This is a genomic window from Leucobacter weissii (assembly GCF_017565745.1).
GTDB lineage: Bacteria > Actinomycetota > Actinomycetes > Actinomycetales > Microbacteriaceae > Leucobacter > Leucobacter weissii.
Genome location: NZ_JAGDYM010000010.1, coordinates 1 through 230,686, shown reverse-complemented (window position 1 = coordinate 230,686; position 230,686 = coordinate 1). Strand labels below are relative to the sequence as shown.

The following is a 230,686-nucleotide window of genomic DNA, read 5'->3' as shown; positions in this document are numbered from 1 at the left end:
GGCACCAACGCCGTGAGCGTGGTGCTGCGGGGCGCCCTGCAGACGGGGCTCGAGGTGACGGGCGACGAGGCAGCCTCCGTCGGCGACACGGTCGAATTGACGGTGACCGCGCGATCCCTGCTGCCCAGCGCGCAGCCGGAGTTCGCCGGAACGGTCCGTGTGACGGTGAACGGCGAGCCCGCGAGCGAAGCGCACGAGGTGAGGTCCGGCGGCGATCCGATCTCGATCGAGGTGCCCGCGACGACCCTCGGCTCGACGACCGCCGCGGTCGAGTTCACTCCGGACGACCCGAACCTCTTCCAGCCCGCGAGCGCGGAGCACACGATCGATGTCGGGCTGCGCGACGACGGCGCCGGAACGCTCGCACTGGATCGGAGCTCCGCCCAGTACGGAGATCCCGTCACCGCGGAGTTCGCAACCGCCCAGGAGTTGACCGGCGAGGTCGAGTTCAGAACCGGCGAGCGCGTGCTCGGCACTGCCGCAGTGGTCGATGGCGCGGCCGCGGCCGAGCTGGCGGCGCTCGATCCGGGCAGCCACGAGATCGTGGCCCATTACCTGGGCGACGATGTCTACGGCGCCTTCTCGACCGCGACCGAGCGCCTGGAGATCACGAGGAGCGCCACCTCGATAGGCGCCCCGACCCTCTCGAAGTCCCGGGCGGTGTACGGCACCGGCGCGGTGACCGCGACCGTGCGCGTGGTCGGCGCCGACGGCGGCACGGTGACCTTCACCGACAACGGCCGCACCGTGCAGCGGGTGCCGGTGAGCGCCACGGGCACCGCCGTGCTGCGACTGGCGAAGCCGGCCGCGGGCACGCACCGCCTCCGCGCGAAATACGACGGCAGCGGCACGCGGGCGGCGAGCGCTCTCGGCGCCGCGACGACGCTGACGGTGTCGAAGGCGAGGGCGAAGTCGATCTCGGTCAGCGGCAAGCGTTTCACGAAGGGGACGACGCCGAGGGTGACGGTGCGGGTCGGGAAGTTGGATAACGGCGCTTATCCCGTGGGGAAGGTGCGGGTGCAGGTGGGTTCCGTGAAGAAGACGGTGTCGTTGAGTGCGGCGAAGAAGGGTCGGGTGACGGTGAAGCTGACCAAGAAGTATCGGAAGGGCTTCTCGGTGACGGCGACGTTCCTGCCGAAGGACGCGAAGAACGTGGCGAAGGCCACCTCGAAGAAGACCAAGGTGCGGGTGCGGTAGATCCCCGATCCCGAGGCGGCCCGACCCCGCCGATTCCATCGAGAGCTCGAGCATTCCGAAAGACGGAGCATGATGTCGAAAACCCGAATCATCCGCGCGACCGCGATCCTCGCGGCGGGGATTATCCTGCTCGGAGGCGCCACTCCGCCCGAGCCGGCCGAGGCGAAGAGCTCCGCGGCCGCGAAGGCGCCGGCGAAGGCGCTGTCGGTGGCGCAGGCCGACGCCCAGGGACGCGTGGCCGTCAGGGTCGGATGCCGACCGACCGGCACGCACAAGAAGAAGCGCTGCACGGGCACGGTGCAGGCGAAGGTCGGCGGCCTGTCGAGCGCGAAGACGAGATTCAGCGTGAAGGCCAAGAGGTCGAAGACGGTGCGGGTGCGGCTCTCGACGGCTCAACTGCGGGCGATCAACCAGGCGAAGAGCAACCGGCGGACGGTCTCGTTCGTGGTGACGAGCAGCAAGCCCCGGAAGGCCGCGGTCGTCAAGAAGCGCATCGTGAAGGTCGCCGCCCCCGGCAAGGTGATCGACCTCGCGACCACCCCCACCGCCGACGGGAGAGTCGGATTCACCTTCGCGTGCGTCTCGACGCGGGCCTGCACGGGCTCGGCCACCCTGCGCGTGGGCGGGGTCACGAGTGCGAAGACCGCGCTGAGCGTGGCCGCGAAGCGCACGAGAACGACCTTCGTGAAGCTCTCCTCGGCGCAGCTGCGAGCGCTCGAAGCCGCGCAGGGCGGCAAGCTGGGCGCCGAGCTCACCGTGGCGCTCACGGCGCCGATCAGGCTCTCGGTGACGGGAACCGGCGCGCTGGCCACCGAGAACGACGGCGACGGCGGTGACGGAGGCGGCGGGCACGACCACGTGCTCGAACTCGATCCCGATATTTCGCAGGCCTACAAGGCCGGTGCGTCGTGGACGCCCTCCTCCTACGACACCTGCACCGCCGAGGAGCACAACGAGTTCGCGGTGATCGGGCCGGACGGCAAGATCTATCCGGGCTGGCATCCGCCGGTGCTGGAGCGCGAGGACGGCGGATCCTGCACCTTCGGTCACGAGCACGGCGACGATCCGCGCGCGTCCGACCTCTACGCCTGGACGATGGCGCAGTACGCCGCCGAGGCGAGGGCAGGCGGGCGGGCGATCGTCACCGAGGACGAGGCCGCGGGCGTCTACCTCGATGTCGCCACCGACACGCACCTCGGCGTGCCCTTCGGATACGGCAGCGAGCGTCTGAGCGAGTATTCGAACGCGCACGCGCTGGAGGCCGTGCATCGTCACGAGGACGACCCCGGCCACAAGGTGATCGTCTCCAACGATCAGGAGATGGGCCAGCAGTTCCGCGACCCGCGAACCGGTGCCACCCAGAACCTGGTGTGCGACTTCCTGATCAAGATCCACCAGGGCAGCCACTCCAGCGACGCCACCAAGAACAATGTGCACGAGCTGATCTACGCGGTGCAGTGCAACGACGATACCGAGATCTTCGCGACGACGATGAGCAGCTTCGGCAACGCGAACGAGCTCACCGCGTCCTGCAGCCGTCCCTTCAACAGCACGGTGGCCGTTCCCCTCGACATCGCCACCGTCGGGTCCGCGCTGCCCGACGGAATCGGCGGAAAGCGATACATTCCCACGCAGGAATGCCTGGATCAGTACGTGATGAACGGCACTCGCGATGGATCGAGTGCGCAGGACGACTACCGGGGATCCCCCATCGCGGGCACCACCGGCGGCTGGTGGTGGGCCGGCTACGAGCAGTGGCAGTCGTTCAACTCGATCACCGCCGCGGACGGCACCGAGATCGCCCGCTACGAGCCCTGGTTCGGCGTGCAGAACCCTGCCCGATACTACGTGTCGAACGATGGGGTGAAGGCCGACGGCTCGGGGGAGCCCGACACCGTCGTGGACTACCTGAACAACCTCGCCTGGCGGGAGGGCAATCAGCAGGACTGGGCGCCGTGGGCGGCGCAGCTGGCGACCAGCCCCGAACAGCCGATCGACAAGAACTCCCCGGACTCGTGGTTCAACGGTGCGGTGCGAGACGCCTGGCTCGCGAAGACCCTGGTGAAGAACAGCGGCGGTTCGCGGGTGCTCTACATCGATCCGTGGGGACGCAACGCGCAGTCGCAGCCGTTCACCGCGTCGATCCGCATCGTCGTGAGCGCCACCGACAACAGCCGCTGGGTGACGAGCACCGAGCCTTCTTCGACGCGCCGCTTCCTGCGCGAGTACGAGGCCTTGGAGCGCGACGGCGCGACCGGGGCGAAGGCCTACAGCTTCTTCTACGACTACGGCGTCGTCGACGGGCAATCGGCCGGAGTGCATCCGCCGAACTGAAAGACCGATGACCGCACGAAGAAAGGAAACATCCCGTGACATCGACTGTTGAGGCTCCGGCCTCCGCGCGAGGAGGCCGGGTGCGACGCCCCCTCGCCCTCGCCCTCGCGTTCGCCGTCGCCATCCCGTTCGGCGGTGCGTCCGCCACGGCGCTGGCCGACGACACCGAGCCCCTGGCCTACGCCGAGGTGCAGTTCGTTCAGCTGGCCGCCGGCGCGAACTTCTCGCTGGGCGTGGGCGAGGATGGAAAGGCCTACGGCTGGGGCTGGAACGCCCAGGGCTCGCTCGGCGACGGCACGCTCGAGGATCGGCACCTGCCCACGGCGGTGGACGCCGGCGATCTGACGTTCACTGAGCTCTCGGCAGGGTCGCAGCACGCCATCGGCCTCACCGACGACGGCAGGGTCTACTCGTGGGGGCCCGCCTCGAGTGGCAGGACGGGCAACGGCGAGACCTCGGGCGTCTTCTCCTCTCCCGTGGCCGCGAACACCCCCGAGACGGAGAGGTTCGTGCAGGTCGAGGCCGGCCGGCTCTTCTCGGTGGCGCTGACCGAGGGCGGCGACGTGTACGGCTGGGGGTCCAACAGCTCCGGCCAGCTCGGCAACGGCGAGACCGCCTCGGCGGTGGCGGAGCCGGTGCGTGCGAATCGCCCCGAGGGCGTCAAGTTCGTCAAGGTATCAGCGGGTGAACGGCACCTGGTGGCGCTCGGCGACGACGGCAAGGTCTACGCGTGGGGCGGCAACAACTACGGGCAACTGGGCCTGGGCGTGAGCGACGCCACCGTGCTCGCACCTACCGCGGTCGACTTCGGCGGTGACGTGGTGATCAGAGACGTGATCGCCTCCGAATCGCACCACACCCTCGCGCTGCTCGACGACGGGTCGGTGTACGCCTGGGGCCGCAACAACAACGGCCAGCTCGGCGACGGCACCCAGGTCGACTCCTCGGCGCCGCTGCGGGTGCCGCTGCCCGACGGTGTCGCCCTCACCGGGATCAACGCCGGCCGCGACTACTCCGTCGGCATCACCGCCGACGGTCGCACCTTCGTCTGGGGAACCAACCGCCTGGGCACCTTCGGCAACGGCGAATCGGGCACCGGAGTCATCTCGGCCTCCCCGCTCCAGGTGGCCCAGCCCGAGGGCGTGATCTTCACCGCGATCGCCAGCGGCGTGAACCAGGGTCTCGCTCTCGGCGACAACGGAAAGACCTACGGCTGGGGCACCAACGCGAACGGGCAGGTCGGCGACGGCTCGGCCGTCGACCAGCTGACGCCCGTCGAGGTCGCCCTGCCACTGGCCTACGCGCCCGCCGAGACGCCGGAGCTGCTCTCGGCCGAGGTGACCGGGAGCAGCCTCGTCGTGAGCTGGAGCGACGTCGCCGCAGAGAGCTATCGGGTGCGTCTGCAGTCCGGTGACACGGATCCGGTGTTCGTCGAGGTGACCGGAGGCGCGACCAGCACGGTGATCGATTCGCTCGTACCCGGTGACTACGAGGTGAGTGTCGCCGCCGGCAACTGGGTCGGTGCCGGGCGCTACTCGGCGCCGAAGTCGGTGTCGGTCGTGGGCCCGACCACGGTGACCGCCACGGCCAGCCCGGTCGTCTACGGCAAGACGGGCAAGGTGGCGGTGCGGGTGTCGCCCGCGGGCGCCACGGGCTCGGTGAGCGTGCGCGTGGGCGCCAAGACCTACCGCGCAGAGGTGAAGAACGGCACCGCCTCCATCGCTCTGCCCGCGCGGGTGCAGGGCGCCGGCACGGCGAGCCTCCCCGTCGCCTTCGTGCCGAGCGACGCGCACTACCTCGCGTCCTCATCCACGGTCAAGCTGACGGTGGCGAAGGCGAGGTCGAAGTCGATCTCGGTGAGTGGGAAGCGTTTCACGAAGGGGACGACGCCGAGGGTGACGGTGCGGGTCGGGAAGTTGGATAACGGCGCTTATCCGGTGGGGAAGGTGCGGGTGCAGGTGGGGTCTGCGAAGAAGACCGTGTCGTTGAGCGCCGCGAAGAAGGGCACGGTGACGGTGAAGCTGACCAAGAAGTATCGGAAGAGCTTCTCGGTGACGGCGACGTTCCTGCCGAAGGACGCGAAGAACGTGGCGAAGGCCGCCTCGAAGAAGACCAAGGTGCGGGTGCGCTAGTCGCGCAACCCGGATCGCTGCACGCGGTCCGGTCGCGCAGGATGACGGGGAGAGCGCCCCGCGCAGGATCGGGGTGACTGCGCGGGGTGCTCTCCTCTCTCGCTTTCCGCGAGCATCCGGCGCGCTATACTGAGCGAGTCGAAAAGGCATGACGCGCCCGTTTGGTCTATCGGGTCCTCGCAGCGACATGTCACGGTCATCGTCCACGGCACTTCCCGAACATCATGACGTTCCGGGCGTGCCCGAGGGGTGCTCCCGGGAGAAACGGAGCCACTCCGATGGACAGGACGGCAACCGCCGGCACGCCGGCGCTCGAGACGACGATGACGGACGGGCGGCGCTGGACCGCGCTGACCGTTCTGCTCATCCCCGTCGCACTCATTCTGATCAGCGTCACCAGCGCGAACGTCGCGCTGCCCGCCATCCGCGAGGGTCTTCACGCGAGCGACACCGCGCTGTCGCTCGTGCTGACCGCCTACGCCCTGGCCTTCGGTCTGGTGCTCGTGCCCGCGGGCCGCTTCGGCGATCGCCGCAGCCACAAACAGGTCTTCATCGTCGGGGTGCTGGTGTTCACCGCGGCGATCGCCTGGTGCGGATTCGCCGGCGATGAGGTCCAACTCGTGATCGCCCGCGTATTCGCAGGAATCGGAGGCGGTATCGCCCTGACACCGGTGGCGGCGCTCATCCAGGTGCTGTTCCAGGGACCGGAACGGGCGAAGCCGTTCGCGATCATGGGGGCCGTGTTCGGCGTCGCCACCGCCATAGGTCCGCTGGTCGGCGGCCTCCTCGTGACGGTCGGGACCGATCTCGGATGGCGCCTCACCTTCCTCGTCAACGTGCCCTTCGGGGTCGCAGCGGCGCTGCTGGCCGCGTTCCTCGTCCCGCGAGACCGGTCTTCGGGGGCGGTCGGCGGCGACAGCATCGGTATGGTGCTGCTGACGGCCGGAGTCGCCGCGCTCATGCTCCCCTTCACGCTCGGTGGAGGCCTCGACCTCGCGGGCGGCGTCCTGCTCGCCGTGGGCGTGCTGCTGCTCGTCGGGTTCGCCCTGCTCGAACGCTCCCGCGATAGCCGCGGTCTGGCGACCATCGTGCCGCCGCGGATGTTCGCCCGGCGCGCGTTCCCGGTCGGACTGGCGACGATGTTTCTCGGTTTCGGGAGCTTCACCGCGTCCTTCCTCGTTCTCGCATTGCTCTGGCAGGACGGGCTGGGGCGGACCGCGCTGGAGTCGGGAGTGCTGATCCTGCCCTACGCCATCGCGAGCGTCATCGGGGGCGGGCTCAGCGCCCGGGTGTGGGAGCGGATCGGGCAGCGCACCGTCGCTATCGGCCTCGCGGCCATCGCCGTCGGTCTCGGTGCGGTCGGAACGATCCTGCTGACGCTGCCGACCGGATCGATCACCGCCTGGGTGCTGGCCGCGCCGCTCGCGAGCGCCGGTCTCGGGGCGGGCCTGTTCGTCGGCCCGAACACCAACCTCGCCGTCCAGAGCATCGACCGCCGTGACGTCGGCGTGGCCTCCGGCCTTCTCGGCACTGCGCAGCGGTCGGGAACAGCCCTCGGAGTCGGGGCGGCCGCAGCGGTACTCGCGAGTGCGGGGCCCGGGGCCGAGTACCTGCATACGGCTGCGGGTGCCGCCTACCTCACCGCAGGATTCGCGTTGGCGGCGCTGCTGGTCGCATTGACGGCCGGCCTGGTTCCCGTCCGGCGCGTCTGATCGTGGAGCGTTCCCGGGGTCAGCTCTGCTTCTCGGCGAGGCGCCGGCGGATGATCCGGGCGCGGATGAACGAGCGGACGCCGAGGACGAGGTAGACGAGCAGCAGCACGAACATCAGCGTGCTCACGAGCACCGCGACCGGGCGCTCCGCGGTTCCGGCGAACACCTCGCCGAGCTTCGCGACCTGCATCAGCGATCCGAGAAGCCCGAGCAGCGCGACGACGAGCGCCGCGTGGATCGCATGCCGGTGGGCCTTCTCGTTCCGCGCGATCAGGCCGGCGATCAGCAGCAGCAGCCCGACCGCGGAGGGGATCAGCGCGGTGAAGCTCGCCGCCCCGGTTCCCAGGTAGGCGGCGAGGCCGGCGGCGGCGAGGATGCCGCCGATCCAGAGGGTCAATCGAGTCATGATGTCCTTAATCCGCACGGAGATGCGTTGAGATCGACAGAGAGTACTGCCCGAGCGCGATGAGATCCCAGACTATCGGTATGCGGCGCGGCGGCCTCGGGACCCGGGAACTCGGTCGGATCGTTTCGCTCCGGCGCTCCACCGGAGTCCGCGGGCCCTCTACCGGGCCTCCGGGGCAGCCCGGACGTCGTAGCTCGCCTGGTGATCGAGCACGCTGCCGAGGTGCTCGATCGACCAGTCCTCCAGCGCCTTCAACGGCGCGCGGAGGCTCAGGCCCGCATCGGTCAGGGTGTACTCGACGCGGACGGGCACCTCGGGATGCACGGTGCGCAGGACCAGGCCGTCGCGCTCCATCCCGCGCAGCGTCTGGGTGAGCATCTTCTGCGAGATCCCCTCGACGCGGCGCTTGAGCTCCGAGAACCGGGCCGTGTCCGCGCCGAGCGCACCGACGATGAGGACGGTCCATCGGTCGCCGATGCGATCGAGGATGCGGCGGGTCGGGCAGCCCGCGGAGTACGGATCGATCCGCCGCTCGCCGGCCTCGGCGCCGAAGACCGTGGTTACCATAAAGTGCCTACTTACGTTCAGGTGCTTAGTCGCCTATGGTAACTGTGTCTGGCGATCTACGCCAGCGTTCGAAACGAGAAGGAGTCGTCCGCCCATGAGCACCATCGTCGTCATCGGAGGAACCGGGTACGCCGGATCCTCGATCGTGAGAGAGGCCGTGCGTCGCGGCCACGAGGTCGTCGCGGTGAGCCGCAACGCCCCGGCCGATCCGGTCGAGGGGGTCAGATACGAGCAAGGCGCCGCCGCGGACTCGCTGCCGCTGATCGCCGGGGCCGATGTGGTCGTCGGAGCGCTCTCACCCCGTGCCGGCAGCGAGGGCACCCTCGTCGAGAGCTACCGGTCCATCGCCCGTGCCGCCGCCGACACCGGGGCGAGGCTGTTCGTGATCGGCGGGTTCGGGTCTCTGCGCCCCGCCCCCGGCGCCCCGCGCTTCGCCGACGGGGGCGAGTTCCCCGAGGAGTACGCGGCTGAGGCGAAGGAGCTCGCCGCCGTGCTGGACGCGCTCGAGGCCACGCCGGAGCGGGTGGACTGGGTGTTCGTCAGCCCGGCCGGGGTCTATGGCGCCTACACGCCTCAGGGGGAGCCCCGCGGCGCCTACCGGACCAGCACGGACGGGACGGCCCTGTTCGACGCCGAGGGCGACTCCGCTATCGAGGGCGCCGACTTCGCGCTCGCCGTCGTCGACGCGATCGAACGCGGCGAGCATCACCGCGCGCATCTCCACTTCGCCTACTGAGGCGGTGCGCCCGCGTTCGACCGCTATCGGGCGGTGCGGTCCATGGTCTATATTTGACATGTGTCAAATCATCCGGAGAGTGCGCGACTCTCGCCCGACCGGCGTCGTGCGCAGATCATCCAGATCGCTGCCGCCCACTTCTCTCGGGATGGCGTGGCCGGAGCCTCGATGAGTGCGATCGCCCGCGATGCCGGGGTGACCCGGGCGCTGGTGTACTACTACTTCCCTGGAAAGGAGCGGCTGCTGGAGGCGGTGCTGGCCCGCGAGGCGGGGCGGCTGCTGGGAGAGACGGCTCCGGATCCGGCCCATTCGCCGAGGCAGAATCTGGAACGAGCTCTGAAGACGTACTTCGCCCGTTTCGCCCAGAGCTCGGGAGGGGTGCGCGAGCTGTACTCGCCGACACCGGCTGCCGCATCCGCTGCTGCCGGCCTGGCGGCCGAGAATCATGCCGTTCAGCTCGATCGCCTGCTCGCGGCCACGCGCTCCGAGGGTACGGAGGAGAATCGGCTCGCCCTCGGGGCGTGGCTCGCCTTCGTGGAGTATGCGGCCCGCAACATGGCCGATGCTCCGGGAGTCCCCGAGGACCGTCTGGTCACGTTGTGCGCGACCGCGCTGGAGAGCGTGCTCGGGCGACCCCTGCCGGAGGATTGGCCGACCGAACGCGCAGATCGAAGGAGTGCATCATGAGAATCGTCGTCCTGGGGGCCACCGGCAATGTCGGCTCCCGTTTCATCCCCCGGGCGGTGCAGGCCGGCCACGAGGTCGTCGCGTATGCGCGCAGGCCGGAGGCCGTCCGCGCCGGTCACGGCGTCACCGCGGTGAGGGGCGCGGCCGAGGACGCGGACGCGCTGGCGGCTGCGGCTCGTGGCGCGGACGCGCTGCTGGTGACGATCACGGGTTCCACCAGGGATGCGACCTTCATGCAGAGGACACTGCCGAAGGTCATCGACGCAGCCAAGCGGGCCGGGGTCGACCGGATCGTGCTGGTGTCGGCGTTCGGCGCCGGTGACACCGCCGAGAAGGCCTCGGTTCTCGCCAGATTGATCTACCGGACGGTGCTGCGGAGGTTCTTCGGAGACAAGGCCGCGTCCGACCGGCTGCTGCAGACGTCCGGTCTGGACTGGACCATCGTCTATCCGGTGAATCTCAGGGATGCCGCCGCGCTGCGGGGTGCCGCCGTCGAACCGCTGAATGAGGTGGCCGCGGTCCCCGGCCTTCCGACGCTCCCGTTCGACGACGTCGCTGACGCTCTGGTGGGCATCGTCGCGGATTCCGGTGCTGTGGGGGAGCGGCTGCTGATCACGACGCCGGAGGGTTGGCGACCGCTGCGCTGAGGCGCCGCTCGAGCGATACACGCAGACGGCGAAGTGATCTCGCCGGATCTGCCGAAGGGGCGGCAGGCTGTCGCTGGTCGCCGATCGCGTGTGAGAGAGCCCGGCCCTCTCGGCGCGGCTCACGCGTCGTCTTGCCACGCTCTTTGAGGTATGACTAAACTGAGGCTGGCTTTCATCTGATGTCTGAATCGGTCGGAGTCTCCACGCGTGACGGTCGGTTGCGCGTTCTGGTGGTGCGTTGGGAGTGGTGATGCGTTTTCGCTCGGTAGTGCCCGGTTCCGCGGGCTCCGGTGGTCGCCCGATGTGGCGCGGCGGACCTGACGGCGAGCGTACGCGCGGCGCGGCGCGGCGGCTCTCGCGTTCCCTGCTCGCGTCCGGTCTGGCACTCGGGGTGGTGCTGGTCGGGATCGTCGGTGCTCCGGTTGCGGCTGAGGCGGCGTCTGCGGTGGTGCGGGTGGTGTCGGTGTCGCAGGCGGATGCGCAGGGTCGGGTGTCGGTGCGGGTGGCGTGTCCGGCGACGGGGAAGTTGAAGAAGAAGCGCTGCACGGGCACGGTGGTGGCGAAGGTGGCCGGGGTGTCGAGTGCGAAGGCGAGGTTCTCGGTCAGGGCCAAGAAGTCGGCGTCGGTGCGGGTGCAGTTGTCTGCGCGGCAGTTGCAGGCGGTTCATGGTGCGCGGGGGAGTCAGCGTGCGGTGTCGTTCGTGGTGTCGGCGAGCAAGCCGCGGAAGGTGACGGTGCGGAAGTCGCGCACGGTGAAGGTCGCGGCACCGCTGCGGGTCATCTCTATGGATGCTCAGGCGCAGCAGGGCAGGGTCGGCGTGACTTTGGCGTGCGTCTCATCGCGGAGCTGCGCGGGCGGCGTCTCGGTCACCGTCGGCGGCACGACGAGCGGAGCGACCAAGTTCTCCATCGCCGCCAAGCGGTCCAAGACCTACCGGGTCGCGCTGACGAGCGCGCAGTTGGCCGGGCTGCGAGCCGCAGCGGGCAGCGGGCTGGGCGCGCGGGCGACGGCCGCGGTGACCGCTCCGCTGCGCCTCAGCGTGTCCGGGGCCGGCACGCTCCGCGTGCCGGGGGATCCCACCGACCCGACGGATCCCACGGATCCGACCGACCCCGGGGGCGGCCACGATCACGACGACGAGGAGTCGCCCTATTCTCACGCCTACCGCGAGGGATCCTCGTGGACGCCCTCCGAATACGACACCTGCACGACGGAGGAGCACAACTCCTACGCGGTGACCGGGCCGGACGGCAAGCTCTACCCGGGCTGGCATCCGCCCGTGCACGAGCGCGAGGACGGCACGACGTGCACCTTCGGGCACGAGCACGGGGACGACCCGAGAAAATCCGACATCTACGCCTGGGCCATGTCGCAGTACGCGGCGGAGGCGGCGGAGAACGGCGTCGAGCTCGGCGAGGAGGATCGCCCCCTCGGGCTGCCGTTCGGCTACGGATCGGAACGATTGAGCGAGTACTCGGATCTCACGGGGACGAACGTGCACCGGCACGAGGACGATCCGGGGCACAAGGTGGTCATCTCGAACAACCAGAAGATGCGCGGCCCGAACAACGCGGCGATCGGATTCCGCAACGCCTTCGGCAGCCAGCAGGAGCTCGAGTGCGACTTCCTGATGAAGATGCACCAGGGGAGCCACTCCTCGGACGCCACCAAGAACAACACCCACGAGCTGTTCTACGCGGTGCAGTGCAACGACGGCACGAGGATCTTCTCCACCACGATGACCAACTACGGCAATGCCAACGAGCTGCACTCCTCGTGCACGCGGCCCTTCAGCTCCGGGCAGAGCGCGGCGACGAGGGTGCCGACGGTGGGGTCGACGCTGCCCGTGGGCGCCGGCGGGATGCGGCTGATCCCCACGGCGGACTGCATCTCCAGATTCACCACCAACGGCACCGGCGTCTACCGTACGAGCGACGCGGGATCGGGCACCACCGACGATCGCCGCGGCAGCCCGGCCTCGAAGACCAACGGCTGGTGGTGGGCCGGCTACGAGCAGTGGCAGTCGTACACGAGCATCACCGACACGGCTGGCAAGGAGATCGTGCGCTACGAGCCGTGGTTCGGCGTGCAGAACCCCTCGCGCTCCTACGTCTCGAACAACGGGAGAAAGGCCGACGGCACCCCCGACACGGAGGTCGCCTACCTCAACGACCTGGCCTGGGAGAGCGGCAACCATCTCGCGTGGGAGCCGTGGGCGAGTCAGCGCGCCGCCTCCGACACGAAGATCGACCGCCGGTCGCCGGAGGCGTGGTTCAACGGAGCGATCCGCGATGCCTGGATCACGACGGCGAAGGTCGACAACGGCGCCGGCGCCGGCAACGTGCTGCACATCACTCCCTGGGGAACCCAGGCCCAGACGGAACCCTTCGAGGGGTCGCTGCGCATCTTCGTCTCCCGGACCTCGAACACCGACTACGTGGCCAGCACCGTGCCGAGCCTGACGAGCCGGCACACCCGCAGCGGCGAAGGGCTCAACCGCGACAGCTCGGTCTCCGCGCCGCGCTCGATGAGCTTCTTCTACGACTACGGCACGGACGCGCAGGGCAACTCGCTCGGCGTGCACGCTCCGAACTGAGCGACTGCGGCCGACGCCGTCGCAGGGTTTCGAGGCGGTTTGTCGGCCTGCGACGGTACACTTGTGGCGGCGCATCGCACCCACGCACCGCCCCGACGCAAGGAGAAACACGGTGGCATTCATCGACGCGGTCATCGCACGCGAGATCCTCGATTCTCGCGGCAATCCCACGGTCGAGGTCGAGGTCGGCCTGACCGATGGCTCGGTCGGACGAGCCGGGGTGCCGTCGGGCGCCTCGACCGGAGCGTTCGAGGCCTACGAGCTGCGCGACGGCGACGAGTCGCGCTATCTCGGGAAAGGGGTCACGGGCGCGGTCGAGGCCGTCTTCGAGGAGCTCGGCCCGGCGGTCGACGACATCGAGGCCAGCGACCAGCGCATCGTCGATCAGGCGCTGATCGACGCAGACGGCACCGAGAACAAGCAGCGGGTCGGCGCGAACGCGATTCTCGGCGTCAGTCTCGCGGTCGCGCACGCCGCTGCGGACTCGGCGGGGCTTCCTCTCTACCGCTACCTGGGCGGACCGACCGCCGGCACGCTCCCGGTGCCGCTCATGAACATCATCAACGGCGGCGCGCACGCCGACACCGGGGTCGACATCCAGGAGTTCATGGCGGTGCCGCTCGGAGCGGAGACCTTCAGCGAAGGCCTGCGCTGGGGCGCGGAGGTCTACCATGCGCTCAAGGCATTGCTCAAGGAGCGCGGGTACGCGACCGCGCTCGGAGATGAGGGCGGTTTCGCGCCCGATCTGCCGCACAACGCGGCGGCCCTGGATCTCATCGTCGAGGCGATCGAGCGCGCCGGCTACGTTCCGGGACGCGACGTCGCCCTGGCGCTCGACGTGGCCTCCACGGAGTTCAGCCGCGACGGGGCCTACCACTTCGAGGGCCAGGCGCGCAGCGCCGCGGAGCTGATCGCCTACTACACCGATCTCGTCGAGCGCTATCCGCTCGTCAGCATCGAGGATCCGCTCGCGGAGGACGACTGGGACGGATGGGTCGCGCTCACCGCCGCGCTGGGCGACCGCGTGCAGCTGGTCGGCGACGACCTCTTCGTCACCAATCCCGAACGCCTCGCCGACGGGATCGCGCGCGGCGCGGGCAACTCTCTTCTGGTGAAGGTCAACCAGATCGGCACGCTCACCGAGACGCTCGACGCCGTCCAGCTCGCGCAGCGCTCCGGATACACCGCGATCCTCTCTCACCGTTCGGGCGAGACCGAGGACGTCACGATCGCGGATCTCGCGGTCGCGACCGGAGCCGGTCAGATCAAGACCGGGGCGCCCGCCCGCAGCGAGCGCGTCGCCAAGTACAACCAGCTGCTCCGCATCGAGGAGGAGCTCGGCGAAGCGGCCCGGTACGCGGGTCGCGGGGCGTTCCCCCGATTCGCCGCCGAGCAGTGATCGCCGAGTCCGACGGGAGCTGAACCGCGCCGATGCCGGAGGAGCAGGGGAAACAGAGCGCCTGGGTCTCGAGCCTCAGATTCAGCGGGTTCACCGTGCTGATCGTCGCGCTCGTGGCGGTCGGCGCGCTCATCGTCAGCCCGACGCTCTCCACCTACGTGCAGCAGCAGCGCGAGCTCGCGGAGCTGCGCGAGAGCGTGCGCCTGCACCGCGAGGCGGTCGCAGCGGCCGACGCCGAGCGCGTGAAATGGCAGGATCCGGCGTATGTGCGCGCCCAGGCTCGCGGCCGCCTGTTCTACGTGATGCCGGGAGAGATCCAGCTGAGCGTGATCGAGGACGTGAACGTCCCGGCGGAGCGCGAAGAGGAGACGAGCGACCAGCTCACGGCCATCGATCACAACTGGGCGCGGACGCTGCTGGCCTCGACGCTCACCGCCGGGACCACCCTCGCCGAACCGGAGGAGATTCTCCAGGGCCTGCTGGGCTCGTCCCCCGAAGCGATTCCGGCCGAGCCGGGCGGGGATCCGGCCGAGGGCGACCCCGCGGACCAGGATTCCGCTGTTGAGGAGGAGAGCGAATGAGCAGACCGCCCTACGAGACGCCCGGCGAAGCCGACCTCGCCGCGGTGAGCGAGCAACTGGGCCGCACCGCGCGCGGCGTGATCGGCATCGCCGCTCGCGCTGCGGACGGAAGCCCGGCCGTCGTCGCCACGGCGCCGCGCCTGCCGGACGGCAGCCCGTTCCCGACGTTCTACTATCTCTGCCATCCCGAGGCGGTCGCGGCGGCGTCGCGCCTCGAAGCGGCCGGGGTCATGGTGGAGTACAACGAGCTGCTCGCGGAGGACGACGAGGTGCGCGCGCGCTACCGGCTCGCTCACGAGCAGTACATCGAGGACCGGAGCCAGGCGGGCGACGTGCCCGAGCTGGCGGGGGTGAGCGCCGGGGGGATGCCGACGCGGGTGAAATGCCTGCACGCGCTGATCGGCCACGCGCTCGCCGCGGGGCCCGGCGTCAACCCCATCGGCGACCTCGCCCTCGAGCGCACGGGATGGCGCTGATCGCGGCGCAGCGATCCCGTCGGATGCCCTCGCAGCGCGCGCGGCTGTCGAGCCCGATTGTTGTACTAGACTGAACCAGTCGAGCGGCAACGCTCGCTTTTACTGTGCCCGCCGGCGGATGAGCGGGTGCGCCGGATTGCGTTGCAAGGAGTGGACTTCGTGTCGAAGAAGGTTCTGATCGTAGGCGGTGGCTACGCCGGGTTCTACACTGCGTGGAAGCTCGAGAAGCTGCTCCGTGCCGGCGAGGCCGAGGTGACGATCGTCGATCCGCTGCCCTACATGGCCTATCTGCCGTTCCTGCCCGAGGTCGCCGCGGGTTCGATCGAACCCCGCCACGCGGTCGTCGCCCGTCGGCGGCACCTTCGCCGCACCCAGAACATCGCGGGCAAGGTGACCGGCATTTCCCACGCCGGCAAGTCGGCCACCATCACGCCGAACGAGGGCGAGCCGTTCGAGTTCTCCTACGACCACATCGTCGTCACCACGGGTTCGGTCTCCCGCACCTTCCCGATCCCGGGCATCGCAGACAACGCGATCGGCATGAAGACCATCGAGGAGGCGGTCGCCGTGCGCGATCGCCTGGTGCGCAACTTCGAGATCGCCGCCTCCCTGCCCGCCGGGTCGCCGGAGCGGGCCCGCCTGCTCACCGTGACCGTCGTCGGCGGCGGTTTCGCCGGCATCGAGACGATCAGCGAGTTGCGCTCCTTCGCCACGTCGCTGCTGCGCCGCTACCCCGAGATCGGCTTCGACGAGACCGTGTTCCACCTGGTGGAGGCGATGGGCCGGATCATGCCCGAGGTCTCGGAGCAGACCGCGGACTGGGTCGTGAAGGACCAGTCTCGCCGCGGGGTGAACATCCACCTCGACACCCAGCTCTCCTCGGCGGTGGACGGCAAGATCGAGCTCTCCACGGGCGAGAACTACGAGAGCGACCTCATCGTCTGGACCGCTGGCGTCATGCCGCGGCCGTTCCTGCGCGACACGGACCTGCCGATCGGGCCCAGAGGCCACGTGATCGGCAGCCCCACGCTCCGGGTGACCACCGAGGACGGCGAGACCGTCGAGGGCGCCTGGACGGCGGGCGACACCTCGCAGACGCCCGACATCTCCTCGACCCCGGGCCCCGGCGGTTTCTGCGTGCCGAACGCGCAGCACGCCGTGCGCCAGGGCCGGCTGCTGGCCAAGAACATCGCGGCCGACCTGCGTGGCGAGGGCGTGCGCGAGTACAACCACAAGAACCAGGGCGCCGTCGCGGGACTGGGGCTCAACACCGGCGTGTTCCAATCGGGCGGCTTCGCCCTCAAGGGCTACGTCGCCTGGCTCGCGCACCGTTTCTACCACGGCCTCGCGATCCCCACCTGGGAGCGGAAGTGGCGCGTGTTCGGCGGCTGGGTCGGGCACTTCTTCCTCGCGCGCGACATCGTCAACATCGAGGCCGTGCAGCAGCCCCGCGCCATCTTCGAGGAGTTCGCCTCGCGCCCCAAGGCGTAGTCGTCCCGGACCCGTCCTAGCGCGACGACGGATCCGCGTTCGCGTGGGTGCTGAGGAACTCGTACATCTCGATGTCGTCGACCCCCGGGAAGGATCCGGCGGGAAGCGGCGACAGCACGTGCGCGTGCATGCGCGCGCTCGGCCACGCCTTGCCCTCCCAGCGCTCCAGCATCCCGTCGCTCGGCGTGCGGCAGCACGACGGATCCGGGCAGGTGGAGATCTCGCGGAACGACGTGTCGCGCCCGCGGAACCAGCGCGTGTCGTCGAAGGCGACCCCGCAGGCGAGCGAGAAGGTGCCGCGGCCCGTGTCGCCGATCTGCACGCTCGACCAGTAGGTCCCCGCGGGAGTGTCGGTGTACTGGTAGAACTCGCTGGTGCGGTTCCTGCGGTCGAAGGCCGTGCGACCCGCCCAGCGGCGGCAGATCAGCTGGCCCTCGAGCGAGCCGGACACGTCGGTGGGGTAGGGCAGGCCGTTGTTCTCGTACCCCCGCACGAGAGCGCCGTTGTCGTCGCTCCGGTAGTAGTGGACCCGGAGATCGAGGTGCCGCGTGGCGAGGTTGGTGAAGCGGTGCGCGGCCGCCTCGTGGGTCACGCCGAAGGCGTCGCGCAGATCCTCGATGGCGAGGTTCCGTTCCTTCTTGGCCTGCTGCAGAAAGGCGACCGCTCGGCTCTCGGGAAGCAGGCAGGCCGCGGCGAAGTAGTTGATCTGCAGGCGCTGCTCGAGGAACTCGGCGTAGCTGCCCGGGGGCTGGTGCCCGAGCACGCGATGCGCCATCGCCTGCAGGGCGAGGGAGCGCAGGCCGTGGCCGCCGGGGATCGATGCGGGCGGCAGATAGATGCGGCCGTTCTCGAGGTCGGTGATGCTCCGGGTGTTCGCGGGCAGGTCGTTCACGAAGATCAGGGTGAAGCCGAGCCGTTCGGCGAGCACGGCCACCTCGCGGTGGGTGACGGCGCTCGTGGTGGTGTGACCGACGCTGAGCATCAGATCTTCGGCGATGCGCTCGATGTCGGGCAGATAGTTGTTCTGCTCGCGCATGTGCAGGCGGATGGCGGTGTTCGCGCGTCGCGCCTCCTCCGGGGTGGCCGCGGCTGCCCGGCTGCGCTTCATCAACTCGCGATGCAGGCCGACGAGCGACTCCAGGACGTCGTCGCTGAGCCCCCGCGGCGCGCGCACGTGGGGGAGGTTCAGCCTCTGGTAGATGGGCGTGCGCTGAGCGCGCTCGAGCTCGAGCTCGAGCGCGCTCCGGTGGTCGGGCGGTTCGTTGCTGAGGAGTTCGGCGGGATCCACCCCGACCTCGCGGGCGATGCTCTGCAGGAGCGACAGGCGCGGCTCGCGGTGCCCGTTCTCGATGAGGGAGAGCTGGCTGCCCACGACGCCGACGCGTTCGCCGAGCGCATCGAGCGTCAGACCCGCCTGCGTGCGGAAGTGACGGATCCGTTTACCGAGCAGCAACCTGTCGAAGGCATCCGTCTCGAGGCTCGAGGTGGCTTCCGGGGTCATGACTTAACTATACGTCAAGAACATCGATTCTTTACAGCGTCATGTTGCCGGTTCGACACCGAATGTTCACCCAGAATAGGTGTACCGCGGGACATCGACGGTAGGTATTTTCGGAAGCTACGGAGAACACAACGGTATGGGCAGCACCACGACCCTCGAAGCCGACGCGACGATCGCCGACAAGGTATCGGAAGGCGCGACCACCACGAACCCGGAGGTGGTGAAGTGGGTCACTGAGATCGCCGAGCTCACCCAGCCCGATCAGGTGCTCTGGTGCGACGGCTCGCAGACCGAGTGGGATCGCATCACCGCGGAGATGGTCGAGGAGGGATCGCTGATCCCGCTCGACAAGAACCGGCGCCCGGGCAGCTTCCTCGCCCGCTCCCACCCGGGGGACGTGGCCCGCGTAGAGGACCGCACCTTCATCTGCAGCGAGAACGAGGCCGACGCCGGCCCGACCAACAACTGGCGTGCGCCCGACGACATGCGCGCCGAGCTGGAGCCCCTGTTCGCGGGCAGCATGCGCGGACGCACGATGTACGTCGTCCCCTTCTCGATGGGCCCCGTCGGCGGGGCCATCACCCAGCTGGGGATCGAGATCACCGACTCCCCCTACGCCGTGCTGAACATGCGCATCATGACCCGGATGGGCCAGGCGGCGCTCGACGGGATCGTCCCCGGCAGCGAGTGGGTGCGCACCGTGCACTCGGTCGGCGCCCCGCTCGAGCCCGGCCAGGAGGACGTCGCCTGGCCGTGCAACGACCTGAAGTACATCACGCACTTCCCGGAGACCCTCGAAGTGTGGTCCTACGGCTCCGGCTACGGCGGGAACGCGCTGCTCTCCAAGAAATGCTTCGCCCTGCGCATCGCGAGCGTCATGGGACGCAACGAGGGCTGGCTCGCCGAGCACATGCTCCTCCTCAAGCTCACGGACACCGCGAACCACAAGACCTACCACCTCTCGGCAGCATTCCCCTCCGCCTGCGGCAAGACGAATCTGGCCATGCTCCAGCCCACCATCCCCGGCTGGAAGGTGGAGACCATCGGCGACGACATCGCCTGGCTGCGCCCCGGCCCCGACGGGCGCCTCTACGCGATCAACCCGGAGGCGGGCTTCTTCGGCGTGGCGCCCGGCACCGGCGAGTCGACCAACCCGGTCGCGATGGAGACCCTCTGGGGCAACACCATCTACACCAACGTCGCGCTCACCGACGAGGGAGACGTGTGGTGGGAGGGCAAGACCGACGAGGTCCCGGAGCACCTCATCGACTGGCAGGGCAACGACTGGACCCCGGACTCCGGTCGTCCCGCGGCGCACCCGAACTCGCGCTTCACCGTGCCGATCCAGCAGACCCCGACGCTCGCCGACGACTGGTACGGCCAGGACGGTGTGCCGCTCGACGCGATCCTCTTCGGAGGGCGTCGCGCGACCAATGTGCCGCTCGTCGCGCAGTCGCTCTCCTGGCAGCACGGCGTGTTCGTCGGTGCGACCATCTCCTCCGAGAAGACGGCGGCCCAGGAGGGCACCGTCGGGGAACTCCGGCGCGACCCGTTCGCGATGCTGCCCTTCTGCGGCTACAACATGGCCGACTACTGGGGGCACTGGCTCGACATGGGCGAGCGGCTCGGTGAGCACGCGCCGAAGATCTTCCAGGTGAACTGGTTCCGCAAGGGTGCCGACGGGCGCTACCTCTGGCCGGGCTTCGGCGAGAACTCTCGCGTGATCGACTGGATCATTCGCCGCGTCTCCGGCCAGGTCGAGGGGCGCGAGACGGCCGTCGGCGTGCTCCCCGCGGAGGGCGAGCTGAACCTCGACGGGATCGAAGAGGTCGAGACCGAGCTCGACGAGCTCTTCGCCATCGACCCGGCCTCGTGGCTCGCCGAGTGCGAGCTCACCGAGGAGTTCTTCGGCCGGTTCGGGGAGCGCGTGCCGACCGCGCTGCGCGCCGAACTCGCCGAACTGCGCGGGCGCCTCGACGCCTGAGCGGTTTCCGACTGTGGGCCTCGCCGTTCTGCCCGACGGTGGGGCCCACAACCTTCTCTCCGCCCCGGTCCCCTCCCGAAGCTATGCTTTGCGAATAAGGAGGGATGCCCTCGTAGCCCAACTGGCAGAGGCAGGCGACTTAAAATCGCTTCAGTCAGGGTTCGAATCCCTGCGAGGGCACAGACGATTGAGCCGAGCGGAAAGCGAGCTCGCTCGCTTGACCGAGGCGATTGAGTCCGTCGAATGACGAGACAAGGTTCAATCCTTGTCTCGTCAGGAGCACTGCTCGCTCCGTTCGCATCCCTAGACTGAGGGCGTGGTCTTCGCGAAGTTCCTCCTCCTCGCGGTCATCGTCCTCGTGATCGCGCTCGCCGTCTATGTGCGCGTGCGGCGCTGGATCCGCCGCCGGCGCCGCGGCTGACCCGCCGCCGCGCGCCGGCGGAGCTGTTCGTCTGCGCGTTACCTGCGCTGGCTATACTGCCCCCGCAGCCGCCGTCTCCGGATAGCGGCGACACGCCGGGGCGAGAGCCGCAGAGAACGAGAAGAGACACCGCAGCAGATGAGACTTCGCGCGCCACACATCATCGGCATCGCGCTGATCGGGCTGGGGATCGCCGCCGTGCTCGTCGTGCAGCTCCTGGGTCTCGGGCGCGGCGGATCCGACGGCCGGCCCTCGGGGCCGCTCACCGTCGTGCAGGGCGTGGTCGGCAGCGAGAAGCAGGCGTTCTTCGACGACCCCGAGGTGCAGCGGGTCTTCGCGGATCACGGTTTCGACGTGCGGGTGACGAGCTCGGGATCGCTCAGGATGGCGAGCCTGCCCGACCTCGCCGAGAACGACTTCGCGTTCCCCGCCTCCGCGATCGCCGCGAAGAACATCGAGGACAAGGTCGACGGGGTCGTGGGCACGCACGAGCTCTTCTTCTCGCCGATGGCGGTCGCCACGTTCCAACCGATCCTCGATCTGCTGGCCGAGAACGGCGTCGCCGAGCAGGGCGCCGACGACAAGTGGGTCATCGACATCGCCGCCTACCTCGAGCTCGTCGCGGCGGACACCCGATGGAACCAGCTCGAGGGATCCGAGGCCTACGCGTCGCCGCGCACCGTGCTGATCACCTCCACCGACATCCGCAGCAGCAACTCGGCCGCCATGTATCTCTCGCTCGCCGCCTACGTGCTCGCCGACAACTCCGTGGTCACCTCGCAGACCCAGGCGCAGAAGCTGCTGCCCGAGCTGGGCAAGCTGTTCCTGGCGCAGGGCTACTCCGGATCCTCCTCGGCGGCCCCCTTCGCCACCTATCTGGCCCAGGGGATGGGCGCGGTGCCGATGGTGATGATCTACGAGGGCCAGTTCCTCGAGGAACTCATCAAGGAGAACTCCCGGATCACCGACGAGATGGTGCTCGCGTACCCGAGCCCGACCTTCTTCAGCACCCACACCGGAGTGACGTTCAGCGAGCACGGCGAACAGGTCATGCGTGTCATCTCCGAGGACGCCGAGCTCGCCCGTCTGCTCGCGGTGCACGGCTTCCGCGCGACGGGCGACAATCAGGCGCTCTTCACGGAGTTCGTGGCCGAGCAGGGGCTCGAGGCCGAGTTCGCCTCGCCGGGCAGCTTCGTCAACATCGCGCAGGAGCCGAGCTACGAGGTGCTCGACTACCTGCTGACCAGGATCGGCGAGGAGTACGACCTCAGCGGCGCGCCTCCCGCGCCGTCCGAGGCCGAGGCGGAGGGATCGCAGCCATGACCACCACCATCATCGGATCGCCGGGCGCATCCCGGGCGGCGGGGTCTCCGCGCCGCGCACTGGCGCGCTCGGTCACCGCCCTTCTGGCGGCGGTGCTGCCCGCCGCGATGCTGAGCGGATGCATCGGCGCTCCGGGCGCCGACGAGTCGAAGACGCTGCACGTGCTCGCCGGCAGCGAGGTCAAGGACATGCAGCCGATCCTCGACGAGATGGAGGCCGAGACGGGCGTGCATCTCGAGTTCGAGTTCACCGGCACCCTCGACGGCACCGAGAAGCTCCTCGCCGAGGGCGAGGATGCGCCCTGGCAGGCCACCTGGTTCCCCTCGAACAGTTATCTCTCGCTGTTCCCCGAGACCGAGCTGCTCGTCACGGCGGAGACCTCGATCATGCGCTCCCCGGTGGTCCTCGGCGTCAAACCGGAGGTCGCCGACCGGCTGGGCTGGACGGAGGCCGATCAGCCGGCTTGGCAGGAGGTGGTCGACGCGATCGAGGCGGGCGAGCTGAGCTACGGCATGACCAGCCCGGTGTCGTCGAACAGCGGATTCACCACGCTCGTGCAGGCCGCGACCGCGCTCTCCGGCACCGGCACGGTGCTCGAGGCCGACGACATCGAGGCCGTGACCGAGCCGCTCACCGCCTTCGCGGCCGGGCAGAAGCTCACCTCCGGTTCGAGCGGCTGGCTGGCCGAGAAGTTCGCTGAGGATCCCGACGCGGCCGACGCGATCTTCAACTACGAGTCGGTCCTGCAGACGATGAGCGTCGCGGGCGAGCCGCTCCGAGTCGTGATCCCCTCGGACGGGGTGGTCACGAGCAACTATCCGCTGACGCTGCTCAGTTCGGCGGGCGAGGAGAAGGCCGAGCTCTACCGCCAGGCCGTCGCCTACCTGAGCGGTGACGAGGTCCAGCAGCGGATCGCCGATCTCACCAAGCGCCGCACCTCGGCGACGGCGTCCGGCGGCGCCTCCGGACAGGTCTTCGAGCTGCCCTTCCCCGCGCGGCTCGAGACGGTGCAGCAGCTGCTCGAGGTCTGGCTCTCCGAAGCGCGCAAGCCGGCGAACATGGTGTTCGCGATCGATACCTCGGGCTCGATGGGGGAGGGCTCCCGGATGGAGGATCTCCGCGAGGCCCTCCACGTGCTCGTCGGCGATCAGAGCGGCGGATCCACCGGCTTCCTCCGGCTGAAGCCGCGCGAGCGGATCACCCTCCTGGAGTTCTCCCACGAGGAGAAGTCCCAGCTGACCGTCGACGTGCCGGAGGACGAGGCCGGCTTCGACGCGGCGATGCAGCGCCTGAACGACCGGATCGACGCCTACTGGCCGGACGGCGGCACCGACATCTACGGCACCACGATCGACGCGCTCGAACTCGCGGCCCGCGAGGCCGGCGACGATCGGATCACCAGCGTCGTGCTGTTCACCGACGGGCAGCACACGGAGGAGCTGAACGCCGCCGATTTCGCGGCCTGGTACGAGCGCGCGGTGGCGCGGGTTCCCGTGATCGGCGAGATCCCGGTGTTCGCGGTGGTGTTCGCCGAGGCGGATCAGGAGGAGATGGAGCGGCTCGCCGAGACGACCGGTGGCCGCGCGTTCCAGGCGGGGCAGGACTCGCTCAGCAGCGTCTTCCGAGAGATCCGAGGGTATCTGTGAGTCTGCGGCCGAGGACGATCGGACTGGGCCTGGGCGCCGCTGCGGCGGCGCTCGCCGGTTTCGGCCTGGCGCTCGGTCTGCAGCTCGCGCTCCCCCTCGCGCTGCCGATCGCGGCGGTGGTCGGCGTCGGCGTGGGCCTGCTGGCGGCGCCCGCGAGGCCGTCCGAGCTGGTGCGCCTGGGCGTGATGCCCACCACCACGGCGCAGGCCCTCGACGCCGCGGCCGAGAGCGCCGCGGCGACGGCCCGCGCGGTGGGGCGGCTGAGGGGTCGGCCGGTCTGGGGCACCACCGGCCTCGACGGCGAGCTGCTCGCGCTCGGCTCCGACATCGAGGGCCTGGCCGGGCAGCCGGCGCTGCGATCGCGCTCGCAGACCGACGGCGATGTGCAGACCCTGTTCACCCTGGCGACGGACTATCTGCCCACGATCGTGAATCTGGCCATCGAGAACGACCGCATGCACGCCTCCTTCAGCGGCGGACGGCCCCGAGCCGAGATCGCGCGCAACGTCGAGGGGCTGCAGGCGCAGACGCGGGTGCTCGGGGAGGTGCTCGAACGGATCGAATCCGATGTGGTCCGGGGCGTCTCCCGCGACGCCGAGCAGCACGCCGAGTTCCTCCGGATGCGCTTCGCCCAGACGGGCGCGCCAGAACTGCTCGACCTGAGCGTGCCCCGACAGGCGCCCCCTCCGACCATTCCAGACCAGCCGTCGAACCGACCCGAGCACGAGTGAAGGACGCATCATGACCGAAAAACTGACCCCTCCGGCCGAGGTCGAGCAGATCGAGGCGGCGCCCCCGGTCGAGCCCGTCGAACCCGAGAAGGCCGTCGGTCTCCTCCCCGACCTGAGCAACGAGCAACTGCTCGATCTGCGGGACCGCGCGGTGACCTGGGTGGGCCGGCTCACCGGACTCGTGCCGAAGACGCCCGAGTTCCAGGCGCAGGTGCGCGCGATCCAGAACGTCGCCCGGGCCGAGATCACCCAGACCTCCGAGTTCTCCAACCGGTTCCTGCAGCTCAGCCTCGCGCAGGCGAAGGCGCAGGGCGGCGACGGCGCTCAGACGCAGGTGGCGCGCAGCCTCGTCGATCTGCGCAACCGGGTCGAGGAGCTGGCTCCGGCGAACCAGTCGTTCCTCGAGAAGCTGGTCGGGCTGCTGCCGGGATCGAAGCAGCTGCAGCGCTACTTCAAGCAGTACGAGTCGAACCAGGAGCAGCTGAACACGGTGCTGCTGGCACTCGGACGCGGGCAGGACATCCTCCGCAAGGACAACGCCGGCCTGGCCGTCGAGCGCAAGGCGCTGTGGGAGACGATGGGGGAGCTGAAGAAGCTCTCGGGACTGCTCGGCGAGCTCGACGCCGCGGTGGTCGACCGGATCGCCGAGCTGCGCGCGAGCGGAGACGAGCCGACCGCCGCAGGACTCGAGTCGGAGGTGCTCTTCGCGATCCGCCAGCGCCACGCCGACGTGCAGACCCAGCTCGCGGTGAGTGTGCAGGCCTATCTCTCGATGGACCTGATCCAGGACAACAACGTGAAGCTCATCGACGGAGTCGAGCGCGCGAAGACGACGACGATGACGGCGCTGCGCACCGCGGTGATCGTGGCGCAGGCGCTCGAGAACCAGAGGATCGTGCTCGACCAGATCGACGCGGTCAACCGCACGACCAACACGCTCATCGACCAGACCAGCAGCATGCTCCGGCAGAACGCCGGACGGGTGCAGGAGCAGGCGGTGAACTCGGGCGTGTCGCTCGAGACGCTGCAGCGCGCCTACGACAACCTCTTCGCCACGATCGACGAGGTGGAGTCCTTCCGGGCGCGCGCCAACCAGCACTTCGCGACCACGATCGACGCGCTGGGCCAGCAGGTCGAGCGCGCACAGCCCTACCTGGAGCGCGCCCGCCGCTCCGAGGTCGAGGGGAGCCCGGCCGACGCGGCGATCGCCGCGGGCGAGCCGGCGCTGCCGCCCGAGCTCCTGCCGTAGGGGCGCCGTCGCAGGGGCCGCCCAGCGGCCGGGCCCGTCCGGTCCCCGACGCGGCGCGGTTCACAGCACTTTCCTGGGCGCCGCGGCTAGGATCGCGGCATGCCTGGATCACTCATCGCCATCCTCGTCGTCGTCGGCATCATCGTGGTGCTCGGCATCTATGTGTGGGCCACCTACAACTCCTTGGTCACGCTGCGCGTGCGCGTCGACGAGGCCTGGAGCGACATCACCGTCCAGCTGAAGCGCCGCGCCGATCTGATCCCCAACCTCATCGAGACGGTCAAGGGCTACGCCGCGCATGAGAAGGGCGTCTTCGAGGCCGTCACCCAGGCGCGCGCCGAGACGATCTCGGCGAGCAGCCCCGCGGAGGCGTCGGTGGCCGAGAACCACATGCAGCAGGCGCTGAAGAGCATCTTCGCGGTCGCCGAGGCGTATCCGCAGCTGCAGGCCAGCCAGAACTTCCTGCAGCTGCAGGGCGAGCTGGTCGACACGGAGAACAAGATCCAGGCCTCGCGCCGCTTCTACAACGGCGGAGTGCGCGAGCTGAACACGAAGATCCAGATCTTCCCCAACAACATCTTCGCGAAGATGCTCGGCTTCAGCGAGCGCGAGTTCTTCGAGGTCGAAGACGTCGCGGCGATCTCGGAACCGCCGCGCATCCAGTTCTAGGCGAGGAGCGCGGTGTACAGCGCGATTCGCCGGAACAAGGTCAACAGCTTCCTCATCATCCTGCTGTTCCTCGCCATCATCGGCGGTCTGGGATGGCTCGCCTCTGCCATCTACGATTCATGGACCATCGTCATCTGGGTCGTGGTGATCTCGACGGGCTATGCGGCCTTCCAGTACTTCGCCGCGGGGCGGCAGGCGATCACGATGAGCGGCGGGCAGCGGATCACCGAAGCCGACAACCCGAGGCTCTATCGCATCGTCGAGAACCTCTCGATCACCACGGGCACTCCCATGCCCGAGGTCTACATCGTCCACGATCCCGCCCCGAACGCCTTCGCCACGGGCCGGGATCCCGAGCACGCGATGGTCGCGGCGACGACGGGGCTGCTCGAGATCATGACGGACTCCGAGCTGGAGGGCGTCATGGCCCACGAGCTCGGGCACGTGCGCAACTACGACATCCGCGTCTCGATGATCGTCTACGGCCTCGTGGTCGCCGTGGGCATGATCTCCGACGTGCTCGTGCGCATGGCGTTCTTCGGGCGCAACAACAACAGCAACCCCGTGGTGATGATCCTCGGCCTGGTCGCCATGATCGTGGCGCCGCTCGTCGCCTCGCTCGTGCAGCTGGCGGTCTCCCGGCAGCGGGAGTACCTGGCCGACGCGACCGGAGCGCTGACCACCCGTCACCCCGAGGCGCTCGCCAGCGCGCTGCACAAGCTCAGCGAGTACGGGCGGCCCCTGCAGAAGCAGAACAGCAGCATGGCCCATCTCTGGATCGCGGATCCGCTCAAACCCGGCGTGGTGCAGCGCCTCTTCGCCACGCATCCGCCGATCCCGGATCGGATCCGGAGGCTTTTGGACATGGGCGGAAAGTTCTGATCGCGGTAGGCTTGTCTGCGGCAGTTCGGCGCCCGCGCCGTGATTCCTTCGACCATGGAGCAGATACACCGTGAGTGATTTTCTGTCGGCACAGACACGCACCGAAACCGACTCCCTCGGCAGCGTCGAGATCCCAGCCTCGGCGTACTGGGGGGTGCACACGGCGCGGGCCCACGAGAACTTCCCGATCTCGCGTCGGCCCATCTCGGTCTACCCCGACTTCGTGCGCGCCTTCGCCTGCGTGAAGCAGGCGGCCGCCCGGGCGAACCTCGAGATCGGGGCGCTCGACGAGCAGCGCGCCACGCTGATCGACCGCGCCTGCGAGGAGGTCAAGACCGGCATGCTGCTCGACCAGTTCGTCGTCGGCGTCGTGCAGGGCGGGGCCGGCACCTCGACGAACATGAACGCCAACGAGGTCATCACGAACCGGGCACTCGAGCTCGCCGGGCGCAGGAAGGGCGAGTACGACTTCATCAACCCGAACGACCACACCAACCACAGCCAGTCGACCAACGACACCTACCCGACCGCGATCAAGATCGCCCTGGCCTTCTCGCTCACGAGCCTGCTCGAAGAGCTCGCCCTGCTCGCCGACTCCTTCGAGGCGAAGGGGCGCGAGTTCTCCCACATCATCAAGGTGGGGCGCACCCAGCTGCAGGACGCGGTGCCGATGACGCTCGGCCAGGAGTTCAACGCCTTCGCCGTGACGTTGCGGGAGGACGTCGAGCGCCTTCAGGAGGCGGTGCAGCTGCTCGGCGAGGTGAACATGGGCGCGACGGCGATCGGCACGGGGATCAACGCGCCGAGGGGGTACAAGGAGGCCGTGGTCCGGCACCTGCGGGACATCACGGGTCTCGACCTGGTCTCGGCCGGCGATCTCGTCGAATCCACCAGCGACACCGGGGTGTTCGTCACCTTCTCGGGCGCCCTCAAGCGCAGTGCGCTGAAGCTCTCCAAGATCTCGAACGATCTCCGCCTGCTCTCCTCCGGCCCGCAGGCCGGGCTGGGCGAGATCAATCTCCCGGCGCGGCAGGCCGGCTCGTCGATCATGCCCGGCAAGGTCAACCCCGTGATCCCCGAGGCGGTCTCCCAGGTCGCCTACGCGGTGGCCGGATCCGATGTGACCGTCTCGATGGCGGTCGAGGCGGGTCAGCTGCAGCTCAACGCGTTCGAGCCGATCATCGCGCACTCGCTCTTCCAGTCGATCACCTGGCTCGAGCGGGCCTGCCAGACCCTGCGCGTCAACTGCGTCGACGGCATCACCGCGAACGAGGAGCGCCTCGCAGACACCGTGTCCCGCTCGGTGACGGTGATCACCGCGCTCGCGCCCGTGATCGGCTACGCCGAGGCGGCGAAGCTCGCCAAGCAGGCGCTCGCCACGAACGCCAAGGTCTCGGACCTGGTCGTCTCGCACGGGCTGCTGGATCAGGCGCAGCTCGACGACATCCTCCAGCCGGCGAAGCTGGCGGGCCTCGCCCCGGAGACCGGCACCATCGAGACGATCGACGGATCGGCCGAGGCCGCGCCGGAGAAGATCGAGGACGGCGGAGAGTAGCCCCTAGGCGGCGACGCAGCGGTTGGTGAGCGCTCCGATGCCCTCGATCGTGACGGTGACCTCGGTGCCCGGGCGGAGGTAGAGCGGCGGCGTGCGCGAGCGCCCCGCTCCGCCGGGCGATCCGGTCGAGATCAGGGTGCCCGGAAGCAGGGTGAGCGACTGCGAGAGCGACGCGATCAGCTGCGCGACACTGCGGATCATCGTGCCGGTGCTCGCATCCTGCACGCGCAGACCGTCGACATCGGTGGTCAGGCGCAGCGACTGGGGATCGGGGATCTCGTCCGCCGTCACCACGACGGGGCCGACGGGGGTGAAGCCGTCGAAGGACTTGCAGCGCGACCACTGCGGCTCGGAGAACTGGATGTTCCGCGCGGTGATGTCGTTCACGACCGTGTAGCCGAACACGTGGTCCAGGGCCTCTTCGGCCGTCACGTCCTTCGCCGCACGGCCGATGACGACCCCGAGCTCGCCCTCGTAGTCGACCTCCTCGCTGAGCCGAGTGGGCAGCGGCACCTCGTGGCCGTGACCGTTGAGCGAATTGGGGAAGAGGGAGAACAGCACCGGGCCGGAATCGTTGTCGAGGCTGAGCTCGCTGGCGTGCTCGTCGTAATTGAGGCCCACGGCCAGCACGATCGGCGGACTCGGCACGGCCGGGGCGTAGGACGCTCCCGCGAGCGGCGAGCCCGCGTCCTCGGGGAGGGCATCGAGCGCCGTCCGGAGACGCTCGAGGGCGCCGGGGCCCGCTTCGACGAGTTGCTGCAGCGAATCCGCCGATCCTCCGATCTCGCGGAGGGGGATCGAGCGTTCCCCCCTCACCGCGACGAGTTCCGGCTGCCGACTCCCTGCCCGGGTCAGATGCGCAAACTTCACGCTCCCAGGCTATCGGGTTTCGCACAGCCGGGTCGGCGACCCGGCCGATTCCTGCGATCGGCGGGCCGCGCAGACCACTCACAGCGAACTCGCCGGAAGCGGGCTGCGACTCTCGGGAAGAATGGGGGCATGACTGATGCATCGCTGTCGAAACCCGAGATCGAATTCCCCGACGGGCCCGCCCCCGCAGAACTCGAGATCGTCGATCTCGTCGAGGGGAGCGGCGAGGAGGCCCTGGCCAGCTCGACCGTCGAGGTGCACTACCTCGGCGTGGAGTACGACTCGGGCGAAGAATTCGACAGCTCGTGGAGCCGCGGCGAGACGATCAACTTCCCGCTGCGCTCGCTGATCCAGGGCTGGCAGATCGGCATTCCCGGGATGAAGGCGGGCGGTCGCCGCAAGCTCGTCGTTCCTCCCGCCCAGGCCTACGGCACCGCGGGCGGGCATCCCCTCGCGGGCAAGACCCTCATCTTCGTCATCGACCTCGTCTCGGTGCGCTGATCCCGGATCCCGCGGGATCGCGGGACGACGTTCCGGGAGATCGGCCTCCTCTCATCGAGTGGTAGTTTCGGTGGGGTGAGCGTGCGCCCGGCACGCGCGGAAACGGAGAGCCCGATGGCAGAGCAGGCGTCGTCTCAGCGGGAATCGACCCCGCGGGGGGAACCGAGGAACGCCCTCGACCGGTACTTCGAGATCACCGAGCGCGGGTCCACCTTCGGCCGAGAGGTGCGCGGCGGACTGGTGACCTTCGTCACGATGGCCTACATCGTGATCCTCAACCCGATCATCCTGTCCAGCGGCGTCGACGTCGAGGGGAACCAGCTCGCGTTTCCGGCGCTGAGTGCGGTGACGGCGCTCACCGCGGGAGCGATGACCATCCTCTTCGGGCTCGTCTCCCGACTGCCCTTCGCCTTCGCGGCGGGGCTCGGCATCAACGCGTTCCTCGCCTTCTCGGTGGTCGGCCAGGTCACCTGGCCCGAGGCCATGGCGCTCGTGGTGATCAACGGCGCACTCATCGTGCTCCTCGCGGCGACGGGACTGCGGCGGATGATCTTCGACGCGGTCCCCGTCGAGCTCAAGATCGCCATCACGGTGGGCATCGGCCTGTTCATCGCGTTCATCGGTTTCGTGAACGCCGGCTTCGTGACCTCGACCGGTGAGTCCTCACCCCCGGTCGGCCTCGGCATCGGCGGCTCGGTCGCGACCGTGCCCACCATCGTCTTCGTCTTCACGCTGCTGCTCACCGGCGTGCTCGTGGCGCGCAAGGTCAAGGGCGGCCTGCTCATCGGCCTCGTGTCCGGCACGATCCTCGCGGTGATCGTCGAGGCCATCTGGAAACTCGGACCCGCCACGGAGAACGCCGGCGGCTGGGGGCTCACCGTCCCGGCGCTCGACGGCACGCCCTTCGGCCTGCCCGACCTCAGCCTCGTCGGGGCGGTGAGCTTCGACTTCGGACGAGTCGGCCTGGTCACGGTCGTGATGCTGGTGTTCACCCTGCTCTTCACGAATTTCTTCGACGCGATGGGCACCTTCACGGGCCTCTCGCGCGAGGCCGGGCTGGCGGACGCGAAGGGCAACTTCCCGCGGCTCAAGTCGGCGCTGGTCGTCGAGGGCGTCGGGGCCATGGCCGGTGGTCTCACGTCGTCGTCGTCGAACACGGTGTTCATCGAGTCGGGCTCCGGCATCGGCGAGGGCGCGCGCACCGGCTTCGCGAACCTCGTCACCGGTGCGCTCTTCCTGCTCGCCATGTTCATCACTCCGCTCACGCAGATCGTTCCGACGGAGGTCGCGGCCGCAGCGCTCGTGATCGTCGGCGCCATGATGGTGTCGCAGATCACCGGGATCGACCTGGCCGACTTCGGCGTGGCCCTGCCGGTCTTCCTCACGATCACCGTGATGCCGCTGACCTACTCGATCGCCAACGGCATCGGCGCCGGCTTCGTCTCCTGGGTGATCGTGCGGGCGCTCTCGGGGCGGGCGCGCGACGTCCACTGGCTGCTGTGGGTGGTGGCGGCGGGCTTCGTGGTCTATTTCGCGCGTGGGCCCGTGGAGGTGCTCCTCGGCGCGTGACGCGCCGCCGGTGCCACAGCACTCCGGCGCCGGGCCTCCCTACTCCGCGATCCCGAAGGTGTGTCGCATGAGCGCGGACACGTCTCGGTCGAGGTGCTCGAGTTTGACGTTGAGCACCTCGAACTTCGCGTCGACCGTTTCGAACCCCGACTTCATCGCGCGCAGGAGAAGCGTGGTGGTCAGGGTGAACCCGCCGATCATGATGGCGGCGAACACTCCGATGAGCACCCATACCTGAGGTTCGGTCACGGTCATACCTCAATTCTGCGGCTTCGGTCGCTGGAATGCCAGCAAAGCTACGCGGCCGTCGCGCCCCGCGCGGGAGAGAACGCGGGAACTGTGCAATCTGTGGAGAACTCGTGTGGATGTCTGCGCTGTGAGCGGTACACGCCTCGTCGTCCTGCCCGGCCGTGTCATCGCCTGCCGTGGCTGCTGTTCGGAGCTGTACGAGGTTCTCGAAGTTGCGCCCCGCACTGCTTTTTGTATGCACTAAGAGAGGTTTCACTTGACATGATCGAATAGACCGGTAGTTTTGTATACATGAAGCGTGGGTTGGGGGAGCGGGCGAGCGATTTCGCCTACCGCCGCCTGCGCCAGGAGATCGTCGAGCTGGAGATCGAACCCGGTGCGGTGATCGCCGAGGTCGAGACCGCCGCGCGCCTCGGGGTGTCCCGCACGCCGCTCCGCGAGGCGACGGCCCGGCTGCTCGCCGACGGCCTGCTCATCCCGGACGGGGCCCGCGGCGTGGCGGTCGCCCCGATCTCGGCCGAAGACGTGACCCGGCTCACCGAGCTGAGAGAGGCGCTCGACGCGCAGGCCGCGCGCCTCGCCGCGCAACGCCGGGACGCGGCAGGACGCGCCGAGTTCGAGGACCTGGCCGGGCGCTTCGCGCGGCTCGCCGCCGATCCCGGCTTCGAGCCCGGCCTCGACCTCGGCTTCGATCTTGCAGGCGAGGGCGACCCCAGTGCGACCGAACGCACCGCAACCTACGCGCTCGCCGCGCGCCTCGACGAGGCGATCGACCGCGCCGCCGACAATCCCGTCCTCGCCGCCTCGCTTGGTCAGGTCCGCCTGCGCCTCGCCAGGGTGCGTCGCCTCGCGCAGGATCGGCCGGATCGCCTCGCCGAGGCCGCGCAGGAGCACCGCGCCATCGCCGAGGCGATCGCCTGGGGCGATGCCGAGCTCGCCGGGAGCGCCGTGCGCGTGCACCTGAGACGGTCGCTGGCGCACGCCCTGGCGCGGCTCGACGATCATCACCGGCGCGCCGCATTCCCCACCGCCGATCAGAAGGAGAGCGCATGAACGAGTCCCACACGGTTTCGGCCGGCACCGCCGTTCCGGGCGGCACCGTCGAAGTCCACGCCGTCCGCGCCTATCGCAGCGACGAGCGGCTGCCCCGCTCCGAGCAGCTGGCCTGGAAGCTCGCCGAGGTCGCCGCCGACGACGCTCCGCTCGATCCGGCAGCGGTGGAGATGGCCGTCAACCGCGTGATCGACAACGCCGCGGTGGCCGCCGCCTCGCTCGTGCGCGCCGCGCCGAGCGCCGCCCGGCAGCAGGCCGAGCAGCACCCGCCGAGCGCGGGCGGCTCGGGATCCTCGGTCTTCGGTCTCGCTTCCGGGGCCGCGCACTCGCCCGAATGGGCGGCGTGGGCCAACGGCGTCGCCGTGCGCGAACTCGACTACCACGACACCTTCCTCGCCGCCGACTACTCCCATCCGGGAGACAACATCCCGCCGATCCTCGCCGTCGCCCAGCATCTCGCGGCCGCTCGGGGGCTCACCGGCGCAGATCTGGTGCGGGGCATTCTCACCGGCTACGAGATCCAGATCGACCTCGTGAAGGGCATCTGCCTGCACGAGCACAAGATCGACCACGTCGCCCACCTCGGTCCCTCCGCCGCGGCCGGCATCGGCACGCTGCTCGGTCTCGGCGCCGAGACCGTGTTCCAGGCCATCGGCCAGGCGCTGCACACGACGACGGCCACGCGCCAGTCGCGCAAGGGCGAGATCTCGTCGTGGAAGGCGCACGCCCCGGCGCTCGCAGGCAAGGTCGCGGTCGAGGCCGTGGACCGTGCGCTGCGCGGGGAGACGAGCCCCACCCCGATCTACGAGGGCGAGGACGGCGTGATCGCCTGGCTGCTCGGCGGGCCCGAGGCGCGCTACGAGGTGCCGCTGCCGGTGCGCGGCGCCGCGAAGCGCGCCATCCTCGACAGCTATACCAAGGAGCACTCGGCCGAGTACCAGGCGCAGGCCTGGATCGACCTCGCGCGCAAGCTGCACCGCGAGCATCCGGCGACCGCGGATCCCGCCCGCGTGGAGCGCATCGTCATCGAGACCAGCCACCACACCCACTACGTGATCGGATCGGGCGCGAACGACCCGCAGAAGTACGATCCGCGTGCGAGCCGCGAGACGCTCGACCACTCGATCCCCTACATCTTCACGGTCGCACTGCAGGACGGGGCCTGGCATCACGAGCGATCCTACGCGCCCGAACGGGCGTCCCGCCCCGACACGGTCGCGCTGTGGCAGAAGGTGACCACGATCGAGGGCGCGGAGTGGACCCGCCGCTACCACTCCCTCGACATCTCTGAGAAGGCCTTCGGCGGCGCCGTCGAGATCGTGCTGAGCGACGGCACCGTGATCCGCGACCGGATCGCCGTGGCCGACGCCCACCCGCTGGGCGCCCGCCCCTTCGCCCGGGAGCAGTACGTGCAGAAGTTCCGCACGCTCGCCGACGGCGTGCTCGAGACCGCGGAGATCGAGCGCTTCCTCGGCCTCGCCGAGCGACTGCCGGAGCTCGCCCCGCACGAGCTGGCCGGGCTCACGATCCAGGCCCGCCCCGGTCTGCTCGACTCGGTGCCCCGCACCGCCGGCATCTTCTAGGGGGCCCGCCGTGCTCTATGCGACATCCACTCCCGAGGCCAAGCGCGCCCGGTTCCGCGAGGCGCTCGCGGGCCCCCGTCTGCTGCGCGTTCCGGGCGCCTTCAACCCCCTCTCGGCGCGGCTCATCGAGCGGAAGGGCTTCGACGGCGTCTACATCTCGGGTGCCGTGCTCTCTGCGGACCTCGGCCTGCCTGACATCGGGCTCACCACGCTGAGCGAGGTCGCCGCCCGCGGTGCGCAGATCGCCCGCGTGACCGAGCTGCCCGCGCTCATCGACGCCGACACCGGCTTCGGCGAGCCGATGAACGCCGCCCGCACCGTGCAGGAGCTCGAGAACGCGGGGATCTCGGGCCTGCACATCGAGGATCAGGTCAACCCCAAGCGCTGCGGCCACCTCGACGGCAAGGAGGTCGTCGGGCTCGACATCGCGGTGCGGCGCATCCGCGCGGCCGTCGCCGGGCGGCGGGATCCGAACTTCCTGATCATGGCCCGCACCGACGTCCGCGCCGTCGAGGGGCTCGACGCGGCGAGGGATCGCGCGAAGGCGCTCGTGGACGCGGGTGCCGACGCGATCTTCCCCGAGGCCATGCGCACGCTCGACGAGTTCGCGGCGATCCGCGACGCCGTCGACGTGCCGATCCTCGCCAACATGACGGAGTTCGGCAAGAGCGAGCTGTTCACCGTCTCGCAGTTGGAGTCCGTGGGGATCGACCTCGTGATCTGGCCGGTGTCGCTGCTGCGCCTCGCGATGGGCGCCGCGGAGCGCGGACTCGACGCGCTCACCGCGGAGGGGTCGCTCGCGGGTCAGCTGGATCGCATGCAGCACCGCGCGGACCTCTACGAACTGCTCGACTACGAGGGCTACAGCGGCTTCTACGCCGACGTCTTCAACTTCACGGTGGAGCGCTGATCGTGGTATCGGCACCCTCGCCCGCCCTCTCCGCAGTCGAGCGATACAGGAACGAAGGAGTTTACGATGACAGAGACCGAGATCCGCAAGGGGCTGGCCGGAGTGGTGGTCGACGAGACCGCCATCTCGAAGGTGAACCCCGAGACCAACTCGCTGCTCTACCGGGGGTACCCGGTGCAGGAGCTCGCGGCGACGCGCTCCTTCGAGGAGGTCGCCTGGCTGCTGTGGCACGGCGAACTGCCGAGCGGTGAGCAGCTCGCGGCCTTCCGCGAACGCGAGCGCTCCCTGCGTGCGCTCGATCCCGCGGTCCGCGCCACCATCGATCTCCTGCCGGTGACGGCGCACCCGATGGATCTCACCCGTAGCGCGGTGAGCGCGATCGGAGCGCTCGACCCCGAGGCCGAGCAGGAGGGAGCCGAGGCGAACCTGCGGAAGGCGGAGCGTCTGTTCGCCCAGCTGCCGGCGGTGGTCGCCTACATCCAGCGCAGACGGCGGGGCGAGGATCCGATCGCTCCCAGGGACGATCTCGACTATTCCGCGAACTTCCTCTGGATGGTGTTCGGCGAGGATCCGACCCCCACGGCGGTCGACGTGTTCCGTGTCTCGATGGTGCTCTACGCCGAGCACTCGTTCAACGCGTCCACCTTCACCGCGCGCGTCATCACCTCCACCACCGCGGATCTGTACTCGGCCGTCACGGGGGCGATCGGGGCGCTCAAGGGCGCGCTGCACGGCGGCGCGAACGAGGCGGTGATGCACCTCTTCGACGAGATCGGGACCGCCGAGCGCGTATCGGACTGGCTGGACGGGGCGCTCGCCGCGAAGCGCAAGATCATGGGTTTCGGGCATCGCGTCTACCGCAAGGGAGATTCGCGGGTGCCGACGATGAAGGCCGCCCTCGACGTCCTGCTGGCGGAGCGCGGCGCGGACGACCCCCTGGCGGTGCGGCTCTCGGCGCTGTACGCGGAGCTGGAGCGCGAGTTCGTGGCGCGCAAGGGCATCCACCCCAACCTCGACTATCCCTCCGGCCCGGCCTACCACCTGCTCGGCTTCGACACCGAGGTGTTCACGCCGCTGTTCGTCGCGAGTCGCGTCACCGGGTGGACGGCGCACGTGATCGAGCAGCAGTCGTCCAACGCGCTGATCCGCCCCCTGAGCGCCTACAGCGGGGTGCCCGAACGGCACCTGGCCTGAGCACCCGCCATCCGGGCGGGATCAGCCGCTCAGGCGTTCGGCGAGGAGGGCGACGTGGCGCCCCCGCGCCCGGGTGAGGATCAGCGTGCCGCCGTTCGGGCCGCTCAGGCGGAGGCGCCTGCGGAGCTCGGCGGGATCGATCGGGACGCCGCGCTTCTTGATCTCGAGCCGACCGATGCCGCGGGCGGCGAGTGCGCGTCTGAGCGGCTTCTCTCCCGCCGGCAGGCGTTCGAGGATGCGGAAACCCGCTGCGAAGGGTGTGCGGTGCGGCGTGTCCGCGGTGAGGTAGGCGATGCCCTCCCCGAGCATGCCGGCGCCGATGCGGTCGGCCAGCTCGCCGATCAGGCGGGCGCGGATCACGGCCCCGTCCGGCTCGTACAGGTAGTCGCCGAGGTCGCGCACGTCCACGTCGGGGGCGTCGGCCGCGGCGTTCAGCTCGTGGGTCCCGGTCTCCTCCTCCCGCGGGCGCAGCACGAGAGCGGAGCGGCGGACGCCGGGTCGCGCGAGTCGCCCGAACCACAGTCCGGTCTCCACGAGCTGCCCGTCGACGGAGACCCACTGCGCCTCTGCGTCGTCAGGGATCAGTCCGCGATCGAAACCGGGCCCGAGCTTGACGCCCGTGGGTAGCCGTTCGGCCAGCCCGAACGCGAAGTCGAGTCCGGGGGAGTAGTCGCCCGGCCTCGTGATCCGGCGCGTGTCGCGGTGGCCGGCGGTGCGCCGCGCGGGATCGAGGAACACCCCGTCGAGCTCGTCGAGCGGAAAGCGCTCCGCGTCCCCCGCCCAGACGGGCACGCCGAGGTTGCGCTCCGCGACCGCGGCCGTGAACGGGTTTATCTCGACCGGGCGCGCATCGATCCCGGCCGCCTGCAGCGCGAGCGATTCGGCGCCGATGCCGCAGCCCAGATCCCCCACCACCCGGCATCCCGCGGCTGCGAACCGTTGCGCGTGCGCCTCCGCGACGACCGAGCGGGTCGCCTGCTCCAGGCCGGCCGGGGTGAAGAGCAGGTGCGCGGCGGCCTCGCCGAACTTCGCACGCGCCTTCGCACGCAACTCGGCCTGCGTCAGCAGCGCCGCGGTCTCCTCGGCCGGGACGCCCTGATCGCGCAGATTCCTTCGGGCGTCATCGAGCGATGCGCCGTCGCGGAGGTGCTGCTCGAGCTCCGCGAGGCGCGCCGCTCCGCGCGGTGCGAGCAGCGCCGCCCATCCCGGCGGGGCGGGCACGCCGTGACCCGGTTCCGGGTCCGGCGCCGATGACGGAGAGGAGGCGCTGCTCGACGGAACTCGCCGGTTCAGAAGCTGCTGCTGAATCTCGACGCGCCGGCGGCGGCCGAGCTGATCGCGACGATGATGATGCCGATGTAGGCGATGAAGATCAGCGCGATGATCACCAGCCAGATGTAGCCGACGATGACGCCGGTGAGCGCGAGGCCTCGGCCCGCGTCGCCGTTGCGCTTGATCTGGTTGAGTCCGATGTGCCCGAAGACGATTCCCGCGATGGGCTGAATGAAGGCGAGGATCACCGACACCAGTGCGAAGGCGTTCGTGCCGGCGAGCGTGGTCGGCAGCGACGGCTGCTGCTGGTACTGCTCGGGGGCGAACTGCTGCGCCTCCTGCTGCGGGTACTGAGCGGCGTAGTCGGCCTGGGGCGCGGTATAGGTCTCGGGCTGCGACCCGTACGCGGGTTGCGCACCGTAGGCGGTCGGCTGCTCCGGGGTCTCCGGTGTCGGCGGGTAGCTCATGAGGGCCTCCGTAGGGTTTCTGCTGTCAGTCGTAGTAGTAGCTGCTGCTCGCCGCCGAACCCGCGGCGACCATGATGAAGATGATCCAGATCAGCCACAGCAGGACGAGGGCGATGCCGATGTAGCCGATGATCAGACCGGCGAGAGCGAGACCGCGCCCGCCCTCGCCGTTGCGCTTGATCTGGTTCAGGCCGATGTGACCGAGGATCACGCCGACGACCGAGAGCCCCACGATCGAGGTGATCAGCGAGATGATCGCCAGCACGTTCGTGGTCTGAGCGGCGTACTGCGGCGCCGCGGGCGCCGAGTAGGCGGCGCCGTACGGCTGCGCGGCGGGTGCGGCGTACTGGGGCGCGGGCGGGGCGGCGTACTGGGGTGCGGCGTACTGGGGCGCGGACGGGGCGCTGTACTGCGGCGGCGCCGGCTGGGACGGATACTGCGGGGCCGCAGGGGGCGCGTATGGCGGTGTCCCGTCGTTCTGCGGCGGTTCGCCGGCCGCAGGCTGCTGCTGCGGGAGATTCGGATCATCCTGATGCGACACGTTCGCTCCTCGATTCGCTCTGCGCCGAGGTCGTCGTTCGCCCCGCTCCGTCGCGCCCCAGTATATTTCACCGAGCGCCGGCTTTCGAGGGGTGCCGGCAACACGGTGCAAACTTCCTGCGGCGAGGTCCGCGGCCCGGTTCGGCGCGCGTGTTCGCTCCTCGCGATCCGAACGCGCCGGAGTTGGCACTCGCCTTGCACGAGTGCCAACTCTGGCCCTAGACTCACTAGCAGCGTGCCCGGACCGGGCACCTGCTGGTTCTTGAAGTTCTCACTCCGAAGAAAGAGGTCAACCGTGTCGGTCAGCATCAAGCCGCTCGAAGATCGAATCGTCATCAAGCAGGTCGAGGCGGAGGAGACCACCGCCTCCGGTCTGGTGATCCCCGACAGCGCCAAGGAGAAGCCCTCCGAGGGCGAGGTCGTCTCGGTGGGTCCCGGCCGTATCGATGACAACGGCAACCGCGTCCCCCTCGACGTGAAGGTGGGCGATGTCGTGCTCTACTCGAAGTACGGCGGCACCGAGGTGAAGTACGGCGGCGAGGAGTTCCTCGTGCTCTCGGCTCGCGACGTGCTGGCGGTCATCGAGCGTTAGCGAGATGTTCGGCGCTGTCGAGCGCTGAGGGCCTCTCCGGCGCCGTCGCGCGCCGAGACGTCCGGTGAAGGGGCCGGTGCATGCGCACCGGCCCCTTTCGCGCGCGGGGGAGTAGGCTGGGGCGGTGAGTACCCGTCTCGGCTACGTCTACGGCATCGGCGCCTATCTGTGCTGGGGCGCCTTCCCGCTCTTCTTCATGCTGCTCGCCGAGGTCGATCCGCTCGAGACCGTGCCGTGGCGGGTGCTGACGGCGCTGGTCTTCTGCGTGCTGGCGGTCGGGGCGGCTCGACGGTTCGGGCCCGTGCTCGCGGTGATCAGATCCCCGCGGACGCTCGGCTGGCTGGCCGTCTCGGCCGTGCTGCTCTACGTCAACTGGCAGATCTTCGTGGTGGGCGTGGTCACCGGGCGCATCATCGAGACGGCGCTCGGCTACTTCATCAACCCGCTGGTCACGATCCTGATCGGTGTCGTGGTCCGCAAGGAGAAGCTGAGCCGTCTGCAGTGGGTCGCGGTGGGCATCGCCGGGGCGGGCGTGCTGGTCAGCGCCATCGCCTACGGCCAGTTCCCGGCCATCGCACTGGGGCTCGCCTTCTCCTTCGGACTGTACGGCGCCGTGCGCAAGCAGGCGAGCGAGCGCATCGACGCCCTCACCGGTCTCACGGTCGAGACCATGTTCGGCGCGGTCATCGCCGTCGCGCAACTGCTCGTGGTGCTCGCCCTCCTCGGGCATCTCGGGGCGTTCTCGCACGGGCCGTCGGTGACGATCCCGCTGCTGCTGAGCGGGGTGGTCACCGCGGTGCCGCTGCTGCTCTTCGGCGCGGGCAACCGTCGTCTGCCGCTGTCGAGGATGGGGTTCATCCAGTTCCTCACGCCGATCCTCGGGTTCCTGACCGGCTACTTCATCTTCGGGGAGGAGATGACGGCGGCGCGCTGGATCGGATTCGTCGCCGTGTGGGCGGCGCTCATCGTGCTGCTGATCGATGCGATGCGGGCGCTGCGCCCGAGGCGCCGTCGGGACGGTCCGGAGCCGTCCCCGGCGACGGGCGAGATCGCGACCCGCCCCATTCCCTGAGCGCGCGTCGCACCCCGGGCACCGGCGCGGAATACCGGCGGCGATCCGGCGATTACACTGGATACGCACCCGCGCTCCCGACCAGCGGAAGAGGACTTCATGGAACAGCGTGATCCGTTCGCGTTCACCGGTCTCACCTACGACGATGTGCTGCTGCTGCCCGCGCACACCGATGTGATCCCCAGCGAGGCCGACACCTCGACCCGGCTCACGCGACGGATCCGGCTCGGCATTCCGTTGATCTCGGCGGCGATGGACACGGTGACCGAGACGCGGATGGCGATCTCGATCGCCCGGCACGGCGGCATCGGCATCCTGCATCGCAATCTCTCGATCGAGGATCAGGCCGATATGGCGGATCGGGTCAAGCGCAGCGAGGCCGGGATGATCACGAACCCCGTCACCACCACGGTCGACGCGACGGTGGCGGAGGTCGACGCGCTCTGCGGCGAGTACCGGGTGTCGGGCCTGCCGGTGATCGACGAGGCTGGCGTGCTCGTCGGCATCATCACCAACCGCGACATGCGGTTCATCTCGGCGGCGGACCGCGCCGCGATGCGGGTGAGCGAGGCCATGACCCCGATGCCGCTGATCACCGCGCCGAAGGGCATCTCACGCGACGACGCGCAGGCCCTGTTCCAGAAGCACCGGATCGAGAAGCTGCCGCTCGTCGACGAGGCGGGCCGCCTGACGGGACTGATCACGGTGAAGGACTTCGACAAGGAGGAGCAGTACCCGAACTCCACCAAGGACGATGCGGGCCGGCTCCGGGTCGGCGCGGGGATCGGGTTCTTCGGCGATGCCTGGGAGCGGGCCGGGGCGCTGCTGGAGGCGGGGGTCGACGTACTGGTGGTCGACACCGCCAACGGCGACAGCCGCGGCGTGCTCGAGATCATCGCGCGGCTGAAGCGGGATCCCGCCTTCGCCGGCGTCGATGTGATCGGCGGCAACGTCGCCACCCACGCCGGAGCCAAGGCGATCGTCGAGGCCGGGGCCGATGCGGTCAAGGTCGGCGTCGGCCCCGGTTCGATCTGCACCACGCGGGTGATCGCGGGCGTCGGCGTGCCGCAGGTCACCGCGGTGTACGAGGCGGCGAAGGCCGCCACCCCCGCGGGAGTGCCGGTCATCGCAGACGGCGGGCTGCAGTACTCGGGCGACATCGCGAAGGCGCTGGTCGCCGGCGCCTCGTCGGTGATGGTCGGCTCGCTGCTCGCCGGCACCGACGAGAGCCCGGGGGATCTCGTGTTCGTCGGCGGAAAGCAGTACAAGAACTACCGCGGCATGGGATCGCTCGGGGCGCTGCAGACGCGGGGCGAGCGGACCTCGTATTCGAAGGACCGCTACTTCCAGGCCGACGTGCCCAGCGACGAGAAGCTGATCCCCGAGGGGATCGAGGGCCAGGTGCCCTACCGGGGTCCGGTCGGGGCGGTCGCGCACCAGCTGGTCGGCGGTCTGCGGCAGTCGATGTTCTACGTGGGGGCGCGCACGATCGACGAGCTGAAGGAGCGAGGCAACTTCGTGCGCATCACCTCGGCCGGACTCAAGGAGAGCCATCCCCACGACGTGCAGATGGTCGTTGAGGCGCCCAACTACAAGCGCTGAGCCGTGCGCCGCTTCGGGGTACGGACCGGGTGCGCGCGCCGGGGAGGCCGTGCGCCGAGCCGTCGCCGGACGCCCGCCCGGTGTTTGACCGCCGCCGTCCGGCGCGACTAGGGTGTTCAGACATGCCCGCGGGCGGCGCGACATCGGCGGCTTCCCCGCGCGGGCGGAGGAGGAAGAACTGATGAGTGCTCCGGCCACGACCCGGGAGCGGCGCACCGGTCTGCGCCTCGCCGCGTTCGTCACCGCGCTGCTGGTGGCGGTGCTGGGGCTGAGCGCCCCGAGCACGGCGCAGGCGGTGTGGGGCGACCCCCCGACCGGCTCCGCGACCGTCCGCGGGACGATCGCCTTCGCCGCGGGCACGCCGGCCGCGCCGACCGCGAGCCTGCTGCGCAGGATCGATTACAACGAGCCCGATGCGACGCGCAGCGGTCTCTACCTCACGCTCTCCGTCGATCAGCCGGGCACGGTCGAGGGCTGGGACTACGGGCAGGGCGACACCAACGTCACGGTGGACGCGTCGTCGGGCGCGTGGAGCATCAGCGGGGTCGGGAATGGCCGCTTCCGACTGAACATCGGCATCGTACTGCCGAACAACGGCTACGTGGAGGTGCTCAACAGGATCATCGCCGTGAGCGGGAGCGAGGTGTCTCTCGGCACCGCGACGGTCGATCGAGACGGGCGCCTCAGCCCGGTCATCGTCGCCTGCGAGGGACTGCTCCGGGCGACCAGGGTGATCGCGCAGAATCGGGCCACCGGCCAGGAGTACGAGGTCGAGCCGGCGCAGAGCGGCTGGATCGGCCCGCACGATCGGTGCGCCGACGCCTCGTACGGCAACTACCGACTCCTCGGCGCCCCGGCGGGCGACTATCTGCTCGCCTTCGAGCAGAACGGCGTGCGCGAGTACTACTCCGGATCGGAGATCGGCACGACGAGCATCGAGGAGGCGGCGACCGTCACGCTGAAGAGCTGGGAGGGCACCTCCGCGACCTTCATGTACGGCCTCGCGAAGCCCGTCTCGACGGCGGCCCCGACCACCGCGGCGACCGCGCGGGTGGGCGCGACGCTGCGGGCCCGGACGAGCGGCTTCGTATCGGGTGCGAAGCTCAGCTACCAGTGGCAGCGCAACGGTGCGGACATCGGCGGAGCGACGAAGTCGAGCTACCGTGCGAAACCCGCCGATCGCGGCAAGAAGCTGACGGTGACCGTGTCCGGCGCCAAGGCCGGGTACTGGCCGGTGGCTCGGACCTCGAAGGCGACGAAGTCTGTGGCGAACGGCAAGCTGCAGACCGGCAAGCCGAAGGTGCGCGGCACGAAGAAGGTCGGCAGGACCCTGAAGGCGACCCGGAGCGGTTGGACCGCGGGCACCAGGCTCAGCTACCGGTGGTACCGCAGCGGCAAGGCGATCGGCGGGGCGACGAAGTCGAGCTATCGGCTGAAGTCCGCCGACGCGGGCAAGCGGATCAGGGTGAAGGTCACGGGGAAGAAAGCAGGCTACGCGACCGCGTCCCGCAGCTCCTCTTCCACCGCCCGGATCACGCGCTGATCGCGGCGCGGCCGGGTAGGCTGGTCGGGTGAGCAACGAGATCGAGATCGGCCGCGGCAAGCGGGCCAGGCGCGTCTACACCTTCGACGAGATCGGCGTCGTGCCCACCCGGCGCACCCGGGATCCCGAGGTGGTGAGCACCGAGTGGTCCATCGACGCCTTCAGGTTCGAGATCCCCGTGCTCGGGGCGCCGATGGACTCGGTGATGTCGCCCGCGACCGCGATCGAGCTGGGCCGTCTCGGCGGCCTGGGCGTGCTCAATCTCGAGGGGCTCTGGACCCGCTACGAGGACCCGGAGCCCGTGCTCGAGGAGCTGGGAAGCCTCGGCGACGACGCTGCGGCCGTGAGGCGCATGCGCGAGTGCTATGCGGAGCCGATCAAGCCGGAGCTGATCCGCGCCCGCCTCGGCGAGATCCGCGAGTCCGGGGTGACCGTGGCCGGTGCGCTCTCGCCGCACCGGACCGCCGAGTTCTACGAGACCGTCGTGGGGGCGGGGGTGGACCTGTTCGTGATCCGGGGCAACACGGTCTCCGCCGAGCACGTCGCGAAGGAGGGGCGCGAACCGCTGAACCTCAAGCAGTTCATCTACGAGCTCGACGTGCCGGTGGTCGTCGGCGGGGCCGCGACCTATCAGTCCGCGCTGCATCTCATGCGGACCGGAGCGGCCGGCGTGCTCGTCGGCTTCGGCGGGGGCGCCTCGTCGACGACCCGGGCGACCCTGGGCATCCGCGCCCCGATGGCGAGCGCGATCGCCGACGTGGCCGGCGCTCGCAGCGACTACCTCGACGAGTCCGGCGGCCGCTACGTCCATGTCATCGCGGACGGCGGCCTCGGCACCTCCGGGGATCTGGTGAAGGCGATCGCCTGCGGCGCCGACGCGGTGATGCTGGGGGCGGCCCTCGCGCGCGCCACCGATGCTCCCGGACGCGGATGGCACTGGGGTCAGGAGGCCCACCACGACGATCTGCCGCGCGGGAAGCGGGTGCGGGTGGGCGGTGTCGCGCCGCTCGCCGAGGTCGTCTCGGGGCCCGCGCACGTCGCCGACGGCACCGCGAATCTGATGGGCGCGCTGCGCCGTGCCATGGCGACGACCGGATACAGCGAGCTGAAAGAGTTCCAGCGGGTCGGCATCGTCTACGCCGAGCGGTGACCGCTCCGGCGGAGCGACGAGGAGGGGCGACGGAATGAGCAGCCAGAAGCTGGGAGCACGCGAGCGGGAGACCGCCATCGCGACCCTCGGCGATCCCGACCACGAACTCGACGTCCTGGTCATCGGGGGCGGCATCACCGGTGCGGGAGCCGCGCTCGACGCTGTGACCCGCGGCCTCTCGACCGGGCTGGTCGAGTCGCGCGACTGGGGCTTCGGCACCTCCAGCCGGTCCTCGAAGCTCGTGCACGGCGGGATCCGCTATCTCGAGCAGATGAACTTCTCCCTCGTGCGCGAGGCGCTCGTCGAGCGCGGGCTGCTGCTGCAGCGGATCGCGCCGCATCTGGTGCGTCCCGTGCGCTTCCTCTACCCGGTCACCGCCCCCGGCATCGAGCGCCTCTACGTCGGCGCGGGGATGCTGCTCTACGACCTCTTCGCCCGCACCGGGGGGATCGCCCCCGGGGTGCCCTGGCACCGTCACGTCGGCCGCCGGCGGCTCGCGCGCGAGGCGCCCGGTCTGCGCCGCGGGGTCTTCCGCGGAGGGCTCAGCTACAGCGATGCGCAGGTCGACGACGCCCGCTACGTCGCGATGCTCGTCCGCACCGCCGCGTCCTACGGCGCGCACGCGGCCAACCGGGTGCGCGTCGAGGGCTTCCTCAAGGTGGGGGAGCGCGTGGTGGGCGTGACGGCCCGCGACCTCATGACCGACGCCGTCTTCGAGATCCGCGCCAAGCAGGTCGTCAACGCCACCGGGGTCTGGACGAACGACCTGCAGGCGCTCGTGGGGGAGCGGGCGACGTTCTCGGTGCGAGCGTCGAAGGGGATCCATCTCGTGGTCCCCCGCGACCGCTTCCGTTCGAAGTACGGCCTGCTGCTGCGCACCGAGAAGAGCGTGCTCTTCGTGATCCCGTGGGGGCGGCACTGGCTGATCGGCACCACCGACACGGACTGGGAGCTCGACAAGGCGCATCCGGCCGCGACCGCCGCGGACATCGACTATCTGCTCGAGCGGGTCAACCGTGTGCTGAAGACCCCGCTCAGCCGGGCCGATGTCGAGGGCGTGTTCGCCGGGCTCAGGCCGCTGCTCGCGGGGGAGAGCGACGAGACGTCGAAGCTCTCGCGCGAGCATCTGGTGGCGCAGCCGGTGCCCGGCCTCGTGATGGTGGCCGGCGGCAAGTGGACGACCTATCGGGTGATGGCGAAGGACGCGATCGACGCGGCGGCCGACGCCCTCGACGAGCGGGTGCCCGCCTCCATCACGGACGAGGTCTCGGTGCTGGGCGCCGAGGGCTATCGGGCCGCATGGAATCGGCGGAGCCGCATCGCCCGCGCCTTCGAGGTGCACCCGACCCGGATCGAGCACCTGCTGGGCCGCTACGGTTCGCTGGCCCACGAGCTGCTCGATCTCATCCGGGAGCGCCCGGAGCTCGGGGATCCGCTGCCGGGCGCCGACGACTACCTCGGCGCGGAGGTCGTGTACGCGGCCAGCCACGAGGGCGCCCTGCACCTCGACGACGTGCTCGCGCGACGCACGAGGATATCCATCGAGGCCTGGGACCGCGGGGCCTCGGCGGCACCTGTGGCGGCGGAGCTGATGGCCGGGGTGCTCGGCTGGTCGAGGGCGCGGGTCGAGAGCGAGGTCAGCCGCTACCTGGCCCGTGTCGAGGCGGAGCGCGCGAGCCAGCTCGAGCTGACCGATGAGGCCGCGGATCGCGCGCGGCTGCGCGCGCCGGAGCCCAGCCCCGACCAGGACGCCGAGCCGGAGGATCCCGCCCGTTCGCAGTGAACCCCGCGGCGGCGGCCTCGATCCCGACGATGCCGCGGGGCGGGTGCGCGCCGGTGCTCGTGCGGAGAGCGAGGGGGCGCGGAAATCTCGCGTAATCATCCGGCCGATCCCACCGGATTTGGTAACGAACGGATAACATCGAAGCATCGCGGCGGTCCGGACGGTTCCGGTGACTGGCTCATACCCAGGAAATCTGCGGGTTCGACTCCCGCCGTCGCGTCGGGATACGGCTTCGGCGAACTCGATCCGTTCGCAGGATCGCGGCGATCCGGGCGGGTACAGTGGGACGAGCACGCCGTCCGAGGAGAACATGTCTAAGCGCCCGCAGTACGAAGGCGAGCCGAGCCTCGCCCGAGTGATGCGCAAACCGAAATGGATCGCCGCGCTCGCGCTCGCGCTCGTCGTCGCCGGCGTGTTCGCCTGGCTGGGGCAGTGGCAGCTCAGCCACGCCATCACGCTCGAGGCGGAGGGCGACGCGCACAGCGAGACGCCCCGCCCCATCGACGAGGTGCTCGAACCCGGGACCTCGGTCGACGACACCGCCGCGGGCATGGTGGTCGCGCTCTCGGCGGATCCCGTGCTCGGGGATCTGCGCGTCGTCGAGGAGCGCGTCAACCGTTCCGCCGAGGGCGCCTGGGTGACCGGCCACGTCGTCGTCGAGGGCGCTGAGGGGCATCTCCCGGTCGCGATCGGCTGGGCCCCCACCGCCGCCGCGGCGCAGCAGTCGCTCGAGGCGCTCGAGTCGGAGCTCGGCGCCTCCGGCTCGCGCGGAGCGATCGAGCTCGAGGGGCGCTACATGCCTCCCGACGCCGCCGCCATCCCCGAGGCCGCGGACGATCCGCTGCGGATCACGACGATGGTGCCCGCGCAGCTGGTCAACCTCTGGGAGCCGTTCGACGGGCTCGCCTACAGCGGCTTCCTCGTGCTGCACCCGGGCGGATCCGGCGATCCGCTGAGCGCGGACGCGCTGGCGGCGGTCGGACTCCAGCCGATCGAGTCCGTGCCGCCGCTGCCTCGGGAGACGATCAACTGGCTGAATCTGTTCTACGCCGCGGAGTGGGTCGTGTTCGCGGGCTTCGCGGTGTTCTTCTGGACCCGGCTCGTGCGCGACGACTGGGAGCGCATCCACGAGCTGCGGCTGCAGACCGAGGCCGCATGAGTCTTCTCCGCGAGTGCTGAGTCGTGCAGGGTGCGCCCTCGCTCAAACCCTGCACAACTCGGCATCTGCGCGAAGATAGGATGGGTCACATGGTTCTGCAGCCCAAACCCGCCGACTATCCACGCATCCGCCGGGCGCTGAAGATCTACCGGGTCACCTCGATCATCACCGGCATCATGCTCCTGCTGCTGCTCGCCGAGATGATCCTGAAGTACTCGCCCACCCACGTCGAGCTCTTCGCCGGGGGCTCGGGCGGCGGTGCCTGGTTCGCGCCGGTGGCCGTCGGCGAGGGATGCCAGTGGTACTCGATGTTCTTCCCGTGGCAGGAGGCCTGCGAGATGACGTCGACGGGCGACGGGACGAACATCTCGCTGCTCATCCTCATCGCCCACGGCTGGTTCTACGTCGCCTACCTCGTCTCCTGCTTCATGGTGTGGAGTCCGATGCGGTGGCGCTTCACCCGGTTCCTGCTGCTCGCACTGGGCGGCGTGGTCCCGCTCCTCTCGTTCTTCATGGAGGTGCGCGTCCACCGCGAGGTGACGGCTTTTCTCGGCGCGAAAGAGCTCGATGCGGCGGAGCCCCCCGTGGCTCCCGTCGTGAACGGCGGCTGACCGGCCCCGAGCTTCCGCCGGCGCCGGACCGGTCGCGGCGGGGCTCGCCCGCTCATCCGTCGGCGGCATCCGCGGTCCAGGGCGGGAGCCACCCCCGATACAGCAGTTCATCGGGCAGGCGCCGCGTGAGCGTCGCCCACCTGCGGCGCCACTCGCGGCGAACGCGCGCGGGGGCCCAGCCGTCGCCGCGGAGCTCGGGCGGGATGAGCGGGTCGGGCCGGAGCGCCCGTTCGAGGGCCTCGGCCAGGCGGAGCTGCGCGACGAGGATGTCCTCGGGCCGTGCACCGTGCGCGGGTGCGCGCTCCTCGAGCATTCGCTCGAGCTGAGCGTAGCCGGCGACGGTCGCCTTGCGCGGCCACAGTGTTTCGACCAGCCGCAGCGGGTCGGATTCCCCGCCCACCTCGATCTCGGTGGCGGTGGCCCGCACCAGCCGGGCCTCGTGCTCGGCGTCGAGGAGCCCCCCGAGGTCGTGCGGGGAGACGAACAGGCCCGTGGACACCGCGGCGGCGCCGGCGCCGAGCAGGGTGCGCCGGATCAGGTCGCGCGCGCCCCGCTCGGCCTCGGGAGCGCTCGCCGCCAGCAGACGCCAGCGTCCGTCCCAGAGGGCGAGACCGCGGTCCTGCGCGAGCGCCAGGGCGAGAGCGCGGCGGTCGGCGCGCAGGCGCGCGCGCCCCGCCTCGGTCAGCGCGATCGAGCCCCCGCGACCGCGGCCGATCCGCAGGATCTCGCCCGCAGCCGCCATGCGGCGCACGCAGAGCCGCAAGGGCTGGTCTTCCACGCCCGCGGCGTTCGCGGTGTCGTGGATCAGCGCGAGCGCTACCGGGCCCTCGGCGGGAAGGAGGGCCTCGACGATCGTTCGCGGCGCGATCGCGGGGCGCTCGGTGCTCACTCGTCGACCTGCTTCTGCATCGTCGTGTACCGGCGGAAGCCGTACAGGCGCCCGAGCGGACCGACCGTGCCGCGGCCCGTGGCCGTGAATCCGACTCTCCGGTAGAGCGCCGCGGCGCGGGGGTTGGCGTCGACGACCGACAGCTGCACGGCGCGCGACCCGCGGCGTCGGGCGTGCGCGGCTGCGGCGCCGAGCAGTGCAGAGCCTATCCCGCGACCCCGGTGGGCGCCGTCGACGCAGATCCCGTCGAGGATCAGCGTGCCCGGTCGCCCCGGGCGGGCGAGGATCGCCAGCAACACGAGGGATCGCAGCGCCGCCGCCCGGGGGAGGCGGCGACGGAGCAGCGACCACGAAAGATCGGCCGCTCCCCGTCCGTCCTCGTAGTAGCCGCAGACGCCCACGACCTCGCCCGAGATACGCGCCACGAGCATACGGTCCGCGCGCAGCGACTCGGCGACGATCCGCGCCCCGGTCGGACAATCGCGGAACGCGGGGGAGAGCTTGTCGCCGAACGCCGCCCAGTAGAGCTCGCCGACGCGCTCGCGCTCGCGCTCGGCGAAGCCGCCGTCGATCACCATCTCGCTCACCATTGAAACATATCATGAGATTAACGATCGTTTACATAGTGATGCTTCATGCGACTCTTCCGCGCGGACCGGTGATGATGATGACGCGGCTGAGGCTAGACTGGATAGTCGACCGCGACGGAAGGCCGCAACGCATGACCCACCCCGCACACCGACCGGTGCTCGTCGTCGACTTCGGCGCCCAGTACGCCCAGCTGATCGCCCGCCGCGTGCGCGAGGCCGGCGTCTACAGCGAGCTGGTGCCGCACACGATCACCGCCGCCGAGGTCGCCGAGAAGCAGCCCCTCGGCATCGTGCTCTCGGGCGGGCCCTCGTCGGTGTACGAGGCGGGCGCGCCGAGCTTCGACGACGCCATCTTCGAACTCGGGATCCCGACGTTCGGCATCTGCTACGGCTTTCAGGTGATGGCCCGCGCGCTCGGCGGCGAGGTCGGCCACACCGGCGATCGCGAGTACGGCGCCACCGATGCGACGGTGCTGGGCGGCGGCGGCGCGATCCTCGGCGGGCAGCCCGAGGAGCAGAACGTCTGGATGAGCCACGGCGACGCCGTCCAGCGCGCGCCCGAGGGCTTCGACGTGCTGGCCAGCACGTCGGTCACCCCGGTGGCGGCCTTCGGCTCCGCGGAGCGGCGGATGTACGGCGTGCAGTGGCACCCCGAGGTGAAGCACACCGACCACGGGCAGCGGATCCTCGAGAACTTCCTGCACCGCGTGGCGGGCATCGACCCCGATTGGAACGCCGGCAACGTCATCGCCGAACAGGTCGCGGCGATCCGCGAGCAGGTGGGATCGGGCCGGGTCATCTGCGGGCTCTCCGGCGGGGTGGACTCGGCGGTCGCGGCCGCGATCGTGCACGAGGCCGTGGGCGATCAGCTCGTGTGCGTGTTCGTGGATCACGGCCTGCTGCGCCAGGACGAGCGCCGGCAGGTGGAGGAGGATTACGTCGCCTCGACCGGCGTGCGCCTCGTCACGGTCGACGCGCGCGAGCGCTTCCTCGGCGCGCTGGCCGGCGTGACCGATCCCGAGACCAAGCGCAAGATCATCGGCCGGGAGTTCATCCGCACCTTCGAGCAGACGCAGGCGGAGCTCGTGGCGGAGAGCGCGGAGGCGGGGGATCCGATCCGCTTCCTCGTGCAGGGCACGCTCTATCCGGACGTGGTCGAGTCGGGCGGCGGATCGGGCACGGCGAACATCAAGAGCCACCACAACGTGGGCGGACTCCCGGAGGATCTGAACTTCGAGCTGGTCGAGCCGTTGCGCACGCTGTTCAAGGACGAGGTGCGCGCGATCGGCCGCGAGCTGGGGCTGCCGGAGGTGATCGTCGCCCGCCAGCCGTTCCCCGGGCCGGGACTCGGCATCAGGATCATCGGCGAGGTCACGGAGGATCGTCTGACCACGCTGCGGGCGGCCGATGCGATCGCCCGCGAGGAGCTGACCGCAGCCGGACTCGACGCCGAGATCTGGCAGTGCCCGGTGGTGCTGCTGGCGGACGTGCGCTCGGTGGGCGTTCAGGGCGACGGCCGCACCTACGGGCATCCGGTCGTGCTGCGCCCGGTGTCGTCCGAGGACGCCATGACGGCGGATTGGACCCGCGTGCCGTACGACGTGCTGGCGCGCATCTCGAACCGCATCACCAACCAGGTGCCCGAGGTCAACCGCGTCGTCCTCGACGTCACCTCGAAGCCGCCAGGGACGATCGAGTGGGAGTAGGCGCTACGCGCCTACTCCCACGACCAGACAAACACTGCGTGGCACTCGATCGCGTGAGCGATCGAGTCGGAGTAGGCGCTACGCGACTACTCCCACGACCAGACAAACACTGCGTGGCACTCGATCGCGTGAGCGATCGAGTGGGAGTAGGGGCGCAGCCCATCACTCCCACGACCAGACAAACACCGCGTGGCACTCGATCGCGTGAGCGATCGAGTGGGAGTAGGCGCTACGCGCCTACTCCCACGACCGGAGAAGCGCGGTTCGGCATTCGAGCTCGTGATCGCTGCGCCGTGATCGGTCGGAGCCATGACTCTTCTTCGGTTCCTCCTGCCATGGCGCGCAGCGAATGACCGGACGTGGCGGAGCCTCCTGAGACAGCCGTTGCCGCCCGCGAACCACCCCGGCCCCGTGCGCTGAATCGCATGGTGCCGGCGGGGATATCGTGTTACGTTGTGAGCGACGCGCCTCGCTTCGGGCGCGCGAGTCTGACATGGCACGCGGGGAAACGAGAAGGACACATGGCGCAGAGCAGAATGCTGGTTCGGAGAACTGTTGCGGTCGGCGCGTTCGCCGCGCTCATCGGCGGGCTGCTGGTCGCCCCGGCGCAGGCCGTCGGCGACGAGTCCGGGCTCCCGCCCGCATCGGATCTCAAGCCGCTGCCCGATGCCGTGTTCGAGAAGCAGCCGGAGACGAGTTCGATCGACGCCGGGCTGCAGCAGATCCTCGACCGCTGGGCCGATGGGGAGCGCGACATCCCGGAGGTCACGGACGGCGCGATCCGCGTCGAGGTGCTGCACGAGGTCGCCTATGCCGAGATCGAGGCCGTGCTGGACGCTCATGGAGCGAGCGACACCGTTCCCGCCGTCGACGGGCTGGTGGAGACGACCCTGCCGATCGATGAGATTGCCGGGACCGCTGAATCTGCCGAGCTGACGCTGCTCCGCCTGCCGGTGGTGCTTTCTGCGCCGGTGGAGCCGGATCCGGAGACCGAACTCGGACTGGAGCCGGTCGAGCTTCGCGAGGCCGACACGGGTCTGCCGGGTGCGGAGGCGATCCAGCGCGCGGGTGCGGCCGGCAGTGATCTCGTCTCTCGCGTGCGCTCCACGTCTTGGAACAAGGCCGGCGCGAACGGCGCCGGGGTGAAGGTCGGCATCATCGACTACTTCGACGGTGCGAAATGGAACGCCAGCCGCGCCAGAGGCGACGTGAAGGCGCCGTCCGGGGTGTTCGTGCAGATCGCGGGGCAGCGCTACGCCGATTCGTCGATCTGGACGGGCGGCTCCGAACACGGGGTGGCTGTGGCCGAGACGATCCTCGACATCGCGCCGAAGGCGAAGATCTATCTGGCGACGGTCAGCACCGCGGCCGATCACCGCGCGGCGGTGAACTACTTCGCGGGCAAGGGCGTGCGGATCATCAGCCGCTCCCTCGGCGCCGCCTTCGACGGGCCGGGCAACGGCACCGGCCCCTCGGCCCAGGTGGTGGACTACGCGGTGAAGAAGAAGATCACCTGGATCAACTCCGCGGGCAACCACGGCATCGAGACGATTTCCGATGGCGCTGGCGGCACGATCACCTATGGCGGCTACTGGCGCGGCTCGTGGCAGGGGAGCGGAGTGGCTTACGGTGGCGGAGAACTCCTGCAGTTCCGTAGCAGCACCGGTGCAGCGCCCAGTTATCTGCTCGAGAGCCGCTGCGGCGTGTTCTTCCAGGGGATGCGCTGGAACGACTGGGGCACGAACCCCACCGATTACGATCTTTACGTGTTCGATGCGGGACTGGACCTGATCGGCTACTCGCAGAAGACGCAGGGTCAGTCGGGTGTGCAGCCGATCGAGATCCCCGAGAATGTCACGTGCAGCGGCAACGAGGTGATCTACTACGGTGTCGTCAAGTACTCCGAGGGCAACGGTTCGAGCAACGACCGCATCGAGTTGATGGCCAACGGCCCGTTCCTCGACAACGTGGTGAACGCGGGATCGGCGAGTCAGCCCTTCGCCGACAGCAAGAACTCCGGGGCGCTCGCGGTGGGCGCGGTCGATGTGGTCACGAAGAGCATCGCCCCCTACAGCTCCCGTGGGCCGCTCATCGACGGGCGCATCAAGCCGGACATCTCGGCCGCTGCGAACTTCACGACGGTGGCGTACCGTAGCAGCAGCGATCCCAAGGGGCGCTTCTCCGGAACGAGCGCCGCGACTCCGGCGGTGGCGGGCGCGGCGGCGCTGATCCTGCAGAAGAACCGCAAATGGTCGGCGAAGAAGCTCGCCACCTATCTGCGCACCCACGCGACGAAGGATCGGGGCGCCAAGGGCCGTGACAGCGTCTACGGCGCCGGTGAGTTGCGCATGCCTCTGCTCAACACCAAGAAGGTGTCGGTCAAGGGCACGAAGAAGGTCGGCAAGCGCCTCAAGGTCTCCGCGGGCAAATGGACCGAGAGCGTCAAGCGCAAATACCAGTGGTACCGCAACGGCAAGGCGGTCAAGGGCGCGAAGGCCAAGAGCTACAAGCTCCGGGCGAAGGATCGCGGCAAGCGGATCAGCGTGCGCGAGACGGTGACCCGCTCGGGGTACAAGAGCGACTCCGTCATCTCCGCAAGGACCTCGAAGATCAAGAAGCGCTAGGCGGCGACGGGCGTCCGGGAGCGATGACGGGCGCAGAGCGGTGCTCTCCCGGATCCTCGGCCGTGCGCTCATCGCGGCGACCGCGACTGCAGCGGCCCTCGGGGCGCTGAGTCTCTCCGCCTGCGTGTCCGCGCAGAACTGTGCGATCTGGGTCGGCTTCGAATCCTCTCGGGAGATGTACGATGCGGCGGAGCTCGTCGTCGTGGGAGACGTCCCCACGGAGTCCCATGAGAGGCGTATCGGCGGCGTCGCGGCCCAGGTCTACGAACTCGGCACGTTCGAAGTGCTGAAGGGCGACGCCGGAGCCGCGCCGCTGCGGGTCGCGGCCATGCCGGATCCGTGCGGACGTCCGGAGATGGAGAACCTGCTCGCCGACGCCGGCCAGTCGCTCCTGTTCCTCGTCGAGTCGGACGATCCCGAGGTCTGGGTGACGATCACACCGGTGCAGGGCGTGCGGCCGGCGGAAGAGCGGAGCCTGCTCGTCGACGACGAACAGGCTCCGTAAGCGGGGGCTACGGCGGGGTTCTCCCGCCATTCGGTCAGTCGCCGCGGAGGATCGCGAGGATCCGCAGGATCTCGAGGTAGAGCCAGATCAGGGTGACCATGAGGCCGAAGGCCGCCGACCAGCCGTACCGCTCCGGCACTCGGTTCTGCACCCCGTTCTGGATCAGCTCGAAGTCCATCACGAGCGAGTAGGCGGCGAGCAGCACGGCGAGTGCGCCGATGATGAGGCCGAGCGGGATCCCGAACACCTCGACGCCGGTGCGCAGCCCCCACGGGTCGGTGCTCGCGCCCGTGAGCATGAGCACGAAGTTGAGCAGTGAGAAGACGAGGTAGCCGACCATCGCGATGAGGAAGATCTTGGTCATCTTCGGGCTGGTGCGCACCTTCCCGCTGCGGAACAGCAGCAGGGTCACGCCGAAGACCGCGAAGGTCCCGATGACCGCCTGGGAGACGATGCCGGGCATGATGGCCTCGTACACGCCCGAGATCCCGCCGAGGAACAGGCCCATGGCCGCGGCGTAGCCGACGATGAGGGGGACGCTCGGCTCCTTCTTGAACGCGTTGACGAGCCCGAGCACGAGGCCCACGATGGCGCCGGGCAGCATGAGCGCGGGGATCCACCAGCCGACCGCGGCGCCGGCGACCACGATCAGGAAGAGCATGACGGTCTTCGAGATCGTGTTCTCGTAGGTCATGGGATGCTCGGCGCCGGTCACGGGCGGCACCGGGGTGCCCTGGGCGGGGGCCTGGGGATCGTCGATGCCGGGCCGCTGCGTCTGCGCCGCGGGCTGGTCGTAGATTCGGCGCAGTTCGTCGGCGCTGAGGGTCTTGCCGTTCAGCGCGGGATTGTTGGTGAGCGCGGGGTTGCTCATGCGTGCGAGTTCCTCTCGGGACGGGTACGTGCTTCAAGGCTATCGACCGCCCCTGAAAAACAGCAGGTTTTTCCTCCTTTCCCTCCGCGCGTTACCGCGCTGCGGGTCGTGTTCCGGGGTCCGGCGGCTGCGGGCAGCCCCAGAAGCGCCCTCTTGCGCGAGTCGGCGACGCCTGAACGGTAGGCTGCTGTGCCATGGGGGCGCCTCCGCTGATCATCGCGCACCGGGGCGCGTCCGGGCGACGTCCCGAGCACACGGCCTCCGCCTACCGGCTCGCGCTCGCAGGGGGCGCCGGGGCGGTGGAGCCGGACATCGTGGTCTCGCGTGACGGCGTGCTCGTCGTGCGCCACGAGAACGAGCTGTCGGGCACCACCGACGTGGCGACGCGGCCCGGGTTCGCGGAGCGTCGCACGACCAGGACGGTGGACGGCCGGACGATCACGGGCTGGTTCGCCGAGGATCTCGACTGGTCCGAACTCGCGACGCTGCGAGCGCGGGAGCGCCTGCCCGGGCTGCGGCCGGAGAACGCCGCCCTCGACGGGACGGAGCCCGTGCTGCGGCTGCGGGATCTGCTCGAGCTGATCGATCGGGAGAGCGAGCGGCTCGGCGCCCGCCCCGCGGTCGTGATCGAGTTGAAGCACGCCCGTTTCCTGCGCGCGCAGGGGCACGACCTCGTGGCGCTCCTCGAACGGGAGCTGTCGGAGTGCGGGTGGGCGGACCGTCCGGAACGGGTGATTGTCGAGAGCTTCGAGCTGGAGCCGCTGGAGCGGTTGCGGGATCGGGGGCTGCCCGCGCGGCTGGTGTTCCTGATCGACCACGATGGCGCCCCGGCCGACGCCCCCGGGCGGGGGAGCGCCGGGGCGGGATCCTATGCCTGGTATCGGAGCGAGGCCGGCCTCGACGCGCTGCGGGACCGAGTGGACGGGGTGAGCCTCGCCAAACAGGACATCCTCGCCGACCCGGCGACGGTAGCCCGTGCGCAGGCGCGCGGCCTGCTGGCCTACACCTGGACGCTGCGCCCGGAGAACGCGTTCCTGGATCCTGCCTTCCGGCGCGGATCCGATCCCGCGGTCTGGGGGAACTGGCGCGGGGAGTGGTCGAGGATCCTCGGGAGCGGCGTCGACGGCGTGTTCGCGGACCACCCCGAACTCGTCGTGCAGCTCACGTCGAACGCTCTCCCAGCACGTTGAGCTGCATGAACGAGCCGAGCGGCGAACCCGACAGGCCGGCTTCGACGGCGAAGGCCAGCTTCCCGAGCGCGGCCTCGAGCGTCATGTCGCCGCCGTCGATCACGCCGAGCGCCCGCATCTCCTTGGCCACCGCGTACCGTCCGAAGTCCACCGACCCGGTGGCGCACTGCGTGATCGCGACGACGGGCAGCTCCGCCGCGACGGCGCGCAGGGCCTCGCGCATGCCCGGCGTCCCGAGCGGGGCGTTCCCGGTGCCGTAGCACTCGAGCACGAGGCCGTCGGGCCCGGCGCCGGCGATGGCGCGCAGATCCCCGGGGGCGACCCCGGGGACGAAGCGGAACGAGATCACGCGGGCGGGCGAGAGCCGATCGCGACGTGCCCGGAGCTGCGCGGGCACGCCGGTGGCCCCGGTCGCGAGCGGGCGTTCGGCGCGGAACGCCTCGATCGCCTCGGCCTGGTGCTTGGTGGCACGGACCGCGGGCAGCAGCCGCCGCCCGAACGCGATCGAGACGGGCGCGTCCCGGCGGGCTCGCAGCGAGGTCTTGACGGCGAGGGAGAGATTGCTCCTGGCGTCGCCGTCCTCGGCGCCGTGCGGGTGCTGCGCCCCGGTCAGGACCACGGGGGTGCCGAGATCGGAGAGCTCGTAGGCCAGGCGGGCCGCGGTGTAGGCCAGCGTGTCGGTGCCGTGGAGCACCACGACGCCCCGCGGCCCCGAGGTGCGCACGCGCGCGCCGACCGTCCGCGCAATGCGCCTGGCGGTGTCGGCGTCGGCGTTGGCGCTGTCGATCGGCGGATGCAGGTGGTTGATGCGGTGATCGGCGCCCAGCGGTCCGCAGATCTCCGCGACGAGATCCTTGAGCGCCTCGGGGAAGCCGGGATCCGGCGCCAGCCCGTGCTCGCCGACCCGCATGCCGATCGTGCCGCCCGTCGCGAGCACGAGCACCGCCGGGCGTGATCCATCCACCATCCCTCCATTCTGGTGCATCCTCGCCTACCTTCCACCGCCCGTCCTTTCCTTTCCTTTCCTTTCCTTTCCTCTCCTCTCCTCTCTCCTCTCTCCTCTCTCCTCTCTCCTCTCTCCTCTCTCCTCTCTCCTCCCTCTGCCCCATACTTCGCCCGCGCTTCGGGCTGAGATTGCAGCTCGGGCGGACCGGAACCGCTGAGAAGCTCAGCCCCAGCTGCAATCTCAGCCCGAGGTGCGGTGGCGCGGGCGCAGAAGGATCGGGGAAGGTGCGCGAAGGATCGGGGAAGGTGCGCGGAGGATACGGGGAAGAGTCTGGGATGCGCCCGGGATGCGCCCGGGATGGATCGAGGATGCCGGCGGGGGAACCTAGACTGGTGGGACGATGAGCGAATTCGAACTTCTCGATCCCTCCGGGGTGCCGCTGCCGGGCGGCGCCGGTTCTGGATCCGATGCGGGCGCGGCTGAGGACCCGCTGACGGCGGGACTCAACCCGCAGCAGCGGCGCGCGGTCGAGGCCCGCGGGCCCGCGCTGCTGATCGTCGCCGGGGCCGGATCCGGCAAGACGCGCGTGCTCACCCACCGCATCGCGCAGCTCATCCGCAACCGCGAGGCCTGGCCGAGCCAGATCCTCGCGATCACCTTCACCAACAAGGCCGCCTCCGAGATGCGCGAGCGCGTGCAGGAGCTACTCGGGGACGCCACGGAGGGGATGTGGATCTCCACCTTCCACTCCGCCTGCGTGCGGATCCTCCGCCGCGAGTCCGAGCGCTTCGGCTACGTCTCCGGCTTCACCATCTACGATTCCGCCGATTCGCGCGCGCTGCTCAAGCGCATCATCAGGGAGACCGAGGCGGACAGCTACGGTTTCACCCCCGCCAACACCAGCGGCAAGATCTCGCGCCTGAAGAACGAGCTGCAGGACGCGGCGGGCTACGCCGCGACGGCGAACGAGGCGGACCCGCGCGAGCGGATCTTCGTCGAGATCTTCCACGAGTACGAGCAGCAGCTGCGGCGCGCCAACGCCTTCGACTTCGACGACCTGATCGGGCAGACCGTTCATCTCTTCCGCGCGCACCCCGATGTCGCGGCGGTGTATCAGCGCCGCTTCCGGCACCTGCTCGTCGACGAGTACCAGGACACGAATCACGCGCAGTACGCGCTCATCCGCGAACTGACGCGCCCGGTCGACGCGGACCTGGCGGATCGCCTCGTGCCGCCGGTGCGCCCGGCCGAACTCGACGCCTCCGGCGGGATCCCGGCCGCGAGTCTCACGGTGGTGGGCGACAGCGACCAGTCGATCTACGCGTTCCGAGGCGCCGACATCCGCAACATCGTGGAGTTCGAACGCGACTTCCCCGGCGCCGAGGTGGTGAAGCTCGAGCAGAACTACCGCTCCACCCAGAACATCCTGAGCGCCGCCAATGCGGTGATCGCGAGCAACTTCGACCGTCAGGAGAAGAACCTCTGGACGGCGGAGGGCGCGGGAGAACGGATCGTCGGCTTCACCGGCTACTCGCAGCACGACGAGGCGAGGTTCGTCGCCGAGGAGATCGAGGATCTGCGCCGCTCGGGCGCCGCCTACGGCGATATCGCCGTGTTCTACCGCACGAATTCGCAGACGCGAGCGCTCGAGGAACTGCTGATCCGCTCGGCGGTCCCGTACCGGGTGCTCGGCGGCACCAAGTTCTACGAGCGGGCCGAGATCAAGGACGCGATGGCCTATCTGACCAGCCTCGCGAACCCCTACGATCCGATCGCCTGGTCGCGCCTGCTCGGCGCTCCGAAGCGCGGGATCGGACCGATGGCCGAGGCGCAGCTCGCGAACTTCCAGGAGGGGCGGGGCATCTCCTTCCACGAGGCGATGCTGCGCGCCGAAGAGATCGGCTTCGGGCCCAAGGTGCTCGGGTCGATCACGGGGCTGGGGGAGCTGCTGTCGCGCGCGGCGCGCATGGCGGCGGGCGGGGGAGCCGCGCTGGAACCCGGGGGCGCGGTCGCCGACGCGGAGAAGCCCCCCGCTCCCGTCGCCGAGGTGCTGAAGCTGATCCTCGACGAGACCCAGATGATCGAGAAGCTGCGGGCCAAGCGGGATCCTCAGGACGAGGCCCGGGCCGAGAACCTCGAGGAGCTCGTGGCCGTCGCACGCGAGTTCGACGTGCGCAACCCGGGGGCGGGTCTGCTCGAGTTCCTCACCGAGGTCAGTCTGGTGGCGGCGGCCGACGACCTCGACGACCGCAGCGGCACCGTCTCGCTGATGACGCTGCACACCGCCAAGGGGCTGGAGTTCCCCGCCGTCTTCATCACCGGAGTCGAGGAGGGGCTGCTGCCCCACCAGATGTCGGTCGACGAGGTCGGGGGCGTGAACGAGGAGCGGCGGCTGATGTACGTCGGCATCACCCGCGCCCGCGAGCGGCTGTATCTCACACTCGCCAGCACGCGAGCGAGCTACGGCGACATCGGCGTGGCGATGCCGTCGCGGTTCCTGCAGGAGATCCCCGAGGAGCTGATCGACTGGCGGCAGTCGCCGGGCGAAGTCACGGCGCGCGCGGGCGGCTCCGGCGGCTCGGGGTCTCGCGCGCTGAACGCGCCGCGCGAGGGGCGGCCGACTCGTTCGGGCGCCGGTCGCGGTGCCGACTCCGCCGTCTCGTTCGGCAGGGGCTCCGGCGCGGCCGCGGTCGGCGAGCCCGCCAGCGGAAACATGCAGTCGGCGCTCGAGCGGTGGCGCGAGCGCAAGCGGCTCGCCAAGGAGGCCCAGGATTCGGGGGGCGGGTTCCCCAACCTGATCGGTGCGGCCGTCCGCGACAACGGGGATCTCGAACTCGCACCGGGAGACCGGATCCGCCATGACGACTATGGCGAGGGACGGGTCACGGGAGTCACCGGCGAGGGATCGAAACGCGTCGCGCACGCGGTCTTCGACTCGGTCGGCGAGCGCAAGCTGCTCATCAAGCTCTCGCCCATCACCAAGATCGAGTGACCGGCCCTCGCCGGGGTGCCACGATGCGGCACTCCCGGCTCCTGCCGTCTATCTGGCGGTGCTAGGCTTTCCGTGGCTGAAATTAGTTCGACGTCGAGACATTTTCAACCTCAGAACACCACATCACGACCCAATAAGGAACACACGTGGATCTGTACGAGTACCAGGCACGAGATCTCTTCGAACGATACGGGGTGCCGGTGCTCGCCGGCATCGTCGCCGACACGCCGGAGGAGGTGCGCGCGGCCGCCGAGAAGATCGGCGGCGTCGTGGTCGTGAAAGCCCAGGTGAAGACCGGCGGACGCGGCAAAGCCGGCGGCGTCAAGGTCGCAAAGACCCCCGACGAGGCCTACGAGGCGGCCCAGTCGATCCTCGGCCTCGATATCAAGGGTCATGTGGTGAAGCGGGTCATGGTCGCGGCCGGTGCGGACATCGCGCAGGAGTTCTACTTCTCGGTGCTGCTCGATCGCGCGAACCGCTCCTACCTGTCCCTCGCGAGCGTGGAGGGCGGCATGGAGATCGAGCAGCTGGCGGTCGAGAAGCCCGAGGCGCTCGCCCGGATCGAGGTCGATCCCATCGTCGGCATCGACGCGGCCAAGGCCGAGGAGATCGCCCGAGCGGCCCGGTTCCCCGAGGAATTGGTCGCCAAGGTCGTGCCGGTCTTCCAGAAGCTCTACGAGGTCTACACGGGCGAGGACGCGACGCTCGTCGAGGTCAACCCGCTCGTGCTCACCGGCGCCGGTGACATCGTCGCGCTCGACGGCAAGGTGTCGCTCGACGAGAACGCCGAGTTCCGCCACCCCGAGCACGACGAGCTCGCCGACAAGGCGGCCGAGGATCCGCTGGAGGCGAAGGCCAAGGCGCAGGATCTCAACTACGTCAAGCTCGACGGCGAGGTGGGCGTGATCGGCAACGGCGCGGGCCTCGTGATGTCGACCCTCGATGTCGTCGCCTACGCCGGGGAGAAGCACGGCGGCGTCAAGCCAGCCAACTTCCTCGACATCGGCGGCGGCGCCTCGGCCGAGGTGATGGCGGCCGGGCTCGACGTGATCCTCGGCGATCCGCAGGTGAAGGCCGTGTTCGTCAACGTGTTCGGCGGGATCACGGCCTGCGATGCGGTCGCCAACGGCATCGTCGGCGCGCTCGACGAGCTCGGCGACGCCGCGAACAAGCCCCTCGTCGTGCGACTCGACGGCAACAACGTCGAGGAGGGGCGCCGGATCCTGAACGAGGCCGCCCACCCGCTGGTCACCCAGGCCGCCACCATGGACGAGGGCGCCGACCAGGCCGCCGAGCTCGCCAACGCCCGATAAGCCCACGCACGAACGAGGAAGCACTCAACATGTCGATCTTTCTGAACCAGGATTCCAAGGTCATCGTCCAGGGCATCACCGGCGGCGAGGGGACCAAGCACACGGCGCGCATGCTCGCCGCGGGCACCAACATCGTCGGCGGCGTGAACGCGCGCAAGGCGGGCACGACCGTGACCCACGTCGACCGGGCGGGCAGCACCGTCGAGCTGCCGGTGTTCGGCACCGTCGCCGAGGCGATCGAGCGCACCGGGGCCGACGTGTCCGTCGTCTTCGTGCCGCCGCCGTTCGCGAAGGACGCGGCCGTCGAGGCGATCGACGCGGGCATCGGCCTGCTGGTCATCATCACCGAGGGCATCCCGGTGAAGGACAGCGCCGAACTGTGGGCGCACGCGAAGGCCACCGGCGGCAAGACCCGCATCATCGGCCCGAACTGCCCCGGCATCATCACGCCGGGCGAGTCGCTGGCCGGCATCACGCCCGCGACCATCACCGGCAAGGGCCCGATCGGCCTCGTCTCGAAGTCGGGCACGCTGACCTACCAGATGATGTTCGAGCTGCGCGATCTGGGCTTCTCGACCGCGATCGGCATCGGCGGCGACCCGGTGATCGGCACGACGCACATCGACGCTCTGGAGGCCTTCGAGGCCGACCCGGAGACGACGGCGATCGTGATGATCGGCGAGATCGGCGGCGACGCCGAGGAGCGCGCCGCGGAGTTCATCCGGGCGAACGTCACGAAGCCCGTCGTCGGCTACGTCGCGGGCTTCACCGCGCCCGAGGGCAAGACCATGGGGCACGCGGGCGCCATCGTCTCGGGTTCGGCCGGCACCGCGCAGGCGAAGAAGGAGGCCCTGGAGGCCGCGGGCGTGAGGGTCGGCAAGACCCCGTCCGAGACCGCCCGACTGCTGCGCGAGGTGGTCGCGGCGCTGTAGCGCATCGCCGCACGCTGGTACCAGCGTGGGAGGCCCCCGGTCCCGGGTTCGGACCGGGGGCCTCTCGCGGTACTCGGCCGAAGCGCGCGAGAAGAGAGCGATCAGTGGATCTCTTCCAGCACCAGGGCGATCAGCCCGGATCCGTCGTAGCGTTTCGCGATCATGCCGCCCAGCTCGTCGACTTCCAGGCGGTGCGTGCGGAAGTACGTCCTGGGTCGGGGGGGGGGTACCGTGTGGACCCGCAATAACGTACTCCTGGAAACGGAGCGTACCCCGCGAGCGGCGGCACGTCCCCCTTGCTGCTCTGCACGTCGAAGAACAACATCGGCGCGTCCGTGACGCACGCTCGCCGCGTTGTCGAATCTCAACGGTGCTTCCGGGAGCGCCTCGCCTCAGCCGATGACGGGCAGCTCGAGCCCGAGCTGGGTCGCGGCGGAGCGGACGAGCAGGAAACCGACGATGCCGAGGATCCAGGAGGTGTTCTCGGCGCCCGTGCGCTGCATCCAGGCCGTGAAGCGCTGCAGGGGACGCTCGACCGCCCTCGCGGCGAGCACCCGCGCGGCGAGCAGCGCCAGCGCCGGGAGGATCATCACCGCGCAGTAGCCGGCGAGCAGCGCGAAGCGCTCGGCCGCGCCGATCGGGGCGTCGGCGAGCATGGTCATGCCGATCAGGTAGGGCAGCATCCCGGCGATCTCCGCGATCCCCGCCGCCAGCGCCACGCCCATCACGGCGGCGCCGCTCGTCCCGGGCGCGAGCAGCCGCTCCCGCCAGCGCAGCAGGCGTCCGCCGTCCTGGGCGCCGGGGTCGCCCGCGGCGGCGCGCCTCTTGCGTCGCGAGTCGGCGACGCCCATCCAGATCCCCAGCGCGAGCAACCCCGCGCCGACCACGAGCAGCGAGACCTGCCCCGCGGCCGAGGCGAGAAAGTTGCGGCCGAGGTCGATCACGCTGAGGATCCCGAGCATGAAGAGCACGCCGACGCCCAGGTAGAAGAACGTGATGGTGCCGAGATACAGCAGGATCCTCGGTACCCGCGGGCGGCCCGGAGCGACGAGGAGGAAGAGCGGGATCAGCAGCGTGCCGACGCTGAGGCCGTCCACGAGGGCGAGGATCGCGAGCGCCGCCGGAAGGGGCAGATCGGTGAGCAGGTCCATGCCTCGATTCTCGGGCGACGAGCGGAGCGAGGGGATCGGCTGAAAGCCCGAGACCGGGGTCGTCCTTTGGTCTGAGGCGAATGTCGGCCGTCCCTGATTTGATGGAGTCATGACGGTGGGGAACGCACGGGCGCAGGACGCCGAGGAGCCGCGTGAGGCGCGGAGTCTCATGGCGCTGCTCCCGGTCCAGGCGGCCCTGTACCTGGGTCTCGCCGTGGTCTTCGCGGCGCTCGGCCTGTCGGGCATGTGGGACGTGTTCTCCGTACTGCTCGAGCCGGTGCCGGCCTGGTGGGGTCTGGCGACGGCCATTCCGTCCTCTGCGCTCGTACTGCTGAAACGACGCGCTCCGGGCCTGGGGCTCGGAGTCGCCACCGCGCTGTTCCTGCTCGATCTGCTGACCGTCGGGGGTATCGTGCCGATGCTGGTCATGCTCGAACTGCTGCACGCCCTCATCGTCGAGCTGAGCGCCGAGGGCCGGAGGCGGGTCCTCGTCGCCGTTGCGGCCGCGACCCTGCTGTTCACGGCTGCCGCGCTGCTGCGCTCGGCCGATGCGCGCATCGCCTTGATGGTCGGGATCCCGTTCGGCGCGCTGCTCGGGTTCTCCTACTGGTATGCGAACTCGGTGGCGCAATCGCGCGAACTCGTCCGGCTCTATCGCCAGCGCGCCGAGGACGCCTCTCGGCTGGCGGAGCTCGACCGCACGGGCGCGGTGCGCGAGGAGCGCGAACGCATGGCGAGGGAACTGCACGACGTCGTGGCCGGGCACGTGGCCGCCGTGGCGATCCGCAGCGAAGCGGCCCTCACGGGGCCCGGCGCGGAGGCCGCCGGAGTCCGCGAGCGCGACGCGCTCCGGGCGGTCCGCGACGCGAGCCTCGAAGCGCACGGGGCCCTGCGCTCGATGATCGCCGTGCTGCGCGGCGGTTCCGACCACCCGCCGGGGCCGGTCGGACGGGATGACGTGCCGAGGCTGGTGGCGGAGGCGGAACGGTCCGGGGTGCGGGTCGATCTCGCCGACCGGATCGGCGGAGCGCTGGGACCCGCGGCCGACCACGCCCTGGGCCGCGTGGTGCAGGAGGCGCTGGTCAACTGCGTCCGCCACGCCTCGGGCTCCCTGGTGGAGGTGCGTCTGTGCGAGGAGGGCGACTCGGTGGTGGCGAGCATCGTGTCGCGCGGGGGAGAGCCGCGCGTCGGGCTGGTCGGCAGCGGAGCGGGCCTCGAGATGCTCGCCGAGCGGGTGCGGGCGACGGGCGGCGTCTTCGAGGCCGGCGCCGAGGGCGAACGGTGGGCGGTGCGCGCGCGATTGCCGAGAGAGGCGCTCGCGTGACGCCGAAGAACCCGCGCGTGCTGCTCGCGGACGACCACGGGATGATCCGCGAAGGGCTGCGGATCCTCCTCGAATCCGGAGGGATCCGGGTCGTCGGGGAAGCCGCCGATGGAGCCTCCGCCGTGCGCAACGCCGCCGCATTGCGGCCGGACGTGGTCGTCATGGACCTCCGCATGCCCGGGATGAACGGGGTCGAGGCGACCGAGCGGATCGTGCGGGCCGGTGTCGCCGAGGTCCTCGTGCTCACCAGCTTCGACGAGGACGACCTGGTGCTCGGCGCGATCCGGGCGGGCGCCGCGGGCTTCCTGCTGAAGACGACCGAGGCCGCGCCGCTCATCGACGCCGTGCGGCGGATCGCGGCCGGCGAGGGCGTGCTCGATCCGCGGGTGACCCGGCGCGCGCTCGCCGAGGTCGCGAACGGTGCGCCCCGGCCCGAAGCGCCGCCCGGGTTCGCCTCGCTGACGGAACGCGAGAGGGATGTGCTCGCGGCGATCCGCGACGGAAGCTCGAACGCCCGCATCGCGGCCAGGCTCGGTATCTCGCTGCCGACCGTCAAGACGCACGTATCGAGCATCCTCGCCAAGCTGGGCGCCGAGAGCCGCACCCACGCCGCCGCGCTCGCCCGCACGATGCCGTTCGACTGAGCCGTTCGGCTGAGCCGTGCGGCGGAGCAGCCGGATCGCGAGGATCAGCCGAGCCGCGAGGGTCCTGGGAGATCGGTGACGAAGGGGTAGCCTGGGGATGATGAAAGCAGTGGTGACCGCGGGTGCGGCAGCGATCGAGGCGTTGGCCGTCGCGCTCGCCGCCTGGGCGATCATCGCCGTCGTGGGCGTGCTGCTCTGGTGGCTCGCCTTCGACCTCGCAGCCGAACCGGGCGACGTGGTCGCGGGAATCTCCGCCGGTTGGCTGCTCGCGCACTTCGTCCCGCTGGGTTTCTCACTCGACGCAGACGCCGCGCTGAGCCTCGGCCTCGGCGGCGGCGCACTGGACTTCACCCTCTCCCTCGCGCCGCTCGGCCTCACCCTGCTGACCGTCGTCCTCGCCTTCCGCGCCGGTCGGAGATTCGCGCGAGAGGGCGCCAAGGGGGCCGCCGGAGTGCTCGGCGGTGCGATCGGATTCGCGGTCGCCGCCGGCGGCATCGCGGTCCTCGCGTCGCCCCTGCCGGACTGGCCCCTCTGGGCCTGCGCCGCGGTCCCCGCGCTCTGCTACGCTGCGAGCTCGGGAGCCGGGTATCTGCTGCACGCGGCGACCGCGGGGCACGCCTGGTGGAAATCCATGACCCGCCGTGTCCAGCGCCTGGTCGAGCCGTTCGGCGAACTCCGGGCGTCCGCGCTGCCGGGACGCGCGGCGGAGGTGATCCGCCTCGCGGCCGCCTCGGTGGCGGGGCTGGCGACCCTCGGCGCACTCGGCTTCGCCGTGGCCGTCGTCGTCGGCTACGTCGACATCGTCGCGCTGGGGCAGGGGCTGCACCCCGACGTCCTCGGGCTGATCCTCCTGTTCCTGCTCAACCTGGTGCTGCTGCCGGTCGCCTGCGTCTGGGGGATCGCCTGGTTCTCCGGCGCCGGCTTCGCCATCGGCGCCGGCACCTCGGTCACCCCGTTCGAGACGCTTCTGGGCCCCCTCCCGGCGTTCCCGCTCCTCGGCGCCGTCCCGGAGGGCTGGGGATGGGCGGGAGGACTGGCCCCGGCCGCAGTCGTGCTCTCGGCCATCGCGATCGGCGCGCTCGCAGGCGCCCGCAGCGATCTCCGGCACAGCTCACTCTCCGTCGCCATCGTCGTTCCGCTCCTCGCCGCGCTCCTCGCGGGCCTCGCCGTCGCGGGGCTCTCGGCACTCGCCACCGGAGCCGCCGGGCCGGGCCGCCTCGCGGTGGTCGGACCGGCTCCGTGGCTGGTGGGAGGGCTCATCGCGCTCGAGCTCGGCTTCGGCCTGGTGCCCGGCGTGCTCGCCCGACGCCTCGACCTGGAGAGCCGGAGAGAACCGGATCCCGAGCCGAACGCCTTCGACTGGACGGCGAGCGCGGACGAAGAGGTCCCGTCCGCGGGAAACGGCTGAGCGCGAGACCCGCCCGGGACACTACAATTGCTGTGCGCACGTCGGATTCGTCGACGCGCGCAGCAGCGCCCCGCTTCGATGCTCTCCCGGATAGGACCGACGAGCCGCGGAGCTCCACGGACGAGGAGGAGATCGACATGTCGGAACCGACCACCCCGGGCGGAGACCAGCAACCCGCAGCGCCCAAGCCGCCTGCAGCCCCGGAGCCGCCGCAGGGGATCGAACCGCCGCAGGGGATCCAGCCGCCCCAGGGGATCCAGCCGCCGCAGTCGACGTTCCCTCCACAGCCGACTCAGCCGACTCAGCCGCTCCCGTCGGCCCAGCAGCCGTTTGCCCAGCAGGCGACCCAGCCGACTCAGCCGCTCGCTCCGGCCCAGCCTCCCCAGCAGCCCGCACCCCCTTACGGGGCGGCCCCCCAGCAGGGCGCGTCAGGCGGCGGCTACGCTCCGCCGAGCGCTCCGCAGCAGCCGGGCGCTCCCGTCCCCCCGCAGCAGCCGCCGCTGAACGCGCTGGCGATCGTGGCCTTCGTCGGGTCGTTCTTCATCGGACTCGTCGGCATCATCTGCGGGCACATCGCGCTCGGCCAGATCAAGAAGCGGGGTGAGCGCGGCCGCGGTTTCGCCCTCGCCGGCACGATCATCGGCTACGTCCAGGTCGCTCTGGTGATCCTCGGCATCGTCATCTCCCTCGCCGTCGCCGGCATGGTCGTCAGCAGCGTCGACGAGGCGAGCGAGCGCCTCAGCGACAGCATCGAGGAGGTCACGCCGACCCCCACGGTTCCCGAGACCGACCCGGTCGATCCGGACGAGTCGACCGACACCGACGCCGGCACCGAGGGCACCTCCGAGCGCTCCGCGGAGTTCTGCGCGACGCTGAGCGAGATCTCCGAATCCCAGCAGGAAGTCGACGGCACCGAAGTGCCGGAAGCGCTCCGCGACGCCTTCCGCAAGCTCGGCGAGATCGACAGCCCCAACCGCGAGGTCTACGCCGCGTTCAGCGACTTCATCGAGAATCCGCTCGAGGGGAGTTCCGAGGATCTGTTCACGGACTACTTCGATGCCGTCATGGAGGACAGCCTGGCGTGCATGTGAGCGGTGCGGCCCACCTGCTCGACGTCGTCGTACTGATCTCCGGCAGCGGCAGCAACCTCAGGGCGCTGCTCGACGCGACGCGGGATCCCGCCTACCCGGTGCGGATCGTCGGCGTCGGAAGCGATACCGATGCCCCGGGGCTCCGGCACGCGCAGGAGGCCGGGGTGCCCGTCTTCGTGGTGCGGCCCCGCGACTTCGACCGCCGCGAGGCCTGGGGCGAGGCGCTGGCCGCGGCCATCAGGGCGCACGGCGTGAGCGGCGGCCCCGGCCCGGTCGATAGGACCGGACTCGTCGTCAGCGCCGGGCTCATGCGGATCCTCCCCGCCGGGTTCGTCGCCGCCTTCTCTCCGCACCTCATCAACACCCACCCGGCGCTGCTCCCCAGCTTTCCCGGCGCCCGCGCGGTGCGCGATGCGCTCGCCGCCGGGGCGCGGGAGACCGGCGTCAGCGTGCACGTCATCGACGAGGGCGTGGACACCGGCCCGGTCCTGCGCCGTGCGCGGGTCGAGATCCGGCCCGGCGAGAGCGAGCCGGAGCTGCACGAGAGGATCAAGCAGCTCGAGCGGCCGCTGCTCGTCGACACCGTGCGCCGGATCGCCGAGGGCGAACTCGTTCTCGACGCGACGGGACCGTCCGTCAGCTAGACGGCGCCGCACTTCAGCAACCATCCGCCTTCAGACACCACCGACGACAGGAGCTCGCCCGATATGGCAGTCCAGAGCCACGATTCCAGCCTCTACGAGCACCGCGATCTCATTCCGGTGCGCCGCGCGCTCATCTCGGTGAGCGACAAGACGGGCCTGCTCGATCTCGCGCGAGCGCTCGCGGGAGCGGGGGTCGAGATCGTCTCGACCGGGTCGACGGCCCAGACCATCCGGGAGGCGGGGCACGCGGTCGTCGACGTGGCAGAGGTCACCGGTTTCGCGGAGGCCCTCGACGGGCGCGTCAAGACCCTGCACCCCGCCGTGCACGCGGGGCTGCTCGCGGACCTTCGGCTCGAGGATCACCGTCGCCAGTTGAACGAGCTGGGATTCGCGCCCTTCGAACTGGTGGTCGTCAACCTGTACCCCTTCGAGCAGACGGTGGCGGCGGGCAGGCCCGCGGCGGATGTGATCGAGAACGTCGACATCGGCGGGCCGGCGATGGTGAGGGCGACGGCGAAGAACCATGCCAACGCGGCGATCGTGGTGTCGCCCGATCGCTACGACGAGGTGGTCGAGGCGGTGCGCGCGGGCGGCACCACGCTCGGGCTGCGCAGGTCGCTCGCGGCCGACGCCTTCGTGCACACGGCGAACTACGACGGGGCCGTGGCCAACTGGTTCCTCGACCAGCAGGATCGGGACTGGGAGGATCGGCCGCCGTCCGCGGACCCCGGGACCGACGACATCGCCCTCGACGCGATCTTCGAGGAGGACGATCCCGCATCCGGGGAGCACCGGATCTTCGGCTTCTCCATCTCGGGCACGCGGACCGCGGTGCTGCGCTACGGCGAGAACAGCCACCAGCGCGCCGCGCTCTTCGTGGATCCCGAGCTGCCCGGCATCGCGCAGGCGGCGCAACTGCACGGCAAGGCCATGTCGTACAACAACTACGTCGATGCCGATGCCGCGCTGCGCGCCGCCTACGATCACGAGCGTCCGGCGGTCGCCATCGTCAAGCACGCCAATCCGTGCGGGATCGCCGTCGCCCAGGGCGATGCCGGGGATCCGATAGCGGAGGCCCACCGCGCGGCGCACGCCTGCGACCCGGTCTCGGCCTTCGGCGGAGTCATCGCCGCGAATCGGATCGTGACCGCAGAGTTCGCGCGATCCGTGGCCGAGGTGTTCACCGAGGTGCTCATCGCACCCGACTTCGAACCGGAGGCGCTTGTGATCCTGACGCAGAAGAAGAACCTGCGCCTGCTCGTGCTGCCCTCCGATTTCGAACCGAACCCCTACGAGCTGCGGCAGGTCTCGGGCGGCTTCCTGGTGCAGGACGCCGATCGGTCGTTCGCGCCCGCCGCATCGTGGCGGCTCGCGAGCGGGCCGGCGGCCGACGCCGAGACCCTCGCCGAGCTCGAGTTCGCCTGGCGGGCCTGCCGCGCGGTGAAATCGAATGCGATCCTTCTCGCCGCGGGCGGCGCGTCGGTGGGCGTCGGCATGGGACAGGTGAACCGCGTCGATTCGTGCCGGCTCGCGGTCGCCCGGGCGGGGGAGCGGGCCGCCGGGGCCGTGGCGGCCTCCGACGCCTTCTTCCCCTTCGCAGACGGGCTGCAGGTGCTGCTCGACTCCGGCGTCCGCGCGGTCGTGCAGCCCGGCGGCTCCGTGCGCGACGACGAGGTGATCGCTGCGGCGGAGGCCGCCGGCGTCACGATGTATCTCACCGGCGAGCGCCACTTCGCGCACTGACCCGCGCGGCGCCACGAGTGCACCCCCGCCCACCCGCGGGCGTGCCGAAAAGCGACCGTAGTCGAAGGGTAGGCCCGTGGGCGAGGGGCACGCGCGTGGCCAAGCCGGCGCGCGGATAGGATGGTCGCATGGAGATCGTCAAGGGGATTCTGATCGTTCTGCACCTCGTCGGCTTCGGCGTGGTGTTCGGCAGCACGCTGGCCCAGTTCCCCCAGGTGAAGCGCGGCACGGCCAGGATCACCCCGGGGATCCTGCACGGCGCGAACCTGCTGTTCGTCACCGGGCTGCTGCTCGTCGGCATGGTCTACGCGCTCGGCGGCCAGCCGAACAACCTCAAGATCACCGTCAAGCTGCTCGTGCTCATCGTGATGATCGTGATGATCCTGGTCGGACGCAAGAAGCAGCCGGTGCCCGCGGGGATCCTCGGCACCATCGCCGGGCTCTCCTTGCTGAACGTCACGCTCGCGGTGCTCTGGTAGGAGCCGCGCGGGATCTCCGCGTCGGAGGGCGGCGGTGTGAACCGTCGTCAGCTGCCGCGGGGGAGCACGCCGAGCTCGGCGCCGTCCGCATCGTTGAGCACCAGCGCGTCGTCTCGGATCACGGCGGTACTCGCCGCGTTCAGCCAGGTGTCCACGCCCTCGCAGTACATCATCGTGCTGGCCATCTCGCCGAGGTCGATGCGGTCGCCGTCGACGCGCCACGAGCCCATCACGCGGTTGCAGCCGTCGGAGCCCGAGAACCTGCCGTCCTCGTCGAAGACGAGGTGGGGTTCGCCCTGGGCCCCGGGGTCGCCCCAGGTGCCGACCGGGCCGGTGGACGGGGCGCTCGAGCACCCGGCGAGGCACAGGGGCGTCAGTCCCAGTGCCAGCGCGGCGAGCAGCAGCCGAGCGCGGCCGGGGCCTCTCACGCTCATCGAACCACCGGCTCCGAGAAGCGCGCACCCCAGTCGCCCGACTCGCCCGCCGGAGCGATGGACCGGGGCACGTCGAGGGGATTGTCATCGCGGAGTGCGAGCGGCAGGAACGCGGCGGGGGCGTTCTGGAACGCGACGGGGCGCAGGAACCGCGCGATCGCGGCCGTGCCGACCGAGGTGCTCGAGTCGTTGGTCGTCGCGGGCCAGGGTCCGCCGTGCTGCTGCGCGGGCGTGACCGCCACGCCCGTCGGCCAGCCGTTGAACAGCACCCGGCCCACCTGCCGTCCGAGCGCGTCGACGAGCGCGCGCAGCGCAGCGGCGTTCGCGGTCTCCCCGCCCGCCTCGGGGCCGCTCAGGTGCAGGGTGCCCGTCAGGTTGCCCTCGAAGAACTCCGGCACCAGGGCGGCGGGATCGGCGCCCTCCGGGATCTCCACGAGGATCGAGAGCGGACCGAACGCCTCCTCGAGCAGTTCCCGGCGCCCGGCGCGGAAGTCGTCGAGCGCGACCGAGACCACCGTCGGCGTCGCCCAGCCCTGCCCCTCCGAGTCGAAGCGGATCGAACCGTCGATCACCGGGCGCACTCCCGCGGTGCCGAGGATCGCGTCGCGCCGCTCGGCGAAGCTCCGCGCGATGCGCGGCCCGAGCAGGCGGTGCTCGGGGAGTCCCGGGCCCGCGGCTCGCACGGCGTCCGGCAGCGCGCTGCCGGACGGGATGAACACGAAGCCGGGTTTGGTGCACAGCTGCCCGGCGGATCCCGAGACGCTCGTCAGATAGCCGGCGGCGATCTCGTCGGCTCGTTCGGCGATGGCGTCGGCGGTCACGAAGACGGGATTGACGCTGCCCAGTTCGCCGTAGAACGGGATCGGAGCCGGTCGCGCCGCGGCGATGTCGGCGAGCAGCCGTCCGACGCGGATCGAGCCGGTGAAGGCGCCGGCTGCGATCCGCGGATCCTCGAGCACCGCGACCCCGGCTTCCTGGCCGTGGATCACGTGGAGGACGCCCTCCGGCATGCCGGAGGACCGCAGCGCCGCGACGGCGACCTCTGCGGTCGCGTCGCTGAGCTCGGGGTGGCCGGAGTGCGCCTTGACGATCAGCGGGCAGCCGGCCGCGAGGACGGCCGCCGAGTCCCCGCCCAGCACGGAGAAGGCGAAGGGGAAGTTGGAGGCCGAGAAGTTGATGACGGGTCCGAGCGGCAGGTGCGTGCGCCTGATATCGGGGCGGGGACCGAGCACGAAATCGGGATCCGCATGGTCGATGCGCGCATCGAGGTAGCCCCCGTCCACGAGGGCGTCTGCGAACAGGCGGAGCTGCACCGAGGTGCGGGCGACCTCGCCGCTGAGCCGCGCTTCCGTGAGGCCGGTCTCTCGCCGCGCGATCTCGACCAGGCGCGGCCCGGCCTCATCGAGCGCGTCGGCGACGGCGACGATCGCCCGGGCGCGATCCCGGGGGGCGGTGGCGGCGAACGCGGGCGCCGCCCCCGCGGCCGCGGCGACGACGGTCTCGATCTCCGGGGCGAGCGCGGTGTCGGTCATGTCTCGTTCCTCGTCTCTCACACCTTCGGCTGCTGCTGCGTGATGCAGTGGATGCCGCCCCCGCGCGCGAAGAGCGGCCTGGCGTCGATCCCCACCACCTCGCGCCCGGGGTAGAACTCTCTCAGGATCCCGAGCGCCCGGTCGTCGGCCGGGTCCTCGAAGGTGCAGGCGAGCACCGCGTCGTTGATCACCAGATGATTGATGTAGCTGTAGTCGACGAAGCCCTCCTCGTCGCGCAGCGCCTCGGGCGCGGGGAGGTCGACGATCTCGAAGCCCGCACCGGTGTCGCTGCGGTATCGCTCGGCCACCTCGTGATTGACGCGGGCGATCTCGTGGTCGGGGTGGGACGCCGAATCCTGTCGATGCATGAGCAGCGCGTCCGGGACCGGGAACGCGGCGAGGATGTCGCTGTGCCCGCGGGTGCCGAAGGTGTCGTGGTCCCGGGTGAGCCCCCGGGGCAGCCAGAGGGCGCTGGTCGTCCCGATCGTACGGGTCAGCTCCGCCTCGACCCGCTCCTTCGTCCAACCGGGGTTGCGCCCCGGGTCGAGCTGCACCGTCTCGGTGAGCACCACGCGCCCCGTGCCGTCGACCTGGATGCCGCCGCCCTCGTTCACGAGCGCGCTGTCGATGCGGATGGCTCCGGCGGCCTCCGCCACGATGCTGCCGATGTGCTGATCGTTGCCCCACTCGGCCCAGTCCTGCGCGCCCCAGCCGTTGAACACGAAGTTCACCGCGCCCAGGGAGCCGTCGTCCCCGATGACGAAGCTCGGTCCGATGTCCCGCATCCACGCGTCGTCGAGCGCTGCGGTGAGCAGTGCGATCTCGCCGGACAGGTAGCGGCGGGCGACGGACTCATCGCCCGGATTCACCACGACGGTGACCGGCTGGAACCTGGCGGCGGCGTTCGCGACCGCGGCCCAGCAGGATCGCGCCTCCTCGGCGTCGGCCTCGGTGTCTCCCAGGGTGTAGCCGGTGGTCGGCCAGGCCAGCCAGACCCGCTCCTGCGGGTGCCCCTCGATCGGCATGCGCCAGGTGGTCATCGTCGGCCTCGTCTCTTCTCCTGCTCGGATCCTCCGCTCATCATACTCAGCCGGGGAGGGGGATCTTCGGTCGAAGAATCATTTAAGAATAGAGGAATATATGACGTTTCTGGGGCTACGGTATTACATCTGTGTTTCCGCTATTGAAAACTAAAACATCTATGTGTAGGTTATATTTCTGATCGGTCGGCAGCGGGCCGTCCGTGCGGGAATGAGTACGAGGGAGTACCCAATCACCATGAATGAACAATCGACCACAGCAGTCGAGCACGATGAGGATGCTGCGCATCTCGCATCGCTCGGCTACAGCTACGACACGACCTTCAAGCGCGAGATGGGGTTCTGGGGCAACGTCTCCCTCGGCTTCACGTACCTCTCGCCCATCGCCGGCGTCTACGCGATGTTCGCCTTCTCGTTCATGAGCGCCGGCCCGCCCATGGCGTGGGCCCTCGTCATCGCGCTCGTCGGTCAGTTCCTCGTGGCCCTCGTCTTCGGCGAGGTCGTCTCGAACTATCCGGTCGCGGGAGGCGTCTACCCCTGGTCGCGTCGTCTCTGGGGTCGCAAATGGGCGTGGATGAACGGCTGGATCTACGTGGTCGCCCTCGTCGGCACCATCGCCGCCGTGGCCTACAGCGTCGCCCCGTTCCTCATCGACGCCTTCCTGGGCTACGACGAGGCGCGCCCGGCCCCGACCGCGGGCGTCACCGTGCTGGTCGCACTCGGCGCGCTGTTCGTGGCCTCCGTGCTGAACTACCTGGGGACCAGGGCGCTCAGCATCGCGGCCATGGTCGGCCTGATCGCGGAGATGATCGGCTCGGTCGCGATCGGCGTCTACCTGATCATCCGCAACTTCGTCTTCCTCGCCGGCAACGATCCGGAGCATCCGGGCCACTCCTTCTCGGTGTTCTTCACCAATCAGATCACCGCGCCCGACGGCACCGTGACCGTGATCGGCGCAGACGGTCCCTTCGGCAGCGGAATCGGCGGATACTTCGGCGCCTTCGCCTGGGCCGCGCTGATCGGCATGTACGCGTACTACGGCTTCGAGGCCAACGGCGACGTGGCCGAGGAGGTGAAGGATCCCAGCCGCCAGGTGCCCAAGTCCATGCGGATGACCCTCTACGTCGGCGGCCTCACCGCGAATCTGCTCGTGTTCTCGCTGGTGCTCGCGGTGCCCGATTACTCCAAGGTCGCAGACGGCACCGTGGCGAACCCGGTCAGCGCCGCGATCAGCGACGCGTTCGGACCCGTCTTCCCCGTCGTCATGATCGTCGTCTGCATCGCGTTCATCTCGTGCGTCACGAGCCTCCAGGCCGCCGCCAGCCGGCTGCTGTTCTCGATGGGCCGCGACGGGTTCCTCCCCGCCTCGAAGTGGCTCGCGCATCACACCCCGTCCCGCGGCGTGCCGAGCAACGCCGTGATCACGGCGGCCGTGTTCCCGGCGCTGTTCATCCTGCTGTCGCTGTTCGCCGAGAACGCGCTCACCGCGCTGATCGCCTTCGGCACCGTCGGTATCTACATCGGGTTCCAGATGGTGGTGCTGGCTGCGCTGCGAGCCCGCATCAAGGGGTGGAAGCCGGCGGGCAAGTTCACGCTCGGAGCGTGGGCCTATCCCGTCAACATCCTCGCCCTGCTCTGGGGCGTGATCGCCATCCTGAACATCTCCTTCCCCTGGCCCGTGAACGACAACACGTTCCTCGACTGGGCGGTGCTGATCGTGCTGCTGATCGTGCTGGCGGTCGGCTTCACCTACATGCTGGTCACGAAGGCGCACCTTCGCGGCGACGCTCCCGCGGGCGATGCCAGCGGGGCGATCAAGACCGTCGTCTGAGGCGTGTCTCCCTCCCGCCCCGCGCAGGGCGCGACCGGGGACCGGTCAACCGGCCGAACCCCCGGTCGCGCCCTGCGCGCGGGTGCGGGGCGCATCCCGGCAACCGATTCAGAGAGGCGCTCATGGCAGACCTTGCGCTCGACCCGGAACGCTTCGCGCGCGGACCGGAGCGGGCCGACGGCCCGGTGATCCCGGTCGTCGTATCGCTCACCTTCCCCGGCATGGATCAGGGGGCGCACGATCTCGCGCTCGAGCTGACCGTCGTCGCCTTCGACGCGGTCCGGGTCGCGGGCGGACGCCCGCGACTCGTGGATTCCGCAGGGGCTGAGACCTCGGCGATCGCGGAGATCTGCGACGCCGCCGCCGCGGTGCTGTTCCTCGGCGGCGGCGACGTCGACGTCACCTGCTACGGCTACGACGGTCCGCCACCGCGCGGATACTACGGCGTCGACAAGCGCGCGGACGAATTCTGCATCGCCCTCATGCACGAGTGCGTCCGCCGAGATCTGCCGACCCTCGCGTTCTGCCGGGGTTCGCAACTGCTCAACGTCGCCTTCGGCGGCACGCTGATCCCCGACATCGAGCACTGGGGCATCCACCGGGGGCCCGGAGGCGACGGACTCATGATCGACGAGGCGGTCACGCTCGAGCCGGGCTCGCGGATCGCCGAGGTGCTCGGACGCACGGAGGCGATCGTCCGCAACGGCCACCATCAGGCGGTGGACCGCGTGGGCCCGGAGCTCCGCGCGGTCGCGCACGCCGCCGACGGCATCGTCGAGGGCACCGAGCACCGGACGGCGAGCTGGGTGCTCGGCGTGCAGTGGCACCCGGAGGAGAAGCGAGCCGACGTCGACGACCGGCGGCTGATCTTCGAGGCGCTGGTCGAGCGCGCGAGGGCACGCGTGCGCTGAGGCCGCCGCGAGGCCGCCGCGCCGGCGGACGGCGAGGATCAGGCGACGCGTTCCGCGGCGGCTTCGTCGAGGACGGCCGGCAGCCACTCCAGGGCGACATCGCTGCCGAGATCCCAGGACGAGGCGTCGTGGCGGCCGTACTCGCCGACGCGCTCGGCGCCCTGGGCGGCGAAGCGGCGATCGATGTGCTCGCTGCCCTGGCTGTACGTCTCCTCGTAGAAGCTGTCGCCCAGGCCGAACATCGCGTAGCGCACGCCGCTCAGATCCGGGAGCGCCGCATCGAATGCCTCCGCGAAGGGGATCGCGGTGTTCGGCAGGTCCCCCTCTCCATGGGTCGAGCAGACCACGATGTAGAAGGAATCCGAGGTGAGGTCCGCGGGGTCGACGTTCTGCAGGTCGAACACCTCGACCTCATCGACGGTCTCGCGCAGCTTCGCCCCCAGGTCTTCGGCGATCAGCTCGCTGTTGCCCGACTCGGTGCCGTAGAGAACGGTGATCTTCACTGCTGTGTGGTCCTTTCGTATGCGGATGGTGCCGGGGCGACGTCGTCCGTCGCCGCCGTGTCGTCTGCTTCGGCGATGGCGCGCACCGCCTCGGCGTCGTCTGCCCGGGCGACGGCGAGCATCGCCCGGGTGCTGCTGAGCTTGCGTCGGATCCGACCGCTCGGAGCGTGCTCCCGCTCGTGGCGATCGAGCCTCAGCCACTGATCGTAGGAGACGGAGTGCTCCCGTACGGACTCGGGCAGCGCCTCGAATCCCGATCCGGGACGCGATGCTCGGGCGCGCGAGTCCGGGGACTCCCGTGTCAGCGCGCCGGATTCGAGATCGGCGAGGATCTCCTCCGCGACCGCCTTGGCGCAACTCCGGTTCTCCGGGATGCCGCCGATCGGGCCGCGTTTGGCCCAGCCGACCCGGTAGACGCCGGGCGCCACGCGCCCGGTCGACGCGTATTCCGGCTGCCCGTGCTCGTCCAGCAGCCGCCGCAGGGCGTCTGCGGCCGGGCGGAAGCCGATGGCGGTGACGACGGAGGTCGCCGGAATCGTCTCGACGCGACCGCCCGCCACGATCTCGACGCCCTCCACCCGGTCCTCGCCGAGAATCCTGAGGGGTGTCGCTCCGAAGCGGAGCGATACCTCGGGCCCCGGGCGCGCCGGGCGCTCCGGCGCGGTCAGTGCGGCGAGAGCGGCGATCCTCGCGGCCGCGACGCGATCGCCGGATGCTCCCGCCGCGGCTCCGAGGTCGCCGTCGAACCCGTGAATCGAGTAGGAGCCCCGGGGAAGCGCAGCCAGTTCCTTCAGCATCTGCGGATCGCTCTTCGCCGCGGCCGCATCTGAGCGGTTGAGCAGGGTGACCCGCTCGGCCGGGTGCGCGAGGTAGGACTCCAGCGCCGCATCGGCGACATCGCTCTCGGCGTAGCCCGCGGCGTCCTTCACCAGGAAGCGCAGCACGTCGACGGCGACGTTGCCGCCGCCCACGACCACCACGTCGGGCCCCAGTTCCGGGAGCTCCGCCGGTTCCGCCGGGTGGGAGTTCAGCACCCGGGTGACGGCTCCGGCGCCGAACACGCCCGGCAGCGCGCCCCCGGGCACGTCGAGCTCGCGATCCGACACGACGCCGGTCGCGAAGACGACGGCGTCGTACGCGCTGCGGAGCTCGTCGATCCCCAGGCGCTCGCCGACCTCGACGTTCCCCGCGAAGGTCACCCTCGGATCCTGGAAGACCCGCTCGAACTGTCGAGCGATCGCCTTGGTGTGCTGATGGTCGGCGGCGACGCCGTAGCGCACGAGACCGTAGGGGCTCGGCAGGCGGTCGAGAATCGTGATCTCCGTCTCGGGGAGCGCGCGCAGCAGCGACTGGGCGAGGTAGCAGCCGGTCGGTCCGCTGCCGACGATGGCGATGCTCGGCGGGGCAGTTCCCGACATGCTCAGCTCCTTCGCTTCGATCGTGGTGAGGGCCAGTGTACCCCCAAAAGATTCATATTGTGAAGGTTTTGTTCTGAAATGTGTTCGAATTCTCTCGGTAACACTCCCATGAAACACTAACGATGCTTGCAGAATAAAAGATTCACATGTAGCGTATTTACCTATCGTACCTGTGCGATGCAGGTAGGTACGGATATTCGACGAAGGAGTACGAATGACCGCAGTCAGCGGCGCGGCCAGTCACACGGCCGACAGCACCGTGGGCGACGAGGTGCCCTACCTCGACATCGCCTCCCCGAGTTTCGCGATGAGTTCCGAGGCGGTGCGCGACGCTCGGGAACGACACTGGTACGCCGGCACCAATTACGGTGTCGCCGTACTGCGCTACCGGGAGGTCACCGAACTCCTGAAGCACCCCAGCCTCAATCAGGGAAGCGCGAAATGGCCCGATCACCACGGCGTCCACGGCGGCCTCTTCTACGACTGGTGGGTGAAGAACCTGCTCGTGCTCGAGGGCGAGGAGCACCATCGCATCCGACGCCTGCTCAATCCGGCGTTCTCGCCGCGCGTCGCCCAGTCGCTCAAGCCGGAGTTCGAGGAGATCGCGGCCGAGCTGATCAAGAACATGAAGGCGAAGCAGTCGCGCGGCGAGCAGGTCGAGTACGTCGCCGACTTCTCGGAGCCCTTCGCCACACGAGCGCTCTGCGCCATGATGGGCCTGTCCCACGAGCACTGGCCGTTCATCGCGGATCGGGCAAACACCGTCGGCTACGCGCTCAGCATCACCATCAAGGAGGACATCGAACGGATCGACCGGGCGGTGCACGAGCTCTACGACTTCGTCGACGACCTCATCGAGGAGCGCAAGGCGAACCCCGGCGAAGACGTGGTCTCGCGACTGGTCGGCTTCACCGCGCACGGTGACAAGCTCAGCGACGAGGAACTGCGCAACGCCCTCGTGCTGATGCTCTTCGGCGGCATGGACACCACCCGCAACCAGCTCGGCCTGCTCCTCCAGACCTACATCCGCCATCCCGAGCAGTGGGAACTGCTGGCGCAGAACCCCGAGGAGCTGACCAGGCCGGCGCTCGAGGAGGGGCTGCGGGTCAATCCGACCACCAGATGGGTCACCCGCGAGGCCAACGAGGACTTCGAGTACCAGGGACTCCGGATCGCCAAGGGCACCACGGTGCATCTCTTCACCATGTCGAGCGGCACCGACCCCGAGGCGTACCCGGATCCCGAGATAGACATCCTCGCCAAGGACCGCAAGCCCCACCACACCTTCGGCGGGGGCGTGCACCACTGCCTCGGCCACTACATCGCGCGCGCCGACATGAGCGTCGCGCTGCCGATGCTCGCGCAGGCGTTCACCGGGCTCAGCTGCCCGGGCGGGGACGAATGGCTGCCCGACTCCGGCAACCACGGCCCCGTGCGCCTGCCGCTCGACTTCACCGTCCGATGACGACGCCCGCGGTGCGCGCGCGTCGCGCTCCGGCCATGATCCGCAGAACTCCCACGGGCAGTGCTGCCCGACATCAAGAGAGGAACCCCAGATGACCAGTTTGTTGACCGCGCCCGAGGAGCGCGCGCCCGACCTCGCCGGCACCGGTCCCGGCAGCGCCGATCTCATCACCGGCGGCAGCTTCGGCGCCTCGCTGCGCGAGATCATCGCCGACGACACCGCCTTCGAGCGGCACCGGGAGGCGAACACGCGCCGGGAGAACGTGGAGGCGTTCGGCGAGAAGATCCGCGAGAGCGGGGTCAAGTACATCTACTACATGCTGCCGACGCTCGGCAGCCGCACGGTCGCGAAGGTCGTGCCGGCGGTGCACTACGAGCGGATGCTGCGCAAGGGCATCGCGTTCCATCGGACCGCCCTGACCGACCTGCAGACGAGCCGGGAGGGCGAGCTCATCGGCGGCGGCGTGGACGCGCACGAGTTCTGGGGGCTGCCCGAACCCGAGACCTTCCAGGTGCTGCCCTGGGATCCGGAGGTCGGCCGGGTGTTCTGCACCGCCTACGATCCGCCGCATCTGGGGGCGGCCGGCGGGCGGATGATCCCGCTCGACACGCGGGCGCTGTTCATCGCGGCGCACCGCTCCTTCACCGAGCGCACCGGCCTCGAGCTCCGCAGCGGGCTGGAGCCCGAGATGAGCTGGGAGGGACCGGGCATCGAGGTGATCGCCAAAGCGGACCAGAGCCCCGCGTACCAGGTGGAGAACCTCGAGAAGATGCGCCCCGTCTACAAGAGGGTGATCTCCTACGGGCAGGCGCTCGGCTTCAGCATGATCCAGGGCGACTACGAGGACGACGGCCAGATCGAGCTGAACTGGGACTACGACCGCTCGGAGCGCACCGCGGAGCGCATGACCACCTACCGCCAGATCTGCAAGCAGGTGGCGCGAGAGCTCGGCCTGGAGGCGAGCTTCATGCCCAAGCCCTACACGGGCAAGATGGGCAACGGCTGCCACCACAACCTGAGTCTCTGGCGCGGTGAGGAGAACGTGGTCGAGGACGGCCGGGTCGAACTGCACGCCACCGATATCGCACGGCACGCCATCGGCGGCATGCTGCTCCACGCGCCCGGATCGATGGTCGCGATGGGACCGACGGTGAACTCCTACAAGCGGTTCTGGGACGCCGGGCAGTTCGCTCCGTCCGGCGCCGACTGGGGCCTCGACACCCGAGGCGTCGCGATCCGCATCTCCGCGAACGGCCGGATGGAGTACCGCCTGCCCGACGCGAGCGTGAACCCCTACCTCTCCCACCTCTTCCTGCTGGCGGCGGTCGAGCACGGTCTCGACGCTCGGATCGATCCCGGCGAGCCGGGCGAGCCGAGCGAGGCGATCCGCTCCGCGGCCATCCCGAACACCCTGGGAGCCGCGATCGAGGCCTTCGAGGCCGACGACTACCTCACGGGTGCGATGCCCGAAGAGCTGAGCCGCATCCTGTTGCAGCTGCGGCGGGACGACTGGGGCCGCTACTGCGGCCACATCACCGAGTGGGAGCGCGAGCAGTACTGGGAGGCGATCCCGTGAGCCGCATCATCCGTCTCGCCTGCATCGACTCGCCGGCCCTGCCGCTCTTCGACAAGAGCCCCGACGGCGTCAGCCGCGCCGGTTACGAGCCCGACGCCGCGGCGCTCGTGTTCGATCGGATTGGCGCCGAGATCCAGTGGGTCATGCTGCCCTGGGAGGAGATGATCCCGGCCGTGCGCCGCGGCGACGCCGACGCCGTGTGGTGCGGTCAGGGGATCACCCCGGAGCGCTCCGCGCTCGTCGACTTCTCGCGCCCCTACGCGGTCTTCAACGAGACGCTCATCGTCCGCGCCGACGATCCCGCGCGCGCGCCCGAGCAGCTGGCCGGGTATCGCATCGGTGCGATCGCCGGCTCCACCAACATGAAGCTCGCGGAGACCTTCCCCGGTGCCGAGCTGGTGAGCTTCGGAGCCAGCGACGACGTATTCAGCGAGATGATCGAGGCCACCCGCTCCGGCGAGGTTGACGGCTTCGTCGACGACGACGTGGTGATGATCCCGCTCGGCAAGGAGGATCCCGACTTCGTCGAGGCCTTCACGGTCGAGACCCGCAACCGCTGGGGGGTCGGGGTCGCCCCGGGCAACGACGCGCTCCGGACGGAGATCGACGACGCCCTCGGCGCGGTCATCGCGGACGGTTCGCTCGAACGCGTCTGGCGCGAGTGGATGCCGCTGCTCGCGTTCCCCCTGGGGGACGGTTAGCATGGGGAGCTCGCCGAAGGGGCGGTCGTGAGTTCCTCGACCGCCCCCCGCATCGCGGTGACCGGGATGTGGTCGAACCGGATCCACGGGCTCCGCTTCGACGGCAGCGCGGTCGCCGCGGCCGTGCTGCGCTCGGTGATCCGGGCCGGAGGCGAGCCGCTGACGCTCTTCGCCGAGCACCCCGGTGAGCCGGAGTCGCGCCTGCACGGCTTCGACGGACTGCTGGTGCCGGGAGGCTCGGACGTCGACCCGGCCCGTTACGGCCAGGGCCGGCACGAGGCCACCGCTACCGCGGACTTCCCGGAGCAGGACGAGTTCGAGGCCGGTCTGCTCGCGGCCGCCGTGCGCCTCGGACTGCCGGTGCTCGCGATCTGCCGGGGTTTCCAACTGCTGAACGTCGAGCACGGGGGCACCCTGGTGCAGGATCTCCCGTCCGACAGCCCGCACCGCGACAGCGTGCACGAGGTGACGCTCCGCGACGAGTCCCGGCTCGCCGCCGCGATGGGCGTGGGGAGTCTGCCGGTGTCCTCCTACCATCATCAGTCCATCGACCGAGTCGGCGACGGGCTCACGGTGGTCGGCACGGCGGAGGACGGGGTGGTCGAGGCGCTCGAGTCCGCCGACCCCGGCGTCGAGATGCTCGCGATACAGTGGCATCCGGAGGATTCTTCAGCCGAGGATCCGCGCCAGCAGGCGCTGTTCCAGTGGCTGGTCGATCGCGCACGGGCGAAGAGGGAGGCGAGGAATGACTAGGGTGCTGGTCGTCGAGCACGAGGGCGACGCGCCGATCGGGCACATCGGTGAGCGGCTGCGGGATCTCGGCGTCGAGCTCATCGAGGTCGGGCCGGACACCGGGAGGGAGGTGCCGGCCTCGACCGACGGATACGACGGTCTGATCGTGCTGGGAGGCGCGATGGGCCCGACCGACGACGGCGAGGCGCCCTGGTTGCCGGCGACGCGCGGGCTGCTCGCCGAGGCCGTCGATCGGCAGCTTCCGACGCTGGGCATCTGCCTCGGCGCGCAGCTGCTGTCGACCGCGACGGGAGGTCGCGTCCGCACGATCCCCGAGGGCCCCGAGGTGGGCCTGCATTCGGTGAACCTGCTGCCGGAGGCGGACGACGACCCGCTGCTCGGCTCCCTCGGCGACGAGTTGCCCGTGGTCCAGTGGCACTGGCTCGAATCCGATCTGCTGCCGCCGGGCGCCGAGCTGCTCGCCTCGAGCCCGGCCTGCACCAATCAGGCCTACCGGCTGGGGGAGCGCGCCTGGGGGCTGCAATTCCATCCCGAGGCGCTGGGCGAGGCGGCCGAGAAGTGGACGGAACTGGAGGACGTCACTCCGCTCGGCCTCGACCCGGCGCAGGTGGTCGAGGAGGTGCGGGCGGCGGAGCCGCAGCTGCGCCGGACCTGGCAGACCATCGCCGAACGCTTCGCCGGTCTGCTCTGACACCCGGCCGCTCCACCGGCTCGGAGGCTGCAGCACGCGTCCCGCTCGGCCCGCCCACCATGTGGGCGGGCCGACGGGCCGAGTCCACCATGCGAGCATTTCCCGGCTCCGCGGGGTTCCGCCCTTGCCTGATCCGTGCGGGGCTTCTACGCTCTGAACAGCGTCGACCGCCCGGGAGGCGCCGAGGCGGCTGCGGTGCGCGGACGTGCGCCCCGACGGGATCCCGCCGCCGCGCCCCGAGCCGAGAAACGAGACCACGCATGCCGGCCAGCGCCCTGCTCAAACAGCACCTCGGCGTGCACTACCCGACGGTCACGCACGGGGAGGGCGTGTTCCTCTTCGACGACGAGGGTCGTCGCTATCTCGACGGGGCGGGCGGAGCGATGACCGCGAGCATCGGCCACGGGGTCCGGGAGGTCGCCGAGGCGATGCGGGAGCAGGCGGCGCGAGTCGCCTTCAGCTATCGGACCCAGTTCACCAATGGGCCGGCGGAAGAGCTCGCGCGGAGGCTGACCGCCCTCGCGCCCGGGGATCTCGACCACGCCTTCTTCGTGAACAGCGGCTCGGAGGCGACGGAGTTCGCGATCCGCGCGGCCGTGGGCCACTGGCGGGAACGCGGCCGACCGCACAAGGTGAAGGTGCTCGGTCGAGAGCTGAGCTACCACGGCATGACGCTCGGCTCGCTCTCGATGTCCGGCCACGCGGCGCGGCGCCCGGACTACGGTTCGCTGCTGCACCCGTTCCCGGTCGCGCCGCCGGCCCATGCGTTCCGCTTCGCGCGCCCCGGAGAGAGCGAGGAGGCCTACGCGGCGCGCGCCGCCGAGGCCTTCGAGCGCGAGATCGTCGCCGCGGATCCCGGCACCGTGGCCGCGATCATCGTCGAGCCGATCGTCGGCGCCGCGGGCGGAGTGCTGGTGCCGCCGAGCGGGTACCTGCGCCGCCTGCGCGAGATCTGCGACCGGCTCGAGGTGCTCCTGATCCTCGACGAGGTCATCACGGGGCTGGGGCGCACCGGGGCCTGGTTCGCCAGCGAGACGGAGGGCGTGGTGCCCGATCTGCTCGCGGTGGGGAAGGGGCTGAGCGCCGGCTACACGCCGATGGCCGCCGTGCTCCTGCGCACGCACCTGGTGGAGGCGATCGCGTCCGGCAGCGGCGTCGCCCCGTTCGGCCACACCTTCTCCGGCAACCCGCTCGGAGCGGCGACCTGTCTGGCGGTGCTCGACCACCTGGAGGCACACGCCGTGCTCGACAACGCGGTCGAGCGCGGGGCGCAGCTCGCGGCAGGGCTGCGGCGCCTTGCCGCGGCGCACCCCTTCGTCGCGGACGTCCGCGGGCGGGGTCTGCTCTGGGGCTTCGAGTTCGTGCGCGACGCGCGGACCGGACATCCTCCCGACCCCGCTCATCAGGCCGCTGCCGTCTTCGTGCGGCTCTGCTTCGCCGAGGGACTGATCGTGTACCCCGCCGGCATCGCACCGCTGAACAATGCGGTGATGCTCGCCCCGCCCCTGACCATCCGCGAGGACGAGGTCGAGCTGCTGCTCGAGCTGCTCGGAGCGGCGCTGAACGGGATGCGACCCGAGGCCGAGCGCTGGACCGACTGAACCGGTCGGCGGGAATCCGAGCCTGGCGCGGAGCGGTGCCGTCTCAGCGCGTCTCGAGCGCCAGGAGGCGCGCGGCCAGCAGCACCTCAGGCCAGTGGGTCTCATGGTTCAGCGCCGAGTCGGTGAGGTCGTCGATGCGGGAGAGGCGCTGCCGCAGCGTGTTCCGGTGGATGAACAGCGCCTCCGCGGTGCTGGTGGTCGAGCCGCCGTGCAGGGCATAGGATTCGAGCGTTTCCAGCATCTGGGTGCCGTGCCGCTGGTCGTGAGCGGTGAGGGGCGCGAGCCGCAGGCACAGCGCGCGCACCTCCGGGGCGAGTTCGTTGACGAGGCGCGGGAGCTTCCTGACCGGGCCGATCGCATCGTACTCGATGATCTGGGGCGCCTTCCGCGTCGATGAGAAGCTCGCCCACGCCAGCGCCGTGCGGGCCTGGAGCAGCGACCCCCGGATGCTGTTGGTCCGCGCGGTGCTCTGCCCGACGCCGATGTCCGCGCTCAGGCCGAGGCGCTCGGCGAGCCGCGCGGCCCACTGCTCGATCCGCTCGACCGCGCCGCCCGATCCGTTGCCCTGCTCGTGCTGGACGAACAGGACGATCAGGGTGCCGGACTGGGCGATGAGGGTCTCGGAGCCGAGGGAGGCGAGCACGGTCTCCTGGATGGTCCGCCCGAAGGTCTCGATGTCGGCCCCGAGCCGTTTGATCTGGACCAGCACCGGTGTGAAACTGTTCCCCCGCCAACCGAGGAAGTTGAGGCTCTCGAGCATCTGATCCTCGCGATCGGAGGCGAGAAGCGCCATGATCTGGGCGGCGGTGTTGGGGGCGACCCCGATGTTCTCGATCAGCACTCCGACCTGCGTGGAGAGGATGTTGAGCCGATCGATCTCCTCCTTGCTGAAGCGGCGAGCCCGGTAGCAGGTGAGCACGCCGTGCGAGATCCCGAAGCCGAGCGAGGAGGAGATCTGATCGAAGTCCGCCTGTTCGTAGCGCTGCTCGGCGTCGCGGGCGGCGTGCTTGGAATGCGTCAACCAGATCTTGGGATGCTCCGGATCGGACGTGCGTTCCGCGATCGCGATGGGCTCGGAGGTGAGCGATATCCACGCCACGTAGTTGATGACGCAGGCGTCGGCGTCCAGCAGGTCGAGCACCCGCTTCGCGCACTCTCTGATCGCCGACGGCAGGGAGATCCCGGAGGAGGGCGGCAGGTCGATCAGGAACCGCGCGGTCGCGGACTGGAGTTCGAGCTCGCTCACGGTACCCGCTCGCCTGAGCCCGCTCGCCAGCAGCAGGCCGACCTCCTCCGCGATGGCCAGCTCCTCCGCTCCGTAGGCGTCCTCCAAGCTGGAGTAGACCGCGAAGACGCCGTAGAGCACGTCGTCCTCGTGGATGGGGACCGCCAGGACCGATGCGTAGTCCTCGTCGACGCCGTCGAAGGCGAGAAAGCGAGGATCGTCCTTGAACCCCCGGTTGATGACCACCGGTTTCCGATGCAGGCCGCTCCAACCGGTGATCCCCTCGCCGAGTCGCATGCGGACGCTGCTCAGCACGAGAGCGGTGTCGACCTCGCTCACCGCGCGGAGCACGAGACGCTCGAGGTCCGGTTCCCAGAGGTAGACGAAGGCCCCCTTCGCGTTGATCGCCCGGGCGGTGAGGGTGACCGCGGCCTCCGCGAGGCCGATGGGATCCTTGCCCGATGAGAACAGCCTGACGAGCTCGGAGAGCAGCTCCGCGCGGCGCTGCGCGAACTCCGGTCGTTCGCGTTGCTCGTTCGGTGTCGGATCATCCACGGCTTCCTGCTCTCCTCTTCATCGAGTGGAGTACGTCCACGTACGCCGAGGGAGAGGCCGATCACTCGTCTCGGGGCGGCTGAGCGACCGTCTGCTCGGCTCCGCACAGTGCATCAATCGTTCCACAGTTTGCTTCTCGAGCTCACGATGAGCCCTTCCGTGTCCCCGGATCCCGGGCGGCCGGATCGCGGCGGACGCCGGACCCGGGCCCGAGCACCGGGTGCGGGAGGCGCATCAGTACACGTCTTTCGCGTAGCGTCCCGCTGCCCTGAGCGAATCCAGGATCGCCTCGCCTCGCCCTGCTTCGGCCCCGTCCGGGGCGAGGGCGTCGACGAGTGCCCGTTCCACGTCGTGCGCCATGCGGTTCTTGTCCCCGCAGATGTAGATGTGCGCGCCCCGGTCGATCCAGGATCTCAGCTCCTCGGCATTCGTCAGGATCTCGTGCTGGACGTAGTGCTTCTCGTCACGGTCGCGGGAGAACGCGAGGTCGAGCCTGGTGAGCACGCCGGACTCCTGCCAGCGCCGCATCTCCGACTCGTAGAGCCAGTCCGTGCTTCGCTGCCGATCCCCGAAGAACAGCCACGTCTCGTTCGGAGAGCGCCGAGCCTCGAGCTCGTGGAGGAACCCGATGAAGGGCGCTACGCCGACACCGGGGCCGATCATGATGAGCGGAGCCTCGTCGGACGGCAGCCGGAACTCGTGCGCGACCACCCGGCGCAGCGCGATCTCCGCGTCGTTCGGGAGCGACTCCAGGAAGGAGGTCCCCGCGCCGCGGTGGGAGCGCCCGTCGCGCCGGTACGCGACGGACGCGACGGTGAGGCTCAGCCCCGCCTCCGACACCGCCGGGCCCGAGGCGATCGAGTAGGAGCGGGGCTGCAGGGGGCGCATAGCGTCGATGACGGGCTGCGCGCCGTCGCGGTCGAGACCGAGCTCCTGCACCACGTCGAGCACGTCCCGTCCCCACAACCAGGCGTCGATGTCGCTCCGGTCCCCCGAGTCGAGCAGATCGCGGATGCGGTCGGCGGCCTCGGACGAGGCGATGCGCGTGATGAGCGCGTTCACGAGCCCGATGTGCGGGATCCGCAGTTCGAGCCGCTCGCGCAGCGCGTCGGCGAAAGGGACCTCCTCGTCGCCGAGTCGGATCGTGTTCGCCGACGGGAACGCTCGCACCCACTCCTGCACCAGAGGCTCGCTGTTCCTGGGGAGGATCTCGACCGAGTCCCCCGGCAGATAGGCGAAGTCGTCCGGGAGGCCGAGGTCGTAGTGCAGCACGCGCCTGTCCGACCCGCGCGAGGTCAGCTCCCTGGATCCGATCAGCCTCGCGGTGCGCCAGGGCTCGGGCGCGGAGGCGAACCGAGAGGCGGTCGCGGCGTCGACCAGCACGGCGCCCTCGGGCGACCAGGGGGCGGTCTCAGGGATCGAGGCCAGCAGTTTCTTGACCCACGATCCCGAGGTCATGTCGAAGTCGACATCGCAGTCGATGCGCTTCAGCATGGGCACGGCGCCGAGCTCCGCGAGCCTTCCGTCGAAGTCCTGTCCGGCTTTGCAGAAGTCGTCGTACATCGAATCGCCGATGGCCAGCACCGCGTAGGGCAGGCCGGAGTACTGGCCGCCATCGCAGGACTGCAGCCATCGCCAGAAGGCGTCGGCGTTGTCCGGCATGTGCCCGTTGTCGTGCGTGGAGCTCACGATCAGCAGCCGTCCCCACGAGAGCCGGTTCTCCTGCAGCGCGTCGTTCAGCGTCAGCAGTTCCGTCTCCAGGCCGGCCTTCGCGGCCGCTTCCGAGATGTTGTAGGCGAGGAACTCCGCGTTCCCCGTCTGACTGCCGTACAGAATGGTGAGGTCGGCCTCGGAACGCGTTTCCATCTTCCTCCCTTATCTCCGCCATCTGCGGCGGCGTCCGCGGGTGCGACTCCTCCGAGCGGGAGACGTGGCGCCGGTGCCCGGCTCATCGGTGAGTCGTCAACCACCCTGTCGTCCGCGCGCCGGGACCGCATGTGTGAACGGCACCTATGAGCCGGAGGCTATGTGCAGGATGCACAGGGCGCGATGCGCCCGCATGATTTCGCCGATGTTTCGGGCCCATGACGCCGTCCCGGGCGTCCATGCAAAGCGACCAGTCCGTGCGGGGATTGTGTTCAGAATGCACCGGGGCGCTCCGCCCCGGTCGGGCTTTACTGAGGCCGACGCCTTCGGGCCCATGACATCGAGGGGGTCGCCCAGCGGGTCCGCCAGGCCCGCCACCTGCCGGCGTTTCGAAGGAGAGACAGACGATATGACTACCAGCGTTGACACCAGGGAGCACGGGGCCCCTGAGGAGGTTTCGACGAACCTCCTGAAGAACTCCATCAGATTCGCGACCATCGTGCTCATGGTGACGGCCGCTGCGGCTCCGCTCGTCGTCGTCTCCACCTACATTCCGCTCTCCATCGCCTTCGGGGCGGGAATGACCGTTCCGCTCACCTATCTGACCGCGACGCTCATCCTGCTGGTCTTCACCGTCGGCTTCGCCCAGATGGCGAAGCGGATCACCGCGAGCGGGGCTTTCTACAACTTCACGACGCAGGGGCTCGGCAAGCCCATCGGACTCGGGGCCGGCATGACGGTGATGATCGGGTACAGCATGATCTCCACCGCGATCGGCGGGCTGTTCGGCTTCTTCGCCTCGCTGATGTTCGAGCACTACCTCGCCTTGACGATCCCCTGGTGGATCTGCGCGATCGGCGCGGTGGTGCTCATGTTCGTCATCGGGTACTTCCGGGTGACGCTGGCGGGGAAGGTGCTGGGCATCGCGCTCGGGCTGGAGGTGCTGGTGGTCGCGGTGATCGCGACAGCGGTCGTCGTCCAGGGCGGCGCCGAGGGGCAGATGCCCGAGGTGTTCAATCCGGCGGGCTGGGCTGCGGCGCCGGCCGTCGGCATCGGCTTCTTCTTCGCGTTCTGGTCGTGGATCGGTTTCGAGACGACCGCGATCTACGGCGAAGAGACCGCGGATCCGAAGAAGAGCGTCCCGCGAGCGACCTACATCGCGGTGATCACCCTGGGCGTCTTCTACGTCTTCGCCTCGTACGCCGGGATCGTCGGCTTCGGCGGCGACTCCGTCGAGCAGGCCAACACCCTGGTCGATCAGTACTACTTCGTGCTCGCCGATATGTATACCTGGCCGTTCATGCGCGTCCTGATGGACTTCCTCGTCCTCACCGGATGCTTCGCCTGCTCGTTCGCGTTCTTCAACAACTCGGCCCGTTACTTCTTCTCGATGGGCAGAGACCACATCCTGCCGCGGCGACTCGGGCGCACGCACTCCGAGCACAAGTCGCCGTTCGTGGCGAACGGGTTGCAGGCCATGATCTCGATCGTCGTGCTCCTCGTCTTCGCGCTGATCGGCGCGGATCCGGTGCTCCACGTCGGAGGGTGGCTGCCGATCTTCTGCACCCTGAGCATCATCCTGGTGCAGGCGGTGGTGTCCTTCTCCGTCATCGCCTACTTCAACAAGGTGGGGCGCGCCGGTGCGGGCGACTGGTGGAAGACGATGATCGCCCCGGTCGTCGGCGGCATCGCCCAGGTCGTCGTGATGTACCTCCTCATCAGCAACCTGCCGTTCCTGGCCGGATCCGAGGAGGCGGTGGTCATGCTGATTCCCGTATACGTCGCGATCGTGTTCGTGCTCGGCTTCCTCTACGCCTTCTACCTGAGGCGATCCCACCCGAAGCGCTACGAGCGGATCGGCACCGTCTACGACGAGGAGGAGATCGAGGAGATCGCGGAGCACCGCCCGGCCTGAGCGCACGCTCCGCGCGCGCCCGAGGAGCGCCCCGTCTCGCCGTACGGCCTGGCGGGGCGCTCCTCCGCGCCGGTCGGCGACCGACGTTCGGCCTGCACGGGGGTGCTCCAAGCTCTGTGCACGATGCACATCGCCGCCGTTCCCCGGCTCAATACGGTTGAGCCACAGGACGTTACACACGAGAGGGCAGTTCATGAACAACGGTGTTCGCGGGTTCGATCCGGCGACGGATCTGAGGGCGTATTTCGAGGAGAACCGGGTGAAGGTGGTGAAGCTCGGGGCGCCGGACATCGACGGCGTCTGGCGCGGGAAGCGGATCATGGCGAAGTACTTCGCCGAGGCGGTCGCGCAGTCGGGAACGAACGTGTGCAACATCATCTTCGGGTGGGATCTGCACGACGTTCCGATCCCGGGGCTCACCTACACCGGCTACCACACGGGATACCCCGACGTGAATCTGAGACCCGACCTGTCGACGCTCCACCTGGTCCCGAGCGAGCCGGGCGCTGCCGCGGTGATCTGCGACGTTCTCGGCCTCGACGGAGCACCGCTCGAGCTCGCCCCGCGCACGGTGCTGCGTCGCGTGGTCGACCGGGCCAACGCGCTGGGCTTCGAGCCCGTCTGCGCCTACGAGTTCGAGTTCTACCTCTTCGAGGGCTCCCCCCGCGAACTCGCTCGCAGGGGCTACGCCGAGTTGGAGCCCATCACCGCGGGGAGCCACACCTACAGCGTCTATCGCGACAGCGGCACCAACGAGATCATCGGCGAGATCCGAGACCGCCTCGCCGCCGTCGGCGTCTTCATCGAGGCCAGCAACAGCGAGCACGGGCCCGGCCAGTTCGAGGTCAACATCCACTACGGCGCCGCTCTCGAGGCCGCGGACAGCGCCCTCATCCTGAAGCACACCGTGAAGGAGGTGGCCGCCGAACGCGGCTACACCGCCTCGTTCATGGCCAAGACGCACTCCGACAACGCGGGCAGCTCGGGTCATGTGCATCAGAGCCTGCTCAGGCGCGAGAACGGATCGTCGGCCTTCGCCAACCCGGAGAACCCCAAGGAGCTCAGCGAGGTCGGGCAGCGGTATCTCGCGGGGGTCGTGGCGGCCGCCCGCCAGTTCACCGCGCTGTATCTGCCCACCATGAACTCCTACAAGCGGGTCGAGGGTCCGCAGTGGGCGGGATCGAGCGCCACCTGGGGGCTGGACAACCGCACGGTCGCCGTTCGGTCGATCCCCGCCGCCGGCGGAGCGGCCAGAGTCGAGAACCGGGTGCCGGGCGCGGATGCGAACCCGTATCTGGTACTGGCGGCCAACATCGCGTCCGGTCTGGACGGGATCGAGCGCGAGCTGCAGCCCGAGCCGCCGATCGTCGGCAACGCCTATGCCCTCGACTTCGCCGAGGAGCAGCTGCTCCCGAGGAGCCTCGACCGGGCCGTCGACCTGTTCTCGGACGGGGAGGTGGGGCGCGAGTACTTCGGTGCGGATTTCGTCCGGCATTTCGCCGAGACCCGCCGCTGGGAGATCCAGCAGTCCCGCGCGGCGGTCACGGATTGGGAGATCGCGCGCTACCTCGAGCACGTCTGATGCTCGGCGCGCACACGGAACACGAACGAGAATTGGAGAAGACGCAGATGGATCGGTTCGAGGGCCGCTACGCCGCAGTGACCGGTGCGGCATCGGGAAACGGTCGGGCGATCGCTGAGAAGATGCTCGCGGAGGGTGCTCGAGTCGCGGCGCTGGATCTCAACGGCGAAGCGCTCGCCGCAGTGTTCGGGGAGGATCCCCGCGTGCTGCGCGTGGAGTGCGACGTCGCGGACGAACGCTCCGCCCGATCGGCCATGGCGGAGGTGGCGGGCGTCTTCCCGCGCCTCGACGTGCTGGTCAACAACGCCGGCATCGTCAAATTCGGCACCTTCGAGACGCTGCCCCTGGCCGAGTGGGATCAGGTGTTCGCGGTCAACTCCACGGGTCCGTTCCTCGTCACGCAGGCGGCTTCGGAACTGCTGCGCGCGGGCGACACCGCGCACACGAGGGCGGTGGTGAACATCACCTCGGTCGAGGCGCACATCGTCATCTCGAGCAGCGGGCATCCGCAGATCCACTACAACGCGTCGAAGGGCGCGCTGCTGCAGCTCACGCGCGCGCTCTCCGTCGAGCTCGCCCCCGCGGGCATCCGGGTGAACGCGGTCGCCCCCGGCTACATCCGCACGCCGTTCACCGCGGAGGCGCTCGAACAGGATGAGGTGCGCGGATTCCTGCTCGACCGTACGCCCATGGGCCGCATCGGCGAGCCCGAGGACGTCGCCGGCGGCGTCGCCTTCCTCGCCTCGGACGAAGCGAGCTGGGTGACGGGGACGACCCTCTTCGTCGACGGCGGATGGACGGTGTACTGATGGCGGCCCCGCTCATCGGCGTCTCCATCCAGCGGAGCGTCGAACCGTCGGCCTTCGGCCCCAGGGAGTCGGCGCTCCAGGTGATGGACTACGCCGAGTCCATCGCCGCCGCCGGCGGCCGTCCGGTGATCCTGCCGGCCACCGAGAGGATCCCGGATCACGTGCTGGCGGGTATCGACGGCCTGGTGCTGAGCGGGGGAGGGGATCTCTCCCCGACCATGTACGGAGCCGAGGCGGGCGAGGAGACCTACGGCGTCAGCGAGATCCGCGATGCGTTCGAGACCGCGCTCGTCGAGGACGCGCAGGCTCGCGGCGTGCCGGTCCTCGCCATCTGCCGCGGGCTGCAGCTCATCAACGTCCTGCGCGGGGGCACCCTGCGTCTGCACATCGACGGACACTGGCAGGCGGTGCCGTCGGAGGAGCCCGAGCATGAAGTGAGCGTCGTCGCCGGTTCGCGGCTCGCCGAGCTCGTCGGCGCGGAGGCGATACCGGTGAACAGCTATCACCACCAGTGCATCGACCGCCTCGGTGCCGGGCTGACCGCGGTCGCCCACGCGGGCGATGTGATCGAGGCGGTCGAAGACGCGCAGCACGCCATCCTCGCGGTGCAGTGGCACCCCGAGCACATGGCCAAGACCTCGGCGCAGAACCTTGCGCTGTTCACCGATCTGGTGCGGCGTGCGGCGCACCGTCGAGAAAGGAATCAATCATGACCAGCAGAGAGCAGGTCGAGGACTTCGACTTCCACGGGGAGGCGCTCGACGACATCTTCGACGACTACGAGGTGATGCTGAGCAAGTGCCCCGTCGGGCACAGCTCGAAATACGGCGGATTCACCTACATCGCCAAGAGCGAGGACATCTTCGCCGCCGAGCAGGCCCCGGAGACCTTCTCGGTGGCCCCGTCCATGATGATGCCCTCGATGGGCACCGACACCCCGCTCATCCCGATCGACATCGATCCGCCCGAGCATACGGCCTTCCGCAAGATCCTGCTGCCGCTGTTCACCCCGATGAACATCGCGAAGCTCGAGCCGGGCATGCGCCTGACGGCGAAGGAGCTCGCCGACGACGTGCTCGCGGAGGCTGCCGCGAACGACGGCGTCGCCGACGCGTCGAAGCTGTTCGCGCGGCCCATGCCGACGATCGTCTTCAGCCGGCTCTCCGGCTACCCCGAGGAGGACTGGCCGATGTTCGACCAGTGGGTCGACGACATCATCTACCGCCGCACGGCCGAGCCCGAGGTCTCGCGCGCCGCTGGGGACCGTCTGATGGAGTACTTCGACCGCATGATCGCGCAGCGCGAGGCCGAGGGCGGCGAGCACAACGACCTCATCGACAAGGTGATCCACTCCGAGATCGACGGCCGGAAGCTCACCCACGAGGAGAAGCTCTCGTACTGCTATCTGCTCTTCCTCGCGGGCCTGGACACCACCGCCTGGGGGCTGCGCGCCTCGCTGTGGTACCTCGCCCGGAACACCGCGGCGCAGCAGCGGCTGCGCGAGCACCCCGACGAGATCCCGGCCGCGGTGGAGGAGTTCCTGCGCACGCTGTCCCCCGTGCAGGCGATGACCCGCACCTGCCTCAAGGACACGGTCGTGCAGGGGCAGGAGATCAGGGCGGGGGAGCGGGTGGCGCTGGTGTTCGGCGCCGGCAACCGGGATCCCGAGATCTTCGAGGATCCGAACGAGATCCGGATCGACCGCGAGGACAACCGGCACCTCGCCTTCGGCGGGGGCGTGCACCGCTGCCTCGGGTCGAACCTGGCGCGCAAGGAGCTGGTGATCGGCCTCGAGGAGTTCCTGAGCCGCATCCCTCACTTCGAGAGCAGCGGCGGCGAGGTCTGGCACGGAGTCGGACCGCTCACCCTCGAGATCTCGGGGGTGTGAGCAGCATGGCGAAGAAGGAACTCACGATCGACCTGGCCCGGTGCCAGGGCCACGCCCGCTGCTGGGCGATCGCCCCGGAGACGTTCGAGATCGACGAAGAGGGCTACGGTCACGTCATCGACGGGCGGGAGGCCTCCTTCGACGAGGAGAACGTGCGCAAGGCGATCAAGAACTGCCCGGAGCGCTCCATACTGATCCGAGAAGTCGAGGACGCGCCGTGACCGCTGATCGCTACGGGGTCGTCGTAGTGGGCGCCTCGGTCGCTGCCGAGGCGTTCGTCTCGCGGCTGCGCGAGCTCGGCGACGAGCGCGAGATCCTCGTCGTCGATCGGGACCCGCGCATGCCCTACGAGCGCCCGCCCCTGTCGAAGCTCTACCTCACCGAGTCCGAGCGACCCGAGATCGACGTGGAGTGGGACGAGCGCACTCCCGTGACGACGGCTCGGGCACTCGCGGTCGACCCCGAGGCTCGGACGCTCACCCTCGGCATCGCCGCCACCGGGTCCACGCGCACGGTGGCCTACGACACCCTCGTCGTCGCCACCGGCGCGACTCCGATCCGCCTGCCGTTCGAGCCCGAGGGCGTGCTGCATCTGCGTTCCGTCGAGGATGCGGACCTGATCCGCGAGTCGATCTCGAGCGGCAGCCGGGTCGGCATCATCGGAGCGGGTGCCATCGGCTGCGAGCTCGCCACCTCGGCGCGCGCGCTCGGCGCCGAGGTGGTGCTGCTCGACAAGGCGGATCGGCCCCTCGAACGGCTGCTCGCCGGCCAACTCGGCAGCGACGTCACCGCCTGGCTGCACGACCTCGGCATCGTCTGCCGCTGGCAGGCCGACATCAGCGGGATCTCGGGCCGGGCGGGCACCTGGGCCGTCGGCCTGGACGGCGGCGCCGAGACGCTGGTCTTCGACGTGCTGATCAGTGCGGTCGGCGTCCGGCCCGCGCTCGACTGGCTGGCTTCGAGCGGTCTGCTCAGCGACGGTCGCCTGATCTGCGATGAGACCGGTCGCGTGATCGGCGGCGCCGACGCGACCGCCGACGTCTACGGCATCGGCGACGTGGTGACCCGCCGCCTCGCGGACGGCGCGCTGCTGCGCACCGAGAGCTGGAGCTCCGCGGCGGAACAGGGACGGCAGCTCGCCGAGCGGCTCGCCGGGAACCCGGAACCCGAGACCGAGCCCGCCTACTTCTGGACGGATGTGGCGGGTCGCAAGATCCAGGTGCTGGGGCGGATCAGCCGGGACGGCGCGGTGACGGTCGAGTTCGAGAACCCCGCCCGCGGGTCCGTGCTCTATCGAGTGGTGGGCGCCGACGGCGAGGAAGGATGGGTCGGCGTGAACGCCCCGCAGAAGATCGCCATGCTCCGCATGGGGCGCCCGGTGGTGGCGGGATGACCCGCACGGCGGTGAGGAGCGCCGTGCTGCTGCGCGCCGGGGCACCGCTCGAGCTGCGGGAGCTGCACCTGGACGACCCGCTCCCCGGCGAGGTACGGGTGCGCACCCTCGCCGCGGGTCTCTGCCACAGCGACCTCCACTACGCCGACGGCACCCTGCCGATCGAGCTGCCCGCGGTGCTCGGCCACGAGGTGATCGGCGAGATCAGCGCGGTCGGCGACGAGCGTTCTGCGCATCGCATCGGAGAGCGCGTCATCGCCACGATCACGCCGTCGTGCGGATCGTGCGCCCGCTGCGTCGCCGGGAGCGCGGCCCAATGCCTGCGCGCCGCGCAGGTGCGGCAGCGCTCACGGCCCAAACTCGTCGACGGCGAGGGGCGAGCGGTCCAGCTGCTCGGATCGATCGGCGGGTTCGCGGATCAGTTCCTCCTCCCGGAGGCGGCGGCCGTGCCGCTCGGCGACGGCATACCCGACGCCGAGGGGTGCCTCCTCGGCTGCTGCGTCGCCACCGGCTTCGGCGCGGTGGTGCACGGGGCCGCCGTCGGGCCGCTCGACGCCGTCGCGGTGATCGGTTGCGGCGGCGTCGGCGTCGCCGCGATCCAGGCCGCGCGGATCGCCGGGGCCAGGCGGATCATCGCGATCGATCTGCACCCCGAGAAGCTCGAGCGCGCGCGCGGGTTCGGCGCCACCGACGTGCTGCGCTCCGGCGACGATCTCGTGCGCCGCGTGCACGAGATCTGCCCCGGCGGCGTCGACAAGAGCTTCGAAGCGGTGGGCTCACCGGCCACCGCCGCACTGGCGTTCGAGATGCTCGCGTCGAACGGGGTGGCCACGGTCCTCGGGCTGGAGCGCCCGGGGAGCGCCATCGCGCTGAACGCCGAACTGCTGATCGAGGGGGATCGGCGCATCCAGGGCGCCTACATGGGCGCCAACCAACTGCCGCGCGACATCCCGAGCTTCGAAGCGCACTACCGCGCCGGCGCGCTGCAGCTCGACCGAATGGTCACCTCGCGCTGGAGCTTCGAGCAGATCAACGAGGGCTTCGCGGCGATGGCCGATCCCGACGCCATCCGCGCCGTGGTCGAGTGGTGACCGTCGACGCGTACCGATGACAGACGACACACGAGTGGAGCAAGACATGACGAATCCGAACAGCGCGTCGATCCCGGTGATCGAACAGCGATCCTTCATCTCGGGGGAGTGGGCGACGATGGTCGACAGCGGTCGGCCGCTGTGCGATCCCAACACGGGCGAGCGTCGCCAGGCCAAGCTGGCCACCGCGGAAGAAGATGTCGAGCGGGCGCTCGACGCGGCGTGGCGCCTCTACGATCGAGTCGGAGCCGAGACCGTCGGGCTGCGCGCACGCGCCGAACTCCTGCTGGCGGCAGCCGATGAGCTCGACCGGCGCCAGGAGGAGATCGCGGTCCAGGACTCGCTCAACATTGGGGCGCCGCTCTCCACCACCCGGATCATCGCCTCCGTGCTCGGCGACCGCGTGCGCTCGGCCGTGCGCGAGGCGGAGGAGCTCGGCGAGTCCGTCGAGCTCGGGTCCGACGAGCGGCCGGTGCGTCTGCTGCGGCGCGCGCTCGGCCCCGCGGTGGTCGTCGGGCCGTGGAACGCGCCCACCTTCACCACGGTGGGCAAAGTGGCCGCGGCCCTGCTCGCCGGCTGCCCGGTGCTGCTGAAGCCCTCGGAGAACGCTCCGAGCGGCTGTCAGATCTTCGCCGAGATCCTCGTCGCGGAGATCCGGCGGCGCGATCTGCCGGGCGCGCTGTTCCAGCTGATCCAAGGCGGCTCGAGCGTCGGTGCCCTTTTGACAGGAGATCCGCGTGTCGCGGCGCTCTCGTTCACCGGCGGGGTCTCCGCCGGCCGCGCCGTGGCGTCGGCGGCGACCGCGAACCTCACCGCCGTGCAGATGGAGCTCGGCTCCAACAACCCGGCGATCGTGCGATACGACGCGGATATCGAGACGACGGCGGCCCGGCTCGTGCAGGGCATGACCCGTCTCAACGGGCAGTGGTGCGAGGCGCCGGGCAAGATCCTGGTGCACGAGGCGATCCACGACGAGCTCGTCGCGGCGATGGGAGAGGAGATCCGGCGGCTCCGGGTGGGCCACAGCCTGGGGCCCGGCACCGAGGTCGGCCCGCTCGCCTTCGAGCGGCATCGAGACGGTCTGCGCGAGGAGATCGGACGGCTGCGCTCACTCGGCGGCCGCCTGATCTCCTCCGAACGCCTGCCGGATCTGGATGGTTGGTTCCTGGCCCCCGGCGTGATCGTGGGTCTCGATGCCTCCGCCGCGACGCAGGAGCTCTTCGGGCCGGTGGCCACGGTGCACGCCGTCTCCGACGATGCCGAGGCGCTCGCGCACGCCAACGCGCCGGGCGGCGGCCTCGACGCCTACGTGTTCGGCACCGACACCGACGCGGCGCTCCGCCTGGCGGCGCAGCTGCGGGCGGGCGAGGTGCGCGTCAACGGCACCTTCATGTCGGATCTCGCCGACGGTTCCCGGCAGTCGTTCTGGGGCACGAGCGGCATCGGCGGACACGGTCCGCAGTACGGCGTCAGGTTCTTCCTCGGCGACCGGGTGATCGGCGTCGATCGAGACGACCTCCAGCTGTAGCGCTCCTCGCGGGGCCGCGTCACGTCCGATGGACGAGGCGCAGTCCCGTCGAGGCCGGCGAGAGCGGTGTGCTCGCCCAGTCCGTGCCGCTCGGTGCGAAGAACTCGCCGGGCAGCAGCCGCGAGGTGTTGCTGATGAGGACGTTGTCGTGGCTGCCGAGCAGCACGGCGTCGGACTCGCAGCTCTGGAGCAGCGGCAGCAGCGCAGCCCCGAGGTCGGAGACCTGGATGTCGTTCCCGATCGCCCCGACGCGCTTCGCCTCGAGCACGGCCGGGACGGTGAGCGTCACCACATAGGCCTCGACGCCGAGGTAGTCGATGTAGGGACCGACCAGGGCGGGCAGACCGTCGTTGAACGCGCGGAAGAACCACTCGTGGTGCTCGTAGTCGTAGTAGCGGTCGGCGCCGGGGACCACGCCGATCGAGTAGCGTGCGAAACGCGACTCGTCCTCGCGCACCCACCACTCGAGCGCGCCGTTCTCCGTGCCGAGTGCGGAATGGGCGAAGATGAGGCCGCAGCCGTCGACGGTCTCGTTCTCGGCGAGGAACTCCTCGGCCACGGCCTTCAGCTTGCGTCGCGTCGAGTCGTTGAGCTGGAGATGCCCGGAGGCATTGCAGGCGAGCAGCTCGGTGAACGCTCCGGCGAGGGTCTCGAGACGCTCGAATCGCTCGACGAACCAGGCCCTGAGCTCTTCCGCGAGCTCCGCCCCGGAGATCCGCCGCCGGCTCATGGCGTCCCCTCCGCGTCGGCGGAGGCGCGGTCCAGTGCGAGCTTCCCCTCGATGACGAGGCGACGGTTGTTCATCACGTGGGCGATCGCACGGCTCTGCGCCTCCTCGGCGTTCCGCTGCTCGATCGCCATGACGATCGCCAGGTGCTCCGTGAAGACGAGTTGCGCCGAGGCGCGGCAGATCTCGCTCTGCCAGAGGAACGGAGTCAGCTCGGACTGCAGGCGCTGCTCGCCCGTGAGCAGGCGCTGCGAATGGCTGAGCACGGCGATCTCGAAGTGGAACCTGTTGTCGGCGGTCGCCGTCTCGCGGGCTCCGCGGGCCTCGCGCGCCTGGAACGCGAACTCCGCGAGCCGGGTCTGCTGCTGCGGGCTGATCCGCTCGGCGGCGAGGCGCGCGGCCATGCCCGAGATCGCCGCGTGCTCGTCGAAGAAGTCGCGCAGCGCGACCAGGCTCGTGCCGCGCAGCGAGGCCTTCAGCGCGTCCGCCGACGGGAAGGGAGCCTGGACGACGAAGGTCCCGCCGTTGCGCCCCCGCCGGGTCTCCACGATCCCGAGCTCCCGGAGCTTCGCGAGCGCCTTCCTGAGCGTCGCGACGGCGATGCCGAACTGGTTCGCCAGTTCCGCCTCCGAGGGCAGGCGCTCCCCGACGCTGATCATCCCGACCGAGATCGCCGCGGAGATGCGCTCGGCGATGCCGCCGATCTGGGTGCCGGCGGCATCGTCCTGCTCGTAGCTCCGCGCGCGCCTCAGCGGTTGTTGCTGCATCGGTACCCGTCTAACCGGCGTCCTCGAAGCTCAGGGCGCGTCGGATCAGATCGGCCTGCTCGACCGCGTGCACCTTGGCGGAGCCGGTCGAGGGCGCCGCGGACGATGCGCGGGAGACCACCCGGATCTTGTCGTTCGCCAGGCGCTTGGCCAGGGTGAGCGAGATGAAGGGCCAGGCGCCCTGATTCTCCGGCTCGTCCTGGACCCACACGAGCTCGGCACCGGGATAGTTCGAGAGCACCCGCACCAGATCGGCGGCAGGCATCGGGTAGAACTGCTCCACGCGCACGATGGCCACGCGCGGATCCGGATGCTTCTCGAGGGCGCCGCGCAGATCGTAGTAGACCTTGCCCGCGGTCAGGAGCACGCGGGTGACGCTGCCGGGCTCCGCGGTCGCGTCGTCGATGACCGGCTGGAACTGGCCGGTCGTGAAGTCCTCGACGCTCGAGGTGGCCCCACGCAGACGGAGCATCGACTTCGGCGTGAAGACGATCAGCGGCTTGCGCGGCCGGGCATACGCCTGCCTCCGCAGAAGGTGGAAGTAACTGGCGGGCGTCGAGGGACGGGCCACGATCATGTTGTTCTCGGCGCACAGCTGCAGGTAGCGCTCGATCCGCGCCGAGGAGTGATCCGGTCCCTGACCCTCGTAGCCGTGGGGCAGGAGCATGACGACCGAGGACTGCTGCCCCCACTTCTGCTCGGCAGCGGCGATGTACTCGTCGACGACGCTCTGCGCGCCGTTCGCGAAGTCCCCGAACTGCGCCTCCCACAGCACGAGGGCGTCCTCGCGCTGCAGCGAATAGCCGTACTCGTAGGCCAGGGCGGCGTATTCGGAGAGGAACGAGTCGTAGATCCAGAATCGCGCCTGATCCTCCGAGAGGTTCAGCAGCGGGAACCACTCCTGCCCGTTCGCGCGGTCGTGGAACACGGCGTGGCGCTGGGCGAAGGTGCCGCGGCGGGCGTCCTGGCCCACGAAGCGGACCGCCGTGCCCTCGATGAGCAGCGATCCGAGCGCCAGCAGCTCGCCGAAGCCCCAGTCGATCCCGCCGGAGCGGCTCATCTCGACGCGCTTGTTGAGCAGCTGCTGCAGCTTCGCGTGCACGGTGAAGCCGACCGGCGGATTGCCGTGGGCGTCGCCGATGCGCTCGACCACCGAGCGGTCGACCGCGGTGTCCACCGCGACGATCTCCGGCAGCTCGGCGGTCGCGGGATTCGTGATGCCGCTCTGATCCACCACCGGGATCGAGCCGGTCTGCGCCGCATGCGTCTCGAGGAAGGCCTGCTCCAGACGGTTCTGGAAGTCCTGCTTCGCCCGCTCGTACTCCTCCTCGGTGATGTCGCCGCGGCCGACCAGGGCCTCGGTGTAGAGGCTGCGCGGCGAGCGCTTCGCCTCGATGAGGTCGTACATGAGCGGCTGGGTCATCGAGGGATCGTCGCCCTCGTTGTGGCCGCGGCGCCGGTAGCAGACGAGATCGATGATGACGTCGCGGTTGAACTTCTGCCGGTAGCCGTAGGCCAGGCGCGCGACGCGCACGACGGACTCCGGGTCGTCCCCGTTGACGTGGAAGATCGGGGCCTGCACGACCTTGCCGACGTCGCTCGAGTAGACGGCGCTGCGCGAGTCCTGCGGGAGCGTGGTGAAACCGACCTGGTTGTTGATGACGACGTGGATCGTGCCGCCGGTGCGGTAGGCGCGGAGCTGCGACATCTGCAGGGTCTCGTACACGACCCCCTGGCCCGCCATGGCGGCGTCGCCGTGGACGAGGATCGGCAGCGTGGTGAAGGAGCCGATCGGCTTCAGATCCTGCTTCGCGCGGACGATGCCCTCGAGCACCCCGTTCACGGTCTCGAGATGGGACGGATTGGCGGCGAGGTGCACGGGCACCTGGGTCTCGTTCGGGGCGGTGAAGACGCCGGAGGTGCCGAGGTGGTACTTCACGTCGCCGGACCCGGACTTCGCCACGGTGCCCTCGAACTCGCGGAAGATCTGGCCGTAAGTCTTGCCCGCGATGTTCGACAGCACGTTGAGGCGGCCGCGGTGGGCCATGCCGATGTCGACGCTGTCGACCCCGTCCTCGGCGGCGTCGATGAGCATCGCGTCGAGCAGCGGGATCACCGATTCGCCGCCCTCGAGGCTGAAGCGCTTCTGCCCGACGTACTTGGTCTGCAGGAAGGTCTCGAATGCCTCAGCCTCGTTGAGCTTCTCGAGGATGCGCAGCTGCTCGTCGTGGTCGGGCTTCGCGTACGGCACCTCGACCTGCTCGCGGATCCAGAGCCGCTGCTCGGGATCCTGGATGTGCATGTACTCGATGCCGATCTTGCGGCAGTAGGAGTCGCGCAGGACGCCGAGGATGTCGCGCAGCAGCATCGAGCGCTTGCCGCCGATACCGCCGGTCACGAACTCGCGGTCGAGATCCCAGAAGGTGAGGCCGTGGGACTCGATCTCGAGGTCGGGGTGGGTGCGCTGCACGTACTCGAGCGGGTCGATGTCGGCCATGAGATGGCCGCGCACGCGGAACGAGTTGATCAGCTCCTGCACCCGGGCCGACTTGTCCACCTGGCCGGTGATGTCGACGTGGATGTCGCCGGCCCACTGGATGGGCTTGTAGGGGATGCGCAGCGCGGCGAATACGTCCTCGTAGAAACGCTTGCCGCCGGTCAGGCGCTCATGGATCCCCTTGAGGAACTCGCCGGATCCCGCTCCCTGGATGACGCGGTGGTCGTAGGTGCTGGTGAGCGTGATGGTCTTGGAGATGCCGAGCCGGTTGAGCACCTCGTCGGCCGCGCCCTGGAACTCGGCCGGATACTCGAGCGCGCCGGCGCCGATGATGGATCCCTGCCCGCGCATGAGGCGCGGCACCGAGTGCACGGTGCCGATGCCGCCCGGGTTCGTGAGCGAGATCGTGCCGCCTTGGAAGTCGGCCGCGCCCAGCTTGCCGGCTCGGGCCCGCTTCACCAGATCCTCGTAGGCCGAGAGGTATTCGTTGAAATCGAGCGCGTCCGCTCGTTTGATCACCGGCACCATCAGCGAACGGGTGCCGTCGGGCTTCGGCAGGTCGATGGCGATGCCCAGGCCGATGTGCGCCGGCACGACGATCGAGGGCTTGCCGTCGACCTCCTGGTAGGCCACGTTCTGGGCGGGCAGCTCCTTGAGCGTCTGGATGATCGCCCAGCCGATCAGGTGGGTGAACGACACCTTGCCGCCGCGGCTGCGCCGCAGGTGGCTGTTGATGGTGATGCGGTTGTCGATGAGCAGCTTCGCGGGGACGGTGCGGACGCTCGTCGCGGTGGGCACCGTGAGGCTCTCGTCCATGTTCTTGGAGAGGGTCCTCGCCATGCCGCGGAGCGGGGTGACCGCGTCCTCGTCTACGACGGGGACCGCGTCCGTCTGCGGCGCGGCATGGGGCGCATCGGCCGGAACCGGTGCCTGCCGCGGCGCGGTGTTCGTGGTGCGCGAGCGCTGCACCGGGATCGCCGCGGTGGTGGGAGGAACCGTCGTCGGCGCTGCTGCGGGAGCCGCTCCGGCGCCCGCCCCTGCTCCGGTGCCGGCCGGACGGGTCGCACCGCCCGCCTCGCCGCTGCCCGAGTACTTCTCGAGCACCGGCCACCAGGAGCGGTCGACCGAGTTCGGGTCGGCGAGATACTGCTTGTACATCTCGTCGACCAGCCAAGCATTCGCGCCGAATTCCTCTGCAGAGCTCCCGCTGCTCTCAGCCAAGGGGGTTTCCTCTCGTCGTGGTCGACCGGTATCGTCTCTCACCCGGGCGCCTGAATGCGGCTCCGTGCAGGCTTCACTCAAGCCTACGCCCTTTCTCCACCGCCCACGCCATCGCGGCAGCGGGAAAGTTCGCCGGACGCCAGGCATATTCTCCGGTGACAACCGGACTTCTGTTGTTAGACTTGCGCCAATCATGGACGTACCCTCCCGAAGACCCTCGGACCCCCCGAGTACCGGCCGCGGTGAACCGCGGCATTCTGCACATATCTCCCGCCACCCGCGCGTTCGGCACGGCTCGTGAACGACTGGTGGCTGCTCGGCATCGGACTGGTTCTGACGCTCGGCACGGGCGTGTTCGTGGCGGCGGAGTTCTCGCTTGTCGCGCTCGACCGCAGAGAGCTGGAGCGCCGTCGCGAAGGCGGGCAACGCGGACTGGATCGCGTGATCAACGGGCTCAGGATCACGTCCACGCACCTCTCCAGCGCCCAGCTCGGCATCACGCTCACCACGCTGCTCGCCGGCTACACGCTGGAGCCGGCGATCAGCGGGTTCCTCGACGGTCCGCTCGGCTCCCTCGGCGTCCCGGAGGAGTTCCGCCGCGTCATCAGCGCGCCCCTCGCCATCGTCGCGGCGACGCTGCTGTCGATGGTGGTCGGCGAGCTCGTGCCCAAGAACTTCGCCATCGCCCGCCCGCTCCAGACCGCCCGTGTGGTGATGCCCCTGCAGGGCGCCTTCACCACGGTGTTCAAGCCGGCCATCCTCGTCCTCAACGGCAGCGCCAACGGGATCCTCCGCTCCATCGGCATCGAGCCGAAGGAGGAGCTCTCGGGCACGCGCACCGCGCAGGAGCTCTCGTCGCTGGTGCGGTACTCCGCGAGCGCCGGCATCCTCGAGGAGGACACCGCCACGCTCCTCGACCGCACGCTGCGCTTCTCGGAGCACAGCGCCGCTGACGTGATGACCCCGCGCACCCGCATCGAGAGCGTCCACCGCCTCGCCCCGGCCTCCTCGGTGCTCGAGCTCGCCGGCCGCACGGGGTTCTCCCGCTTCCCGGTGATCGACGAGGACCGGGACGACGTGATCGGCGTGGTGCACGTGAAGCAGGCGGTCGCCGTGCCGCGCGCGAAGCGCGACGAGGTGCCGGTCGCGGCGCTCGCCGAGGACCCGGTGCGCGTGCCCGAGACCATCCGCCTCGACCAGCTGCTCGGAGAGCTGCGCGCGCAGGGGCTGCAGCTGGCGATCGTGGTCGACGAGTACGGCGGCACCGCGGGACTCGTCACGCTCGAGGATCTGGTCGAGGAGATCGTCGGCGAGGTGGCCGACGAGCACGACCGCGCACGGGCCGGGGTGGTCGGCACCGCGGCCGAGATGACGCTGCCGGGCGACCTGCGCCCCGACGAGATGCTCCACCAGGCGGGGATCGTCATCCCCGACGGCGACTACGACACGGTGGCCGGGTTCGTGCTCTCCGAGCTGGGGCGGATCCCCGAGCTCGGCGACGAGGTGGTGCTCGACGACGGGGCGACCCTGCGCGTCGAGCGGATGGACGGACGCCGGATCGCCAGGCTGCGGTATCTGGGAGTTCCGGCGCCGCTCCAGGCGGACGGCGAGGAGGCATCATGAGCGACTGGATGGGGATCGTCTGGCTGGTCGTCCTGCTCATCGCGAACGCGTTCTTCGTCGGCGCCGAGTTCGCGGTGATCTCCGCGCGGCGCTCGCAGATCGAGCCGTTGGCCGAAGCCGGCTCGAAGCGCGCGCAGACGGCGCTCTACGCCATCGAGCACGCCACGCTGATGCTGGCCACCAGTCAGCTGGGCATCACGGTGTGCTCGCTGCTGATCCTGAACGTCTCCGAGCCGGCGATCCACCATCTGCTGGAGGTGCCGCTCGCCTGGACCGGTCTCTCCGCCGAGGTCGTGTCGGTCTCCGGGTTCGTCATCACGCTGCTGCTGGTCTCGTATCTGCACGTCGTCTTCGGCGAGATGGTGCCGAAGAACGCGGCGTTCTCGATGCCGGATCAGGCGGTCCTCCTGCTCGCCCCGCCGCTCGTCATGGTCTCCCGCCTGCTCCGCCACGTCATCGGCGGCCTGAACGCCGTCGCCAACGGCATCCTGCGGATGTTCGGGGTCGAGCCCAAGTCGGAGGCGAACGCCACCTACACCCTCGAGGAGGTCGCCAGCATCGTGAACCACTCCACGCGGGAGGGGGTGCTCGAGGATCGCAGCGGCGCGGTGACGGCGGCGTTCGAGTTCACGGCGAAACGGGCGATCGACCTCGTGCTCCCCAGCGAGAAGCTCGTCGCTCTTCCGGAGGGCGCGACCCCGGAGGACGTCGAGGCCGCGGTGACGCGGCACGGCTTCTCCCGCTATCCCATCGGCGGGCCCTCCGGGGAGCTCGTCGGCTACGTGCACGTGAAGGATCTGCTGCGGATCTCCGAGGAGCGGATCGCCGAGCCGATCCCGCCGAAGCGGATCAGGGAGATGCTGACGCTGCGCGCGGACACCGACCTGGAGGACGTGCTCGCACGGATGCAGGCGCGCGGCGTGCACCTGGCCCGGGTGGTCGACTCCGGTGGTGCGGAGCTCGGCGCCGTGTTCTTCGAGGACGTGCTCGAAGAGCTCGTCGGGGAGATCCACGACGCCACCAGGCGCCAGCGCTACACCTGAGAGACCGCGAGCAGCCTGCGCAACTGCGCGCCGACGAGCTCGTGCTCGATCAGGAACGCGTCGTGGCCGTAGGGGCTGTCGAGCCGGGTCGCCAGCTCTCCGTCGAGGCTGCCGGGGGAGTGCCGCGCGATCTCGTCCTGCCCGTCGAGGGTGAAGAGGCGATCGCTCGGGATCCCGAGGATCAGGGTCGGCTGCGCGAGTGCGGAGAGCGCCTCGGCGACGCCGCCGCGGTCGCGTCCCACGTCGTGCGAGTTCATCGCCTGCACGAGGGTGAGATAGCTGTTCGCGTCGAAGCGGCGGGTGAACTTGTTGCCGTGGAAGTCGAGGTAGCTCTCGACCGCGAAGCGCCCGCCGCCTCCGAGCGGGCTCACCGCAGACTGCCAGGCGCGGCCGAAGCGCTCGTCGAGCTCGGTGTTGCTGCGATAGTTCAGCAGCGCCAGGCGCCGGGCGGTGGCCAGCCCGTGATGCGGCCCGACCCCGTCGGGGGCGTCGTAGTAGTTGCCGCCGCGCCAGGCGGGATCCGAGCGGATCGCCTCCAGCTGCACCAGGTTCAGCCCGATCTGATCGGCCGTCGTCACGGGGGGCGAGGCGATCACCGCGAGGCGCTCGGCGCGCGCACCGTACATCAGCCCCCACTCCAGCGCGTGCATGCCGCCGACCGAGCCGCCGATCACGGCGGCGAAGCGGTCGATGCCGATCGCGTCGGCGAAGGCCGCGGTCGTGCGGACCTGGTCGCGGATCGTGAGGTAGGGGAAGCGGCCGCCCCACTCGCGCCCGGTCCGGTCGAGGCTCGCCGGCCCGGTCGAGCCCTGGCAGCCGCCCAGCACGTTCGGCGCGACGACGCAGTAGCGGTCGGTGTCGAGGGCCTTCCCGGGGCCGACGATCTCCGACCACCAGCCGTCGGTGGGGTGGCCCGGCCCCGCCGTGCCGCGCAGGTGGCTGTCTCCCGTGAGCGCGTGGAAGACGAGGATCGCGTTGTCGCCGCGTCCGTTCAGTTCGCCGAAGGTCTCGTAGGCGATCCGCACGTCCGGGATGGTGGCCCCGGCCTCGGTGGCCACCTCGCCGAGCGTGACGAAGCTCCGTTCGCCCACGGGATCCCCGTCGCGCCAGCCGCCGCTGATCGGCGGCCGTCCGATCAGCGCCCGAAGCTGCGCGTCGGTGATGAAATCCGTGGGGAACGAGTCCTCGGGCGTCTGCCAGTCCATAGTGGTCCATTCTGCCGGGTCCGCGCCGGGCGGACCCGCATGTTACGGGGTTCCGCGCGGACGCGGGCAGGTGCGAGAACGCCGGAAACCTCGAAACACCCCCTGTTCGGGGGGTGCGCGTCCGCGTGGCAGGGGAGTACGTTGAGCCATGCGCCGCCTTCGGTTCGGCGGTCAGTGTCTTCTCCTCGGCTCGAAAGGGAACGATGTGGCGGGAGAATCAGTGCGCGGAGGCGTGCGAGGAACGGTGTTCCGCTCCTCCGGTGCGGGGCTCCTCACCGCGTCGGTGCTCGCGGGTGCGGTGCTCGTGCTCGCGCTGAGCGGCTGCGCCGCAGACGCGCCGGGCCAGACGCCGGAACCTGAGCTGGACTACCGGGTCGAGTTCGTCGACCCCGGGAGGCTCGGTTTCGAGCCCGTCTCGCCCATCCGGCAGAGCTTCGAGCCTGAGGGATTGCCGATCCGCGAACGCGTGCCCGAGGCAGGGACCGTCGTCGGTGGCGCGGGGACCCACGGTTTTGAGCAGGCGCTCCGGTGGCTCGAGGCAGACGCCGAGACCGAGGTCGGTGTTTTCTCCCCGCCGAATGGGTCCCCGTTGGCGGGCACGGGCGACACCCCCGAATGGGCTAAGGAACCGCACGACGCGTGGATCGATCTCACCCGGAAGCCGACGGAGGCGACCCTCGACCGGCTCCGCACGGAGTCGAAGGAGCGCATTCTGGTGATCTGGGGCGGCATCCCGGCCACCTCGGAGGAACTGGAGACCGTCTCCCAGGCGATCTTCGACGCGTTCACCGCGGGGCTGCCGCTGGCCGCGGCGGAGCCGGACTGGACGGAGAACGAGTTCGTGGTCGATTACCGTCTCGCGGAGGCCACCGACGTCGACCTGGAGCAGCACGCGCGCGACGCCGCGGAGGCGGGCGCGCGCGCCTCGGAGGACGGTGCCCTCCCGATGCCGGTGCGCTTCGACTACCAGCCGTCGATGGAGGAGACCGACGACTTCCCGCGTTGACGAGAGCGACCGCGGGGCGGGGCCGGATCAGGAGATCCGGCCCCCAGCGGGAGAGCGCGCGATTGACCGGCTACGCGCTCGCGCGGGCCGCGGCGACGACCTCGCGAGCGGCGGCGAAGCCGCGCTCGAGGTCGGCCTTGAGATCCGCCACGTTCTCGATGCCGACCGAGAGGCGCACCAGGCCGGGCGTAACGCCGGTGGTGAGCTGCTGCTCGGGGGTCAGCTGGGAGTGGGTGGTCGAGGCCGGGTGGCTGATGAGGCTGCGCACGTCGCCGATGTTCACCAGGTGGCTGAACAGCTCGACGTTGTCGACGAGCGCCTTGCCCGCCTCGACGCCGCCCTTCAGCTCGAAGCTGAGCACCGCGCCCACGCCCTTGCGCGCGTAGGTGTTCGCCGCCGAGTACCAGGGGCTGGTCGGCAGGCCCGCGTAGTACACCACCGAGACGTCGTCGTGGCCGTCGAGCCACTCCGCGATCTCCTGCGCGTTCTGCACGTGGCGCTCGATCCGCAGCGAGAGCGTCTCGATGCCCTGCAGCAGCAGGAACGCGCTGTGCGGGGCGATGGCGGCGCCGATGTCGCGCAGCAGCTGCACGCGCGCCTTGATGATGTAGGCGAGCCCGTCGCCCACGGCGGCGGTGTAGGACGCGCCGTGGTAGGAGGGATCCGGCTCCGTGAGGCCCGGGAAGCGCGCGACGTTCTTCGACCACTCGAAGGAGCCGCCGTCGACGATGACGCCGCCGATCGTCGTGCCGTGCCCGCCGAGGTACTTCGTCGCCGAGTGGATGACGATGTCGGCGCCGTGCTCGAACGGGCGGATCAGATAGGGCGTCGCGATCGTGTTGTCGACGATGAAGGGCACCCCGCTCTCGTGCGCGACATCCGAGACGGTCCGGATGTCGAGCACGTTGATGCGGGGGTTGCCGATGGTCTCGGCGAAGAACAGCTTGGTGTTCGGGCGGACGGCGCGGCGCCACTCCTCCGGATCGTCCTGGTTCTCGACGAAGGTCACCTCGATGCCGAGCTTGGCGAGGGTGTACTTGAAGAGGTTGTAGGTGCCGCCGTAGATCGAACTCGACGACACGATGTGATCGCCCGACTCGGCGATGTTCAGCACCGCGAACGTCGCCGCCGCCTGGCCGCTGGCGAGCAGCAGCGCTCCGGTGCCGCCCTCGAGCGCCGCGACCCGTTCCTCGACCACGGCCTGGGTCGGGTTCTGGATGCGGGTGTAGATGTTGCCGAACTCGGCGAGGGCGAAGAGATTCTTGGCATGCTCCGTATTGTCGAAGACGTACGAGGTCGTCTGGTAGATCGGCACCGCCCGTGCGTTGGTGGTCGGATCGGGCTGGGCACCCGAGTGCACCTGCTTGGTCTCGAACTGCCAGTTCTCTTGATCGGTCATCGGGTCTCCTCGTCGTGAGTGTCTCGTCGTGAGTGTCGTCGTGGTGTGCAATGAGGTCTGCTGAGAGCGTAGAGAATCGCGACGCGATGCTGCAAGCGCGAGCGACACGTTGCGTCACATATATCACCCGGGGTATTCGGCGGGGCCGAGCGCGCCGCGGCGAGCCGCGTCGCGCGCGAAAGATCTGGCGGAGGCGCCCGCCCGCGGCACTATGATTGGGCACTGTGCTCTTCGACGGTCGAGGGGCGCCGACCGCAAGGAGACAGAAGCCATGCCGTTCTGGTCCACGATCTGGGACACCATCTGGTGGTTCCTCACGATCTTCATCTTCATCGCCTATCTGATGGCGCTGTTCTCGATCATCGCGGACCTGTTCCGCGACCACAAGCTGAACGGATGGATCAAGGCCGTCTGGCTGCTGTTCCTCGTGTTCCTCCCCTTCGTGACCGCGCTCGTGTATCTCATCGCCCGTGGCAGCGGGATGGGAGAGCGCGCTCAGGCGCAGGCGAAGCAGGTGCAGGACGCGCAGGAGTCCTACATCCGACAGGTGGCCGGCGGGCCGGCGGCCGAGATAGCCGCGGCGCAGAAGCTGCTGCAGGAGGGCGCGATCTCCCAGTCGGAGTTCGAGGCGCTCAAAGCCAAGGCACTCGCGTAGCCGTCGCATGCTGAAGCGGGCGGTGGTCACCGGCGCGAGTTCCGGGATCGGCGCGGCGACCGTGCGCCGGCTCGTCGAGCACGGCTGGCGAACGGTGGCCGTGGCGCGCCGCGCTGACCGACTGGCGGCCCTCGCGGAGGAGACCGGGGCCCATCCCATCGTGTGCGACGTCACCGACGAGGCGCAGGTCGCCGCGCTCGCGCGCGAGGTGGTGGACGGCGGTGGAGCGGACGTCCTCGTGAACAACGCCGGCGGAGCCATCGGAGTCGACTCGGTCGAGTCGGCGTCGAACGACGACTGGCGCCGGATGTTCGAGGTGAACGTGATCGGACTGCGGACGGTGACGGCGGCGCTGCTGCCGATCCTGCGCGACGCCGCGCGCAACGCGCCGACGGGCGGCGGATCCCGTCCCGCGGCCGGGGGCGGGATCGACGACGCTCACGGCTGGGCCTCGATCCTCAACGTCACCTCGACCGCGGGGCATGCCGCCTATCCGGGCGGTGGAGGATACAACGCCGCGAAGTTCGCGGCCCGCGCGGTGACCGAGGTGCTGCGCCTCGAACTCGCCGGCGAGCCGATTCGCGTCATGGAACTGGCCCCGGGACTCGTCCACACGGAGGAGTTCACCGTCAATCGTCTCCGCGGCGACGCGTCCGCCGCCGCCGCGACCTACGAGAACGTGACCTCGCTCACCGCGGAGGAGGTCGCCGCCGTGCTCGTCGGGGCGCTGGAGCAGCCTCCGCATGTCAATCAGGATCTCATCGTGATCCGGCCGGTGGCGCAGTCGAGCGTCTTCCACACCCACCGCGGCCCCCTCGAGGCGAGGGCCTAGACCCATGGCGCTGACCGTGCGCGAGCTGGCCGAGCAGGGCCACATCGCCTCCGACTGGGCCTCGGCGCTCGAACCGATGGGGGAGCAATTGGCTCGGCTCGGTCGTTTTCTCAACGCCGAGCGGGCAGAGGGCAAGCGGGTGCTGCCCGCAGGAGACCGGATCCTCGCGGCATTCCGGCGCCCGATGAGCGAGGTGCGCGTGCTGATCGTCGGGCAGGATCCCTACCCGACGCCGGGCCACCCGATCGGACTCTCGTTCGCCACCGCCCCCGAGGTGCGGCCGATCCCGCGCAGCCTGCAGAACATCTACCGCGAGCTGCACGACGACCTCGACATTCCCCCCGCCCCGCACGGCGACCTCACGGCCTGGTCCGACCACGGCGTGATGCTGCTGAACCGCGTGCTGACCGTGCGCGCGGGCGCCCCGGCCTCGCACCGGGGCAAGGGGTGGGAGGCGTTCACCGAGCACGCGATCCGCTCGCTCGTGTCGCGCGGCGGCCCGCTCGTCGCGATCCTCTGGGGGAGCGACGCGCGCTCGCTCGCTCCGATGCTCGGCTCGGTGCCGCGCATCGAGAGCCCGCACCCCTCGCCGCTGTCGGCCTCCCGGGGCTTCTTCGGCTCCAAGCCGTTCAGCCGCGCCAATTCGGCGCTGGAGGCGCAGGGCGCTCCGCCCGTCGACTGGCGCCTCTCCGCGCCGACGCGCTGACGCACCCGACACCCACGAGAGCACCCGCGAGCAACGCGCAGCAGGGGGTGCGTTCGCGCGTTCGGCGCACGATCGCGGGAACAGCGGGCGGGGCGGCGAGGGGGAGCGGTGCGGTCGCGGATCACGCGACGCGGGACCCCTTCGGGAGCTTGGCGGCCGGGGTGTCCAGGCGACGGTACCCGCCCCAGAGCGCACCGGCCACGAGCAGCGCCTGCAGGCCGAGGCCGATCCACCACACCGGCACGGTCGAGGCCATCACATCCGCATAGCCGCTCCCCCCGGCGTCATCGTAAGCGTCGGAGCCGCTGCACTCGTTCCAGCCCTCGGGTCGATCCGGGTTCGTCTGCAGCGAGCGCACCCCGTACGAGATGTTGCCGAAGAGGTCGACCGGGGTGCCGTGGCTGTAGCTCGGCGGAACGAGATCGGCGACGACGACGTAGGGATTCAGCGCGAGGATCCACCACAGCTTGTCGGTGCCGACGTACGGCATGGTCTCGATGCTCGTCTCGCACTCCAGAGGCACCGAGTTCCAGCATTCGTCATCGTCATCATCGGTCTCGTCGTAACAGCGGTCCGTCGCTTCGTAGTACTCCTCGGTGAGCGTGCGCACCTCGACCTCCACGTAGCGGGTCGAGGCCGCGGCGGCGAGGCTGAAGGCGATCAGAGTGCCGACCGAGAGCAGCGCGACGAGCAGATAGGCGGTCACGATGGCGAGCACCGACGATTCGATCATCGCCGAGAGCCCGACGCCGATGACCGTGAACACCCCGATCTGCAGGACGAGACCCAGCAGCGCCATCAGCAGCTGCCCGAGCGAGGCCTGACCCACGAACAGGCTGAACACCACGAACGGCGCGGCCACCACGAGGAAGGCCACACCGGTGATCCAAGCGGCGAGCGTCTTGCCCAGCAGCAGCGACCAGCTGCCGATCAGCGTGACCTGCGTGGTCGCGAGGGTCGCCTGGCGGCGTTCGTCGCCGATCGAGCCCGCCGAGATGGCGGGGGCCACCAGCGTACCGAAGAGCAGCACGAAATAGACGATCACCGAGAACAGGGGGAAGCCGTCCTCGTCCGCCCCGAAGGCGCTGAACATCGCGGTGAGGGCGCCCCAGACCAGCAGCGTGACCGCGCCGATCACGCAGAACCAGACGATGGCCAGCACCAGGAGCGTGCGGGAGCGCAAGCGCTGCCGCAGCTCCAGGGCGGCGATGACCCAGGTGCCGCGCCAGAAGCCGGGGCCCGTGGGGCGCGCCTGCGCGGGAGGGACGCCGACGGTCTCGGTCACTGCTCTGCTCCGGTCTCGGGCGCGGACTGCGGCGGCACCGGCTGCGACGGTCCGGGCTCCGACGACGCGGCGGCGAGCTGCACGAAGGTCTGCTCGAGCGCGCTCGTCACCGGCGCGAATTCGACGATCCTCGCCCCGCCCGTCACGAGCGATGCGAGCAGCGCGGCGGCGGCGGCGTCATCGGAGATCTGCAGCGTCCGCACTTGGCCGGCGAGCGAGGACTCCGCGATGGACGCGAGCCCCAGCGCCTCGAGCGCACTCGCCAGCCCGGAGGCGTCGAGCGCCCGGATCCTCCAGTCGCGCCCGCGCATGGCCGCAACCGTCGCCTGCTCCACATCGTCCTGGTCGACCGTCCGGCCGTCGCGCAGGAACACCACCCGACTCGCGATCTCGTCCAGCTCGTCGAGCACGTGACTCGTGATGAGGATTCCCACGCCCTCCGCCGCGAGATCCTTGAGGATCCGACGCTGCATGATCCGGGCCTCCGGGTCGAGCCCGGCGGCCGGCTCATCGAGCAGCAGCACCCGCGGTCGGTGCACCAGAGCGCGGGCCAGGCTCAGTCGCTGCTTCTGGCCGCGCGAGAGCGTGGGCGTGCGTCGATCGGCGAGCCCGACCAGTCCCGTCAGCTCGAGCAGCTCCGCAGTGCGCGCTCCCGCCTCGGCCGCACGCAGACCGTACATCGAAGCGACCGCGTCCAGCGACTCGCGCACCGTGAGCGCCGGCCAGGAGCCCAGCGTGTCGGGCATCCAGCCCAGACTCGCACGGGCCGCCGCGGTGTCGGAACCCGCGTCGTGCCCGCCGATCCGCACGGAGCCCGCATCCGGCTTCAGCAGCGTGGCGAGCATCAGCATCAGCGTGGTCTTGCCGCTGCCGTTCGGGCCGACGAGCGCGGTGATCGAGCCCGGCTCGACCCGCAGCGTCGCATCGTGCACCACCGAGACGGCGCCGAAGGAACGGGAGACGCCGATCGCCTCGATCGCCGCGGGAGTGCTCATGGGGATCACGCTACCCCATGACCGGTACAATCGGATGATGAGCACAACCGACTCCCCGCTGCCCGAGAGCGCACGGGAGCCCGCCACCGCGGAACCCGCACCCGACACCACCGGCCCCGCCGAAACCACCGCGAAGGATCCGGCCGCGTCCGAACCGGTCTCCTCGCCCACCGAGTCGGACGACGGCCCAGCGGACGCCCCCCGCGAGCGGGCCGACAGTGCCGAGGACGCCGCCCCCGAGCGGGCCGGCAGCGAGGATGACGCCTCCCGCGAGCGGGCCGGCTTCGACTCGCTGGGCCTGGACGGCCGCGTGCTGCGCGCGCTGAAGGACGTCGGCTACGAGACGCCGTCGGCGATCCAGGCCGCGACGATCCCCGTGCTGCTCGAGGGGCGGGACGTCGTCGGGCTCGCGCAGACCGGAACCGGCAAGACGGCGGCGTTCGCGCTGCCGATCCTCTCCCGCATCCGGCCGGGGAAGGGGGTGCCGCAGGCGCTCGTGCTCGCCCCGACCCGCGAGCTGGCGCTGCAGGTGTGCGAGGCGTTCGAGAGCTACGCCGCTCATCTGCCCGAGGTGCGCCTGCTCCCGGTGTACGGCGGCCAGGCGTACGGGCAGCAGCTCTCCGCACTGCGCCGCGGCGTCGACATCGTCGTGGGCACGCCGGGGCGCATCATGGACCACCTCGACAAGGGCGCCCTCGATCTCACGCAGATCGAGTACCTCGTGCTCGACGAGGCCGACGAGATGCTGAAGATGGGGTTCGCCGAGGACGTCGAGACGATCCTCGCCGACACCCCCGAGGAGAAGCAGGTCGCCCTGTTCTCCGCGACGATGCCCGCGCAGATCCGCCGCATCTCGCAGCAGTACCTGCGCGATCCCCAGGAGATCAAGATCGCGGGCAAGACCCAGACGAGCGCGAGCATCACCCAGCGCTACATCGTGGTCAGCTACACCCAGAAGGTGGACGCGCTCACGCGGGTGCTCGAAGTGGAGAACTTCGACGGGATGATCGTGTTCACCCGCACCCGCGGCGACAGCGAGACAGTGGCCGAGAAGCTGCGTGCCCGCGGCTACTCAGCCGCGGCGATCAACGGCGATGTGCCGCAGAACGTGCGCGAGCGCACGGTCGAGCAGCTCAAGAGCGGCAAGCTCGACATCCTGGTCGCCACCGATGTGGCCGCCCGCGGCCTCGACGTCGAGCGGATCAGCCACGTGGTCAACTACGATCTGCCGATCGACACCGAGAGCTACGTGCACCGCATCGGCCGCACCGGCCGCGCGGGGCGGACCGGCGATGCGATCAGCTTCGTCACCCCGCGCGAGCGGCGCCTGCTCAAGGCCATCGAACGGGCCACCAAGCAGCCGCTCACGCAGATGCCGCTGCCGGGCGTCGCCGAGGTCAACGCGACCCGCCTCTCCCGCTTCGACGACGCGATCACCGCGGCGCTCGACGAGACCCCCCGGATCGAGGCCTTCCGCGACATCATCGATCACTACGTGCGGCACCACGACGTGCCGGAGGCCGATGTGGCGGCCGCGCTCGCCGTCGTCGCGCAGGGCGAGACGCCGCTGCTGCTGGACGAGGCCGACGACGACAAGTTCAAGCGCGATCGCGCGCAGGCGGCGAAGTTCCTCGACGACTCGGGTCCCCGCGAGCGGCGCGAGGACCGGGCCCGCGCCGATCGCGGGCCGCGTGAGCGACGAGACGATCTCGTGATGTACCGCATCGAGGTGGGGCATCGGCAGCGGGTGAAGCCCGGGCAGATCGTGGGCGCCCTCGCCAACGAGGGCGGACTCGATCGCGGCGACTTCGGGCGCATCCAGATCCGGGACGATTTCTCACTCGTCGAACTGCCGAAGCGCCTGCCGGCCGATTCGCTCGACCGACTGGCGCGGACGCGTATCGGGGGAAAGCCCATCGATCTCAAAGCGGATCGCGGACCCGCGCCGCGCGGCAAGGGCTGGGAGGATCGCGGAGGTCGTCAGCATCGCGACCGCGACGCCGGTTACGGTCGCGACGGCGGTCACGGTCGCGACCGCGACGGCGACTACCGCCGCGAGGACGGGCAGGGTCGGGGCCGATCGGAGCGCTCCCGTCGCGACGGCGGCTCCGATTGGACACCGCGCGCGCATCGCGACGACCGGAGCAACGGGGGAGGAGCCGGCGGCAGGCGGAAGCCCCGCTGGTGACCCTCTCGGGCACCCCGGCTCCTGCCGCGAGCCCTCGGGTATGTCTCGCAGATCCTGCGTCTACTGCGCGAGCCTTCCGGCATGGCCTCCCTCCTCCGCCTCGCAATACACACCGCCAGGGCTCTGCTCGCGACGACGAAGATCTACGAGACATGCCCTAGGCGGCGGCGTTCGAGGAGCCGGGGTCGGGTCGCCCTGCCCTCCAGACGGGATGAAGCAGCGCCCAGAGCACCCGCCAGCCGAGCAGACCGAGTCCGAGCGAGCCCGCCGCGACCAGGACGAAGGGGAGGGCGGCGCCTCCGTCGGTGAAGAGCACGCGGAACAGCAGGCCCAGCGCGACGGTGACGATCCAGACCGGCAGGCCGCTGCGCAGCACGGCGCGGGGTCTCCGCCAGACGGCGGCGGCGATCCAGCCCAGTGCGAGTGCGAGGAGGAAGGGCCAGGCGGTCCCCCAGAGGCCCCCGAGGGTCGCCGACCTGCCGTGCGAATCCCGCCCGAGCGGTCATGCCTTCAATATATCGGGGATGGCCTAAAGTTGAAGCATGAAGTAACGGCGAGGAGTGCGCACGTGACCGAAGACGGAGAGGATCCCGGATCCGCGGGTGAGATCGACGAGCCGCGATGGCTGACCGAGGACGAGCGGCATATGTGGATGCGCCTGGTGGCGCTCACGATCCTGCTCCCCGCGGGCATCGAATCCCAGCTCAAACGCGACGCCGGCCTCAGCTTCTTCGAATACCACGTGCTCGCCATGCTCAGCGAGGCGGACGGGCGCCGACGGCTGATGAGCGAACTCGCCTTCTGGACGAACTCCTCGCTGTCCCGGCTCTCGCACGTGGTCACGCGACTCGAGAAGCCGGGCTGGGTGAGACGCGAGGCCTGCGAGACCGACGGTCGGGCCATCAACGCGGTCCTCACCGACGCCGGGTTCGCGCATCTGAAGGCCAGCGCGCCGGCGCACGTGTCCGAGGTGCGGAGACTCGCGCTGGATCGCCTCGCCCCCGACGACGTCGGGGTCCTTTCGGAGATACTGGCGAAGATGCTCGACGCGGTGGACCCCGACGGCCGCCGCACACCGGGGACCTGAGCGGCTTCAGCCGTCGTGCGGCTCATCCGCCGGCTGGCCCAGGACATCGAGGACCGCTCGGTGCAGGTGCCCGTTCGTCGCCAGCGAGCTGCCGTTCCAGACGCTTTCGGCGCCGTCGACATCCGTGAACGCGCCGCCGGCCTCTCGGACGATCGGCGCGAGCGCGGCCAGATCGTAGGGCTTGACGTCGAACTCCGCGACCACGTCGAGCACCCCCTCGGCGAGCAGCATGTAGGACCACAGATCGCCGTAGGCACGGTCGCGCCAGACGCGCCGGGCGAGCGCGAGCAGCGACTCCAGCCTGCCGGCGTCACGCCACTGCGCGATGCTCTGAAAGCTCAGGCTCGCATCCCCGAGCTCGCGCACGCCGCTCGTCCGCAGCCGACGGGGCGAGGCTCCGGCTCCGCGATCGAGCGCCCAAGCGCCGCGTCCGGTCTCGGCCCACCAGAGCGCGCCGAGCGCCGGCGCGCTGACGACGCCGATCACCGGTGCGCCGTCCGCCTCGAGCGCGATCAGCGTCCCCCAGTTCGGCACGCCGCGGAGGAAGTTCGAGGTGCCGTCGATCGGGTCGAGGATCCAGCGGCGGCTTCCGCGGTCGGCCCGTCCGGACTCCTCGCCGAGGAATCCGTCGTCGGGCCGCTCCGCGTCGATGCGCTCGCGCAGCGCCGCTTCGACCGCGAGGTCGGCGTCGGTCACGAAGCTGCGATCCGGCTTCGTGTCGACCCGCAGATCGACCGAGCGGAACCGCGGCAGCGAGATCGTGTCCGCCAGCTCCGCGAGCTCGAGCGCGAACGCGAGATCGGGGGAGTGGTCGATCGAAGCTGACATGGAAGAGCCTCCGGGAACGAATGCGGACTGCGCCTCGGCCATTCTCTCACGCGCCGCAGCCGCACCCCGCACCCGTGCGAGGTGCTCGCTCAGCTCCCGTCGCGCCAGTACCTGCCGACGTAGCCGGTGGGGTCGCCGGTGATCGGCTGCTCTTCGAGGATCATGAACCGACGGTCGCCGTAGTCGGGGTCGGCGCCGAGAGCGTAGTACATGGTCGACCTCGTGAGGATGCCCTCGGTGCTCCAGGGGCCCCAGGCGATCTTCGCGACGTTCGCCGTGGCGCAGTCGGCGTTCTCGGCCTTCCGGCTCTCGACGTTGAGCCTGGTGAGCCTGCCTTGCGAAGCGGTCCAGTTGCCGCGGAACCACCGGCAGATGTCGGCGCCGATGCTGCTCTCCCAGAGGAACAGGGAGGTGTAGCTGCCGTCCGCCTTGAAATGGAAGCTGGTCGCGGAGGCGAGTCCGACGTTCGACCAGTCGCCGACGAGCCCGGCGTCGATGGGGCCGTAGGACTTCTTCTTCCAATGGGCGTAGTACGTGGTGTTGCGCTTGGGCTTGGTCTTGGACGAGATCTTCGCACCGCCGGATCGCTTCGTGTACCAGCCCTGCAGCGTGTAGCCCGTGCGGCTCGCCCTGGGCAGCTTGCCCAGCCGCTTCTTCCGTGTGATCGAGACCTTCTTGCTGGCGGCCGACCCGATCTTGCCGCCGTTGGCGTGGAAGACGACCTTCCACTTCTTCGTCTTCTTCGTCTTCTTGGCCGTCTTGGCCTTCTTCTTGATCGTCTTCTCGGCGACGGAGATCGCCGGAGCGTGCTGCACGGGAGAGAGCTGCACGGGAGCGAGCCGCACGGAACCGGCCGGCGCGGGTGCGCTGAGCGGCGCCTGCGCCGGAGCCGCATGACCCGCTGAGGCGGCGAGCAGCGAGGCGGTCGCGAGCAGCAGCGTCAGGGAGGAGGCGGTGGCGGTGCGAATGGCGGTCATGGGCTCATCCTCGACCGTCGCGGCGTGCACCGCGTCGGGGACCGACCCTGATGTTTGACGGGGGCGACCCGTCAGCAGTGGGGCGGTTCGCCGCCCCGGACGTCCCCCGACTGACGGATCAACGGGACGGGGGAGCTTGAGCGAGCGCCGCGGCGAGATCGCCGCGGCCGCCGATCTGCAGCTTGCGGTACGCTCGCGAGAGATGCGTCTCGACGGTCTTGACGGTGATGAAGAGCGCGCGGGCGATCTCGGGATTCGAGAGACCGGTGGCCGCGAGATCGGCGACGCGCCGCTCGCTCGCGGTGAGGGCGGCGCTGCCGAGCACCGCGAGCCGCGCGGTGCGCCCGCCCGCCGCAGTCAATTCGGCATCCGCGCGCTCGACGTCGGGTCCGGCACCGCAGTCGGCCAGCGTGGCGCGCGCCGCGATGAGGGCTCCGCGAGCGCGCGTCCGCTGTCCGGCTCGGCGCAGGGCCGCACCGAGCGAGAGACCGGCGAGGCCCTCGAGGTAGCGGGCTCCGGATCCGGTCAGCGCCTCGACCGCGCGCTCGGCCAGCGAGATCGCCTGGACCGCGTCGGCGGAGGTCTCTCCGGCCAGTTGCAGCGCCTGACCGAGGAGTGCGGGGACGCCCGCGCGTTCGCACAGCGCCAGATGCTCGACGGCGAGGACTCGGGCGCGCTCCTCATGTCCCAGCGCGCGCAGCGGCGGTATCGCGAGCGCGCGCCACGCGGTCCAGGAGGGGGAGTCGATCCCGACGCGTGCGAGACTCGCGCCGAGCGTCTCCGCCGCGACCAGGGCTTCCCGGTGGAGCCCGGCGGCGTGCAGCGCGACGGAGCGCGCGGACAGCGCCGTGGCGACGCCGTTCACCGGGGCATCGGCGGGCGGCTGCTCGGGCAGTTGCGCGAGCAGCTCGCGAGAGTCTGCGAGCAGGCCCCGCCGCACCAGGGTCTCGACGAGACCGCTTCTGGCGAGCATGGCGATGAGCGGGCCCGCGCTCAGCGATTCGCCGAACTCGAGCATCGCCCGGTAGTGGCGTCCCGCCTCCTCGAACGACCCCATCCAGTACTCCGCCTGCGCGCGTATGAAATTCGCCGACACGATGCCGAGCGCAGACCCTCTCGCCTCTGCTCGGGCGAAGCCTTCGTCGGCCAGTCTGCGCGCTTCGCCGTAGTCGCCGATCGCGACGAGGAACAGGCGGGCCCACACCCAGTCGGTGCGCTCGGGCGAGTCGCTCGGATGGATCGCGCGGCGCGCGAGCTCGCGGATCTCCGCCGCGGGTCGATTCGTGCCCACGGCGTCGGCGAGCTGCTGATTCAGGAAGAGCCGCTCGGCGCGGGTCGCGCCGGGCAGCTCGGGTCGCGCGGCCAGGCGTCGGCGTGCGTCGCCGATCCGCTCGGGAAGCAGGAGCCCGACCGCGATGAGCGCGGCCTCCAGCTCGAGCCGCAGCTCGGCGTCCTCGGCCTCCGCGAGTCCGCGATCCAGGGCCTCAGCCGCGTGCTCGTGACGGCCCGCGTAGCTGAGGGCTCCCGAGAGCGCCAGGGCGCATCGCGCGCGATCCTCCGGGCCGAGCGGACCCCGCTCGGCCTCGTGGAGCGAGGCGATGCATCCGGCGTCGAGCGTGCGCAGTTCCGCCAGCCCGAGCTGCAGCAGCACGTCGGCGCGCTCGCCGTGCCTCGGCGGTTCGGCCATCGCGCGGCGCAGCAGCGTCACCGCGGTGTGAGGCGCCCCGTCGTCGAGGGCGGCTGCGGCGGCGTCGCGCAGCAGCGCCACCGCCCAAGGATCTCCGGTGCCGCTCGACGCGAGCAGGTGGGCGGCTGCGGCGTGAACCTCGTCCGGCGCGAGCAGTCGCGCCGCCGCACGGTGCAGCTGCTCCCGGGTATCGGCGCCGATCATGGAGCGGGCCGCGTTGCGCAGCAGCGCGTGCCGGAACGACAGCCCCTCCGCCTCGTCGAAGAGTCCGGCGGCCCGGAGCCGATCGGCCGCCGCCGCGGCATCCGCGAGTCCGAGCCCGGCCAGATCGGCGGCGACGGAGGTGGCGGTGCGCTCCAGGACGGCGACGGCTCGCGCGAGGGCCCGGTCCGCGGACTCGAGGGCCGCGAGCCTGGCGACCACGGAGTCGATGACGCCCGCCGGCGCGGCGCCGAGGATCATGTCGGCGGTCCGACGCGGCGACCCGGCGAACGTGCGCGCGATCGCTGCGACGAGGAACGGGTTGCCTCCGGTCGCCGCCGACACGGCGTCGGTCAGCTCCGGGTCGGCGTCGCCCCACGAGCTGATCAGGCGCCGTCGCACCGCTTCGGGGGTGAGCGCGGCGAGCCGCAGGGCCTCGGCGTCCCTGCCGGTGAGCAGCGAGGCGAAGGGCGGGCGGCGATCCTCCGCCGCGACCTCCCGAGCGGAAACCAGCGCCAGAACCGGCATTCCCGGGAGCCGCCCGCCCAGAGCGGCGAGGAGCATCAGGGACTCGTCGTCGGCCCAGTGCGCGTCGTCCGCCGCGATCAACAGCCGTCTGCGCGCGGAGAGACGGTCGAGCAGCCTCACGAAACCCGCGAGGAGATCGTCGTGGTCGACCGGGGCGGCTTCTCTCCCCAGCACATACCGCGCGGCGAGCGCGGCGGGGCCCGAGGCGAGCGTCTCGAGCTCTCCCGGATCCAGCGACATGAGCGCCCGGTCGAACAGGCGTCGCACGATGCCGAACGGGGTGCGCGACTCGAGCTCTCCGGCCCCGGCCGCGAGCACCATGAAGCCGCGTTCACGGCCCCGGTCGGCCCCTGCTCTGAGCAGCGAGGTCTTCCCCGAGCCGGCGGGGCCGAGCAGCAGAACCGTTCCGCCCTCGCCCGCGGCGGTCCGGTCCAAGCGGGCCGCGATCCTCGCGAGCTCGTGGTCGCGTTCCAGCAGATCCTCGCTCACAGGCACGAGCATAGTGCGCGGTGGGGCTCTCCACGCGGCTCGATCGTCTGTGCGCCCTCACGGGCTCGAACCGTGGACCCGCTGATTAAGAGTCAGCTGCTCTACCAACTGAGCTAAAGGCGCATGCTGCCGCTGGGCAACGGATCAACCCTAGCATGAGGATCCGGGTTGGGAAAAATCCGTGGAGCTGTCCCAGAGACTCGGGACCGCGGCGATGCTACGAGGATCTTCCGGTGACCGCGAGTCCGACGCCCAGCCCGACCATGAGCGTGCCGCCCCCTCCCCTGACGAGCGCCATGCGCCGCCGGGAGCCTCCGAGCACGGTCGCGATGCCGCCCCGCCCGCCGATGCTCAGGGATCGGGCGATGGCGAACATGACGCGGGGCCCTGGCACCGCGATCAGGATCGCGGGGGCGAGAGCGAAACCGAGCAGGGCTTCCGTCGACGGCATGGGGTCAGTGCAGATCCCGTGGCGCCCGAGGGGGTCAGCGCGCCGCCTTCAACGCCTTCTTCGCCTGGCGCTGCGCCTCTCGGGCGGCCTTCTCCTGCTCCTCGTCGTCGGACTGCTTCGCTACGCCGGCCACCGTGAGCAGCAGTCCTGCAGCCCAGACGCCCCAGACGACGAATCGCCGCCAGTCCTTCGGCATCGCCTGGGTCTGGCGGAACGTCCCGGCGGCGCCGATCAGCGCGGCAATGACCCCGAAGTTGGTCAGATACTTCCCCAGCGACATCGGCCACCCTCCTCGTCCGCAGTTCTCCGACCAGACTACCGTGCGGGTCCGCCCGGCGGGCGCCCGCGATCGCGCGGGGTGCGCGGCGAAGGGGCTAAGCTGGAGGCGCACGCACACGTCGGTCTGAGGAGGAGCACTGTGGCGAAGGATCAGGAGTTGTTCGAGGAGAGTTCGCAGGGAGCCGTCAGCGCGGTGACCGCGACGGTCCTCATCATTTCCCTCGTGCTGCTGGTCGGCGGTCTCCTGGCCGCGAGCTACGCCTTCGATCCGGCGAACGACGAGACCATGAACCTGTGGCTGTTCGCGGGCGGGCTGATCGCCACCGTGCTCGGCTTCGCCATCCCGTTCAGCCTGCTCCCCAGCAGCGGCAAGTAGCGCCGCGAGCGGCGGGCCGGACCCGTCCGGGGTGACCGGTTCGGGATAGGCCCGGGGGTAGACTGGTGGGTATGGCAAAAACCGACGTGAAGCCGCACGACATCAAGCCGCGCAGCCGCGATGTGACCGACGGCATCGAGAAGGCCGCCGCCCGGGGGATGCTCCGCGCGGTCGGCATGGGCGACGAGGACTGGGACAAGCCGCAGATCGGCATCGCCAGTTCGTGGAACGAGATCACGCCCTGCAACCTGAGCCTCGATCGTCTCGCCCAGGGCGCCAAGGAAGGCGTGCACGGCGGCGGCGGGTACCCGCTGCAGTTCGGCACCGTGTCGGTCTCCGACGGCATCTCGATGGGCCACGAGGGCATGCATTTCTCGCTCGTCTCGCGCGAGGTCATCGCCGACTCCGTCGAGACCGTCATGATGGCCGAGCGGCTCGACGGATCGGTGCTGCTCGCCGGCTGCGACAAATCGCTGCCGGGGATGCTCATGGCCGCGGCCCGCCTCGACCTCGCCTCGGTGTTCCTCTACGCCGGCTCCATCGCCCCCGGCTGGGTGAAGCTCAGCGACGGCACCGAGAAGCAGGTCACCATCATCGACGCCTTCGAGGCCGTCGGCGCGTGCAAAGCCGGGACGCTCAGCGAGGAGGATCTCAAGCGGGTCGAGTGCGCGATCGCTCCCGGCGAGGGCGCGTGCGGCGGCATGTACACGGCCAACACCATGGCCTGCGTGGCCGAGGCGCTCGGCATGAGCCTGCCGGGCTCGGCGGCGCCGCCCAGCGCCGACCGCCGCCGGGACTACTTCGCCCATCGCTCGGGCGAGGCCGTGGTGAACCTGCTGCGCGAGGGCATCACCGCGCGGGACATCCTCTCCAGGAAGGCCTTCGAGAACGCCATCGCGGTGGCGATGGTGCTCGGCGGGTCCACCAACGCGGTGCTGCACCTGCTCGCGATCGCGCGCGAGGCCGAGGTCGAGCTGACGCTCGACGACTTCACGCGGATCGGGGCGAGGACCCCGCACCTGGCCGACATGAAGCCGTTCGGCAAGTACGTGGCGGAGGACTTCGACCGGGTCGGCGGCATGCCGGTCATCATGAAGGCGATGCTCGACGCCGGCCTGCTGCACGGCGATGCGCTGACCGTGACCGGCAAGACCGTCGCCGAGAACCTCGCCGAGGTGACGACGCCCATCGACGGGAAGGTGATCCGCACCCTCGAGGACCCGCTGCACGAGGGCGGCGGCCTGTCGATCCTGCGCGGCACCCTGGCACCGGAGGGCGCAGTGGTGAAGACCGCGGGCTTCGACGCCGAGGTGTTCGAGGGGCCCGCCCGGGTGTTCGAGCGCGAGCGCGCCGCCATGGACGCCCTCACGGAGGGCAAGATCGGCAAGGGCGACATCGTCGTCATCCGCTACGAGGGCCCCAAGGGCGGCCCGGGGATGCGCGAGATGCTCGCCATCACGGGCGCCATCAAGGGCGCCGGGCTCGGCAAGGATGTACTACTATTGACGGACGGCAGATTCTCGGGCGGCACAACCGGCCTGTGCATCGGCCACATCGCACCGGAGGCCTCGGATGGAGGGCCTGTGGCGCTCGTGCGTGACGGCGACCTGATTCGGGTCGACATCACCGCCAAGACGCTCGACCTGCTCATCGAACCCGCAGAACTCGAAGCGCGCAGAAACGACTGGTCGCCGCTGCCCCCGCGCTACACCCGAGGCGTGCTCGCGAAGTACGCCAAGCTCGTGCGTTCCGCGAGCGAGGGAGCCATCACGGGCTGAGATCCGGCACCCGGGTCGCCGCGCGGGGCGCGCAGGCCCGCACCGTCACTAGAACGCCGAAAGAAAGTATGAGATGAACTCGGAAGCGAGTCCGATATCGACCCGTGCGGGCGCCGATGCAGGCGAGCGCATGACCGGCGCGGAAGCGGTGGTGCGCAGTCTCGAGGCGCTCGGCGTCACCGACGTCTTCGGCCTGCCGGGCGGCGCCGTGCTGCCGCTCTACGACACGCTGGCGAACGATCACCAGCTGCGGCACATCCTCGTCCGCCACGAGCAGGGCGGCGGCCACGCAGCCGAGGGCTTCGCCGCGGCCAGCGGCCGGGTCGGCGTGTGCATCGCCACCTCCGGTCCCGGCGCCACCAACCTGGTCACCGCCATCGCCGACGCCTACATGGATTCCGTGCCGCTGCTCGCCATCACCGGTCAGGTGTTCTCGCACCTGATGGGCAGCGACGCCTTCCAGGAGGTCGACATCGTGGGCGTGACGATGCCGATCACCAAGCACTCCTTCCTGGTCAAGCGCGCCGAGGACATCCCGGGCGCCATCGCCGCGGCCTATCAGATCGCCTCGACCGGGCGCCCCGGTCCCGTGCTCGTCGACATCACGAAGGACGCGCAGGAGAAGGAAGTCGACTTCGTCTGGGATCCGCAGGTGGAGCTGCCCGGCTACCGGCCGATCACCAAGGCCAACAGCAAGCAGATCCAGGCCGCGGCGGAACTGATCGCCGACGCCACGCGCCCCGTGTTCTACGTGGGCGGAGGCATCGTGCGCGCGGGGGCGTCCGAGGAGCTGCTGCAGCTGGCGGAGCTCGTCGGCGCGCCGGTCGTCACGACGCTCATGGCGCGCGGCGCCTTCCCCGACTCCCATCGTCAGCACCTCGGCATGCCGGGGATGCACGGCACCGTCCCCGCGGTGCTCGCGCTGCAGGAGGCCGATCTGCTGATCACGCTCGGCGCGCGCTTCGACGACCGGGTCACCGGCAAGGCCGAGCTGTTCGCCCCCGGGGCGAAGGTGATCCACGCCGACATCGACCCCGCCGAGATCGGAAAGATCCGCACGGCCGACGTCCCCATCGTGGGCGACGCCGCCGAAGTCACCGCCGACCTGATCGCGGCGGTCTCCTCGCTGAAGCACAGCCGCGAGTTCTCCGACCTCACGGGGTGGTGGGAGCGGCTGCGCGCCCTCCAGGAGCGCTATCCGCTGGGCCATCAGGAGACCAGCGACGGCCTGCTCTCACCGCAGCACGTCATCCAGCGCATCGGCGAGCTCAGCGGACCCGAGGCCATCTACGCCGCGGGCGTCGGCCAGCATCAGATGTGGGCGGCGCAGTTCATCAAGTACGAACGGCCGAACTCCTGGCTGAACTCCGGCGGAGCCGGCACCATGGGTTACGCGGTGCCCGCCGCCATGGGAGCCAAGGTCGCCGAACCCGATCGCGTCGTGTGGGCCATCGACGGCGACGGCTGCTTCCAGATGACCAATCAGGAGCTCGCGACCTGCGTCGTCAACGACATCCCGATCAAAGTGGCGGTCATCAACAACTCGTCCCTGGGGATGATCCGCCAGTGGCAGACCCTCATCTACGACGGCCGCTACTCGAACTCCGAGCTGAACACCGGCCACGGATCCAAGCGCATCCCCGACTTCGTCAAACTGGGCGACGCGTACGGCTGCCTCTCCATCCGCGTGGAGCGGGAGGATCAGGTGGACGAGGCGATCGAGCTGGCGCTGCAGACGAACGACCGGCCCGTGCTCATCGAATTCGTCGTGAGCGCCGACGCCATGGTGTGGCCGATGGTGCGCCAGGGAACCTCGAACAGCGATATCCAGTACGCGCTCGAGCACAGCCCCGAGTGGGAGGATGAGTAAACCATGAGTCGCCACGTCCTGAGCCTCCTCGTCGAGGACAAGCCCGGCCTGCTCACCCGCGTCGCCGGGCTCTTCGCCCGCCGCGGCTTCAACATCGACTCCCTCGCCGTCGGCCCGACCGAGGTGCGCGGCCTCTCGCGCATCACCGTGGTGGTGGACGAGGAGGACCTGCCGCTCGAGCAGGTGACCAAGCAGCTGAACAAGCTCGTCAACGTCATCAAGATCGTCGAGCTCGAGGACGCTCAGTCGGTGCAGCGCGAGCACATGCTCATCAAGGTGCGGATCGACAACCAGACCCGCTCCCACGTGCTCGAAGCCGTCAACCTGTTCCGCGCCCGTGTCGTCGACGTCGTGACGGACGCCCTCGTGATCGAGGTCACGGGCGACACCGGCAAGATCCAGGCCTTCCTGCGGGTGCTCGAGCCCTACGGCATCAAGGAGATCGCCCAGTCGGGGCTCATCGCCGTGGGCCGCGGATCGAAGTCCATCACCGAACGCGTCTTCAAAGGCTGACCAACAACTCCACCAACAACCACTTAAGGAGGCCACTCGTGGCTGAGATCTACTACGACGGCGATGCGGACCTGTCGATCATCCAGGGCAAGAAGGTCGCCGTCGTCGGCTACGGCTCGCAGGGGCACGCCCACGCCCAGAACCTGCGCGACTCGGGCGTCGAGGTCGCCATCGCGCTGAAGCCCGGCTCGAAGTCGATCCAGAAGGCCACCGAGGCGGGCTTCGAGGTCAAGACCGTCGATGAGGCCGCGGAATGGGCCGACCTCATCATGATCCTCGCGCCGGACCAGCACCAGCGCAGCATCTACAACGAGCAGATCAAGCCGCACCTGAAGCCGGGCAAGACCCTCGCCTTCGCGCACGGCTTCAACATCCGTTTCGGCTACATCGAGGCGCCCGAGGGCGTCGATGTGATCCTCGTCGCTCCGAAGGCGCCCGGCCACACCGTGCGCCGCGAGTTCGTCGCCGGCCGCGGCATCCCCGACATCATCGCCGTCGAGGTCGACGCCTCCGGCACCGCCTGGGAGACCGCGAAGTCCTACGCGAAGGCCATCGGCGGCACCCGCGCCGGCGTCATCAAGACCACCTTCACCGAGGAGACCGAGACCGATCTCTTCGGCGAGCAGTCGGTGCTCTGCGGCGGCGTGTCGCAGCTCGTGCAGTACGGCTTCGAGACCCTCACCGAGGCGGGCTACCAGCCCGAGATCGCCTACTTCGAGGTGCTGCACGAGCTGAAGCTCATCGTCGACCTCATGTGGGAGGGCGGCATCGCCAAGCAGCGCTGGTCGGTGTCCGACACCGCCGAGTACGGCGACTACGTGTCCGGTCCGCGCGTCATCGACCCGCACGTCAAGGAGAACATGCAGGCCGTGCTCGCCGACATCCAGTCGGGCGCGTTCGCGAAGCGCTTCATCGACGACCAGGACAACGGCGCGAAGGAGTTCCTCGAGCTGCGCGCCAAGGCCGAGCAGCACCCGATCGAGAAGACCGGAGTGGAACTGCGCGGCCTCTTCGCCTGGAAGCAGGAGGACACGGATTACACCGACGGCAGCGCTGCGCGCTGACGACGGTGTAATCCCGGGATCGGCACTGTTCGGCGAGGATCGCTTGCGATCCTCGCGCCGACGGCAGCGCTGCGCGCTGACGACGGTGTAATCCCGGGATCGGCACTGTTCGGCGAGGATCGCTTGCGATCCTCGCGCCGACGGCAGCGCTGCGCGCTGGCGCGAGGCCGCCGTCGCCGATCCGCCGCGGAGAACCGCCGGGCTGCTCGGCGAGCGGGATCCCGTTTTGCGAGTGGGATCGTGTCCGGCTGCCCGACGAGTGCACTGCCGTCGAACACGGTCACACTCGCGAGGTGCCGCCCGGCGAAGGGGTTCCTCCCTCGGGCGGCACCGGCTCACTCCGCGGTCGCGTCCTCGGCGGGTGCGTTCTCCGTGGGCGTCTCCTCCGCGGGCGCCTCGCCGCTCACTGCGGCCTCCACCGCCGCCACCTGCTCCTGCGTGTAGCCGCAGTAGTTCACGGCCTCCCGCTGCCAGTAGGAGACCAGCCGGTCCTTCCCCGCCTCGTGGGCCGCGGCCACCGATCCCTGATAGATCTGCCCGTCCTGCGACTCCTTGTTCACGTCCGGCACGGCGGCGCACACGTGGAAGACGCTGCCGCCCTTGACCCAGAAGACCTCGTCCGTGCCGGTGAGCTGCACGATGATGCTCTCCTCGGCGGCGTACTGCTCCTGGGACGGCGGGCTGTAGTCGGCGCCGAAGGCGAAGACCGCGACCAGGGCGACCACCACCCCGATGCCGCCGGCCAGAGCTTTCTGCTTGCCGTCGAGGTTCTTGTTCGTGAAGATGAGCACGATCAGCGGCAGGAACGCGATGACCGACATGATCGCTCCGAGCTGGTTCTGCACGAAGAAGCGCACGGCGTCCTTCTTCGAGGCGGGGTCGAGACGGTTCGCCTGCTTCCAGAACAACGATCCGGCGATCGCGAGCGCCGCGGTGAGCACGATACCGCCGATGAGCAGCCACATGTTGACCGGGTCCTGCCTGAGCACCCAGAAGATCAGCACGGCCTCGATGCCGATGGCGAGGAGCCATCCCGCCCAGGCGAAGACGCGAAGCCTGCCCGCGCGGCTCTTCGCCTCCGGGGCGGGCGTCCACACGGGGCCGTCCGCCGCCGACTCCTCCGAGGCCTCCGGGCGCGCGGACGAGGGCTTCGCGGAGCTCGACTCCACGCGGACGACCTTCTTCTTGGGCTTGGGCGATTCGGTCACGATGATCCTCTCGGAACGGGTGGGGGAGACCAGGGCGGCGCGGTGCCGACCACGCGCGCAGGCACAGTGTACCGTCGGCCGGTCCGGTCCGGGCGCCGCTACACTGTTCCCCATGCCCAAGCGATCGGATCGTGATGTGCGCGAGAGCCGTCTCGCGAGCGGCTGGACCGTCGAAGAGGGCCCCGCGGCGGAACCCGGGATCGAGCAGCCCCCGATGCAGGCGGATCCGGGCGCGGAGCCGACGCCCACGGCCGATCCGCAGCCCCGCGATGAACGGGAGCAGCTCGGCAACGGAACCCTGGTGCTGCTCGGCGTCATCGGCGGCCTCTACCTGCTCTACACGTGGGTATGGCTCAGCTGGGCGAATCACTACGCCGGCCTGAACGCGGAGCTCGCGGGGGACGCCGGCGTGCTGGGCTCGATCCTGCAGCAGACGATGTACTGGGCCGCGCCGCTGGCGCCCGCGCTCTGGTTCTTCTCGGCGCTGCTGCTCAATCGGGGCGAACGCACCTGGCGATTGGCGCTCTGGCTGGTGATCGGCGCGATCGTGCTCGTGCCGCTGCCCATGTTCGATCTCGGGACTGCCGCATGAGCGTCGCGGAGGAGCCCGCACCGCCGGAGCCGGCGGGCCGGACGCGGCGCCGCGCGAGGAGGATCGCGGTATGGGCGTGGGGGGTGCTGCTGGTGGCGCTCTATCTCTACGTCGCGGTGCAGGCGCTGGTGAATCTGCTCGGCATGTACGAGATCGGAGCGGGCCTCGGCACCGGGCTCAGCGCGACGGGTTGGTTCTGGCTCGTCGCGGGCGTCGCTCTTCCCCTGGTCGCCTGCGCCGTAGCGCTGTGGCTCGGCCGCGGACGCGGAGCGGGTCTCCGGCTGCTGCTGCTCGCGGCGGGCATCGCCGCGGTCGCGGCCTTCCAGCTGGAGATCTCCCACCTGGTGCCGACGCTCAGCTTCTTCGTCTGATTTCCCGGCCGGCCCTCACCGCATCGATCGGCGCGTGAGCGATGCCGGCGGCGAGTAGACTGTCGGATGCGGCTCGCTTCCGAGCCGCCCATCTGCCCGCGCCTCTCGAAGGAGCCTCTGTGCCCGCGCCTGTCGTGCTGATTGCCGAACAACTCTCGCCCGCCACCATCGCCGCACTCGGCCCCGACTTCGAGGTGGTGCACGTCGACGGCACCGACCGCGAGGCCCTGCGTTCCTCGCTCGCGTCGGCCGACGCCGTGCTCGTCCGCTCGGCGACGAAGCTCGATGAGGAGGCCATCTCGTGGGCGCCGAAGCTCCGGGTCATCGCCCGTGCGGGGGTGGGACTCGACAACGTCGACATCAAGGCGGCCACCCGGGCCGGCGTCATGGTCGTCAACGCGCCGACGTCGAACATCATCAGCGCCGCCGAGCTCACGGTCGCCCACATCCTCGGCCTCGCCAGGAAGCTGCAGCGCGCCCACGCCTCCCTCAGCTCGGGGGAGTGGAAGCGTTCGGCGTTCACCGGCGCCGAGCTCTTCGAGAAGACGGTCGGCATCGTGGGGCTCGGGCGCATCGGCGCGCTCGTCGCCGATCGACTGCGCGGCTTCGGCGTCGAGCTCATCGCCTACGATCCCTATGTCACCGCGGCTCGTGCCGGGCAGCTGGACGTCGAGCTCGTCGAGCTCGACGAGCTCGTCGAGCGCGCCGACTTCCTCACGATCCACATGCCCCGCACCCCAGAGACGCTGGGCATGATCGGCGAGGCGCAGCTGCGGGCGATGAAGCCGACGGCCTACGTGGTCAACGTGGCGCGAGGGGGCCTGATCGACGAGCAGGCGCTCGCCGCGGCGCTCGACGCCGGCGAGATCGCGGGCGCCGCCCTCGACGTGTTCGTGGAGGAGCCCCCGAGCAGCGACGTGCTGACGGCGCATCCCAGGACGAACGTCACGCCTCACCTCGGCGCCTCCACCGAGGAGGCGCAGGAGAAGGCCGGGGTCTCGGTGGCGAAGTCGGTGCGGCTGGCGCTCGCGGGCGAGCTGGTCCCCGACGCCGTCAACGTCGCCGGAGGCGCCATCGACGAGTACGTCAAGCCCGGCCTGCCGCTCACGGAGAAGCTCGGTCAGATCTTCGCCGGGCTCGCCGCGGGCCCGGTCGCCTCGCTCGACGTCGAGGTGCACGGCGAGCTCAGCGACTACAACGTCGAGGTGCTGAAGCTCGCCGCGCTCAAGGGCCTGTTCACCCAGGTCGTGAGCGACCCGGTCTCGTACGTCAACGCCCCCCTGCACGCCGAGCAGCGGAACGTCGAGGTGCGCTTCAGCGCCGATGCGGTGACCGAGAGCTACCGCAACGTCATCACCCTCCGAGGGGCGACCGAGGACGGCACGCGGATCTCGGTCTCGGGAACGCTGACCGGCCCGAAGCAGATCGAGAAGATCATCGAGATCAACGGCTACGACATCGAGCTCCCGATCTCCGAGCACCTGATCGTCTTCAGCTACACGGATCGGCCGGGCATCGTGGCGGTCTACGGCAGCGTGCTCGGCGAAGCCGGGGTGAACATCGCCGCGCTCCAGATCGCACGCGACGAGAAGAAGGGGGAGGCGCTCTCCGTGCTCTCCATCGACTCGCCCGTGCCCTCCGAGCTGGTCGCCGGTCTGAGCGACGCGATCGGTGCGAACGTCATCCGCGCCATCGACCTGGTGCTCGACTGAAACTCCGCTCCGCGGTGATAGGATTCTGACAGCGGGCGTCTGCCCGCGTCAACGATGAACCGAGCACGTCGGCAGGCTGGCTGGTCTTCGGTGGTGGATCCCCCTCGATTCGCGGGACTCGCGCAGCACGCAGGGTGGCCTTCTACTGAACATCAGCACCCGTGGCCGCTTCGAACGTTCCGGGCTGCCCGCCGCGTGCTCACACACGCAAAGGAGTACCCGTGGAGGGTCCTGAAATCAAGTTCGCCGAGGCCGTGCTCGACAACGGCCGCTTCGGCACGCGCACCATCCGCTTCGAGACCGGCCGTCTCGCGCAGCAGGCGCAGGGCGCCGTCGCCGCCTACCTCGACGAGGAGACGATGCTGCTGAGCGCTACCAGCGCTTCGAAGCAGCCGAAGGAGCACTTCGACTTCTTCCCGCTGACGGTCGACGTCGAGGAGCGATCCTACGCCGCGGGAAAGATCCCGGGCTCGTTCTTCCGCCGCGAGGGCCGCCCCTCGACGGAGGCGATCCTCGTCTGCCGCCTCATCGACCGTCCCCTGCGCCCGTCGTTCGTCGACGGTCTGCGCAACGAGGTGCAGATCGTCATCACCGTGCTCTCGATCGCTCCGGGCGAGTTCTACGACGCGCTCGCGATCAACGCGGCGAGCGCCTCCACGCAGATCTCGGGTCTGCCCTTCTCGGGGCCGATCGCGGGTGTCCGACTCGCGCTGATCGACGGTCAGTGGGTCGCGTTCCCCAACGCCGAGCAGCTGCAGAACGCCGTGTTCGACCTCACCGTCGCCGGGCGCATCGTCGTCCAGCCCGATGGTCGGGAGGACGTGGCGATCATGATGGTCGAGGCCGAGGCCACCGAGGTGAGCTGGAACCTCATCAAGGCCGGCGCGACCAAGCCGGATGAGACCGTCGTCGCCGAGGGGCTCGAGGCGGCCAAGCCGTTCATCTCGCAGCTGGTGAAGGCGCAGGAGCGGCTCGCCGCCCAGTCCGCGAAGGAGATCCAGGACTACCCGGTGTTCCTGCCCTACACCGACGAGGTCCACGCGGCCGTCGAGGCGCTCGCCGAGACCGAGCTCGCGGAGATCTACCGGATCGCCGACAAGGTCGAGCGTCAGAACGCCGACGACGCGCTGAAGGCGCGCGTGAAGGAGGCCGTCGCGGCGAGGGTCGCGGCCGGCGAGCTGCCCGAGGAGGCGGAGGGCCAGGTGTCGGCCGCCTACAAGTCGGTCACGAAGAAGATCGTGCGCGGCCGGATCCTCTCCGAGGGCGCCCGGATCGACGGGCGCGGTCTGCGCGACATCCGCGGCCTCGACGCCGAGGTGCAGGTGCTTCCGCGCGTGCACGGTTCGGCGATCTTCCAGCGCGGCGAGACGCAGATCCTCGGCGTCTCCACGCTGAACATGCTGAAGATGGAGCAGCAGATCGACTCCCTGTCGCCGGTGACGAGCAAGCGCTACCTGCACCACTACAACTTCCCGCCCTACTCGACCGGTGAGACCGGCCGCGTCGGCAGCCCGAAGCGGCGCGAGATCGGCCACGGCTTCCTGGCGGAGCGCGCGCTCGTGCCCGTGCTGCCCAGCCGGGACGAGTTCCCCTACGCGATCCGCCAGGTGAGCGAGGCGCTCAGCTCGAACGGCTCCACCTCGATGGGCTCCGTCTGCGCCTCGACGCTGTCGCTGCTCAACGCGGGCGTGCCGCTGCGGGCTCCCGTCGCGGGCATCGCGATGGGCCTGGTCAGTGACGAGATCGACGGGGAGACGCGCTATGCGACCCTGACCGACATCCTGGGCGCCGAGGACGCGCTCGGCGACATGGACTTCAAGGTCGCGGGAACCCCGGAGTTCGTCACGGCGCTGCAGCTCGACACCAAGCTCGACGGCATCCCCAGCGATGTGCTCGCGGGTGCGCTCTCCCAGGCGAAGGAGGCGCGCACGACGATCCTGGGCGTGATGAACCAGGCGATCGACACGCCGGACGAGATGGCTCCGACCGCTCCCCGCGTGATCAGCGTGCAGATCCCGGTCGACAAGATCGGCGAGCTGATCGGCCCCAAGGGCAAGACGATCAACGGCATCCAGGACGAGACCGGTGCGGAGATCTCGATCGACGACGACGGCACCGTCTACATCGGCGCCACCGACGGTCCGACCGCCGAGGCGGCGCGGGCCCAGGTGAACGCGATCGCCAACCCGCAGAATCCGGAGGTCGGCGAGCAGTACCTCGGGACCGTGGTGAAGAACGCCGCCTTCGGCGCCTTCGTATCCCTTCTGCCCGGCAAGGACGGCCTGCTGCACATCAGCGAGGTGCGCAAGCTGGTCGGCGGCAAGCGGATCGACTCGGTCGAGGACGTGCTCGCGATCGGGCAGAAGATCCTCGTGAAGATCACCAAGGTCGACGACCGCGGCAAGCTCTCGCTCGAACCCGTGATCGACGAGGCTCCCGAGGCCGAGGGCGCCGAGTCGGTCGAGGCCGCGGAGCCCGCGGTCACCGAGGCGGAGGCCCCCGCGGACGCGGTCCCCGCGGCCGAGTAGTCCGGCGGCCGGAAGGCCCGGTGCGCCCCGGCGCCCGGGCCTTCCGCGTGCCATCCGGGGCTCGTGATCCGAACGTTCATGTTCGGAGGGTTGATTCTGCGCAGGACCGGTCAATCCGGTCCAGGGATAGCGGCCTCTCTCAGCGCCCGTCGAGGCGCTGCAGCGTGGGCTTCGGACCCTCGAGCCCGGCGACGGCGATCTTGATGCCGCTGACGTCGCTTTCGAGTCCGGCGATGGCGATCCTGACGTCGCGCAACCCGTCCTCCATGCTCGCGAGGCGATCCTCGATCCGGATGAAGCGGGCGTCGATCTGCGTGAAGCGGGCGTCGATCTGCGTGAAACGGGTATCGATCTGCGTGAAGCGGGCGTCGATCTGCGTCATGAAGTGACGCAGCAGGCCGGCGATGCCGCCGAGAAGAGTGATCGCTGCCGCGGCGATGGCGACGATCACTCCGATCACATCCGGGGTCACGGGCATGCTCCAATTCTGAGGCAGTGGTGGGGGGAACGCAAGAAGACTACGGGCGCCGCGGATCGCGGGGCGGACGGCTTGCGATATCTGTGGAGAAGTCGAGGCATCCGCGGCTTGAACGCCTACCGTGAGGGGCATCTTACGGCGACGGCGGATCGGCGACGTCCCAGTGAGTGCGGGCGCGCGCCGGATAGGGTGGTGGGCGTGTCCGAACCCGTGAAGCCCTACGCCGGCGATCCCGATGCCATTCCCCTGCCCCTCGACCTGCCCGAGTTCGACGTCGATCTCGGCGGCGCCCTGATGCGCCGCACGGTGCACCCGAGCGGCCTGCGCGTGCTCACCGAGCACATGCCGGGCGCCCGATCCGCCACGGTGGGCCTCTGGGTGGGGGTCGGCTCGCGCGACGAGCAGGCGGATCGCGACGACGCGCCGGGCAGCCTCGGCAGCACCCACTTCCTGGAGCATCTGCTGTTCAAGGGCACACCGCGACGCGACGCCATGCGCATCGCCACGAGCTTCGACCGGATCGGCGCGGAGAACAACGCGCTCACCGCCAAGGAGTACACCTGCTACTACGCCAAGGTGCGCGACGCCGATCTCGAGAGCGCCGTCGAGGTGCTCGCCGACATGGTCACGAACTCGGTGATCGACCCCGGGGAGTTCGAGACCGAGCGGGGCGTGATCCTCGAGGAGCTCGCGATGGCCGCGGACGACCTGGCGGACGTCGCGAACGAGCGGTTCTTCGAAGCGGTGCTCGGCGAGCACCCCCTCGGTCGTCCGATCGGCGGCAGTCCCGACACGATCCGAGGCGCTCGCCGGGACGATGTGATGGCCCACTACCGCGGGCGCTACGACCCGTCGACGCTGGTCGTGACGGCCGCCGGCGCGGTGGATCACGATCGCCTGGTCGAGCAGGTGCTGCGGGCGCTCGAAGAGGCGGACGAGGATCGCTGGAGCCCCGTGAGGGATCGCGCACCGGTGCGACGGCCGGTGCCGACCGCGGCGCCGTCCCCGGGCGCATCGCCGAGCTCCGGCGCTCCGCGGGGCGCGCAGACCCGCCTGTTCCGCCGCGAGAGCGAGCAGATCAACCTGATGATCGGCACCGGAGGGCTGCCCCTCGGCCATCCGGACCGATTCGCCTTCGGCATCATGAACGCCGTGCTCGGGGGCGGTATGTCGAGCCGGCTGTTCCAGGAGATCCGCGAGAAGCGGGGGCTCGCCTACACGGCGTACTCCTTCGGCGCGAGCTACAGCGACGGGGGCGTGTTCGGCATCTATGCGGGCACGGGGCCGGATACGGCCGCCGAGGTCGTCGAGCTCGCCCAGGCGGAGCTGCGCGGGATCGCCGAGGGAGGCATCACCGAGGAGGAGCACGAACGAGCGCTCGGCCAGATCGCCGGCTCATCCGCGCTCGCGCTGGAGGACAGCGACACCCGGATGGGCCGGCTCGCCCGAGCGGAACTCGGCACCGGCGAGCTGCTGACGCTCGACGCCTCGCTCGAGCGCTTCGCGGCGGTGAGCGCGGAGGACATCCGGCGCGTCGCCGCGCTGCTCGCGGATCGTCCTCGCACGGTGGTCGCCGTCGGCGATGTGGAGCGTACGGGTCTGCGGGAGTGATCGCGAGCAGTTCGGGAGGAGATCACGCCTCGGGCGGAATGTTCCGGGCAGAAAGCTCCTCCTGAAGCGCGGGATCAGCCCGACGTGTTTCGCAGCCCGCGCACCGGTACCCTGAGACGTATGAGTAGTGTCGCGGTGGCGGGTGCGCGTGGTCGTCTGGGGTCGCTGGTGTGCGAGGTGATCGAGGACCACCCGGCGTTCGCGCTCGGCGCGCAGCTGTCGAGCGCCTCCGGCCCCGAGGCGGGCGCGGACGCCGCGATCCTGTTCGACGTCAGCACGCCGGAAGCGTCTCCCCGGATCGTCGAACGGGCGCTGCGGCGCGGGCAGCGCGTGATCGTCGGCACGAGCGGCTGGTCGGCCGATCGCCTGCGAGCCCTGGACGGCGTGGTCCGCGAGATCCCGGGCGCGGCGGTGCTCGTCGTGCCGAACTTCTCCCTCGGATCCGTGATGGCCACCACGCTCGCCAGGATCGCGGCGCCCTACTTCGGGAGCGTCGAGATCGTCGAGGCCCATCACGAGGCGAAGGTCGACTCTCCCAGCGGCACCGCCGTGCGCACCGCCGAGCTGATCGCGGCGGCGCGCGGCGGCGACCCCCCTGCCGCGCCCTTCGCCGATCAGCCCGCGCGGGGGCAGCTGATCGCGGGGGTGCCCGTGCACAGCCTGCGCCTGAACGGAGTGATCGCGCGGCAGGAGGTCCGCTTCGGCGGCGCCGGCGAGGTGCTCACGATCGCGCACGACACGCACGCGCGGGACTCGTACCGCGCCGGGATCCGCGCGGCTCTGGAGGCGATCCGATCCGCCGAGGGGCTGACCGTGGGGCTCGAGCGCGTGCTCGGAATCCCCGTGACGGGTGCCGCATGAGCGACCGCGCCCGGGCGATCGTCGGCGTGGTGGTGATGTCGGCTCTGCTCGTCCTCTACTTCGCGCTCACGGGGATGCGCGCCGTCGCACTGCTGGCCTCGGGCACTCCGCTGGCCATCGCGATGGGGCTCGCCCTGCTGGTGCTGCCGCTGATCGGCGCCTGGGCCCTCGGACGAGAACTGCTGTTCGGCGCGCGCTCCACGGCGCTGATCGACCGTCTCGACGGGGAGGGCGGCCTGCCCGACGACCTGGGCGAGGCCGGGCCGACCGGCAAGGCCGACCGCGAGATCGCGGATGCCGTGTTCCCCCGCTATCGGGAGGCCGCCGAGGCCGCGCCGGAGGACTGGCGGGCCTGGACCAGGCTGGGCATCGCCTACGAGGCGGCCGCCGATCGGACGCGCGCGCGTGCTGCGATACGGAAAGCCATTCGCCTGGAACGCGACGAAATCAGTGGCTGATCGCCAGAGTGTTTGGCCTTTTCAGTTGCTTTCGCCTACAATCAACGCGGCGTCGTCATCGGCCCGGAGCTCCTGCCGGCCCGGCTGACGGGTCGCCGCCGGGAATGAGGCCGGCGCGGGGGAGGTCGGCCTCTCTACGAGAAAGAAGAACATGGCAGAGCAACCAGTGGTGAATCCGCCCACGCGGGCCCTCGATTCGGTGACCGGCATCAGCCGGAAAGGATTGCCGCAGGGGACGGTCGGCGTCTTCGGGGCCGTCATCATCGGACTCTCGGTCTGCGCCCCGGCCTACACGCTGACGGCCGCGGTCGGCCCCGCCGCGCAGGAGGTGGGCTGGCAGACGCCGGCGATCTTCATCGCCGGATTCATCCCGATGCTCCTCGTCGCGCTCGGCTATCGGGCGCTGAACGACCGCATGCCCGATTCGGGCACCTCGTTCACGTGGGCCACCCGGGCGTTCGGGCCATGGGCGGGCTGGATGGCCGGCTGGGGCCTCATCGCCGCCACCGTGCTCGTCCTCTCGAATCTCGCCGGCGTCGCCGTCGACTTCCTCTTCGAATCGCTCGACATCGTCCTGAACGGCGGCGGAGAGGTCGCCGGTCTCGCCGGCGTGGTCTGGATCAACATCCTGGTCTGCCTCGCCTTCATGGCGGCGGCGACCTGGATCTCCTACACCGGCATGACCGCGACGAAGATCTTCCAGTACATCACCGTGTTCTTCCAGTTGGGGGCGATGGCCTGGTTCATCCTGGCGATGTTCTTCTTCGCCGACCCCAATCCCAACACGGGGGTGCGCTACGCGCCGGAGCTGTCGTGGTTCAACCCCTTCGCCATCGACGGACTGAGCGCCTTCGCCGCGGGTCTCGCGGTGTCGATCTTCGTGTACTGGGGCTGGGACACGGTGCTCACCCTCGGCGAGGAGACCAAGCAGTCGAAGGGGAGGATGTCCACCGAGGGCAGGGCGTCGATGATCCTGGTGGGGATCCTGCTCGTGATGTACGTGGGCACCGCGACCGCCACGCTCGTGTGGTCCGGCGTGGGGACCGACAGCTACGGGCTCGCCAACACCGACATCGCGGAGAACGTGTTCGCGGCGATCGCGCATCCCGTGATGGGGCCCTTCGCCATCGTGCTCACCGTCGGCATCCTGCTCAGCGCGGTGTCGTCGATCAACACCACGGCGATCTCTCCGGCCCGCACCCTGCTGGCGATGTCGCACTACGGGGCGCTGCCCGCATCGATCAAGAAGGTGCATCCGAAGTACAAGTCGCCCTACGTGGCGCTGCTCTGGTCGTCGGTGGTGGCCTCGATCTTCTACGCCGTCATGCGTTTCCTCAGCGAGGACGTCCTCTGGGACACGATCACCGCGCTGGGCATGATGGTGTGCTTCTACTACGGCCTGACCGCGCTCTCCAGCGCCTGGTACTTCCGCAAGAGCGCTCCGAGGAGCGGCTGGCGGGATGTCGTCATGAAGGTGGCGCTGCCCGGCATCGGCGGCGTGTTCCTGATCGTCACCTTCGTGCAGACCACGATCGACAGCTTCGACCCGGCCTTCGGCTCCGGCAGCAACATCGCCGGGCTCGGCCTGGTCGGCGTGCTCGGCGTGGTGGTGCTCCTCCTCGGGGTGGGGCTCATGCTGATCCGGTCGCGCATCGCGCCCGCGTTCTTCCGGGGCGAGGTCATCACCCGCGGTGACGACAGCGAGGCGAGCGCCCCGTTCGAGGCGTTCGACGACGGACTCGATTCCGCCGACGCGCGCTGAGCCCGCGCGTCGGAGCGTCGCGCACGGCCGTCCGGTCCCGCGGATACCCTATCCTGGCCGGAGAGATCGCGCGCGAGGGGGAGGTGGGGCGTGAAGGGGATCCTGCGGCAGCAGACCGGGCTGTCGATCGCCTCGGCGGCGTTCTACTGCGCCGGAGGGATCCTGTCGGTCCTCGCGATCACGGTCTTCCATGACCCGTCCAATCCGCTCAACATCCCCAGCCTCATCACCGCCTTCCTCTCGTTCTTCATGGCGGCCGCCTTCTTCTTCGCGGGGAGGAGGATCGGGACCTCGGCGGCGCTGCTGCTCCTGTGCCTCAGCGCCGTGCTGGTCCTCGTCCTCGTGATCACCTCGAAGTACGAGATCCGCGCGATGACGTCGGGCCTGCTGTTCTACACCTACCTCATCTACCTGGTCTGGTTCGGGCCGATGTGGCTGGCCCGCCTGTTCGGCTACCTCTGGCTCGCGGCCTACGGCATCGCCATGGTGGTCAAGTACAGCTCCGAGGTGCATCAGTACGTCGTGACGATGAGCGTCACCGTGATCGTGCTCGGCGAACTCGTGGGGCTCTACAAGCGGCGGATCGAGCAGGTCTCCCTCATCGACCCGCTCTGCGGCGTGTGGAACAAGCGCGGCTTCGAGATCATGCTCCGCCGCGCGGAGCGGATCACCCGGCGCGGGGGCCAGCCGCTCTCGCTGCTCTTCCTTGACCTCGACGATTTCAAGGGGGTCAACGACGGCGGCGGGCACGCGGAGGGGGATCGCGTGCTCCGGGAGTTCGCCGCCGGGATCGAGGGCGCCACGAGACCGCAGGACACGCTGGGCCGGCTGGGTGGCGACGAGTTCGCGCTGCTGCTCGTCGGCGTCGACGCCGAGGAGGCGGAGCGGCTCGGCCGGCGCCTCCGCGAGGAGGTGCGCGTCGCGGAGTGGTCGTTCGGCGTGGCGGAGCTGCGTCCCGGCGAGAGCCTCGCTGATCTCGTGACGCGAGCGGACGGCTCGATGTTCTCCGAGAAGCGCGATCGGAAAGGCCGGACGACCGCGGCGGAGGGTAGGATCGACCCATGAGTGCCGCCCGCGTCGAAACCCCGTACGAGGATCTGCTGCGCGAGGTGCTCGAGCACGGCGCGTCCAAGTCCGATCGCACCGGCACCGGCACCCGGAGCCTCTTCGGACGGCAGATCCGCTTCGACCTCGCGGAGTCGTTCCCGCTGATCACGACGAAGCGCGTGCACTTCAAGTCACTCGCCTACGAGCTGCTGTGGTTCCTGCGCGGCGAGGGCAACACCGCCTACCTGCGCGAGCACGGCGTCACCATCTGGGACGAGTGGGCCGACGAGCACGGAGATCTCGGGCCGGTGTACGGGGTGCAGTGGCGCTCCTGGCCGACGCCGGACGGGGGGCGCATCGACCAGATCGAACGGGTGATCGAGCAGATCCGCGCCAACCCCGATTCGCGTCGCCACCTCGTCTCCGCCTGGAACGTGGCGGAGCTCGACGAGATGGCGCTCATGCCGTGCCACGCCTTCTTCCAGTTCCACGTCGCCGATGGACGGCTCAGCTGCCAGCTCTACCAGCGATCGGCCGACATGTTCCTCGGCGTGCCGTTCAACATCGCCTCCTACGCGCTGCTCACCCTGCTGGTGGCGCAGCAGACGGGTCTCGAGCCCGGCGAGTTCATCTGGACGGGCGGGGACTGCCACATCTACGACAACCACGTCGAGCAGGTGCGCGAGCAGCTGTCCCGCGAGCCGTACCCGTACCCGCGGATCGATATCGCGCGACGCGACTCGATCTTCGACTACGACTACGAGGATTTCGAGCTCGTGGGCTACGAGCATCATCCGGGGATCAAGGCGCCGGTGGCGGTGTGAGCGCGGCGCTCGGATCGGACGCCGCTCGCGGGGCGGGCGACGTCGTCCTGGTCTGGGCCGAGGCGAGGGGCGGCGCGATCGGCCGCGACGGGGGCCTGCCCTGGCACCTGCCGGAGGATCTCGCGCACTTCAAACGGGTGACGCTCGGCGCGCCCGCGGTGATGGGCCGCCGCACCTGGGAATCGCTGCCGGAGCGGTTCCGCCCGCTGCCCGGCCGGGAGAACGTCGTGATCACCCGGGATCCGGCCTACGCCGCACCCGGCGCGACGGTCGCGCCGTCGTTGGAGACCGCGCTGGACGCGGCGCGCGGAACCGGCCGGGTGTGCGTGATCGGCGGCAGCGAGGTCTTCCGGCTGGCGATGCCGCGAGCGAGCGAGCTCGTGGTGACGCGTATCGAGCTCGACGTGCCGGACGCCGACACCTTCGCGCCCGGGATCGGGCCCGAGTGGCGCCTCGTCGATCCCGGCGAACCCAGCGTCTCGAGCACCGGGCTCGCCTACCGCTTCGAGCGGTACCGACGTTAGGGCCCGCTTCGCGCGGTACCGGAGACGGCGCCCGCTTCGCACCATGCCTACGGGGGAGCCGGCCGACTCCGATACCCTAGACGGGTGGCAACAGTAGAGAATCCCTTCGGCCAGGTGCTGGTCGCCCTGGTCACCCCCTTCCACGCGGACGGCGAGGTCGACTGGGCGGCGACCGAGCAGCACATCGAGAACTGCATCCAGAGCGGCGCGGACGGCATCGTGGTGACCGGCACGACCGGCGAGACCTCCACACTCACCGACCCCGAGAAGATCCGGCTCGTCGAGGTGGCCAAGTCGGTCTCGGCCGGGCGCGCGAAGGTGATCACGGGCGGCGGCTCGAACGAGACCGCGCACGCGATCGAGCTCTACCGGGCCAGCGAGAAGGCCGGGGCCGACGGCGTGATGATCGTCACCCCCTACTACAACAAGCCGACCCAGGCGGGCCTGCTCACGCACTTCCGGCTCGTGGCCGACGCCACCGACCTGCCGGTGATCCTCTACGACATCCCGGGCCGCACGGGCGTGCCGATCCGCTACGAGACGATCCTGCGGCTCGCCAAGCACCCCAACATCCTGGCGGTCAAGGACGCGAAGGGCGACTTCAGCGAGGTCAGCCGCGTGCTCAACCAGACCGAGCTGCTCTACTTCTCGGGCGACGACGCCAACGTGCTGCCGCACCTCGCGATCGGCGCGACCGGGCTCATCGGCGTGACCGCCAACATCACCTCGGCGCCGTACCGGACGATCATCGACGCGGTGAACCGCGGGGATCTGCACACGGCGCGAACCGCGCATCAGCAGCTCGAACCCCTCGTGCGCGCGATCATGACCCACGTGCCGGGCACCGTCGCGGCGAAGTACGTGCTGCACGGGCTGGGCAGGATCGGCAGCCCGCGCGTGCGCCTGCCGCTCGTCGGCCCCGAGGAGTGGGAGGCCGCCCTCATCGAGGACGAGATCGCCCTGGTCTCCGACGTTCCCGGCACAGACTTCTCGAACTTCCGCCCCGATCGCAACGCCGCAGCCGGCGGCGCGCTGCCGAAGATCGCCGGCACCACCAGATGAGCAGAACAGCCCCAGGAGGCACTTTCCGTTGACCACCCCACACTACGCACCCCCCGCGCTCGAGCCGGGCACCCTGCGGGTCACCCCGCTCGGCGGCCTCGGAGAGGTCGGGCGGAACATGACCGTCTACGAGATCGACGGCAAGCTGCTCGTCGTCGACTGCGGGGTCCTCTTCCCGGAGGAGACCCACCCCGGCGTCGACCTGATCCTTCCCGACATCTCGAAGATCGAGGATCGGCTCGGCGACATCGTCGCCGTCGTGCTCACGCACGGGCACGAGGACCACATCGGCGGTGTGCCCTACCTCCTGAAGCGGCGCGCGGACATCCCGCTCGTGGGCAGCCGCCTCACCCTCGCGCTGGTGGAGGCGAAGCTCAAGGAGCATCGCATCCGTCCCGTGCTGCACGAGGTCGCCGAGGGGGACCGCACCGGCTTCGGCCCCTTCGACCTCGAGTTCGTCGCCGTGAACCATTCGATCCCCGACGCGCTCGCGGTCGCGATCCGCACGGCGGCGGGACTCGTGATCGGCACGGGCGACTTCAAGATGGACCAGCTCCCGCTCGACGGCAGGATCACGGATCTGCGCGCCTTCGCCCGCCTGGGCGAGGAGGGCGTCGACCTCTTCATGACCGATTCCACGAACGCGGACGTGCCCGGCTTCACCCCGCTCGAGAAGGACATCGGGCCGGTGCTCGAGCGCGTGATCGCGGGCTCGCGCGGCAAGGTCGTCGTCGCCAGCTTCTCCAGCCACGTGCACCGGGTGCAGCAGGTGCTCGACGCCGCGCAGGCCAACGGGCGCCGCGTGGTGCTGCTCGGGCGCTCGATGGTGCGGAACATGAAGATCGCCTCCGAGCTCGGCTACCTCGAGGTGCCGGAGGGGGTGCTCGTCGATCTGAAGAAGAGCGGGGACATCCCGGACCACCGCATCGTCTACATGTCGACGGGCTCGCAGGGCGAGCCCATGGCGGTGCTCAGCCGCATGGCGAACCGCGAGCATCAGGTCGAGATCGGCGATGGGGACACGGTCATCCTCGCCTCCAGCCTCATCCCCGGCAACGAGAACTCCGTCTACCGGGTCATCAACGGTCTGATGCGTCTGGGGGCGAACGTGGTGCACAAGGGCAACGCGAAGGTCCACGTCTCCGGTCACGCGGCCGCCGGCGAGCTGCTCTACTGCTACAACATCGTGCAGCCGAGGAACGTCATGCCAATCCACGGCGAGTACCGTCACCTCGTGGCCAACGCCGCCCTCGCGATCGAGACCGGTGTGCCGCAGAACCGCACCATCATCGGCGAGAACGGCACCGTCGTGGATCTGAGGGACGGCGTCGCCCGACCGGTCGGCCAGCTCGACATCGACTTCATCTACGTCGACGGATCGAGCGTCGGGAAGGTCACCGACGACGACCTGCGCGATCGCCGCGTGCTCGCCGAGGAGGGGTTCATCTCGGTGATCACCGTCGTCGAGACGAGCCTCGGCCAGATCGTGTCGGGGCCGGAGATCCACGCGAAGGGCGTCGCCGAGGCGGACCACGTGTTCGACAAGATCAAGCCCCAGATCTCCGACGCCCTCGAGCAGGCCATGCGCGAGGGCGTGTCGGATCACCACCAGCTGCAGCAGATCGTGCGCCGCACCATCGGCCGCTGGGTCGGCACCAAGCTGCGGCGCAAGGCCATGATCGTCCCCGTCGTCGTGGTGGTCTGAGACGTGTCCGCGGCGGTGGCGCGCCTCGCCGAGCCGCGCGAGCTCGAGCGGTGGGACGCGCTCATCGCGCAGAACCCGGGCGGCGGCGAGGTCTGGTCGGGCGACGCCTACCTCGAAGCGAAGCGACACGGCGGGTACCGGCCGTATCGCGTCCTCGTCGAGCGTCCGGGACGCCCGTCCCTCGCGATCGGCGCGCTCGCGAAGCGGGTGCCGCTGCTGGGGGAGTGGTGGCATCTGCCCGCCGGCCCGCCGGGGGAGGACGCGCAGGCGGTGCTGGAGGCGGCGGGGGCCGTCGCGGCGCTCGCCCGCTCGCTGGGAGCGTTCCTGCTGAAGATCGAGCCCCGGTCGGATCCGGGCGCGGCCCCGGCCCTCCGCGCGGCCGGCTATCGCGACACCGTGCGGATCGTCCCCAACCCGTCGACGATCCTCGTCGACGTGGACGGCACCGAGGACGAGGTGTTCGCGCGCCTCGGCAAGAAGGCCCGCAACTCGATCAACCGCGCCCGGCGCGACGGGATCGAGGTGCGCCGCGTCGCGGCGAGCGACGAGAACTGCGCCGTGCTGTACCGTCTGCTGCGGGAGACGGCCGAGGGGCGCTTCGTGCTGCGCGAGGAGCGCTACTACCGGGAGTTCTGGCAGCGCTTCGAGCGCTCGGGGGACGGCCAGCTCTTTTTCGCCTCCCGCGGCGACGAGCTGCTGGCGGGCGCCTTCGCGATGGCGCTCGGGGAGAAGACGACCTACAAGGACGGCGCCTCGATCCGCGACAAGTCGGCCTACGGCGCCTCCCACGCGCTGCAGTGGGAGGTGCTGCGCTGGGCGAACGAGCGCGGCGCCCGCGTGCACGATCTGTGCGGGGCGCCCCCGTCGGACCGGGCCGACGACAGGGAGCACCCCCTCCACGGGGTCGGCCAGTTCAAGCGATCCTTCCAACCCCGGATCACCGACTACGTCGGCGCGTTCGAGCTGCCGCTGAGGCCGTGGGCGTATGGTTGCTGGGTGCGGCTGGGCGACCGAATCGCCAGACGCTGGTCTCTGGCGGTGCGAAAGGATCCCTACTACTGATGTCGAGCGGATTGGCGCGCGCGAGCGCGGTGATGGCGTCGGGCACGATGGTGTCGCGGATCCTCGGCTTCGCGAAGTCGATCCTCCTGGTCGCGGCGATCGGGCAGGTGAGCTCGGTCTCCGGCGACGCCTTCGCCAACGGCAACCTCCTGCCCAACACGCTCTACATGATCCTGCTCGGCGGCATGCTGAACGCCGTGCTCGTGCCCCAGATCGTGCGCGCCGCGCGGAACGCCGACGGCGGCGCGGGCTACATCAACAAGGTGTTCACCCTCGTGATGACGGGCCTCACGGGGGTGACGATCCTCACGATGCTCGCGGCGCCCTGGGTGGTGTGGCTCTTCACGGTCTCCTGGGGCGAGGAGCAGCGCGCGCTGGCGACGGCCTTCGCCTACTGGTGCCTGCCGCAGATCGTCTTCTACGGCCTCTACACGATGCTCGGCGAGGTGCTGAACGCGAAGAGCGTCTTCGGGCCCTTCACCTGGGCGCCGGTGCTCAACAACGTGATCGCCATCGCGGGCATCCTCGTCTTCATCGCGATGTTCGGCGCCGACCCCGGCGGCTCGCGCACGCCCGCCGACTGGACCTCCGCCGCCATCGCGGTGCTCGCGGGCAGCGCGACGCTCGGCGTGGCCGCGCAGGCGCTGATCCTCTTCCTCTCCTGGCGGCGCGCGGGGATCCGCTACCGACCCGATTTCGCCTGGCGCGGCATGGGGCTCGGCCAGACCGCGAGGATCGCGGGATGGAGCCTCGCCACGATCATCGTGATGCAGATCGGCGGGATCATCACCAACAACGTCATCAACACCGCCTCCGGCGACGGTCCATCGGCGCTCGCGATGCAGAACGCCTGGCTGCTGTTCATGATGCCGCACTCCGTGATCGCGGTGTCGCTCGCCACGGCCTACTTCACCCGGCTCGCCGGGTGGGGGCAGAGCGGCAGGATCGCCGAGTTCCGCGCCGACTTCTCGGCTTCGGCGCGCCAGATCTCGCTCGTCATGGTGCTCGCCTCGGTGGCGGTCTTCGCCGCGGCGCCCTTCGTCAGCCGGATCATGAATCCCGGCGCTCCGCAGGAGCTCGTCGATCAGTTCACCCTGGTGCTGCAGTGCTACATGGTCGGGCTCGCCGCCTACAGCTTCCTCTTCATGGTGCAGCGCGCGTTCTACGCGCTCTCGGACACCCGGACGCCGTTCCTCTTCACGAGCGTGCAGATCGGGCTGCTCGTCGTCCTGTCGCTGGCCCTTCTGGTGCTGCCGAAGGAGTGGCTCGGCGCGGCCTACGCCCTGACCTTCGCGTTCACCACCGTGGTGCAGGCGCTGCTCGCGGTCTGGCTGCTGCGGCGGCGGATCGGGATGATCGACGGGTCCAGGATCGTCCGGAGCCTCGGGATCTTCGCGCTCGCGGCGATTCCCGCACTCGCGGCCGGTGTCGCCTTCGCGACGATCGTCGGGGGCGCTCTGCCCGGCTACGGCTTCCTCGCCGCATTCGGCCTCGCGGCGCTCGACGCCGTCCTGGTCGCGCTCGTGTACCTCCTGGTGCTCGGGCTGCTGCGCTCCCCGGAGCTCGCCGAGCTCACCCGCTTCGCCGTCCGCAAACTCGGAAGGAACCGCTCGTGACCGCCGCGCATCCGGGAGATCCCGCCGCTCCGCTCACCGTCTCCGCCTGCACCGACCCCGAGGCCTGGGACGGGACCGTCGACGCGCTCGGCGGCCATCCGCTGCAGCTGTGGGGATGGGGCGAGCTCAAGTCGGCCCACCGCTGGAGCGCGGAGCGGCTGCTCGTGCGCGCGGGCGGGGGCGATGGCGACGGCGCGAGCGCCGATGGGCGCATCGTCGCGGCCTGTCAGCTGCTGACGCGCGCGCTCCCCGGCCCGCTCGGCGGTTTCGTGTACGCTCCGCGCGGGCCGGTGCTCGCGCGCGCTGCGGAGGATCCCTCGCGTCCGGCCGACTCGCCGGCGCCCGGAGCGATCGCCGACGCGCTCGCAGCCCACGTGCGGAGCACCGGGCGGGCGGTCGCCGTGTCGATCGAGCCCGACGAGAACGCCGGATCCTTCCCCTTGGCGGCGCCGTGGCGTCCCGCCGCCGAGACCGTGCTGCCCGCGCGGACGCTGATCCTCGACCTGACCCGCAGCGAGGAGGAGCTGCTCGGCGACATGTCGAAGAAGCACCGCCAGTACGTGCGGAAGGCCGGGCGCGAGCCCGCTCTCGAGATCCGCCCCGTCGCGACCGCCGCGGAGCTCGACGCCTGTCTGGAGGTGTATCGCGAGACCAGCGCCCGCGCGGATTTCGGTCTGCATGAGGACGGCTACTACCACGATGCCTTCGCGATGCTGGGCGAGCGCGCGCCGGTGTGGGCCAGCTACGTCGACGGTGCGCCGGTCGCCTTCCTCTTCCTCGCGGCGTCGGCGCGCACGGCGTTCGAGCTCTACGGCGGCATGAACGAGACCGGGCAGCGGCTGCGCGCGAACTACGCGCTGAAGTGGCACGCGATCCGCGAGATGAAGCGGCGCGGGGCCCAGCGCTACGATCTCGGGGGCCTCATCAACGACGGCGTGACGACGTTCAAGACGGGCTTCGCCTCGCACGAGGATCTGCTCGCCGGCTCGTGGGACCGCCCGGGTCCGGGGTACCGGATCTGGACGCGCGGGCTGCCGCTCGCCAAGCGGGCGACCCGAGCGCTGGGACGGGCGCGCCGGCGCTGATTTTCCACGCGCCGAAGCGCTTGGGCGCGAATGTCGGACCTGGCTTGTAGCGTGTTCTGCATGGCCGGTAAGACTGCTTCGCGCTCGAAAACGCAGGGATCCTCCCGCGCGCGCTCGACCGCGCGCTCCTCGTCGCGCTCGAACGCCACAGCGAAGACCAAGGTGCTCGAGCCCGCGCCCGAGGAGCAGAGCGGCCTCGTCGGGCGCGCCTGGCAGGGAGCCGCGCACGGCGTGGGCGGCCTCGCCCGGGCGTTCCGACCCGAACCCATGCCCCCCGAGGAGCGTCGAGACGGGATCCCGCTCGCGCTGGTGCTGCTCGCCGTCGTGGGAGCGGTGTGCGAGTGGTTCCTCATCGGCAACGATGTGGCGGGACAGGTGAGCGCCTGGACGTTCGGCGGCCTGTTCGGAAGGGTCGCTTTCGGCCTGCCGATCCTCATGATCGCCTTCGCCTTCTGGCTGTTCAACAACCCGTCCGGCATGCACGACAACCGGCGCATCGCGATCGGTCTCGGTCTCGCCGTTCTGAGCGCCTCCGCCCTCTGCCATGTCCTGGGGTCCCGGCCGCGGCCCAGCGACGGCATGGCGGCCCTCGCGGATGCCGGCGGCCTGTTCGGCTGGATGCTCGGCGCGCCCCTGGTCGCGCTCACGGTGTGGGTCGCGGTGCCGGTGCTCGCGCTCCTCCTCCTGCTCTCCGTGCTGATCGTCACGAAGACGCCGCCGGGTCGCATCCTTCGGCGTCTGCGCGAGGCCTACGCCTATCTGTTCGGGGCACAGCCCGACGCCGCTGACGATGGTGACGGCGGGTCCGAGGCCGCGCGGCGGCGCGGACGCGACGACGCTGCGCTCTTCGACGTCGAGGCCCACGATCGGGACGCCGACGAGCGGACCCAGGGCATCCCCTGGTGGCGGCGCAACGAGTCGGGTCGGGAGGAGGACCCCGCCTACGCGGGCGATGCCGGAGCGATCGACGAACTGCTCGGCTCCGAGCCGGGCGGCCCCGAGGCGAGCGGCTCGCGGGATCAGGCCTTCGACTCGGCGCTGGAGGACGACCAGCCGACGGAGGCTCCGGATGCGCTCCGCGGGCGCGGGGCGTCGGCGGGAGCCGCGCTGCCCGAGGCCCCGGCTCTGGAACAGCTGCACGACGAGGCCGCGGCGACCACCACCTTCTCCGTCGCGCCGGCGCCGGAAGCCGACGCGAAGCCGTATCTGCTGCCGGATCAGGCGGCGCTCTCGCCGGGCGAGCCGAGCCGCGCCCGCACCCAGGCCAACGACGACATCATCGCGGCGATCACCGAGGTCCTCGGCCAGTTCAAGGTCGACGCGCAGGTCACCGGGTTCTCCCGAGGGCCGACGGTGACGCAGTACGAGGTCGAGCTGGGGCCGGGGGTCAAGGTCGAGAAGGTGACCGCGCTCTCGCGCAACCTGGCCTACGCGGTGGCCTCGAACGAGGTGCGGATCCTCTCCCCGATCCCGGGGAAGAGCGCGATCGGCATCGAGATCCCCAACAAGGACCGCGAGAACGTCGCGCTGGGAGACGTGCTGCGCTCGTCCAAGGCGCAGCGCAGCACCCATCCGCTCACCATCGGCGTCGGCAAGGACGTCGAGGGCGGCTTCGTCGTGGCGAATCTCGCCAAGATGCCGCACCTGCTCGTCGCCGGTTCCACCGGATCCGGCAAGTCGAGCTTCGTGAACTCCATGATCACGAGCCTCCTCATGCGCGCCACCCCCTCCGAGGTGCGGATGGTGCTGGTGGACCCGAAACGCGTCGAACTGACCATCTACCAGGGCGTGCCCCACCTCATCACTCCCATCATCACGAACCCCAAGAAGGCGGCCGAGGCGCTGCAGTGGGTCGTGAAAGAGATGGACATGCGCTACGACGACCTGCAGAGCTTCGGCTTCCGGCACATCGACGACTTCAACTCGGCGGTGCTGGAGGGGACGATCGTGCTGCCGGCGGGCAGCGAGCGGGTGCTCAAGCCCTACCCCTATCTGCTGGTCGTGGTCGACGAGCTCGCCGACCTGATGATGGTCGCCCCCCGGGACGTCGAGGACTCGATCGTCCGCATCACGCAGCTCGCCCGCGCCGCGGGGATCCACCTGGTGCTCGCCACCCAGCGGCCGTCGGTCGACGTGGTCACGGGCCTCATCAAGGCGAACATCCCGAGCCGGCTCGCGTTCGCGGTGGCCTCCGTCACGGACTCGCGTGTCATCCTCGACCAGCCGGGCGCCGACAAGCTCATCGGTCAGGGCGACGGGCTGTTCCTGCCCATGGGGGCCTCGCGCCCGCTCCGTGTGCAGGGCGCCTGGGTGCAGGAGGCGGAGATCCAGCGTGTCGTCGAGCACGTGAAGGCGCAGGCCCGTCCCGAGTACCGCCCCGACGTCGCCCAGGCGGCCGAGAAGAAGGAGATCGACGAGGACATCGGCGAGGATCTCGACGTGCTGCTGCAGGCGATCGAGCTGGTCGTCACCTCGCAGTTCGGGTCGACCTCGATGCTGCAGCGCAAGCTGCGGGTCGGATTCGCCAAGGCGGGGCGCCTGATGGATCTGATGGAGTCCAGGGACATCGTCGGCCCCTCCGAGGGCTCGAAGGCCAGGGATGTGCTGGTTGCGCCGGAGCAGCTGCCGGAGGTGATGGCGTCGATCACCGGCGAACCCGCGGCGACCCCCGCCCCGACTCCGGCCGCCGCGCAGGCACCGTCGTCCCCGCCGCGCGGAGACGCCGCCCCCGACGCGCGGACGGCGGTCCTGGCCGAGGCGCAGACCGCGGTGCTCGCCGAGGGGCGGACCGAGGCATCCGATGCCGCGCCGCGTGCCGACGACGGGTCCGACGCCTTCGGGACGCTCGGATTCCCGGCGGAGGACCGGCGCTACGACGACCCCATCGGTCGCAGGGAAGCGGGCCTGGAGGAAGTCGACGGCGACGGCGACGAAGACGCCTGGCAGCTCACCGGGCGGGAGTGAGCCCGCCATGACCGACCCCGCCGCGAAGCCGTCCAATTGGAACGCGCCGAACGTCATCACCGGTGTGCGGATCCTCGCGACGCCGTTCTTCCTCTGGATGCTGCTCGCGGATCACGGTCAGCAGGGGGCGCTCCGCTGGGCCGCGGCCGTCTTCTTCGTCGCGGCCATCGCCACGGACGCCTGGGACGGACACCTGGCACGCTCGCGCGGCCTCATCACCGACCTGGGCAAGCTGCTCGATCCGATCGCCGACAAGTTCCTCACCGGCAGTGCGCTCGTGGGTCTCTCGATCCTCGGGGAACTGCCGTGGTGGGTCACGATCCTGGTGCTCGTGCGCGAGGTCGGCATCACCGTGCACCGGCTGTTCGAGGCCCGCAGCGTGGTGCTCGCCGCGGCGTGGACGGGCAAGCTGAAGACGGTCGCCCAGGCGGTGGCCATAGCGCTGGCGCTGTTCCCCTTCCCCTCCCTGCTCGGCGACTGGATGCACTGGGTCAACGGGGTCGCGATGTCGCTCGCCGTGCTGCTCACCGTCGTGAGCGGGATCGACTACGTCGTCAACGTCATCAGGATGGGCGCCGCTCGTCGCGCGGCTCCGAACCGGGACGCCGCGTGAGCGTCGCGGTTTCGGGCGTCGCCGAGGGACCCGCCGCGCTCGCGGCGGCGGGCGTCGCCGGGGCCGTGGGGCGGGGGATGCGCATCGCCGTCGCCGAGTCGCTGACCGGCGGTCTGCTCGCGGACGCGCTGGTGTCGGTTCCGGGCGCCTCGGCAGCCTTTTCCGGGGGCATCGTCGCGTACGACACCGCGTTGAAGCACACCCTGCTCGGCGTCGACGCCGAGCTGCTCGCCGCACGCGGGCCGGTGGACGCCGAGGTCGCCCGCCAGATGGCGCGCGGGGTGCGCGCGACGTGCGCGACGCCGCGGCAGGGCGCCGACTCGGCATCGTCCCCGTCCGCGGCGCGCGATGCCGAGGTCGGGCTCGCGACCACCGGCGTCGCCGGGCCGGATCCCGACCCGCAGACCGGACAGGCGGCCGGCACCGTCTGGCTGGGGGTGAGCTCGTCGCGCGGAGAGCGCTCCGTGGGCCTGCGCCTCTCGGGCGAGCGGGCGGTGATCCGCCTGGCAACCGTCGAGGCGGCGCTGCGAGAGCTGCTGACGGAACTCGACGCGCTCCACGGCTGATCCGAGCGCCCGTACTCCGACCGGACTTGAGTCGGATCGACTCAGATTCAGCGAATGCCCAGGAATAACCGTCGCCGTATGGCGGTTACTCTCAGTGACGCCGTGCAGACTAGAGGCAGACCCGCCTCGCCGCCGGCGGCTATTGTGGAATGAGACGGTGCGGATGCTGTTCGCGCCAGGAGCAAGGAGGACGCCATGGTACTGGTTCGCCAAGAGATCGGTGATGTACTGCGTGACTTCCGCCTGCAGAAGGGCCGCACCCTGCGTCAGGTCGCGGGCGAGGCGAGCGTTGCGCTCGGATACCTCAGCGAGGTGGAGCGCGGGCAGAAGGAAGCCTCGAGCGAGATTCTCGCCGCCGTGGCCGATGCGCTGGAGACCCCCCTCTCGGTCATCATGGGAGAGGTGAGCGAACGGCTCGCCATCGACGAGGGTCTGGGCGTTCGCATCTCGCCGCAGGTCCCCGACACGGTGCCGGTGGATCTCGTCTCGGGCTTTCGGCCCGAGCTGATGTCGCAGCGCTGAGCTGCCGCTCCACGAGCGCCGCGGTCGTCATGCGCCTGAGCGAGTTCCAGCGCGCGCTGAACGAGGAGTTCGGGGACGCCTATGCCGGTGTCGTTCGACGCGAGCACTGGCTGACCGCGCTCGACGGCACGGCGGAGGACGCCCTGAGCCGGGGCGTCCCGGCGCGCGAGGTCTGGTTCGCGCTGTGCGATGAGATGCAGATCCCCGAGGCGCGCCGTCACGGCAGGGGGCTGCTCGATCCTCCCGTGTAGCGGCGATCCGTCGGTCCGGGCGCGGCGGATCCGCGACACGCGGAGCGCGGCTATCGAATATGTGTTCGAATGGGCGTATTGTCGTCCACAGGTGGAGGTTCGGCTCGGTCATCCACGGATCGCGCTTCCGACAGCTCGTATGTCGGCGGTGTCTCCTAGGGTGTGAGTCACCGCCACCGACGCCTTGTCGACGGTCAACCGGAACGGCAGCAGGTAGGCGGCAGGAGCGGCGGGAATCGCCTCGAACGAGGCGGGCCCGCCCCGAACACAGAGGAGCAGCAGATGGCAGCGGCACAGAATCGCGAGAAGGCACTCGAGGCCGCACTGGCGAACATCGACAAGCAGTTCGGCAAGGGCGCCATCATGCGCCTCGGCAGCACTGAGCGGCCTCCAGTGGAGGTGATTCCCACCGGCTCGATCGCACTCGACGTGGCACTCGGCGTCGGCGGTCTTCCCCGCGGCAGGATCATCGAGATCTACGGCCCGGAGTCGTCCGGCAAGACCACCCTCACGCTGCACGCCATCGCCAACGCCCAGCGTGCCGGAGGCATCGCGGCGTTCATCGACGCCGAGCACGCGCTCGACCCCGAATACGCTCAGAAGCTGGGCGTCGACATCGACGCGCTGCTCGTGTCGCAGCCGGACACCGGCGAGCAGGCGCTCGAGATCGCCGACATGCTGATCCGCTCGGGATCGGTCGACCTCGTGGTCATCGACTCGGTCGCCGCGCTCGTCCCGCGTGCCGAGATCGAGGGCGAGATGGGCGACAGCCACGTCGGGCTCCAGGCCCGGCTGATGTCGCAGGCGCTCCGCAAGATCACGGGCGGGCTCAACCAGACGAAGACCACCGCGATCTTCATCAACCAGCTCCGAGAGAAGGTCGGCGTGTTCTTCGGCAGCCCCGAGACGACGTCGGGCGGCAAGGCGCTCAAGTTCTACGCCTCGGTGCGGCTCGATATTCGGCGTATCCAGACGCTCAAGGACGGCGCCGACGCCGTCGGCAACCGTACTCGGGTGAAGGTCGTCAAGAACAAGATGGCTCCGCCCTTCAAACAGGCGGAATTCGACATCCTCTACGGCACCGGTATCTCCCGCGAGGGCTCGCTCATCGACTTCGGGGTCGAGCATGGCCTGGTGAAGAAGAGCGGCGCCTGGTACACCTACGAAGGCGATCAGCTGGGCCAGGGGATGGAGAACTCCCGCCGTTTCCTGATCGAGAACCCCGATATCGCCGCGGAGATCGAGGACAAGATCCTCGTGAAGCTCGGCGTGAAGGAGAGCGCGGTCCCCGACGCCGCGGGAGCCGGGGTAAGCGACCTGGACGCGAAGCGCGCCAGCGCCTGAGGAGGGCAATCCGATGGTGGTTCGTTTCCTTCCGGCCAACGGCTCAGCGGAGGGGGGATCCGGTAGACGGGAGCGCGAGCGCCTCGCCGAGGTGATCGAGCTGCGATCGCGGCTGCCCCGGACGATGCATGCAGAGGCGGCCGACGCGGTCGAGGATCGCGATGGCGACGTGGAAGCCCGCCGCACCCCGCACGATGGTTCGTCCGCCGGAGATGGGTCGGTCGGAGAGGACGCGATCGCCGGAGCGCACGGCACCGATGCAGAGGACACCAAGGGGGCGGCGGTTCGGCTGCTCGCGCGTCGCGCGCGCTCCAGCGGTGAGCTGCGACGGGAGCTCCTCCGGAGCGGTCATGATGCACGGGACGTGGACGCCGTGATCCTCGAGTTCGAGGGGAGTCTGTATCTCGACGACCTCGGCCTCGCCCGCACGGTCGCCGAGGCCCAGCGCGAGCGCAAGCGGGCCAGTCTGGCGCAGATCCGCAGGAAACTGAGGGAGCGCCTCGTGCCGGATGGGATCATCGAAGAGGTGCTCGGCGAGTTCGACGACGGCGAGGAGCGCGAGCTGCTGCGTCAGGCCGCCGATGCCCGGGCGCAGCGGCTCGCCGATCTCGACCGCCGGACGGCCGAGCGGAGACTGCTCGGCTTCCTCGCCCGGCGCGGCTGGAGCGGCGAGCATGCCTCGCGCGTGGCCCGCGAGGCCATCGATCGCGCCCAGGCGCGGGGGACCGTCAGCTTCCGCTGACGGGATCCCCGGACGAGTGGAGCGCGGTCCCGCGCGAATCCTCGACGTGCCTCATCGCCCGATCCGCTTGGCGGTGAACGCCTTCGTCGCGGAGCACGCCGCGGGCCCGGAGTAGTTGAAGAGACCCGCGGTCGCCCGTTTGCCACTGATCTTCACCCGCAGCCCGGTGCCCCAGTTCTTGCCCGAGGCCCGTGCGTCGACGATGCCGTTCCGCGGAATCTTCTTCCTCGGGAAATCGTAGGTGTTCTGGGTATACCGGTACGGATCCGGGGCCACTCCGCAACGCGTCTGCACCCGCACCCTGAACTGCGTGATCCTTCCCTTCTTCACCCGGAAGGTCACGGACTTGTCCGAACTCCGATAGGCGCCGGAGCGCGGTTTCGCCGGCTTCGCGGCGGCGCGCACCTTGATCCGCTTCTTCGCGGTCGTCCCGGTGCCCTTCGCCTGCACGGTCAGCGTCGAGGATTTCCGCTTGCCCGAGAGCCGCACGGTCGCGGTAATCGTCTTCGAGCGGCCGGCGGCGACCGTACCGGCTTTCACGCGGCTCAGCTTCACGCTCTTGCCCGATCCGGTGAGCACCACGTTCCGTGCCGCGGACTTGCCCGTGTTGCGGACGGTGATCTCGATCCTGGTCCTGCTCGACCGCACCAGCGGCAGCCGCGAGACCTTCTTCCCGAGGTAGCGGATCTGCGTGACCGAGAGCTTCGGCGAGTGGTAGGTGTTCGAGAAACCGCCCACCAGCGCGTCCACGGGGTTCTCGCTCGAGAGCGGTCTCGCCCTCACCACAACGCAGTTCCAGGGCTGGCCCGGCCTGGCGAAGTAGTCGGGGTTGTAGCCGCCGGTCAGCGTGTAGGACCGGCTCCCGCCCGACGTCGTCCTGGCGCCCAGCCACGCCGTCACATTGCACGCGGTGCCCTGCTGGCGGCCCACGCCGAAGTCGAGGCGCACGGCCGTGCTCTCCGGATAGCCGGCGAGCTCCACTTCGGCCTCGGGGAAGTAGGTGGTGGACGATCCCGTGCCGTAGATCTCCACGGTCACTGTCGCGCGCGCGATCTGCTGTCCGGGGTCCGAGGTGGTGGGCATCCCGGAGACGCGGTTGGCGCTCCCCAGGCGCGCGGTCTGCTTGACGAGGGTCTTGCCGCTGCTCGACGAGGAGGCCTGCGCCTCCGCGGCGGAGAACGACTCCGGCGCCAGGTCCCAGGACACGGCGCCCTGCGCGCCGCTCGCCGCGGGCGGCTCCGCCGCGAGTGCCTGCGCATGGGCGATCGCTGCGCCCTCGCCGACCAGCAGCAATGACAGGCCGAATGCCAACAAGGATCTCCGAGACCGACGCATGTTCGTCCTCCCCTTCGAAGTCGTCACCGAACGCTGGGCTTCGCGTTCGCGACACAGTCTAGAAGGTTCCGCCGTTTCCGTCAGCCACCGGATGGGCTCGTCGCGGACGAAGGCCCATCTCGGCGGCGTGATCGTCGGCGACGGCGGTAGAATCTCTTCCATGCCCACCGCCGATCCCGTCGCCATCGAACCGTCGACCGCTGCGCTCCGCAGGGACGGCAGTCCCCGCAGCTACTCGGTGCGCACGCTCGGCTGCCAGATGAACGTCCACGACTCGGAGCGGCTGGCCGGGTCCCTCGAGGCCGCCGGCTATGTCGCCGCGGCGCAGCCGGAGGATGCCGACGTCGTAGTGATCAACACCTGTGCGGTGCGCGAGAACGCGGCGAACCGGCTCTACGGCAATCTCGGGCATCTCGCGGGTGTGAAACGCGATCGCGACGGCATGCAGATCGCCGTCGGCGGCTGTCTCGCCCAGAAGGACCAGGGCGTCATCGTGGAGAAAGCGCCCTGGGTCGACGTCGTGTTCGGCACGCACAACATGGGCTCGCTGCCCACGCTGCTGGAGCGCGCCCGGCACAATCGCGAAGCTCAAGTGGAGATCCTCGAATCGCTCGAGGTCTTCCCCTCCACGCTCCCGACGAAGCGGGACTCGGCCTCGAGCGGGTGGGTGTCCATCTCCGTCGGCTGCAACAACACCTGCACGTTCTGCATCGTCCCGTCGCTGCGCGGCAAGGAGAAGGACCGCCGGCCGGGCGACGTCCTCGCCGAGATCCAGGCGCTCGTCGACGACGGCGCCATCGAGGTGACCCTGCTGGGGCAGAACGTGAACACCTACGGCGTGGAGTTCGGCGACCGCCAGGCCTTCGGCAAGCTGCTGCGCGCGAGCGGGCGGATCGAGGGGCTCGAGCGGGTGCGCTTCACCAGCCCGCATCCGGCCGCGTTCACCGACGACGTGATCGCGGCGATGGCCGAAACCCCGAACGTGATGCCCTCGCTGCACATGCCGTTGCAGTCCGGATCGGATCGCATCCTCAGATCGATGCGCCGGTCCTACCGCTCCGCCAAGTTCCTCGGCATCCTCGATCGCGTCCGCGAGCGGATCCCGCACGCCGCGATCACGACCGACATCATCGTCGGCTTCCCCGGCGAGACTGAGGAGGATTTCGCGGAGACCCTCCGGGTCGTCGAGCAGTCCCGGTTCCAGAGCGCCTTCACCTTCCAGTACTCGATCCGCCCCGGCACCCCGGCGGCGACCATGCCGGATCAGCTCCCCAAGGCCGTCGTGCAGGAGCGCTACGAGCGCCTGCTGGAGTTGCAGGAGCGGATCTCCCTGGAGGAGAACCGCGCGCAGGGGGGACGCACGGTGGAGGTGCTCGTGTCGGCCGGCGAGGGCAAGAAGGACGCGGAGACGCGCCGGCTCTCCGGCCGGGCCGAAGACAACCGCCTCGTCCACTTCGCGATCCCGGGCGACGCTCCCGAGCCGCGACCGGGCGACGTGGTGACCGCCCGAGTGACCGGCGCGGCGCCGCACTTCCTGCTCGCCGACGACACTTCGGGCACTGCCGTCCGCCGCACGCGAGCGGGCGACGCCTGGGACCGGAGGCAGGCCGACAGCTGCGGTGTTCCGGCTCCGTCCCCGGCCGGCGCGGCGCCGCGAACGGTGGGCCTCGGCATGCCGACGCTCCGGATGCGGTGACGGCAGCGGAGGATCGCGCGCCGGCGCTCTGGGCCGTCGTCGGCGCGACCGGAACCGGCAAGACCGAGCTCTCGCTCGCACTCGCGGAGCGCCTGGCGGCGGCCGGCCGGATGGTCGGGATCGTCAACGCCGACGCCATGCAGCTCTATCGCGGCATGGAGATCGGCACCGCGAAGCTGCCGGCGCACGAGCGCCGCGGCATCGCCCACCGGCTCTTCGACGCCCTGGAGCCCCACGAGGAGGCGACGGTGGCCCGGTATCAGCCCGAGGCCCGCGCGGCGATCGAGGAGCTGACCGCGGCGGGCGGCGCGGCCGTCCTCGTCGGCGGATCGGGGCTGTACGTGTCGAGCGTGCTCTTCGACTTCCGGTTCCCTCCGCGCGACGAAGCGCTCCGTGCGGGGCTGGAGGCGGAGCTCGCGGCGCACGGCGTCGCGCCCCTGCTGGAGCGGCTGCGCGCGCTCGACGCGGCGACGGCCGAGTCGGTCGACGCGCGCAATCCGAGGCGGGTGGTCCGGGCGCTCGAGGTGGCGCTGCTCGGGGGAGATGCGCGCGTCGCGCTTCCCGAGGCGCCCCAGCTCTGGCGAGCCGACACGCGGATCGTCGGTGTGCGCGCCGAGCGATCGGAGCTCGTGAGGCGCCTCGACCGCCGGGTCGAGGAGATGTGGGAGCGGGGGATGCTGGACGAGGTGCGCGGGCTGATCCCGCGCGGCATCGAACGGGGTCGCACCGCGAGTCGCGCCATCGGCTACGCCCAGGCGCTCGCCCAGCTCCGGGGGGAACTGGGCGAGCGCGAGGCGATCGCCGAGACGCAGGCGCTGACCCGCCGCTACGCGCGCCGCCAGGTGAGCTGGTTCAAGCGCTATCGCGGTGCGGAGTGGCTGGACCGCCCCGACGCGGGGCTGATCGATCTCGGTGCGCGCCCGCATCCTGCGGGCGGCGGAGACGCCTAGGGCACGGTGAACGACTCCGAACGCGCCTCCCGACCCTCTCAGCCGATCGACATGACGATCCGGCCGTCGATCTTGCCGTGCTCCATGCGCTCGAGGATGTCGTTGACGTTGTCGAGCGGCTCCGCGGCGACGGTCGGATGGATCTTGCCCGCGGCGTAGAAGTCGATCGCCTCCTGCAGATCCTGCCGGGTCCCGACGATCGAGCCGCGGATGGTGAGCCCGCGCAGCACGATGTCGAAGATGTTCGCGGGAAAGTCGCCGGGGGGCAGCCCGTTGAAGGCGATGGTCGCGCCCCGGCGCGCCACGCCGAGCGCCTGGCCGAAGGCCGCCGGATGCACCGCGGTCACCAGCACGCCGTGCGCGCCGCCGATCTCCCGCTGCACCACCTCGGCCGGGTCGTCCTTCGCGGCGTTGACGACGATCTCCGCGCCGTGCCGCTTCGCGAGATCCAGCTTGGCATCGTCGACGTCCACCGCGACGACGTGCAGGCCCATCGCGACGGCGAACTGCACGGCGATGTGCCCCAGGCCGCCGATGCCCGAGATCACGACCCACTGGCCCGGACGGGCCTCGGTGACCTTGAGGCCCTTGTAGACGGTGACCCCGGCGCAGAGGACCGGCGCGATCTCCACGGGATCCGCCCCTTCGGGGATGCGCGCGGCGAACTTCTCATCGACGAGCATGTACTCCCCGAAGCTGCCGTCGACCGAGTATCCGCCGTTCTGCTGCGCCTCGCACAGCGTCTCCCAGCCCGTCCGGCAGTACTGGCAGATCCCGCAGGTCGACCACAGCCAGGCGTTCCCGACCGTGTCGCCGATCCGCAGCTGAGCAACGCCCTCGCCGAGTGCGACGACGGTGCCCACGCCCTCGTGCCCGGGGATGAGCTCTCCCTTCGGCTTCACCGGCCAGTCGCCCTTCACCGCGTGCAGATCGGTGTGGCACACGCCCGTGGTCTCGACGCGCACCAGCACCTGGCCCGGGCCCGGCGCCGGCACGGGCACCTCCTTCAGTATCAGGGGGCTCCCCAGCCGCTCCGAGACCGCCGCCCGCATGACGGTGGGAATGCTGTTCTCGCTCATCGCTCGCTCCTTCAAGTTGATCGTGCCGGCGCTTCGTCGCCGCCTGCCCCCGCAGGCTAGCGGCCGGTGGGTTGCAACCGCGTTGCATCCCGGTTCCGAAGGGCGTCGAGGACGTCCCGAGGGCGGGTTCCGACCCTCCCGTCTCGTAGACTTGTCGGGTGACTGCGCTCAGCTTCGTCAAAGGCCAGGGAACCGGCAACGATTTCGTGCTGTTCAGCGATCCGGAGGGCGAGACGCCGCTCGACCCCGAGCAGATCGCGTTCCTCTGCGACCGGCGTCGCGGCGTCGGAGCGGACGGCGTGATCCGGGCCGTGCGCTCCCGGGCGCTGCCCGAGGGCGAGGCGGCGCTCGCCGAGGAGCCCGAGGCGGAGTGGTTCATGGACTACTGGAACGCCGACGGCACCCCGGCCGAGATGTGCGGCAACGGGATCCGCGTCTACGCGCACTACCTGATCGCGGAGGGCCTCGCCGCCCCCGCCCGGACGGACACCCTGCCGATCGGCACCCGTGCCGGAGTGAAGGACGTGCTCGCGGGCGTCTCCGGCTACACGGTGGATCTCGGGCGCTGGAGACTGGACGGGGAGCGGCTCGTCGCGGCGGACGGTCTCGACGTGCCGCGCCCCGGCCTCGGCATCGACCTCGGCAACCCGCACGTGGTCGTGGCGCTCGCCGATCCGGATGAGCTGGAGGCCCTGCGGCTGCACCGGCCGCCATCGCTCGAGCCGATCGCGGAGCACGGCGCGAACGTCGAGTTCGTGGTGCCGGAGGATCCGCTGATCCGCGACGGCGTGGCTCGCATCCGGATGCGCGTGCATGAGCGCGGCGTGGGGGAGACGCGCTCCTGCGGCACCGGCACCGCGGCCGCCGCGCTCGCCTTCCGGCACTGGGGCGGCGCGGGGATGCCCGACAGCTGGAGCATCGATGTGCCCGGCGGACGGCTCGGCGTGCGGATGTTCCCCACGGAGGAGGGGGAGCACGTCTCGCTGAGCGGACCCGCCGAGCTCGTCTACTCGGGCTCGATCGCGCTCCCGTGACGGCGGGGCGGCGTCGGCCGGCCCTCCCGGCGCGCCTGATGCCTGTGGTACGCTGAGAGCTCCAGTACTACATCCGCTGGGGGGGCCCGAACGGGCTGAGATCCGCCGAACGAGGCAGACCACCCCAGAACCTGATCTCGGTAATGCGAGCGGAGGGAAGCGGTCAATATGTTGATCCATGTCCATGTCGGGCCGTCGCCGTTGGGCGATGAGCGCGGAACATACGAGCACGTCGAAGCGGCGATCCGGGTGATCGAAGCGAGCGGTCTCGAATTCGAGGTCGGCGCGCTGGGCACCACGGTGCAGGGGCCCGCTGATCGCTTGTGGCCGCTGATGCGCGAGCTGCACGAGGCGACGCTGTCGTCCGGCGCCGAGAAGGTGATGACCCACGTGCGCCTCTTCCAGTCGCGCGAAGACGTGGTCGAGGCCTCGATGTCGGATCTCGCCGCGCGGATCACCCATTAGCCGCGATCCGGGCGACCATGAGGGTGCTGCGCAGGCAGATCCTCCCGGTGGCCGGCGCCGTCGTCGGCGTCGTCCTGCTGTGGGGTCTGCTGGTCTGGGTGACCGGTGTGCCGGCCTATCTCGTCCCCGCGCCGTGGCAGGTGTGGGAGGCGGGCTGGGACGACCGCGGGCTGATCGGCGAGCATCTGCTCGCCACGCTCCGCATCGCGGTGGCGGGGTTCGCGCTCGGCGTCGCGCTCGGCATCGGCATGGCCGTGCTGCTGACGCTCTCCGACCTGCTGCGCCGCGGCACGGAGCCGCTGCTGATCGCGAGCCAGGCGATCCCGCCCGTCATCTTCGCCCCGATCGTCATCGCCGTGCTGGGATTCGGCGATTGGCCCAAGATCCTCGTCGTCATGCTGGGCGCCTTCTTCCCCGTGGCGATCAGCGCGAGCGTCGCCATGCGGGACGCCGATCGGACGCTCGTCGAGCTGCTCACCTCGATGGGCGCCTCGCGCGGGACGGTGCTGCGCCGGGTGCGGCTGCCCGGCTCCGTGCCCGGGATCGTCGCGGGAGCCAAGATCTCGGCCAGCTACGTGGTGTTCAGCGCGATCGTCGCCGAGTGGATGGGATCCTCCGTCGGGCTCGGCGTCTATCTGCAGCGGTCGCGGGCCGGCTACCAGACCGATCAGCTCTTCGCCGCCGTGGGAGTGATCGCGCTCCTCGGCGTGCTCCTCTTCTGGCTCGCCGCCCTCGCCGGCGAGCTGGTGCTGGCGCACAAACACACAACCGCACACGCAGACAAGGAACACCAATCGTGAACACCCCCAAGACAAGACGCCTCTTCGCCGGAATCGCGGCCCTCGCCGGGGTCTCGCTGCTCGCGGCCTGCTCCGCGGGCGGCGGCGAGCCCGCACCGCAGGATCCCGACGCCTCCGCGCGCGAGGTGACGCTGATGCTCAACTGGACGCCGAACGCGCACCACGCCGGGATCTACTACGCCGCCGAGAACGGGCTCTACGAGGCGGCAGGCATCGACCTCACCATCATCGAGCCCAGCGCAGACGTGGGCGCGGACGTCGCGGTGGCGGAGGGGCAGGTCGAGTTCGGCATCTCGCAGGCGGAGTCGCTGCTGCCCGCGCGCGCCGAGGGCATGGGCGTCCAGTCGATCGCCGCGCTGCTGCCCGTCAACGATTCGGCTCTCATGGGCCTCGAGGGATCCGGCCTCACGGCCGATCCCGGCTCGCTCGACGGCCTGCGCTACGGCGGCTACGGCGGTGCGCTCGAGACCGAGATCATCTCCGAGCTCGTGAGCTGCGGCGGGGGCGACCCCGCGAGCGTCGAGTTCATCGACATCGGCAACGTCGACTACCTCGCGGGGCTCGAGCAGGAGCGCTTCGACGTGACCTGGGTCTTCGGCGGCTGGGATGCGCTGCGCGCCCAGACGGAGCGCGACGACGTCACCACCATCCAGTTCGGGGATCACCTCGACTGCATCCCCAACTGGTACACGCCGATCATCATCGGCAACGAGACCGCGCTGGAGGGGGATCCCGATCTCGCGCGGGACTTCCTGGCGGCGACCGGCGAGGGCTACGCCGCAGTGATCGCGGATCCCGAGGCGGGCGCCGAGGCGCTGCTCGCCGGAGCGCCCGAGCTCGAACCCGAACTGGTGCGGAACGCGGTGGCGTACTACGCGCCGCTGTTCACCGCAGACGGATCGGCTGAGGGCTTCGGCGTGCAGGACGAGGCGGTCTGGACGGAGTTCACCGAGTTCCTGGTGCAGGCAGGGCTGCTCGAGGACGCCTCTCCGGTCGAGGGCGCCTGGAGCAACGAGTTCCTGCCGCAGGGTTGAGCGGTAGGGTGCGAAGATGACGGAGGGCGCCGGCGGGCTCGTGGTGGAGCGGATCACGCACGCCTACCGGGAGCCGGGCTCGCGGCGGTCCCCTCGGCGCGAGCGCCTGCGCACCGTGCTGAACGGCGTGAGCCTCTCCGTGGCCCCCGGGACCCTCACGGCGATCCTCGGGCCGAGCGGCTGCGGCAAGTCGACGCTGCTGCGCATCCTCGCGGGGCTGGAGCAGCCGGCGAGCGGCACCGCGACCGTCGACGGGGAGTCGCTGATCGGGCGTCCCGGCGGGGTGGCGTATCACCCCCAGCAGGATGCTCTGCTGCCGTGGCTCTCGGCGCTCGACAACGCGACGCTCGGCGCCGAGACCTGCGGGGAGGATCGTGCGGGGGCCCGCGAGCGGGCTCGGGCGCTGCTCGGGCGCTTCGGACTCGACGACGTGGAGCGGGCCTGGCCGGACGAGCTCTCGGGCGGGATGCGCCAGCGGGTGGCCCTGCTGCGCAGCACGCTGATGCCGCAGAGCTGCCTCGTGCTCGACGAGCCCCTCGGCGCGCTCGACGCGCTCACGCGCCGCCAGCTGCAGTTCTGGCTGCTCGACATCACGGCGAGCGATCGGCGGCCCACCCTGCTGGTCACGCACGATATCGAGGAGGCGCTGCTGCTCGCCGATCGCGTGCTGGTGCTCAGCCCGAGCCCGGCGGAGATCGTGCACGTCGAGGATCGTCCCGGGCCTGCCGCGCGGCGGCGGGAGCGCGAGGACGGCGCCGACCACGTGGCGGCCCGTCGGGTGCTCGCCGCGCTCGAGACGGGCACGCGGGAGGGCCGCGCGTGACCGCGCGGTTCGGGCCCGACGAGCTGCCGCCCGATCTCGCGCCGCCGCGTCCCGCCGATCTGCTGGAGCGTCTGCTCGATCGCGCCGGCCGGCCGGCGCGCGTGCTGATCGACGGGCCGAGCGGAAGCGGGAAGACCGCGCTCGCCCTGATGCTGCGCGAACGGATCGGAGACGGGGAGCTCCTGCACCTCGATGATCTCTACGGAGGCTGGGACGGGCTCGAACGGGTCGGCCGGAGCGTCGCCTCCTCGGTGATCGAGCCGCTGAGCCGCGGCGAGGCGGGCCGGGTGCGCGTGTGGGACTGGACCGCGAACGCCCCGGGGGAGTGGCGCGCCTTCGCGCCCGATCGAACGCTGATCGTCGAGGGTTCCGGATCGCTCACCCGCGCCGCCGCGCCGTCGGCGACGCTCCGGCTGTGGCTCGACCTCGAGGACGAGCCCGAGCGCCGTCGCCGCGCGCTCGCCCGGTCCGGCGGCGAGCTCTACCGGCCGCACTGGGAGCACTGGGCCGCGCAGGAGCGGGCGCATGCGCGCCGCGAGCGCCCGCGCGAGCTCGCCGATCTCGTGCTGCGCCCGGCGCGCCACCCGGGCGACCCGGTCTACACGATCGTCGACGAGCGGGGCTGATCGACGCGGATCACGTGGAAGCCCTTGTCGCGCGCGGCGCGCGCGACCTCGAACCCGGGGAACTCCGCGGCGATCCACCGCTGCAGCGATTCCGCACCGAGATGCTTGGCGACCACCAGGAAGGCGGAGCCGCCCGGCTCGAGTCGCGGCAGCCAGCGCCGCAGCATGCCGTGCAGGGCCGCCTTCCCGACGCGGATGGGCGGATTCGAGAGGATCGCGGCGAAGCGCAGCTCGTCGGGCACGTCGTCCGGAGCCGCGACCCGGACGTTCGGCACCGCCAGCAGCTCGGCGTTGGCGGCGGTGAGCTCGCGGGCGCGCTCGTTCACGTCAACGGCCCACGCCTCGGCCTCCGGCCGCGAGAGCGCCGCGGCGAGCGCGAGCGGCCCCCAGCCGCACCCCAGATCGAGCACGGCGCCGTCGAGGGGCCGTCCGTCGAGCAGACCCGCGCCGTCCTCCACCGCATCGAGGAGCACCCGCGTGCCGCGGTCGAGGTGCTCGGGGCTGAAGACCCCGCCGGCGGTTCGCACGCGCCTCGGTGCGCCGGCGAGCACGACCTCGATCTCGCGCGGCGCGAGGTCGCCGGACGGGGTCTCTGAGAAGTAGTGCTCGGCCATCGGATCAAGTATCCCGCATCGCGACTTCTCTCTCTTCTCTCTCTTCTCTCTCTTCTCTCTCTTCTCTCTCTTCTCTCTCTTCTCTCTCTTCTCTCTCTTCTCTCTCTTCTCTCTCTTCTCTCTCTTCTCTCTCCTCTCTCTCCCTCTCCACCTCTCGCGTGCTCCTGCGCGCCGGGCTGAGATTGCCGCTCAGGCTGATCGTTCCGCTGCGAACCGTCAGCCCGGAATACGATCTCAGCCCGAGGCGCGTCGGCGAACGCCGGAAGCTGCGGGTTCTCGCGGGGCGGCGTAGAATGGCGGGTAGATGACACACGACGACGCCCCACGCAGCAACACCCCGCTCACCGACGCCTCGCGCCCCGACCCGCTCGACCGGATCATCGCGCGGGCCGAACGCGGTGAACACGCGGCGACGGTGATCCGGGACGAGCGTCGGAGAGAGGCCGCTCCTCTCGAGGGGGAGGCGCAGGCGCTGGGGGACGCCGCCCACGACCGTCTGGCCGAGGACATCGAGGCGATACGCCTGGAGCGCGAGGAGCGGGCGTCCCTGCGCCGGGTGCCCGGCCTGTCGACCGAGCTCGAGGACATCACGGAGGTCGAGTACCGGCAGCTGCGGCTCGAGCGCGTCGTCCTCATCGGAATCTATCAGGCGACCTCGAAGCACGCCCAGGAGGATGCGGAGAACTCGCTCCGCGAACTCGCCGCGCTGGCCGAAACGGCGGGCGCCGAGGTGCTCGACGGCCTGCTGCAGCGGCGCTCCCACCCGGATCCGGCCACCTATCTGGGCAAGGGCAAGGCGCGGGAGCTCGCCGAGCTCGTGGCCGCGCTCGGCGCGGATACGATCGTGGCGGACACCGAGCTCGCGCCGAGCCAACGGCGAGCCCTGGAGGACGTGGCCAAGGTCAAGGTCATCGACCGCACCGCCGTGATCCTCGACATCTTCAGTCAGCACGCCAAGAGCCGCGAGGGCAAGGCGCAGGTCGAGCTGGCGCAGCTCGAATACCTGCTGCCGCGGCTGCGGGGCTGGGGCGAGTCGATGTCGCGGCAGGCCGGCGGCCAGGTGGGCGCGGGGGGCGCCGGTATGGGCTCGCGAGGCCCCGGCGAGACGAAGATCGAGCTGGACCGGCGCAAGATCAATACCCGGATGGCGAAGCTGCGCGCTCAGATCCGAGGCTTCGCGCCCGCGCGCGAGGCGAAGCGCGCCAATCGCAAGCGCGGCGAGGTGCCCTCCGTCGCGATCGCCGGATACACCAACGCGGGCAAGTCGAGCCTGCTGAACCGGCTGACCGGCAGCACGGCACTCGTCCAGAACCAGCTCTTCGCGACGCTGGACACGACGGTGCGGCACTCGGAGACCGGCGACGGCAGGCGGTTCACCTACGCGGACACGGTCGGGTTCGTGCGCCAGCTGCCGCACCAGCTCGTCGAGGCCTTCCGCTCGACCTTCGAAGAGGTGGCGGACGCGGATGTCATCCTGCACGTGGTCGACGCCTCGCATCCGGATCCGGCCGCTCAGCTGCAGACGGTGCGCGCGGTGATCGCGGAGGTCGAGGCGCAGGGCATCCCCGAGCTCGTGGTCTTCAACAAGTCCGACCTGATCGACGACACGCAGCGGGTGATCCTGCACGGTCTCGTTCCCGACGCCGAGTTCGTCTCCGCGCGCACGGGGGAGGGCATCGAGGCGCTGCGGCGGCGGATCGACGCGGCGCTGCCGCTTCCCGACCGAGAGGTCACCGCGGTCATCCCCTACGACCGCGGCGACCTGATCGCCGAACTGCACGAGCGCAACCGGGTGCTCTCCACCGAGTACACGGAGGACGGGACCCGCGTGCACGCCTTCGTCGGCGGGGAGACGGTCGCCAAGCTCGAGCCGTTCGCCGTGTGAGCGCTCCCGGGCAGGGCTCAGCTTATGGCATCCATTCGCCGATGGGATGGTTGGTAACACTGAGCAACGTCGATTGCGGTCGCGGCATCTCCTGCGAGTAACGTAGGAAGGTCTGCGCACCGCACGGCCGCATCACCAGGTCGCCCCGACCCAGCAAAGGACGGACAACATGCCCATCTCTCGCTCACTTCCCGCCGCCACGATCCTCGGCTATCCGCGGATCGGCCGTCGCCGCGAGCTCAAGCGCGCGGTCGAAGCGTATTGGAAGGGCGACGTCGACGCGGCCGAGCTGCGGCGGGTGGCGAGCGAGCTCCGGGCGGGCACGCGAGCACGCCTCGTCGAGTTGGGGCTGCCGGCGGCGGGCGGCGCGGTGCCGGAGAGCTTCAGCTTCTACGATCAGGTCCTCGACGCCACGCTCGCGCTGAGCGCCGTGCCCGGACGCTTCGCCGACGTCGACGGCTCGGGCGACGACGGGGACCTCGCCCGCTACTTCGCGCTCGCCCGCGGCGACCGCGATCACCAGCCCCTCGAGATGACCAAGTGGTTCGACACGAACTACCACTACAGCGTCCCCGAGATCGACGAGCGGACGCCGTTCGCCGCGAACCCGGCCTGGCTCGTGGGGCAGGTGTCCGAGGCGCGCGAGCAGGGCGTCGAGTCGCGTCCCGTGATCGTCGGGCCGGTCACCTATCTCCTCCTCGCGAAGGCCTCGGACGAGGCGGGCGAGGGGTTCCGCCCGATCGACCGGCTCGACGACGTCGTCGCCGTCTACGCGGAGATCCTCCGCGCGCTCGCCGAGGCCGGCGCCACCTGGGTGCAGCTCGACGAGCCCGCGCTCGTCTCCGATTCGCTCGCGGTGCCGCGCTCCGAGGTGCTGGCGCTGGTCGAGCGGGCCTACGCCGTGCTCGGCGGGGCCGAGGAGCGACCGAGCATCCTGCTCGCCGCGCCCTACGGCGATTCGGCCGAGGCCCTCGTCCGCCTCGGATCGCTGCCCGTCGAGGCCGTCCAGGCCGATCTGGTGCGCGGCGCGCTGCCGCAGGCGGCGCTCGAGTCCGGTGAGCTGGCCCGGGCGTTCGCGGGCACGCAACTCGTCGCCGGCGTGGTCGACGGGCGCAACATCTGGCGCACCGATCTCCGCGCGGCCTTCGACCGTCTCGGCGCGCTGCAGGCGGCCGGCATCGAGGTCGTCGTGGGAACTTCGAACAACCTGCAGCACGTGCCCCACGACGTGGGCGACGAGTCGAAGCTTGATGCGCGGCTGAAGTCCTGGCTGGCGTTCGCCGACCAGAAGGTCGCGCAGGTCGCGGTGCTCGCCCGCGGCCTCGTCGAGGGGGCCGAGGCCATCGAGGCGGAGCTCGCCGAGACCGACCGGGTGCTCGCGGATCGCGCCGCCGCCCCCGGCGTGCGGGTCGACGCGGTGCGCGCCCGCGCCGAGGCGGCGGGCGACGACGACCGCCGACGCGCCGACGAGCAGACCCGCCGGGACGCGCAGCGCGCGCTCGGCATCCCCCGCTTCGCGACCACGACGATCGGCTCCTTCCCGCAGACGGGCGAGATCCGGCGCGCGCGCGCCGCGTTCACCCGCGGCGAGCTGACGCAGGAGGAGTACCACGAGTTCCTCCGAGCCGAGATCGAGCGGGTCATCCGGCTGCAGGAGGAGATCGGCCTCGACGTGCTGGTCCACGGCGAGGCCGAGCGCAACGACATGGTGCAGTACTTCGCCGAGAACCTCGACGGCTTCGCGGTGACCGAGAACGGCTGGGTGCAGTCCTACGGCACGCGCGCGACGCGGCCGTCGATCCTGTGGGGCGACGTGTCCCGCCCGGCGCCGATCACGGTGGAGTGGTCCTCGTTCGCCCAGTCGCTCACCGAGCGACCGGTGAAGGGGATGCTGACCGGCCCGGTGACCATCCTCGCCTGGTCCTTCGTGCGCGACGATCAGCCGCTCGGCGACACCGCCGCCCAGGTGGCCCTCGCCCTGCGCGACGAGATCGACGATCTGGTCTCCGCCGGCATCCGCATCGTTCAGGTCGACGAGCCCGCGCTGCGCGAGCTCCTGCCGCTGGACGCGGGCCGCCAGGCCGACTACCTCGAGTGGTCGGTGGGCTCCTTCCGCCTCGCGACGAGCGGTGCCGAGCCCGAGGTGCAGATCCACACCCACCTGTGCTACTCCGAGTTCGGCGAGATCATCGACGCCATCGACGGCCTCGCCGCCGACGTCACCAGCATCGAGGCCGCCCGCAGCCGGATGGACGTGGTCGAGCCCCTCGGGGAGCACGGCTACTCGCGTGGGATCGGCCCGGGGGTCTACGACATCCACTCGCCGCGCGTGCCGAGCGTGGAGGAGCAGACGGAGCTCATCCGCATCGCGGCCGAGCGGATCCCCGGCGAGCAGCTGTGGGTCAACCCCGACTGCGGTCTGAAGACCCGGGGCTACGAGGAGACGGTGGCCAGCCTCACCAATCTCGTGCGCGCCGCTCAGGCCGTGCGCGCCGCGGCGGTGTGATGTCGGCTGCTCCCGTGGCCGTCTCCGAAGGCGCCGCGCCGATCCGCTTCTCCTTCGAGGTCTTCCCCGCGAGGAGCGGCGCGGCGGCGTTGGCGCTCGGCCACGCGGTGCAGCATCTCGCGGCGGCCGGGCCGGAATTCATCTCCGTCACCTACGGCGCGAGCGGGTCGAGTCAGGACGCGTCGCTCGACCTGCTCAAGTACCTGAGACAGCATACGGACGCGCTGCCGCTCGCCCACCTGACGACGGTGGCGATGCCGCGCGAGCGGTTGGCCGAGGTGATCCGCGAGACGCTGCAGGCCGGCATCTCAGATTTTCTCGCCCTGCGCGGCGATCCGCCCAAGGGCAGTGACGAGCGGGACCCGGCGGTCACCGCGTCGCTCGACGCGGTCGAGCTGATCCGGCTGATCGACGAGGTCCGCGCCGAGCGCGACGAGACCGGGGATGCGGATCCCCGGTCCGGGGCAGGCCGGACGTCCGTCGCCGTGTACCCGAACGGGCACCCGCTCTCGCGGTCGCGCCGGGCCGACATCGACTGGCTCATCGCGAAGGAGGCGGCCGGGGCGAGCTTCGGCATCACGCAGCTGTTCTTCCACGCCGAGGACTACCTGGGATTCGTGTCGGAGGCGCGCGAGGCGGGTCTGACCATGCCGATCCTGCCGGGGCTCATGCCGGTGGCCACCGGAGCGCAGCTGCGCAAGGTCGCCTCGCTCGCCGGACAGCCCGCTCCGTCGGATCTGGAACGCGCCCTCGAGACGTCGGGCAGTGCGGAGCCGGGCGTCGCACACACTGTGGGACTCGCCCGGGAACTGCTCGCTGGAGGCGCTCCGTCGGTGCATCTCTACACCTTCAACCGCCATCAGCAGGTGCTCGCCGTGCTGCGGGAGCTCGGCGTCCTCACCCCGGATCCGGTCTCCGTCGGGCCGCGGCCGCCGGTCGACGCGTCCCGCTGACGGCGGCGCCGGAGGCCGGCCGGTCAGTCGTCCAGCGCTGCCCTCAGCCCGTCCACCAGCGGCGTCGTCGGTCGTCCGATGAGTCGCGAGAGCGTGCCGTCCGTCCGCGAGAGATCGCCCTGCGCGATGCCGGCATCGATCGCGGCGACGAAGCCGGCGGTGCCGGCGTCGAGGCCGATGCCGGTGAGCAGCTCGACCTGCTCCTCGGCGCTGATGGCGCGGTAGGCCACGTCGCGCCCGACGACCTCGCCGATCGCCTCCGCGAGACGGGCGTAGTCCCAGGCGGTGTCGCCGGCGAACTCGTAGATCTTGCCCAGGTGCCCGGCCTCGAGCGCGGCGACTGCCGCGCCCTCGGCGTAGTCCCGGCGGCTCGCGCTCGCGACGAGGCCCCGGCCGGCCCCCGCCACCAGTTCGCCCGATTCCCTCGCCTGGTTCGCGGCGTCGGCATAGTTCTCGGTGTACCAGTTGTTGCGCAGGATCGTGAAGGGGAGGCCGCTCGCCGCGAGCGCCTCCTCGGTCGCGATGTGCTCCGGGGCCAGCGGGCTCCGCGAGGTGGTCGCGGCCGCGAGGCTGGTGTAGAGGATCCTGCCGACGTTCGCGTCCTTCGCCGCGGCGATCACGTTGTCGTGCTGCTGAGCCCGCTTGCCCACCTCCGAACTGGACACGAGCACCACGGTGCCGACGCCGTCGAGCGCGCGGCTCAGCGACGCGGGATCCTCGTAGTCGACACGGGCGGTGCGGACTCCGAGCCCGGCGAGATCGGCGAGGCGGGAGGTGTCGCGCGCACCGGCGACGAGGTCGCCGGACGAGGCTCCGCGCTCGAGGAGGGCGCGCACGATGAGCCCTCCGAGGTGTCCGCTCGCGCCGGTGACGAGGATGGTTTCATTGGCGTTCGGCATGGTCGGTCCTTTGCTCTCGGTTGGTCGGGCACGCACTCCGGTGTAACGCCGGGATCGGGGTTTTCTTCCCGGACGGGTGTCGTCGTGTCAGCTGAGGCCGAGCTGGAACTCGTCGACGAGGCTGTCGACGACCGCGTGCAGTGCCTGCCGGTTCCGGCCGGCCGACTCGTACACGGCGAGCTGCCGTTCCGCGCTGGTGCCCTCTGTCAGCAACTGCCGCGCGTCGCCGAGCTCCTCGGTGCAGCCCAGCCGGTCGGCGACGCCCGCCAACCCGGCGAGCAGTTCGGCGAGATCCTCCCGCAGCGGCCGCTGACGGCCCTCGCGGTCGACGATCACGGTCGCATCGAGGCCGTACCTCGCGGCGCGCCATTTGTTCTCGCGCACGAACCAGGGCTGCAGGCGCGGCAGGTCCTCCCCCCGGTCGAGTCGGGTCTGGAACGACTCGACCAGGCACTGGCTGAGCGCGGCGAGGGCTCCGATCTCCCGCAGCGTCGATGCTCCGTCGCAGGCGCGCAGTTCGAGGGTGCCCCAGCGCGGGGCCGGGCGGATGTCCCAGCGCGCCTCGGTGGGCTCCGCGATGATGCCGGTGGTCGCGAGATCGTCGAGCACGTGCTCCAGCTCGGCCCAGTCGCTCACGTCCCAGGGAAGGCCGGCGGTGGAGAGCTGCTGGAACATCAGCGTGCGATTCGAGGCGTAGCCGGTCGATTCGCCCGCCCAGAGCGGACTGGACGCGGAGAGCGCGAGCAGATGGGGGAGGCGCACCAGCAGAGCGTTCATGATCGGGACCACGCGCTCCTGGCGATCGACGCCCACGTGCACGTGCACACCCCAGATCAGCATGTTGCGCCCCCACCACCGGTACCGCTCCATGAAGCGCTCGTAGCGCTCGCTCGGCGTCGTGGTCTGATCCTTCCACCTGCTGAACGGATGGCTGCCCGAGCCGATGAGCGCAGCGCCCCGCTGCTCCGCGGCGGCCTGCACCGCGCGGGCCAGCGAGCGCAGATCTCCGAGCGCGTCGACGACGCGCCCGTGCGGCGCGGTGACCAGCTCCACCGTGTTCTCGAGCAGTTCGCTCGCGAGATGCGGGAAGCGGTCGCCCGGATAGCGCTGGGAGAGCTCGGCGAGCAGTTCCGGCGCGATGCCCACCAGTTCTCGGCTCCCGCGATCCACGAGCCCCAACTCCCACTCGATGCCCAGCGTGGAACGGGGCGAGGATGCGAACGCGATCGACATGGGTGGTTCCCTCCCGACTGCTCGGCACGACCCCGCTGACGGCCGATGTTCGATTTTAGCCTAGCGGTCGTGCGGAACGAACCGGCCGAGTCCGTCACCCGGAGAAAAAATCCCTGATCCCAACAAAATTGCAATCTTCATTCCGACGTGTCATGATTGAGCGGTTCGCGCAACCGCGCCGCTGAACCAGAAACAAGGAGAACCATGGCCGTCAAGATCCGCCTGAAACGACTCGGCAAGATCCGTGCACCCTACTACCGCATCGTGGTCGCCGATTCGCGCACCAAGCGGGACGGCCGCGTCATCGAGGAGATCGGCAAGTACCACCCGACCGAGCATCCGTCGCTCATCGAGGTCGACAGCGATCGCGCCCAGTACTGGCTCGGCGTGGGGGCTCAGCCGACCGAGCAGGTGGCTGCCCTCCTCAAGCTGACCGGCGACTGGGGCAAGTTCACGGGCGACGCCGATGCCGAGTCGAAGGTGCTCGCCCCCGAGCCGAAGCCCGTGTTCGAAGCCGACGCCGCGAAGAAGCCGGTGCTCCGGCCCAAGACCGAGGATCCCGCGCCCGCCGCGGAGGCTCCCGCCGAGGCAGAGGAGACCGCGTCCGCCGATGCTCCGGCCGAGACCGAGGACGCGGCCGACGAAGCAGAGAAGACCGAGAGCTGATCGTGGCCGTTTCGCTCTCGGAGGCGCTCGAGCACCTCGTGCGGGGGATCGTCGATCGTCCGGACGAGGTCCAGGTGGACAGCCGTGAGACCGGTCGAGGCGAACTGCTCGAGGTGCGGGTGCACCCCAGCGATCTCGGAAGAGTCATCGGTCGGGGAGGCCGGACGGCGCAGGCGCTGCGCACCGTCGTCGGTGCGCTCAGCGATGGTCGCGGCGTTCGCATCGACGTCGTCGACACCGATGCGAACGAGGGCTGACGCCCGGATGAGCAACTGATGTCCGCGACTCGGCGCAGCACGAAGGCTCCCCGGCCCGCGCAGGGCAAGGGGAGCCTTCGCGTGGGGCGCCTGACCAAGCCGCACGGACTCAAGGGCGGCATCAAGCTCGAGCTCTACACCGACAACCCCGAACTGCGGTTCGTGCCGGGAGCGGTGTTCTCGCTGCAGGTCCCCGAGGATTCGCCCTGGGCCGGGCGGACCGTCGAGATCCGCGAGCTCCGCTGGTTCAACGGCGCGCCGGTCGTCTTCTTCGAAGAGGTCCCCGACCGCACCGCCGCCGAGAGCATCGTGCGCGCGATCCTCTGGATCGATGAGGACGCGGTGCAGGCCGGTCAGGAGGACAACGCCTGGTACGATCACCAGCTCGTCGGGCTCGATGTGCGCCGCGGATCGGCCGCCGGCGACGCTTCCGAGGAGTCGGACGCCGCTGCGACCGTCTCGTTGGGCACCGTGACGGAGGTCCAGCACCTCCCGGCTCAGGATCTGCTCGTGGTCGAGACGCCGGCCGGCACCGTGCTCGTGCCCTTCGTCGAGGCGATCGTGCCGAGCGTCGACGTGGCGCGGGGTTTCGTCGTGGTCACCCCGCCGGACGGCCTGTTCGAGCAGGACGGTGCCGAGGCGCGAGCCGAGAGCGGGAGCGACGGCCCCGATCAGACGGGTGCTCCGGCATGAGGATCGACGTCGTCACCATCTTCCCCGCCTATTTCGATGCGCTGGAGATCTCCCTGCTGGGGCGCGCGCGGCAGCGCGGTCTCCTCGAGACGCACGTGCACGATCTGAGAGAGGCCGCGCACGACCGGCATCGGACGGTGGACGACACCCCGGCCGGAGGCGGCGCCGGGATGGTCATGAAGCCCGAGCCCTGGGGCGAGGCGCTCGACGGGCTCCTCGGCGCAGCGGGGGAGGAGCGCGAGCCGGGGGAGACCGAGCCGCTCATCGTGTTCCCCTCTCCCTCGGGGGAGAGGTTCACCCAGGAGACGGCGCGGGAACTCGCCGCGGAGCGACGGCTGATCTTCGGCTGCGGCCGCTACGAGGGGATCGACCAGCGGGTGTTCGACGAGTACGGGGAGCGGGGCAGGGTGCGCCTGCTCAGCCTCGGCGACTACGTCCTGAACGGCGGCGAGGTCGCGGTGCTCGCCATGGTCGAGGCGATCGCGCGTTTGATCCCGGGCGTCGTGGGAAACCCCGAGAGCCTGGTCGAGGAGTCGCACGAGCAGGGGCTGCTGGAGTATCCCGTCTACACGAAACCCGCGGTCTGGCGCGGGCGGGAGGTGCCGCCGGTGCTGCTGGGCGGCGACCACGGCGCGGTGGAGGCCTGGCGCCGGGAGCAGTCGCTGGAGCGCACGCGGCGCGTCCGTCCGGACCTGCTGGGGCTCCAGGCCGGGCGAGCCGCGGAGTGAGCCGACGGGCGAGCGGCTGAGCGATATGAGACGGTCGCCGCATCCGCGGACATACTCTTGAGAGAGGCGGTGTTCGAGTGCGCGATGCGGACGACGGTGAGCTCGTCGAGGTGCTCGCCGAGGGCAGCGAGCGGGCGCTCGCGACCATCTACGAGCGGCACCGGCGCCCCGTCTACGCACAGGCCTATGCCGTGCTCGCGGCGCGCGCGGACGCCGAGGAGGTGCTGCAGGACACCTTCCTCACGCTGTGGCAGAAGCGCCGACAGATCCGTCTGGTGGGCGGGTCGACGCTGCCCTGGCTGCTCGTCACGGCGAGGCACCTGTCGAGGAATCGTCGCCGCTCTCGGGCCAGGCGCGCCGCCGTGGCGCTGCCGGAGGAGGTTCCCGACCTCGCCGGCGATCCGGCCGCGCTCGTCGCGCGGCGGGAGCTCGCCGCGGTGCTTGAGGAGGCGAGCGCGAGACTGGAGCCGCTCGACCGGGAGATCCTGCAGCTCTGCCTGATCGAGGGGATGAGCTATCGGGAGGCGGCGGCACGGCTGGAATCCACGCATGCGACGGTGCGCAACCGGCTGAGCCGGGCGCGCAAGTCGGTGCGGCTGCGTCTCGAATCGGAGATCGAGAGGGGATCGGGATGACGGACGAGCCGACGATGAGCGGGTCGACGACGAACGAGCCGACACCGGACGAGTACGACGAGATCGGCCGCAGGATGCTCGGCCGTGCGCGCCGCGGGGAGCGGCGGCGGCGAGCGATCCAATTCGCCGCCGTCGGGATCTCTGCGGCGGCGCTCACCGCAGCCGTGCTCCTGCCGAGCACGCTCTCCGCGGTCACCGTCGATGACGGGTCCGGACTCCGCTCTGCGCAGCAGGCGGAGGCCGAGTCGACCGAGGCGGTGCCCGAGAGCGGGAGCGCGGGCGAGAAGGCCGCGGTATCGGGAGACGGGTCCGACGAAGAGATGGAGATGCAGAACTCCGGGGGATCCCCGGCGATCCTCTGCTATGCGGAGGCCGATCCCTCCGCCGAGCGGGTCGCGCTCTCGGGCGATCCGACCGGAGACGAGGAATGGGCGGTCGAAGCGTGCGATCGGATCTGGGTGGCTGAGAGTTCGCCGACCGGTCGGGGAACAATGGGTGAAGAATCCTCCGTGGAGCCCTCCGACACCAGCTTCCGGCCTTGCCGCGTGTCCGGCGGGGTGATCGCGGTGTTCCCCGATGCCGGCGGCGAGCGGAACGCCGAACTCTGCGAAGAGATCGGCGGCGAGACTCCCCGCTGAATTCCCCGCCGCCGATCCGAGACGGTTGCGGTCGTCGGCGACATCCTCTCGGTGAGGCCCGTTCTCGGAGTGTCATCCGCGGCGGCGTCGGCTACTCGGGTTTCGGCAGAGCCTCGATAGAACGGAGGAGCGATATGGAGAGGACTTCAGCGCGGATCGGGCGGGGCGTGACCGCGTTCGCCGCACTGGCGGCCGCGACCCTGCTGGTCGGTTGCGCCTCGCCGCTCACGGATGACGACCCGGGCGAGGGCGTGCCCCGATCGGAGCCCGAGACGCTCTCGGAGTCCTACGTCTGCGGGTGGCACCGTTTCCCCGCCTCGGCGATCGAGCAGCCCCGACGGATCGCCGACCTCGAGCCGGACGAGCGCGCAGCCATCACCGGGGCGACCGACGACCTGGGCGAGCCGCTCGAACTCGGGGACCTCGCCAGCTGGATCGTCATCTCCGCCAACGACGAGAACATCGCGCTGATCCGGCCGAACTCCGAGCGCCCGCCCGGCTATCCGGATTCCGTGCCCGAACTCGCCCCGATGCCCGACTACGAGGAGCAGTCGCTCTTTCGCAGCACGAAGACCGAGGGATGGATGTACGGGAGCAACGGGCGATGCCGCCTGACCTTCGATCTGGGCGATCTCCAGGTTCCAGACGTCGTGCTCGACCCGGAGCGGTCGCCGGACCCCGACTCGACCGAACTGCCGCTTCTGGTGCTCGACTCCTCATGCGGAGGCGACACCGACATGCCCGACCGGATCGAGGTGGTGAGCGTGGAGGAGAGCGACACCGAAGTCGGCCTGCTCCTCGGAACGAGCCCACTGCCGGAGGGAGCATATGCCTGCCCCGGGTTCTCGCCGACGCCCTACACGCTGCAGCTCGACGCGCCGCTCGGCGATCGCGTCGTGGTCGATCTCTCGCGGGTGCAGCGGCTCGAACTCACCGACGCCACGGCCGCTGCCGTCGAACCGTGAACGATGGAATTGCCGGAGGTTCATCGCCGGTGATCTGAGACGGTCGCGATTGTCGGCGACACCTTCTCACTGAGGCCCCGTTCACAGAAGCGGCGTTCTCAGCGTTGGCGCTCTTGACGGAACGGAGGGGTCGGATGGATGTTACGCACGCAGGCATCGGGCGCGCGCTCGCCGCTCTGGCGACCGCGGTTCTGCTCGCGGGCTGCGCGTCGTCGGCTGCGAGTGATCCGCAGCCGTCCCCCGAATCCCCGGCCGGGCCGGTGTCGGCAGACGCGTATCTCTGCATGGGCGCGCAGATACCTCGGAGCGCGATCGAGAACCCGGTGCGGATCGCCGATCTCGACGAGACGGGCCGGGATGCGATTGCCGGGGCCACCGATGACGCCGGTTCCCCGCTCGAACTGGAGGATCCCGAGGAGTGGATCGTCGCCACGCGAAGCGACACCTTGATCATCCTGATTCGCACCCTCGACGAGACGCGCGACGACGAGGAAGAGTTCGACACGCGCGCGGAGGACGATCATGAAACCATCGAGCTGAGCACCGAGTTGTGGGAGGGCTGGGCTGTGGCGGCGTCGAACGGTGGCTGCGTGCTCACGGTCCAGCTCGATGGGCTCGGCGTGCCTTACGTCTGGCTGGATCCCGACTTTCCGCCGGATCCGGAGTCCCGCGAGCTCAGGCTGATGGTCCTCGACTCGCAGTGCGGAGGCGACATCGACATGCCGGAGCGTATCGAGGTCGTGCAACTCGACGAGGGCGAATCTGAGGTCGGTCTGCTCCTCGGTACGCAGCCGCTACCCGAGGGCGGGTATGAATGCCCCGGGTTTTCGCCGACGCCCTACACGCTGGAGTTGGACGAGCCCCTCGGCGATCGCGTCGTGGTCGACCTCTCGCGGGTGGAGCGGCGCGAACTCGTCTGAGCTCCGGTCTCTCGCCGCGCTCGTGCGGCAGGTGCGGCGAAACTGTGGCATAATAGACGCTTGTGCCACGGTGCGGCACTGCCGCGAGGGTCCGCACGAACCGTGAGACACCACACTCTTACGCATCACAGGGTTGCGTTCCGACTTGCGGCGGGCGCAGAGAGAGACAATCATGCAGAAGCTCGACCACGTCGACGCCGCGTCGCTCAAGAGCGACATCCCCGAGTTCCGCGCCGGCGACACCGTCAAGGTGCACGTGAACATCATCGAGGGCAACCGCTCCCGCGTGCAGGTGTTCCAGGGCGTCGTCATCGCACGCCACGGCGAGGGCGTCCGCGAGACCTTCACCGTCCGCAAGATCAGCTTCCAGGTCGGCGTGGAGCGCAAGTTCCCGCTGCACTCCCCGGCCATCGACAAGATCGAGGTCGTGAGCCGCGGCGACGTGCGCCGAGCCAAGCTCTACTACCTGCGCGGCCTGACCGGCAAGAAGGCCAAGATCAAGGAGAAGCGCGAGGACTGATCCGCGCTCCCGGCTCGCTCCCAGGCTCTCCCCGGCTGCGGGTGGGAGCCTGATGCGTATGTCCCGGGTGTCCGACGCGAGCGCCGAGTCCGTCTCGCCCGCCGCAGACCATGATCCGCACTCTCCGACGACTGGGAGCCACATGACCGAGGCCGCGACTCCGGACCGCAAGCGTCTGGGCGGAGTGCTGGGCTTTCTGAGAGATCTGCTCGTGATCCTGGTGGTCGCGTTCGTCATCTCGTTCCTGCTGAAGACCTTCCTCGTGCGCAGCTTCTACATTCCCTCGGGGTCGATGGAGCACACGCTCGAGCTCAACGACCGGATCCTGGTCAACCAGCTGGTTCCCGACCTGGTCGGCGTGCAGCGCGGCGACGTCGTCGTGTTCCGTGATCCCGGCGGATGGCTGCAGCTGACCGCGAGCGAGGCCGGACCCGCTCCGAGTCTCTTCGAGCAGGGGCTGCAGGTGGTCGGGCTCGCCGCCGACACGAGCGCCGACTACGTCGTGAAGCGCGTGATCGGCGTCGGCGGCGATCGGGTCGCCTGCTGCGACGCCGAGGGGCACGTCACCGTCAACGGCGTCTCCCTCGACGAGCCCTACGCCGTCATCCCCGAGGGGAAGACGAGAAGCTCGGAGATCGACTTCGACGTGACGGTGCCCGAGGGCGCGGTCTGGGTCATGGGCGACAACCGGTACAGCAGCCGGGATTCGCGCTACAACCAGGATCAGCCGGGCAAGGGCTTCGTGCTGGAGGACGAGATCGTCGGACGGGCCTTCCTGCTGAACTGGCCGCTGAACCGGCTCGGCTGGCTCGGCAACTACCCCGAGACCTTCGAAGGCGTGGACGAGGCCCGCGAGACGTCATCCGAGGCGGAGCCGAGCGACGACGTCGGCGATGCGACCGGCGAGTGATCCGCGCGATCCTGCGAAGGATCCGACCCTCGACCTCGAGCGCGCCTGCTTCGAAGCCGGCGCGGTCGCGGTCATCGGCGTGGACGAGGTCGGCCGCGGCGCGATCGCCGGCGCGGTGGCGGTCGGCGCCCACGCGGTCCTCGCCGGGGTGGAGGCGTTCCCCCGCGGCCTGCGCGACTCGAAGCTGCTGAGCGAGCGGCGCCGCGAGGCACTGGCGCCCGAGGTCGCCGGGTGGGGACCCGGGGAGGTCGGTTACGCGAGTCCGGCGGAGATCGACGAGCACGGCATCTCCTGGGCACTCGGACACGCGGGACGCCGCGCGCTGCTCGCGCTGCGCACGCGCGGCGTGCCGGTCCAACGGGCGGTGGTGCTGCTCGACGGACGGCACGACTGGTTGACCCCGGCGCTGCACGGCCCGCTCGACGTGCGCACGCGGGTGGGGGCGGATCGGAGCTGCGCCTCGGTCGCCGCGGCCTCCGTGCGGGCGAAGGTGGAGCGCGACGCGCTCATGCGGGAGGCCGATGAGGTGCATCCGGGCTACGCGTGGGCCTCGAACAAGGGATACGGCTCGCGTGCCCACTACGAGGGGATCGCCGCGCTCGGCCTGGCGCCGCTGCACCGGCGCAGCTTCATCCACGGAGCGCACGGGATGGGATCCCGGGCAGGCGCAGAGACGTAGGATTCGAAGCATGGATTCCGCGATGGCCGCTCTGATCGTCGATCTGGTGCTCGTGCTCTGGCTCGTCTCCCAGATCGTCTTCGGCGCACGGTACGGCGTGGCGCGCACGTCGCTCGCGCTCGGCGGCCTCGCCATAGGGGGACTGCTCGCGTGGTGGACCCTGCCGGTCGTCGCGGAGTGGACGAACGCCTGGGGCGGCCCCGCGCTGCTGCCGATCCTCGTCGGCGGAGCGCTGGTGCTGACCACCGCGGGGATCGGCGCGGCACTCGGCATCCGTCTCACGGCGGGGTTGAAGCGCGCCCGTCTCGGCGCGCTGAACCGCCTGCTGGGCGCGGCGGCCGGCCTCGTCATCTCCTCGCTCGTGCTCGTGCTGGTCGCAGGCGGGCTGAGCGCGCTCGGCAATCCCTTCGTCTCGCAGCTGGTCTCGTCCTCCCGGGTCGTCTCGCTGATCACGGGCCTGCTGCCCGACGAGCTGCGCGGGCGTCTCCAGCACCTCGGAAGGGACACGGTCACTGATGGCATCCCGTGGCTGATCGAGGCCATCGACGGAGTCGACGATCCGCCGGCCCTGCCGCGGGTCGATCTCGACGATCCGGCGCTCGCCGAGGCGGCCGAGTCGGTCGTGCGGGTGTCGGGCAACTCCTACGCGTGCGGACAGCGTCAGCTCGGCTCGGGCTTCGTCGTCGCCGAGAACCGCATCATCACGAACGCGCACGTCGTCGCGGGCGCCGACGAGGTGGTCGTCGAGGTGCCGGGGCAGCGCGGTCGTTCGGGGGTGGTGAGCTATTTCGACGCGGAGTCGGATCTGGCCGTCGTGAGCGTCGAGGATCTGAGCGCTCGGGCGCTGCCACTCGGCTCGCCGCTGGACACGGGATCGGAGGCGGTGGTGCAGGGGTATCCCGGCGGAGGGGAATTCAGCTCTCGAGCGGCCCGCGTCCTCGACTCCAGGCCGGTCGCCTTCCAGGACGGCGGGACGCGCGAGGTGATCACGCTCGCGGCCGATGTGCGGCAGGGCAATTCGGGCGGTCCGCTGCTCGCGTTGAACGGCGAGGTGGCGGGAGTCGTGTTCGCGAAGGAGGAGCGCGTCGAGAACGTCGGCTACGCGATCCCGCTCTCCGTCCTCCGGCCCGTCGCGGAGCGCGCGGCGGAGCTCGTCGACGCGGTGGGCACCGGCGTCTGCGCCGGGTAGTCGGGGCCGGTCCGCCCGGCGAGGAGTTCCGGGAGGGCCGACATGCTTCGAGCGCCCCCACGGACATTCGACGCGGTCCGTCGGAACGATCGGTCCTCCCAGCTTCGACTCAGGGAGGACATAGCTCTCGAATAGCGCAGCTCCCTAGCCTCGGTGGTGACCGCTTTTCCCATCACCGCAACACGGAGGCAGACCATGAAGACCAGGCATCGCATCATCCTCGCTCCGGCGCTCGCCGGCCTCGCGCTCACCGCCGGCCTCGCCGGTTGCGCCACCGAGGCGGCCGAGGCCGAACCCGTCGAAAGCGGATCGGTCGTCGACACCCAGACGAGCGACACGCAGGCCTCCGAGTCGGACTCGTCGGCCTCCGAGCAGGAGAGCGACACGGGATCCTCGTCCTACGCCGACGGCGAGTACACCGCCAGCGGAAGCTACACGACCCCGGGCGGTCAGGAATCGGTGACGGTCACCCTCTCGCTCGAGTCGGGCGTGGTCGCGGATCTCTCGGTCGAGGGCAGCGCCCAGGGCGGCGATTCGGCGCGCTACCAGTCGGAGTTCATCGACAACATCTCTTCCCAGGTCGTCGGCGTGGCCATCGACGAGCTCGAGGTCTCGAAGGTGGCCGGCTCCTCGCTCACGAGCGGGGGCTTCAACGCCGCCATCGACCAGATCCTCTCCGAAGCCGCCGCCTGAGCCGGCGCAGCAGCAGGAGGAACGCCGTGCCCACGATCGCACCGGACATCGACCTGTCGTTCGACGCCATCGGCGTGCCCTGGCGGGTCGAGGCGTGGGGGCCCCTGGCCCCGGGCGCCGGATCCGCCGTCCGCGACCGCATCGACCGCTTCGACCGGGCCTGGTCGCGCTTCCGCGACGACTCCCTCGTCGCGGAAGCGTCGCGCGAGGCCGGTCGCACCGAGTTCCCGGCGGAGGGGCGGCGGCTGTTCGCCCTCTACCGCGCGCTGTACGAGGCGACGGAGGGCGCCGTCACCCCGTTCGTCGGCGACGCCCTGGCCGCGCTCGGCTACGGTCCTGCCGGCGCGGACGGGCCGGGAGCGCCCCCGCCCTGGGAGCGCGTCGCCCGCATCGACGGCAGCGCGGTCGACACGAGCGCCCCGGTCACCATCGATGTCGGCGCCGCGGGCAAGGGGCTGCTCGTCGATCTCGTCGGGGACGTCCTCGCGGAGGCCGGCGCGACGGCGTCGGTCGTCGACGCCTCGGGGGATCTCCGCATCCGCGGATCGGCCGGGCAGCCGGTGCGCATCGCGCTCGAGCACCCCTACAACACCCGCCGGGCGATCGGGGTGGTCGAGGTGTCCGAGGGGGCGGTGTGCGCCTCGGCCGGCAACCGGCGGACGTGGGGGGACGGGCTGCACCACGTCCTGGACGGGCGCAGCGGCCGACCGGTGCGCACCGTCGTCGCCACCTGGGCGCTGGCCGAGGAGGCGATGCTCGCCGACGGAGCCGCCACCGCGCTCTTCTTCCTCTCGCCGGCCGAACTCCTGGAGCGCTTCGGCGTGCACGGGGCCAGGATGTCGAGCGACGGGCTGGTCGAACGCACCTCGGCGTTTCCCGGCGAGGTCTTCGCGTGATCCGGCAGTCCCTCTCCGTCGTCGGCGCCGCGCTCGGACGCCTGCCCATGTACCGCGTCGCCTCGCTCGCACTCGGCGCCCTCGTCGTCGTCTCTTTCGCGCTGTCGTTCGCCGGAGTGCTCTACTACACTCCGGCCGAACTGGCGGCGCTGCTCGGCATCTCGGTGCTCGGCACCGTGCTCGTCTCCCGCCTCGCCGCGCTCGTGTGGCGAGCCGAGACGCACGACGAGTCCTCCCTGATCACGGGACTCCTGCTGTTCTTCATCCTTAAGCCGGGCGTGGAACCGCTCGATCTGGCCGCCGCGGTCCTCGGCGCGGCCGTGGCCGGACTGTCCAAGTTCCTGCTCGCGTGGCGCGGACGGCACCTCTTCAATCCCGCAGCGCTCGGCGCCTTCGTCGTCTCCGCCTCGGGCGTCGGGGCGGGCTACTGGTGGATCGGCAGCTCCGACCTCGTCTGGTTCGTCGTCCCGATCGCCGCGATCGTAGTGATCCGGCTCGGGCAGGTGCTCCTCGCGAGCCTCGCCGCCGCAGCGGGCCTCGCGGTCTACACGCTCAGCGCCGTCTCCTGGGGATCGACCGCGCCGCAGGCGCTGCAGACCGGAATCGCCTCGACCGCGCTCGTGTTCTTCGCGGCGTTCATGGTGACCGAGCCGCTCACCCTGCCGCCGCGGCGCGGGCAGCGGATCGCGGTCGCGCTCGTGACGGGCGCGCTGTTCGCCGCCCCCATTCCGCTCGGGGCGCTGTTCATGAGCCCCCAGCTCGCGCTGCTGATCGGCAACGCGCTCGGCTTCGTCCTCGCCCGGAGGCGCGGTATCCGCCTCGCGCTCCGCGAGGCCCGACGCGGCCGGGACGGCACGGTCGAACTGCGCTTCGCCGCACAGCGCCCCCTCCGCTATCGCGCGGGTCAGGCCATCGAGCTCCACGTGCCCGGCGTCTCTCCCTTCGCCCCACGGGGCCAGCGCCGGGTGTTCAGCCTGGTGTCCGCCCCGTCCGACAGCCGGGAGGTGCGCGTCGCGTTCCGGCTCCCCGCGCGGCCGAGCGCGGCGAAGCGGGCGCTCGCCGAGCTGCCGGTCGGGGCCGAGGTGCGGGCCACCGGCGTCTGGGGCGACTTCGCCCCACCACGCGACGCGCGCCGCGGCGTCGTGATGGTGGCGGGCGGCATCGGCCTCACCCCCTTCCTGAGCTGGCTGCGGGAGGCGCGGTCCGAGGGCGGCGAGCGCGACGCCGTGCTCGTGCTGGCCGCCTCGGCACCCGATGCGAATCCGTTCCGCGAGGAGCTCGCCGAGCTCCCCGCGCGCGTGATCCTCGCCGGCGGCGAGAACGCGCCGGCCTCGCTCGGCCCGCGCGAGGAGTGGGCCGGTCCGGGGCGGATCACGGGAGAGCGCATCGCGGAACTCGTGCCGGACCTCGCGCAGCGCGACGCCTTCGTGTCGGGCCCGCCCCGCTTCGTGGCCGAGCTGCGGGGCGGTCTCCGGCGCCGCTCCCGCCGCGTGCGCACCGACGCCTTCGCGGGGTACTGACGTCGCGCGCGATAGGCTGGAGCGGTGAGTGATTCCCGCGGCCCAGATCTCCGTGCCGAGGCGCCGATCGGCGTGTTCGACTCCGGAGTCGGCGGCCTCACCGTGGCGCGGGCGATCCGGGATCAGCTGCCGCACGAGTCCATGATCTACGTCGGGGACACCGCGCGCACGCCCTACGGGCCTCGGCCGATCGCCGAGGTGCGCCGCTTCGCGCTCGAGATCCTCGACGGGCTGGTCGAGCAGGGCGTCAAGATGCTCGTGATCGCCTGCAACACCGCGAGCGCCGCCATGCTGCGCGATGCGCACGAGCGCTACGAGGTGCCGGTCGTCGAGGTGATCGGCCCGACCGTGCGGAGCGCGGTCAGCATCACCCGCAACGGGCGGATCGGGCTGATCGGCACCGAGGGCACGATCCAGTCGCGCGTCTACGACGACCTCTTCAGCGTGCGTCCCGAGATCGAGCTCGTGGCGCGGGCGTGCCCCCGCTTCGTCGAACTCGTCGAGGCGGGGCGCACGAGCGGGCCCGAGGTGCTCGCCGCCGCCTCCGAGTACCTGGCCCCCCTCGTGGAGCGGGACATCGACACCCTCGTCCTCGGCTGCACGCACTACCCCTTCCTGCGCGGCGCGATCGGTCAGGTCGTCGGCCCCGAGGTGGCCCTCGTGTCGAGCGACCTCGAGACCGCGGCCGAGGTGTACCGCGTGCTCACGCAGCGCGGGCTGCTGCGCGATCCCGGCGCGGGGGAGCCGTCGGTGCGCTACGAGGCGACCGGGGCCGACACGGCGGCCTTCGTGGAGCTCGCGCGCCGCATGATCGGGATCGGCATCGACTCCGTGGACCGGGTGGAGACCGGGGCGATCCGGATCCCCTCCGCATCAGCCGAACAGAGGAGACGAACGACATGACGGCGAACGACACGAGGCAGACCGGCGCGGCCGAGCCGACCACCCCAGGCGCCGCCAGGGCCGATGGACGGGCGCCGGGCGAGCTGCGCCCGGTGACGATCGAGCGCGGCTGGAGCCGCCAGGCCGAGGGCAGCGCGCTGATCAGCTTCGGCGACACCCGGGTGCTCTGCACCGCCTCCTTCACGCCGGGGGTGCCGCGCTGGCTGACGGGCAAGGGCGCCGGATGGGTGACCGCCGAGTACGCCATGCTGCCGCGCGCCACCAACGAGCGCTCGCAGCGGGAATCCGTCAAGGGCAGGCTCGGCGGGCGCACCCACGAGATCTCCCGTCTCATCGGGCGCAGCCTGCGCGCGGTCGTCGACACCAGGGCGCTGGGCGAGAACACCATCGTCATCGACTGCGACGTGCTCCAGGCCGACGGCGGCACCCGCACCGCGGCGATCACGGGCGCCTACGTGGCGCTGGTCGACGCGATCGAGTGGGGGCGCGAGCGCGGCTTCATCGGGCGCAAGAAGCAGGCGCTCACCGACAGCGTGGCCGCGGTGTCCGTGGGCATCGTCGACGGCGTGCCGCTGAGTGACCTGGCCTATGTCGAGGACGTGCGCGCCGAGACGGACATGAACGTGGTCGTCACCGGCTCCGGCGCCTTCGTGGAGGTGCAGGGCACCGCCGAGGGCGCACCGTTCGACCGCGCCGAGCTCGACGCGCTGCTCGACCTCGCGCTCGTCTCGACCGCGGAGCTGAGCGGGCTGCAGCGCGCGGCGTTGGAGCCCGCCGCATGAGCGGGCGGCCGGAGATCAGCGCATGACCGCCGAACCGCTGCGGGTCGTCCTCGCCAGCCACAACCGGCACAAGCTCGACGAGCTGCGCCGGATCCTGAGTCCCCTCGTACCCGAGATCGAACTCCTCGGCTACGACGGCCCCGAACCGATCGAGGACGGGATCGGCTTCGAGGAGAACGCGCTCATCAAGGCCCGGGCCGCCGCCGCGCACACCGGCCTGCCCGCGATCGCCGACGATTCCGGGATCTCGGTCGACATCCTGGGCGGCAGCCCGGGGATCTTCTCGGCCCGCTGGGCGGGCACCGCGCGCAGCGGCGGCGGGGATCCCGATCGTGCCAACCTCCGACTGCTGCTCGCGCAGCTCGCGGACATCGCCGACGAGCACCGCTCCGCGTCGTTCGTGTGCGCCGCGGCGCTCGCCCTGCCCGCCGCTTCGCCCACCCCGACGGGCTCGGAGAACGGTGACGAGGTGGCGGTGCGAGGCGTCTGGCCGGGATCCATCCTGCGGGCGCCCGCGGGGGAGGGCGGCTTCGGCTACGATCCGGTGTTCCGGCCCGAGGGCGAGCACCGCTCCGCAGCCCAGCTGAGCCCCGAGGAGAAGGACGCGCACTCCCACCGCCGTCGCGCCTTCACCCGGCTCGCAGCCGAGATCAGGACGCGTCTCGTGCCCTGACCCGCCACCGACGCCGGCTTGTGCGGCCCCTGTGCCCGAGCCCGAGTGCCCCGCGAACGCGATGCGGCATCCAACACACGCACGACATCGACTTCGAATGCAAGATGGAGATTTCACGATGACGAACGATCAGAGGGGCGGTCTCGCGCGCCCCGAGGTGAGCGAGCGCGATGCAGAGACCATCGCCCGCGAATGCTACGGGATCGCCGCAGCCGCCGCGGAGCTGGGGAGCAACCAGGACCGCAACTTCCTGCTCACCGAGCCGGACGGAGCGCGCAGCGTCCTCCGCATCGACAACCCGGTGTTCGGCGACGAAGCGCGAGACGGCCAGCACGCGGCCCTCGAGGCCTACCGCGCTGCCGGAGTGCCCGCCGCCGCGGTGCTGCCCGGTCTCGACGGAGAGCCGACCCAGCGATGGCAGGGGTTCGCCGTGCGCCGCAGCGAGTTCGCCGAGGGCGAGCCGCTGGTCGACCAGGGGTATCTCGCGCCCGTCGTGCTCGCGGAGTTCGGCGCACTCGCCGCAGCGTCGGCGAACGCGCTCGCGGGGCTCGTTCATCCGGGTCTCGATCGCCCGCACATGTGGGATCTGCGGGTCGCGCACGCCGAGACCGTGAAGCTCGCACCCTCCATCACCGACGCCGAGCTGCGCGCGCGGATCCTCGCGGCAGCGGACGAGGCGGCCGCGGCGCTCGCCGCGGTGGCGCCCGAGCTTCCGGTCCAGGCGATCCACGGCGATCTCACCGACGACAACGTGATGGGCGTGCGCGGCGCCGACGGCCGGCTGCATCCCGGCACGGTGCTCGATCTCGGGGATCTCTCCTACGGCTGGCGCGCGGCCGAGCTCGCGGTCACGGCCAGCTCGATGCTGCACCACGATCCCGAGCGTCCGCTGCGCGTGCTCGACACGATCGCCGCGTTCCACCGGGACGCGCCGCTCGCCGTGGCGGAGGCGCGCGCGCTCTGGCCGCTCGTGGTGCTGCGCGCCGCGCTGCTGGTCGCGAGCGGCTGGCGCCAACTGGAGATCGACGGCGCGAACGAGTACGCCAGGGAGCGCATCGCGGGGGAGCAGGCGATCTTCGACGCCGCCACGCGGCATCCGCTCGCCGAGGCGGGCGAGCAGGTTCTCGCGCGGCTCGGCTTCCAGGGGGTGGCGGCGGACCACGGGCTGCGCCTCGCCGCGGCGCCGCTCGGCGGCGGGCTCGGGCCGCTCGCGCCGCTCCTGCCGGAGCTGGTGGGCGAGCCGACGATCCTCGACCCCGGAGTCGAGAGCGACGCCCTCGATGCGGGGCGGTGGCGCGACGCCGACGCCGAGGCACGACTCGTCTCGGCCGCTTTCGAAGCCGGTGCACCGGCGGCGGTCCTGCCCTACGGCGTCTACCGCCTCACCCGCACGGCGGTGGATGCGGCGGATGCGGCCCCCACCTGGCCGGTCGACGCCGAGGTCTGGCTCGCGGGAGGAGCGGAGCTGCGGGTCACGGCGCCGGCCTCCGGCGTCGCGCGCGAGGTCGGCGACGACTCGGTGACGATCCTGCTCGGGGGCGAATGGCGTCTGATCGTCTCCGGCGTCGTCCCGTCGGTCTCCGAGGGCGTGGCGCTGGCGTCCGGCGACGTGTTCGCCGCGGTCGCCGCCTCGGAGCGTCCGCGCGCACTGATCGTGGGACTGCGCCGGGCCGATGCCCCCTCGGCGCCGCAGGGCGCGACGATCGCCGCCTCGGGCGCGGCGCTGATCGAGCCCGAGCGCGCGCGCGCCTGGCGCCGCTTCAGCGCGGATCCGGCCGAACTGCTCGGCCTGCCCCGGCTCGCGCAGCGAGACGAGGCGGGCGACGAGCAGCGGCGCCGGGAGCGCATCTTCGCCAGCGCGCAGGAGCGCTACTACGAGCGGCCGATGCAGATCGAGCGCGGCTGGCGCCACCACCTCATCGACACGACGGGCCGCGCCTATGTGGACATGGTCAACAACGTCACCGGCCTCGGGCACGGGCACCCCGGAGTCGCCGACGCGGTCAACCGGCAGATCCGGATCCTCAACACCAACTCGCGCTTCCTGTACCGCGAGCTCGCCGAGTACAGCGAGCGGCTGCTCGCGCTGCTGCCGGACCACTCGGGCCCCGGAGGCGCGGCGTTCGACGGCGACGATCCCGAGCGACCCCGTCTCGACACCGTGCTGCTGGTCAACAGCGGTTCGGAAGCGGTCGACCTCGCGCTCCGGCTCGCCCAGGCGGCGACCGGGCGCAAGACCATCGTGGCGCTGCGCGAGGCCTACCACGGCTGGACGATGGCGAGCGACGCCGTCACCACGAGCGCCTACGACAACCCCTTCGCCCTCGAGAACCGGCCCGATTGGGTGCATGTCGCCGATGTGCCGAACCGCTTCCGCGGCACCTACCGCGGCCGCGGGACGGGCCCGGACTACGCTCGGGATCTCGGCGCCGATCTGGAGCGGCTGGGCTCCGAGGGCCGCGAGGTGGCCGGATTCATCTGCGAGTCGGTGCTCGGCAACGCCGGAGGCGTGCTGCTGCCCGACGGGTATCTCGCCGAGGCCTATGCGCGCGTGCGGGAAGCCGGCGGCCTCTGCATCGCCGACGAGGTGCAGGTCGGCTTCGGCCGGATGGGGTCGAGCTTCTGGGGCTTCGAGCAGTCGGGCGTGGTGCCGGACATCATCACGATCGCGAAGCCGATGGGCAACGGGTTCCCGATCGGCGGGGTCATCACCTCGAAGCGGATCGCCGATGCGCTCGCCAGCCAGGGGCAGTTCTTCTCGTCGGCCGGGGGCAACCCGCTGAGCTGCCGGGTCGGCCTCGCCGTGCTCGACGCGATGGAGGAGGAGGGGCTGCAGGAGAACGCGCGGATCGTCGGGCGGCGCCTGGCGGACGGCTTCCGGGCCCTCGCGGAGCGGCACCCGATCATCGGCCCCATCCACGGCGAGGGCCTGTATCTCGGCGTCGAGCTCGTGCGCGACCGCGGGACGATGGAGCCGGCGACAGCCGAGGCCGCCGCGATCTGCGAGCGACTGCGCGAGCTCGGCGTGATCGTGCTGACCACCTCGGAGCGCTCGAACGTGCTCAAGGTGAAGCCGCCGCTCTGCCTCACCGCGGAGAGCGCCGACTTCGTGGTCGCGCAGCTCGACCGGGTGCTGAGCACCGGCTGGTAGGAGCGGCGCAGGCGGGGCTCAGCCGAGCAGCAGGGAGCGGGGGTTGTCTTTCATGACGCGGAACGGGAGGATCTTGCCCGGCTGCCAGTTCGGAAGCGCGGCGGCGGCGATCACCGTCTGGTAGATCGTCCGATACGACGGCAGGCCGTCGATCGTGATCTCGAGTTCCACGGCGTACACGGTGACGTCGTCGACCCGACGCTCCGTGGGAGTGAGCGAGACGACCTGCCCGGAGGCGGGGATCCCGCTCTGGTAGGCCTGCAGGTTCTCGAACGGATTGCCGCTCGCCGCTCCGCGGCTGCCCGGGGACCCCGGCTGCCCGTTCTCGAGGTACTGCTCCGCGAGCTTCGCGGACTCCCGGATGCTCTCGGCGTAGTCGGTGTTGAGGGACTGCGCGGCACCCGCCTTGATGAGGGTGCCGAGATCCCTGAAGATCCCCATGGTCCGATCAGCTCGAGAAGGCGATCTTCTGCGGGTCCGAAGGATCGACCCTGACGTCGTGGGCGGATCCGACGGCGTAGCCGGCGAGCATCGTGGCGGGGATCATCTCGCGCTTGACGACGGTGTACGGCGCCTGACCCGGAAGCGTCACCTGCACCTCGAGCTGGTACCAGGGGTTCCCGGCGTTCTGCTCGCCGGTGGCGACCGCGGAGGTGATCACGCTCGTGCCGGGGACTCCGACGGCGAGAATGCGGTTCAGCTCCTGCCCGTAGGCGTTGAGCACATCGTGGTCGCTCTGCATCTGGGCTCCGAGACCACCTGAGACGTCAGCGGCGGTCGGGAGCCGGCCATCGGAGTATCCGGCCTGACGCATGGCGTCCTCGGCCGCCTGCTGGGCGGCTCGTGCCTGTTCCTCGTAGCCGCCGGGAGTCCCGGAGAACGCCTGCTTCGCGCGATCGAAAAGTCCCATCTGGGTCTGTCCTTCCCACATTCGGTTGCTGACTCACATCGGACACCGGTCGTGTTCCAGTCTAGTCGGGAGGACTGGTGAGAGACGAAGCTTCGCCGTCGGGATGCGTCACCGAGGCTGCGCGAGATTCTCGCCTCCCGCATGACGCGAGGATCCTCGGGTCTCGCGGGGTGTCGGCGGCGTCGGGCTCGTCGACGGCGCCGAGGCCGGATCCGAGACCGAAGAGCAGTTCGACCGCGCGCGCCGCGTCGTCCGCGCCGCCCGCGCGGGCCAGCTCGCGCAGTCGCACGGTCGGCTGGTGCAGGATGCGGCCCGCGAAGTGCCGTAGCGCGGCCTCGACCGCTGGATCGGCTCCCGAGCCCCGGCCGAGCCGGGTCAGCTCGTCCTGCAGGATGTCTCCCACGTGATCCCTCAGCGCGACGAGGGTGGGGACCGCGGCGTTCTCCGCGCGGCCCGCGAGGAACTCCGCGGCGGCCTCGCTGACGATCTTGCGCGCCTCTGCCTCCGCGGAGAGCTCGGGGATCGGGGCGTGCTTCACCACCGTCTCGAGATCGAGGAGCTCCACGCCCGGCACCCCGGCGGCGGCGGGATCGATGTTCCGGGGCAGGCCCATATCGATGAGCAGGCGGGGGCGCGGGGTGCTGCTGCGCGCCGGCGCGATGGAGCAGAAGGGCGGACGCCCCGGGCGGGTCGTGCGGGCGAACTGGTCGCTGGTGAGCAGCGGGTCGCGCGTATTGGTGCAGGCGACGACCAGATCGGTCTCTCCCAGCTGCGTGTCGAGCGCCGACGCCGGGACGGGGTCGATGACGTGGGAGTCCGCGAAGCGCTCCGCCCGGCCCGACGGCGAGAAGACCCCGATGTGCTTGGCGCCCCTGGCGCGCAAAGCGGCGAGGCTGGCTCCCGCGTAGGCGCCGGTGCCGATCAGCAGGACCCTGGCGCTGCCCCAGTCGCCGATGCGGCTCTCCGCCATGCGGAGCGCGAGGCGGACGAGCGAGCGGCCCTTCGACTGGAGCTCGGTGCGGTTCTTGATCTCGCGCGAGGTGCGGGTGGCGAGCTGGAAGAGGCGCTCGAGGTCGGAGGAGACCCGCCCCGTCGCACGGGCCTGTTCCAGCGACTTCCGGACCTGTCCCGAGATCTCGCCCTCGCCGACCACCGCGGATTCGAGCCCGCTCGACACGGAGAACAGGTGCTCGGCCACGTCGCCGCCCAGGTAGACGGCCATCGCCCGGGACAGCTGCTCGCGGGACAGCCCGGTGATCCGCGCGATCTCATCGAGGGCCGCGTCGACGATGCCGGTCTCCGACGACACCTGGAGGTACACCTCGAAGCGATTGCAGGTGATGAGCGGCACCGATCCGCGGATCTGCGCCGGTTCGCCCGGCGACGACCCCGCAGCGCGCAGCGAGCCGAGCGCTGCGGCGAGTTCGTCCGCGTGGCGTTCGATGCGTTCGAGGATGCCGAGATCGATGCGATGATGATCGATGGAGAGGCAGAGCAGCATGGCGGCGAATCCCGAAAAACTCCTGGTCGGTCATCGTCGTCCGATGCCGATCTGTCCAGCGACGCGGCCCGGTGCACACGTCTGATGAATACAGAGTACCATTACATCTGATGTATGAATCTCACCCGACGCACCCGTTGCGGGACGGCCGCACCTCGAATTCCACCCTCGTCCGAGCGCTTCGCGGCGACCGCACCGACCGCACCCCCGTATGGTTCATGCGGCAGGCCGGCCGCTCCCTGCCCGAGTACCGCGAGATCCGGGCCGGGAAGACGATGCTCGAATCCTGCCTGACCCCCGAGGTCGCCGCTGAGATCACCCTGCAGCCCGTGCGCAGGCACGGCGTCGACGCCGCCATCTTCTTCAGCGACATCATCGTGCCGCTCGCCCTCGCCGGCGTCGAGGTCGAGATCGCCCCCGGTCGCGGACCGGTGTTCGCCACGCCGGTGCGCACCGCGGCGGAGGTCGAACGCCACCGGCGGGAGTTCACCGTCGACCGCCTGCGCGAGGCGGCCGGGCCCATTCGCGCCGCCGTCGCCGGCACGGTCGAGCAGCTCGGCGGAACCCCGCTGATCGGCTTCGCGGGGGCGCCGTTCACGCTCGCCGCCTATCTGGTCGAGGGTGCGCCGTCGCGGGACCACCTGCGGGCGCGGAGCCTGATGCACGAGGATCCCGAGACCTGGCGGGCACTGCTCGACTGGGCGGCGGACCTCAGCGGGGCGTTCCTCGAGGAGCAGGTGAACGCCGGTGCCAGCGCGGTGCAGCTGTTCGACTCCTGGGCCGGCTCGCTCAGCGCTGCGAGCTACCGGGCTCGTGTCGCGCCGGCCTCCGCCCGGGCTCTGGAGGCCGTGCGCCCGGCAGGCGGGCCGGACGCGGCGGACGCCTCCGATGCGCCGATCATCCACTTCGCGGTCGGCTCCGGGCATCTGCTGGAGGAGCTCGCGGCGATCGGCGTGGACGCGGTGGGCGTGGACTGGCGCACACCGCTGGACGAGGCGAGCGCCCGGCTCGGGCATCGCAAGACGCTGCAGGGCAACGTCGATCCCGCCTTCCTCTCCGCTCCCGACGAGGTGCTGCTCGAGCACGTCTCCGACGTGCTCGAGCGCGGCCGGAGCGCCCCCGCGCACGTCCTGAACCTCGGCCACGGCGTGCCGCCGGAGGCCGACCCCGCCGTGCTCACCCGCGTCGTGGAGTTCGTGCATGGCCGCTGACACTCCGGCGGTCCCGCCGCGCATCGCCGTGATCGGCGGCGGCGTCGCCGGGCTCGTGGCGGCGGGGGAGCTCGCCGAGGGCGGAGCGGACGTCACCCTGTTCGAGGCCTCCTCGAGACTGGGAGGCCGCATCAAGCGCGAGAGCATCGACGGCGCCGGCTTCGACGTCGGCTTCGACATCGGCGCCGAGGCGTTCGCCACGCGAGGCGGCACGGTGGCCGCGTTCCTGGAGCGGATCGGCCTCGCGGAGCGGATCGTGCAGCCGGCCCCCATCGGGTCCTGGCTCGCCGAGGGCGGCAGCGCCGTGCCCCTGCCGGCGGCGGGAACGCTCGGGATCCCCGCCCGTCCGCTCGGCGCGGACGCGATCCGCGCGCTCGGCCTGGCGGCGGCGCTTCGCGCGAGCGCGGAGCCGCTGCTGCCCCGCTCGTGCGGCGCGGCGGCCGAGACCCTCGGCGAGCTCGTGCGGCAGCGCCTGGGCTCCGGGGCCCTCGACCGGCTCGTCCGGCCGGTCGTGCTGGGCGTCCACTCCGCCGACCCGGTGGCGCTGCCCCTCGACCGCTTCCCCGAGCTGACGGCGGAGTACGAGCGCACGGGATCGCTCATCGCCGCCGCGCGGGCGCTGCGCCGGCACACGACCGCCGCCGGCGGTGCCGTGGCCGGAATCGAGGGCGGGATGAGCGTGCTGGTGGAGGCGCTGGAGGCGCGCCTCGCCGCCGCGGGCGGCGACATCAGACGCGGCACCCCGGTGGCCCGGGTGCGCGGTTCGGACGACGGGAGCGCGGGCGAGGCCTGGAGGGTTCACCCCGAGGAGTACGGCGACAACGTGGGGGGCGGGCTCCCGTTCGACGCCGTGCTGCTCGCGACGACCGAGCGCGCGACGAGAAGCCTGCTCGGCTCGGCCGAGACCGGCCGGGAGACCGCGGTCGAGGTCGTCGCGCTGCTCGTCGACGCGCCCGGGCTTGACGAGCACCCCCGCGGCACCGGGGTGCTGGTGGCCAAGGATCCGAGCCGGCCCGAGACTGCGCAGCGGGCGAAGGCGCTCACCCATGCGACCGCGAAGTGGACCTGGCTCGCCCGTGCGGCCGGTGCCGGGAGGCACCTGATCCGCCTCTCCTACGGTTCGCTCGGGCGCCAGCCGATCACGCGCGATCTGGCGGACGACGAGGTGCTCGACATCGCGCTGCGGGACGCCTCGGAGCTGTTGGGCGTCGAGCTGAAGCGCGATAGTGTGCTGGGCATGCGACGAGCCCTCTGGGTGTTCTCGGCGGCTGATCCCGAGCGGTCCGCCGCAGAGACCGACGCCCTCGAAGGAATCGCGCGGGGGCCGATCGCCCTCGCGGGAGACTGGGTGCACGGCACGGGACTCGCCTCGGTGATCCCGGGTGCGGTGGCCGCGGCCGACGAACTGCTCGCCGCGCTGCAGCGAAGCGAGGTGACCGCATGACGGAGAGCCAGACGAACGGACCGCGCGGAGTCGCGGACGGGGCGGCGATCCCCGTGATCCGGGAGCCGGTGCCGTCTCGGCCCGGACTGATCCGTGTCGGCACGCGGGGCAGCTCGCTCGCCGTGACCCAGAGCGGGGACGTGGCGCGGGAGATCGCGCGTCGGAGCGGCCTCGAGGTCGTGCTCGTGGTCGTCAGGACCTACGGCGACGTCTCGAGGGAGCCGCTCGCCCAGCTCGGCGGCACCGGCGTGTTCGTGAGCGCCCTGCGTGACGCGCTGATCGGCGGCGACTGCGATCTCGCGGTGCACTCCCTCAAGGACCTCCCGACCGCGCCGTTCCCGGGCATCGATCTGGCCGCCATCCCCAGGCGCGTCGATGCGCGGGACGCGCTCTGCGCCCGTGACGGGCTCGATCTGGCCGGGCTCCCCGAGGGCGCCCGCGTCGGCACGGGCTCACCGCGCCGAGCCGCGCAGCTGCGCGCGCTCCGCCCGGATCTGCGGATCGAGGGCCTCCGCGGCAACGTCGATACCCGGCTCGCCCGTGTCGGTGCGGATCTCGACGCGGTGGTCCTCGCTGCGGCCGGACTCGAGCGGCTCGGCCGCGCGGAGGCGATCACCGAGCGGTTCCCCCTCGAACGGATGCCCACCGCCCCCGGGCAGGGGGCGCTCGCCGTCGAGAGCCGAGCCGAGGCGCGCGGCACCGGTGGGAGCGCGTCGGGCGACGGCTCGCGCCCGATGGCCGATGCCCTCCGCCGGATCGACCACATGGAATCCCGCGCCTGCGCCCTCGCCGAGCGAGCCCTGCTGAACCGCCTCGAGGCGGGCTGCGCGGCGCCCGTCGGCGCCTGGGCGCGCGTCGACGGTCCCCGGCTGACGCTCACCGGCACCGTCTACCGCCCCGACGGAGGCGACACCCTGAGCCTCACCCGCGAGCGCCCGTCCGCGCGGGGCGATGCCGCGGCGCTGCTGGGCGAGGACGTCGCGCTCGGTCTCCTCGACCGCGGTGCCGCCGATCTCGCCGGGCTCGGGGCTGCGCGATGACGGCTGTCGGGGGAACGGAGACGGCGCGCGGCGCACTCGACGGTCTGCGCATCCTCGTCCCGCGGGGCGGAGACTGGGGGGAGGGGATCGCGGCGCGGATCTCCGCGCGCGGGGGGCGGCCGGTCGTGGCTCCGCTGCTCGAGACGCGGCCGCCGATCGACGGATCCGGGCTCTCCCTGGCGGTGGAGGAGTGGAACCGGGGTCGGTTCGGCTGTCTCGCGGTGACGAGCCAGAACGCCGTCGCCGCGCTCGGCGAGCGGGGGATCCGGCCGGTCGCGGGCGGCCTCGTCGCCGCGGTCGGCCCGGCCACCGCGACGGCCCTGCGGGGGATCGGGCTCCCGGTCGACGTGCAGCCCGAGACCGAGTTCTCCGGACGGGGGCTCGCCAGGGCGCTGCTGGGGGCTTTCGAACTGCGCGGTGCTCCCGCGTTCGATGAGGGGACCGGCGCGATGCGCGTGCTGCTGCCGGTCTCGGAGCTGGCCGGCGACGAGTTGCCCCGCGCCCTCCGCGAGGCCGGGCACGCGGTCGAGCGGGTCACCGCCTACCGCACCGAGGTGCTCCCCGCGGATCCCCGGATCGGGGGACTGCTCACCGGCGGCGATCTCGACGCCGTGCTCGTCACGAGCGGTTCCGCCGCGTCCGCGCTCCTCCGCCACTATCCGGGCATCCACCGGCGAACGGCGCTCGCGGCGATCGGCGAGCCCACGGCCAGGGCGCTCGTCGACGGCGGGCTGCACGTCGACGTGGTCGCGGCCGAACACACCGTCGGGGGACTGCTCGACGCCCTCGCCGCGGCACTCGCGCCCGATGCCCCGCCCCGATCCGAGGAGACCCGATGATCCCACCCGTCCCGTCCCGCCGTCCGCGACGTCTGCGCGCCACGCCGGCCATGCGCAGACTCGTCGCGGAGACGCGGCTGCACCCGGCGGACCTCGTGCTGCCGCTCTTCGTGCGCGAGGGGCTCAGCGAGCCGCAGCCGATCGCCTCGATGCCGGGGGTCGTGCAGCATACGCTGGACTCGCTTCGCGAGACCGCCGTACTGGCCGCGGAGGCCGGTCTCGGCGGGGTGATGCTGTTCGGGGTGCCGCAGCGGCGCGACGCGCGGGGGAGCGGCGCCGACGATCCCGAGGGGATCCTCAACCTGGCCACCGCGGCGGTGGCGGCCGAGGCGGGCGACTCGCTCGTGGTGCAGACGGATCTCTGCCTCGACGAGTTCACGGATCACGGCCACTGCGGGGTGCTCGACGCCTCGGGCGCCGTCGACAACGACCGCACGCTCGAGCGCTACGCCGAGATGGCGATCGCCCAGGCCGAGGCCGGGTCGGCGCTGCTCGGGCTCTCGGGGATGATGGACGGCCAGGTCGCCGCGGTGCGCGCGGCCCTCGACGGAGCCGGGTTCTCGTCCACCGCGATCCTCGCCTATTCGGCGAAGTACGCCTCCGCGTTCTACGGCCCCTTCCGCGAGGCGGTCGACTCGCAGCTGGTCGGCGATCGCCGCAGCTACCAGCAGGATCCGGCGAATCGCCGCGAGGGCGCGCACGAGGCGGCCCTCGATCTCGACGAGGGCGCCGACATCGTGATGGTGAAGCCCGCCATGTCGTATCTCGACGTGATCTCGGACGTCGCCGAGCTGAGCCCGGTTCCGGTGTGGGCCTACCAGGTCTCCGGCGAGGCCGCCATGATCGAGGCCGCCGCCGCGAACGGCTGGATCGACCGGCGGCGGGCGATCGAGGAATCGGTGACCGGGATCCGGCGGGCCGGGGCCGATGCCGTGCTCAGCTACTTCGCCCTGGAGATCGCGGGGTGGATCCGGTGAGCGCCACGAGAAGGACGGAGAAGAACGCCATGCAGAAGACGGAGCGGAGCGCGGAGCTCGCCGCGCGCGCGTCGCACGTGATCCCGGGCGGAGTGAACTCGCCGGTGCGGGCCTTCGGCTCGGTCGGCGGCACGCCGCGCTACCTCGTCGCGGGCAGTGGCCCCTACGTCACCGATGTCGACGGCAACCGCTATGTGGACCTCGTCGCCGCCTGGGGGCCCGCGCTGCTCGGCCATGCCCACCCGGAGGTGACCGGCGCCGTGCACGACGCGGTCTCGCGCGGTCTCGGCTTCGGAGCTTCGTCGCCCCTCGAGGCCGAGCTGGCCGAGGAGATCGTCGCGCGGATTCCGGCGGTCGAACGAGTGCGGCTCGTCTCGACCGGCACCGAGGCGACGATGACTGCGATCCGGCTCGCCAGGGGCGCCACGGGCCGTCCACTGCTGATCAAGTTCGCCGGGCACTACCACGGCCATTCCGACGGGCTGCTCGCGCAGGCGGGTTCCGGGCTCGCGACGCTCGCGCTGCCCGGCTCGGCGGGGGTGACCGCCGAGACGGCCGCGCAGACCCTCGTGCTGCCCTACAACGATCTCGCGGCCCTGGAAGCGGCCTTCGCCGAGCACGGCGACCGGATCGCCGGGGTGATCGCCGAGGCCGCCGCTGCGAACATGGGGGTGCTCCCTCCCGCCCCGGGCTTCACCTCCGCCCTGATCGACCTCGCCCACCGGCACGGCGCGCTGGTGATCCTCGACGAGGTGCTCACCGGGTTCCGCTCGGGACCCTCCGGCTACTGGGGGATCGAGGCGGAGACCGTCGGGGACGGGCTGCGCCCGGATCTGTTCACCTTCGGGAAGGTGATCGGCGGCGGGCTGCCGCTCGCCGCGCTCGGCGGCCGGGCCGAGGTGATGGAACTGCTGGCACCGCTCGGACCGGTGTACCAGGCGGGCACGCTCTCCGGCAATCCCGTGGCCGTCACCGCCGGCCTCACCACGCTGCGCCACGCCGACGCCGCGGCCTATCGACGGCTCGGCGAGGCGGCGGACGCGGTGGCCGCGGCCGTCGACGGGGCGCTGACGGACGCGGGCGTGCCGCATCGCGTGCAGCGGGCTGGCACGCTGCTGAGCGTGCTGTTCGGCGAGTTCCCGGAGGCCCCGCGCGACTACGAGCAGATCCGGCGCCAGGAGGCCTGGCGCTACGCGCCCTTCTTCCACGCCATGCTCGAGGGCGGGGTCAACCTGCCGCCGAGCGCCTTCGAGGCCTGGTTCGTCAGCGCCGCGCACGACGAGGAGGCGATCGCACGCATCGCCGACGCGCTCCCGGCGGTGCGGCCGGTCACTGAGCGAAACGGCCGGGTGTCGGTCGCGGTGAAAAGGATAGAATCGTCTCAGTTCCGAATCGCGCCCGTGGCCGAGCGGTGTGATCGAGGAACGCGGCCGCGAAGGGGGCGTCGTGACGGTATCGGCTTCAGAGATGCTGCTGCGCCAGCAGCAGAGCTTCGTCGAGGGCATCGAGCCGCTGCTGATGGCAGCCTCGACGCGCGCCGCAACCGCGGTGCTCGTCGGGGACTCGGGAATGGGCAAGACCACGGTGATCGAGGCGGTAGCGGAGCGGGCGTCGAGCCTCGGCCGGGCGGTGCTGCTGCGCGGAGACCGGTACGAGTCCGATCTCGGCTTCGCGACGCTGGAGGAGCTCTTCCGTCGACTCCGGCTGCGAGGCGGGGAGAGCCTGACCACCGCCGATACCGATCCCGTGGCGCAGGGGCATCGCCTGCTGCGATACTTCGACGAGCTCCGCGAGCCGCTGTTCCTCCTCTTCGACGATATCCAGTGGATCGATCCGTCCAGCGCCCGCGCCCTCCGCTTCGTGCTGCGCCGGAGCGCCAATCACCGACTCGTCGTGATCGGCGCCGCCCGCCCGGTCGATCATCCGCTCCTCGACATTCTCAGCACGCAGATCTCCGAGGGCATGGGCTTCTTCCGAGGAGAGCTCGCCCCGATGATGGCCGAGGATGTTCAGAACCTCGCCTGGACCTCCCTCCGACGTCGGATCTCCTTCCGCACCGCGAGTGCACTGCGCAACGCCACCAACGGCTCCCCGTTCGTCGTGATGCAGCTCCTGAGATCCATCGAGGACTCGCTCGACGCCGCCCCCCACCCCGCGAGCTGGGAGATCGCCCTGCCCGAGATCCCGTCGATCCAGGAATCGGTGAGGGTCCGCCTCGACGCGCTTCCGGAGGCCGCGCGCAACACCGTCGACACCGTCGCGATCCTGGGGGAAGCGGTGAGCCTGCCGCAGCTCTCCGAGCTGGCGAGACGCTCGGGCGCCGCGCTGTCGCTCTCGGAATCCGAGACCTCCGAGTTCCTCGCGGTCCGCCGGAACCGAGGCGTGGTCTGGTTCGAACCGCGCCACCTCCTCCTCGCCGAGGCGATCCGGGCGTCGGCGCCCCTCGACGTGCAGCTCCGAGTGCATCGTCTGGGGGGCGAGATCCTCACCGGCCATCGTGCGTTGAAGCATCGGGCGGAGGGATCCTCCGACTACGATCCCCGACTCGTGAGCGACCTGATCGATGCGGCCAACACCGCCGCGGATCGTTCCCACCACGACGCCGCCGTATCGTTCGCGCTCTCCGCCGTGGAACTGCAGATGCCGGGCGACGAGCACGAGCGGACCCTGCTGAAGGCCGGCGTCATCGCGCTCCGCGGGCGCCAGCATCAGCGCATCTTCCACCTGATCCCCAGATTCATGGAGCTTCCTCAGAACCTGATGCGCGACATGATCCTCATCGAGATCCTCGTTCTCGTCGGGGACCATGCCACGAGCTTCCGGCTGCTGAAGGGCGCCCTCTCCGACAGGGATCCGAGCGCCGACGCGCGCGCCGTCCGCGGCCACATCGCGGCGGCCCTGCCGATGGCGCAGCTCGCCACCGGCCAGTTCGAACCGATCATCGGGCAGGTGCAGACGGCGCGCGCCCTGCTCTCGCAGGTGCCGACCGATCCGGCCGAACTGTCCGAACCCTCGCTGGCCTGGCTGATCTCGCCCCAGCAGGACCTGCTCAGGCTGCAGGCATGGCTCATCATCGCTCTGTGCCACCTGCGCCGGGAGGACGAGCTCGAGGAGGCCTTCGAAGTGGGCGACGCTCTGCTCGAAGGCATCGAGCAGACACCGGCCGCGGTCGACTACCTCACCTCCAAGGCCCGGGCGATGCTCCTCATCGGGCGCCCGGACTGGATCCGCGCCGAACTCCAGGAGGTCTACCGCTTCCTGCCGAGCGCCTCCACCGCATGGACCGGAGGCCACAGCCGGATCTCCTACGCGCACGTCCTGTTCATCTACGGGAACTGGGATGAGGCCGCGGCGGTGCTGGACACCGCTGTGGCCTTCGCGCTCGACGAGACGGATCGAGCGGTGCAGCCGCTCACCTACGCCATCGCGGCCCTCATCCACGCGGCCCGCGGGGACTTCGATGACGCCGCCGGCTTTCTGCAGTCCGGCGCCGACTACGAGACCGGGGGACTCTCGACCTACGAGGTGGACATCCGGTTCATCGCCGCGGCGGAACTGGGTCGTGCTCAGGCCGATCCGTCGGCGCAGCTGCGCGCGGTGACCGGGGAGGCGCTGTCGCCGCGCATCCGCTCCACGCTGGGCTGGATGACCTACCGCATCGATGCGCTCGCCGAGCTGGGGCGGTACGACGAGGCGGCCGAACTGCTCGAGGCGGTCGAGGCCAGCTCGCGGTGGCAGCCCTATTACGGCAGCCTGAACTGGTTGCGCGGTCGCGTCGCGGAGTCCGCGGGCGACCTGGACTCGGCTCTGGAACACTTCCTCGCAGACGATGCCGAGACATCGCCCTTCCGCTTCGCCGACGCCGTGCGGCTGCTCTCCCAGGCCCGCGTGCAGCAGCGGCTCGATCAGACCGAACCGGCGTTGGCGAGCGCGCAGCGGGCCGCCACGATCTTCTCCTCGCTCGGAGCCGCTCCCTACCGGGAGCGGGCGCTGAGACTCCTCGCGCGCATACCGTCCGGGCCGCGGAGCGCCGGGGCGCCCGGTCCCGGAACGACCCGCGTCCCGGAGAAGGCGTCGCTGCTCGCGGCGACCGCCGATCCCCTCGAGAAGCTCACCACCAGGGAGCGGCAGATCGCCCACTTCATCGGACGCGGGTGGACGAACCGGGAGATCGCCGACCATCTCTTCGTCTCGGTCACCACCGTCAACTTCCATACCCGCAACGTCTTCGCGAAGCTCGGGGTGAAGTCCCGCCGAGCGGTGCGGGAGATCGCGACGTCCGTCTGACACGATGCATCGTCGGCCGGGCCGCGCTGCGCCGCGTCGGATCTTGAGAGGCTTGCCCGTTAACAACTGACGGTTTTCCCCTCCGCGCCGCTTCCGCCCTCCGCGGCCGACCTAGTCTGAGACGAGGTACGGCTCTGGGGGAGCGGCATCGGCGTCACGACCCCGCAGGAAGAACGGGACGGATGGTCATGAACGATACGATGAGGCTTGTCCAGCGACGAGTGCGGCGCGGCATATCGCTGGGGGCGATCGGCGCGCTGCTCGCGGGCACGCTGACGGCCGTGGGCGCGGTCTCGGCCCAGGCCGCCACCCTGCAGACGACCATCACGGAGAACGGCAGCTACACCGTTCCGGACGGCGTCTCCGAGGTGACCTTCTCGCTCTACGGCGGCGCGGGCGGTTCGGGGTACGGCAACTCCTACGGCGGCGCGGGCGGCGCCGGCGGTCGAGGCGGCGTCACCACGATCTCGGTTCCGGTCGCAGCCGGCGACGTGTTCGACATCCGGGTCGGCAAGCGGGGCGACAACGCCGGGAATCAGTACGGCGCGAGCCCCGGAGCGGGCGATCCGGCCGGCGGTGGCGGCGGCAACGGCACCCCGGACCTTCTGGCGCCCGGTGCCTCGGGAGTCGGCGGCGGCGGCGGTGGCGGCGCGACCACGCTCGCGGTGTCGGGCGGATCCGCGCTGGCCGTCGCCGGCGGCGGTGGCGGTGGCGGCGGCGCGTCGATCGAACTGCTCGGCGCGTTCGCCTTCAACGGCGGAGACGGCGGCGACGCCGCTCAGGACGGCAGCCCCGGGCGGAACGGAACCGACGTGCTGTACGACCGGGTCGGCAGGGTCGGCGGGGGCGAGACCGACGACCAGCGCGGGGCCGATGCTCCCACCGCGCCGCTGGGAGGCGGCGGAAGCGGCGGCGGCGGCGGTGGCCACGCCAAGGGCGGCGGCGGCAAGAACCCCCTCCTCGGAGCGGGCTCCGGCTCGGGCGGTGCCGGGGGCACCAACTGGGTCGCCGCCGGATACACCTCGAGCACCGGTCTCGGGCCGGTCGGTCAGAACGGCTACGTGATCGTCACGGCCGAGCAGGTGCTGCAGCCCGGTGTCGCGGTCTCTCCCGCCTCCACAGCTCTGGTGCACGGCGAACTCAGCAGCGTGAGCGCCACGGTGACCGAGAGCGGAGCAGCCCTCGACGACGGCCGGGTCCGCTTCACCGCCGTTCCCGCGGTCGGCACCGACGACGAGATCGATCTGGGCACCCGCGACCTGGACGCCACGGGAAGCGCTTCGGTGGACTTCCGACTCGACACCGGCACGTACCGGATCCGGGCCGACTTCCTGCCGAACGACCCGGCGGAGTACGCCTCGGCGACCGCCCTGGGCGACGCGATCACGGTCGCCCAGGGCGCGACCGGAACCAGCATCTCCGTTCCGCACTCCAGCGGGCGCCTCGGCGACCCGGTCGAGCTGAGCGCCCGGGTCCTGCCGCAGTCCCCCTCGTCGGGCGTCCCGACGGGTGAGATCCAGTTCCTCCTCGACAGCGGCTCCGGGGAGCAGGAGCTGGGGGCGGCGCAGCAGATCGACGCGAACGGCCGCGCGACCCTGACCGTAGACAGCCTCCCGGTCGGGGCCAACTCGGTACTCGCGCGCTACCTGGGCGACGCCTCCTTCCTCGGCTCCGACAGCGGAACCGCCACGGTCGTGGTCAACCAGAGCGAGGCGAGCATCGAGGTCGTCAGCCTGCACAACCCCACCGAGGTGGGTGAGGAGGCCGTGTTCCGTGCGACCGTCTCGGCCGCCGACGGCCCGACGCCCACGGGGCTCGTGGAGTTCTTCTCCGAGGACGGCTCGCTCGGCACGGTCGCGCTCTCGCCCGCGGGCATCGCGAATCTGCGCACCACCGGACTCCCGAAGGGCCACCGGCACATCTGGGCCGTCTACGCGGGCGACGACCACTACGAATGGGCGATCAGCCTCGACGTGGTTCAGGCCGTCAACCCGGGCGAGACCCGTGTGCTGCTGAGCAGCGACCGGAATCCCGCGGTCGGCGGCGAGGACGTGGTGCTCACCGCCGAGGTGGAGCACAGCGGCGATGGCGCCGGAACGATCGGCGGCGAGGTCCAGTTCTTCGCCGACGGGGTGGCGCTCGACGCCCCGGTCGCCCTCACGGGGCAGACGGCGACGAAGACCGTCTCCGACCTCGAGCCCGGCTCTCATACGATCACGGCGCAGTACCTCGGCAACGCCGACTCCGCCGAGTCGTTCTCGACGGCGCTGACGCAGGTCGTCCACGCGGCGAGCACCGAGACCCTGCTGACGACGAGCGCGTCGCCGATCACGATCGGTCAGGGCGTCACGTTCACCGGGACCGTCGTCGATCGCGACGGGGCTCCGGTCGCCTCGGGTCGGATCCAGTTCCTCAACGGGGGCGTCGCGGTCGGCACGCCCCAGGCCGTGAACGCCTCCGGCACGGCCACCTTCACGCTGGTGCCGGGCGACCTGGCGGTCGGCCAGCACCATCTCACGGCGCGATTCCTGGGGACGCCCGATCACGACGCCTCGGAGAGCCCCGTGCTGATCCAGCAGGTCAACGATCTGGCGGCCTCGCGCGTGGTGCTGCACTCGTCGCAGTCGCCGAGCATCGTCGGCGGCCCGGTGACCTTCACCGCGACCGTCGAGCCGCAGCAGGGCTCCGGAACGCCGAGCGGCAGCGTGCGCTTCTACGCGGACGGCGCGTCGCTCGGCGACCCGGTCGCGCTCAGCGCGGGCAAGGCGGAGCTGAGCGACGTCACGACGCTCGAAGCGGGAACCCGGCTGATCACGGCGGAGTACCTCGGCGACAGCGGCTACGCCCGTTCCCTCTCCCCGGCGCTCCCGCAGGTGGTCGAGGCCGTGGCGACGCGGGTGCAGGTGGAGAGCGACGGCTCGCCGTCGCAGCTCGGAGCCGACGTGACCTTCACCGCATCGGTGATCGACAACGTGGGCGACCCGGTCGCCGTCGGCAAAGTGCAGTTCTTCAACGGCTCCGCGGCGCTCGGCGCCCCGGTCGCGCTCGCCGCCGACGGCACGGCATCGGTCGTGGCTGAGGAGCTCGCCGCGGGCGATCACCAGATCACGGCCCGTTTCCTCGGATCGGGCGCGTTCCCCGCCTCGGTGAGCCCGGTGCTCACCCATCGGGTGAGCGACCGGAAGGCCGTCGCGGTCACCGTCGGCAGCAGCGCGTCGCCGTCGCGAGCGGGTGCCGCGGTCGATCTCACGGCGAGAGTGCAGCCGGCGACCGGAAGCGGCGCCGCACCCACCGGCAAGGTGCAGTTCCTCGTCGACGGCATCGCCCACGGGTCGCAGATCGAGCTGGTGAGCGGCGAAGCGACGCTGAGCACGGACCGCCTTCCCGCGGGCACGCTGAGCATCACCGCCGCCTATCTGGGCGATGCCCGCTTCCTGCCGGGCATCAGCGATCCGCTGCTGCAGCGGATCGAGGCGGCCGAGACGCGCGTCGAGGTGAGCAGCAGCGACTCGCCGATCCGGGTCGGCCTGCCGGTGACCTTCCGCGCCGAGGTCTCCGCCGCCGATTCCTCGGCCCCCGTGCCGAGCGGGCGGGTCCAGTTCTACCGCGGCGACACCGCGTTGGGCGGCACGCAGGCCCTCGACGCGAGCGGTGCCGCGGAGCTGACACGCGACGATCTCGCGGTCGGCACGCACGAGATCACGGCCCGGTATCTGGGCGACGCGCTCTTCGACGGGTCGCGGAGCGAGATATTCCGGCAGGTCGTCAAGGACCGGGAGGCGACGGAGACGACGCTGTCGGCATCCGTGTCGCCGAGCCGTGCCGGCGAGGACGTGACCTTCACGGCTCACGTGCAGCGCGAGACGACGCCCAGCGCTTCGACTCCCAGCGGATTCGTGCAGTTCTTCCAGGACGGTATCGCGCTCGGGAATCGCCAGCCGCTGGACGGAAGCGGGCATGCGGCGCTCACGACCTCCGATCTGCCGGTGGGAGCGCTGGGCATCACCGCCGCCTACCTGGGCGACGACGATCACGCACGCTCCACCAGTCCGGAGCTGAGGCACAGGGTGAAGGAGAACAGCACCGCCGTGTCGTTCCGCGCGTCGAAGGCGCGTTCGGTCCGCAGCGAGAAGGTCACCTTCTCGGTCACGGTCACGACGGTCGAGGCGAGCGCACCCGTGCCCGCCGGTCAGGTGCGCCTGCAGGTGAACGGCCGCCTGGTCGGCAACCCCGCGACGCTGCAGTCCGATGGAACGGCGACGCTGAGCTACGGCAGCCTGCCCGTCGGCGAGAGCAACGTCTCGATCGTGTATGCCGCCGACGCTCAGCAGCGATTCGAATCCAGCGTGAGCGAGACGTTGCGGTTCACCGTGGTGAAGACCCCCTACAGCGCCGTGATCACGACGCCGAAGAAGACGGTGGACGCCGGTGGTCGGATCTCGGTGATCGCTCGGCTGACGTCCACCGGGGGGCCGAGCGCCGTGGCCGCGGGAACGGTGCAGTTCTACGCCAACAACCGCCCGGTGGGCGGCAAGGTGAGAGTGGCCACCACGGGAAGGAGCTCGGCCAGGCTGATCCTCAACAACGGCCTGCGCGCCGGGAAGTACGCGATCACGGCGCGCTACACTCCGGCGAATCCCTCCCTGAACCAGACGGCCCGCAGCAACCGCATCAACATCCGCGTCAAGAGCAATCCGGTCCGGATCTCTGCGAAGGCCGAGAAGCGGACGGTTCGTGCGGGGGCGCAGGTGGCCGTCGCCGGCCGCGTGACCACCGAGCACCGGGTGGGTCAACGGATCGGCGGGAGGATCAGCGTCTATAAGAACGGGAAGCGGATCGGTCGGGCCCACATCGGGGCCAACGGGAAGTTCGCCTTCTTCGCCAAGCTGAAGGCCGGCCGCTACGGCCTGGTGCTCAAGCACGAGCCGCGAGAGTCCTCCAACCTCGCTCGTGGGGCGAGCAAGGTGGTAAGGGTCACCGTGCGAGGTTGAGCCCCGGGGAACGGGAGCCGGCGGCGACGTCTGCGCCGGCTCCCGTTCCGTATCGGCTCGTTCATGCCGCGTGCATCGCGGCGAGCGCGAGCTCCGCGAGGATCACGCCGGCGACCAGGATGAACACGATACCCGCGAGGAGGTCGATGTAGGGGGTGGCCCGCCCGAACCATCGCTGGAACCCGCGCGAGGAGGTGAGCCAGGCGAAGGCGAGGAACCAGGCGAGGCCGACGGAGGTGAGCGCGAGCACCACCGCGAGGCGGTCGAGCCAGCCCGCGTCGGGAGGCAGGATCTGCGAGAACAGCGCGGCGAAGAAGAGCAGCGCCTTGGGATTCGACAGGTTGGTGATCATCCCGAGCCGCAGCGGATGATCGGTGACTCTGGCGGTGAAGGTCGCCGCGGTCTCCCGCAGGGTCCCGATGCCGCTGCGGATGCTCTGCACGCCCATCCAGATCAGCACGGCCGAGCCGAGCAGCTGCAGCGCGCCGAGCGCTGCCGGGAAGGCGCGCATCAGTGCCGCGAGTCCCAGCACCGAGGCGGTCGTCCAGATGGTGTTGCCGACCATGATCCCGCCGGCGGCGAGCATCGCCGCTCGGCGCTCCCGCACGCCGAGCCTGAGCAGCAGGAAGGTGTCCGGCCCGGGGACCACGATCGCGATGGCGAAGGTGACCAGCAGCGTCGTCCAGGCGACGGCGGTCAACGTGCGATCCTCATGCCCCCATCCTATGGAGCGGCCGGATCGGGCGTCGATCGTCGCACTACACTGGTGATGCTCGCGGAAGTGGTGGAATTGGCAGACACGCAGGATTTAGGTTCCTGTGCTCTCGGGCGTGGGGGTTCAAGTCCCCCCCTTCCGCACGGACGATTGAGCCGAGCGGAGAGCGAGCCTGCTTGTTCGACCGAGGCGATTGAGATCCGTTGAATGATGCGCGGCGTCATGAACACGGACGATTGAGCCGAGCGGAGAGCGAGCCTTCTCGTTCGACCGAGGCGCGAGGAGGGCGTAGAATAAGCATCGGTCCCGCAGACACGAGCACCTGATCTCGGGGCCATGGGTGTGCCGGGAAGTCTGGTCGGCGAACGCAACCTCGACGACCCCGCGATGGAGATGCCTTGCCCTGCTTCCTTGGAACGGCGACCGATGGCCGCCCCGCTTCGAGCCCTCCGACGGCGATGCGGTGCGAAGCATCGCTGATGCGCTCATGACCAGCACCTCCCACCGACCGGCGTTCCCCGGCTACGGCAGCTTCCGCGAGGCCACCCGCATCGGCACACTGCTGCGCAAGGAGACCGTCGGTGGTCTCCTGCTCGTCTCGGCGGCGCTCCTCGCGATCGTCTGGGCGAACACTCCGTTCGCCGATATGTATTTCGCGCTGCGCGACTTCGAGATCGGCTACGAGCCCTGGCATCTGAAACTCAGTCTCGGAGCCTGGGCGGCAGACGGTCTCCTCGCCGTCTTCTTCTTCCTCGTCGGCCTGGAGTTGAAACGCGAGTTCGTCGCCGGCGACCTCCGCAGATTCTCGACGGCCGTCGTGCCGATCGCCGCGGCCGCCGGCGGCGTCGTCGTGCCCGCACTGATCTTCGTCGGCATCGTCTGGCAGGAGCCGCAGTTGCGCCACGGTTGGGCGATCCCGACCGCCACGGACATCGCCTTCGCCGTCGCGGTGCTCGCGATCATCGGCTCGCACCTGCCCGCGGCACTGCGCATCTTCCTGCTGACCCTGGCGGTCGTGGACGATCTCCTCGCCATCAGCATCATCGCTCTCTTCTACACCGACGAGATCCAGTTCGTCCCGCTTCTGCTCTCGCTCGGGACGATCGCGATCTACGGGCTGCTCGCGCAGCGCTACCGGACCTTCTTCGGATCGCGGCCGTTCGCCGCGTGGCTGATCCTGCTGCCGATCGGCATCGTCGCCTGGGCGCTGATGCACGCGTCGGGCGTGCACGCCACCATCGCGGGCGTGCTCCTGGGGTTCACGATCCCGGTGCTCCACCGCGCCTCCGCCGACGAACGAACGAGGAGCAGGCCGGGGCTCGCGGAGGAGTTCGAGCACCGCTTCCGCCCGATCTCGGCGGGTCTCGCCGTGCCGGTGTTCGCGTTCTTCGCAGCCGGGGTCTCGCTCGGGGGGATGGAGGGCATCCGGGCCGCGTTCGCGCATCCGCTCACCTACGCGATCATCGCCGCACTCGTCCTCGGAAAACCGCTGGGCATCGTGACCACCACCTGGGTGATGACGAGAGCGATGCGGCGGCCGCTCGACCCGGCCCTGCGCTGGATCGACATGGTCGGAGTCGGGCTCCTCGCGGGGATCGGCTTCACCGTCTCGCTGCTGGTGGCGGAACTCAGCTTCGACGCCGAGTCGGCCGAGCACGACTACGCGAAGGTCGCGATCCTCACCGCCTCGCTGCTGGCGGCGGTCTTCGCGGCCGTCCTGCTCGGTCTCCGCAACCGTCGATATGGGAGGATCCTGGCTCGCGAGCAGATCGACGCGGACTCGGACGGTGTTCCCGACGTGTATCAGTAGGTATCGAGCGTCCCGCCCGGAGGGCGGCCCCACGGCACCGCCCGGCCCAGCTCCGCCGCACCGTTCGTTCTCCTTCCGTTCATCTCGATGCGGCAGCATTCGAAGGTGCCGTGTGCCCGGAAGCCTTCGGTCGCAGAGAACGACAGAATCGAGCCCCATCGACCATGACGCAGACTGAAGACGCGGATGCGCCGTTCAAGAGACCGGATCTGCTGAAGCGCTTGGACGGTTCCTTCTCGAGCAGGTCCTCCGGGGAGCCGGCGCGGGAATCGCCGATCGGAACGGTGCGCAGCACGTTCGTCCCGCCTGCCGAGCGCCGGACCCCGGTGGTGCTGCCCCCGGCACCGGTCGAGCCGTCCGTGGCGCCGTCCGCCGCTCACCCCGCTCCGCAGCCCCCGCCCGTCCAGAGCGACGCCAGACGGCTGAGACGCGCGGACGCCGAACTCATGCCGATGCCGATCGCGGTCATCGGCGAGCGCGGCCAGAAGCCCCCGACGTCGTCGGCGCTCGCGAAGATGCGCCAGATCTCCCACGGAGTCGTCGCCTCGCGCGAGGGCATCGTCGGCATCGTGCTCGTGAACCTCGAGGATTCTCAGCCCGTGGTGGTCGCCTCGAACCCCGAGCATCTCTTCCTGGACCGGCTGCTCGAGCTCTGCCGGACGAGCGCCGCGATGTTCCGCGGGGCGAGCCTCAAGGCGAGCGAGCACGCCAGGGAGATCACGGGCAAGGAGCCGCCGGATCCGATCGTGAAGTCCATCCAGGTCGAATCGGATCGCACGGTGACCATCAACCGCGTGCTCGAATCGAACCACGGGCACATGCTGATGCTCATCACCCTGAAGAGCCAGCCCATCGGGCTGAGCCTGATGGTCGCGAAGCAGGCGTGCCAGGAGCTGGAGCCGCTGCTCGAGCAGCATCTCGCCGCTATCGCGGCTCCCTGACCCGCGGCGCGAGCTCCTCCACCCGCCGGGCGAGCCGCTCGAACGCCGCATCGAAGGCGGCGTCGGTGCCGAGGGCGCTCGGGTTCGGGATCGACCAGTGCAGCCGGGCCGAGCCGCGGAGGCGCTCGTGCGCGTGGTCGCAGACGGTGATGAGACAGTCGTCGGCGGCCGGCAGCTCGCCGAGTCCGCGCGGCGGCGCGGGCGAGAACGGGAGTCCGTGCCGCGCGGCGGCGGCGATCGCCCCCGCCGAGACCGACGGCGCGGGGATCGTCCCCGCCGAGGTCGCCGGTATCGGGCTGCGCCGCTCCCACAGCGCGGCGGCCAGGGGGGAGCGCGCCGAGTTCCCCGTGCAGACGAACACCACCCGTCGCGCGGCGAGCACGGGCGACGGGAGGAGCGCCTCGAAAGCGCCGGGCAGCAGGTGCAGATAGCTGCGGCGCCGGTCGCCCTCCGACCGCGTCCGTCCGATCATCCCCGCGCGCTCGAGCACCCTCAGGTGGTGGGCGAGCAGATTCGAGGCGAGTCCGAGCTCGGTCCGCAGCGCGCTCGGCGACCGGTCGCCGAGCGCGAGCAGATCCACGATCCGCAGACGAGCGGGCTCCGCGAGTGCGGCGTGGCGCGCGGCGCGCTCGGCGACGGAAGTTCGCTCATTGTTCATTGAGTCAAGTTTGACTGAGATGATGTCGATGGTCAAGACTGTGAGCGATGGACACCCGTGCCCCCTCCGATCCGCCGCGCCCGCGCGCCGCCGCGCTCCAGGTGCTCGGCGTGTTCCTGCGGCTCGGACTGACCTCGTTCGGCGGCCCGGTCGCGCACCTCGGCTACTTCCGAGCGGCCTTCGTCGAGCGTCGGCGCTGGATATCTGACCGGGCCTATGCCGATCTGGTCGCCCTGTGCCAGTTCCTGCCCGGGCCGGCTTCGAGCCAGGTCGGGATGGCGATCGGCCTCCACCGTGCGGGAGCCCTCGGACTGGTGCTCGCCTGGGTCGGCTTCACGCTGCCCTCGGCCGCGCTGCTGCTGGCGTTCGCCTACGGGGCCGCTCTCGCGGGCGGCATGGGCGGCGGATGGCTCTCGGGTCTGAAGGCCGTCGCGGTCGCCGTCGTCGCGCACGCGGTGCTCGGCATGGCGCGTTCGCTCGCGCCGGACGCGAAGCGCGCAACGATCGCGGTCGGCGCGCTCGCGCTCGTCCTGCTGGCGCCCGGCGCGCTCGCGCAGATCGCCGCGATCCTCATCGCGGCGGTGCTCGGGCTGCTCTGGTTGCGCGACGAGCCCGCGGCGGCCGGCGCGGCCGACGCGTTCGACGTGCGCGTGCCCCGCGGGGTGGCGGTCGCCTGCCTCGCGCTGTTCGTCGTGCTCCTGCTCGGCCTGCCGCTGCTCGCCGCGGCGACCGGCGACGGCGCGGTGCGGCTGGCGGACATCTTCTACCGGGCGGGCGCACTCGTGTTCGGCGGGGGGCACGTGGTGCTCCCGCTGCTCGAGGCCGAGACCGTGCGGACCGGGCTCGTGGCGCAGGACGCCTTCCTCGCGGGCTACGGCGCGGCGCAGGCGGTGCCGGGACCGCTCTTCACCTTCGCCGCCTATCTGGGGGCGGTCACCACGAGCGGCCCGAGCGGGGCGCTCGGCGCGGGAATCGCACTGCTCGCGGTGTTCCTGCCCTCCGCGCTGCTCGTGGTGGGCGCGGTGCCGTTCTGGGAGCGCTGGCGCGCCTCCCGTCGCGCCAGGCGCGCCCTCACGGGGGTGAACGCCGGAGTCGTCGGCATCCTCGCGGCGGCGCTCTACACCCCCGTCTTCACCGAGGGCGTCACGGGTCCGGGCGGCCTCGTGATCGCAGCCGCCTCGTTCGTCGCCCTCGCCGTTTGGAGGGCGCCGGCCTGGGCCGTCGTCGCGGCCGCCGCGATCCTCGGCGCGCTCCTGCTCTGAGCCTCTCCGTCGTGCGCCGCTACTGCACCGACCAGCCGCCGTCGGAGGGCAGGATCGCGCCGTTGATGTTCACGCCGTCGTCGCTCAGGAGGAAGGCGATCGACGCGGCCAGGTGCTCCGCGGCCGCCACGGTCGGTATCGCGGACTGGAAGGGGTGCAGCCGCGCCGATCCCTCCTCGGAGACGTTCGGGGGGAAGGGGATCCCGGTCGCCACACCGCCGGGGGCGACCGCGTTCACGCGGATGCCGCGCTGCGCGTACATGAAGGCCGCGCTGCGGGTCAGCCCGTGAACGCCGTGCTTCGACACCGTGTAGGCGTTGCCGGAGGCGTTCCCGCGCAGGCCGGCCTCGGACGACACGTTGACGATCGACCCGCTGCCGGCTTCGAGCATGACGGGCACCACCGCGCGGGTGAGCTTGAACACCCCGGTCAGGTTGATGCCGATGACCCGGTCCCAGATCTCGTCGCTCGTCTCGTGGATCGGCGAGAAGTCGTCGTTCACCCCGGCCACGTTCGCCAGGCCGTCGATCCTGCCGTCCGCGGCCGCGACCACGCGGTCGATGTCCTCCTGCCGGGTCACGTCGGCCGCGACGGTGATCACGCTGCCGGCGGGCGCGGATGCCGCGAACTCGACGAGGCGATCCTCCGAGATGTCCACGGCGACCACTCGCCCGCCCTCGCGAGCGATGCGTGAGGCGGTGGCGCGCCCGATGCCGCCCGCGGCGCCGGTGACGATGACCGTGCGGCCGTCGAACCGGCCGGCGGTGATCCGCTCCTGCCAGCCGACCGGCTCCGCGTCCTCGGGGATCTCGCCTCCGTTGGCCGCGCGCACGAGATCGTCGACGGCGGACTGGGGGAGCCGGCCCTGGCTGAGCGCGACGAGCTGCTGCAGCGGCAGCGAGCGCACGGGATCCAGCGATCCCGCGTCGCTTCCGGACTGCGCGAGGAAGCCCCTGAGGATCTCGCCGCCCTCGGGATGATCGAGCCAGTCTCCGATTGACGTCTGGGCAGTGAGTGCGGACATGCGGCCTCCCGGGATCGTGCGTTCTGGAGACGGGCCGCGCAGGCTCGACCCGCAGGACCGAGTCTATCGCCGTGACCGGGTCCGACACGAGCGGTTCCCGAACCTCCGGAGCGTAGAATATATCGCGAGGGAACCACCTCGACCTCGACGGGGACGGTCGCACCGAGACTGCCCCCGCGCTTCGACCAGGCTAAGGAGACGACCATGAAGGCCGCCAGGTATTACGACCGTGGAGACATCCGCATCGAGGAGATCGAGGAGCCCGTCGTCGAACCCGGAACCGTCGGCATCGACGTGGCCTTCTGCGGCATCTGCGGCACCGATCTGCACGAGTACCTCGACGGACCCATCTTCGTGCCGCCCGCGGGGCACCCGCACCCGATCTCCGGGGAATCCGCACCGGTCACCCTGGGCCACGAGATGTCCGGCGTGGTCTACGCCGTCGGCGAGGGCGTCGACGATCTCTCGATCGGCGATCGCGTCGTCGTCGAGCCCTACATCATCCGCGACGACGTCGACACGTCGACCGCGAACCACGCCTACCACCTCTCGCCGGACATGAACTTCATCGGGCTGGCCGGGCGCGGTGGCGGTCTGGCGGAGAAGATCGTCGTGAAGCGCCGCTGGGTGCACCCCGTCGGCGACATCCCGCTCGACCAGGCCGCGCTCATCGAGCCGCTCTCGGTCGGCTACCACGCCTATCAGCGCTCGAGCGCGAAGACGGGGGACCTCGCCCTCATCACCGGCGCCGGCCCGATCGGCCTCCTCACCGCCGCCGTGCTTCGCGCGGAGGGCATCACCGTCGCCATCTCGGAGCCGAGCCCGCTCCGCCGGGAGAAGGCGCTCGAGACCGGCGTCGCCCAGCACGTCTTCGACCCCCGCGAGGTCGACGTCGTCGCCGAGGTCCGCGCGCTCACCGGGGGCCGCGGCGCCGACGTCGCATTCGAGTGCACCTCGGTGCAGCCGGCGCTCGACACCCTGTTCGAGGCGGTCAAGCCCACCGGGGTCATCGTCGTCGTGTCGATCTGGGGGCATCCGGCCTCGCTCGAGATGCAGAAGCTGGTGCTGAAGGAGGTCGACCTGCGCGGCACGATCGCCTACGTCAACAGCCATCCCGACACGATCCGGCTCGTGCAGGAGGGCAGGGTCGATCTGAAGCCCTTCATCACCGCGACGATCCCGCTCGACCGGCTCATCGACGACGGCTTCGACACGCTGATCAACCGCAACGAGACCGCCGTCAAGATCCTGGTGCAGCCGGGGGCCTGAACGAGACGGCGCACTCCGGCGACGATGCGCCGCCGCGGCCGTCCCCGCGGCGGCGATCCGCCGAGCCGGCGATCCTCGGAGGCGCCGTCGCGTGCGATAAAGTCGAGAACGGCCCGGAGCCGCTGGTCGAACGATCATCCGTGCCGCTCGCTGAACTCGCATCCGTAAGGAGGGGCCGTGTCCCGTACCGTCAAACTCGCAGTGATCCCCGGCGACGGGATCGGTCCCGAGGTGATCGAGCAGGCGAACCGCGTGCTCGACGCAGTGCTGCTCGGAAGCGGGGTGTCGCTCGAGCGCACCGAGTTCGCTCTCGGGGCCGCGCGCTACCTCGCGACGGGGGAGACCCTGCCCGCGGAGGAGCAGGCGGAGCTCGCCCGGCACGACGCGATCCTCTTCGGCGCCGTGGGCGGGGTCCCCGGCGACCCCGGGCTCAAGGACGCCAACATCGAGCGCGGACTGCTGCTCAAGCTCCGCTTCGACTTCGAGCACTACGCCAATGTGCGGCCCTGCACGCTCTTCCCCGGAACGGCGTCGACGCTCGCCGACCCCGGCGAGGTCGATTTCGTCGTGGTGCGCGAGGGCACCGAGGGCCCCTACGCGGGCAACGGCGGCCGCCTGCGCCCCGGCACCCCCGCCGAGATCTCCACCGAGGTCTCCGTCAACACCGCCTTCGGAATCGAACGGGTGGTGCGCTACGCCTTCGAACTCGCGTCGCGGAGGCCTCGCAAGCGACTCACCTGGGTGCACAAGACCAACGTGCTCATCCACGCGGGGGCGACGTGGCAGCGCGTCGTCGAGGCGGTCGCGGCGGAGCATCCGGACATCGCCGTCGACTACCTGCACGTCGACGCCGCGACCATCTTCATGGTCCAGGATCCGACGCGTTTCGACGTGATCGTGACCGACAACCTCTTCGGTGATATCCTGACAGACCTGGCCGGCGCCATCGGCGGCGGCATCGGGCTCGCCGCCAGCGGGAACATCAACCCCGACGGCGCGTTCCCGAGCATGTTCGAACCCGTCCACGGCTCTGCGCCCGACATCGCTGGGCAGCAGAAGGCGGATCCGACCGCGGCGATCCTGTCCGCGGCGCTCATGCTGGACCACCTGGGACTCGAAGCGGAGGCGGGACGCGTGCGCTCCGCCGTGCGCGACGACCTGGCGGTCCGCGGCTCCGAGCGCCGGTCGACCACCGAGACCGGCGACGCCGTCATCGCGCGGATCCCGCCGCGCTGATTCCCGCAGATCCACACTCCGTTCGGTCGTCCCAGGCGACCGCGGCCGAGAGAAAGCACCCCATGACCGAGCTCACCCTCCGGCACACGCCGGCAGACCGACTCCCCGAGGCCGAGCGCGAGGCGATCCTCGCGGACCCCGGCTTCGGCAAGCGCTTCACCGACCACATGGTCTCGATCGTCTGGACGCACGACCGGGGCTGGCACGACGCCGAGCTCGTCCCCTACGGCCCGATCCCGATCGACCCGGCCTCTTCGGTGCTGCACTACGGGCAGGAGATCTTCGAGGGGCTGAAGGCCTACCGGCACCCGAACGGCGAGGTGGTCACCTTCCGTCCCGAGGAGAACGCCCGCCGCCTGAACGCGAGCGCGCGCCGCCTCGCCCTGCCCGAACTGCCGGAGGAGCTCTTCGTCCGCGCGATCGACGAGCTCGTCCGGCTCGATGCGGCCTGGGTGCCCGGCGGCGCCGAGCAGAGCCTCTACCTCCGTCCGTTCATGATCGCGGACGAGAGCTTCCTGGGCGTGCGCGCCGCCGAGCGCGCCCGGTTCCTCGTGATCGCGAGCCCGGCCGGCCCCTACTTCACGGGCGGGGTGAAGCCGGTCTCGATCTGGCTCTCGCAGGAGCTGGCCCGCGCGGGCCACGGCGGGACCGGCGCGGCGAAGTGCGGCGGCAACTACGCCGCCTCCCTCCTCCCCACCCGGGTCGCCCAGGAGCACGGCTGCGCGCAGGTGCTCTTCACCGACTCGAACACCGCGGACACCATCGACGAGCTCGGCGGCATGAACCTGTTCCTGGTGCGCTCCGACGGCACGCTGATCACTCCGGAACTCAACGGCAACATCCTCGCGGGCATCACCCGAGACAGCCTGATCCGCCTCGCCGCCGACCGGGGCCTGGCCACCGAGGAGCGCGCCGTGACCGTGACCGAGTGGCGCGAGGGCGCGGCCGACGGCACGATCACGGAAGCCTTCGCCTGCGGCACCGCGGCCGTGATCACCCCGATCTCCCGGCTGCTCGGGGAGGACGGCACGCTCGTCGACTTCGGCGACCGCGCACCCGGCGCGCTCACCGTCTCGCTGCGCGACGAGCTCACGGGAATCCAGTTCGGGACGGTGCCGGACCGGCACGGCTGGGTGCACCGCGTCTCGGACGCGGCCTGACGGGGCGACGAGATGAAGATCGCACGATTCGAGCACGAGGGCGCGATCGCCTTCGGCGTGCTCGATCGCGCGGAGGGCGCGGGCGCGATCGAGGTCGTCGAACTCGCGGGGGATCCGATGGTCGCGGGCTACGAGACCACGGGGCGCCGCCTGCCGCTCGCGGGCGTGCGCCTGCTCGCTCCCGTGATCCCGCGCTCCAAGATCGTCTGCGTCGGGAAGAACTACGAGGAGCACGTCGAGGAGATGCGCGGCGTGACGGGTCCCGGCGGGCCGGCCCCGGAGGAGCCGCTGCTCTTCCTCAAGCCGAACACCGCGGTCATCGGGCCGGGAGATGAGATCGTGCGCCCGGCCGTCTCCGAGCGCGTCGAGCACGAGGGAGAGCTCGCGGTCGTGATCGGCTCCGTGGCGAAGGGCGTCGCGCCCGAGCGCGTCTCCGAGGTCGTCTACGGATTCACCTGCGCGAACGACGTCACGGCGCGGGACCTGCAGATCGCGGACGGCCAGTGGGCGCGGGCCAAGGGCTTCGACACGTTCTGCCCGCTGGGGCCCGTGATCGAGACCGAGTTCGACGCGACGGACGCCGTCGTGGAGACCCGCGTGAACGGCGAGGTCCGCCAGCGCGCCTCGACCGCAGCGCTCATCCACTCGATCGAGCGCATCGTCGCGCACGCCTCCGAGGCGTTCACGCTGCTGCCGGGCGACGTGATCCTCACCGGGACCCCGGCCGGGGTCGGACCGCTCCGCCGCGGCGACACGGTCGAGGTCGAGGTCTCGGGCATCGGTATCCTGCGCAACCGCGTGGTCTGAGCGCGCGCGAAGGCGTAGGCTGGGCGCATGGGCGAACAGGTGGCGCACGACGGCTTCTCTCTTCCGGCGATCGGGTTCGGCAGCTATGCGCTGAACGGGGCGAACGGCGCACGCGCCGTGCAGGCGGCGGTCGAGGCGGGATACCGGCTCATCGACTCGGCGTTCAACTACGAGAACGAGGGGGCGGTGGGCCTGGGCGTGCGGCGGGCCGCAGCCGACCGGGCCGGCGTGATCGTCACCAGCAAGCTGCCCGGCCGGCACCACGAGCGCGAGGCCGCGCTGCGCACCGTCGAGGAAAGCGTCTACCGCACCGGCCTCGACGCGATCGACCTCTACCTCATCCACTGGCCCAACCCGCTGACCGGGCGGTACGTCGAAGCCTGGGAGGCGCTCGTCGAGGCGCGCGAGCGGGGCCTGGTGCGGCACATCGGCGTCTCCAACTTCCTGCCGGAGCACCTCGAGCGCATCGAGGACGCGACGGGGGTCCGGCCCTCGGTCAACCAGATCGAGCTGCACCCCTTCTTCCCTCAGGAGGATGCGGTCGCGTATCACCGGGAGCGGGGGATCGTCACCGAGGCCTGGAGCCCGGTGGGGCGGGGCGGCGAGATCCAGCGGGATCCCGTGGTCGTCGGGATCGCGGAGTCCCGCGGGATCACACCGGTGCAGGCGATCCTCGCCTGGCACGTGGCGCGCGGGATCGTCCCGCTGCCCAAGTCGCAGGATCCCGGGCGACAGCGGGAGAACCTCGCGGCCGGAGAGATCGCGCTCAGCGACGAGGAGACGGCCGCGATCACCGCACTCGGACGATCCGACGGGCGCCTCAAGGATCAGGACCCCGCCGTCTACGAGGAGTTCTGAGCGCACGGGGAGCGCCGGACCGCCGGCTGCCTCGCGGATGCGACAATGGTTCGGTGGATCCCAACAAGCTGAGTCATCGAGCCCCTGAGCAGGGGCGTCTGCTGCCGACCCGTCCGGGGTCGGCCCAGCGCGCCCAGACCAGGCCCCGCACGGAGGGCTGGACCCAGCTCACGGGTCCGGACGGGCGGCCGACGCTGCAGTTCGCCTCGCCCCGGGTGACCCAGCCGCCGACGCACCTGGCCGACCTGACGCTCGAGGAGCGGGAGGCGAGGATCCGCGAACTCGAGCTGCCGAGGTTCCGGGCGCGGCAGCTCTCGAAGCACTACTTCGAGCACTACACGACCGACCCCGAGGCCATGACCGATCTGCCGAAGGACCGCCGCGGCGAGCTCGTCGACGCGTTCTTCCCTCGGTTGCTCACCGAGGTGAAGCGCCTCGTCACGGATGACGGGCGGACGATCAAGTTCCTCTGGCGCCTGTTCGACGGCGCGCTCGTCGAGTCGGTGCTCATGCGCTATCCCGGGCGGATCACCCTGTGCGTGTCGAGCCAGTGCGGCTGCGGCATGAACTGCCCCTTCTGCGCCACCGGGCAGGCCGGCCTCACGCGCAACATGTCGACCGCCGAGATCGTCGATCAGGTGGTGCAGGCGAACCGCGTGATCGCCGACGGCGGTCTGGGGGGCGTGCGCGAAGCCGGAGGCGGCGCGGAGCCCGAGCGGGTGAACAACATCGTGTTCATGGGCATGGGCGAGCCGCTCGCCAACTACAAGCGCGTGATGAACGCGGTGCGCCGCATGGTCGCCCCGGCGCCCGAGGGGCTCGGCATGAGCGCGCGCGGCGTCACCGTGTCGACGGTGGGGCTCGCCCCCGCCATCCGCAAACTCGCCGACGAGGAGATCCCCGTCACCTTTGCCCTCTCGCTGCACGCGCCGGACGACGAGCTGCGCGACGAGCTGATCCCGGTGAACAGCCGCTGGAAGGTCGACGAGGTGCTCGACGCCGCACGCGCCTACTTCGACCGCACCGGCCGCCGCGTCTCGATCGAGTACGCGCTCATCAAGGACATGAACGACCACGCCTGGCGCGCGGAACTGCTCGCGGAGAAGCTCAACGCCCGCGGCCGCGGCTGGGTGCACGTCAACCCGATCCCGCTCAACCCGACCCCGGGTTCGGTCTGGACCCGCAGCGAGCCCGGGGTGACGCGCGAGTTCGTGGACCGCCTCAACGCCGCGGGCGTGCCCACGACGCTCCGCGACACCCGCGGCACGGAGATCGACGGCGCCTGCGGGCAGCTGGTAGCGACCGAGCAGGATCGCGCCGATGCGGAGCGCGCCGTCGCCTCGCCCTGAGCGCTATCTCCCGAGCGCCGCGGCCAGCAGCTCGACGTCCTCCTCCGTGTTCCACAGGTGGAACGAGATCCTGGCGTTGCCGGCGCGGCCTGCCGCGACGAGGCCCGCGGTCCGCATCGCGCCGAGGTCCCGGCCATCGGGGTCGGCCCAGGCGACGATCGCGGAGCCGCCGGGTTCCAGGCCGAGCACCGCGCGTGCCGCGTTCGCGAGTCCGACGTCGTGACGTTCGACGGCGGAGAGATCGAGGCCGGCGACGTGGCGGAGCGCGGCCTCGGCTCCCGCGACGGCCGGCCAGGCGGGGGAGAGGTCGAAGCGGCCGGCGTCCGGCGCGAGCGGCATGTGATCCGCGTAGCAGGATCCCCAGGGGTCGCCGGCCGAGTACCAGCCCGCTGCGAGCGGCGCGAGGGTCTCGTCCAATGCCTCGCGCACGGAGAGGAACGCCAGGCCGCGGGGCGCGCACAACCACTTGTAGGCGTGGCAGACCGCGAAGTCGAACTCGGCGGCGCCGACGGGGTACCAGCCCAGGGACTGGGTGAGATCGGCGCAGGTGCGCGCTCCCGCGGCGGCGGCCTCGCGGACGATGGCCCGGTGGTCGGCGATCTCTCCGGTCGCCGACTGCACGAGGGAGAAGGCCACGAGCGAGGTGCGGGGCGTGATCTCCCCCGCGAGCTCCGCGAGGGGAGCGTAGCGGACCGTGATGCCCCGCCCGGCCAACTGTTCGAACGGGTGCGCGAGCGAGGCGAAGTCTCCGGCCGCGCACAGCACCTCGGATCCGTCCGGCACGCCGGTGCCGATCACGCTGACGAGCTGCGAGGTCTGCGCGCCGATGCCGACGCGGTCCGGCGGAACGCCGGCGATCGCTGCGAAGTGCCCGCGGCACGCCTCGAGCTGCTGGGAGAGCCGCAGCGGGTCGAGACGGCCCTGTTCCCACTCCGCGATGTGAGTCCGTACCGAGGCCGCGGTCTCGCGGGCTGGGAGGCCCGCCGTGGCCGCCGCGAGATAGCCGCGCACCGCGGTGAAGCGGTCGGCGAACCGAGGCGGTGCGGCGGTGATCATGGGACGAGTGTACGAGCCGCTATTGCATAAGCGAATAGAATATCTCTTATATTTCGCTTCACTATTTGTTATCATATTTGCATGAGCACCACACGAAGCGCGGACCCGCTCGGCGCGATCGACTCGACGGAACTGCGGATCCTCCACGCTCTCGCCACCACCGGTTCGCTGACCGCTGCGGCGGGCAGCCTCGGCCTCAGCCAGCCGGCGGTCAGCCAGCGCATCAAGCGGGTGGAGACGCGTCTCTCCGTGCCGCTCATCGAGCGGCAGGGCCGCGGCATCAGGCTCACCGCCGCGGGAAGGATCCTGGCCGATCACGGCCGCACCGTCGTCGCCGAGATCGATGCGGCGCTCGCCGCCATCGACGACCTCCGGGGCGAGCGCGGCGGCACCCTCCGCCTGGTCGGATTCCCCTCAGCCTCCGCCACGATCGTGCCCGCGGTCATGCGCCGGATGGCCGAGGACACGCCCGAGGTCTCCCTGCAGTACCGGGAGGCGGAACCCCCCGCAGCGGTCGACATGCTGCGCGACGGCGAGGTCGACTGCGCGCTCATCTTCGACTACGAAGGCGCGGGCGAGCTCCCCGCCGGCAGCGCGTTCACCCCTCTGTGGCGAGAAACCGTCAGTCTCGTGATCGCGGAGGAGCGGGCGGGGACGGGGAACCGGGCCGATCTCTCCGACTACGCGGCGGAGCACTGGATCGCCGGATGCGAGAAATGCCGCGGCCATCTGCTCGCCGCAGCGGCCGAGCACGGCTTCGAGCCCGACATCATCCAGGAGACCGACAACGTGCCCGCGATGCTCGCCATGGCGGCCGCGGGCGGCGCGGTGGCGCTGGTGCCGGGGCTGGCGCTCGCCGCGGCTCGCACCCTTCCGGACGACGCGACGGCGCTGCAGCTCGAACCGCCCCGCTACCGCACCATCGGGCTCGTCTCGATGGCGACGGTCAAGGAGAGCCCGCAGGTGCGTCTGTGCAAACGACTGCTCCACGAGATCGACGGAGCGGTCTGGGGCCTCGAGCCGCTCTCCCGAGTCGACGCACCCTAGACTGGAGGGCGTGTCTCCTAACAGCGATCCTCAGTTCTCGACGGCGACCGGCGGCGAGGTCCGCGTCCGCTTCTGCCCGTCGCCCACCGGCACCCCGCACGTCGGCATGGTGCGCACCGCCCTCTTCAACTGGGCGTATGCGCGGCACACGGGCGGCGCCTTCGTGTTCCGGATCGAGGACACCGACGCGGCGCGCGACAGCGAGGAGAGCTACCAGCAGATCATCGACTCGCTGCGCTGGCTCGGGCTCGACTGGGACGAGGGGATCGAGGTCGGCGGGCCGCACGCCCCCTACCGCCAGTCCGAGCGCGGGCAGATCTACCGCGACGTCGTGGCCAGGCTCCTCGAGGCCGGTCACCTGTACGAGAGCTTCAGCACGAGCGAGGAGATCGACGCGCGCAACGAGGCGAACGGCCGACCGAAGCAGCTCGGCTACGACAACCACGACCGCGGGCTGAGCGATGAGCAGCGGGCGGCCTTCCGGGCCGAAGGGCGGGTTCCGGCCCTGCGATTCCGCGTACCCGAGGTGGATCTCGGCTTCGACGATCTCGTGCGCGGCGAGATCTCCTTCCCGCCCGGCTCAACCATCGACTTCGTCGTGGTGCGGCCGAACGGCGCGCCGCTCTACACGCTCACCAACCCCGTCGACGATGCGCTCATGGGGATCACCCACGTGCTCCGGGGCGAGGATCTGCTCTCGTCGACGCCGCGGCAGATCGCCCTGCACCGCGCCCTGGTGGAGCTGGGCATCGAGCAGCGGATCCCGCGCTTCGGGCATCTGCCGTATGTGATGGGCGAGGGCAACAAGAAGCTCTCGAAGCGGGATCCCGAGTCGAACCTGCTGCACCATCGCGACCGGGGCTTCATCCCGGAGGGACTGCTGAACTATCTCTCGCTGCTCGGCTGGTCCATCGCCGCCGACCGCGACGTGTTCACCCGCGAGGAGATGGTCGCCGCGTTCGACGTCGCCGACGTCAACCCGAACCCCGCCCGCTTCGACCAGAAGAAGGCGGACGCGATCAACGCCGACCACATCCGCCTCCTCGATCCCGACGACTTCGCCGGTAGGATCCTGCCCTACCTGATCGCCGGCGGCGCGCTCCCCGCGGAGCCGGGCGAACGCCAGCTCGCGATCCTCCGCGAGGCGGCCCCCCTCGTGCAGAGCCGGATCACCGTGCTGAGCGAGGCGGTCGGGATGCTCGGGTTCCTCTTCACGACCGCCGACGCGCTCCACTACGAGGCCGACGCGCTCGCGTCGCTGAGGGCCGATGCGCCGGAGGTGCTCACGGCGGGCATCGCGGCCCTCGAGAGGATCGCGCCGGCGGACTGGCGCACCGGGACGATCCAGGCGGCGCTGCAGGAGGCGCTCATCGACGGGCTGGGGCTCAAACCGCGGATCGCGTTCTCGGCGCTTCGCGTCGCCGTGTCTGGACGTCGCGTCTCGCCCCCGCTGTTCGAGTCCATCGATCTGCTGGGCTCGGAGGACTCCCTCGCGCGCCTGGAGCGGCTTCGGACGCGCCTGCTCGAGACCCTCCGGGAGCCGGCGCCGTGAGCCGCGCTCCGGACCCGAGCGGTCCTGGTGCGATCGGCGCCACGGCCCCGATCGGTGTCGCGATCGTCGGCGGGGGCCCGGCCGGCCTGTCCGCCGGGCTGCAGCTCGTCCGCGCGAACCGCCGCATCGCGATCCTCGACAGCAACCGGCCGCGGCACTCCGCCACCCTGCAGTCCCACGGATTCCTCACCAGGGACGGCGCGCCGCCGCTGGAGCTGCGCCGCATCGGTCGCGAGGAATTCGAGGCCTACCCCACGGCGACCTTCGCCCAGTCGATCGTGCGGGAGATCGAGCCGCTCGATCCCGACGAGGCGCGGGGGATCGGGTTCCCCGACGGCATCGGCTTCGCCGTGCGGGGCACGGGGGTGCGCGGCGCGCCGGACGTCGAGTTCCGCGCACGCCGGGTGCTGGTCACGGCGGGGCTGACCGAGGAGCTCCCCGACCTCCCGATGATCCGAGCCTTCTACGGCACCGCGCTGCACAGCTGCGTGGAGTGCGATGGTTTCGAGAAGAGCGACAAGCCGCTGGTGCTCATCGGCGAGACGAGCGACGTCTTCGCGCGGGCGCTGCTGATCAGCCGGTTCTCGAGCGACCTGATCGTGTTCACGAACGCCGCCGACACCGTCACCGCGCATCAGGAGCAGCAGCTCGCCGCGATCGGCATCCGCGTCGAGCGGCGTCGGATCGACGACATCGTCGGGGAGCGCGCCGAGATGACGGGCGTGCGGCTCTCCGACGGCGAGGTGATCCCGCGCGTCGGGGGCTTCGTCCGGCCGCGCTGGCACGCGCCGGTGGAGTTCCTGGGAGACCGCGCCCTCGCGCGGGACGACTGGGGCCTCATCGTGGTCAGCGATCGCGGCGAGACGTCTCTCAGAGGCGTCTACGCGGCCGGCGACATCGTCCCGCCGGGACCGCAGCAGCTCATCATCGCCGCGGGCGAGGGCGCGCGCGTGGCGGGGAAGATGAACATGGATCTGATCCGGGGCGCACTGGGAGTCGGGCAGGTCGATGACTGAGATCGGAGCGGTACAGGTGGCGAAGCAGGAGTTCGGGGACCCCACCCGATATCAGACGCCGGGGGCCCGCGCGGCCGCAGCGGGGGGCCGCTACGCGCTCATCTCGGCGGTGTTCGTCGGCGTGCTCCTGATCTCCAACGTGGTGGCGGTCAAGCCCATCGCCTTCGGCGCGATCCAGCTGGGCGAGTTCTCGCTGCCGCTCGTCTTCGACGGCGGCGTCTTCCTGTTCCCGCTCGCCTACATCCTCGGAGACGTGCTCGCCGAGGTCTACGGGCTGCGCGCCTCCCGGCGCGCCATCCTCACCGCCTTCGCACTCGCGCTGGTCGCGTCGCTCACGATTCTGGCGGTGCAGCTCTCGCCCCCGGCCGACGGGTGGGAGAACCAGGAGGCCTTCGCCGCCGTGCTCGGGTTCGTCCCCAGGATCGTCGCCGCGAGCCTGATCGCCTTCCTCGCGGGGCAGCTCCTGAACGCCTGGGTGCTCGACCGCCTGCGCCGGCGCACCTCGGGGCGGTTCCTCCGCACGCGGCTCATCGCGTCGACGCTCGTCGGGCAGCTCGTCGACACGCTCCTGTTCTGCACGATCGCGTTCGCCGGGGTGATCACCGGCATCGACTTCGTCATGTACGTGGTGCTGGGATATCTCGTGAAGGTGCTCGCCGAGATCGTGCTGCTCCCGGTCACGACGCGGGTCATCCGGGCCGTCCGCGCGGCGGAGGTCGAGCGCGGGGAGCCCGGGGAGCGCAGCCACCCCTGACACCTGTTCAGCTCCGCATGCGGCCGAGCGTCTCCTCGCGCAGGTCCGCGAAGTCTCCGTCGATGATGCTCTGCCGGATGCGGTCCACCAGGCGCACGATGAAGCGCTCGTTGTGGATCGTCGCCAGGGTGGAGCCGAGCATCTCGTTCGCCTTGAAGAGGTGGTGCAGATAGGCGGCCGTGTAGTTGACACAGGTGGCGCAGTCGCACTCGGGATCGAGCGGCTCGAAGCGCCGCCGCTGCGCCGCGGCCTTCGCGTTGACCCGGCCTCGGGAGGAGTACATGGTGCCGCCGCGCGCCTGGCGGGAGGGTGCGACGCAGTCGAAGGTGTCGGCGCCGGCGGCGATGCTCGCGAAGAGATCCTCCGGCTCCGAGATCCCGAGGAGATGGCGCGGCTTGTGCTCCGGCAACTCGTCGCTGACCCAGCCGACGATCGTGCCGAGCTCGCTCTTCTCGAGCGCGCCGCCGATGCCGAAGCCGTCGAAGCGCTGATCCTGCTCCGTCTCACCGGTGAGCGCCGCGAGTCCGCGCGCCGCCCGGCGGCGCAGATCCTCGTACTGCGCGCCCTGCACCACCCCGAAGAGCGCCTGATACGGCCGGTGCGACCGCGCCGCGGTCCGGCGGGCGTGCTCGTCGAGGCAGCGCACGGCCCAGCGCTCGGTGCGGGCGACCGAGTCCTCCTGGTAGGGGCGGGTGTTGAGCAGCGTGGTGCACTCGTCGAAGGCGAAGATGATGTCCGCGCCCAGCTGGTGCTGGATCGCCATCGAGACCTCGGGGGTGAAGCGGTGCGTGTCTCCGTTGATGAAGGACTTGAAGGTGACGCCGTCCTCGTCGACGTGGGCCAGGCGGTCCTTGGTCTTCGCGATCACCTCCGCGTCGGCGTAGGCCTGCTCGCTCATCGAGATGACCTTCTTGAAGCCCACGCCGAGCGACATCACCTGGAAGCCCCCGGAGTCGGTGAAGGTGGGGCCCGGCCAGTTCATGAAGCGGCCGAGCCCGCCGGCCTGATCGACGATGTCGGCTCCCGGCTGGAGGAACAGGTGGTAGGCGTTCGCCAGCACCGCCTGCCCGCCCAGTTCCGCCACGGTCTCGGGCAGCATCGCCTTGACCGTGGCCTTGGTGCCGACGGGGATGAACGCGGGAGTGCGGATCTCGCCGTGCGGGGTGCGGATCACGCCGGCGCGGCCGAGCGGTGCGCCGTCGCCGCCGAGCTGGCCCCCATCGCGGAGCCGATGGGTCACCTCGAAGCCGAAGTCGGCGGGGGAGGGGGGCGTGTCGTCGGTCTCGGAGTGCGCTGCGCGTTCTGGGCTGGTCACCCGACTATTCAAGCAGTCGGGGCGCCGCACGTGCGACACGCCCGCGCGAACGGGGACCCCTTGCGCGAGGGGGATGCTGTCGCGCGAGTGGGACCGGATTGCGCCGTGCAACGGGGCTCCTCTCGCGCAACACCGTCCCGCTCACGTCGACATCGACCTCGGCATCGACCCCGGTGGCGGCGACACGCCCGGATCGACAGCTCAGTTTGCCCTCGCCGAGCGATCCGGCCTATAGTTGATCCTCGTTGGGTCGAGGCCGAAAAGCCGAATCGGACCAGCATGATTCCCCGAAGTCGGCGAGTTGAATCAGCTTGCCGCTCGTGCTATGATAGGGGAACGCTTCGCAAGGCTCTTGAGAAACATTTTCGTAATGCGCTCGAGTCGAGAAGCGAGAACTGCCAGTTCTTCGGAGGGCCTGTTGTGGGTTGTTACGGGGGGTGTCTGGTCTTTGAGAACTCAATAGTGTGCACTTGATTGTTTTGTGCCAAGTTTGGTTTCTGGTTGCCATGTTGTGGTGGCTGGGGGCCTGT

General features: G+C 70.6%; 199 protein-coding genes, 4 tRNA genes, 2 pseudogenes and 1 riboswitch (1 of these 206 cut by a window edge). Of the genes and pseudogenes, 155 read left to right on the top strand and 50 right to left on the bottom strand.

Going from position 1 to position 230,686, the window contains the following annotated elements; translation table 11 throughout:
* The 4 genes from J4H92_RS09780 to J4H92_RS09765 all read left to right on the top strand — a co-directional run.
* Positions 1–1,197: the end of an Ig-like domain repeat protein gene (locus J4H92_RS09780; RefSeq protein WP_208097988.1), read on the top strand. The gene continues 1,506 nt to the left of window position 1, outside the view; the window shows 1,197 of its 2,703 coding nt (coding positions 1,507–2,703); its start codon lies beyond the left edge, outside the window; it ends in the stop codon at positions 1,195–1,197.
* 72 nt (positions 1,198–1,269) lie between these two features.
* A complete protein-coding gene (locus J4H92_RS09775) occupies positions 1,270–3,531 on the top strand; it encodes a hypothetical protein (protein ID WP_208097987.1) in 2,262 nt (753 codons plus the stop codon).
* A 35-nt stretch (positions 3,532–3,566) separates the two neighbouring features.
* Complete coding sequence (locus J4H92_RS09770; RefSeq protein ID WP_208097986.1) at positions 3,567–5,663, top strand: RCC1 domain-containing protein; 2,097 nt, start codon at positions 3,567–3,569, stop codon at positions 5,661–5,663.
* Between the two features lie 278 nt (positions 5,664–5,941).
* Positions 5,942–7,375, top strand: a complete 1,434-nt coding sequence (locus J4H92_RS09765) for an MFS transporter (RefSeq protein ID WP_208097985.1) — start codon at positions 5,942–5,944, stop codon at positions 7,373–7,375.
* A gap of 19 nt (positions 7,376–7,394) precedes the next feature.
* On the opposite strand, the gene J4H92_RS09760 is transcribed toward J4H92_RS09765, so the two are convergent.
* Positions 7,395–7,781 (bottom strand): hypothetical protein, encoded by a 387-nt coding sequence (locus J4H92_RS09760; RefSeq protein ID WP_208097984.1) that lies wholly within the window; start codon positions 7,779–7,781, stop codon positions 7,395–7,397.
* A gap of 159 nt (positions 7,782–7,940) precedes the next feature.
* Positions 7,941–8,348 (bottom strand): winged helix-turn-helix transcriptional regulator, encoded by a 408-nt coding sequence (locus J4H92_RS09755; RefSeq protein ID WP_208097983.1) that lies wholly within the window; start codon positions 8,346–8,348, stop codon positions 7,941–7,943.
* Positions 8,349–8,442: 94 nt separating this feature from the next.
* On the opposite strand from J4H92_RS09755, the gene J4H92_RS09750 reads away from it, so the two are divergent.
* The 8 genes from J4H92_RS09750 to J4H92_RS09715 all read left to right on the top strand — a co-directional run bounded on the left by J4H92_RS09750 (position 8,443) and on the right by J4H92_RS09715 (position 16,961).
* Positions 8,443–9,084, top strand: coding sequence for an NAD(P)-dependent oxidoreductase (locus J4H92_RS09750; RefSeq protein WP_208097982.1), 642 nt, complete (start codon positions 8,443–8,445; stop codon positions 9,082–9,084).
* A gap of 60 nt (positions 9,085–9,144) precedes the next feature.
* Positions 9,145–9,771 (top strand): TetR family transcriptional regulator, encoded by a 627-nt coding sequence (locus J4H92_RS09745; protein ID WP_208097981.1) that lies wholly within the window; start codon positions 9,145–9,147, stop codon positions 9,769–9,771.
* A complete protein-coding gene (locus J4H92_RS09740) occupies positions 9,768–10,418 on the top strand; it encodes an NAD(P)-dependent oxidoreductase (RefSeq protein WP_208097980.1) in 651 nt (216 codons plus the stop codon). Before J4H92_RS09745 ends, J4H92_RS09740 begins: the two co-directional genes overlap by 4 nt.
* 250 nt (positions 10,419–10,668) lie before the next feature.
* Positions 10,669–13,014, top strand: coding sequence for a hypothetical protein (locus J4H92_RS09735; protein ID WP_208097979.1), 2,346 nt, complete (start codon positions 10,669–10,671; stop codon positions 13,012–13,014).
* A gap of 112 nt (positions 13,015–13,126) precedes the next feature.
* On the top strand, positions 13,127–14,413 hold the full coding sequence (gene eno / locus J4H92_RS09730) for a phosphopyruvate hydratase (RefSeq protein ID WP_208097978.1): 1,287 nt from the start codon (positions 13,127–13,129) through the stop codon (positions 14,411–14,413).
* A gap of 32 nt (positions 14,414–14,445) precedes the next feature.
* Positions 14,446–14,994 (top strand): FtsB family cell division protein, encoded by a 549-nt coding sequence (locus tag J4H92_RS09725; protein ID WP_208097977.1) that lies wholly within the window; start codon positions 14,446–14,448, stop codon positions 14,992–14,994.
* Complete coding sequence (locus J4H92_RS09720; protein ID WP_208097976.1) at positions 14,991–15,470, top strand: DUF501 domain-containing protein; 480 nt, start codon at positions 14,991–14,993, stop codon at positions 15,468–15,470. Before J4H92_RS09725 ends, J4H92_RS09720 begins: the two co-directional genes overlap by 4 nt.
* 159 nt (positions 15,471–15,629) lie before the next feature.
* A complete protein-coding gene (locus J4H92_RS09715; RefSeq protein ID WP_208097975.1) occupies positions 15,630–16,961 on the top strand; it encodes an FAD-dependent oxidoreductase in 1,332 nt (443 codons plus the stop codon).
* A 16-nt stretch (positions 16,962–16,977) separates the two neighbouring features.
* On the opposite strand, the gene J4H92_RS09710 is transcribed toward J4H92_RS09715, so the two are convergent.
* On the bottom strand, positions 16,978–18,462 hold the full coding sequence (locus J4H92_RS09710) for a helix-turn-helix domain-containing protein (RefSeq protein ID WP_208097974.1): 1,485 nt from the start codon (positions 18,460–18,462) through the stop codon (positions 16,978–16,980).
* A gap of 136 nt (positions 18,463–18,598) precedes the next feature.
* Here J4H92_RS09710 and J4H92_RS09705 point away from each other — a divergent pair, with 136 nt between their 5' ends.
* The 9 genes from J4H92_RS09705 (at position 18,599) to J4H92_RS09665 (ending at position 28,922) form a co-directional block, all read left to right on the top strand.
* A complete protein-coding gene (locus J4H92_RS09705) occupies positions 18,599–20,446 on the top strand; it encodes a phosphoenolpyruvate carboxykinase (GTP) (protein ID WP_208097973.1) in 1,848 nt (615 codons plus the stop codon).
* A 106-nt stretch (positions 20,447–20,552) separates the two neighbouring features.
* A tRNA-Leu gene (locus tag J4H92_RS09700) sits at positions 20,553–20,626 on the top strand.
* 379 nt (positions 20,627–21,005) lie between these two features.
* Complete coding sequence (locus tag J4H92_RS09695) at positions 21,006–22,190, top strand: hypothetical protein (RefSeq protein ID WP_208097972.1); 1,185 nt, start codon at positions 21,006–21,008, stop codon at positions 22,188–22,190.
* The gene (locus tag J4H92_RS09690; protein WP_208097971.1) at positions 22,187–23,836 is read left to right on the top strand and encodes a VWA domain-containing protein; all 1,650 of its coding nucleotides are present in this window, start codon (positions 22,187–22,189) and stop codon (positions 23,834–23,836) included. The genes J4H92_RS09695 and J4H92_RS09690 overlap by 4 nt, the downstream gene beginning before the upstream one ends.
* Entirely contained in the window at positions 23,833–24,567 is a 735-nt protein-coding gene (locus J4H92_RS09685; RefSeq protein WP_208097970.1) for a hypothetical protein, read from the top strand. The genes J4H92_RS09690 and J4H92_RS09685 overlap by 4 nt, the downstream gene beginning before the upstream one ends.
* A 10-nt stretch (positions 24,568–24,577) precedes the next feature.
* Positions 24,578–25,816, top strand: coding sequence for a toxic anion resistance protein (locus J4H92_RS09680; protein ID WP_208097969.1), 1,239 nt, complete (start codon positions 24,578–24,580; stop codon positions 25,814–25,816).
* Between the two features lie 99 nt (positions 25,817–25,915).
* The gene (locus tag J4H92_RS09675; protein WP_208097968.1) at positions 25,916–26,485 is read left to right on the top strand and encodes a LemA family protein; all 570 of its coding nucleotides are present in this window, start codon (positions 25,916–25,918) and stop codon (positions 26,483–26,485) included.
* Positions 26,486–26,497: 12 nt separating this feature from the next.
* A complete protein-coding gene (locus J4H92_RS09670) occupies positions 26,498–27,367 on the top strand; it encodes a M48 family metalloprotease (RefSeq protein WP_208097967.1) in 870 nt (289 codons plus the stop codon).
* A gap of 70 nt (positions 27,368–27,437) precedes the next feature.
* On the top strand, positions 27,438–28,922 hold the full coding sequence (locus tag J4H92_RS09665) for an aspartate ammonia-lyase (protein ID WP_208097966.1): 1,485 nt from the start codon (positions 27,438–27,440) through the stop codon (positions 28,920–28,922).
* A gap of 3 nt (positions 28,923–28,925) precedes the next feature.
* Here the strand turns inward: J4H92_RS09665 and J4H92_RS09660 are convergent, their stop codons facing one another.
* A complete protein-coding gene (locus tag J4H92_RS09660) occupies positions 28,926–29,792 on the bottom strand; it encodes a fumarylacetoacetate hydrolase family protein (RefSeq protein ID WP_208097965.1) in 867 nt (288 codons plus the stop codon).
* A 129-nt stretch (positions 29,793–29,921) separates the two neighbouring features.
* On the opposite strand from J4H92_RS09660, the gene J4H92_RS09655 reads away from it, so the two are divergent.
* A complete protein-coding gene (locus J4H92_RS09655) occupies positions 29,922–30,293 on the top strand; it encodes an FKBP-type peptidyl-prolyl cis-trans isomerase (protein WP_279550388.1) in 372 nt (123 codons plus the stop codon).
* A 114-nt stretch (positions 30,294–30,407) separates the two neighbouring features.
* Positions 30,408–31,862 carry an NCS2 family permease gene (locus J4H92_RS09650; protein WP_208097964.1) on the top strand — a complete coding sequence of 485 codons (1,455 nt, stop codon included), beginning with the start codon at positions 30,408–30,410 and terminating at the stop codon, positions 31,860–31,862.
* A 39-nt stretch (positions 31,863–31,901) separates the two neighbouring features.
* Here J4H92_RS09650 and J4H92_RS09645 read toward each other — a convergent pair whose 3' ends face one another.
* Positions 31,902–32,117 (bottom strand): hypothetical protein, encoded by a 216-nt coding sequence (locus J4H92_RS09645; RefSeq protein ID WP_243752190.1) that lies wholly within the window; start codon positions 32,115–32,117, stop codon positions 31,902–31,904.
* A 285-nt stretch (positions 32,118–32,402) separates the two neighbouring features.
* Between J4H92_RS09645 and J4H92_RS09640 the strand changes: the two genes are divergently transcribed.
* From J4H92_RS09640 to J4H92_RS09625, 4 genes are all read left to right on the top strand, one after another.
* Positions 32,403–33,164: a GntR family transcriptional regulator gene (locus J4H92_RS09640; RefSeq protein ID WP_208097963.1), complete on the top strand. Its 762-nt coding sequence runs from the start codon at positions 32,403–32,405 to the stop codon at positions 33,162–33,164.
* Complete coding sequence (locus J4H92_RS09635; protein WP_208097962.1) at positions 33,161–34,747, top strand: MmgE/PrpD family protein; 1,587 nt, start codon at positions 33,161–33,163, stop codon at positions 34,745–34,747. Before J4H92_RS09640 ends, J4H92_RS09635 begins: the two co-directional genes overlap by 4 nt.
* A gap of 10 nt (positions 34,748–34,757) precedes the next feature.
* On the top strand, positions 34,758–35,657 hold the full coding sequence (prpB, locus tag J4H92_RS09630) for a methylisocitrate lyase (protein WP_208097961.1): 900 nt from the start codon (positions 34,758–34,760) through the stop codon (positions 35,655–35,657).
* A 66-nt stretch (positions 35,658–35,723) separates the two neighbouring features.
* The gene (locus J4H92_RS09625) at positions 35,724–36,851 is read left to right on the top strand and encodes a bifunctional 2-methylcitrate synthase/citrate synthase (RefSeq protein WP_208097960.1); all 1,128 of its coding nucleotides are present in this window, start codon (positions 35,724–35,726) and stop codon (positions 36,849–36,851) included.
* 21 nt (positions 36,852–36,872) lie between these two features.
* Here J4H92_RS09625 and J4H92_RS09620 read toward each other — a convergent pair whose 3' ends face one another.
* The 3 genes from J4H92_RS09620 to J4H92_RS09610 form a co-directional block, all read right to left on the bottom strand.
* Positions 36,873–38,072: a class I SAM-dependent methyltransferase gene (locus tag J4H92_RS09620; RefSeq protein WP_341783058.1), complete on the bottom strand. Its 1,200-nt coding sequence runs from the start codon at positions 38,070–38,072 to the stop codon at positions 36,873–36,875.
* Positions 38,073–38,140: 68 nt separating this feature from the next.
* Complete coding sequence (locus tag J4H92_RS09615) at positions 38,141–38,590, bottom strand: DUF4190 domain-containing protein (protein WP_208097959.1); 450 nt, start codon at positions 38,588–38,590, stop codon at positions 38,141–38,143.
* 25 nt (positions 38,591–38,615) lie between these two features.
* Entirely contained in the window at positions 38,616–39,131 is a 516-nt protein-coding gene (locus tag J4H92_RS09610) for a DUF4190 domain-containing protein (protein ID WP_208097958.1), read from the bottom strand.
* A gap of 294 nt (positions 39,132–39,425) precedes the next feature.
* Between J4H92_RS09610 and groES the strand changes: the two genes are divergently transcribed.
* From groES to J4H92_RS09565, 9 genes are all read left to right on the top strand, one after another.
* Entirely contained in the window at positions 39,426–39,722 is a 297-nt protein-coding gene (gene groES, locus J4H92_RS09605; RefSeq protein WP_208097957.1) for a co-chaperone GroES, read from the top strand.
* A gap of 124 nt (positions 39,723–39,846) precedes the next feature.
* On the top strand, positions 39,847–40,794 hold the full coding sequence (rarD, locus tag J4H92_RS09600) for an EamA family transporter RarD (protein ID WP_208097956.1): 948 nt from the start codon (positions 39,847–39,849) through the stop codon (positions 40,792–40,794).
* Between the two features lie 99 nt (positions 40,795–40,893).
* Entirely contained in the window at positions 40,894–42,396 is a 1,503-nt protein-coding gene (guaB, locus tag J4H92_RS09595) for an IMP dehydrogenase (RefSeq protein ID WP_208097955.1), read from the top strand.
* 181 nt (positions 42,397–42,577) lie between these two features.
* On the top strand, positions 42,578–43,939 hold the full coding sequence (locus J4H92_RS09590) for a hypothetical protein (RefSeq protein ID WP_208097954.1): 1,362 nt from the start codon (positions 42,578–42,580) through the stop codon (positions 43,937–43,939).
* A gap of 28 nt (positions 43,940–43,967) precedes the next feature.
* The gene (locus J4H92_RS09585; protein ID WP_208097953.1) at positions 43,968–45,089 is read left to right on the top strand and encodes a GuaB3 family IMP dehydrogenase-related protein; all 1,122 of its coding nucleotides are present in this window, start codon (positions 43,968–43,970) and stop codon (positions 45,087–45,089) included.
* 34 nt (positions 45,090–45,123) lie between these two features.
* The gene (locus J4H92_RS09580) at positions 45,124–46,872 is read left to right on the top strand and encodes a glycerol-3-phosphate dehydrogenase/oxidase (protein ID WP_208097952.1); all 1,749 of its coding nucleotides are present in this window, start codon (positions 45,124–45,126) and stop codon (positions 46,870–46,872) included.
* Between the two features lie 147 nt (positions 46,873–47,019).
* Positions 47,020–47,092: transfer RNA gene (locus J4H92_RS09575), tRNA-Met, on the top strand.
* Positions 47,093–47,182: 90 nt separating this feature from the next.
* Positions 47,183–48,031 carry an SURF1 family cytochrome oxidase biogenesis protein gene (locus tag J4H92_RS09570; RefSeq protein WP_208097951.1) on the top strand — a complete coding sequence of 283 codons (849 nt, stop codon included), beginning with the start codon at positions 47,183–47,185 and terminating at the stop codon, positions 48,029–48,031.
* Positions 48,032–48,120: 89 nt separating this feature from the next.
* Complete coding sequence (locus J4H92_RS09565; protein ID WP_208097950.1) at positions 48,121–48,642, top strand: DUF3817 domain-containing protein; 522 nt, start codon at positions 48,121–48,123, stop codon at positions 48,640–48,642.
* A 52-nt stretch (positions 48,643–48,694) separates the two neighbouring features.
* On the opposite strand, the gene J4H92_RS09560 is transcribed toward J4H92_RS09565, so the two are convergent.
* Both J4H92_RS09560 and J4H92_RS09555 read right to left on the bottom strand, forming a co-directional pair.
* Positions 48,695–49,531, bottom strand: a complete 837-nt coding sequence (locus J4H92_RS09560) for a PaaX family transcriptional regulator C-terminal domain-containing protein (RefSeq protein WP_208097949.1) — start codon at positions 49,529–49,531, stop codon at positions 48,695–48,697.
* Complete coding sequence (locus tag J4H92_RS09555) at positions 49,528–50,109, bottom strand: GNAT family N-acetyltransferase (protein ID WP_243752219.1); 582 nt, start codon at positions 50,107–50,109, stop codon at positions 49,528–49,530. Before J4H92_RS09555 ends, J4H92_RS09560 begins: the two co-directional genes overlap by 4 nt.
* 143 nt (positions 50,110–50,252) lie before the next feature.
* Between J4H92_RS09555 and guaA the strand changes: the two genes are divergently transcribed.
* The 3 genes from guaA to J4H92_RS09540 all read left to right on the top strand — a co-directional run bounded on the left by guaA (position 50,253) and on the right by J4H92_RS09540 (position 54,956).
* On the top strand, positions 50,253–51,827 hold the full coding sequence (gene guaA / locus J4H92_RS09550) for a glutamine-hydrolyzing GMP synthase (RefSeq protein ID WP_208097947.1): 1,575 nt from the start codon (positions 50,253–50,255) through the stop codon (positions 51,825–51,827).
* Between the two features lie 521 nt (positions 51,828–52,348).
* Entirely contained in the window at positions 52,349–54,451 is a 2,103-nt protein-coding gene (locus J4H92_RS09545; protein ID WP_208097946.1) for a S8 family serine peptidase, read from the top strand.
* 40 nt (positions 54,452–54,491) lie between these two features.
* Positions 54,492–54,956 carry a hypothetical protein gene (locus J4H92_RS09540; RefSeq protein WP_208097945.1) on the top strand — a complete coding sequence of 155 codons (465 nt, stop codon included), beginning with the start codon at positions 54,492–54,494 and terminating at the stop codon, positions 54,954–54,956.
* 34 nt (positions 54,957–54,990) lie between these two features.
* Here the strand turns inward: J4H92_RS09540 and J4H92_RS09535 are convergent, their stop codons facing one another.
* Positions 54,991–55,827 (bottom strand): Bax inhibitor-1/YccA family protein, encoded by an 837-nt coding sequence (locus tag J4H92_RS09535; protein ID WP_208097944.1) that lies wholly within the window; start codon positions 55,825–55,827, stop codon positions 54,991–54,993.
* Positions 55,828–56,021: 194 nt separating this feature from the next.
* Between J4H92_RS09535 and J4H92_RS09530 the strand changes: the two genes are divergently transcribed.
* On the top strand, positions 56,022–57,017 hold the full coding sequence (locus J4H92_RS09530) for a glycerophosphodiester phosphodiesterase family protein (protein ID WP_208097943.1): 996 nt from the start codon (positions 56,022–56,024) through the stop codon (positions 57,015–57,017).
* On the opposite strand, the gene J4H92_RS09525 is transcribed toward J4H92_RS09530, so the two are convergent.
* Complete coding sequence (locus tag J4H92_RS09525) at positions 56,989–57,984, bottom strand: asparaginase domain-containing protein (RefSeq protein WP_208097942.1); 996 nt, start codon at positions 57,982–57,984, stop codon at positions 56,989–56,991. The two genes, J4H92_RS09530 and J4H92_RS09525, sit on opposite strands and share 29 nt — an antisense overlap.
* A 379-nt stretch (positions 57,985–58,363) precedes the next feature.
* On the opposite strand from J4H92_RS09525, the gene J4H92_RS09520 reads away from it, so the two are divergent.
* The 3 genes from J4H92_RS09520 to sucD all read left to right on the top strand — a co-directional run bounded on the left by J4H92_RS09520 (position 58,364) and on the right by sucD (position 63,200).
* Positions 58,364–60,955 carry an ATP-dependent helicase gene (locus J4H92_RS09520; RefSeq protein ID WP_208097941.1) on the top strand — a complete coding sequence of 864 codons (2,592 nt, stop codon included), beginning with the start codon at positions 58,364–58,366 and terminating at the stop codon, positions 60,953–60,955.
* Between the two features lie 146 nt (positions 60,956–61,101).
* The gene (sucC, locus tag J4H92_RS09515) at positions 61,102–62,268 is read left to right on the top strand and encodes an ADP-forming succinate--CoA ligase subunit beta (protein ID WP_208097940.1); all 1,167 of its coding nucleotides are present in this window, start codon (positions 61,102–61,104) and stop codon (positions 62,266–62,268) included.
* Positions 62,269–62,297: 29 nt separating this feature from the next.
* Positions 62,298–63,200, top strand: a complete 903-nt coding sequence (gene sucD / locus J4H92_RS09510) for a succinate--CoA ligase subunit alpha (RefSeq protein ID WP_208097939.1) — start codon at positions 62,298–62,300, stop codon at positions 63,198–63,200.
* Between the two features lie 392 nt (positions 63,201–63,592).
* Here the strand turns inward: sucD and J4H92_RS09505 are convergent, their stop codons facing one another.
* On the bottom strand, positions 63,593–64,351 hold the full coding sequence (locus J4H92_RS09505; protein WP_208097938.1) for a GAP family protein: 759 nt from the start codon (positions 64,349–64,351) through the stop codon (positions 63,593–63,595).
* Positions 64,352–64,460: 109 nt separating this feature from the next.
* On the opposite strand from J4H92_RS09505, the gene J4H92_RS09500 reads away from it, so the two are divergent.
* The 7 genes from J4H92_RS09500 to J4H92_RS09470 all read left to right on the top strand — a co-directional run bounded on the left by J4H92_RS09500 (position 64,461) and on the right by J4H92_RS09470 (position 71,684).
* The gene (locus J4H92_RS09500; protein WP_208097937.1) at positions 64,461–65,675 is read left to right on the top strand and encodes a sensor histidine kinase; all 1,215 of its coding nucleotides are present in this window, start codon (positions 64,461–64,463) and stop codon (positions 65,673–65,675) included.
* 41 nt (positions 65,676–65,716) lie between these two features.
* Entirely contained in the window at positions 65,717–66,319 is a 603-nt protein-coding gene (locus J4H92_RS09495; RefSeq protein WP_243752217.1) for a response regulator, read from the top strand.
* Between the two features lie 100 nt (positions 66,320–66,419).
* Positions 66,420–67,727: a cell division protein PerM gene (locus J4H92_RS09490; protein WP_208097936.1), complete on the top strand. Its 1,308-nt coding sequence runs from the start codon at positions 66,420–66,422 to the stop codon at positions 67,725–67,727.
* Between the two features lie 137 nt (positions 67,728–67,864).
* Positions 67,865–68,818, top strand: a complete 954-nt coding sequence (locus J4H92_RS09485; protein ID WP_208097935.1) for a DUF4190 domain-containing protein — start codon at positions 67,865–67,867, stop codon at positions 68,816–68,818.
* Between the two features lie 14 nt (positions 68,819–68,832).
* Entirely contained in the window at positions 68,833–69,462 is a 630-nt protein-coding gene (gene purN / locus J4H92_RS09480) for a phosphoribosylglycinamide formyltransferase (RefSeq protein ID WP_208098005.1), read from the top strand.
* A 63-nt stretch (positions 69,463–69,525) separates the two neighbouring features.
* Positions 69,526–71,205 (top strand): bifunctional phosphoribosylaminoimidazolecarboxamide formyltransferase/IMP cyclohydrolase, encoded by a 1,680-nt coding sequence (gene purH / locus J4H92_RS09475; RefSeq protein ID WP_208097934.1) that lies wholly within the window; start codon positions 69,526–69,528, stop codon positions 71,203–71,205.
* 128 nt (positions 71,206–71,333) lie between these two features.
* The gene (locus J4H92_RS09470; protein WP_208097933.1) at positions 71,334–71,684 is read left to right on the top strand and encodes a hypothetical protein; all 351 of its coding nucleotides are present in this window, start codon (positions 71,334–71,336) and stop codon (positions 71,682–71,684) included.
* Between the two features lie 47 nt (positions 71,685–71,731).
* Here J4H92_RS09470 and J4H92_RS09465 read toward each other — a convergent pair whose 3' ends face one another.
* Genes J4H92_RS09465 through J4H92_RS09455 form a run of 3 tightly spaced genes read right to left on the bottom strand, consistent with a single transcriptional unit; the run spans position 71,732 to position 74,690 of the window.
* Entirely contained in the window at positions 71,732–72,118 is a 387-nt protein-coding gene (locus J4H92_RS09465; protein ID WP_208097932.1) for an META domain-containing protein, read from the bottom strand.
* Positions 72,115–73,650, bottom strand: a complete 1,536-nt coding sequence (locus tag J4H92_RS09460) for an aldehyde dehydrogenase (NADP(+)) (RefSeq protein WP_208097931.1) — start codon at positions 73,648–73,650, stop codon at positions 72,115–72,117. The genes J4H92_RS09465 and J4H92_RS09460 overlap by 4 nt, the downstream gene beginning before the upstream one ends.
* A gap of 17 nt (positions 73,651–73,667) precedes the next feature.
* Complete coding sequence (locus J4H92_RS09455) at positions 73,668–74,690, bottom strand: agmatine deiminase family protein (protein ID WP_208097930.1); 1,023 nt, start codon at positions 74,688–74,690, stop codon at positions 73,668–73,670.
* Positions 74,691–74,928: 238 nt separating this feature from the next.
* Between J4H92_RS09455 and J4H92_RS09450 the strand changes: the two genes are divergently transcribed.
* On the top strand, positions 74,929–76,521 hold the full coding sequence (locus J4H92_RS09450; RefSeq protein WP_208097929.1) for an APC family permease: 1,593 nt from the start codon (positions 74,929–74,931) through the stop codon (positions 76,519–76,521).
* A 122-nt stretch (positions 76,522–76,643) separates the two neighbouring features.
* Positions 76,644–77,432, top strand: a complete 789-nt coding sequence (locus tag J4H92_RS09445; protein WP_208097928.1) for a gamma-glutamyl-gamma-aminobutyrate hydrolase family protein — start codon at positions 76,644–76,646, stop codon at positions 77,430–77,432.
* 38 nt (positions 77,433–77,470) lie between these two features.
* Here J4H92_RS09445 and J4H92_RS09440 read toward each other — a convergent pair whose 3' ends face one another.
* Positions 77,471–77,935: a flavodoxin domain-containing protein gene (locus J4H92_RS09440; protein WP_208097927.1), complete on the bottom strand. Its 465-nt coding sequence runs from the start codon at positions 77,933–77,935 to the stop codon at positions 77,471–77,473.
* Positions 77,932–79,353, bottom strand: a complete 1,422-nt coding sequence (locus J4H92_RS09435; RefSeq protein ID WP_208097926.1) for an FAD-dependent oxidoreductase — start codon at positions 79,351–79,353, stop codon at positions 77,932–77,934. Before J4H92_RS09435 ends, J4H92_RS09440 begins: the two co-directional genes overlap by 4 nt.
* 214 nt (positions 79,354–79,567) lie before the next feature.
* Here J4H92_RS09435 and J4H92_RS09430 point away from each other — a divergent pair, with 214 nt between their 5' ends.
* The 6 genes from J4H92_RS09430 to J4H92_RS09405 all read left to right on the top strand — a co-directional run bounded on the left by J4H92_RS09430 (position 79,568) and on the right by J4H92_RS09405 (position 86,140).
* On the top strand, positions 79,568–80,818 hold the full coding sequence (locus J4H92_RS09430) for a cytochrome P450 (RefSeq protein ID WP_208097925.1): 1,251 nt from the start codon (positions 79,568–79,570) through the stop codon (positions 80,816–80,818).
* 91 nt (positions 80,819–80,909) lie between these two features.
* Complete coding sequence (locus tag J4H92_RS09425; RefSeq protein WP_208097924.1) at positions 80,910–82,394, top strand: glutamine synthetase family protein; 1,485 nt, start codon at positions 80,910–80,912, stop codon at positions 82,392–82,394.
* On the top strand, positions 82,391–83,095 hold the full coding sequence (locus J4H92_RS09420) for an ABC transporter substrate-binding protein (protein WP_341783056.1): 705 nt from the start codon (positions 82,391–82,393) through the stop codon (positions 83,093–83,095). Before J4H92_RS09425 ends, J4H92_RS09420 begins: the two co-directional genes overlap by 4 nt.
* A 27-nt stretch (positions 83,096–83,122) precedes the next feature.
* Complete coding sequence (locus J4H92_RS09415) at positions 83,123–83,848, top strand: gamma-glutamyl-gamma-aminobutyrate hydrolase family protein (RefSeq protein WP_341783055.1); 726 nt, start codon at positions 83,123–83,125, stop codon at positions 83,846–83,848.
* Positions 83,841–84,539 carry a type 1 glutamine amidotransferase gene (locus tag J4H92_RS09410; RefSeq protein ID WP_208097923.1) on the top strand — a complete coding sequence of 233 codons (699 nt, stop codon included), beginning with the start codon at positions 83,841–83,843 and terminating at the stop codon, positions 84,537–84,539. Before J4H92_RS09415 ends, J4H92_RS09410 begins: the two co-directional genes overlap by 8 nt.
* A 260-nt stretch (positions 84,540–84,799) precedes the next feature.
* Complete coding sequence (locus J4H92_RS09405; protein ID WP_208097922.1) at positions 84,800–86,140, top strand: aminotransferase class III-fold pyridoxal phosphate-dependent enzyme; 1,341 nt, start codon at positions 84,800–84,802, stop codon at positions 86,138–86,140.
* Positions 86,141–86,183: 43 nt separating this feature from the next.
* Here the strand turns inward: J4H92_RS09405 and J4H92_RS09400 are convergent, their stop codons facing one another.
* Together J4H92_RS09400 and J4H92_RS09395 are read right to left on the bottom strand one after the other, a co-directional pair.
* Entirely contained in the window at positions 86,184–87,920 is a 1,737-nt protein-coding gene (locus J4H92_RS09400) for a GAF domain-containing protein (protein ID WP_208097921.1), read from the bottom strand.
* Between the two features lie 234 nt (positions 87,921–88,154).
* Entirely contained in the window at positions 88,155–89,786 is a 1,632-nt protein-coding gene (locus J4H92_RS09395; RefSeq protein ID WP_208097920.1) for a diflavin oxidoreductase, read from the bottom strand.
* Between the two features lie 409 nt (positions 89,787–90,195).
* On the opposite strand from J4H92_RS09395, the gene J4H92_RS09390 reads away from it, so the two are divergent.
* The 9 genes from J4H92_RS09390 to J4H92_RS09350 all read left to right on the top strand — a co-directional run bounded on the left by J4H92_RS09390 (position 90,196) and on the right by J4H92_RS09350 (position 99,992).
* Positions 90,196–91,701 (top strand): APC family permease, encoded by a 1,506-nt coding sequence (locus J4H92_RS09390; RefSeq protein WP_243752188.1) that lies wholly within the window; start codon positions 90,196–90,198, stop codon positions 91,699–91,701.
* A 193-nt stretch (positions 91,702–91,894) separates the two neighbouring features.
* Positions 91,895–93,283 carry a glutamine synthetase family protein gene (locus J4H92_RS09385; protein ID WP_208097918.1) on the top strand — a complete coding sequence of 463 codons (1,389 nt, stop codon included), beginning with the start codon at positions 91,895–91,897 and terminating at the stop codon, positions 93,281–93,283.
* A 47-nt stretch (positions 93,284–93,330) separates the two neighbouring features.
* Positions 93,331–94,092: an SDR family NAD(P)-dependent oxidoreductase gene (locus tag J4H92_RS09380; protein ID WP_208097917.1), complete on the top strand. Its 762-nt coding sequence runs from the start codon at positions 93,331–93,333 to the stop codon at positions 94,090–94,092.
* Positions 94,092–94,805, top strand: a complete 714-nt coding sequence (locus J4H92_RS09375) for a gamma-glutamyl-gamma-aminobutyrate hydrolase family protein (protein WP_208097916.1) — start codon at positions 94,092–94,094, stop codon at positions 94,803–94,805. The genes J4H92_RS09380 and J4H92_RS09375 overlap by 1 nt, the downstream gene beginning before the upstream one ends.
* Positions 94,802–95,980 (top strand): cytochrome P450, encoded by a 1,179-nt coding sequence (locus J4H92_RS09370; protein ID WP_208097915.1) that lies wholly within the window; start codon positions 94,802–94,804, stop codon positions 95,978–95,980. Before J4H92_RS09375 ends, J4H92_RS09370 begins: the two co-directional genes overlap by 4 nt.
* A gap of 5 nt (positions 95,981–95,985) precedes the next feature.
* A complete protein-coding gene (locus tag J4H92_RS09365; protein ID WP_208097914.1) occupies positions 95,986–96,201 on the top strand; it encodes a ferredoxin in 216 nt (71 codons plus the stop codon).
* Positions 96,198–97,373 carry an FAD-dependent oxidoreductase gene (locus J4H92_RS09360; RefSeq protein WP_208097913.1) on the top strand — a complete coding sequence of 392 codons (1,176 nt, stop codon included), beginning with the start codon at positions 96,198–96,200 and terminating at the stop codon, positions 97,371–97,373. The genes J4H92_RS09365 and J4H92_RS09360 overlap by 4 nt, the downstream gene beginning before the upstream one ends.
* Positions 97,370–98,464, top strand: a complete 1,095-nt coding sequence (locus tag J4H92_RS09355) for a zinc-binding dehydrogenase (protein ID WP_208097912.1) — start codon at positions 97,370–97,372, stop codon at positions 98,462–98,464. The genes J4H92_RS09360 and J4H92_RS09355 overlap by 4 nt, the downstream gene beginning before the upstream one ends.
* A gap of 46 nt (positions 98,465–98,510) precedes the next feature.
* Positions 98,511–99,992 (top strand): aldehyde dehydrogenase family protein, encoded by a 1,482-nt coding sequence (locus J4H92_RS09350; RefSeq protein ID WP_208097911.1) that lies wholly within the window; start codon positions 98,511–98,513, stop codon positions 99,990–99,992.
* Positions 99,993–100,011: 19 nt separating this feature from the next.
* Here the strand turns inward: J4H92_RS09350 and J4H92_RS09345 are convergent, their stop codons facing one another.
* The 3 genes from J4H92_RS09345 to J4H92_RS09335 are packed head-to-tail and all read right to left on the bottom strand — an operon-like array spanning position 100,012 to position 105,204.
* Positions 100,012–100,722: a cache domain-containing protein gene (locus J4H92_RS09345; RefSeq protein WP_208097910.1), complete on the bottom strand. Its 711-nt coding sequence runs from the start codon at positions 100,720–100,722 to the stop codon at positions 100,012–100,014.
* Complete coding sequence (locus J4H92_RS09340) at positions 100,719–101,486, bottom strand: FadR/GntR family transcriptional regulator (RefSeq protein ID WP_208097909.1); 768 nt, start codon at positions 101,484–101,486, stop codon at positions 100,719–100,721. Before J4H92_RS09340 ends, J4H92_RS09345 begins: the two co-directional genes overlap by 4 nt.
* 10 nt (positions 101,487–101,496) lie before the next feature.
* Entirely contained in the window at positions 101,497–105,204 is a 3,708-nt protein-coding gene (locus J4H92_RS09335; RefSeq protein WP_279550359.1) for a multifunctional oxoglutarate decarboxylase/oxoglutarate dehydrogenase thiamine pyrophosphate-binding subunit/dihydrolipoyllysine-residue succinyltransferase subunit, read from the bottom strand.
* 297 nt (positions 105,205–105,501) lie between these two features.
* Here J4H92_RS09335 and J4H92_RS09330 point away from each other — a divergent pair, with 297 nt between their 5' ends.
* Both J4H92_RS09330 and J4H92_RS09325 read left to right on the top strand, forming a co-directional pair.
* Entirely contained in the window at positions 105,502–106,827 is a 1,326-nt protein-coding gene (locus tag J4H92_RS09330) for a CNNM domain-containing protein (RefSeq protein ID WP_208097907.1), read from the top strand.
* Entirely contained in the window at positions 106,824–107,870 is a 1,047-nt protein-coding gene (locus J4H92_RS09325; protein WP_208097906.1) for a hemolysin family protein, read from the top strand. Before J4H92_RS09330 ends, J4H92_RS09325 begins: the two co-directional genes overlap by 4 nt.
* On the opposite strand, the gene metX is transcribed toward J4H92_RS09325, so the two are convergent.
* Positions 107,861–109,075, bottom strand: coding sequence for a homoserine O-acetyltransferase MetX (gene metX, locus J4H92_RS09320; RefSeq protein ID WP_208097905.1), 1,215 nt, complete (start codon positions 109,073–109,075; stop codon positions 107,861–107,863). The genes J4H92_RS09325 and metX overlap by 10 nt on opposite strands.
* Before the next feature lie 205 nt (positions 109,076–109,280).
* Here metX and J4H92_RS09315 point away from each other — a divergent pair, with 205 nt between their 5' ends.
* Complete coding sequence (locus tag J4H92_RS09315; protein ID WP_208097904.1) at positions 109,281–110,081, top strand: hypothetical protein; 801 nt, start codon at positions 109,281–109,283, stop codon at positions 110,079–110,081.
* A gap of 70 nt (positions 110,082–110,151) precedes the next feature.
* Here J4H92_RS09315 and J4H92_RS09310 read toward each other — a convergent pair whose 3' ends face one another.
* The gene (locus J4H92_RS09310) at positions 110,152–111,480 is read right to left on the bottom strand and encodes a bifunctional o-acetylhomoserine/o-acetylserine sulfhydrylase (RefSeq protein ID WP_208097903.1); all 1,329 of its coding nucleotides are present in this window, start codon (positions 111,478–111,480) and stop codon (positions 110,152–110,154) included.
* 271 nt (positions 111,481–111,751) lie between these two features.
* On the opposite strand from J4H92_RS09310, the gene J4H92_RS09305 reads away from it, so the two are divergent.
* The 3 genes from J4H92_RS09305 to J4H92_RS09295 are packed head-to-tail and all read left to right on the top strand — an operon-like array spanning position 111,752 to position 113,673.
* Complete coding sequence (locus J4H92_RS09305; RefSeq protein WP_208097902.1) at positions 111,752–112,135, top strand: SHOCT domain-containing protein; 384 nt, start codon at positions 111,752–111,754, stop codon at positions 112,133–112,135.
* A 7-nt stretch (positions 112,136–112,142) separates the two neighbouring features.
* Positions 112,143–112,967 (top strand): SDR family oxidoreductase, encoded by an 825-nt coding sequence (locus J4H92_RS09300; protein ID WP_208097901.1) that lies wholly within the window; start codon positions 112,143–112,145, stop codon positions 112,965–112,967.
* Between the two features lie 4 nt (positions 112,968–112,971).
* The gene (locus tag J4H92_RS09295; protein ID WP_208097900.1) at positions 112,972–113,673 is read left to right on the top strand and encodes a uracil-DNA glycosylase; all 702 of its coding nucleotides are present in this window, start codon (positions 112,972–112,974) and stop codon (positions 113,671–113,673) included.
* A gap of 121 nt (positions 113,674–113,794) precedes the next feature.
* Here J4H92_RS09295 and J4H92_RS09290 read toward each other — a convergent pair whose 3' ends face one another.
* Both J4H92_RS09290 and J4H92_RS09285 read right to left on the bottom strand, forming a co-directional pair.
* Positions 113,795–114,958, bottom strand: a complete 1,164-nt coding sequence (locus J4H92_RS09290) for an ABC transporter permease (RefSeq protein WP_208097899.1) — start codon at positions 114,956–114,958, stop codon at positions 113,795–113,797.
* Positions 114,955–115,953: an ABC transporter ATP-binding protein gene (locus tag J4H92_RS09285; RefSeq protein ID WP_208097898.1), complete on the bottom strand. Its 999-nt coding sequence runs from the start codon at positions 115,951–115,953 to the stop codon at positions 114,955–114,957. The genes J4H92_RS09290 and J4H92_RS09285 overlap by 4 nt, the downstream gene beginning before the upstream one ends.
* A gap of 37 nt (positions 115,954–115,990) precedes the next feature.
* Between J4H92_RS09285 and J4H92_RS09280 the strand changes: the two genes are divergently transcribed.
* Complete coding sequence (locus tag J4H92_RS09280; protein WP_243752187.1) at positions 115,991–118,141, top strand: DEAD/DEAH box helicase; 2,151 nt, start codon at positions 115,991–115,993, stop codon at positions 118,139–118,141.
* 157 nt (positions 118,142–118,298) lie between these two features.
* Here J4H92_RS09280 and J4H92_RS09275 read toward each other — a convergent pair.
* Positions 118,299–118,628 (bottom strand): annotated as a pseudogene (locus J4H92_RS09275) (DUF3054 domain-containing protein); the annotation flags it as partial.
* 81 nt (positions 118,629–118,709) lie between these two features.
* Here J4H92_RS09275 and J4H92_RS09270 point away from each other — a divergent pair.
* On the top strand, positions 118,710–119,228 hold the full coding sequence (locus J4H92_RS09270; RefSeq protein WP_341783054.1) for a MarR family winged helix-turn-helix transcriptional regulator: 519 nt from the start codon (positions 118,710–118,712) through the stop codon (positions 119,226–119,228).
* Positions 119,229–119,234: 6 nt separating this feature from the next.
* On the opposite strand, the gene J4H92_RS09265 is transcribed toward J4H92_RS09270, so the two are convergent.
* From J4H92_RS09265 to J4H92_RS09240, 6 genes are all read right to left on the bottom strand, one after another.
* A complete protein-coding gene (locus tag J4H92_RS09265; protein WP_208097897.1) occupies positions 119,235–120,056 on the bottom strand; it encodes an inositol monophosphatase family protein in 822 nt (273 codons plus the stop codon).
* Between the two features lie 89 nt (positions 120,057–120,145).
* Positions 120,146–121,033: an InlB B-repeat-containing protein gene (locus J4H92_RS09260; RefSeq protein WP_208097896.1), complete on the bottom strand. Its 888-nt coding sequence runs from the start codon at positions 121,031–121,033 to the stop codon at positions 120,146–120,148.
* Between the two features lie 118 nt (positions 121,034–121,151).
* Positions 121,152–123,938: an AAA family ATPase gene (locus tag J4H92_RS09255; RefSeq protein ID WP_208097895.1), complete on the bottom strand. Its 2,787-nt coding sequence runs from the start codon at positions 123,936–123,938 to the stop codon at positions 121,152–121,154.
* Positions 123,939–123,988: 50 nt separating this feature from the next.
* A tRNA-Lys gene (locus J4H92_RS09250) sits at positions 123,989–124,061 on the bottom strand.
* Positions 124,062–124,155: 94 nt separating this feature from the next.
* The gene (locus J4H92_RS09245; RefSeq protein ID WP_208097894.1) at positions 124,156–124,389 is read right to left on the bottom strand and encodes a hypothetical protein; all 234 of its coding nucleotides are present in this window, start codon (positions 124,387–124,389) and stop codon (positions 124,156–124,158) included.
* Positions 124,390–124,423: 34 nt separating this feature from the next.
* A complete protein-coding gene (locus J4H92_RS09240) occupies positions 124,424–124,669 on the bottom strand; it encodes a hypothetical protein (RefSeq protein ID WP_208097893.1) in 246 nt (81 codons plus the stop codon).
* Between the two features lie 138 nt (positions 124,670–124,807).
* Between J4H92_RS09240 and J4H92_RS09235 the strand changes: the two genes are divergently transcribed.
* The 5 genes from J4H92_RS09235 to ilvC all read left to right on the top strand — a co-directional run bounded on the left by J4H92_RS09235 (position 124,808) and on the right by ilvC (position 130,269).
* The gene (locus tag J4H92_RS09235) at positions 124,808–125,044 is read left to right on the top strand and encodes a hypothetical protein (RefSeq protein WP_208097892.1); all 237 of its coding nucleotides are present in this window, start codon (positions 124,808–124,810) and stop codon (positions 125,042–125,044) included.
* A gap of 71 nt (positions 125,045–125,115) precedes the next feature.
* On the top strand, positions 125,116–126,822 hold the full coding sequence (ilvD, locus tag J4H92_RS09230; protein ID WP_208097891.1) for a dihydroxy-acid dehydratase: 1,707 nt from the start codon (positions 125,116–125,118) through the stop codon (positions 126,820–126,822).
* A gap of 130 nt (positions 126,823–126,952) precedes the next feature.
* Positions 126,953–128,692 (top strand): acetolactate synthase large subunit, encoded by a 1,740-nt coding sequence (locus J4H92_RS09225; protein ID WP_243752185.1) that lies wholly within the window; start codon positions 126,953–126,955, stop codon positions 128,690–128,692.
* Between the two features lie 3 nt (positions 128,693–128,695).
* Complete coding sequence (gene ilvN, locus J4H92_RS09220) at positions 128,696–129,205, top strand: acetolactate synthase small subunit (RefSeq protein ID WP_208097889.1); 510 nt, start codon at positions 128,696–128,698, stop codon at positions 129,203–129,205.
* Between the two features lie 38 nt (positions 129,206–129,243).
* Positions 129,244–130,269: a ketol-acid reductoisomerase gene (gene ilvC / locus J4H92_RS09215; RefSeq protein WP_208097888.1), complete on the top strand. Its 1,026-nt coding sequence runs from the start codon at positions 129,244–129,246 to the stop codon at positions 130,267–130,269.
* 335 nt (positions 130,270–130,604) lie between these two features.
* On the opposite strand, the gene J4H92_RS09210 is transcribed toward ilvC, so the two are convergent.
* Positions 130,605–131,477 carry a UbiA prenyltransferase family protein gene (locus J4H92_RS09210; protein ID WP_208097887.1) on the bottom strand — a complete coding sequence of 291 codons (873 nt, stop codon included), beginning with the start codon at positions 131,475–131,477 and terminating at the stop codon, positions 130,605–130,607.
* 112 nt (positions 131,478–131,589) lie between these two features.
* Here J4H92_RS09210 and J4H92_RS09205 point away from each other — a divergent pair, with 112 nt between their 5' ends.
* From J4H92_RS09205 to J4H92_RS09190, 4 genes are all read left to right on the top strand, one after another.
* Positions 131,590–132,069, top strand: coding sequence for a hypothetical protein (locus J4H92_RS09205; protein ID WP_208097886.1), 480 nt, complete (start codon positions 131,590–131,592; stop codon positions 132,067–132,069).
* The gene (locus tag J4H92_RS09200; RefSeq protein ID WP_208097885.1) at positions 132,066–132,440 is read left to right on the top strand and encodes a hypothetical protein; all 375 of its coding nucleotides are present in this window, start codon (positions 132,066–132,068) and stop codon (positions 132,438–132,440) included. The genes J4H92_RS09205 and J4H92_RS09200 overlap by 4 nt, the downstream gene beginning before the upstream one ends.
* Before the next feature lie 119 nt (positions 132,441–132,559).
* The gene (gene serA / locus J4H92_RS09195; RefSeq protein ID WP_208097884.1) at positions 132,560–134,152 is read left to right on the top strand and encodes a phosphoglycerate dehydrogenase; all 1,593 of its coding nucleotides are present in this window, start codon (positions 132,560–132,562) and stop codon (positions 134,150–134,152) included.
* Between the two features lie 221 nt (positions 134,153–134,373).
* A complete protein-coding gene (locus J4H92_RS09190; protein WP_208097883.1) occupies positions 134,374–136,680 on the top strand; it encodes a polyribonucleotide nucleotidyltransferase in 2,307 nt (768 codons plus the stop codon).
* Positions 136,681–136,819: 139 nt separating this feature from the next.
* On the opposite strand, the gene J4H92_RS09185 is transcribed toward J4H92_RS09190, so the two are convergent.
* Positions 136,820–137,158, bottom strand: a complete 339-nt coding sequence (locus tag J4H92_RS09185; RefSeq protein WP_208097882.1) for a hypothetical protein — start codon at positions 137,156–137,158, stop codon at positions 136,820–136,822.
* Positions 137,159–137,452: 294 nt separating this feature from the next.
* Between J4H92_RS09185 and J4H92_RS09180 the strand changes: the two genes are divergently transcribed.
* The 19 genes from J4H92_RS09180 (at position 137,453) to J4H92_RS09090 (ending at position 157,777) form a co-directional block, all read left to right on the top strand.
* The gene (locus J4H92_RS09180; RefSeq protein ID WP_208098000.1) at positions 137,453–138,769 is read left to right on the top strand and encodes a M16 family metallopeptidase; all 1,317 of its coding nucleotides are present in this window, start codon (positions 137,453–137,455) and stop codon (positions 138,767–138,769) included.
* A 120-nt stretch (positions 138,770–138,889) separates the two neighbouring features.
* Positions 138,890–139,630, top strand: a complete 741-nt coding sequence (gene dapB, locus J4H92_RS09175; protein ID WP_208097881.1) for a 4-hydroxy-tetrahydrodipicolinate reductase — start codon at positions 138,890–138,892, stop codon at positions 139,628–139,630.
* A complete protein-coding gene (locus J4H92_RS09170; protein ID WP_208097880.1) occupies positions 139,627–140,088 on the top strand; it encodes a hypothetical protein in 462 nt (153 codons plus the stop codon). Before dapB ends, J4H92_RS09170 begins: the two co-directional genes overlap by 4 nt.
* Positions 140,089–140,239: 151 nt before the next feature.
* Complete coding sequence (locus J4H92_RS09165) at positions 140,240–141,850, top strand: APC family permease (protein WP_208097879.1); 1,611 nt, start codon at positions 140,240–140,242, stop codon at positions 141,848–141,850.
* Between the two features lie 90 nt (positions 141,851–141,940).
* Positions 141,941–142,915, top strand: a complete 975-nt coding sequence (locus J4H92_RS15770) for a diguanylate cyclase (protein ID WP_208097878.1) — start codon at positions 141,941–141,943, stop codon at positions 142,913–142,915.
* A complete protein-coding gene (locus J4H92_RS09155) occupies positions 142,912–143,721 on the top strand; it encodes a thymidylate synthase (RefSeq protein WP_208097877.1) in 810 nt (269 codons plus the stop codon). Before J4H92_RS15770 ends, J4H92_RS09155 begins: the two co-directional genes overlap by 4 nt.
* Complete coding sequence (locus J4H92_RS09150) at positions 143,718–144,245, top strand: dihydrofolate reductase (protein WP_341783052.1); 528 nt, start codon at positions 143,718–143,720, stop codon at positions 144,243–144,245. The genes J4H92_RS09155 and J4H92_RS09150 overlap by 4 nt, the downstream gene beginning before the upstream one ends.
* 84 nt (positions 144,246–144,329) lie before the next feature.
* Entirely contained in the window at positions 144,330–145,307 is a 978-nt protein-coding gene (gene dapA, locus J4H92_RS09145; protein ID WP_208097876.1) for a 4-hydroxy-tetrahydrodipicolinate synthase, read from the top strand.
* Positions 145,308–145,335: 28 nt separating this feature from the next.
* Positions 145,336–147,012, top strand: a complete 1,677-nt coding sequence (locus J4H92_RS09140) for a ribonuclease J (RefSeq protein WP_208097875.1) — start codon at positions 145,336–145,338, stop codon at positions 147,010–147,012.
* 3 nt (positions 147,013–147,015) lie between these two features.
* The gene (locus J4H92_RS09135; RefSeq protein ID WP_208097874.1) at positions 147,016–148,074 is read left to right on the top strand and encodes a peptidoglycan bridge formation glycyltransferase FemA/FemB family protein; all 1,059 of its coding nucleotides are present in this window, start codon (positions 147,016–147,018) and stop codon (positions 148,072–148,074) included.
* Positions 148,074–149,690 (top strand): murein biosynthesis integral membrane protein MurJ, encoded by a 1,617-nt coding sequence (gene murJ, locus J4H92_RS09130; protein WP_208097873.1) that lies wholly within the window; start codon positions 148,074–148,076, stop codon positions 149,688–149,690. Before J4H92_RS09135 ends, murJ begins: the two co-directional genes overlap by 1 nt.
* A complete protein-coding gene (locus J4H92_RS15765) occupies positions 149,687–150,775 on the top strand; it encodes a peptidoglycan bridge formation glycyltransferase FemA/FemB family protein (protein WP_208097872.1) in 1,089 nt (362 codons plus the stop codon). The genes murJ and J4H92_RS15765 overlap by 4 nt, the downstream gene beginning before the upstream one ends.
* A gap of 60 nt (positions 150,776–150,835) precedes the next feature.
* Positions 150,836–153,739: an FtsK/SpoIIIE family DNA translocase gene (locus J4H92_RS09120; RefSeq protein ID WP_208097871.1), complete on the top strand. Its 2,904-nt coding sequence runs from the start codon at positions 150,836–150,838 to the stop codon at positions 153,737–153,739.
* A gap of 7 nt (positions 153,740–153,746) precedes the next feature.
* The gene (gene pgsA, locus J4H92_RS09115; RefSeq protein WP_208097870.1) at positions 153,747–154,352 is read left to right on the top strand and encodes a CDP-diacylglycerol--glycerol-3-phosphate 3-phosphatidyltransferase; all 606 of its coding nucleotides are present in this window, start codon (positions 153,747–153,749) and stop codon (positions 154,350–154,352) included.
* The gene (locus J4H92_RS09110; RefSeq protein WP_424960869.1) at positions 154,349–154,918 is read left to right on the top strand and encodes a CinA family protein; all 570 of its coding nucleotides are present in this window, start codon (positions 154,349–154,351) and stop codon (positions 154,916–154,918) included. The genes pgsA and J4H92_RS09110 overlap by 4 nt, the downstream gene beginning before the upstream one ends.
* A 195-nt stretch (positions 154,919–155,113) precedes the next feature.
* Complete coding sequence (locus J4H92_RS09105; protein WP_208097869.1) at positions 155,114–155,440, top strand: helix-turn-helix domain-containing protein; 327 nt, start codon at positions 155,114–155,116, stop codon at positions 155,438–155,440.
* A 29-nt stretch (positions 155,441–155,469) separates the two neighbouring features.
* Positions 155,470–155,691 carry a DUF3046 domain-containing protein gene (locus J4H92_RS09100; protein WP_208097868.1) on the top strand — a complete coding sequence of 74 codons (222 nt, stop codon included), beginning with the start codon at positions 155,470–155,472 and terminating at the stop codon, positions 155,689–155,691.
* A gap of 282 nt (positions 155,692–155,973) precedes the next feature.
* Positions 155,974–157,035, top strand: a complete 1,062-nt coding sequence (gene recA, locus J4H92_RS09095) for a recombinase RecA (RefSeq protein ID WP_208097867.1) — start codon at positions 155,974–155,976, stop codon at positions 157,033–157,035.
* 13 nt (positions 157,036–157,048) lie between these two features.
* On the top strand, positions 157,049–157,777 hold the full coding sequence (locus tag J4H92_RS09090; RefSeq protein WP_208097866.1) for a regulatory protein RecX: 729 nt from the start codon (positions 157,049–157,051) through the stop codon (positions 157,775–157,777).
* Between the two features lie 51 nt (positions 157,778–157,828).
* Here the strand turns inward: J4H92_RS09090 and J4H92_RS09085 are convergent, their stop codons facing one another.
* A complete protein-coding gene (locus tag J4H92_RS09085) occupies positions 157,829–159,088 on the bottom strand; it encodes a COG1470 family protein (protein ID WP_208097865.1) in 1,260 nt (419 codons plus the stop codon).
* A gap of 184 nt (positions 159,089–159,272) precedes the next feature.
* Here J4H92_RS09085 and miaB point away from each other — a divergent pair, with 184 nt between their 5' ends.
* Entirely contained in the window at positions 159,273–160,808 is a 1,536-nt protein-coding gene (gene miaB, locus J4H92_RS09080) for a tRNA (N6-isopentenyl adenosine(37)-C2)-methylthiotransferase MiaB (protein ID WP_208097864.1), read from the top strand.
* Complete coding sequence (gene miaA / locus J4H92_RS09075) at positions 160,805–161,758, top strand: tRNA (adenosine(37)-N6)-dimethylallyltransferase MiaA (protein WP_208097863.1); 954 nt, start codon at positions 160,805–160,807, stop codon at positions 161,756–161,758. Before miaB ends, miaA begins: the two co-directional genes overlap by 4 nt.
* 38 nt (positions 161,759–161,796) lie before the next feature.
* On the opposite strand, the gene adhP is transcribed toward miaA, so the two are convergent.
* Positions 161,797–162,810 (bottom strand): alcohol dehydrogenase AdhP, encoded by a 1,014-nt coding sequence (gene adhP, locus J4H92_RS09070; RefSeq protein WP_208097997.1) that lies wholly within the window; start codon positions 162,808–162,810, stop codon positions 161,797–161,799.
* A gap of 185 nt (positions 162,811–162,995) precedes the next feature.
* Here adhP and dapF point away from each other — a divergent pair, with 185 nt between their 5' ends.
* From dapF to J4H92_RS09040, 6 genes are all read left to right on the top strand, one after another.
* On the top strand, positions 162,996–163,871 hold the full coding sequence (gene dapF / locus J4H92_RS09065; protein ID WP_208097862.1) for a diaminopimelate epimerase: 876 nt from the start codon (positions 162,996–162,998) through the stop codon (positions 163,869–163,871).
* A 68-nt stretch (positions 163,872–163,939) separates the two neighbouring features.
* A riboswitch (TPP riboswitch) is annotated at positions 163,940–164,046 on the top strand.
* Positions 164,040–164,336: a thiamine-binding protein gene (locus tag J4H92_RS09060; RefSeq protein ID WP_208097861.1), complete on the top strand. Its 297-nt coding sequence runs from the start codon at positions 164,040–164,042 to the stop codon at positions 164,334–164,336. Its footprint overlaps the riboswitch before it by 7 nt.
* A gap of 17 nt (positions 164,337–164,353) precedes the next feature.
* A complete protein-coding gene (locus tag J4H92_RS09055) occupies positions 164,354–165,136 on the top strand; it encodes an ABC transporter permease (protein WP_208097860.1) in 783 nt (260 codons plus the stop codon).
* A complete protein-coding gene (locus tag J4H92_RS09050) occupies positions 165,133–166,170 on the top strand; it encodes an ABC transporter substrate-binding protein (protein ID WP_341783051.1) in 1,038 nt (345 codons plus the stop codon). Before J4H92_RS09055 ends, J4H92_RS09050 begins: the two co-directional genes overlap by 4 nt.
* 16 nt (positions 166,171–166,186) lie before the next feature.
* Positions 166,187–166,993, top strand: a complete 807-nt coding sequence (locus J4H92_RS09045) for an ABC transporter ATP-binding protein (protein ID WP_208097859.1) — start codon at positions 166,187–166,189, stop codon at positions 166,991–166,993.
* Positions 166,990–167,619, top strand: coding sequence for a nucleoside/nucleotide kinase family protein (locus J4H92_RS09040; RefSeq protein ID WP_341783050.1), 630 nt, complete (start codon positions 166,990–166,992; stop codon positions 167,617–167,619). Before J4H92_RS09045 ends, J4H92_RS09040 begins: the two co-directional genes overlap by 4 nt.
* On the opposite strand, the gene J4H92_RS09035 is transcribed toward J4H92_RS09040, so the two are convergent.
* Positions 167,592–168,233 (bottom strand): class I SAM-dependent methyltransferase, encoded by a 642-nt coding sequence (locus tag J4H92_RS09035; RefSeq protein ID WP_208097858.1) that lies wholly within the window; start codon positions 168,231–168,233, stop codon positions 167,592–167,594. The two genes, J4H92_RS09040 and J4H92_RS09035, sit on opposite strands and share 28 nt — an antisense overlap.
* Before the next feature lie 4 nt (positions 168,234–168,237).
* A complete protein-coding gene (locus J4H92_RS09030) occupies positions 168,238–168,384 on the bottom strand; it encodes a hypothetical protein (RefSeq protein WP_208097857.1) in 147 nt (48 codons plus the stop codon).
* Positions 168,385–168,537: 153 nt separating this feature from the next.
* Between J4H92_RS09030 and hflX the strand changes: the two genes are divergently transcribed.
* From hflX to J4H92_RS09015, 3 genes are all read left to right on the top strand, one after another.
* Positions 168,538–170,118, top strand: a complete 1,581-nt coding sequence (gene hflX, locus J4H92_RS09025) for a GTPase HflX (RefSeq protein ID WP_208097856.1) — start codon at positions 168,538–168,540, stop codon at positions 170,116–170,118.
* Positions 170,119–170,287: 169 nt separating this feature from the next.
* Entirely contained in the window at positions 170,288–172,624 is a 2,337-nt protein-coding gene (metE, locus tag J4H92_RS09020; protein ID WP_208097855.1) for a 5-methyltetrahydropteroyltriglutamate--homocysteine S-methyltransferase, read from the top strand.
* 14 nt (positions 172,625–172,638) lie between these two features.
* Positions 172,639–173,577 carry a methylenetetrahydrofolate reductase gene (locus tag J4H92_RS09015; RefSeq protein ID WP_341783049.1) on the top strand — a complete coding sequence of 313 codons (939 nt, stop codon included), beginning with the start codon at positions 172,639–172,641 and terminating at the stop codon, positions 173,575–173,577.
* 23 nt (positions 173,578–173,600) lie between these two features.
* Here the strand turns inward: J4H92_RS09015 and J4H92_RS09010 are convergent, their stop codons facing one another.
* Positions 173,601–174,476 (bottom strand): SDR family oxidoreductase, encoded by an 876-nt coding sequence (locus J4H92_RS09010; RefSeq protein ID WP_208097853.1) that lies wholly within the window; start codon positions 174,474–174,476, stop codon positions 173,601–173,603.
* A gap of 87 nt (positions 174,477–174,563) precedes the next feature.
* Entirely contained in the window at positions 174,564–175,709 is a 1,146-nt protein-coding gene (locus J4H92_RS09005) for a glutamate--cysteine ligase (protein WP_208097852.1), read from the bottom strand.
* 204 nt (positions 175,710–175,913) lie between these two features.
* On the opposite strand from J4H92_RS09005, the gene rpsP reads away from it, so the two are divergent.
* From rpsP to J4H92_RS08910, 19 genes are all read left to right on the top strand, one after another.
* Complete coding sequence (rpsP, locus tag J4H92_RS09000) at positions 175,914–176,375, top strand: 30S ribosomal protein S16 (RefSeq protein ID WP_208097851.1); 462 nt, start codon at positions 175,914–175,916, stop codon at positions 176,373–176,375.
* 2 nt (positions 176,376–176,377) lie between these two features.
* Positions 176,378–176,632, top strand: coding sequence for an RNA-binding protein (locus J4H92_RS08995; RefSeq protein ID WP_424960868.1), 255 nt, complete (start codon positions 176,378–176,380; stop codon positions 176,630–176,632).
* Positions 176,633–176,650: 18 nt separating this feature from the next.
* Positions 176,651–177,325, top strand: a complete 675-nt coding sequence (gene rimM, locus J4H92_RS08990; protein WP_208097850.1) for a ribosome maturation factor RimM — start codon at positions 176,651–176,653, stop codon at positions 177,323–177,325.
* Positions 177,322–178,053 carry a tRNA (guanosine(37)-N1)-methyltransferase TrmD gene (gene trmD / locus J4H92_RS08985; RefSeq protein WP_208097849.1) on the top strand — a complete coding sequence of 244 codons (732 nt, stop codon included), beginning with the start codon at positions 177,322–177,324 and terminating at the stop codon, positions 178,051–178,053. Before rimM ends, trmD begins: the two co-directional genes overlap by 4 nt.
* A gap of 77 nt (positions 178,054–178,130) precedes the next feature.
* Positions 178,131–178,688: a sigma-70 family RNA polymerase sigma factor gene (locus J4H92_RS08980; protein WP_208097848.1), complete on the top strand. Its 558-nt coding sequence runs from the start codon at positions 178,131–178,133 to the stop codon at positions 178,686–178,688.
* Entirely contained in the window at positions 178,685–179,326 is a 642-nt protein-coding gene (locus tag J4H92_RS08975) for a hypothetical protein (protein WP_208097847.1), read from the top strand. The genes J4H92_RS08980 and J4H92_RS08975 overlap by 4 nt, the downstream gene beginning before the upstream one ends.
* 134 nt (positions 179,327–179,460) lie before the next feature.
* Positions 179,461–180,291 (top strand): hypothetical protein, encoded by an 831-nt coding sequence (locus J4H92_RS08970; RefSeq protein WP_208097846.1) that lies wholly within the window; start codon positions 179,461–179,463, stop codon positions 180,289–180,291.
* A 134-nt stretch (positions 180,292–180,425) separates the two neighbouring features.
* Positions 180,426–181,211 (top strand): hypothetical protein, encoded by a 786-nt coding sequence (locus tag J4H92_RS08965; RefSeq protein WP_208097845.1) that lies wholly within the window; start codon positions 180,426–180,428, stop codon positions 181,209–181,211.
* Between the two features lie 172 nt (positions 181,212–181,383).
* Complete coding sequence (rplS, locus tag J4H92_RS08960; RefSeq protein ID WP_208097844.1) at positions 181,384–181,731, top strand: 50S ribosomal protein L19; 348 nt, start codon at positions 181,384–181,386, stop codon at positions 181,729–181,731.
* 142 nt (positions 181,732–181,873) lie between these two features.
* Positions 181,874–182,641, top strand: a complete 768-nt coding sequence (gene lepB / locus J4H92_RS08955; RefSeq protein WP_208097843.1) for a signal peptidase I — start codon at positions 181,874–181,876, stop codon at positions 182,639–182,641.
* On the top strand, positions 182,625–183,320 hold the full coding sequence (locus J4H92_RS08950) for a ribonuclease HII (RefSeq protein ID WP_208097842.1): 696 nt from the start codon (positions 182,625–182,627) through the stop codon (positions 183,318–183,320). The genes lepB and J4H92_RS08950 overlap by 17 nt, the downstream gene beginning before the upstream one ends.
* A gap of 10 nt (positions 183,321–183,330) precedes the next feature.
* Complete coding sequence (locus J4H92_RS08945; RefSeq protein WP_208097841.1) at positions 183,331–184,509, top strand: MarP family serine protease; 1,179 nt, start codon at positions 183,331–183,333, stop codon at positions 184,507–184,509.
* A 195-nt stretch (positions 184,510–184,704) separates the two neighbouring features.
* A complete protein-coding gene (locus J4H92_RS08940; RefSeq protein WP_208097840.1) occupies positions 184,705–185,202 on the top strand; it encodes a hypothetical protein in 498 nt (165 codons plus the stop codon).
* Positions 185,203–185,228: 26 nt separating this feature from the next.
* Positions 185,229–186,098: an FAD:protein FMN transferase gene (locus tag J4H92_RS08935; protein ID WP_208097839.1), complete on the top strand. Its 870-nt coding sequence runs from the start codon at positions 185,229–185,231 to the stop codon at positions 186,096–186,098.
* The gene (locus tag J4H92_RS15760; RefSeq protein ID WP_208097838.1) at positions 186,095–187,618 is read left to right on the top strand and encodes a ferredoxin reductase domain-containing protein; all 1,524 of its coding nucleotides are present in this window, start codon (positions 186,095–186,097) and stop codon (positions 187,616–187,618) included. The genes J4H92_RS08935 and J4H92_RS15760 overlap by 4 nt, the downstream gene beginning before the upstream one ends.
* A 24-nt stretch (positions 187,619–187,642) precedes the next feature.
* Entirely contained in the window at positions 187,643–188,521 is an 879-nt protein-coding gene (gene murI / locus J4H92_RS08925; RefSeq protein ID WP_208097837.1) for a glutamate racemase, read from the top strand.
* The gene (gene rph / locus J4H92_RS08920; protein ID WP_208097836.1) at positions 188,518–189,303 is read left to right on the top strand and encodes a ribonuclease PH; all 786 of its coding nucleotides are present in this window, start codon (positions 188,518–188,520) and stop codon (positions 189,301–189,303) included. The genes murI and rph overlap by 4 nt, the downstream gene beginning before the upstream one ends.
* Positions 189,304–189,325: 22 nt before the next feature.
* Positions 189,326–189,976: a non-canonical purine NTP pyrophosphatase gene (locus J4H92_RS08915; RefSeq protein WP_208097835.1), complete on the top strand. Its 651-nt coding sequence runs from the start codon at positions 189,326–189,328 to the stop codon at positions 189,974–189,976.
* Positions 189,977–190,094: 118 nt separating this feature from the next.
* The gene (locus J4H92_RS08910; RefSeq protein WP_208097834.1) at positions 190,095–193,127 is read left to right on the top strand and encodes an aminotransferase; all 3,033 of its coding nucleotides are present in this window, start codon (positions 190,095–190,097) and stop codon (positions 193,125–193,127) included.
* 18 nt (positions 193,128–193,145) lie between these two features.
* On the opposite strand, the gene J4H92_RS08905 is transcribed toward J4H92_RS08910, so the two are convergent.
* The 3 genes from J4H92_RS08905 to J4H92_RS08895 all read right to left on the bottom strand — a co-directional run bounded on the left by J4H92_RS08905 (position 193,146) and on the right by J4H92_RS08895 (position 195,538).
* Positions 193,146–193,568, bottom strand: coding sequence for a hypothetical protein (locus J4H92_RS08905; protein WP_208097833.1), 423 nt, complete (start codon positions 193,566–193,568; stop codon positions 193,146–193,148).
* A 7-nt stretch (positions 193,569–193,575) separates the two neighbouring features.
* Positions 193,576–194,037 carry a hypothetical protein gene (locus J4H92_RS08900; protein ID WP_208097832.1) on the bottom strand — a complete coding sequence of 154 codons (462 nt, stop codon included), beginning with the start codon at positions 194,035–194,037 and terminating at the stop codon, positions 193,576–193,578.
* Between the two features lie 61 nt (positions 194,038–194,098).
* Positions 194,099–195,538 carry a glutamyl-tRNA reductase gene (locus J4H92_RS08895; protein ID WP_208097831.1) on the bottom strand — a complete coding sequence of 480 codons (1,440 nt, stop codon included), beginning with the start codon at positions 195,536–195,538 and terminating at the stop codon, positions 194,099–194,101.
* A gap of 110 nt (positions 195,539–195,648) precedes the next feature.
* Between J4H92_RS08895 and hemE the strand changes: the two genes are divergently transcribed.
* From hemE to J4H92_RS08855, 8 genes and pseudogenes are all read left to right on the top strand, one after another.
* Complete coding sequence (gene hemE / locus J4H92_RS08890; protein WP_208097830.1) at positions 195,649–196,749, top strand: uroporphyrinogen decarboxylase; 1,101 nt, start codon at positions 195,649–195,651, stop codon at positions 196,747–196,749.
* Positions 196,739–198,193 (top strand): protoporphyrinogen/coproporphyrinogen oxidase, encoded by a 1,455-nt coding sequence (locus J4H92_RS08885; protein WP_208097829.1) that lies wholly within the window; start codon positions 196,739–196,741, stop codon positions 198,191–198,193. Before hemE ends, J4H92_RS08885 begins: the two co-directional genes overlap by 11 nt.
* Positions 198,190–199,233: a hydroxymethylbilane synthase gene (gene hemC / locus J4H92_RS08880; RefSeq protein ID WP_208097828.1), complete on the top strand. Its 1,044-nt coding sequence runs from the start codon at positions 198,190–198,192 to the stop codon at positions 199,231–199,233. The genes J4H92_RS08885 and hemC overlap by 4 nt, the downstream gene beginning before the upstream one ends.
* On the top strand, positions 199,230–200,072 hold the full coding sequence (locus J4H92_RS08875) for a uroporphyrinogen-III synthase (protein ID WP_208097827.1): 843 nt from the start codon (positions 199,230–199,232) through the stop codon (positions 200,070–200,072). The genes hemC and J4H92_RS08875 overlap by 4 nt, the downstream gene beginning before the upstream one ends.
* Positions 200,069–201,049 carry a porphobilinogen synthase gene (gene hemB, locus J4H92_RS08870; protein WP_208097826.1) on the top strand — a complete coding sequence of 327 codons (981 nt, stop codon included), beginning with the start codon at positions 200,069–200,071 and terminating at the stop codon, positions 201,047–201,049. Before J4H92_RS08875 ends, hemB begins: the two co-directional genes overlap by 4 nt.
* Positions 201,050–201,078: 29 nt before the next feature.
* Positions 201,079–202,368: pseudogene (gene hemL / locus J4H92_RS08865) on the top strand (glutamate-1-semialdehyde 2,1-aminomutase); the annotation flags it as partial.
* Between the two features lie 127 nt (positions 202,369–202,495).
* Entirely contained in the window at positions 202,496–205,336 is a 2,841-nt protein-coding gene (locus J4H92_RS08860; protein WP_208097825.1) for a LuxR C-terminal-related transcriptional regulator, read from the top strand.
* Positions 205,337–205,524: 188 nt separating this feature from the next.
* The gene (locus J4H92_RS08855) at positions 205,525–210,327 is read left to right on the top strand and encodes an Ig-like domain-containing protein (RefSeq protein WP_208097824.1); all 4,803 of its coding nucleotides are present in this window, start codon (positions 205,525–205,527) and stop codon (positions 210,325–210,327) included.
* 61 nt (positions 210,328–210,388) lie between these two features.
* Here J4H92_RS08855 and J4H92_RS08850 read toward each other — a convergent pair whose 3' ends face one another.
* Entirely contained in the window at positions 210,389–211,027 is a 639-nt protein-coding gene (locus tag J4H92_RS08850) for a LysE family translocator (protein WP_208097823.1), read from the bottom strand.
* Positions 211,028–211,102: 75 nt separating this feature from the next.
* Between J4H92_RS08850 and J4H92_RS08845 the strand changes: the two genes are divergently transcribed.
* From J4H92_RS08845 to J4H92_RS08835, 3 genes are all read left to right on the top strand, one after another.
* Positions 211,103–211,185: transfer RNA gene (locus J4H92_RS08845), tRNA-Leu, on the top strand.
* A gap of 344 nt (positions 211,186–211,529) precedes the next feature.
* Complete coding sequence (nhaA, locus tag J4H92_RS08840; protein ID WP_208097822.1) at positions 211,530–212,852, top strand: Na+/H+ antiporter NhaA; 1,323 nt, start codon at positions 211,530–211,532, stop codon at positions 212,850–212,852.
* Positions 212,853–213,016: 164 nt separating this feature from the next.
* A complete protein-coding gene (locus J4H92_RS08835; RefSeq protein WP_208097821.1) occupies positions 213,017–213,793 on the top strand; it encodes a hypothetical protein in 777 nt (258 codons plus the stop codon).
* Here the strand turns inward: J4H92_RS08835 and J4H92_RS08830 are convergent.
* Complete coding sequence (locus J4H92_RS08830) at positions 213,777–214,451, bottom strand: arsenate reductase/protein-tyrosine-phosphatase family protein (protein WP_208097820.1); 675 nt, start codon at positions 214,449–214,451, stop codon at positions 213,777–213,779. The two genes, J4H92_RS08835 and J4H92_RS08830, sit on opposite strands and share 17 nt — an antisense overlap.
* A 47-nt stretch (positions 214,452–214,498) precedes the next feature.
* Here J4H92_RS08830 and chrA point away from each other — a divergent pair, with 47 nt between their 5' ends.
* Positions 214,499–215,713: a chromate efflux transporter gene (chrA, locus tag J4H92_RS08825; protein WP_208097819.1), complete on the top strand. Its 1,215-nt coding sequence runs from the start codon at positions 214,499–214,501 to the stop codon at positions 215,711–215,713.
* Positions 215,714–215,732: 19 nt separating this feature from the next.
* Here the strand turns inward: chrA and J4H92_RS08820 are convergent, their stop codons facing one another.
* Positions 215,733–216,737, bottom strand: coding sequence for an SDR family NAD(P)-dependent oxidoreductase (locus J4H92_RS08820; protein WP_208097818.1), 1,005 nt, complete (start codon positions 216,735–216,737; stop codon positions 215,733–215,735).
* Between the two features lie 204 nt (positions 216,738–216,941).
* Between J4H92_RS08820 and J4H92_RS08815 the strand changes: the two genes are divergently transcribed.
* The 6 genes from J4H92_RS08815 (at position 216,942) to rlmN (ending at position 223,416) form a co-directional block, all read left to right on the top strand.
* Positions 216,942–218,006: a 2,3-butanediol dehydrogenase gene (locus J4H92_RS08815; protein WP_208097817.1), complete on the top strand. Its 1,065-nt coding sequence runs from the start codon at positions 216,942–216,944 to the stop codon at positions 218,004–218,006.
* Between the two features lie 177 nt (positions 218,007–218,183).
* Positions 218,184–219,242: a 3-isopropylmalate dehydrogenase gene (locus J4H92_RS08810; protein ID WP_208097816.1), complete on the top strand. Its 1,059-nt coding sequence runs from the start codon at positions 218,184–218,186 to the stop codon at positions 219,240–219,242.
* A gap of 62 nt (positions 219,243–219,304) precedes the next feature.
* The gene (locus J4H92_RS08805) at positions 219,305–220,402 is read left to right on the top strand and encodes a branched-chain amino acid aminotransferase (protein ID WP_208097815.1); all 1,098 of its coding nucleotides are present in this window, start codon (positions 219,305–219,307) and stop codon (positions 220,400–220,402) included.
* A 12-nt stretch (positions 220,403–220,414) separates the two neighbouring features.
* Positions 220,415–221,209 (top strand): fumarylacetoacetate hydrolase family protein, encoded by a 795-nt coding sequence (locus J4H92_RS08800; RefSeq protein WP_208097814.1) that lies wholly within the window; start codon positions 220,415–220,417, stop codon positions 221,207–221,209.
* A 27-nt stretch (positions 221,210–221,236) separates the two neighbouring features.
* The gene (locus J4H92_RS08795; protein WP_208097813.1) at positions 221,237–222,067 is read left to right on the top strand and encodes an aldo/keto reductase; all 831 of its coding nucleotides are present in this window, start codon (positions 221,237–221,239) and stop codon (positions 222,065–222,067) included.
* 53 nt (positions 222,068–222,120) lie between these two features.
* Positions 222,121–223,416, top strand: a complete 1,296-nt coding sequence (gene rlmN / locus J4H92_RS08790) for a dual-specificity RNA methyltransferase RlmN (RefSeq protein ID WP_208097812.1) — start codon at positions 222,121–222,123, stop codon at positions 223,414–223,416.
* Between the two features lie 3 nt (positions 223,417–223,419).
* Here the strand turns inward: rlmN and J4H92_RS08785 are convergent, their stop codons facing one another.
* Positions 223,420–224,472: an aminotransferase class V-fold PLP-dependent enzyme gene (locus tag J4H92_RS08785; RefSeq protein ID WP_208097811.1), complete on the bottom strand. Its 1,053-nt coding sequence runs from the start codon at positions 224,470–224,472 to the stop codon at positions 223,420–223,422.
* 81 nt (positions 224,473–224,553) lie between these two features.
* Here J4H92_RS08785 and J4H92_RS08780 point away from each other — a divergent pair, with 81 nt between their 5' ends.
* The 4 genes from J4H92_RS08780 to J4H92_RS08765 are packed head-to-tail and all read left to right on the top strand — an operon-like array spanning position 224,554 to position 228,841.
* The gene (locus J4H92_RS08780) at positions 224,554–225,519 is read left to right on the top strand and encodes a LysR family transcriptional regulator (RefSeq protein WP_208097810.1); all 966 of its coding nucleotides are present in this window, start codon (positions 224,554–224,556) and stop codon (positions 225,517–225,519) included.
* Positions 225,520–225,529: 10 nt separating this feature from the next.
* Positions 225,530–227,071, top strand: coding sequence for a glutamate--tRNA ligase (gltX, locus tag J4H92_RS08775; RefSeq protein WP_208097809.1), 1,542 nt, complete (start codon positions 225,530–225,532; stop codon positions 227,069–227,071).
* Positions 227,068–228,087 (top strand): NAD(P)/FAD-dependent oxidoreductase, encoded by a 1,020-nt coding sequence (locus tag J4H92_RS08770; RefSeq protein ID WP_341783048.1) that lies wholly within the window; start codon positions 227,068–227,070, stop codon positions 228,085–228,087. Before gltX ends, J4H92_RS08770 begins: the two co-directional genes overlap by 4 nt.
* Positions 228,080–228,841 carry a queuosine precursor transporter gene (locus tag J4H92_RS08765; protein WP_208097808.1) on the top strand — a complete coding sequence of 254 codons (762 nt, stop codon included), beginning with the start codon at positions 228,080–228,082 and terminating at the stop codon, positions 228,839–228,841. The genes J4H92_RS08770 and J4H92_RS08765 overlap by 8 nt, the downstream gene beginning before the upstream one ends.
* A gap of 7 nt (positions 228,842–228,848) precedes the next feature.
* Here J4H92_RS08765 and tgt read toward each other — a convergent pair whose 3' ends face one another.
* Positions 228,849–230,156, bottom strand: coding sequence for a tRNA guanosine(34) transglycosylase Tgt (gene tgt, locus J4H92_RS08760; protein WP_208097807.1), 1,308 nt, complete (start codon positions 230,154–230,156; stop codon positions 228,849–228,851).
* Positions 230,157–230,686 lie beyond the last annotated feature (530 nt).

Bases quoted from the DNA above. Each gene is read 5' to 3' on its own strand.
- J4H92_RS09375 (WP_208097916.1), top strand. From the start codon at position 94,092: ATGGCGGCCCCGCTCATCGGCGTCTCCATCCAGCGGAGCGTCGAACCG.
- J4H92_RS09280 (WP_243752187.1), top strand. From the start codon at position 115,991: ATGAGCACAACCGACTCCCCGCTGCCCGAGAGCGCACGGGAGCCCGCC.
- J4H92_RS08765 (WP_208097808.1), top strand. From the start codon at position 228,080: ATGACTGAGATCGGAGCGGTACAGGTGGCGAAGCAGGAGTTCGGGGAC.
- J4H92_RS09010 (WP_208097853.1), bottom strand. From the start codon at position 174,476: ATGCCGAACGCCAATGAAACCATCCTCGTCACCGGCGCGAGCGGACAC.
- J4H92_RS08805 (WP_208097815.1), top strand. From the start codon at position 219,305: ATGACCGAGCTCACCCTCCGGCACACGCCGGCAGACCGACTCCCCGAG.
- adhP (WP_208097997.1), bottom strand. From the start codon at position 162,810: ATGCGGGCGGCGGTCTCGGAGCGGCTGGGGAGCCCCCTGATACTGAAG.
- J4H92_RS09755 (WP_208097983.1), bottom strand. From the start codon at position 8,348: ATGGTAACCACGGTCTTCGGCGCCGAGGCCGGCGAGCGGCGGATCGAT.
- J4H92_RS09365 (WP_208097914.1), top strand. From the start codon at position 95,986: ATGGCGAAGAAGGAACTCACGATCGACCTGGCCCGGTGCCAGGGCCAC.
- J4H92_RS09100 (WP_208097868.1), top strand. From the start codon at position 155,470: ATGCGCCTGAGCGAGTTCCAGCGCGCGCTGAACGAGGAGTTCGGGGAC.
- J4H92_RS08895 (WP_208097831.1), bottom strand. From the start codon at position 195,538: ATGCTGCTCTGCCTCTCCATCGATCATCATCGCATCGATCTCGGCATC.
- J4H92_RS09625 (WP_208097960.1), top strand. From the start codon at position 35,724: ATGACAGAGACCGAGATCCGCAAGGGGCTGGCCGGAGTGGTGGTCGAC.
- J4H92_RS09345 (WP_208097910.1), bottom strand. From the start codon at position 100,722: ATGAGCCGGCGGCGGATCTCCGGGGCGGAGCTCGCGGAAGAGCTCAGG.
- J4H92_RS09455 (WP_208097930.1), bottom strand. From the start codon at position 74,690: ATGACCACCTGGCGCATGCCGATCGAGGGGCACCCGCAGGAGCGGGTC.
- J4H92_RS09180 (WP_208098000.1), top strand. From the start codon at position 137,453: ATGCGCCGCACGGTGCACCCGAGCGGCCTGCGCGTGCTCACCGAGCAC.
- J4H92_RS09645 (WP_243752190.1), bottom strand. From the start codon at position 32,117: ATGACCGTGACCGAACCTCAGGTATGGGTGCTCATCGGAGTGTTCGCC.
- J4H92_RS09490 (WP_208097936.1), top strand. From the start codon at position 66,420: ATGAAAGCAGTGGTGACCGCGGGTGCGGCAGCGATCGAGGCGTTGGCC.
- J4H92_RS09355 (WP_208097912.1), top strand. From the start codon at position 97,370: ATGACCCGCACGGCGGTGAGGAGCGCCGTGCTGCTGCGCGCCGGGGCA.
- J4H92_RS08975 (WP_208097847.1), top strand. From the start codon at position 178,685: ATGACGGACGAGCCGACGATGAGCGGGTCGACGACGAACGAGCCGACA.
- J4H92_RS08965 (WP_208097845.1), top strand. From the start codon at position 180,426: ATGGATGTTACGCACGCAGGCATCGGGCGCGCGCTCGCCGCTCTGGCG.
- J4H92_RS09410 (WP_208097923.1), top strand. From the start codon at position 83,841: ATGACTAGGGTGCTGGTCGTCGAGCACGAGGGCGACGCGCCGATCGGG.
- J4H92_RS09430 (WP_208097925.1), top strand. From the start codon at position 79,568: ATGACCGCAGTCAGCGGCGCGGCCAGTCACACGGCCGACAGCACCGTG.
- J4H92_RS08785 (WP_208097811.1), bottom strand. From the start codon at position 224,472: ATGATCACCGCCGCACCGCCTCGGTTCGCCGACCGCTTCACCGCGGTG.
- J4H92_RS09325 (WP_208097906.1), top strand. From the start codon at position 106,824: ATGAGCGACTGGATGGGGATCGTCTGGCTGGTCGTCCTGCTCATCGCG.
- J4H92_RS09525 (WP_208097942.1), bottom strand. From the start codon at position 57,984: ATGGTGGATGGATCACGCCCGGCGGTGCTCGTGCTCGCGACGGGCGGC.
- J4H92_RS09505 (WP_208097938.1), bottom strand. From the start codon at position 64,351: ATGGACCTGCTCACCGATCTGCCCCTTCCGGCGGCGCTCGCGATCCTC.
- J4H92_RS08780 (WP_208097810.1), top strand. From the start codon at position 224,554: ATGAGCACCACACGAAGCGCGGACCCGCTCGGCGCGATCGACTCGACG.
- J4H92_RS09260 (WP_208097896.1), bottom strand. From the start codon at position 121,033: ATGACCGCCATTCGCACCGCCACCGCCTCCTCCCTGACGCTGCTGCTC.
- J4H92_RS09390 (WP_243752188.1), top strand. From the start codon at position 90,196: ATGACTACCAGCGTTGACACCAGGGAGCACGGGGCCCCTGAGGAGGTT.
- sucD (WP_208097939.1), top strand. From the start codon at position 62,298: ATGTCGATCTTTCTGAACCAGGATTCCAAGGTCATCGTCCAGGGCATC.
- J4H92_RS08905 (WP_208097833.1), bottom strand. From the start codon at position 193,568: ATGGGGATCTTCAGGGATCTCGGCACCCTCATCAAGGCGGGTGCCGCG.
- metE (WP_208097855.1), top strand. From the start codon at position 170,288: ATGCCCATCTCTCGCTCACTTCCCGCCGCCACGATCCTCGGCTATCCG.
- J4H92_RS09300 (WP_208097901.1), top strand. From the start codon at position 112,143: ATGCTGAAGCGGGCGGTGGTCACCGGCGCGAGTTCCGGGATCGGCGCG.
- J4H92_RS09170 (WP_208097880.1), top strand. From the start codon at position 139,627: ATGAGCGACCGCGCCCGGGCGATCGTCGGCGTGGTGGTGATGTCGGCT.
- rph (WP_208097836.1), top strand. From the start codon at position 188,518: ATGACGGCGAACGACACGAGGCAGACCGGCGCGGCCGAGCCGACCACC.
- J4H92_RS09295 (WP_208097900.1), top strand. From the start codon at position 112,972: ATGGCGCTGACCGTGCGCGAGCTGGCCGAGCAGGGCCACATCGCCTCC.
- J4H92_RS09545 (WP_208097946.1), top strand. From the start codon at position 52,349: ATGGCGCAGAGCAGAATGCTGGTTCGGAGAACTGTTGCGGTCGGCGCG.
- J4H92_RS09240 (WP_208097893.1), bottom strand. From the start codon at position 124,669: ATGTCGCTGGGGAAGTATCTGACCAACTTCGGGGTCATTGCCGCGCTG.
- J4H92_RS09200 (WP_208097885.1), top strand. From the start codon at position 132,066: ATGAGCGTCGCGGAGGAGCCCGCACCGCCGGAGCCGGCGGGCCGGACG.
- J4H92_RS08915 (WP_208097835.1), top strand. From the start codon at position 189,326: ATGACCGCCGAACCGCTGCGGGTCGTCCTCGCCAGCCACAACCGGCAC.
- dapB (WP_208097881.1), top strand. From the start codon at position 138,890: ATGAGTAGTGTCGCGGTGGCGGGTGCGCGTGGTCGTCTGGGGTCGCTG.
- J4H92_RS09060 (WP_208097861.1), top strand. From the start codon at position 164,040: ATGTTGATCCATGTCCATGTCGGGCCGTCGCCGTTGGGCGATGAGCGC.
- J4H92_RS09305 (WP_208097902.1), top strand. From the start codon at position 111,752: ATGCCGTTCTGGTCCACGATCTGGGACACCATCTGGTGGTTCCTCACG.
- J4H92_RS08830 (WP_208097820.1), bottom strand. From the start codon at position 214,451: ATGAACAATGAGCGAACTTCCGTCGCCGAGCGCGCCGCGCGCCACGCC.
- J4H92_RS09395 (WP_208097920.1), bottom strand. From the start codon at position 89,786: ATGGAAACGCGTTCCGAGGCCGACCTCACCATTCTGTACGGCAGTCAG.
- J4H92_RS09045 (WP_208097859.1), top strand. From the start codon at position 166,187: ATGACGGAGGGCGCCGGCGGGCTCGTGGTGGAGCGGATCACGCACGCC.
- J4H92_RS09695 (WP_208097972.1), top strand. From the start codon at position 21,006: ATGAGACTTCGCGCGCCACACATCATCGGCATCGCGCTGATCGGGCTG.
- J4H92_RS09710 (WP_208097974.1), bottom strand. From the start codon at position 18,462: ATGACCCCGGAAGCCACCTCGAGCCTCGAGACGGATGCCTTCGACAGG.
- J4H92_RS09765 (WP_208097985.1), top strand. From the start codon at position 5,942: ATGGACAGGACGGCAACCGCCGGCACGCCGGCGCTCGAGACGACGATG.
- J4H92_RS09285 (WP_208097898.1), bottom strand. From the start codon at position 115,953: ATGAGCACTCCCGCGGCGATCGAGGCGATCGGCGTCTCCCGTTCCTTC.
- J4H92_RS08855 (WP_208097824.1), top strand. From the start codon at position 205,525: ATGAACGATACGATGAGGCTTGTCCAGCGACGAGTGCGGCGCGGCATA.
- hemE (WP_208097830.1), top strand. From the start codon at position 195,649: ATGTATGAATCTCACCCGACGCACCCGTTGCGGGACGGCCGCACCTCG.
- J4H92_RS08900 (WP_208097832.1), bottom strand. From the start codon at position 194,037: ATGGGACTTTTCGATCGCGCGAAGCAGGCGTTCTCCGGGACTCCCGGC.
- J4H92_RS09340 (WP_208097909.1), bottom strand. From the start codon at position 101,486: ATGCAGCAACAACCGCTGAGGCGCGCGCGGAGCTACGAGCAGGACGAT.
- J4H92_RS09580 (WP_208097952.1), top strand. From the start codon at position 45,124: ATGAGCAGCCAGAAGCTGGGAGCACGCGAGCGGGAGACCGCCATCGCG.
- J4H92_RS09350 (WP_208097911.1), top strand. From the start codon at position 98,511: ATGACGAATCCGAACAGCGCGTCGATCCCGGTGATCGAACAGCGATCC.
- J4H92_RS09425 (WP_208097924.1), top strand. From the start codon at position 80,910: ATGACCAGTTTGTTGACCGCGCCCGAGGAGCGCGCGCCCGACCTCGCC.
- J4H92_RS08800 (WP_208097814.1), top strand. From the start codon at position 220,415: ATGAAGATCGCACGATTCGAGCACGAGGGCGCGATCGCCTTCGGCGTG.
- J4H92_RS09535 (WP_208097944.1), bottom strand. From the start codon at position 55,827: ATGAGCAACCCCGCGCTCACCAACAATCCCGCGCTGAACGGCAAGACC.
- J4H92_RS09035 (WP_208097858.1), bottom strand. From the start codon at position 168,233: ATGGCCGAGCACTACTTCTCAGAGACCCCGTCCGGCGACCTCGCGCCG.
- trmD (WP_208097849.1), top strand. From the start codon at position 177,322: ATGAGGATCGACGTCGTCACCATCTTCCCCGCCTATTTCGATGCGCTG.
- J4H92_RS09565 (WP_208097950.1), top strand. From the start codon at position 48,121: ATGGTTCTGCAGCCCAAACCCGCCGACTATCCACGCATCCGCCGGGCG.
- J4H92_RS09675 (WP_208097968.1), top strand. From the start codon at position 25,916: ATGCCTGGATCACTCATCGCCATCCTCGTCGTCGTCGGCATCATCGTG.
- J4H92_RS09310 (WP_208097903.1), bottom strand. From the start codon at position 111,480: ATGACCGATCAAGAGAACTGGCAGTTCGAGACCAAGCAGGTGCACTCG.
- J4H92_RS09465 (WP_208097932.1), bottom strand. From the start codon at position 72,118: ATGAGCGTGAGAGGCCCCGGCCGCGCTCGGCTGCTGCTCGCCGCGCTG.
- J4H92_RS09165 (WP_208097879.1), top strand. From the start codon at position 140,240: ATGGCAGAGCAACCAGTGGTGAATCCGCCCACGCGGGCCCTCGATTCG.
- J4H92_RS09485 (WP_208097935.1), top strand. From the start codon at position 67,865: ATGTCGGAACCGACCACCCCGGGCGGAGACCAGCAACCCGCAGCGCCC.
- ilvD (WP_208097891.1), top strand. From the start codon at position 125,116: ATGGCAAAAACCGACGTGAAGCCGCACGACATCAAGCCGCGCAGCCGC.
- J4H92_RS09680 (WP_208097969.1), top strand. From the start codon at position 24,578: ATGACCGAAAAACTGACCCCTCCGGCCGAGGTCGAGCAGATCGAGGCG.
- guaA (WP_208097947.1), top strand. From the start codon at position 50,253: ATGACCCACCCCGCACACCGACCGGTGCTCGTCGTCGACTTCGGCGCC.
- J4H92_RS08815 (WP_208097817.1), top strand. From the start codon at position 216,942: ATGAAGGCCGCCAGGTATTACGACCGTGGAGACATCCGCATCGAGGAG.
- J4H92_RS09635 (WP_208097962.1), top strand. From the start codon at position 33,161: ATGAACGAGTCCCACACGGTTTCGGCCGGCACCGCCGTTCCGGGCGGC.
- hflX (WP_208097856.1), top strand. From the start codon at position 168,538: ATGACACACGACGACGCCCCACGCAGCAACACCCCGCTCACCGACGCC.
- J4H92_RS09720 (WP_208097976.1), top strand. From the start codon at position 14,991: ATGAGCAGACCGCCCTACGAGACGCCCGGCGAAGCCGACCTCGCCGCG.
- J4H92_RS09155 (WP_208097877.1), top strand. From the start codon at position 142,912: ATGAGTGCCGCCCGCGTCGAAACCCCGTACGAGGATCTGCTGCGCGAG.
- rplS (WP_208097844.1), top strand. From the start codon at position 181,384: ATGCAGAAGCTCGACCACGTCGACGCCGCGTCGCTCAAGAGCGACATC.
- J4H92_RS09760 (WP_208097984.1), bottom strand. From the start codon at position 7,781: ATGACTCGATTGACCCTCTGGATCGGCGGCATCCTCGCCGCCGCCGGC.
- J4H92_RS09055 (WP_208097860.1), top strand. From the start codon at position 164,354: ATGAGGGTGCTGCGCAGGCAGATCCTCCCGGTGGCCGGCGCCGTCGTC.
- J4H92_RS09380 (WP_208097917.1), top strand. From the start codon at position 93,331: ATGGATCGGTTCGAGGGCCGCTACGCCGCAGTGACCGGTGCGGCATCG.
- lepB (WP_208097843.1), top strand. From the start codon at position 181,874: ATGACCGAGGCCGCGACTCCGGACCGCAAGCGTCTGGGCGGAGTGCTG.
- rimM (WP_208097850.1), top strand. From the start codon at position 176,651: ATGTCCGCGACTCGGCGCAGCACGAAGGCTCCCCGGCCCGCGCAGGGC.
- J4H92_RS09500 (WP_208097937.1), top strand. From the start codon at position 64,461: ATGACGGTGGGGAACGCACGGGCGCAGGACGCCGAGGAGCCGCGTGAG.
- J4H92_RS08945 (WP_208097841.1), top strand. From the start codon at position 183,331: ATGGATTCCGCGATGGCCGCTCTGATCGTCGATCTGGTGCTCGTGCTC.
- J4H92_RS09370 (WP_208097915.1), top strand. From the start codon at position 94,802: ATGACCAGCAGAGAGCAGGTCGAGGACTTCGACTTCCACGGGGAGGCG.
- J4H92_RS09750 (WP_208097982.1), top strand. From the start codon at position 8,443: ATGAGCACCATCGTCGTCATCGGAGGAACCGGGTACGCCGGATCCTCG.
- J4H92_RS08885 (WP_208097829.1), top strand. From the start codon at position 196,739: ATGGCCGCTGACACTCCGGCGGTCCCGCCGCGCATCGCCGTGATCGGC.
- murJ (WP_208097873.1), top strand. From the start codon at position 148,074: ATGTCGAGCGGATTGGCGCGCGCGAGCGCGGTGATGGCGTCGGGCACG.
- J4H92_RS09555 (WP_243752219.1), bottom strand. From the start codon at position 50,109: ATGGTGATCGACGGCGGCTTCGCCGAGCGCGAGCGCGAGCGCGTCGGC.
- J4H92_RS09385 (WP_208097918.1), top strand. From the start codon at position 91,895: ATGAACAACGGTGTTCGCGGGTTCGATCCGGCGACGGATCTGAGGGCG.
- hemC (WP_208097828.1), top strand. From the start codon at position 198,190: ATGACGGAGAGCCAGACGAACGGACCGCGCGGAGTCGCGGACGGGGCG.
- J4H92_RS09460 (WP_208097931.1), bottom strand. From the start codon at position 73,650: ATGACCGACACCGCGCTCGCCCCGGAGATCGAGACCGTCGTCGCCGCG.
- ilvN (WP_208097889.1), top strand. From the start codon at position 128,696: ATGAGTCGCCACGTCCTGAGCCTCCTCGTCGAGGACAAGCCCGGCCTG.
- J4H92_RS08835 (WP_208097821.1), top strand. From the start codon at position 213,017: ATGACGCAGACTGAAGACGCGGATGCGCCGTTCAAGAGACCGGATCTG.
- rpsP (WP_208097851.1), top strand. From the start codon at position 175,914: ATGGCCGTCAAGATCCGCCTGAAACGACTCGGCAAGATCCGTGCACCC.
- J4H92_RS08970 (WP_208097846.1), top strand. From the start codon at position 179,461: ATGGAGAGGACTTCAGCGCGGATCGGGCGGGGCGTGACCGCGTTCGCC.
- J4H92_RS09495 (WP_243752217.1), top strand. From the start codon at position 65,717: ATGATCCGCGAAGGGCTGCGGATCCTCCTCGAATCCGGAGGGATCCGG.
- recA (WP_208097867.1), top strand. From the start codon at position 155,974: ATGGCAGCGGCACAGAATCGCGAGAAGGCACTCGAGGCCGCACTGGCG.
- J4H92_RS09705 (WP_208097973.1), top strand. From the start codon at position 18,599: ATGGGCAGCACCACGACCCTCGAAGCCGACGCGACGATCGCCGACAAG.
- J4H92_RS08940 (WP_208097840.1), top strand. From the start codon at position 184,705: ATGAAGACCAGGCATCGCATCATCCTCGCTCCGGCGCTCGCCGGCCTC.
- J4H92_RS09640 (WP_208097963.1), top strand. From the start codon at position 32,403: ATGAAGCGTGGGTTGGGGGAGCGGGCGAGCGATTTCGCCTACCGCCGC.
- J4H92_RS08820 (WP_208097818.1), bottom strand. From the start codon at position 216,737: ATGTCCGCACTCACTGCCCAGACGTCAATCGGAGACTGGCTCGATCAT.
- J4H92_RS09590 (WP_208097954.1), top strand. From the start codon at position 42,578: ATGAGTGCTCCGGCCACGACCCGGGAGCGGCGCACCGGTCTGCGCCTC.
- miaB (WP_208097864.1), top strand. From the start codon at position 159,273: ATGCCCACCGCCGATCCCGTCGCCATCGAACCGTCGACCGCTGCGCTC.
- J4H92_RS09775 (WP_208097987.1), top strand. From the start codon at position 1,270: ATGTCGAAAACCCGAATCATCCGCGCGACCGCGATCCTCGCGGCGGGG.
- J4H92_RS09245 (WP_208097894.1), bottom strand. From the start codon at position 124,389: ATGCCGTCGACGGAAGCCCTGCTCGGTTTCGCTCTCGCCCCCGCGATC.
- nhaA (WP_208097822.1), top strand. From the start codon at position 211,530: ATGACCAGCACCTCCCACCGACCGGCGTTCCCCGGCTACGGCAGCTTC.
- J4H92_RS09105 (WP_208097869.1), top strand. From the start codon at position 155,114: ATGGTACTGGTTCGCCAAGAGATCGGTGATGTACTGCGTGACTTCCGC.
- J4H92_RS09435 (WP_208097926.1), bottom strand. From the start codon at position 79,353: ATGTCGGGAACTGCCCCGCCGAGCATCGCCATCGTCGGCAGCGGACCG.
- J4H92_RS09005 (WP_208097852.1), bottom strand. From the start codon at position 175,709: ATGTCGATCGCGTTCGCATCCTCGCCCCGTTCCACGCTGGGCATCGAG.
- J4H92_RS09445 (WP_208097928.1), top strand. From the start codon at position 76,644: ATGGCAGACCTTGCGCTCGACCCGGAACGCTTCGCGCGCGGACCGGAG.
- guaB (WP_208097955.1), top strand. From the start codon at position 40,894: ATGGAACAGCGTGATCCGTTCGCGTTCACCGGTCTCACCTACGACGAT.
- pgsA (WP_208097870.1), top strand. From the start codon at position 153,747: ATGACCGACCCCGCCGCGAAGCCGTCCAATTGGAACGCGCCGAACGTC.
- J4H92_RS09520 (WP_208097941.1), top strand. From the start codon at position 58,364: ATGAGCGAATTCGAACTTCTCGATCCCTCCGGGGTGCCGCTGCCGGGC.
- J4H92_RS09450 (WP_208097929.1), top strand. From the start codon at position 74,929: ATGAATGAACAATCGACCACAGCAGTCGAGCACGATGAGGATGCTGCG.
- J4H92_RS08875 (WP_208097827.1), top strand. From the start codon at position 199,230: ATGACGGCTGTCGGGGGAACGGAGACGGCGCGCGGCGCACTCGACGGT.
- J4H92_RS09120 (WP_208097871.1), top strand. From the start codon at position 150,836: ATGGCCGGTAAGACTGCTTCGCGCTCGAAAACGCAGGGATCCTCCCGC.
- J4H92_RS09205 (WP_208097886.1), top strand. From the start codon at position 131,590: ATGCCCAAGCGATCGGATCGTGATGTGCGCGAGAGCCGTCTCGCGAGC.
- J4H92_RS09650 (WP_208097964.1), top strand. From the start codon at position 30,408: ATGGCAGAGCAGGCGTCGTCTCAGCGGGAATCGACCCCGCGGGGGGAA.
- J4H92_RS09090 (WP_208097866.1), top strand. From the start codon at position 157,049: ATGGTGGTTCGTTTCCTTCCGGCCAACGGCTCAGCGGAGGGGGGATCC.
- J4H92_RS09655 (WP_279550388.1), top strand. From the start codon at position 29,922: ATGACTGATGCATCGCTGTCGAAACCCGAGATCGAATTCCCCGACGGG.
- chrA (WP_208097819.1), top strand. From the start codon at position 214,499: ATGGACACCCGTGCCCCCTCCGATCCGCCGCGCCCGCGCGCCGCCGCG.
- hemB (WP_208097826.1), top strand. From the start codon at position 200,069: ATGATCCCACCCGTCCCGTCCCGCCGTCCGCGACGTCTGCGCGCCACG.
- J4H92_RS09725 (WP_208097977.1), top strand. From the start codon at position 14,446: ATGCCGGAGGAGCAGGGGAAACAGAGCGCCTGGGTCTCGAGCCTCAGA.
- J4H92_RS09265 (WP_208097897.1), bottom strand. From the start codon at position 120,056: ATGTCAGCTTCGATCGACCACTCCCCCGATCTCGCGTTCGCGCTCGAG.
- J4H92_RS09690 (WP_208097971.1), top strand. From the start codon at position 22,187: ATGACCACCACCATCATCGGATCGCCGGGCGCATCCCGGGCGGCGGGG.
- J4H92_RS08795 (WP_208097813.1), top strand. From the start codon at position 221,237: ATGGGCGAACAGGTGGCGCACGACGGCTTCTCTCTTCCGGCGATCGGG.
- J4H92_RS09615 (WP_208097959.1), bottom strand. From the start codon at position 38,590: ATGAGCTACCCGCCGACACCGGAGACCCCGGAGCAGCCGACCGCCTAC.
- J4H92_RS09185 (WP_208097882.1), bottom strand. From the start codon at position 137,158: ATGCCCGTGACCCCGGATGTGATCGGAGTGATCGTCGCCATCGCCGCG.
- J4H92_RS08950 (WP_208097842.1), top strand. From the start codon at position 182,625: ATGCGACCGGCGAGTGATCCGCGCGATCCTGCGAAGGATCCGACCCTC.
- purH (WP_208097934.1), top strand. From the start codon at position 69,526: ATGGCAGTCCAGAGCCACGATTCCAGCCTCTACGAGCACCGCGATCTC.
- J4H92_RS09735 (WP_208097979.1), top strand. From the start codon at position 10,669: ATGCGTTTTCGCTCGGTAGTGCCCGGTTCCGCGGGCTCCGGTGGTCGC.
- J4H92_RS09405 (WP_208097922.1), top strand. From the start codon at position 84,800: ATGCCGGCCAGCGCCCTGCTCAAACAGCACCTCGGCGTGCACTACCCG.
- J4H92_RS09225 (WP_243752185.1), top strand. From the start codon at position 126,953: ATGACCGGCGCGGAAGCGGTGGTGCGCAGTCTCGAGGCGCTCGGCGTC.
- J4H92_RS08910 (WP_208097834.1), top strand. From the start codon at position 190,095: ATGACGAACGATCAGAGGGGCGGTCTCGCGCGCCCCGAGGTGAGCGAG.
- J4H92_RS09470 (WP_208097933.1), top strand. From the start codon at position 71,334: ATGGAGATCGTCAAGGGGATTCTGATCGTTCTGCACCTCGTCGGCTTC.
- metX (WP_208097905.1), bottom strand. From the start codon at position 109,075: ATGGACTGGCAGACGCCCGAGGACTCGTTCCCCACGGATTTCATCACC.
- J4H92_RS09570 (WP_208097951.1), top strand. From the start codon at position 47,183: ATGTCTAAGCGCCCGCAGTACGAAGGCGAGCCGAGCCTCGCCCGAGTG.
- J4H92_RS09740 (WP_208097980.1), top strand. From the start codon at position 9,768: ATGAGAATCGTCGTCCTGGGGGCCACCGGCAATGTCGGCTCCCGTTTC.
- J4H92_RS09530 (WP_208097943.1), top strand. From the start codon at position 56,022: ATGGGGGCGCCTCCGCTGATCATCGCGCACCGGGGCGCGTCCGGGCGA.